The 226,183-nt window shown below is 70.4% G+C and carries 224 protein-coding genes, 1 tRNA gene, 1 rRNA gene, 1 other RNA gene and 1 pseudogene (1 of these 228 cut by a window edge); 90 read left to right on the forward strand and 138 right to left on the reverse strand.

Annotated features, from left to right (window positions below; all coding sequences use genetic code 11):
* The 3 genes from BMW88_RS05325 to glnA all read right to left on the reverse strand — a co-directional run.
* Positions 1-164: ribosomal RNA gene (locus BMW88_RS05325) — 16S ribosomal RNA — on the reverse strand; the annotation flags it as partial.
* A gap of 474 nt (positions 165-638) precedes the next feature.
* Positions 639-4,169 carry an FkbM family methyltransferase gene (locus tag BMW88_RS05330; protein ID WP_143115973.1) on the reverse strand — a complete coding sequence of 1,177 codons (3,531 nt, stop codon included), beginning with the start codon at positions 4,167-4,169 and terminating at the stop codon, positions 639-641.
* Between the two features lie 19 nt (positions 4,170-4,188).
* Positions 4,189-5,532, reverse strand: coding sequence for a type I glutamate--ammonia ligase (gene glnA / locus BMW88_RS05335; RefSeq protein ID WP_089949491.1), 1,344 nt, complete (start codon positions 5,530-5,532; stop codon positions 4,189-4,191).
* 41 nt (positions 5,533-5,573) lie between these two features.
* On the opposite strand from glnA, the gene BMW88_RS05340 reads away from it, so the two are divergent.
* Both BMW88_RS05340 and BMW88_RS05345 read left to right on the forward strand, forming a co-directional pair.
* Positions 5,574-6,209, forward strand: coding sequence for an LppX_LprAFG lipoprotein (locus tag BMW88_RS05340; protein ID WP_089949492.1), 636 nt, complete (start codon positions 5,574-5,576; stop codon positions 6,207-6,209).
* Between the two features lie 15 nt (positions 6,210-6,224).
* Positions 6,225-7,739, forward strand: coding sequence for an MFS transporter (locus tag BMW88_RS05345; RefSeq protein WP_089949493.1), 1,515 nt, complete (start codon positions 6,225-6,227; stop codon positions 7,737-7,739).
* Here the strand turns inward: BMW88_RS05345 and BMW88_RS05350 are convergent.
* The gene (locus tag BMW88_RS05350) at positions 7,694-9,217 is read right to left on the reverse strand and encodes an alpha/beta fold hydrolase (RefSeq protein WP_089949494.1); all 1,524 of its coding nucleotides are present in this window, start codon (positions 9,215-9,217) and stop codon (positions 7,694-7,696) included. The genes BMW88_RS05345 and BMW88_RS05350 overlap by 46 nt on opposite strands.
* A complete protein-coding gene (locus BMW88_RS05355; protein ID WP_089949495.1) occupies positions 9,217-10,779 on the reverse strand; it encodes an alpha/beta hydrolase in 1,563 nt (520 codons plus the stop codon). The genes BMW88_RS05350 and BMW88_RS05355 overlap by 1 nt, the downstream gene beginning before the upstream one ends.
* 29 nt (positions 10,780-10,808) lie before the next feature.
* Between BMW88_RS05355 and BMW88_RS05360 the strand changes: the two genes are divergently transcribed.
* A complete protein-coding gene (locus BMW88_RS05360) occupies positions 10,809-12,521 on the forward strand; it encodes an NAD+ synthase (RefSeq protein ID WP_089949496.1) in 1,713 nt (570 codons plus the stop codon).
* Positions 12,522-12,587: 66 nt separating this feature from the next.
* Here BMW88_RS05360 and BMW88_RS05365 read toward each other — a convergent pair whose 3' ends face one another.
* On the reverse strand, positions 12,588-13,226 hold the full coding sequence (locus tag BMW88_RS05365; RefSeq protein ID WP_089949497.1) for a hypothetical protein: 639 nt from the start codon (positions 13,224-13,226) through the stop codon (positions 12,588-12,590).
* Positions 13,227-13,279: 53 nt separating this feature from the next.
* Between BMW88_RS05365 and BMW88_RS05370 the strand changes: the two genes are divergently transcribed.
* Positions 13,280-14,470 (forward strand): sensor histidine kinase, encoded by a 1,191-nt coding sequence (locus BMW88_RS05370; RefSeq protein WP_089949498.1) that lies wholly within the window; start codon positions 13,280-13,282, stop codon positions 14,468-14,470.
* A 2-nt stretch (positions 14,471-14,472) separates the two neighbouring features.
* Positions 14,473-15,120: a response regulator gene (locus tag BMW88_RS05375; protein ID WP_089950195.1), complete on the forward strand. Its 648-nt coding sequence runs from the start codon at positions 14,473-14,475 to the stop codon at positions 15,118-15,120.
* A gap of 1 nt (position 15,121) precedes the next feature.
* Here BMW88_RS05375 and lysX read toward each other — a convergent pair whose 3' ends face one another.
* A complete protein-coding gene (gene lysX / locus BMW88_RS05380) occupies positions 15,122-18,364 on the reverse strand; it encodes a bifunctional lysylphosphatidylglycerol synthetase/lysine--tRNA ligase LysX (RefSeq protein WP_089949499.1) in 3,243 nt (1,080 codons plus the stop codon).
* A gap of 30 nt (positions 18,365-18,394) precedes the next feature.
* Between lysX and BMW88_RS05385 the strand changes: the two genes are divergently transcribed.
* A complete protein-coding gene (locus BMW88_RS05385) occupies positions 18,395-19,225 on the forward strand; it encodes an alpha/beta fold hydrolase (protein WP_245777659.1) in 831 nt (276 codons plus the stop codon).
* Here the strand turns inward: BMW88_RS05385 and BMW88_RS05390 are convergent.
* Complete coding sequence (locus BMW88_RS05390) at positions 19,203-19,562, reverse strand: VOC family protein (RefSeq protein ID WP_089949501.1); 360 nt, start codon at positions 19,560-19,562, stop codon at positions 19,203-19,205. The genes BMW88_RS05385 and BMW88_RS05390 overlap by 23 nt on opposite strands.
* A gap of 125 nt (positions 19,563-19,687) precedes the next feature.
* Between BMW88_RS05390 and panB the strand changes: the two genes are divergently transcribed.
* Positions 19,688-20,542, forward strand: a complete 855-nt coding sequence (panB, locus tag BMW88_RS05395) for a 3-methyl-2-oxobutanoate hydroxymethyltransferase (protein WP_089949502.1) — start codon at positions 19,688-19,690, stop codon at positions 20,540-20,542.
* A gap of 114 nt (positions 20,543-20,656) precedes the next feature.
* Positions 20,657-21,598, forward strand: a complete 942-nt coding sequence (pip, locus tag BMW88_RS05400) for a prolyl aminopeptidase (RefSeq protein WP_177220960.1) — start codon at positions 20,657-20,659, stop codon at positions 21,596-21,598.
* Between the two features lie 31 nt (positions 21,599-21,629).
* On the opposite strand, the gene BMW88_RS05405 is transcribed toward pip, so the two are convergent.
* From BMW88_RS05405 to BMW88_RS05455, 11 genes are all read right to left on the reverse strand, one after another.
* Complete coding sequence (locus tag BMW88_RS05405; RefSeq protein WP_089949503.1) at positions 21,630-22,391, reverse strand: helical backbone metal receptor; 762 nt, start codon at positions 22,389-22,391, stop codon at positions 21,630-21,632.
* A complete protein-coding gene (gene npdG, locus BMW88_RS05410) occupies positions 22,391-23,056 on the reverse strand; it encodes an NADPH-dependent F420 reductase (protein ID WP_089949504.1) in 666 nt (221 codons plus the stop codon). Before npdG ends, BMW88_RS05405 begins: the two co-directional genes overlap by 1 nt.
* Before the next feature lie 61 nt (positions 23,057-23,117).
* Complete coding sequence (locus tag BMW88_RS05415; protein ID WP_089950197.1) at positions 23,118-24,524, reverse strand: RNB domain-containing ribonuclease; 1,407 nt, start codon at positions 24,522-24,524, stop codon at positions 23,118-23,120.
* Positions 24,525-24,549: 25 nt separating this feature from the next.
* Positions 24,550-24,744 (reverse strand): hypothetical protein, encoded by a 195-nt coding sequence (locus BMW88_RS05420; RefSeq protein ID WP_089949505.1) that lies wholly within the window; start codon positions 24,742-24,744, stop codon positions 24,550-24,552.
* Positions 24,741-25,214, reverse strand: a complete 474-nt coding sequence (locus tag BMW88_RS05425) for a hypothetical protein (RefSeq protein ID WP_089949506.1) — start codon at positions 25,212-25,214, stop codon at positions 24,741-24,743. Before BMW88_RS05425 ends, BMW88_RS05420 begins: the two co-directional genes overlap by 4 nt.
* 18 nt (positions 25,215-25,232) lie before the next feature.
* Entirely contained in the window at positions 25,233-26,234 is a 1,002-nt protein-coding gene (locus BMW88_RS05430; RefSeq protein WP_089949507.1) for a C40 family peptidase, read from the reverse strand.
* Positions 26,235-26,237: 3 nt separating this feature from the next.
* Entirely contained in the window at positions 26,238-26,834 is a 597-nt protein-coding gene (locus BMW88_RS05435) for a hypothetical protein (protein ID WP_089949508.1), read from the reverse strand.
* Positions 26,835-26,863: 29 nt separating this feature from the next.
* The gene (locus tag BMW88_RS05440; protein ID WP_089949509.1) at positions 26,864-28,741 is read right to left on the reverse strand and encodes a hypothetical protein; all 1,878 of its coding nucleotides are present in this window, start codon (positions 28,739-28,741) and stop codon (positions 26,864-26,866) included.
* Positions 28,738-31,602, reverse strand: a complete 2,865-nt coding sequence (locus BMW88_RS05445; RefSeq protein WP_089949510.1) for an ATP-binding protein — start codon at positions 31,600-31,602, stop codon at positions 28,738-28,740. The genes BMW88_RS05440 and BMW88_RS05445 overlap by 4 nt, the downstream gene beginning before the upstream one ends.
* Positions 31,577-32,053, reverse strand: a complete 477-nt coding sequence (locus BMW88_RS05450; protein ID WP_089949511.1) for a hypothetical protein — start codon at positions 32,051-32,053, stop codon at positions 31,577-31,579. The genes BMW88_RS05445 and BMW88_RS05450 overlap by 26 nt, the downstream gene beginning before the upstream one ends.
* Before the next feature lie 3 nt (positions 32,054-32,056).
* Complete coding sequence (locus tag BMW88_RS05455; RefSeq protein ID WP_167977697.1) at positions 32,057-32,335, reverse strand: hypothetical protein; 279 nt, start codon at positions 32,333-32,335, stop codon at positions 32,057-32,059.
* Positions 32,336-32,750: 415 nt separating this feature from the next.
* Here BMW88_RS05455 and BMW88_RS05460 point away from each other — a divergent pair, with 415 nt between their 5' ends.
* Entirely contained in the window at positions 32,751-33,014 is a 264-nt protein-coding gene (locus BMW88_RS05460) for a hypothetical protein (RefSeq protein ID WP_245777581.1), read from the forward strand.
* A gap of 31 nt (positions 33,015-33,045) precedes the next feature.
* Here BMW88_RS05460 and BMW88_RS05465 read toward each other — a convergent pair whose 3' ends face one another.
* Positions 33,046-34,170 (reverse strand): threonine synthase, encoded by a 1,125-nt coding sequence (locus BMW88_RS05465; RefSeq protein ID WP_245777582.1) that lies wholly within the window; start codon positions 34,168-34,170, stop codon positions 33,046-33,048.
* Positions 34,171-34,187: 17 nt separating this feature from the next.
* Positions 34,188-34,567: RNase P RNA component class A (rnpB, locus tag BMW88_RS05470), an RNA gene on the reverse strand.
* Between the two features lie 104 nt (positions 34,568-34,671).
* Here rnpB and BMW88_RS05475 point away from each other — a divergent pair.
* Positions 34,672-35,193, forward strand: coding sequence for an NAD(P)H-dependent oxidoreductase (locus tag BMW88_RS05475; protein ID WP_089949514.1), 522 nt, complete (start codon positions 34,672-34,674; stop codon positions 35,191-35,193).
* Here BMW88_RS05475 and BMW88_RS05480 read toward each other — a convergent pair.
* Positions 35,186-36,262: a bifunctional RNase H/acid phosphatase gene (locus tag BMW88_RS05480; RefSeq protein WP_089949515.1), complete on the reverse strand. Its 1,077-nt coding sequence runs from the start codon at positions 36,260-36,262 to the stop codon at positions 35,186-35,188. The genes BMW88_RS05475 and BMW88_RS05480 overlap by 8 nt on opposite strands.
* A gap of 60 nt (positions 36,263-36,322) precedes the next feature.
* Between BMW88_RS05480 and BMW88_RS05485 the strand changes: the two genes are divergently transcribed.
* A tRNA-Leu gene (locus BMW88_RS05485) sits at positions 36,323-36,408 on the forward strand.
* On the opposite strand, the gene BMW88_RS05490 is transcribed toward BMW88_RS05485, so the two are convergent.
* The 6 genes from BMW88_RS05490 to BMW88_RS05515 form a co-directional block, all read right to left on the reverse strand.
* On the reverse strand, positions 36,387-38,150 hold the full coding sequence (locus BMW88_RS05490; RefSeq protein WP_089949516.1) for a recombinase family protein: 1,764 nt from the start codon (positions 38,148-38,150) through the stop codon (positions 36,387-36,389). The genes BMW88_RS05485 and BMW88_RS05490 overlap by 22 nt on opposite strands.
* A gap of 150 nt (positions 38,151-38,300) precedes the next feature.
* A complete protein-coding gene (locus tag BMW88_RS05495; protein WP_089949517.1) occupies positions 38,301-40,424 on the reverse strand; it encodes an FtsK/SpoIIIE domain-containing protein in 2,124 nt (707 codons plus the stop codon).
* Complete coding sequence (locus tag BMW88_RS05500) at positions 40,421-41,062, reverse strand: hypothetical protein (RefSeq protein ID WP_089949518.1); 642 nt, start codon at positions 41,060-41,062, stop codon at positions 40,421-40,423. The genes BMW88_RS05495 and BMW88_RS05500 overlap by 4 nt, the downstream gene beginning before the upstream one ends.
* Entirely contained in the window at positions 41,059-41,391 is a 333-nt protein-coding gene (locus BMW88_RS05505; protein ID WP_089949519.1) for a hypothetical protein, read from the reverse strand. The genes BMW88_RS05500 and BMW88_RS05505 overlap by 4 nt, the downstream gene beginning before the upstream one ends.
* Complete coding sequence (locus tag BMW88_RS05510) at positions 41,388-41,726, reverse strand: WhiB family transcriptional regulator (protein ID WP_245777583.1); 339 nt, start codon at positions 41,724-41,726, stop codon at positions 41,388-41,390. The genes BMW88_RS05505 and BMW88_RS05510 overlap by 4 nt, the downstream gene beginning before the upstream one ends.
* On the reverse strand, positions 41,719-41,916 hold the full coding sequence (locus BMW88_RS05515; RefSeq protein ID WP_089949520.1) for a hypothetical protein: 198 nt from the start codon (positions 41,914-41,916) through the stop codon (positions 41,719-41,721). Before BMW88_RS05515 ends, BMW88_RS05510 begins: the two co-directional genes overlap by 8 nt.
* 167 nt (positions 41,917-42,083) lie before the next feature.
* Between BMW88_RS05515 and BMW88_RS05520 the strand changes: the two genes are divergently transcribed.
* From BMW88_RS05520 to BMW88_RS05530, 3 genes are all read left to right on the forward strand, one after another.
* On the forward strand, positions 42,084-42,488 hold the full coding sequence (locus BMW88_RS05520; RefSeq protein ID WP_089949521.1) for a transcriptional regulator: 405 nt from the start codon (positions 42,084-42,086) through the stop codon (positions 42,486-42,488).
* Positions 42,489-42,621: 133 nt separating this feature from the next.
* Positions 42,622-44,193, forward strand: a complete 1,572-nt coding sequence (locus BMW88_RS05525; RefSeq protein WP_089949522.1) for a transcriptional regulator — start codon at positions 42,622-42,624, stop codon at positions 44,191-44,193.
* Complete coding sequence (locus BMW88_RS05530) at positions 44,190-44,540, forward strand: signal peptidase I (RefSeq protein ID WP_425434613.1); 351 nt, start codon at positions 44,190-44,192, stop codon at positions 44,538-44,540. The genes BMW88_RS05525 and BMW88_RS05530 overlap by 4 nt, the downstream gene beginning before the upstream one ends.
* Here BMW88_RS05530 and BMW88_RS05535 read toward each other — a convergent pair whose 3' ends face one another.
* Positions 44,541-46,100: a transcriptional regulator gene (locus tag BMW88_RS05535; RefSeq protein ID WP_143115974.1), complete on the reverse strand. Its 1,560-nt coding sequence runs from the start codon at positions 46,098-46,100 to the stop codon at positions 44,541-44,543. It abuts the gene before it with no gap.
* Between the two features lie 163 nt (positions 46,101-46,263).
* Here BMW88_RS05535 and BMW88_RS05540 point away from each other — a divergent pair, with 163 nt between their 5' ends.
* The 3 genes from BMW88_RS05540 (at position 46,264) to BMW88_RS05550 (ending at position 49,561) form a co-directional block, all read left to right on the forward strand.
* A complete protein-coding gene (locus tag BMW88_RS05540) occupies positions 46,264-47,148 on the forward strand; it encodes a helix-turn-helix domain-containing protein (protein WP_143115975.1) in 885 nt (294 codons plus the stop codon).
* Positions 47,149-47,228: 80 nt separating this feature from the next.
* A complete protein-coding gene (locus BMW88_RS40825; protein WP_177220961.1) occupies positions 47,229-48,080 on the forward strand; it encodes a helix-turn-helix domain-containing protein in 852 nt (283 codons plus the stop codon).
* 269 nt (positions 48,081-48,349) lie between these two features.
* Positions 48,350-49,561, forward strand: a complete 1,212-nt coding sequence (locus tag BMW88_RS05550) for a protein kinase family protein (RefSeq protein ID WP_089949527.1) — start codon at positions 48,350-48,352, stop codon at positions 49,559-49,561.
* Between the two features lie 188 nt (positions 49,562-49,749).
* Here the strand turns inward: BMW88_RS05550 and BMW88_RS05555 are convergent, their stop codons facing one another.
* From BMW88_RS05555 to BMW88_RS41660, 3 genes are all read right to left on the reverse strand, one after another.
* Positions 49,750-51,114: a reverse transcriptase domain-containing protein gene (locus BMW88_RS05555; protein ID WP_089949528.1), complete on the reverse strand. Its 1,365-nt coding sequence runs from the start codon at positions 51,112-51,114 to the stop codon at positions 49,750-49,752.
* Positions 51,104-51,817: an SLATT domain-containing protein gene (locus BMW88_RS40830; protein ID WP_143115977.1), complete on the reverse strand. Its 714-nt coding sequence runs from the start codon at positions 51,815-51,817 to the stop codon at positions 51,104-51,106. The genes BMW88_RS05555 and BMW88_RS40830 overlap by 11 nt, the downstream gene beginning before the upstream one ends.
* Positions 51,818-52,877: 1,060 nt before the next feature.
* Positions 52,878-53,048, reverse strand: coding sequence for a hypothetical protein (locus tag BMW88_RS41660; RefSeq protein WP_177220963.1), 171 nt, complete (start codon positions 53,046-53,048; stop codon positions 52,878-52,880).
* Between the two features lie 494 nt (positions 53,049-53,542).
* Between BMW88_RS41660 and BMW88_RS05560 the strand changes: the two genes are divergently transcribed.
* The 4 genes from BMW88_RS05560 (at position 53,543) to BMW88_RS05575 (ending at position 57,505) form a co-directional block, all read left to right on the forward strand.
* The gene (locus BMW88_RS05560) at positions 53,543-54,526 is read left to right on the forward strand and encodes a BTAD domain-containing putative transcriptional regulator (RefSeq protein WP_177220964.1); all 984 of its coding nucleotides are present in this window, start codon (positions 53,543-53,545) and stop codon (positions 54,524-54,526) included.
* A gap of 53 nt (positions 54,527-54,579) precedes the next feature.
* Positions 54,580-55,107, forward strand: a complete 528-nt coding sequence (locus BMW88_RS05565) for a PadR family transcriptional regulator (RefSeq protein WP_089949530.1) — start codon at positions 54,580-54,582, stop codon at positions 55,105-55,107.
* Entirely contained in the window at positions 55,104-55,781 is a 678-nt protein-coding gene (locus BMW88_RS05570; RefSeq protein WP_089949531.1) for an ABC transporter ATP-binding protein, read from the forward strand. The genes BMW88_RS05565 and BMW88_RS05570 overlap by 4 nt, the downstream gene beginning before the upstream one ends.
* A 77-nt stretch (positions 55,782-55,858) precedes the next feature.
* Positions 55,859-57,505: an ABC transporter permease gene (locus BMW88_RS05575; protein ID WP_177220965.1), complete on the forward strand. Its 1,647-nt coding sequence runs from the start codon at positions 55,859-55,861 to the stop codon at positions 57,503-57,505.
* A gap of 97 nt (positions 57,506-57,602) precedes the next feature.
* Here BMW88_RS05575 and BMW88_RS40835 read toward each other — a convergent pair whose 3' ends face one another.
* Positions 57,603-57,944, reverse strand: a complete 342-nt coding sequence (locus tag BMW88_RS40835) for a hypothetical protein (RefSeq protein ID WP_143115978.1) — start codon at positions 57,942-57,944, stop codon at positions 57,603-57,605.
* Positions 57,945-58,024: 80 nt separating this feature from the next.
* On the opposite strand from BMW88_RS40835, the gene BMW88_RS05585 reads away from it, so the two are divergent.
* The 8 genes from BMW88_RS05585 to BMW88_RS05620 all read left to right on the forward strand — a co-directional run bounded on the left by BMW88_RS05585 (position 58,025) and on the right by BMW88_RS05620 (position 65,660).
* Positions 58,025-58,882, forward strand: coding sequence for an ABC transporter ATP-binding protein (locus BMW88_RS05585; RefSeq protein WP_089949534.1), 858 nt, complete (start codon positions 58,025-58,027; stop codon positions 58,880-58,882).
* Positions 58,879-60,342: a hypothetical protein gene (locus BMW88_RS05590; RefSeq protein ID WP_089949535.1), complete on the forward strand. Its 1,464-nt coding sequence runs from the start codon at positions 58,879-58,881 to the stop codon at positions 60,340-60,342. The genes BMW88_RS05585 and BMW88_RS05590 overlap by 4 nt, the downstream gene beginning before the upstream one ends.
* Positions 60,333-60,974: a hypothetical protein gene (locus BMW88_RS05595; protein WP_089949536.1), complete on the forward strand. Its 642-nt coding sequence runs from the start codon at positions 60,333-60,335 to the stop codon at positions 60,972-60,974. The genes BMW88_RS05590 and BMW88_RS05595 overlap by 10 nt, the downstream gene beginning before the upstream one ends.
* Before the next feature lie 6 nt (positions 60,975-60,980).
* Positions 60,981-61,499: a MauE/DoxX family redox-associated membrane protein gene (locus BMW88_RS05600; RefSeq protein WP_143115979.1), complete on the forward strand. Its 519-nt coding sequence runs from the start codon at positions 60,981-60,983 to the stop codon at positions 61,497-61,499.
* 12 nt (positions 61,500-61,511) lie between these two features.
* Positions 61,512-62,060 carry a TlpA family protein disulfide reductase gene (locus BMW88_RS05605; protein ID WP_143115980.1) on the forward strand — a complete coding sequence of 183 codons (549 nt, stop codon included), beginning with the start codon at positions 61,512-61,514 and terminating at the stop codon, positions 62,058-62,060.
* 5 nt (positions 62,061-62,065) lie between these two features.
* Positions 62,066-63,874 (forward strand): ABC transporter ATP-binding protein, encoded by a 1,809-nt coding sequence (locus BMW88_RS05610; RefSeq protein WP_089949539.1) that lies wholly within the window; start codon positions 62,066-62,068, stop codon positions 63,872-63,874.
* On the forward strand, positions 63,874-64,359 hold the full coding sequence (locus tag BMW88_RS05615; protein ID WP_089949540.1) for a S26 family signal peptidase: 486 nt from the start codon (positions 63,874-63,876) through the stop codon (positions 64,357-64,359). The genes BMW88_RS05610 and BMW88_RS05615 overlap by 1 nt, the downstream gene beginning before the upstream one ends.
* A gap of 98 nt (positions 64,360-64,457) precedes the next feature.
* Positions 64,458-65,660 (forward strand): hypothetical protein, encoded by a 1,203-nt coding sequence (locus tag BMW88_RS05620; protein ID WP_089949541.1) that lies wholly within the window; start codon positions 64,458-64,460, stop codon positions 65,658-65,660.
* Between the two features lie 33 nt (positions 65,661-65,693).
* Here BMW88_RS05620 and BMW88_RS05625 read toward each other — a convergent pair whose 3' ends face one another.
* The 8 genes from BMW88_RS05625 to BMW88_RS05660 all read right to left on the reverse strand — a co-directional run bounded on the left by BMW88_RS05625 (position 65,694) and on the right by BMW88_RS05660 (position 72,349).
* Positions 65,694-66,680 (reverse strand): NAD(P)-dependent alcohol dehydrogenase, encoded by a 987-nt coding sequence (locus BMW88_RS05625; protein WP_089949542.1) that lies wholly within the window; start codon positions 66,678-66,680, stop codon positions 65,694-65,696.
* Positions 66,677-67,348 carry a DUF2306 domain-containing protein gene (locus BMW88_RS05630; protein WP_089949543.1) on the reverse strand — a complete coding sequence of 224 codons (672 nt, stop codon included), beginning with the start codon at positions 67,346-67,348 and terminating at the stop codon, positions 66,677-66,679. The genes BMW88_RS05625 and BMW88_RS05630 overlap by 4 nt, the downstream gene beginning before the upstream one ends.
* 54 nt (positions 67,349-67,402) lie before the next feature.
* Positions 67,403-68,116: a response regulator gene (locus BMW88_RS05635; RefSeq protein ID WP_089949544.1), complete on the reverse strand. Its 714-nt coding sequence runs from the start codon at positions 68,114-68,116 to the stop codon at positions 67,403-67,405.
* On the reverse strand, positions 68,113-69,249 hold the full coding sequence (locus BMW88_RS05640) for a sensor histidine kinase (protein WP_089949545.1): 1,137 nt from the start codon (positions 69,247-69,249) through the stop codon (positions 68,113-68,115). The genes BMW88_RS05635 and BMW88_RS05640 overlap by 4 nt, the downstream gene beginning before the upstream one ends.
* Before the next feature lie 87 nt (positions 69,250-69,336).
* Positions 69,337-70,074 carry a zinc ribbon domain-containing protein gene (locus BMW88_RS05645; RefSeq protein WP_089949546.1) on the reverse strand — a complete coding sequence of 246 codons (738 nt, stop codon included), beginning with the start codon at positions 70,072-70,074 and terminating at the stop codon, positions 69,337-69,339.
* Complete coding sequence (locus BMW88_RS05650; RefSeq protein WP_089949547.1) at positions 70,071-71,114, reverse strand: Nif3-like dinuclear metal center hexameric protein; 1,044 nt, start codon at positions 71,112-71,114, stop codon at positions 70,071-70,073. The genes BMW88_RS05645 and BMW88_RS05650 overlap by 4 nt, the downstream gene beginning before the upstream one ends.
* Entirely contained in the window at positions 71,111-72,106 is a 996-nt protein-coding gene (gene cobC / locus BMW88_RS05655) for an Rv2231c family histidinol phosphate aminotransferase CobC (RefSeq protein WP_089949548.1), read from the reverse strand. Before cobC ends, BMW88_RS05650 begins: the two co-directional genes overlap by 4 nt.
* Before the next feature lie 36 nt (positions 72,107-72,142).
* Positions 72,143-72,349, reverse strand: coding sequence for a hypothetical protein (locus BMW88_RS05660; RefSeq protein ID WP_030472678.1), 207 nt, complete (start codon positions 72,347-72,349; stop codon positions 72,143-72,145).
* 164 nt (positions 72,350-72,513) lie between these two features.
* Here BMW88_RS05660 and BMW88_RS43105 point away from each other — a divergent pair, with 164 nt between their 5' ends.
* The 4 genes from BMW88_RS43105 to BMW88_RS05675 are packed head-to-tail and all read left to right on the forward strand — an operon-like array spanning position 72,514 to position 75,073.
* On the forward strand, positions 72,514-72,972 hold the full coding sequence (locus tag BMW88_RS43105) for a low molecular weight protein-tyrosine-phosphatase (protein WP_245777585.1): 459 nt from the start codon (positions 72,514-72,516) through the stop codon (positions 72,970-72,972).
* The gene (locus BMW88_RS05665; protein ID WP_245777586.1) at positions 72,951-73,694 is read left to right on the forward strand and encodes a fructosamine kinase family protein; all 744 of its coding nucleotides are present in this window, start codon (positions 72,951-72,953) and stop codon (positions 73,692-73,694) included. The genes BMW88_RS43105 and BMW88_RS05665 overlap by 22 nt, the downstream gene beginning before the upstream one ends.
* Before the next feature lie 4 nt (positions 73,695-73,698).
* A complete protein-coding gene (locus BMW88_RS05670) occupies positions 73,699-74,247 on the forward strand; it encodes a DUF1349 domain-containing protein (RefSeq protein ID WP_089949550.1) in 549 nt (182 codons plus the stop codon).
* A 4-nt stretch (positions 74,248-74,251) separates the two neighbouring features.
* Entirely contained in the window at positions 74,252-75,073 is an 822-nt protein-coding gene (locus BMW88_RS05675) for an SURF1 family cytochrome oxidase biogenesis protein (protein ID WP_089949551.1), read from the forward strand.
* On the opposite strand, the gene BMW88_RS05680 is transcribed toward BMW88_RS05675, so the two are convergent.
* The gene (locus BMW88_RS05680; protein WP_089949552.1) at positions 74,981-75,913 is read right to left on the reverse strand and encodes a cobalamin biosynthesis protein; all 933 of its coding nucleotides are present in this window, start codon (positions 75,911-75,913) and stop codon (positions 74,981-74,983) included. The genes BMW88_RS05675 and BMW88_RS05680 overlap by 93 nt on opposite strands.
* Before the next feature lie 72 nt (positions 75,914-75,985).
* Between BMW88_RS05680 and BMW88_RS05685 the strand changes: the two genes are divergently transcribed.
* From BMW88_RS05685 to BMW88_RS05705, 5 genes are read left to right on the forward strand one after another with little or no spacing between them, the layout of a single operon-like run.
* Positions 75,986-77,458: a DUF2397 domain-containing protein gene (locus tag BMW88_RS05685; protein ID WP_089949553.1), complete on the forward strand. Its 1,473-nt coding sequence runs from the start codon at positions 75,986-75,988 to the stop codon at positions 77,456-77,458.
* Entirely contained in the window at positions 77,455-78,645 is a 1,191-nt protein-coding gene (locus BMW88_RS05690) for a TIGR02678 family protein (protein ID WP_089949554.1), read from the forward strand. The genes BMW88_RS05685 and BMW88_RS05690 overlap by 4 nt, the downstream gene beginning before the upstream one ends.
* Positions 78,642-82,670 carry a TIGR02680 family protein gene (locus BMW88_RS05695; RefSeq protein WP_089949555.1) on the forward strand — a complete coding sequence of 1,343 codons (4,029 nt, stop codon included), beginning with the start codon at positions 78,642-78,644 and terminating at the stop codon, positions 82,668-82,670. Before BMW88_RS05690 ends, BMW88_RS05695 begins: the two co-directional genes overlap by 4 nt.
* On the forward strand, positions 82,667-83,686 hold the full coding sequence (locus tag BMW88_RS05700) for a DUF2399 domain-containing protein (protein ID WP_089949556.1): 1,020 nt from the start codon (positions 82,667-82,669) through the stop codon (positions 83,684-83,686). Before BMW88_RS05695 ends, BMW88_RS05700 begins: the two co-directional genes overlap by 4 nt.
* Before the next feature lie 15 nt (positions 83,687-83,701).
* Positions 83,702-85,318, forward strand: coding sequence for a hypothetical protein (locus BMW88_RS05705; protein ID WP_089949557.1), 1,617 nt, complete (start codon positions 83,702-83,704; stop codon positions 85,316-85,318).
* Here BMW88_RS05705 and BMW88_RS05710 read toward each other — a convergent pair.
* From BMW88_RS05710 to BMW88_RS05740, 7 genes are all read right to left on the reverse strand, one after another.
* Complete coding sequence (locus BMW88_RS05710; RefSeq protein ID WP_089949558.1) at positions 85,309-86,454, reverse strand: WXG100-like domain-containing protein; 1,146 nt, start codon at positions 86,452-86,454, stop codon at positions 85,309-85,311. The two genes, BMW88_RS05705 and BMW88_RS05710, sit on opposite strands and share 10 nt — an antisense overlap.
* A 3-nt stretch (positions 86,455-86,457) precedes the next feature.
* Positions 86,458-86,766 (reverse strand): WXG100 family type VII secretion target, encoded by a 309-nt coding sequence (locus BMW88_RS05715; RefSeq protein WP_177220966.1) that lies wholly within the window; start codon positions 86,764-86,766, stop codon positions 86,458-86,460.
* Positions 86,763-87,251: a YbaB/EbfC family nucleoid-associated protein gene (locus BMW88_RS05720; protein WP_089949560.1), complete on the reverse strand. Its 489-nt coding sequence runs from the start codon at positions 87,249-87,251 to the stop codon at positions 86,763-86,765. Before BMW88_RS05720 ends, BMW88_RS05715 begins: the two co-directional genes overlap by 4 nt.
* Positions 87,252-87,345: 94 nt before the next feature.
* Positions 87,346-88,302 carry an NAD(+) diphosphatase gene (nudC, locus tag BMW88_RS05725; protein WP_089949561.1) on the reverse strand — a complete coding sequence of 319 codons (957 nt, stop codon included), beginning with the start codon at positions 88,300-88,302 and terminating at the stop codon, positions 87,346-87,348.
* Positions 88,299-89,690 carry a M16 family metallopeptidase gene (locus BMW88_RS05730; protein ID WP_089949562.1) on the reverse strand — a complete coding sequence of 464 codons (1,392 nt, stop codon included), beginning with the start codon at positions 89,688-89,690 and terminating at the stop codon, positions 88,299-88,301. Before BMW88_RS05730 ends, nudC begins: the two co-directional genes overlap by 4 nt.
* Positions 89,687-90,970, reverse strand: coding sequence for a M16 family metallopeptidase (locus tag BMW88_RS05735; protein WP_089949563.1), 1,284 nt, complete (start codon positions 90,968-90,970; stop codon positions 89,687-89,689). Before BMW88_RS05735 ends, BMW88_RS05730 begins: the two co-directional genes overlap by 4 nt.
* A 9-nt stretch (positions 90,971-90,979) precedes the next feature.
* Positions 90,980-92,644: a DUF2207 domain-containing protein gene (locus BMW88_RS05740; protein WP_425434615.1), complete on the reverse strand. Its 1,665-nt coding sequence runs from the start codon at positions 92,642-92,644 to the stop codon at positions 90,980-90,982.
* A 270-nt stretch (positions 92,645-92,914) separates the two neighbouring features.
* On the opposite strand from BMW88_RS05740, the gene BMW88_RS05745 reads away from it, so the two are divergent.
* The 3 genes from BMW88_RS05745 to BMW88_RS05755 all read left to right on the forward strand — a co-directional run bounded on the left by BMW88_RS05745 (position 92,915) and on the right by BMW88_RS05755 (position 96,218).
* On the forward strand, positions 92,915-93,961 hold the full coding sequence (locus BMW88_RS05745) for a neutral zinc metallopeptidase (RefSeq protein ID WP_245777587.1): 1,047 nt from the start codon (positions 92,915-92,917) through the stop codon (positions 93,959-93,961).
* Between the two features lie 127 nt (positions 93,962-94,088).
* Entirely contained in the window at positions 94,089-95,312 is a 1,224-nt protein-coding gene (locus tag BMW88_RS05750) for a neutral zinc metallopeptidase (protein WP_281249365.1), read from the forward strand.
* Positions 95,313-95,324: 12 nt separating this feature from the next.
* The gene (locus BMW88_RS05755) at positions 95,325-96,218 is read left to right on the forward strand and encodes a neutral zinc metallopeptidase (RefSeq protein ID WP_089949566.1); all 894 of its coding nucleotides are present in this window, start codon (positions 95,325-95,327) and stop codon (positions 96,216-96,218) included.
* Between the two features lie 9 nt (positions 96,219-96,227).
* On the opposite strand, the gene BMW88_RS05760 is transcribed toward BMW88_RS05755, so the two are convergent.
* From BMW88_RS05760 to BMW88_RS05770, 3 genes are read right to left on the reverse strand one after another with little or no spacing between them, the layout of a single operon-like run.
* Positions 96,228-96,695, reverse strand: a complete 468-nt coding sequence (locus tag BMW88_RS05760; RefSeq protein WP_143115981.1) for a hypothetical protein — start codon at positions 96,693-96,695, stop codon at positions 96,228-96,230.
* Between the two features lie 24 nt (positions 96,696-96,719).
* Positions 96,720-97,988 carry a sensor histidine kinase gene (locus BMW88_RS05765; protein WP_089949568.1) on the reverse strand — a complete coding sequence of 423 codons (1,269 nt, stop codon included), beginning with the start codon at positions 97,986-97,988 and terminating at the stop codon, positions 96,720-96,722.
* Entirely contained in the window at positions 97,985-98,653 is a 669-nt protein-coding gene (locus BMW88_RS05770; RefSeq protein WP_089949569.1) for a response regulator transcription factor, read from the reverse strand. The genes BMW88_RS05765 and BMW88_RS05770 overlap by 4 nt, the downstream gene beginning before the upstream one ends.
* A gap of 80 nt (positions 98,654-98,733) precedes the next feature.
* On the opposite strand from BMW88_RS05770, the gene BMW88_RS05775 reads away from it, so the two are divergent.
* Both BMW88_RS05775 and BMW88_RS05780 read left to right on the forward strand, forming a co-directional pair.
* Positions 98,734-99,303, forward strand: coding sequence for a single stranded DNA-binding domain-containing protein (locus tag BMW88_RS05775; protein WP_089949570.1), 570 nt, complete (start codon positions 98,734-98,736; stop codon positions 99,301-99,303).
* A gap of 43 nt (positions 99,304-99,346) precedes the next feature.
* On the forward strand, positions 99,347-99,799 hold the full coding sequence (locus BMW88_RS05780) for a hypothetical protein (RefSeq protein WP_143115982.1): 453 nt from the start codon (positions 99,347-99,349) through the stop codon (positions 99,797-99,799).
* 31 nt (positions 99,800-99,830) lie between these two features.
* Here BMW88_RS05780 and BMW88_RS05785 read toward each other — a convergent pair whose 3' ends face one another.
* From BMW88_RS05785 to BMW88_RS05795, 3 genes are all read right to left on the reverse strand, one after another.
* Complete coding sequence (locus BMW88_RS05785; protein ID WP_143115983.1) at positions 99,831-100,361, reverse strand: DUF2845 domain-containing protein; 531 nt, start codon at positions 100,359-100,361, stop codon at positions 99,831-99,833.
* 151 nt (positions 100,362-100,512) lie between these two features.
* Positions 100,513-101,556, reverse strand: coding sequence for a potassium channel family protein (locus BMW88_RS05790; protein WP_089949573.1), 1,044 nt, complete (start codon positions 101,554-101,556; stop codon positions 100,513-100,515).
* Positions 101,553-102,986, reverse strand: a complete 1,434-nt coding sequence (locus BMW88_RS05795; RefSeq protein WP_245777588.1) for a M20/M25/M40 family metallo-hydrolase — start codon at positions 102,984-102,986, stop codon at positions 101,553-101,555. Before BMW88_RS05795 ends, BMW88_RS05790 begins: the two co-directional genes overlap by 4 nt.
* 62 nt (positions 102,987-103,048) lie before the next feature.
* Between BMW88_RS05795 and BMW88_RS05800 the strand changes: the two genes are divergently transcribed.
* Together BMW88_RS05800 and BMW88_RS05805 are read left to right on the forward strand one after the other, a co-directional pair.
* Positions 103,049-103,429 (forward strand): DoxX family protein, encoded by a 381-nt coding sequence (locus BMW88_RS05800; RefSeq protein WP_089949575.1) that lies wholly within the window; start codon positions 103,049-103,051, stop codon positions 103,427-103,429.
* A gap of 75 nt (positions 103,430-103,504) precedes the next feature.
* Positions 103,505-104,032, forward strand: coding sequence for a hypothetical protein (locus tag BMW88_RS05805; RefSeq protein WP_177220967.1), 528 nt, complete (start codon positions 103,505-103,507; stop codon positions 104,030-104,032).
* An 880-nt stretch (positions 104,033-104,912) separates the two neighbouring features.
* Here the strand turns inward: BMW88_RS05805 and BMW88_RS05810 are convergent.
* The 5 genes and pseudogenes from BMW88_RS05810 to BMW88_RS05825 form a co-directional block, all read right to left on the reverse strand.
* The gene (locus BMW88_RS05810; RefSeq protein ID WP_089949577.1) at positions 104,913-108,272 is read right to left on the reverse strand and encodes an ATP-dependent helicase; all 3,360 of its coding nucleotides are present in this window, start codon (positions 108,270-108,272) and stop codon (positions 104,913-104,915) included.
* Positions 108,273-108,370: 98 nt separating this feature from the next.
* Positions 108,371-110,560 carry a PD-(D/E)XK nuclease family protein gene (locus BMW88_RS05815; protein ID WP_425434631.1) on the reverse strand — a complete coding sequence of 730 codons (2,190 nt, stop codon included), beginning with the start codon at positions 110,558-110,560 and terminating at the stop codon, positions 108,371-108,373.
* 51 nt (positions 110,561-110,611) lie between these two features.
* Positions 110,612-111,511, reverse strand: a pseudogene (locus BMW88_RS44415) (UvrD-helicase domain-containing protein); the annotation flags it as partial.
* A 57-nt stretch (positions 111,512-111,568) separates the two neighbouring features.
* Entirely contained in the window at positions 111,569-113,464 is a 1,896-nt protein-coding gene (locus tag BMW88_RS05820) for a putative bifunctional diguanylate cyclase/phosphodiesterase (protein WP_245777589.1), read from the reverse strand.
* A 325-nt stretch (positions 113,465-113,789) separates the two neighbouring features.
* On the reverse strand, positions 113,790-114,605 hold the full coding sequence (locus BMW88_RS05825) for an SAM-dependent methyltransferase (RefSeq protein WP_089950201.1): 816 nt from the start codon (positions 114,603-114,605) through the stop codon (positions 113,790-113,792).
* A 174-nt stretch (positions 114,606-114,779) separates the two neighbouring features.
* On the opposite strand from BMW88_RS05825, the gene BMW88_RS05830 reads away from it, so the two are divergent.
* Together BMW88_RS05830 and BMW88_RS05835 are read left to right on the forward strand one after the other, a co-directional pair.
* On the forward strand, positions 114,780-116,084 hold the full coding sequence (locus BMW88_RS05830; protein ID WP_089950202.1) for a cytochrome P450: 1,305 nt from the start codon (positions 114,780-114,782) through the stop codon (positions 116,082-116,084).
* A gap of 16 nt (positions 116,085-116,100) precedes the next feature.
* Positions 116,101-117,096 (forward strand): alpha/beta hydrolase, encoded by a 996-nt coding sequence (locus tag BMW88_RS05835; RefSeq protein ID WP_245777590.1) that lies wholly within the window; start codon positions 116,101-116,103, stop codon positions 117,094-117,096.
* Here the strand turns inward: BMW88_RS05835 and BMW88_RS05840 are convergent.
* Together BMW88_RS05840 and BMW88_RS05845 are read right to left on the reverse strand one after the other, a co-directional pair.
* Positions 117,093-119,177 (reverse strand): putative bifunctional diguanylate cyclase/phosphodiesterase, encoded by a 2,085-nt coding sequence (locus BMW88_RS05840; RefSeq protein ID WP_089949579.1) that lies wholly within the window; start codon positions 119,175-119,177, stop codon positions 117,093-117,095. The two genes, BMW88_RS05835 and BMW88_RS05840, sit on opposite strands and share 4 nt — an antisense overlap.
* Positions 119,178-119,279: 102 nt before the next feature.
* A complete protein-coding gene (locus BMW88_RS05845) occupies positions 119,280-120,098 on the reverse strand; it encodes an SAM-dependent methyltransferase (protein WP_245777591.1) in 819 nt (272 codons plus the stop codon).
* 180 nt (positions 120,099-120,278) lie between these two features.
* Between BMW88_RS05845 and BMW88_RS05850 the strand changes: the two genes are divergently transcribed.
* Genes BMW88_RS05850 through BMW88_RS05860 form a run of 3 tightly spaced genes read left to right on the forward strand, consistent with a single transcriptional unit; the run spans position 120,279 to position 122,932 of the window.
* Positions 120,279-121,601, forward strand: a complete 1,323-nt coding sequence (locus BMW88_RS05850; RefSeq protein ID WP_089949581.1) for a cytochrome P450 — start codon at positions 120,279-120,281, stop codon at positions 121,599-121,601.
* A gap of 7 nt (positions 121,602-121,608) precedes the next feature.
* The gene (locus BMW88_RS05855; RefSeq protein ID WP_089949582.1) at positions 121,609-122,601 is read left to right on the forward strand and encodes an alpha/beta hydrolase; all 993 of its coding nucleotides are present in this window, start codon (positions 121,609-121,611) and stop codon (positions 122,599-122,601) included.
* 13 nt (positions 122,602-122,614) lie between these two features.
* Complete coding sequence (locus BMW88_RS05860) at positions 122,615-122,932, forward strand: MGMT family protein (RefSeq protein WP_089949583.1); 318 nt, start codon at positions 122,615-122,617, stop codon at positions 122,930-122,932.
* A 45-nt stretch (positions 122,933-122,977) separates the two neighbouring features.
* On the opposite strand, the gene BMW88_RS05865 is transcribed toward BMW88_RS05860, so the two are convergent.
* From BMW88_RS05865 to BMW88_RS05915, 11 genes are all read right to left on the reverse strand, one after another.
* The gene (locus BMW88_RS05865) at positions 122,978-123,619 is read right to left on the reverse strand and encodes a sirohydrochlorin chelatase (protein ID WP_089949584.1); all 642 of its coding nucleotides are present in this window, start codon (positions 123,617-123,619) and stop codon (positions 122,978-122,980) included.
* A complete protein-coding gene (locus BMW88_RS05870; protein ID WP_245777592.1) occupies positions 123,616-124,707 on the reverse strand; it encodes a uroporphyrinogen-III synthase in 1,092 nt (363 codons plus the stop codon). The genes BMW88_RS05865 and BMW88_RS05870 overlap by 4 nt, the downstream gene beginning before the upstream one ends.
* Complete coding sequence (gene nirD / locus BMW88_RS05875) at positions 124,704-125,018, reverse strand: nitrite reductase small subunit NirD (RefSeq protein WP_089949585.1); 315 nt, start codon at positions 125,016-125,018, stop codon at positions 124,704-124,706. Before nirD ends, BMW88_RS05870 begins: the two co-directional genes overlap by 4 nt.
* Entirely contained in the window at positions 125,015-127,483 is a 2,469-nt protein-coding gene (nirB, locus tag BMW88_RS05880; RefSeq protein ID WP_089949586.1) for a nitrite reductase large subunit NirB, read from the reverse strand. The genes nirD and nirB overlap by 4 nt, the downstream gene beginning before the upstream one ends.
* A gap of 112 nt (positions 127,484-127,595) precedes the next feature.
* Complete coding sequence (locus BMW88_RS05885) at positions 127,596-128,897, reverse strand: MFS transporter (protein WP_089949587.1); 1,302 nt, start codon at positions 128,895-128,897, stop codon at positions 127,596-127,598.
* A 99-nt stretch (positions 128,898-128,996) separates the two neighbouring features.
* Positions 128,997-130,469 (reverse strand): FAD-dependent oxidoreductase, encoded by a 1,473-nt coding sequence (locus BMW88_RS05890; RefSeq protein WP_089949588.1) that lies wholly within the window; start codon positions 130,467-130,469, stop codon positions 128,997-128,999.
* Positions 130,466-132,382, reverse strand: coding sequence for a molybdopterin oxidoreductase family protein (locus BMW88_RS05895; RefSeq protein ID WP_089949589.1), 1,917 nt, complete (start codon positions 132,380-132,382; stop codon positions 130,466-130,468). Before BMW88_RS05895 ends, BMW88_RS05890 begins: the two co-directional genes overlap by 4 nt.
* 105 nt (positions 132,383-132,487) lie before the next feature.
* Positions 132,488-133,285: a TIGR02569 family protein gene (locus BMW88_RS05900; RefSeq protein WP_089949590.1), complete on the reverse strand. Its 798-nt coding sequence runs from the start codon at positions 133,283-133,285 to the stop codon at positions 132,488-132,490.
* A 133-nt stretch (positions 133,286-133,418) separates the two neighbouring features.
* Positions 133,419-134,591 (reverse strand): adenylyltransferase/sulfurtransferase MoeZ, encoded by a 1,173-nt coding sequence (gene moeZ / locus BMW88_RS05905; protein WP_089949591.1) that lies wholly within the window; start codon positions 134,589-134,591, stop codon positions 133,419-133,421.
* Positions 134,592-134,670: 79 nt separating this feature from the next.
* Entirely contained in the window at positions 134,671-135,666 is a 996-nt protein-coding gene (locus tag BMW88_RS05910; RefSeq protein ID WP_245777593.1) for a DUF3152 domain-containing protein, read from the reverse strand.
* 40 nt (positions 135,667-135,706) lie between these two features.
* On the reverse strand, positions 135,707-136,663 hold the full coding sequence (locus tag BMW88_RS05915; RefSeq protein ID WP_089949593.1) for an alpha/beta fold hydrolase: 957 nt from the start codon (positions 136,661-136,663) through the stop codon (positions 135,707-135,709).
* Between the two features lie 124 nt (positions 136,664-136,787).
* On the opposite strand from BMW88_RS05915, the gene BMW88_RS05920 reads away from it, so the two are divergent.
* Positions 136,788-137,417 (forward strand): TetR/AcrR family transcriptional regulator, encoded by a 630-nt coding sequence (locus BMW88_RS05920; RefSeq protein ID WP_089949594.1) that lies wholly within the window; start codon positions 136,788-136,790, stop codon positions 137,415-137,417.
* 44 nt (positions 137,418-137,461) lie between these two features.
* Here BMW88_RS05920 and BMW88_RS05925 read toward each other — a convergent pair whose 3' ends face one another.
* Positions 137,462-138,244 carry an alpha/beta fold hydrolase gene (locus BMW88_RS05925; RefSeq protein WP_245777595.1) on the reverse strand — a complete coding sequence of 261 codons (783 nt, stop codon included), beginning with the start codon at positions 138,242-138,244 and terminating at the stop codon, positions 137,462-137,464.
* Positions 138,217-139,104 carry an AurF N-oxygenase family protein gene (locus BMW88_RS05930; RefSeq protein ID WP_089949595.1) on the reverse strand — a complete coding sequence of 296 codons (888 nt, stop codon included), beginning with the start codon at positions 139,102-139,104 and terminating at the stop codon, positions 138,217-138,219. Before BMW88_RS05930 ends, BMW88_RS05925 begins: the two co-directional genes overlap by 28 nt.
* Positions 139,105-139,165: 61 nt before the next feature.
* Between BMW88_RS05930 and BMW88_RS05935 the strand changes: the two genes are divergently transcribed.
* Both BMW88_RS05935 and BMW88_RS05940 read left to right on the forward strand, forming a co-directional pair.
* Entirely contained in the window at positions 139,166-139,849 is a 684-nt protein-coding gene (locus BMW88_RS05935) for a TetR/AcrR family transcriptional regulator (protein ID WP_089949596.1), read from the forward strand.
* Complete coding sequence (locus BMW88_RS05940; RefSeq protein WP_089949597.1) at positions 139,849-140,163, forward strand: DUF4873 domain-containing protein; 315 nt, start codon at positions 139,849-139,851, stop codon at positions 140,161-140,163. Before BMW88_RS05935 ends, BMW88_RS05940 begins: the two co-directional genes overlap by 1 nt.
* Before the next feature lie 127 nt (positions 140,164-140,290).
* Here the strand turns inward: BMW88_RS05940 and BMW88_RS05945 are convergent, their stop codons facing one another.
* On the reverse strand, positions 140,291-140,515 hold the full coding sequence (locus BMW88_RS05945) for a DUF3107 domain-containing protein (RefSeq protein ID WP_089949598.1): 225 nt from the start codon (positions 140,513-140,515) through the stop codon (positions 140,291-140,293).
* Between the two features lie 43 nt (positions 140,516-140,558).
* The gene (locus BMW88_RS05950) at positions 140,559-141,200 is read right to left on the reverse strand and encodes a ferritin-like fold-containing protein (RefSeq protein ID WP_089949599.1); all 642 of its coding nucleotides are present in this window, start codon (positions 141,198-141,200) and stop codon (positions 140,559-140,561) included.
* 365 nt (positions 141,201-141,565) lie between these two features.
* On the opposite strand from BMW88_RS05950, the gene BMW88_RS05955 reads away from it, so the two are divergent.
* Genes BMW88_RS05955 through BMW88_RS05965 form a run of 3 tightly spaced genes read left to right on the forward strand, consistent with a single transcriptional unit; the run spans position 141,566 to position 145,410 of the window.
* Positions 141,566-143,188, forward strand: a complete 1,623-nt coding sequence (locus tag BMW88_RS05955; RefSeq protein WP_425434632.1) for a DEAD/DEAH box helicase — start codon at positions 141,566-141,568, stop codon at positions 143,186-143,188.
* A 4-nt stretch (positions 143,189-143,192) separates the two neighbouring features.
* Positions 143,193-144,524: an Rv3212 family protein gene (locus BMW88_RS05960; RefSeq protein WP_089949601.1), complete on the forward strand. Its 1,332-nt coding sequence runs from the start codon at positions 143,193-143,195 to the stop codon at positions 144,522-144,524.
* A gap of 7 nt (positions 144,525-144,531) precedes the next feature.
* A complete protein-coding gene (locus BMW88_RS05965; protein WP_089949602.1) occupies positions 144,532-145,410 on the forward strand; it encodes an alpha/beta fold hydrolase in 879 nt (292 codons plus the stop codon).
* 25 nt (positions 145,411-145,435) lie between these two features.
* On the opposite strand, the gene BMW88_RS05970 is transcribed toward BMW88_RS05965, so the two are convergent.
* The 5 genes from BMW88_RS05970 to BMW88_RS05990 form a co-directional block, all read right to left on the reverse strand.
* Positions 145,436-145,867: a hypothetical protein gene (locus BMW88_RS05970; RefSeq protein ID WP_089949603.1), complete on the reverse strand. Its 432-nt coding sequence runs from the start codon at positions 145,865-145,867 to the stop codon at positions 145,436-145,438.
* Positions 145,864-147,171, reverse strand: a complete 1,308-nt coding sequence (locus tag BMW88_RS05975) for an O-antigen ligase family protein (RefSeq protein WP_143115984.1) — start codon at positions 147,169-147,171, stop codon at positions 145,864-145,866. The genes BMW88_RS05970 and BMW88_RS05975 overlap by 4 nt, the downstream gene beginning before the upstream one ends.
* A 208-nt stretch (positions 147,172-147,379) precedes the next feature.
* The gene (locus tag BMW88_RS05980) at positions 147,380-147,871 is read right to left on the reverse strand and encodes a hypothetical protein (RefSeq protein WP_089949605.1); all 492 of its coding nucleotides are present in this window, start codon (positions 147,869-147,871) and stop codon (positions 147,380-147,382) included.
* An 87-nt stretch (positions 147,872-147,958) separates the two neighbouring features.
* Positions 147,959-148,207 (reverse strand): hypothetical protein, encoded by a 249-nt coding sequence (locus tag BMW88_RS05985; protein ID WP_143115985.1) that lies wholly within the window; start codon positions 148,205-148,207, stop codon positions 147,959-147,961.
* A gap of 139 nt (positions 148,208-148,346) precedes the next feature.
* Positions 148,347-149,183, reverse strand: a complete 837-nt coding sequence (locus BMW88_RS05990; RefSeq protein ID WP_089949607.1) for a RecB family exonuclease — start codon at positions 149,181-149,183, stop codon at positions 148,347-148,349.
* Positions 149,184-149,225: 42 nt separating this feature from the next.
* Here BMW88_RS05990 and BMW88_RS05995 point away from each other — a divergent pair, with 42 nt between their 5' ends.
* Positions 149,226-149,528: an ArsC/Spx/MgsR family protein gene (locus tag BMW88_RS05995; protein ID WP_089949608.1), complete on the forward strand. Its 303-nt coding sequence runs from the start codon at positions 149,226-149,228 to the stop codon at positions 149,526-149,528.
* Positions 149,529-149,534: 6 nt separating this feature from the next.
* On the opposite strand, the gene BMW88_RS06000 is transcribed toward BMW88_RS05995, so the two are convergent.
* The 4 genes from BMW88_RS06000 to BMW88_RS41665 form a co-directional block, all read right to left on the reverse strand.
* Positions 149,535-150,155 carry a MarC family protein gene (locus BMW88_RS06000; RefSeq protein ID WP_281249367.1) on the reverse strand — a complete coding sequence of 207 codons (621 nt, stop codon included), beginning with the start codon at positions 150,153-150,155 and terminating at the stop codon, positions 149,535-149,537.
* 12 nt (positions 150,156-150,167) lie between these two features.
* Entirely contained in the window at positions 150,168-151,025 is an 858-nt protein-coding gene (locus tag BMW88_RS06005) for a PHP domain-containing protein (RefSeq protein ID WP_425434617.1), read from the reverse strand.
* Between the two features lie 36 nt (positions 151,026-151,061).
* On the reverse strand, positions 151,062-151,622 hold the full coding sequence (locus BMW88_RS06010) for a PH domain-containing protein (protein WP_089949610.1): 561 nt from the start codon (positions 151,620-151,622) through the stop codon (positions 151,062-151,064).
* Positions 151,623-151,686: 64 nt separating this feature from the next.
* Positions 151,687-151,845, reverse strand: a complete 159-nt coding sequence (locus BMW88_RS41665; protein WP_170067890.1) for a hypothetical protein — start codon at positions 151,843-151,845, stop codon at positions 151,687-151,689.
* 140 nt (positions 151,846-151,985) lie between these two features.
* Between BMW88_RS41665 and BMW88_RS06015 the strand changes: the two genes are divergently transcribed.
* Positions 151,986-152,399, forward strand: a complete 414-nt coding sequence (locus BMW88_RS06015) for an NUDIX hydrolase (RefSeq protein WP_177220968.1) — start codon at positions 151,986-151,988, stop codon at positions 152,397-152,399.
* Positions 152,400-152,427: 28 nt separating this feature from the next.
* Here BMW88_RS06015 and BMW88_RS06020 read toward each other — a convergent pair whose 3' ends face one another.
* Together BMW88_RS06020 and BMW88_RS06025 are read right to left on the reverse strand one after the other, a co-directional pair.
* A complete protein-coding gene (locus tag BMW88_RS06020; RefSeq protein ID WP_089949611.1) occupies positions 152,428-153,423 on the reverse strand; it encodes a DUF2332 domain-containing protein in 996 nt (331 codons plus the stop codon).
* Between the two features lie 14 nt (positions 153,424-153,437).
* Positions 153,438-153,944 (reverse strand): MaoC family dehydratase, encoded by a 507-nt coding sequence (locus tag BMW88_RS06025; protein ID WP_089949612.1) that lies wholly within the window; start codon positions 153,942-153,944, stop codon positions 153,438-153,440.
* 289 nt (positions 153,945-154,233) lie between these two features.
* Here BMW88_RS06025 and corA point away from each other — a divergent pair, with 289 nt between their 5' ends.
* Complete coding sequence (gene corA, locus BMW88_RS06030; protein ID WP_089950208.1) at positions 154,234-155,313, forward strand: magnesium/cobalt transporter CorA; 1,080 nt, start codon at positions 154,234-154,236, stop codon at positions 155,311-155,313.
* Between the two features lie 139 nt (positions 155,314-155,452).
* Positions 155,453-155,830 (forward strand): hypothetical protein, encoded by a 378-nt coding sequence (locus BMW88_RS06035; RefSeq protein WP_089949613.1) that lies wholly within the window; start codon positions 155,453-155,455, stop codon positions 155,828-155,830.
* Here the strand turns inward: BMW88_RS06035 and BMW88_RS06040 are convergent.
* Entirely contained in the window at positions 155,814-156,896 is a 1,083-nt protein-coding gene (locus BMW88_RS06040) for a DUF2332 domain-containing protein (protein ID WP_089949614.1), read from the reverse strand. The genes BMW88_RS06035 and BMW88_RS06040 overlap by 17 nt on opposite strands.
* Before the next feature lie 64 nt (positions 156,897-156,960).
* Between BMW88_RS06040 and BMW88_RS06045 the strand changes: the two genes are divergently transcribed.
* Entirely contained in the window at positions 156,961-157,632 is a 672-nt protein-coding gene (locus BMW88_RS06045) for a metallophosphoesterase family protein (RefSeq protein WP_089949615.1), read from the forward strand.
* Complete coding sequence (locus BMW88_RS06050) at positions 157,622-158,482, forward strand: ParB N-terminal domain-containing protein (protein WP_089949616.1); 861 nt, start codon at positions 157,622-157,624, stop codon at positions 158,480-158,482. The genes BMW88_RS06045 and BMW88_RS06050 overlap by 11 nt, the downstream gene beginning before the upstream one ends.
* A 344-nt stretch (positions 158,483-158,826) precedes the next feature.
* On the opposite strand, the gene BMW88_RS06055 is transcribed toward BMW88_RS06050, so the two are convergent.
* Positions 158,827-159,819 (reverse strand): hypothetical protein, encoded by a 993-nt coding sequence (locus BMW88_RS06055; protein ID WP_089949617.1) that lies wholly within the window; start codon positions 159,817-159,819, stop codon positions 158,827-158,829.
* Between the two features lie 120 nt (positions 159,820-159,939).
* Here BMW88_RS06055 and BMW88_RS06060 point away from each other — a divergent pair, with 120 nt between their 5' ends.
* Positions 159,940-160,242, forward strand: a complete 303-nt coding sequence (locus BMW88_RS06060) for an ArsR/SmtB family transcription factor (RefSeq protein WP_089949618.1) — start codon at positions 159,940-159,942, stop codon at positions 160,240-160,242.
* 13 nt (positions 160,243-160,255) lie between these two features.
* Positions 160,256-160,507 carry an SRPBCC family protein gene (locus BMW88_RS42650; RefSeq protein ID WP_218147998.1) on the forward strand — a complete coding sequence of 84 codons (252 nt, stop codon included), beginning with the start codon at positions 160,256-160,258 and terminating at the stop codon, positions 160,505-160,507.
* Between the two features lie 275 nt (positions 160,508-160,782).
* Here the strand turns inward: BMW88_RS42650 and BMW88_RS06070 are convergent, their stop codons facing one another.
* From BMW88_RS06070 to BMW88_RS06115, 10 genes are all read right to left on the reverse strand, one after another.
* Positions 160,783-161,670, reverse strand: a complete 888-nt coding sequence (locus BMW88_RS06070; protein ID WP_089949619.1) for an SDR family NAD(P)-dependent oxidoreductase — start codon at positions 161,668-161,670, stop codon at positions 160,783-160,785.
* 272 nt (positions 161,671-161,942) lie between these two features.
* Entirely contained in the window at positions 161,943-163,127 is a 1,185-nt protein-coding gene (locus BMW88_RS06075) for an ABC transporter ATP-binding protein (protein WP_089949620.1), read from the reverse strand.
* A gap of 8 nt (positions 163,128-163,135) precedes the next feature.
* Positions 163,136-163,981 carry a carbohydrate ABC transporter permease gene (locus BMW88_RS06080; RefSeq protein WP_089949621.1) on the reverse strand — a complete coding sequence of 282 codons (846 nt, stop codon included), beginning with the start codon at positions 163,979-163,981 and terminating at the stop codon, positions 163,136-163,138.
* Complete coding sequence (locus tag BMW88_RS06085; protein ID WP_245777662.1) at positions 163,981-164,886, reverse strand: carbohydrate ABC transporter permease; 906 nt, start codon at positions 164,884-164,886, stop codon at positions 163,981-163,983. The genes BMW88_RS06080 and BMW88_RS06085 overlap by 1 nt, the downstream gene beginning before the upstream one ends.
* 50 nt (positions 164,887-164,936) lie before the next feature.
* On the reverse strand, positions 164,937-166,196 hold the full coding sequence (locus BMW88_RS06090) for an ABC transporter substrate-binding protein (protein WP_089949623.1): 1,260 nt from the start codon (positions 166,194-166,196) through the stop codon (positions 164,937-164,939).
* A 167-nt stretch (positions 166,197-166,363) separates the two neighbouring features.
* Positions 166,364-166,924, reverse strand: coding sequence for a YflT domain-containing protein (locus tag BMW88_RS06095; RefSeq protein WP_089949624.1), 561 nt, complete (start codon positions 166,922-166,924; stop codon positions 166,364-166,366).
* Positions 166,925-167,034: 110 nt separating this feature from the next.
* Positions 167,035-167,847: a hypothetical protein gene (locus BMW88_RS06100; RefSeq protein ID WP_089949625.1), complete on the reverse strand. Its 813-nt coding sequence runs from the start codon at positions 167,845-167,847 to the stop codon at positions 167,035-167,037.
* Positions 167,848-168,015: 168 nt separating this feature from the next.
* Positions 168,016-168,615 (reverse strand): hypothetical protein, encoded by a 600-nt coding sequence (locus BMW88_RS06105; RefSeq protein WP_089949626.1) that lies wholly within the window; start codon positions 168,613-168,615, stop codon positions 168,016-168,018.
* Between the two features lie 38 nt (positions 168,616-168,653).
* Positions 168,654-169,445, reverse strand: a complete 792-nt coding sequence (locus BMW88_RS06110; RefSeq protein WP_089949627.1) for a hypothetical protein — start codon at positions 169,443-169,445, stop codon at positions 168,654-168,656.
* Between the two features lie 112 nt (positions 169,446-169,557).
* Positions 169,558-170,754, reverse strand: coding sequence for an acyl-CoA dehydrogenase family protein (locus tag BMW88_RS06115; RefSeq protein ID WP_089949628.1), 1,197 nt, complete (start codon positions 170,752-170,754; stop codon positions 169,558-169,560).
* Positions 170,755-170,953: 199 nt separating this feature from the next.
* On the opposite strand from BMW88_RS06115, the gene BMW88_RS06120 reads away from it, so the two are divergent.
* Positions 170,954-171,331 carry a DUF4190 domain-containing protein gene (locus BMW88_RS06120; protein ID WP_089949629.1) on the forward strand — a complete coding sequence of 126 codons (378 nt, stop codon included), beginning with the start codon at positions 170,954-170,956 and terminating at the stop codon, positions 171,329-171,331.
* A gap of 16 nt (positions 171,332-171,347) precedes the next feature.
* Here the strand turns inward: BMW88_RS06120 and BMW88_RS41670 are convergent, their stop codons facing one another.
* Complete coding sequence (locus BMW88_RS41670) at positions 171,348-171,524, reverse strand: hypothetical protein (protein ID WP_177220969.1); 177 nt, start codon at positions 171,522-171,524, stop codon at positions 171,348-171,350.
* 146 nt (positions 171,525-171,670) lie between these two features.
* Positions 171,671-172,630 (reverse strand): HpcH/HpaI aldolase/citrate lyase family protein, encoded by a 960-nt coding sequence (locus tag BMW88_RS06130; RefSeq protein ID WP_089949631.1) that lies wholly within the window; start codon positions 172,628-172,630, stop codon positions 171,671-171,673.
* Between the two features lie 110 nt (positions 172,631-172,740).
* On the opposite strand from BMW88_RS06130, the gene BMW88_RS06135 reads away from it, so the two are divergent.
* From BMW88_RS06135 to BMW88_RS06150, 4 genes are read left to right on the forward strand one after another with little or no spacing between them, the layout of a single operon-like run.
* The gene (locus BMW88_RS06135; RefSeq protein ID WP_245777597.1) at positions 172,741-173,079 is read left to right on the forward strand and encodes a hypothetical protein; all 339 of its coding nucleotides are present in this window, start codon (positions 172,741-172,743) and stop codon (positions 173,077-173,079) included.
* Entirely contained in the window at positions 173,076-173,909 is an 834-nt protein-coding gene (locus BMW88_RS06140) for an aminoglycoside phosphotransferase family protein (protein WP_089949632.1), read from the forward strand. Before BMW88_RS06135 ends, BMW88_RS06140 begins: the two co-directional genes overlap by 4 nt.
* 14 nt (positions 173,910-173,923) lie before the next feature.
* Positions 173,924-175,177, forward strand: a complete 1,254-nt coding sequence (locus BMW88_RS06145) for a magnesium transporter MgtE N-terminal domain-containing protein (RefSeq protein WP_089949633.1) — start codon at positions 173,924-173,926, stop codon at positions 175,175-175,177.
* On the forward strand, positions 175,170-175,655 hold the full coding sequence (locus BMW88_RS06150) for a DUF1003 domain-containing protein (protein WP_089949634.1): 486 nt from the start codon (positions 175,170-175,172) through the stop codon (positions 175,653-175,655). The genes BMW88_RS06145 and BMW88_RS06150 overlap by 8 nt, the downstream gene beginning before the upstream one ends.
* 6 nt (positions 175,656-175,661) lie before the next feature.
* Here BMW88_RS06150 and BMW88_RS06155 read toward each other — a convergent pair whose 3' ends face one another.
* Positions 175,662-176,060 carry an NUDIX hydrolase gene (locus BMW88_RS06155; protein ID WP_089949635.1) on the reverse strand — a complete coding sequence of 133 codons (399 nt, stop codon included), beginning with the start codon at positions 176,058-176,060 and terminating at the stop codon, positions 175,662-175,664.
* On the reverse strand, positions 176,057-176,554 hold the full coding sequence (locus tag BMW88_RS06160) for a MarR family winged helix-turn-helix transcriptional regulator (protein WP_245777598.1): 498 nt from the start codon (positions 176,552-176,554) through the stop codon (positions 176,057-176,059). The genes BMW88_RS06155 and BMW88_RS06160 overlap by 4 nt, the downstream gene beginning before the upstream one ends.
* Positions 176,555-176,627: 73 nt before the next feature.
* On the opposite strand from BMW88_RS06160, the gene BMW88_RS06165 reads away from it, so the two are divergent.
* Positions 176,628-177,773, forward strand: coding sequence for an Mrp/NBP35 family ATP-binding protein (locus BMW88_RS06165; protein WP_089949637.1), 1,146 nt, complete (start codon positions 176,628-176,630; stop codon positions 177,771-177,773).
* Between the two features lie 4 nt (positions 177,774-177,777).
* Here the strand turns inward: BMW88_RS06165 and tatB are convergent, their stop codons facing one another.
* The 4 genes from tatB to sigE all read right to left on the reverse strand — a co-directional run bounded on the left by tatB (position 177,778) and on the right by sigE (position 180,884).
* Positions 177,778-178,152 (reverse strand): Sec-independent protein translocase protein TatB, encoded by a 375-nt coding sequence (gene tatB, locus BMW88_RS06170; protein WP_089949638.1) that lies wholly within the window; start codon positions 178,150-178,152, stop codon positions 177,778-177,780.
* 16 nt (positions 178,153-178,168) lie between these two features.
* The gene (locus BMW88_RS06175; RefSeq protein WP_089949639.1) at positions 178,169-179,689 is read right to left on the reverse strand and encodes a S1C family serine protease; all 1,521 of its coding nucleotides are present in this window, start codon (positions 179,687-179,689) and stop codon (positions 178,169-178,171) included.
* 65 nt (positions 179,690-179,754) lie between these two features.
* On the reverse strand, positions 179,755-180,285 hold the full coding sequence (locus BMW88_RS06180) for a zf-HC2 domain-containing protein (RefSeq protein WP_245777599.1): 531 nt from the start codon (positions 180,283-180,285) through the stop codon (positions 179,755-179,757).
* Positions 180,282-180,884, reverse strand: a complete 603-nt coding sequence (sigE, locus tag BMW88_RS06185) for an RNA polymerase sigma factor SigE (RefSeq protein WP_281249368.1) — start codon at positions 180,882-180,884, stop codon at positions 180,282-180,284. The genes BMW88_RS06180 and sigE overlap by 4 nt, the downstream gene beginning before the upstream one ends.
* Before the next feature lie 198 nt (positions 180,885-181,082).
* Here sigE and BMW88_RS06190 point away from each other — a divergent pair, with 198 nt between their 5' ends.
* Positions 181,083-181,724: an O-methyltransferase gene (locus BMW88_RS06190; protein WP_089949640.1), complete on the forward strand. Its 642-nt coding sequence runs from the start codon at positions 181,083-181,085 to the stop codon at positions 181,722-181,724.
* Positions 181,725-181,776: 52 nt separating this feature from the next.
* On the opposite strand, the gene glgC is transcribed toward BMW88_RS06190, so the two are convergent.
* On the reverse strand, positions 181,777-182,991 hold the full coding sequence (glgC, locus tag BMW88_RS06195; protein ID WP_089949641.1) for a glucose-1-phosphate adenylyltransferase: 1,215 nt from the start codon (positions 182,989-182,991) through the stop codon (positions 181,777-181,779).
* A gap of 88 nt (positions 182,992-183,079) precedes the next feature.
* Between glgC and glgA the strand changes: the two genes are divergently transcribed.
* Positions 183,080-184,231 carry a glycogen synthase gene (gene glgA / locus BMW88_RS06200; RefSeq protein WP_177220970.1) on the forward strand — a complete coding sequence of 384 codons (1,152 nt, stop codon included), beginning with the start codon at positions 183,080-183,082 and terminating at the stop codon, positions 184,229-184,231.
* Positions 184,232-185,560: 1,329 nt separating this feature from the next.
* Here glgA and BMW88_RS06205 read toward each other — a convergent pair.
* Positions 185,561-186,805 (reverse strand): MFS transporter, encoded by a 1,245-nt coding sequence (locus BMW88_RS06205; protein ID WP_089949643.1) that lies wholly within the window; start codon positions 186,803-186,805, stop codon positions 185,561-185,563.
* Positions 186,806-186,857: 52 nt separating this feature from the next.
* Here BMW88_RS06205 and BMW88_RS06210 point away from each other — a divergent pair, with 52 nt between their 5' ends.
* Positions 186,858-187,751, forward strand: coding sequence for a LysR family transcriptional regulator (locus BMW88_RS06210; RefSeq protein ID WP_245777600.1), 894 nt, complete (start codon positions 186,858-186,860; stop codon positions 187,749-187,751).
* Between the two features lie 494 nt (positions 187,752-188,245).
* Here BMW88_RS06210 and BMW88_RS41675 read toward each other — a convergent pair whose 3' ends face one another.
* From BMW88_RS41675 to BMW88_RS06225, 3 genes are all read right to left on the reverse strand, one after another.
* On the reverse strand, positions 188,246-188,416 hold the full coding sequence (locus BMW88_RS41675) for a hypothetical protein (RefSeq protein WP_177220971.1): 171 nt from the start codon (positions 188,414-188,416) through the stop codon (positions 188,246-188,248).
* A 152-nt stretch (positions 188,417-188,568) separates the two neighbouring features.
* Positions 188,569-190,020, reverse strand: a complete 1,452-nt coding sequence (locus BMW88_RS06220) for a leucyl aminopeptidase family protein (protein ID WP_089949646.1) — start codon at positions 190,018-190,020, stop codon at positions 188,569-188,571.
* Between the two features lie 153 nt (positions 190,021-190,173).
* Positions 190,174-190,341, reverse strand: coding sequence for a DUF3117 domain-containing protein (locus BMW88_RS06225; protein ID WP_065914675.1), 168 nt, complete (start codon positions 190,339-190,341; stop codon positions 190,174-190,176).
* Positions 190,342-190,550: 209 nt separating this feature from the next.
* Between BMW88_RS06225 and BMW88_RS06230 the strand changes: the two genes are divergently transcribed.
* The 5 genes from BMW88_RS06230 to BMW88_RS06250 all read left to right on the forward strand — a co-directional run bounded on the left by BMW88_RS06230 (position 190,551) and on the right by BMW88_RS06250 (position 193,369).
* A complete protein-coding gene (locus BMW88_RS06230; protein WP_089949647.1) occupies positions 190,551-191,348 on the forward strand; it encodes a PaaX family transcriptional regulator in 798 nt (265 codons plus the stop codon).
* A 10-nt stretch (positions 191,349-191,358) separates the two neighbouring features.
* A complete protein-coding gene (locus BMW88_RS06235) occupies positions 191,359-192,144 on the forward strand; it encodes an enoyl-CoA hydratase-related protein (RefSeq protein WP_089949648.1) in 786 nt (261 codons plus the stop codon).
* A 126-nt stretch (positions 192,145-192,270) separates the two neighbouring features.
* Positions 192,271-192,717, forward strand: a complete 447-nt coding sequence (locus tag BMW88_RS06240; RefSeq protein ID WP_143115986.1) for a YbaB/EbfC family nucleoid-associated protein — start codon at positions 192,271-192,273, stop codon at positions 192,715-192,717.
* A complete protein-coding gene (locus BMW88_RS06245; RefSeq protein WP_089949650.1) occupies positions 192,705-192,989 on the forward strand; it encodes a YbaB/EbfC family nucleoid-associated protein in 285 nt (94 codons plus the stop codon). Before BMW88_RS06240 ends, BMW88_RS06245 begins: the two co-directional genes overlap by 13 nt.
* Entirely contained in the window at positions 192,986-193,369 is a 384-nt protein-coding gene (locus tag BMW88_RS06250) for a hypothetical protein (protein ID WP_089949651.1), read from the forward strand. The genes BMW88_RS06245 and BMW88_RS06250 overlap by 4 nt, the downstream gene beginning before the upstream one ends.
* Before the next feature lie 136 nt (positions 193,370-193,505).
* On the opposite strand, the gene BMW88_RS06255 is transcribed toward BMW88_RS06250, so the two are convergent.
* The 7 genes from BMW88_RS06255 to BMW88_RS06285 all read right to left on the reverse strand — a co-directional run bounded on the left by BMW88_RS06255 (position 193,506) and on the right by BMW88_RS06285 (position 196,231).
* The gene (locus tag BMW88_RS06255) at positions 193,506-193,721 is read right to left on the reverse strand and encodes a hypothetical protein (protein ID WP_089949652.1); all 216 of its coding nucleotides are present in this window, start codon (positions 193,719-193,721) and stop codon (positions 193,506-193,508) included.
* Positions 193,722-193,727: 6 nt separating this feature from the next.
* Positions 193,728-193,916, reverse strand: coding sequence for a hypothetical protein (locus tag BMW88_RS06260; protein ID WP_089949653.1), 189 nt, complete (start codon positions 193,914-193,916; stop codon positions 193,728-193,730).
* Between the two features lie 88 nt (positions 193,917-194,004).
* Positions 194,005-194,553: a DNA-3-methyladenine glycosylase I gene (locus BMW88_RS06265; RefSeq protein ID WP_245777601.1), complete on the reverse strand. Its 549-nt coding sequence runs from the start codon at positions 194,551-194,553 to the stop codon at positions 194,005-194,007.
* Entirely contained in the window at positions 194,550-194,951 is a 402-nt protein-coding gene (locus tag BMW88_RS06270; RefSeq protein ID WP_089949654.1) for an SRPBCC family protein, read from the reverse strand. Before BMW88_RS06270 ends, BMW88_RS06265 begins: the two co-directional genes overlap by 4 nt.
* Positions 194,935-195,234 (reverse strand): DivIVA domain-containing protein, encoded by a 300-nt coding sequence (locus BMW88_RS06275; RefSeq protein ID WP_089949655.1) that lies wholly within the window; start codon positions 195,232-195,234, stop codon positions 194,935-194,937. Before BMW88_RS06275 ends, BMW88_RS06270 begins: the two co-directional genes overlap by 17 nt.
* The gene (locus tag BMW88_RS06280; RefSeq protein ID WP_089949656.1) at positions 195,231-195,908 is read right to left on the reverse strand and encodes a permease prefix domain 1-containing protein; all 678 of its coding nucleotides are present in this window, start codon (positions 195,906-195,908) and stop codon (positions 195,231-195,233) included. Before BMW88_RS06280 ends, BMW88_RS06275 begins: the two co-directional genes overlap by 4 nt.
* Complete coding sequence (locus tag BMW88_RS06285; protein WP_089949657.1) at positions 195,893-196,231, reverse strand: PadR family transcriptional regulator; 339 nt, start codon at positions 196,229-196,231, stop codon at positions 195,893-195,895. Before BMW88_RS06285 ends, BMW88_RS06280 begins: the two co-directional genes overlap by 16 nt.
* Before the next feature lie 132 nt (positions 196,232-196,363).
* Between BMW88_RS06285 and BMW88_RS06290 the strand changes: the two genes are divergently transcribed.
* From BMW88_RS06290 to BMW88_RS06305, 4 genes are read left to right on the forward strand one after another with little or no spacing between them, the layout of a single operon-like run.
* Positions 196,364-197,524 carry a cytochrome ubiquinol oxidase subunit I gene (locus BMW88_RS06290; protein ID WP_089949658.1) on the forward strand — a complete coding sequence of 387 codons (1,161 nt, stop codon included), beginning with the start codon at positions 196,364-196,366 and terminating at the stop codon, positions 197,522-197,524.
* Complete coding sequence (locus BMW88_RS06295; RefSeq protein ID WP_089949659.1) at positions 197,524-198,147, forward strand: cytochrome d ubiquinol oxidase subunit II; 624 nt, start codon at positions 197,524-197,526, stop codon at positions 198,145-198,147. Before BMW88_RS06290 ends, BMW88_RS06295 begins: the two co-directional genes overlap by 1 nt.
* Complete coding sequence (locus BMW88_RS06300) at positions 198,117-199,466, forward strand: ABC transporter ATP-binding protein/permease (RefSeq protein ID WP_089949660.1); 1,350 nt, start codon at positions 198,117-198,119, stop codon at positions 199,464-199,466. The genes BMW88_RS06295 and BMW88_RS06300 overlap by 31 nt, the downstream gene beginning before the upstream one ends.
* The gene (locus BMW88_RS06305; RefSeq protein WP_089949661.1) at positions 199,463-200,764 is read left to right on the forward strand and encodes an ATP-binding cassette domain-containing protein; all 1,302 of its coding nucleotides are present in this window, start codon (positions 199,463-199,465) and stop codon (positions 200,762-200,764) included. Before BMW88_RS06300 ends, BMW88_RS06305 begins: the two co-directional genes overlap by 4 nt.
* Here the strand turns inward: BMW88_RS06305 and BMW88_RS06310 are convergent.
* Positions 200,696-201,607: a glucosyl-3-phosphoglycerate synthase gene (locus tag BMW88_RS06310; RefSeq protein ID WP_089949662.1), complete on the reverse strand. Its 912-nt coding sequence runs from the start codon at positions 201,605-201,607 to the stop codon at positions 200,696-200,698. The genes BMW88_RS06305 and BMW88_RS06310 overlap by 69 nt on opposite strands.
* The gene (locus BMW88_RS06315; RefSeq protein ID WP_143115987.1) at positions 201,607-201,945 is read right to left on the reverse strand and encodes a hypothetical protein; all 339 of its coding nucleotides are present in this window, start codon (positions 201,943-201,945) and stop codon (positions 201,607-201,609) included. The genes BMW88_RS06310 and BMW88_RS06315 overlap by 1 nt, the downstream gene beginning before the upstream one ends.
* Before the next feature lie 117 nt (positions 201,946-202,062).
* Between BMW88_RS06315 and BMW88_RS06320 the strand changes: the two genes are divergently transcribed.
* Both BMW88_RS06320 and BMW88_RS06325 read left to right on the forward strand, forming a co-directional pair.
* The gene (locus BMW88_RS06320) at positions 202,063-203,556 is read left to right on the forward strand and encodes a CocE/NonD family hydrolase (RefSeq protein WP_089949664.1); all 1,494 of its coding nucleotides are present in this window, start codon (positions 202,063-202,065) and stop codon (positions 203,554-203,556) included.
* A gap of 121 nt (positions 203,557-203,677) precedes the next feature.
* Complete coding sequence (locus BMW88_RS06325; protein WP_177220972.1) at positions 203,678-204,730, forward strand: winged helix DNA-binding domain-containing protein; 1,053 nt, start codon at positions 203,678-203,680, stop codon at positions 204,728-204,730.
* On the opposite strand, the gene BMW88_RS06330 is transcribed toward BMW88_RS06325, so the two are convergent.
* From BMW88_RS06330 to dapE, 3 genes are read right to left on the reverse strand one after another with little or no spacing between them, the layout of a single operon-like run.
* Entirely contained in the window at positions 204,701-205,252 is a 552-nt protein-coding gene (locus tag BMW88_RS06330) for an LOG family protein (RefSeq protein ID WP_089949666.1), read from the reverse strand. The genes BMW88_RS06325 and BMW88_RS06330 overlap by 30 nt on opposite strands.
* Positions 205,234-206,010 carry an LOG family protein gene (locus BMW88_RS06335; protein WP_089949667.1) on the reverse strand — a complete coding sequence of 259 codons (777 nt, stop codon included), beginning with the start codon at positions 206,008-206,010 and terminating at the stop codon, positions 205,234-205,236. The genes BMW88_RS06330 and BMW88_RS06335 overlap by 19 nt, the downstream gene beginning before the upstream one ends.
* Before the next feature lie 17 nt (positions 206,011-206,027).
* Positions 206,028-207,095, reverse strand: coding sequence for a succinyl-diaminopimelate desuccinylase (dapE, locus tag BMW88_RS06340; RefSeq protein WP_089950212.1), 1,068 nt, complete (start codon positions 207,093-207,095; stop codon positions 206,028-206,030).
* Positions 207,096-207,155: 60 nt separating this feature from the next.
* On the opposite strand from dapE, the gene BMW88_RS06345 reads away from it, so the two are divergent.
* The 3 genes from BMW88_RS06345 (at position 207,156) to BMW88_RS06355 (ending at position 209,590) form a co-directional block, all read left to right on the forward strand.
* Positions 207,156-207,569 carry a hypothetical protein gene (locus BMW88_RS06345; protein ID WP_143115988.1) on the forward strand — a complete coding sequence of 138 codons (414 nt, stop codon included), beginning with the start codon at positions 207,156-207,158 and terminating at the stop codon, positions 207,567-207,569.
* Between the two features lie 87 nt (positions 207,570-207,656).
* Positions 207,657-208,613 (forward strand): 2,3,4,5-tetrahydropyridine-2,6-dicarboxylate N-succinyltransferase, encoded by a 957-nt coding sequence (dapD, locus tag BMW88_RS06350; protein ID WP_177220973.1) that lies wholly within the window; start codon positions 207,657-207,659, stop codon positions 208,611-208,613.
* Positions 208,614-208,684: 71 nt separating this feature from the next.
* The gene (locus BMW88_RS06355; RefSeq protein ID WP_143115989.1) at positions 208,685-209,590 is read left to right on the forward strand and encodes a hypothetical protein; all 906 of its coding nucleotides are present in this window, start codon (positions 208,685-208,687) and stop codon (positions 209,588-209,590) included.
* Here BMW88_RS06355 and dapC read toward each other — a convergent pair whose 3' ends face one another.
* Complete coding sequence (dapC, locus tag BMW88_RS06360; RefSeq protein ID WP_089950213.1) at positions 209,591-210,685, reverse strand: succinyldiaminopimelate transaminase; 1,095 nt, start codon at positions 210,683-210,685, stop codon at positions 209,591-209,593.
* A gap of 2 nt (positions 210,686-210,687) precedes the next feature.
* Entirely contained in the window at positions 210,688-211,014 is a 327-nt protein-coding gene (gene fdxA / locus BMW88_RS06365; RefSeq protein WP_089949671.1) for a ferredoxin, read from the reverse strand.
* A gap of 163 nt (positions 211,015-211,177) precedes the next feature.
* On the opposite strand from fdxA, the gene BMW88_RS06370 reads away from it, so the two are divergent.
* A complete protein-coding gene (locus tag BMW88_RS06370) occupies positions 211,178-211,891 on the forward strand; it encodes a GNAT family N-acetyltransferase (RefSeq protein WP_425434633.1) in 714 nt (237 codons plus the stop codon).
* Here the strand turns inward: BMW88_RS06370 and BMW88_RS06375 are convergent.
* The 9 genes from BMW88_RS06375 to typA all read right to left on the reverse strand — a co-directional run bounded on the left by BMW88_RS06375 (position 211,867) and on the right by typA (position 223,806).
* The gene (locus BMW88_RS06375) at positions 211,867-212,292 is read right to left on the reverse strand and encodes a hypothetical protein (protein WP_089949673.1); all 426 of its coding nucleotides are present in this window, start codon (positions 212,290-212,292) and stop codon (positions 211,867-211,869) included. The genes BMW88_RS06370 and BMW88_RS06375 overlap by 25 nt on opposite strands.
* On the reverse strand, positions 212,282-213,118 hold the full coding sequence (mshB, locus tag BMW88_RS06380) for an N-acetyl-1-D-myo-inositol-2-amino-2-deoxy-alpha-D-glucopyranoside deacetylase (protein WP_089949674.1): 837 nt from the start codon (positions 213,116-213,118) through the stop codon (positions 212,282-212,284). Before mshB ends, BMW88_RS06375 begins: the two co-directional genes overlap by 11 nt.
* A 610-nt stretch (positions 213,119-213,728) precedes the next feature.
* Positions 213,729-214,730, reverse strand: coding sequence for an ABC transporter ATP-binding protein (locus BMW88_RS06385; protein ID WP_089949675.1), 1,002 nt, complete (start codon positions 214,728-214,730; stop codon positions 213,729-213,731).
* Positions 214,727-215,887, reverse strand: coding sequence for an ABC transporter ATP-binding protein (locus BMW88_RS06390; RefSeq protein ID WP_089949676.1), 1,161 nt, complete (start codon positions 215,885-215,887; stop codon positions 214,727-214,729). The genes BMW88_RS06385 and BMW88_RS06390 overlap by 4 nt, the downstream gene beginning before the upstream one ends.
* Entirely contained in the window at positions 215,887-216,810 is a 924-nt protein-coding gene (locus BMW88_RS06395; RefSeq protein WP_089949677.1) for an ABC transporter permease, read from the reverse strand. The genes BMW88_RS06390 and BMW88_RS06395 overlap by 1 nt, the downstream gene beginning before the upstream one ends.
* Position 216,811: 1 nt before the next feature.
* A complete protein-coding gene (locus tag BMW88_RS06400; RefSeq protein WP_089949678.1) occupies positions 216,812-217,810 on the reverse strand; it encodes an ABC transporter permease in 999 nt (332 codons plus the stop codon).
* Between the two features lie 91 nt (positions 217,811-217,901).
* The gene (locus BMW88_RS06405) at positions 217,902-219,626 is read right to left on the reverse strand and encodes an ABC transporter family substrate-binding protein (RefSeq protein WP_342714943.1); all 1,725 of its coding nucleotides are present in this window, start codon (positions 219,624-219,626) and stop codon (positions 217,902-217,904) included.
* Between the two features lie 354 nt (positions 219,627-219,980).
* The gene (locus BMW88_RS06410) at positions 219,981-221,642 is read right to left on the reverse strand and encodes an ABC transporter family substrate-binding protein (protein ID WP_089949680.1); all 1,662 of its coding nucleotides are present in this window, start codon (positions 221,640-221,642) and stop codon (positions 219,981-219,983) included.
* A 268-nt stretch (positions 221,643-221,910) separates the two neighbouring features.
* Positions 221,911-223,806, reverse strand: a complete 1,896-nt coding sequence (gene typA, locus BMW88_RS06415; protein ID WP_089949681.1) for a translational GTPase TypA — start codon at positions 223,804-223,806, stop codon at positions 221,911-221,913.
* A gap of 166 nt (positions 223,807-223,972) precedes the next feature.
* Here typA and BMW88_RS41680 point away from each other — a divergent pair, with 166 nt between their 5' ends.
* Entirely contained in the window at positions 223,973-224,137 is a 165-nt protein-coding gene (locus tag BMW88_RS41680; RefSeq protein WP_177220974.1) for a hypothetical protein, read from the forward strand.
* Between the two features lie 291 nt (positions 224,138-224,428).
* On the opposite strand, the gene BMW88_RS06420 is transcribed toward BMW88_RS41680, so the two are convergent.
* Complete coding sequence (locus BMW88_RS06420) at positions 224,429-224,731, reverse strand: YciI family protein (RefSeq protein ID WP_089949682.1); 303 nt, start codon at positions 224,729-224,731, stop codon at positions 224,429-224,431.
* Positions 224,732-224,902: 171 nt separating this feature from the next.
* Between BMW88_RS06420 and trpS the strand changes: the two genes are divergently transcribed.
* Positions 224,903-225,826 carry a tryptophan--tRNA ligase gene (gene trpS, locus BMW88_RS06425; RefSeq protein ID WP_089949683.1) on the forward strand — a complete coding sequence of 308 codons (924 nt, stop codon included), beginning with the start codon at positions 224,903-224,905 and terminating at the stop codon, positions 225,824-225,826.
* Here trpS and BMW88_RS06430 read toward each other — a convergent pair.
* On the reverse strand, positions 225,819-226,183 hold the 3' portion of the coding sequence (locus BMW88_RS06430) for a (deoxy)nucleoside triphosphate pyrophosphohydrolase (RefSeq protein WP_245777664.1). 25 nt of this gene lie beyond the right edge of the window; 365 of the gene's 390 nt are visible here — the last part of the coding sequence; its start codon lies off the right edge, out of view; it ends in the stop codon at positions 225,819-225,821. The two genes, trpS and BMW88_RS06430, sit on opposite strands and share 8 nt — an antisense overlap.

Here is a 226,183-nt window from a genome sequence, read left to right on the forward strand (position 1 = left end):
ATTAGACCCAGTTTCCCGGGCTTATCCCAGAGTACAGGGCAGGTTACCCACGTGTTACTCACCCGTTCGCCGCTCGTGTACCCCGAAGGGCCTTACCGCTCGACTTGCATGTGTTAAGCACGCCGCCAGCGTTCGTCCTGAGCCAGGATCAAACTCTCCAATAAGGATTGTGTGATCGCTCCAGACGGAATATGTCTGGCAATCTGGTCTATCTACTCAAAGGAATACCCCGACGAGGGGTATTCATATTACTGGCTGTGTTTCGGCACGCTGTTGAGTTCTCAAAGAACACGCGCTCACCGGATCCAATCTCCGTTTCCGGAGAGTTTCACTCGGGGCTTGTGTTGAAAGCTTAGCTCGTTCGTTTTTCGCTTGTCAAATCGGCCGTTTCGGCGTCTTCGGCTCGGCGCAAACTCGCTTCGCATTCAGTTTTTGGCTTGGTTCAGAAGTTATCTGAGAGGCTTTTCCGGTGTCAAATCGGGGTCTTTATCGGATCCCGGACAGCACGGTAGGCCGTTCATTCACTTCTGGGGGTTTGACGCCGCGATACTTTACCCGGCCCGTTCAGCGGTGTCAACCGCTCGTTCTGGGGGTCTCGCTGGCGACTCGAAGTAAGTTACTCACCGGGAGCGTCGAAGTCAAATCGCCTGGTCAGCGGGCTGCTTGATCGGCACCGACGGGCTGGGGGCAGCCGGCTTGGCGCCGATCGGACGCGGTCGCAGCCACAGGGAGATGGAACGCAGACCCTCCATCGCCTTCACGATCTGCTCCGGTGCGGCCGCCTGCCGGGTGGCCAGGGGCACCAGGTCGTACCCCCAGACGCCGAACTCCTTCAGGACCGTCACCGGATCGTCACCGAAGTCGGCCGTCGAGGTCGCGGAGAACTCGAGGAACACGTGGGGCCGGTCGCGGCGCAGCAGCCGGACGAGGCCGGCCAGCGCGCGATGTCCTCGTCCGGGGGTGTCGACCCGCACGACGGACAGCTTCATGCCCTGCACCAGGGGGATCTCTTCGAGCTCCTTGTCCAGGCGCACGGAGCGCACCCGAGCCACGTCGTCCCCGGCGTCCGCGGGCAGCGGCGACACCGACACGCCTCCGGTGAGTGTCGGGGACACCGCCAGCTCCCCCGAGCTCTCCCAGGCCGCGCCCTCGATCACGGTCAGGCGGCCGGCCACCGCGGCGGGCAGGTTCGCCGAGACGTTGTGCCTGAGCAAGGCGGCTGCCGAGGCGTCCGGCTCGACGGCGACGACCGCGCCCATCAGCCCGATCCGCGACAACACCCGCAGCGAGTGGTAGCCGACGTACGCGCCGATGTCGAGGAAGATCCCGTCCGGCTCCAGCACCGAGTCGAGCAGCTCCGCCAGGTCCGGTTCCCACACGCCGTTGGACGACAACAGCGGAAGCATGAACGCGTCGTCGGAGGGCAGCCGCATCATGCCCGCGTCGCACAGCACCAACGAGGAACGCACCTCGGGAGCGTTGTCCGACACCTCGTGCTGACGCACCACCACGCGACGCAACGCGTCCGCGGTCTGTTGTGCGTGGTTGGCCGCACGGATGGCGGCGTCCAGGCGCGAGTCGCGTTCGCGGAACACCTCGACGACCTTGGACTCCAGGGTGTCGATCCGGTCCAGCGTCCGGTCCAGCGCCATCGTGAGCTTGTCGATCCGCTCGGCCAGCACGTCGGTCGTCTTCGCGCGCTTGGCCGCCTCCGCGACGACCGCGTCCTCGATGTCGCGCAGGCGCCGGCCCTGACCGGCCATGTCCGCGCGCACGCGCACGACGCCGTCGTCGACGCCGACGAGCTGGTCGCCGAAGTGCGCCTGCCGCTGGGCGACCTGCTCGACCTCGGCCCGCAGCAGCTCCAGCTCACCGGCGCCGACGCCGGCCTTCAGCGCGTCCTGCCGGTTGACCAGCTCGGACACCGTGCGCTCGACCCCGTCGATCAGGGTGTGCAGCACCTGGCGCATGTGGTTGTCGTAGTGGTCGAGCGCCCGCAGCACGATCTTGCGCAACGCGGGTGCCATCGGCGTCCGGTGGGCGGTGTCTATGTTCGGCTGCCGCAGCAGGGCGTGCTTGGCCGACTGCAACGCGAGCATCGGGTCGACCTCGGGCTTGGGCTTCGGCCGGCGCGCCCGCCATCCCCGGTACGCGTGCTCGACGCGTTCGCGGAGGACCTCGCCGACCCGGGAGACCGACCGCACCGACAGCACGTGCTCGCGGGCGGCGGCACCCAGCGCAGCGGCCGTGGGCAGGTCATCGGCCAACGAGCGCAGCAACCGCGAAGCGGCCTGCACATCGGGTTCGGCGCCTTGGTGGCACGGCACGAGGACAGCCGTCTTGCCGAACAGCTCGGCCACGGCGCCGTGGTCGGAGGCCACGATGGGCACGCCTCGCACGGCCAGCTCGGCCAGGCGCAGCGCGATCCGGTCGTCGGCGCCGCCGCGGTGCAGCGACACCACGGCATCGGCGGTCAGGCACACGTCGTCGTCCTCGACCAACGAGATCCGCTGGTCGGGGGCTGTCGCGAGGCGCAGCCGCTCGGCGGCCTCCGGGTGCTCGAACGCACCGGACACCGCGATCTTCAGCTCGACGTCCGCGCGGTCGGGGAACGCGCTCAAGAACGCCGACACCGCGCCCAGCACGTTGCCGGGACGATCCAGCGCGTGGTCGGCGATGGCCGCGAACACCACCACGTCACCAGACTCGTGCTCACGCGGACCGGCGTCGTGCACCGGCACGGGCACCACGCGCACGATGGGTCCGCCGATGCGTTCCGCGGCGGCACGTGACACGTCAGAGGACAGCCAGAGCTCGTTCACGCCCGCGCGGTCGTCCGCAGCGGAGGCGTCCAACGCGACCTCGACGACGAACCGGCCGGAAGGCACCTCATCAGCCGGAGATGTGCGCACGACCACGGGATAACCGGCGGACGTCGACACCGGCAGCCCGGACGCGCGCGCGGCGGCGAGCATCAGCTCCGACAGCCGGCCCGACCCCACGATGGACACACCGAGCTGGTCGAGCAGCGCGGGCTCTTCCGAACGGGGCTGCGGCACGGCCGGCGCGGGCAGCCGCCCCGACGCGACGCCGACACCGGCACACCACTCACGCCAGGCGTCGGCATCCGCGCCGAACGGCGCGGGGAACTGCTGCTGCAACGACGCATCGGCCCGCCACACGGCATCGGCCCAGCGCGTGCCGCCGTTCTCGGTCGGCTCGCACGCCCAGATGAGGAACCCGCCACCACCGTCCTCGCCGAACGCCGGCGGTGGAGTCGGCTCGCAGGCGCGGTAGTCGGCGCGCAGCTCGGACGGGATCAGCGTGCCGTCGATGAGCGCGTCGAACCGGTACGGCACCGGTGCCGCGGTCCACCCGCTGCGCACCAGCTCGGCGCGGTAGGCGCTGCACAGTTCGGCGATCTCCGGGTGCTCCGACAGCAGCACGCGCGGCCGTTCCGCGAAGTCGGCGGACAGCAGCCACGGCCGGCGCGGGTCGAACCCGCGGAAGTGCACCGTCAGCAGGTCTTGGCCGACGACGGCGAGCGTCCCGGACTCGGTGCGGTGCAACGGCCGGTCCGCCGCGTTCCAGACGGACAACCCGAGCCGTGCGTCACGCACGACGTGATGCGGCACGATCGCCGGCATGGCCAGGGAGTCCAGGTAGGGCTCGGCGCCCTTCGCGACCGCGATGAACCCGGGGTCGAACGCGCCCAGCTCGTGCAGCTCGGCCGGTCCCGGTTGCAGCCCGTCGGACGGCAACGGCCGCAACGTGCGCGGCAGCAGCACGACCGGCGCGGTGCGCAGCGCCTCCAGCACGAGCTTCGTGAGCGAGCCGAACACCTGCACCCACGGGTCGAGGTACAGCACGGGCATGCCCTGCGACAGCAGGGCCTCCAGCAGCCGCGGCAGCATCGCGGCCTTCAGCCCGTCGGCGTCCAGCGACGTCGCGAGCACGTGCAGCTCGTCCTCGGGCACGCCGATCTCCGCCGGCGTGATGAGCCCCGGTCCGGCGTGCTCCGAGTGCGCGTCGACGACCAGCGCGACGAACCGGCCCTCGGGGTGTTCCGCGAGGAACGAGCCGGACAGGACCTTGACCGCGGGCAGCTCCGCCGCCGTGGCGACCGTGCACGCGCAGATCGCCGGCTGGAACTCGGGTACCTCTGTCACGGAGAGCAACGTATCGGCCTCACAGCACCGGAAGAAGTGTGCGCAACTCGTACGGGGTGACGCTTCGGCGGTACGCGTCCCACTCCGTCCGCTTGTTGCGCAGGAAGAAGTCGTAGACGTGCTCGCCCAGCGCCTCGGGGAGCAGCTCCGAGTTCTCCATCTCGGTGAGCGCCTCGCCGAGGTTCTGCGGCAGGTTCGCGTAGCCGGCGGCGCGCCTCTCCCGGTCCGTCAGCGACCACACGTCGTCCTCGGCGGGCGGCGGCAGCTCGTAGCCCTTCTCGATGCCCCGCAGGCCGGCGGCCAGGATCACCGAGTAGGCGAGGTAGGGGTTGCAGGCGGAGTCCAGCGACCGGACCTCGACGCGGCGCGACGACGACTTGCCGGGTGAGTACATCGGCACGCGGACCAGCGCGGAGCGGTTCGCGTGACCCCAGCACACGGCCGTGGGCGCCTCACCGCCGACGATCAGCCGCTTGTACGAGTTGACCCACTGGTTCGTGACGCCGGAGATCTCGCGCGCGTGCTTGAGGATGCCCGCGACGAACTGCTTGCCGATGTCGGAGAGCTGGAACGGGTCTTCTTCGTCGTAGAAGGCGTTGCGGTCGCCCTCGAACAGCGAGAAGTGCGTGTGCATGCCGGAGCCGGGCTGGTCCGAGAACGGCTTGGGCATGAACGAGGCGCGCACGCCCTGCGTGATCGCGACCTCCTTCACCACGTACCGGAACGTCATGACGTTGTCGGCCATGGTCAGAGCGTCGGCGTAGCGCAGGTCGATCTCCTGCTGGCCGGGCGCGCCCTCGTGGTGGCTGAACTCGACGGAGATGCCCATCGCCTCCAGCGCCTCGATGGCGTGGCGGCGGAAGTGCGTGGCGGTCTCGTGCGAGGTCTGGTCGAAGAACCCGCCGTTGTCCGCGGGGACCGGCTCGCTGCCGTCCGCCGGCAGGTCCTTGAGCAGGAAGAACTCGATCTCGGGGTGGACGTAGCAGGTGAACCCCGCCTCGCTCGCCCTCGACAGCGTGCGGCGCAGCACGTGGCGCGGGTCGGCCCACGACGGGGAGCCGTCCGGCATGGTGATGTCGCAGAACATGCGCGCGGAGTAGTTCGTGCCCTCCGGCGTCTGCCAGGGCAGCACCTGGAAGGTGGCGGGGTCCGGCTTCGCGACCATGTCCGACTCGTAGACGCGGGCGAAGCCCTCGATCGCTGAGCCGTCGAACCCGATGCCCTCGCTGAAGGCGCCTTCGAGCTCGGCCGGGGCGACCGCCACGGACTTCAAGAAGCCCAGGACGTCGGTGAACCAGAGCCGGACGAACCGGATGTCGCGTTCCTCGAGGGTGCGGAGCACGAACTCCTGCTGGCGGTCCATAGGGCGCAGCTTAAGGGCTCCGGACTCTCTACGATCAACGCATGTCCGCCCGTTGGTTGTCGGTTTGCGCACTCGCCCTGCTCACGAGCTGCACGTCCGGGGGAGATCTCCCCGATGGTGCGACTTTGCTCTCCAAGTCGGCCGAGTCGATGCGCTCGGTCAAGACCGTTCACTTCACCATCAAGGTCGATGGCGAGCTGCCGGACGTGCCGGTGAAGGACGCCGACGGCGACCTCACGGCCACGGGTGAGTCGAAGGGCACCGCGAAGGTCACCTTCGGCGGGCAGCTGCTGTCCGTCGAGTACGTGCTGACCGGCGGGAACCTGCACTTCAAGGGCCCGACCGGCGGGTACACCACGCTGCCGGCGGCGTTCGCGGGCCAGGTCTACGACCCGTCGGCGATCCTGAACCCCGACAAGGGCGTGGCGAAGGTCCTGGCCAGCGCGAAGGACGCCAGGACCAAGTCCTCGGGCGACGTGTCGGTGGTCGAGGCGACGGTGCCGGGGGACGTGGCGGCCGGGCTGGTGCCGGGCATCTCCGCGGACGTGAAGTCGACGTTCTCGATCGGCGGGGACGACAAGCTCAAGAGCGCGCTGTTCGAGCTGCCCGGCGGGCAGAAGGTCGACATCGGGCTGACCGACCTCGACAAGCCCGTCACGGTCACGGCGCCGGCGTAGCGCGGCCCGCGACCGATGCGGAAAGTCGCTCTCGCCGCGTCCGGCGCGGCGGTGCTGCTGGGGGCGCTCGACGCGTACGTCGTCGTCGGCGTCCTCACGGACATGGTGCGCGATCTCGGCATCGCGGTGAACCAGCTCGAGCAGGCGACGCCGATCGTCACCGGGTACCTGCTCGGGTACGTGGCCGGCATGCCGCTGCTCGGGCAGCTCTCGGACCGGCTGGGGCGGCGGTTCGTGCTCCAGGTGTCGCTGCTCGGCTTCCTGGTGGGCTCGGTGGTCACGGCCCTGGCCGCCGACGTGCCGGTGCTCGTGCTGGGACGCGTGGTGCAGGGCCTGGCCGGCGGCGCGTTGCTGCCGGTGACGATGGCGCTGGTCGCCGACCTGTGGGAGGAGCACCGGCGGTCCACCGCGCTCGGGACGGTCGGTGCCGCACAGGAGCTGGGCTCCGTCCTCGGCACGCTGTACGGCATCGGCGTGGCGACGTTGTTCAACGCGTTGCCGTTGTTCGAGGCGTGGGAGCCGCAGAGCTGGCGGTGGGTATTCTGGGTGAACGTCCCGTTGGCGGTGATCGCGATGGTGATCGTGCAACGGACCGTGCCCAACACACGGCGTGAAGTGCGCGTCGACGTCGTGGGTGGGGTGTTGCTCGCGTTGGCGTTGTCGCTGCTGGTGGCGGCGCTTTACAACCCGAAGCCCGCCGAGTCCGTGCTGCCGTCGTGGGGCTGGCCGGTCCTGGCCGCCGCTTTCGCGGTTCTCGTGGCGTTCTTCGCGTGGGAACGCCGGGCCGCCGTGAAGCTGATCGACCCCGAAGGCGTGCGCTGGCGGCCGTTCTGGGCGGTGCTCGGGGTGTCGCTCGCCGCCGGTGCGGCGCTGATGGTGACGCTCGTGGACGTGGAGCTGTTCGCGCAGACGGTGTTGCGCCGGGACTCCGCGGCCGCGGCGACCCTGCTCACGAGGTTCCTGGTCGCGTTGCCGATCGGTGCCGTGCTGGGCGGGTTCCTGGCCGCACGCGCCGGAGACCGCTGGGTGACGTTCGGCGGGCTTGCGATCGCCTCGGTGTCGTACGTGTTCATCGCTCAATGGCCGGCGGATGTCAGCGGCTGGGTGCTCACGCGTGACCTGGCCATCGCCGGATTCGGGCTGGGACTGGTCATCGCGCCGTTGTCCGGTGCCGTGCTGCGCGTCGTGCCCGCCGTGCGGCACGGTGTGGCGTCGGCGTTCGTCGTCGTCGCGCGCATGACGGGCATGCTCGTCGGCGTGGCGGCGTTGTCCGCGTGGGGACTCCACCGCTTCCGCGAGCTCACGGCAGGCCTGAACACGCCGCTGCCGTTCGGCGTCGACAAGGCCGAGTTCGACCGGCAGATGGCCGCCTACCAGCGCGGGCTCACCGAGGCGCTGCTCACCGAGTACCACGAGATCTTCCTGATCACGGCGGTGATCTGCGCGCTCGGAGCGCTGGGCTCCCTCCTGCTGCCGGCTCGGCGTCAGCAGACCGAGTCCACCTCCGGCAGTCTCAGGTCCACCAGGTAGTTCGTGCCCACACCGTCCACACAGCCGATGCCGGCCAGGAACGCCGTGTGCTGGTTTCCGTTGTACGTCAGCAAACGCGCGCCCAGTGCCGCCGCGAGGTCCACGCCGGACTGGTACGGCGTGGCCGGGTCGCCGGTCGTCGAGATCACCAGCACCTGCGGCAGCCCGGTCACGTTCGGCGGGTGCGGCTCCGACGTGTGCGGCGCCGGCCAGAACGCGCACGGGCCGAGCGCGGTCTCGTCGCCGGGGACCGTGTCGTTGCCCAGGATTTCCAACAGCCTCCGACGGTTGGACTCCAGGGTGGCGCGGTCCTTGACCGGTGGTTCGTCGACGCAGCGGATCGCCACGAACGCGTCCTGGATGCGGCTGTAGGTGCCGTCCGCGGCGCGGCCGAGGTACTGGTCGGCGAGTTGCAGCAGCGTGGTGCCCTTGTTCTGGCGCAGCTCCTGCAGCCCCTTGAGCGCGGTCTCCCACAGCCGGTCGGTGTACATCGCCTGGATGATCGCGGTGTTCGCGTCCGAGTGGGACAGCTTGCGGTCGCCGACCTGCACCGGGGTCTTCTTGAGCGGCTCGATCATCTGCCGGAACTTGGTCTCCGCGGCGGCCGTGTCCGTGCCGATGGGACAGTCGCGCTGGGCGCACCAGGTCGCGAACCGCTGGAACGACTCCTCGAAGCCCTGCGCCTGACGTGCTGACGCGGCCACCTTGTCGCCGTCGACGTCCACTGCGCCGTCGAGCACCATCGCGCGCACGTTGCGAGGGAACATCTCGGCGTACAACGTGCCGATGCGCGTGCCGTAGGAGTAGCCGAGGTAGCTCAGCTTCTTCTCCCCCAGCGCGGCGCGCAGCACGTCGACGTCCCGCACGACGTCCCGTGTGCCGACGTTGCGCAGCAGGTCGATGCCGCTGCGTTCGGCGCACTTCTCGACGAAGAACCTGTTCTCGGTCTCCACGGCGTTCGCGGTCTCGCCCTTGGGGCGCAGCCGCTGCGCGTCGCGTTCGGCGTCGGTCAGGCACTGCACGCGGGGCTGGCTCGCCCCGACACCGCGCGGGTCGAAGCCGACCACGTCGAACCGCTTGCTGACCGGGTTGTTCGGCTGCATGTTCGCGACGTGCGCCATGCCCGAACCACCGGGACCACCCGGGTTCAGCACCAGCGAGCCGACCCGGCGCCCCTGCTCGGTGGCGGGCCTGCGGAGGAGCCCGACCGTGATCGTCCCGATGTCCGGCTTCTCGTAGTCGAGCGGAACCTGCAGGCGCGCGCACTGGATGCCCTCGCGCTCGAACAGGTTCTTGCTCTTCGCATCGGTCGCGTAGGGCTGGCATCTGCCCCACGACAACGTTTGCGCGTAGAAGCGCTCAACACCCTTGCGCGCAGCGACGGGCGTGCCGTCGATGCGCGCGTAGGACGTGGACGTGCCGAGCACGACGATCAAGGCGAACAGGGCCGCGGTGACTCGGGATCGCCTCTTCGTCATTAGGCGCACCGGGTTCCGTCGGCGGGCAAGGTCTGGTCGATCAGGTACTTCACGCCGGCGGTGTCCACGCACTTCTCGCCCTGCAGGAAGACCGTGTGCTGCACGCCCTCGAACGTGAGCAGCCGCGAGTTGAGCGCCTTGGCCAGGTTCACGCCCGCCTCGTAGGGCGTGGCCGGGTCACCGGTCGTGGAGATGACCAGCAGCGGCGGGATCCCGTCGGCCTTGGGCGGGCCGGTGCGGGCGGACACCGGGGCGGGCCAGAAAGCGCAGGAGTCGAGCACGGCACCGGGCGGGTTGCCGTCGTCGAGGAACGGCGCAGCGGCCTTGTACTGCTTCGCGGTCTCCAACAGCGCGTTCTTGTCTGTCAGCCGTTGGTCGTCAACGCAGTGCACGGCGTTGAACGCGTCCGTGATCGTCGCGTAGTTGCCCTGGTCGTCACGGTCGAAGTAGGCGTCGGCGAGGGTCAGCAGCACACGGCCCTTGCCGTTCTTCAGCTCGTTCAGGCCGTTGAGCAGCAACGGCCACAGTTGCTCCGAGTACAGCGCCTGGATGGTGGCCGTGATGGCGTCGTTGTAGGAGAGCTTGCGGTCGCCGACGGTGACCGGTTGCTGGATCAGGGGTGTCGTGAGCTGGCGGAAGCTCGTGTTCGCGTCGTCGCCGAGCGGGCAGTCGCCCTTCTCGCGGCACCACTTGACGAACTCGGTGAAGGCCTTCTGGAAGCCGGCGGCCTGGGCGACCAGCGACGCGAGCTGGTCCTGGGTCGGGTCGACGGCTCCGTCGAGGACGAGCGCGCGCACGTTCTGGGGGAAGGTCTCGGCGTACTCGGTGCCTATGCGGGTGCCGTACGAGTACCCGACGTAGCTCAGCTTCGCGTCGCCGAGCGCAGAGCGGAGGACATCCATGTCCTTAACTACGTCCCGCGTGCCCAAGTTGGCGAGCATTGCCGCCCCGAATTTTGTCCCGGCGGCACACTTCTCGGCGTACGCCTTGTTCTCCTGCTCCGTTTGGGCGAGTCCCTGGGGCGAGGTGTCGACGTCGAGGTCCAGCCGCTCCGCGTCGCGCTCCGGTCCGGTGAGGCACCTGACCGCCGGTTCGCTCGCGCCGATGCCCCGCGGGTCGAACCCGACGAGGTCGAACCGGGCCGCGAGCTCGGTCTTGCGGTAGTCGGCGAGCATCCCCGCGGCCGCCGCCATGCCGGAGGCGCCGGGACCGCCGGGGTTGACCAGCAACGAGCCGATCTTCTGCCCCGTGGCCCTGTGCCGGAGCACGCCGATGGTGATCGTGTCGCCGGTGGGCTTGGTGTAGTCGAGCGGCACCTGCAGCCGGGTGCACTCGACGTCGCGCTTGCTGGCGTACGCCTGCCGGCTCGACCCGGTCGTGGCGAACGGCGCGCAGTCCTGCCAGGCGAGCTGCTGGCCGTAGAACTGCTCCAGGCCCGCGGGGACAGTCCCGGCGGGACCGGGCTTCTCGAGGGACACGCCGGGTTCGGCCGTCCCCTCGATGATCGAGGTGCAGGACGCGAGCAGCGGAATGACGAGCAACACGCTCAAGAGACGGACCACGACTCGATGGTATGGGAGATGATGAGGGCATGCCGCAGCTCCGGATCGCGCTCGCCCAGGTCAACGCCACTGTCGGCGACCTCGCGGGCAACGCGTCGCTGGTCGTGGAATGGACGCGCAAGGCCCGTGAGGGCGGTGCGCACCTGGTCGTTTTCCCCGAGATGGTGCTGACCGGCTACCCGGTCGAGGACCTGGCGATCCGCACGTCGTTCGGGCGGGCGTCCGCGGAGGCCCTGGAGGCGCTGGCCGGGTCGCTGGAGGCCGCCGGGCTCGGTGACATCGCGGCGTTCGTGGGCTACCTGGAGCACGACTCCGCCGGTCCCCGCAACGCCGTGGCCGTGCTGCACGGCGGACGGGTCGTGGCCCGGCAGAGCAAGCACCACCTGCCCAACTACGGCGTGTTCGACGAACGCCGGTACTTCAAGCCGGGCTCCTCGCTGGACATCGTGCGGATCGGCGGTGTCGAGGTCGGCATGGTGATCTGCGAGGACCTGTGGCAGGACGGCGGCCCGATCACCGCTCTCGGTGACGCCGGTGTGGACCTGGTGGTCTCGCCCAACGCCTCGCCCTACGAGCGCAAGAAGGACGACCAGCGGCTGCCGCTGGTGGTCCGCCGCGCCGCCGAGGCCGGTGCGCCGCTCGCCTACTGCAACATGGTCGGCGGCCAGGACGAGCTGGTGTTCGACGGCGACTCGCTGGTGGTGGGCGCCGACGGCCAGCTCATCGGCCGCGCGCCGCAGTTCGTCGAACACCTGATGCTGGTGGACTTCGACCTGCCGGGTGGCGCCTCCCACGAGCAGGGCCAGATCGGCGACTTCTACGTGCGCCGCGTGTTCCTGTCGGACGCCCTGCCCCCTTACGAGCCGCTGCCCGCTCCGCGCGTGTTCGAGCCACTGTCCGATGAGGCGGAGGTGTGGCACGCCCTCGTCACGGGCCTGCGTGACTACGTGCACAAGAACGGCTTCCGGTCCGTTGTGCTCGGTCTGTCCGGTGGCATCGACTCGGCCGTGGTCGCGGCTCTGGCCGTGGACGCACTCGGTGCCGACTCGGTCTACGGCGTCTCGATGCCGTCCTCGTACTCGTCCGAACACTCGCGTTCGGACGCCTCCGACATGGCCGCGCGGACCGGGATGCACTTCACCACCGAGCCGATCGGCGACATGGTGGCCACGTACGTGGGACAGCTCTCGCTGACCGGCCTGGCCGAGGAGAACATCCAGGCCCGGTGCCGCGGCATGCTGCTGATGGCGCTGTCGAACCAGCACGGCCACCTGGTGCTGGCCACGGGCAACAAGTCCGAGCTGGCCGTCGGCTACTCGACGATCTACGGCGACGCGGTCGGCGGCTACGCCCCGATCAAGGACGTGCTGAAGACCCTGGTCTGGGACCTCGCCCGGTGGCGCAACGCCGAGGCGGAGAAGCGCGGCGAGGTGCCGCCGATCCCGGAGAACTCGATCTCGAAGCCGCCGTCGGCCGAGCTGCGGCCCGGCCAGGTCGACACCGACTCGCTGCCGGACTACGAGCTGCTCGACGACCTGCTCGACGACTACGTCGAGGGCGACCGCGGGTACGACGACCTGCTCGCCGCCGGCTTCGCCCCTGAGCTCGTGGACCGGGTGCTGCGGATGGTCGACAGGGCCGAGTACAAGCGGCGGCAGTACCCGCCGGGCACGAAGATCTCGAACAAGGCGTTCGGGCGGGACCGGCGGCTGCCGATCACGAACGGGTGGCGCGAGGGCTGAGACGAGGGCCGGTCGTCCGGACACGACCGGCGACCGGTCCTGTCCGGACCGCTCCCGTGCCGGGCCTCAGAGGTCCCAGCCGTCCAGGGTGACGCCTTCGTGGACGCGGGCTGCGCTCAGCCCGGGATCACCGAGGAGATCCGCCTCGCCCCGCCAGACCGCGACCACGCTGTCCGGTCCGCGCCACCAGGTGTCCGCCGCTCCGCGGACCGCGGGCACGGGTTCGAAGCCGTCGAGGTCGAGTGCGTCCACCTCGGCGCCGCGCAGCTGGGTGATCCGGCGTGCCGCCCAGGATGCGTAGTGGGCGAGCGCGACCGACTCGACCCATCCCTCCACCGTGGTGTGCAGGGCGGTCCACTCGTGCGTCGCGATCGCGAACTCACCGCCCGGTTCGACGACGAAGTCGAAGGGGACCGCGACGTGCACCGCGCCCGCTTCGAAGTACCAGTCCCCGCTCGGTGCGGTCGCGGGGTGTCCCGCGCCGAGGACCACCGGGCCGCCGTCGTAGGCTGGCACGGGCGGCAGGGCCAGCCCGCCCCAGCGCTGCTGGAAGTCCACGGCTCGTTGGACCACCTGAGCGGGCGTGCCTCCGTCCAGCCACTTCCGCCGGTCCACCGGTCGGTAGCCGGTGAAGACGCCACGGGTGTCCATGACGTAGGAGGCCAGCCGAGTCAAGCCGGTCAGCTTCTTCGGGCGGAGTTGCATGAGTGGAGTGTGCTCTACCGCGCGTTCCGCGGCCCGGCGGCTACTTTTCTCCCATGAAACGGATCTGGGCGGCGCTCGTCTACCTGGCGACCGGGCTGCTCACGGCGATCGCGTCGTGGCTCGCGATCGGCGTGATGCTGCTGTCGGTGGTCGTGCTGCCGTTGCTGCCGGTCACCGCGCCCCACCTGCGCCGCATCGTGGACTTCGACCGGTGGCGGCTCGCCCGCTACACCGGCGTGCGCCTGCAGTCGCCGACGCCGCTCGACGGCCCCTGGCTGCACCGGGCGCAGCGGGTGCTCTCCGAGCCCGAAAGCCGCCGCGACGCGATCTGGCTGGTCACGCACGCCGTGTCCGGCACGCTGTTCGGCGCGGTGGCCATCGGTGTCTTCGGCGCGCTGGTGCAGCAACCGGTGGCGGCGCTGCTCTGGTGGGCGGTCCCCGGCGGGATGGAGAACTCGTTCGGCGTGCACGTCGACTCGTGGCCGAAGGCGTTGCTGAGCGTGCCGATCGGCATCGCGCTGGCGCTGCTGCTCACCGGGCTGCCGCGGCTCGCGGCCGTGGACGCGCAGCTCACGAGGAAGCTGCTGGCGCCGCCCAAGGCCTCGCTGGAGAAACGGCTGGCCGAGGTCGTCGCCACACGGGCGGCGGCGTTGCAGGCGCACGGGGCCGAGCTGCGGCGCATCGAGCGCAACCTGCACGACGGGACGCAGAACAAGCTGGTCGGCGTCGTGATGATGCTGGGCATCGCGGAGCGGACGCTGGAGCAGAACCCCGGCAACGCGGCGCAGGCGCTCCTCCGCGCGCAGGACGCGGCCGGGGAGGCGCTCGACGAGCTGCGCAACGTCGTGCGGAGCATCCACCCGCCGGTGCTGGACGACCTCGGCCTCGACGGCGCGATCCAGGCGCTCGCGGCGCGGTGCCCGGTGCCGTGCGTGCTCAACGCCGAACCCCTGGGACGGCTTCCCGCCGCGGTGGAGGCGGCCGCGTACTTCGCCGTGGCCGAGGCGCTCACGAACGTGGCCAAGCACAGCGGCGCCAGGCACGCCTGGGTCAGTCTGGGCACCGACGGCGACCAGCTCGTCGTCGTGGTCCACGACGACGGCAAGGGCGGCGCCGACGAGAAGCAGGGGACTGGGTTGGACGGCATCAGGGGCAGGGTCGCGGCACTGGACGGCACCGCGGATGTGAGCAGTCCCGAGGGTGGGCCTACCGTGCTCACCGTCGTGCTACCGATGGGGAGGTGACCGTGCGCATCGTGATCGCCGAAGACGACGCGTTGCTCCGCGAGGGGCTGGCGTTGTTGTTGCGCAACGAAGGCATCGAGGTCGCCGCGGCGACCGACAACCCGGACGACTTCCTCGCCGCCGTGGCCGAGCACGAGCCGGACATCGCCGTGGTCGACGTGCGGATGCCGCCGACGTTCACCGACGAGGGCCTGCGGGCCGCCGTCGAGGCGCGCAGGAGGTACCCGAAGCTCGCGGTGCTGGTGCTGTCGGCGTGGGTCGAGCAGAGCTACGCGCACGAGCTGCTCGCCGGCACGGGCGGCGGTGTGGGCTACCTGCTCAAGGAGCGCGTCGGCAAGGTCGCGGACTTCCTCGACTCCCTGCACCGGGTCGCCGAGGGCGGAACGGCGCTCGACCCCGAGGTCGTGTCTCAGCTGCTCGTGCGGCGCAAGGCGGACGACGCGCTGAGCGTGCTGTCACCGCGTGAGCGCGAGGTCCTCGGGCTGATGGCCGAAGGGCTGTCCAACGCCGCCATCGGCGAACGACTGGTCATCAGCGCGGGAGCCGTCCACAAGCACATCGGCAACGTCTTCCTGAAGCTCGGCCTCAACAGCGAGGACGGCTCGGGCGACCGCCGCGTCCAGGCCGTGCTCGCCTACCTGGACCATTGAGTCACCGGGGCCGCACGAAGGGGAAGAGCACGGTCTGCCGGATGGACGTGCCGGTCAGCATCATCAGCAACCGGTCGACGCCCATGCCGAGCCCGCCCGTCGGCGGCATGCCGTGCTCCAGCGCCCGCAGGAAGTCCTCGTCCAGCTCCATCGCCTCGACGTCGCCGGAGGCCGCCTTCAACGACTGCGCCTCCAGCCGGCGCCGCTGCTCCAGCGGGTCGGTCAGCTCCGAGTAGGCGGTGCCGATCTCCGCGCCGAACGCCACGAGGTCCCACCGCTCGGCGAGCCGCGGGTCGGCGCGGTGCTGCCGGGTCAGCGGCGAGACCGAGGTCGGGAAGTCGATGTAGAAGGTCGGCCCGACCGTGGAGGCCTCCACGAACGAGTCGTAGGCCTCCTGCACCAGCCGGCCGTGGTCCCAGTCCTCGTTGACCTCCACGCCGCGGGAGCCGAGCAGCGAGCGCAGCTCCGCGACGGACGTGTCCGGCGTGACGGCGGCGTCCAGAGCGGAGGAGACGGCCGTGTAGACCGGGACCACCGGCCACTCCCCCGAGATGTCGAACGGCCCGTCCTGGCGGAGGGCGACCTCCTCGCCGAACGCCGTGCGGGCCGCGTGCTGGACCAGCGAGCGGACGAGGTCGAGCATGACCCGGTAGTCCGCGTAGGACTGGTAGGCCTCCAGCATCGTGAACTCGGGGTTGTGCGTGGCGTCCGCACCCTCGTTGCGGAAGTTGCGGTTCAGCTCGAACACCCGGTCCACGCCCGCGACGCAGAGCCGTTTCAGGTACAGCTCCGGCGCGATCCGCAGGTACATCCGCATGTCGTAGGCGTTGATGTGGGTGACGAACGGCCGGGCGTTCGCGCCGCCGTGCACCGCCTGCAGCATCGGCGTCTCGACCTCCAGGTAGGAGTGCGAGTGGAGGAACTCGCGCACCCCGCGGATCACGTCGCTGCGCAGCTTGAGCAGGTGCGCCGAGTCGGGGTTCACGACCAGGTCGAGGTAGCGCTGCCGGACGCGGGCCTCCGGGTCGGTGAAGCCCTTCCGCTTGTCCGGCAACGGGTGCAGGCACTTCGCGGTCATCGTCCACGACGACGCCAGCACCGAGATCTCGCCGTGGTCGGACTTGACGACCTGCCCGGTCACGCCGACGTGGTCGCCCAGGTCGACGTCCGACTTCCACGACGCCAGGGCGCCGCCGAGCGCGTCGACCGACAGCATGAGCTGGATCTCGCCGCTGAAGTCGCGGATCCGCGCGAAGCAGAGCTTGCCCATCTCCCGCAGCGCCACCACGCGCCCGGTGACCGAGACCTCCTCGCCGAAGCGCTCCCTGGCCGCCGCGAGGAGGTCGGTGCGCGCGAAGCCCACCGGGTACGGGTCGACGCCCCTGGCCACCAGCCGTTCGACCTTCGCGATCCGGACGCGGACCTGCTCGGGACGCCGCACCGGCTTCGGCTCGATCCTGATCGCGTCGATCTCGGCGACCTTCAGCGCGAACTCGGAGCTCACGCCGGTCTCCTGCAGCGCCCGCTTGCGCAACGACCGCAGCGACGGCACGAACCCCTCCGCGACCCCGGCGGCGACGCTGACCCGAGGCAGCGACCGCGAGCGCTGGTAGCAGAGGAACCGCGGCTCCCAGTCCGGCAGGTACTTGGCGTTCGACCGGTACAGCGACTCGAGCTGGAAGAACCGCGAGGCGAGCGAGAGCACCCGCCGCCAGGCCCGCAGCACCGGGCCGGCGCCGAGCTTCTCGCCCTCCTCGAACACCGCGCGGAACATCGCGAAGTTCAACGAGATCCGGTGCACGCCGAGGTGTCCGGCGGCACCCGCGAGCTGGGCGACCATGTACTCGTTCAGCCCGTTCTCCGCCGCGCGGTCGCGCCGCATCAGGTCGAGCGACACGCCACGGCGTCCCCACGGCACGAACGACAGCAGCCCGCGCAGGGCGCCCGAGGCGTCGTAGGCCTCGACCATCACGCACCGGCCGTCGCTCGGATCCCCCAGGCGCCCCAGCGCCATCGAGAACCCGCGTTCGGTCTCGGCGCCGCGCCACGCCTGCGCGCGGTCCAGGATGGACGACATCTCGTCCGGCGCGATCTCGCTGTGCCGGCGGACCCGCGCGGTGTACCCGGCGCGTTCGACCCGCGACACGGCCTGGCGCAGGCCTTTGCGCTCCGGACCGGCGAGGCTGAACTCGCGGACGTCGAGGATCGCCTCGTCGCCGATCTCGAGCGCCTTGAGCCCGGCGCCGGCGTAGACCCGCGCACCGCGTTCGGACGCGCCCAGCACCCCCGGCGTCCAGCCGTAGGTGCGCGCCTCGGCCAGCCACGCCAGCACGGCCTCCGGCCACGCCTCCTCGTCACCGATCGGGTCCGCCGAGGCCAGCGTCACACCGCCGATCACCCGGTAGGTCAGCGCGGCCTTCCCCGAGGACGCGATGACCACGCTCTTGTCCCGCCGCGTCGCGAAGTAGCCCAGCGAGTCGGGCTCGCCGTCGGCCGCGAGCAGCCGGCGCACGGCGAGCTCCTGGTCCGGCGTGATCATGCTCTGGGTGCGGACGCCGCGGAAGAAGACGTACATGCCGCGGATCGCGACGAGCGTGCCGCCGAGCCCGAGGACCACGCTCAGCCACGGCGGGCCCTCTGGGATGTCCAGCCGGCCCAGCCGGACGACCTCACCCGTCGCCTGGTTCGCCGCCCACGCGAGCTTGTCGGTCTGCCGGGCCAGCGCGCCGGGGAAGACCTCGGTGAGGCCCCAGCCCAGGAGCACCAGCGCGACCATGCCGAGCACGAACGACGCCAGCGCCTGCCGCCACGCGCCGCGGGCCAGCCGGGCCGGGAACGCCTCGCGCACCACCCACAGCAGCACCACGAACAGCAGCGACGTCGCGGCCCCGACGCCGAGGAACGCCCAGTGCGGCTGTTCGCCCGTCTCCAGGACATCTTCAGGCGAGACGGCCAGGATGACCATGATGGAACCGACGAGCAGCAGGCCGACCGCCTGGAACGCGAGCAGCGCCCACAGCGCCGCCCGCTTGTGCCTGCGCAGGGCGGCGCCCAGCACGAAGAACACCAGCGCGATGAAGAGGTTGCCGTCGATCGGCAGGCCGGTGAGGTACCCGATGCCGTCCGCGACGTCGGTGAACCAGCCGTCCTCGGGCAGGATCACCCGCAGCAGCGACAACACGCCGGCCAGCTGCACGACCGTCGCGGCCGCGCCCGCGGTCTTCCACTTCCACGCCGGTACCACATCGACTCCCGAGGTCAGCCAGTGTCGGTCATGATCCCGTCTTCCGCGGGAAGGGTGCACGTCACCTCCTCCGGGCGCGTCGACCGGCCCGTCGTCGTGCTCAGCTCGGGGCTGGGAGGGGCCTGGTTCGACTGGGACCGGACCGTGCGGCTGCTCGAACCACTCGCCAGGGTCGTCGTGTTCGACCGCCCCGGCCTCGGGATGAGCGGACCGGCCAGGCGCGGACCGTCGCTGGCGCGCGAGGTGGCCGTGCTGGACGCGGTGCTGCGCGGGATCCCGAGCGCGGTGCTGGTCGGGCACTCGATGGCGGCGCTGCACGTCGAGGCCTACGCGCGGCTGCGGCCGCACCGGGTCGACGGGGTCGTGCTGCTCGACCCGGACACCGAGACGCCGGGCGCGGGCGCCCCGTTCGACGTGCCGGCGGTGCTCGCGCAGGCGCTGCGGGCGTTCGGCAGCCGCTGGCTCGGCGCGCGCCTCACCCGGCGCTACGGCCACGCGCTGCGGAACCTGCTGACCGCCTCGTCGACGCTGGGCGTGACCGATCCCGCACCCGCCGACCTGGTCGAGCTCGTCTACCGGCGGCCGGGGGTGGGGCGGGCCGTGCTGTGGGAGCTCGCGTCCTACCCCGGTCAGGTGGCGACGCTGGAACGCCTGCGGCGCCGCCGTGCGCTGCCGGAGGTGCCGTGGGTCGTGCTCACGGCCGGCCGGAAGGTGTGGCCGGAGCACCGGTCGTTGGCCGCCCTCGTGCCGTGGGGGCGCAACGTGCCGGTGCCCGGCAGTCGGCACATGATTCAGATGGACCGCCCGGACGCCGTGGTCATGGCCGTCCGGGAGGTGCTCAGGGGTCTGCCCGGCCGCTGAGCAGGCAGAACTCGTTGCCTTCCGGGTCCGCGAGCGTGTACCAGCTCACGTCGCCCTGACCGATGTCGACGTGCGTGGCGCCGAGCGCGAGGAGGCGTCGCAGCTCCTCGTCCTGCTCGCGGTCGGTGGCGCGCACGTCGATGTGCAGGCGGAGCTTCTGCAGCTTGCGGTCGGGGTTGCGCAGGAACAGCAGTGTCGTGCGCTTGTCCGGCGGCCCGATCTCCACCGACTCCTCGTCGCGGTCGAGCACCTCGTAGCCCAGCACCTCCCCCCAGAAAGCGGCGAGGCGTTCGGGATCGGTGCAGTCCAGCACCAGCTCTGTGATTCGCGCTGCCACCCGTGTGACGGTAGCCGCACTTGCGTCCCGTTTCCCGGCAACGGTGCCACTCTGATGTCCGGCAACCGTGCACCACGCACCCGGGGACCCGCGGAGACGGGCCTCGAGGAAAGGAACGGTCGACGATGACCACTGCCGAAGTGTCCTCGCCCTACGGGAGCGGAGCAGGCCAGAAGGCCCCCGCCAAGCGCGTCCGGGTTCATCACCTGCGTGAGATGAAGGAGCGCGGCGAGCCGTGGCCCATGCTCACCGCGTACGACATGTACACCGCCGAGATCTTCGACGAGGCCGGTATCCCCGTTCTCCTCGTCGGTGACTCCGCCTCGAACAACGTCTACGGCCACGAGACCTCTCTGCCCGTGACCGTGGACGAGCTCGTTCCGCTGGTCCGCGCGGTGACGCGGTCGACGCGCCGCTCCCTCGTCGTCGCCGACCTGCCCTTCGGCTCCTACCAGGTGTCGGTCGAGCAGGCCGTGGCGACGGCCGTCCGGTTCATGAAGGAAGGCCAGGCGCACGCGGTCAAGCTGGAGGGCGGCGCCTACTTCGCGCCGCACATCCGCGCGATCACCGCCGCGGGCATCCCGGTCATGGCGCACATCGGCTTCACCCCGCAGTCCGAGCACCAGCTCGGCGGCTACCGCGTGCAGGGCCGGCACGAGAACCACGACGTCGTGCTGCAGGACGCGCTGGCCGTGCAGGAGGCGGGCGCGTTCGCGGTCGTGCTGGAGATGGTGACCGCCGAGGTCGCCAAGCAGATCACGCACGACCTGGTCATCCCCACCGTGGGCATCGGCGCCGGCCCGGACACCGACGCCCAGGTGCTCGTGTGGCAGGACATGATGGGCCTGCGCCGCGGCAAGGGCCCGCGCTTCGTCAAGCGCTACGCCAACCTCGCCGAGATCATGCTCGGCGCGGCCACCGAGTTCGCCAACGAGGTGCGCGGGCAGCAGTTCCCCGGCCCCGAGCACACCTTCCACTGATCGTTCGGCACGGGCGGGTCCGGACCTCCTGGTCCGGGCCCGCCGGCCTGCCGGACGCCGTTCGTGGCGGAGGTCTCGTCCAGGAACCGGTCCGCGTGCCCGACGATAGGGCCCATGTACCCGGAGATCGAGCCCCACGCGTCAGGCCACCTGGACACCGGTGACGGCAACCTCGTGTACTGGGAGGAGTGCGGCAACCCCGACGGCAAGCCCGTCGTCTTCCTGCACGGCGGCCCCGGCGGTGGCTGCTCGCCCTCGCACCGGCGCCTCTTCGACCCCTCCGCCTACCGGATCATCCTGTTCGACCAGCGCGGCTGCGGACGCTCGCTGCCGCACGCCTCCACGACGGGCGACCTGTCGTCGAACACGACCTGGCACCTCGTCGCGGACATGGAGCTGCTGCGGGAGTCGCTCGGCGTGCGGCGCTGGCAGGTGTTCGGCGGGTCGTGGGGCTCGACCCTGGCGCTCGCGTACGCCGAGAAGCACACCGAGCGGGTGTCCGAGCTGGTGCTGCGCGGGATCTTCACGCTGCGGTCGTCCGAAGTGGACTGGTACTACCGCGGCGGGGCGGCGAACCTCTTCCCCGACCTGTGGGAGGCGTTCCTGGCGCCGATCGCGGGCCTCGACGGCGATCCCGTCGAGCTGTACGCGACGCTGCTGGCGGATCCCGACCCCGCCGTGCACGGGCCCGCGGCGGTCGCGTGGAGCACGTGGGAGGGCTCGACGGTGACGCTGCTGCCCCGGCCGGAGCTGGTGGCCCAGTTCGCCGTGCCGGAGTACGCACTCGCGTTCGCGCGGATCGAGAACCACTACTTCTCGCACCGCGGGTGGCTCGAGGAGGGGCAGCTCATCCGGGACGCCGTGCGGCTGAAGGACGTTCCCGGGGTGATCGTGCAGGGCCGCTACGACATCGCGACGCCCGCGGTGTCGGCCTGGGACCTGCACAAGGCGTGGCCGGAGGCGGAGCTGGTGCTGGTGCCGGACGCCGGGCACGCCTACGACGAGCCCGGCATCCTGTCCGCGCTGGTGGCGGCGACGGACCGGTTCCGCGACTAGCGCAGCCACTTCGCGCTCGACGTGGTGCGGCTCAACCCCGGCCGTAGCCGAGGGCGTGCTCCAGGCTGTCCCTCGCCTCCACCAGCGACGGGCCGTACCAGGTGAGGTGCCTGCCGTTGACCAGCGCGTACGGCAGGCCGGGGAAGCTCTCCGGGCCGTCGGTGTGGGTGAACGCGTACGGCTCGTCGGGCAGGACCACCAGGTCGGGGCGCCGCTCGTTCAGCTCCTGCAACGACGGCCGCGGGTAGCGCTCCTCGTGGGAGGCGTAGACGTTCTCGACCCCCAGGCGCCGCAGCACGTCGGTGGCGAACGTGTCCCGGCCGGCGACCACCCACGGGCGACGCCAGACCGGGACCACCGCGGTCAGCCTGACCGGCTTCGCCTCGCGCCACAGGTCTTCCGCGCGGACCAGCCAGCCGGGTTCGAGGTCCCACGCCGTGGCGAAGAGGCGCCGCAACGACTTCAGCGCCATCGGCACGGTGGCGGGAGCCTCCGTCACCCAGACCTGGACACCGCCGGCGCGCAACCGGTCCACGTCCTCGGGGCGGTTCTCCTCGGAGTTCGCGAGCACGAGGTCCGGGCGCAGCTCCAGCACGCGGCCGACGTCCGGGTACTTGGAGCCGCCGACCCGCGCAACGTCCAAAGAGGACGGGTGGGTGCAGTAGTCCGTCGCTCCCACCAGGCAGGACGGCACGCTGACCGCGACGGCCTCGGTGATGGACGGCACCAGACTGACCACGCGCTGCGGCCGGTCGAGCACGACCGGCTCACCGAGGTCGTCGACGGGGAGCATCAGACTCCCGTGACCTTCAGGCCGGCGTGGGTCTTGTAGCGGCGGTTGATCGCGATGAGGTTCGCGGTGAACGCCTCGACCTGGTGGGCGTTGCGCAGACGGCCGCCGTAGACGCCGCGGAAGCCGGGCACGAGCTCGGCCAGGGCGCGGACGGTGTCGGTGGCCTCGCGGTCGTCGCCCAGCACGAGGACGTCCATGTCCACTTCGGACACGGCGAGGTCGGCGAGCAGCACGGCGGACACGTGGTGGAACGCGGCGGTGACGCGCGACTCCGGCAGCAGCAGTTCGGCCTGCTGGGCGGCGCTGCCCTCGGTGACCGGCAGCGCGAACGGGCCCTGCTTGTCGAAGCCGAGGGGGTTCACGCAGTCGATGACGATCTTCCCGGCGAGCTGGTCGCGCAACGACGCCAGCAGGTCGCCGTGGCCGTCCCACGGCACGGCCACCAGCACGATGTCGGAGTCGGCCGCGCAGTCGGAGTTGTCCGCCCCGCGCACGTCGCCCCCGGCGACCTCGACGATCTCCTTGGCCGCCAGCTCCGCCCGCTCGGCGCTGCGGGAGCCGATGATCACCTTGAGGCCCGCCTTGGCCCAGCGGATCGCGAGGCCCTTGCCCTGAGGTCCGGTTCCGCCCAGGACGCCGACGGTGAGGTCACGAATCTCTGTCACCCGTGCATCTTCACACGGGCGGCGAGGACCAGGTGGCCCAACGTGACCTTGCGCTCGATGCTCACACCGCCGTGAACCGGACCCGCCGCCCGGCCGGATCCGCTTCGTCCAGCCGGACGCGGATGCGTTCACCCTCCGGGAGCCGCTTCCCCGCGCACTTCGCGAGCACCGGCGGAGCGGCCACGAACACCTCGGCCTCGTCGTCGCCGGCCCGCAGCACCACGGCGTCGAACTCCTGCCCGGCACGCCCGGCGAGCACCTGCGCCTCGACCTGGTCAAGCGTCGCCCGTTCCACCTTCGCCGCCAGCGAGTCCGACGCCCCCATCAGCGACGGCAGCCGCGGCAACGCCTCCGCGAGCCAGGACGGCAGCTCCTGCCCCGCCGTGACGGCCAGGCAGACCTCCGTGGCGAAGCGGTCGACCAGCCGGCGCAGCGGCGCGGTCACGTGGGTGTACGGCGCCGCCACGCCGGCGTGGGTGGTGACCTCGGGAACGGTGCCGTCGAAGGCCGAGTAGCCCGCGCCGCGCAGCAGCCGCGTGGCGTCGGTGAACAGCGCCAGCGCCTCCGGCGTGGAGGCGTCCAGACCGGCGAGGAAGGCACCGGGCGAGAGGTCGGAGGGCCAGTCCACCCGCAGCGCCGCCGCCGACTTCCGCAACGCCGCCACCGCCTCGGCGTCCGGGTCGGGCAGCGTCCGCAGGACGCCGGCGCGGGCCTCGAGCATGATCGACGCGGCCGCCATGCCGGTCATCAGCGAGATCTCGGCGTTCCACGCGTCGACCGCCGCACGCGGCCTGGTCACGAGCTTCCAGCCCGCGCCGTCCGGCTCGACCTCCTGCTCCGGCAGGTGCAGCTCGATCGCCCCGCGCTCCAGCGCGAGCGCCCGGCGCAACGGCCCGAACTCGGCGAGCGCCGCGACCGAGGGGTGCGGGTCGCCGGCGTCGAAGGTCTGCTGGACCGAGGCGTAGTCGAACTGAGCGGTGGAACGCACCAACGCCCGGCGCACCTCGACGTCCGACGGCACGCCTTCCGCCGTGCAGGTGAACGTCCACAGCACCGCCGGCCGCACAACACCGGGCAGGAGGGACGCCGCGCCCTCCGACAACACGGTCGGGTGCAGCGGCACGTTGCCGTCGGGCAGGTAGATCGTCTGGCCACGGCGACGCACCTCGGTGTCGAGGGCGCCGCCCGGCGTCACGAACGCGCCGAGGTCGGCGATCGCGTAGTGCACGACGAAGCCGTCGCCCGACTTCCGCACGCACAGCGCCTGGTCGAGGTCCTTCGCGCCGGGCGGGTCGATCGTCACCAGCGGGATCGAGGTGAGGTCGGGGCGGTCTCCGGCGGAACGGGAGACCGCCGCCTCGGCCTCGGCGAGCACGGCTGCCGGAAACGACGAGGGCAGGCCGAACTCGGTGCGGACGCCGTCGAACGACAGGTCGGCACGGCCCGTGCGGATCACCAGAGAAGCCACCCGCACAGCCTAGGTGGCCGGGTGGTCAGTCCTCGTCGTCGCCGCGCCACTTCTTGTCGGACTCGTCGGCGGCCTCGGTCCGCTCACGGGCGATCTCCAGCGCACGAGCCGCGGTGGCCTCGTCCGGGTAAGGCCCCATCCGGTCGGGTCCCTTGCACCCCTTGCCGTGCTCGACCGCCTGGTGCGTCAGGCAGTAGTACCAACCGCTCGTGTCACTCATACGCGTTCGCCTCCCAAAGGCGCCGGGAATCCCCGCGGCGGCGTGGACTGGTTGGCGTTGGCGTACTCCGCGGGGATCGGGTCCAAACACGACACGAGCACCGTGCGGCCCTCCGCGTTCTCGATCTTGCGCCCGGCCCGGTCGCGGTAGACCAGCGAGCCGTCGGAGTCGATCTCCATGATCGCGCCGACCTCGGCCAGCTGCTCCTCGTCGAGGTCGGAGAGCTTCTCGTAGCGCGAGGGCACCACCCGGTAGATCGGCCACTTCAGGTGCCCGTACGTGCGGTGGAACTCCGCGAGCAGGTGCGTGAGGTGCTGCTGCCACGGCAGCGACATCGCCTCGGCCAGCGCACGCGGGATCACCACGTAGTCGGACGAGACCCCCGGTGCGCCGGCCGCCACGTAGTCACGCACCGGTGTGCTCGACGCGGGTGGTCCGGACGGCCTCGGGATGGGGTCGTGGTTGAACATGCAGCGCCTCCCCGCGATCTACACGCCCGGCCGGACGGCCAGCGGCATCAACTCGTGGTAGTTCCAGTTGATCTTGCTGATCTTCACCACGTCACCGGTCTGCGGCGCGTGGATGTACTCGTCACCGCCGAGGTACATGCCCACGTGGTGCACGGTGCGCGGGTTCGACGTGTCGGTCGCCCAGAAGATCAGGTCGCCCGCCTGGGCCTCGCGCACCGGCAGGTGGGCACCGCCCTGCTCGTACTGGTCGTTCGCCACCCGCGGGATCTTCACGCCGGCCGCCCCGAACGCCTTCACGAGGATGCCGGAGCAGTCCCACGCGTCCGGGCCGTTGCCGCCCCACAGGTACGGCTCGCCGAGCTGCTCCTTGGTGAACCCGATCGCGATGCCCGCCGCGTTCGAGGCGAGCAGGAACCGGCCAGCGCCCGCGCCGCAGCCCGCCGGGTCGCTGACCTGGCCCAGCTCGCCCAGCAGGAAGGCCGCCATGGCCTCCCAGTTGTGGTACCGGTCGGGGAACGCCGAACGCTCCACCGCCTGCGCCGAGTCGCCGGGACGCTTGTTCTCCCAGTCCGGCACCGTCAGCAGCACGTCGTAGAACTTGTTGATGGCGTAGGTCGGGTCGGTCACCTCGGCGGGCGATCCCCAGCCCATCGACGGCCGCATCTGGAAGATCCCGAGCGAGTCGCGGTCGCCGTAGTTCAACGGCCGCAGGCCCGACTCCGTCATGCCGGCCTGGATCGCGATCTGCCAGGCGAGCGGAGGCAGCTTGCGCTCCTGGCCGATGGAGATGATCCGCGCGACGATGTTGCGCTGCTCCTCGTTGAGCCGCGACGCGTCGTGGCGGCCCTTGTCGCCGCCGCCCGCGTCCCACGGCCCGATGGCGGCGTTGCAGCTCATCCTCACGAACTCGGCGTTCGCCGAGGGGTTCGTGGAGTTGCTGACCACCTGTGTCACACCCGACGTCGCCACCGTGACCACGACGATCGCGACGAGGGCCCCGACCAGCATCATGAGCCGCATGGGTCAGTCCGCCTTCGTGTAGCTGTTCACACGCCATTCGTTGCTCGGCGTCTTGACCAGCGTGATGACCACCTTGCCGGAGTCCGTGCCCACCTCGAAGTCGGCCGACGACACGAAGGACTTCTTCGCCGCGACCTTCTGGGTGATCTTCGTGGGGACGTTCTTGGGATCGATCGTCGCCATCTGCGCGAGGAACTCCTCCGTGGTGTACGGGCGGAGCTGCGCGAGCCACTTGTTCACGTCGTTGTCCGGCGGCGGCTTGATCCAGTTCTCGGCCCACAGCTCGGCGATGAGCTGCGCGTCGGCCTGGGGCGGCGCCGCGGACGCCGAGATCGACGGAGCCGGCTGCTTGGTCGGCAGCGAGGCGCCGCTCGACGGGAGCTGCCCCACCTGGGTGCCCTGCGCCGACGTCGACGGCCCGCCGGCGATCGACGGGTCGGCGGACCTGCGGTCGAGCACCCTCGGGATGACCACGCCGAGCGCGACGACCACCACCACGAAGATGATGATCGAGGCGCCCAGGTGCCGCGGGGAACGCAGCGGCCATCCCCACAACCTGCGGTAGACCGCGGCACGGCCGCGGTTCGTCCGGATCGGCATCTACGCTCCCCTCTCGTCAGCGGACACGGTCAGCTGTTGTCCCTGACCTCGAAGCCGCGCGACGGCCGGTAGATCACGTGCACCGGACGTCCCGCCACCACTTCCGTCTCGGCCCTGCGGGGTTCCTGCACCGGCGCCGAGTAGCCGTTCGCGCCGGCGGACCGCGACGGCACGAGAACGGCGTCGTCGACCCGGTCCCACTGCCGGTCGGTGACCGGTGGGCTGTCGACGACGCGCGACCGGCCGACCGGCAACGCCGCCGGGCCCGATCCCGCGGGCAGCGCGCCGGAGCGCACGCTCGACGAGTCGCCGGTGCCGAGGACCTGGCCCGGCTGGGAGTCGCGGTCGAGCCGCTGCGCCGTCGCCATGACCGGGTTCGACGCCTCCGGGCGCACCCGGCCGCGGCCGCGCTGCGGCGTCTCCTCGCCGGTGCCGTCGTTGTCCCGCACCGACTCCCAGAACTCGTCCTGCGGCGTCGGGCCGGCGGGCTTCTTCCTGCCGAGCATCTTCGACCAGACGCCGCCGCTCATCGGCAGGACGTTGCTCGCGGAGCCGACGGACATCTCGACCATCTGCCACATGCGGCGCAACGGCTTGCCGATCACGAAGCACACGAGCGTCAGCATCAGGCCGAGCAACGTCCGCGTCAGCAACGACAGCCCGGTCGCGTTGAAGATCGCCTGCAACAGCAACGCGTGGACACCCGCGAGGACCGCGAGCACCAGCACGTTGAACACCGTCACGGCGGCCGCGCGCGCGACCTTGCGCAGCAGGTCGTGGTGGATCAGCGCGACGAGACCGATGAGCGGCCCGGCGAGCGTGAGGATGCGCAGCAGGAGCTGGGCCAGCAGCACCGCGGCCTTCGCGAAGAGCTGGAACAGCGAGAACGCGATGGACTGCAGCAGCGCGAGGAACCCGGCGCCGGTGCGGCTGCCGTCGGTGCCGTCGAAGTAGCCCTTCGCGGTGCCGAGCTGGCCCTCCAGCGCCTTCCACTCGTTCTTCTTCGCCTCCAGGGCCGCCTGGTCGGCATCCTTGTGCTCGGCGACCTCGGCCGTGGTCCACGCCTGGGCCTTGAGGATGCGCGGACCGTACTCGGCGGCCTGCGGTGCCTCCGGTGTGCCGAACGCGCCGCGCAGCCAGCTCTGGTAGACGACGGCGTCGTGCAGCTTCGTCGGCAGCACGTGGAGCGTGCCTTGTTCTTCCGGCGCCTCGATGAACCCCGCCTGGATCTCCGAGGTCTTGGAGACCAGCGTGTTGTCGAGGAGGTTGTAGAACTGCGGCAGGGCCAGCGTCGAGGTCGCGAGCCACATGGCGGCCAACGCCCAGAGCCCGCGTTTGGAGATCGTGGCGAAGTCGCCGGTCCAGATCTGCCGGAACATCAGGATCGCGAGGATCAGCGCCACCAGGCCGAACCAGCGCAGGTAGATGTTGTCGTAGACCTTCTGCACACCGTTCTTCACGGCGTCGTCCAGCGGGACCAGCAGGCCGCGGCCCATCACCGTGTAGTGCAACGCGTTCGTGGCGCCGACGATGTTCTTGCCGATGCTGAACAGCTCGTTGCCGGCCCACGTGTCGATCGTGGCGTTGGCGTCCGGCAGGACACCGCACTTGGGCTGGTAGTTGTGCCAGACCATGCCCGCGTAGCCGTACTCGAGGTACGGCGAGCCGGGCAGGCCGTTGCCGACGGGCGGGTCGAGCGCGCCGACCATGCCGGCGCCCGGCCGTTCCGGGTTCGGGGGGTCGCCGCAGGCCTGGGCGTGCGCCATCGGGGCTCCGATGACCACCTGCAACGCCAGGATGGCCGCCACGAGACCGACCGATTTGCCCCGTGCTGACGCGCGCAGCGCGAACCGCCGCCTTGCCCAGAGCAAGGCGGCGATCACGAGCACGATGGTCAGCGCCGTCATGCGCTGCCGCCCCGGTGGCGGTGGGGCCCGTCACCGTGGCCCACCAGGTGGGCCTCTTCTTCCTCCGTCAGTCCGAGCTCCATGTCCGCCGCCAGTTCGTCGTCGATCTCGTCGGGCACGTAGGCGGGCGGCTGGGAAGCCGCGTGGTCGTCCACCGCCGGCACGAGCTCGCCCTTGCCGTTGTCGCGCTTGGCGTCGGGCGTCGTGTCGAGGGCGTTGCGCAGGTGTTCCAGGTGCGGACCGCTGAAGTCGATGCGGATCCGCTCCACGCCACCGGCGCCGTCGCCGAAGATGAACTGGCGCGGAGCGCGGTCGCGTTCGGTCGCCGTGCGCTCGCCACCGGGACGGCGGCCCAGCGAGGCGACGACCTGCTCGTACCCGGCGCCGACCGGCACCTTGAGCAGCCGCAGCGCGTCCGCCTGCGCCTGGTCGTCGTCGAGCCTGCCGACGAAGACCGAGTCGAGCAGCGCCACGAAGCCCTGGATCCTAAGGAAGTCGGCGGGGATCTGGCTGGAGAGCAGCACGCGGACGTTCCACTTCCGCGAGTCACGCGCGAAGCGGTTCATCAGCACGCGGCCGGTCGGGACCTCCGAGAGGAAGAACGCCTCGTCGATCCAGACGCCCTTGCGCTGGTCCTTCGGCTTCTCGTAGATCGAGCGCTGGGTGAGCCAGGCGGCGAGGTTCAGCATCTCGACGCCGAGCGACTCCGCGTCCGTCCAGTGCTCGCGGCCGACGCCGTCCTTGGGCAGGTTCAGGCCCGCCATGGTCAGGACGGTGAGCCGGTCGTCGCGCACCTCGTTGTACGGGTCGTGGTTCTCCTCCGGGATGAGCAACGACATGCGCTCGCGCATCTCGTCGAGGAAGTCCGCGACGACGACGGCGTGCTCGTGGTGCTCGGACGCGTCGCGGCGCAGCGCCTCGAAGACGAGACCGGGGTGGGCGTCGAAGCGGCCACCGACCGTGCGGACGGCGCGCAGCAGCACGATGCGCGTCTGGGGCAGGCGCGCGACCTCGAACGGCAGCAGACCGGTCAGCACGTCCAGCACCAGGCGGCGCCGGGTCGCCGCCGCCAGCGCCTTCTCGCGGCGCCAGGCCCGTTCCGGGTCGTCCTCGTCGAGGAAGTGCTCGATCATCGGCTCGGCGACCACCCGGTACGGGTTGAGGATGCCGGGCTGCGCGTTGAGCAGGTTGATCGGCCGCGCGTACGGGCGCAGCTCCGGCAGCTCGCACAGCGCGGCGAGCGGGCCGGACGGGTCGAGCAGCGTCCAGTGAGCGCCGGCGCGCAGGGTCTTGTAGACGATGCCGCCGCCGAGGAACGACTTGCCGGCGCCCAGGCCCGCGACCATCGCGGTCAGGCCGGAGGCGTCGCGGAGCTCCTGGGCCATCCACGGGTCCCACGCGACGGGGCGGCGGGTGGCCGTGACGGTCTCGCCCAGCAGGATGCCGCGCCGGTCGCCGACCTCGGCCGTGGCCGTGGGGACCGCGGACGCGGCCCACAGCACGCTGCCGCGCCGCAGGTACGCGCCGTTGGACAGCGGCTCGCCGGGGATGAACTCGCGGGCGATCGCGTACTGCGCCTCCGGGTGCTCGATCGCGATCTTCGGCTTGTACAGCTCCAGCAGCTGCTGGGCCAGCCGCAGCGCCTCGCGCTCGGTCGGGCCGGACACCGCGAGCCGCCACCACGAGCGCACCCGGGTGCCGAGCGCGGTGAAGCCCGACGTCATCTCGTCGTCGATCTCCAGCACCCGGCCGGCCTGGCGGGCGAGCGACTGCGGTGGCTCCAGCTCGTGCTCGTCGGTGTAGTGCCGGACCTGCGAGCGCACCTTGCTCATCTGGCGCGACAGCTCCCCGGACACCTCCTCCGGCCTGCGCACGTAGATGCGGGCGGACCACTCGACGGAGGCGGGCAGCCTGTCCGCGCGCTGCACCCACGGGTCGTCGACCTCGGGGATCTGCAAGCCGTGCATCAGCCCGACGGTGAGCACGGCGACGTGCCGCTTGATGCCCGCGTTCGAGCCGGTGCGGCCGCGCACCGTGACCGTCGGCGAGTAGGGCTCCTGGTGGAAGTCCGCGGCGTCGGTGAAGGACGCCAGGTCCTCCGGTTCCCACGCGGCACCGGGCACGGCGGGCATGTTGCGCGGGGCGGGCAGGCCCAGCGAGCACGACCGGTGCATCAGCCAGGACATCTCCTCGGCCGTCGCCGGACGGCCTTCGAGCCCGGCGGACCCGATGACCTGGTCGAGGTGCTCGACCTCGGAGTCCAGCGCCACCAGCTCGGCGTCGACGGCGTCCGGGAAGACCTTGCGCAGCACGGGCGCCGCGCGTTCGACGGCGCGGTCCATCATGTTGCGGGTCTGCACCTGCACGCCCAGGTAGACCTCTTTCTCCGCCATCGAGCGGCCCATGAGCTGCTGCTGCTCGCCGACCATGTAGTCGTCGAACGACAGCGTGCCGGGCGTGTCCGGCAGGCGCTTGACGGCGTTGTGCACGTGGGCCTCGGCCCACATGCGGATCGGGTACGGCCGCGTGGTCACCCGCAGGTGCATCCAGCGGCCCTGCAGCTCGGCGTACTGGCCCGCGATGGCGGCGATCAGGTCCTGGCGCTGCGAGTCGCTGCGGAACGACCAGCGCTGCGGCGCGAGCCGGTACCAGGCGTAGACCTCCTGGCCGGTGCGCAGCAGGTGCCCGTCGATGCTGCGGGCGGCGATCGACGGGGTGTAGCTGGGGACGGCCTGCTCGCCGGGCAGGCGGCGGCCGCGTTTCGAGTAGGCCGCCCGCTCTCGCTCACGCGGGTCCGCGGCGGCGTGCTGGGCGATGTGCTGGGCGGGGCGACGGTCACGGTCTCGCCGGCGTCCGAACACCGCGAACCTCCTTCTTACGGCTGGCTGACGTCCGGCGGGTCTGGGCCTGCTGTCTCGCCCGGCGTTGTTGTTTCTTGGTCAACTTGGGACGAGGCCGCTGCGCGCTGACCCGGATCCGGGCGGCGCTCGCCGCTCCTCCGGAGCTCGCCGTGCGTTCTCGAGGTGCGGTCAGTTCGCGGACCCACATCGACATGACAGCCGTGAGGGGCCGCTCATGGCTGATCCGCGCCGTGATGAACCGGGTGAGGATGATCGTCGCGACGAGGGCCCACGCGGTCGAGAAGAACCCGAACCCGACGCCCATCTGCCGCTCGATCGTGAGCACGACGAGGAAGACGACGATCCCGACGCCCCACGCGACGTATCGCGCGCGCCACGGGAAAGTCGCTTTGGGCGGGCCGAGCCAGACGGCGTCGACGCGGTAGACCTCGTCGTCAGTGCGGACCCGCACGGATCAGCCTCCGACGAACAAGCCGGCGAGCCACTTGCCGATGTTCGACCCGGCGTCGGTCGTGACCGCGAGGCCGATGATGGCCAGCGCGACGATCACCCCGCCGAGACGGCGCATGACGCCCGCGTTGTCACCTTTGCCACCACCCAGCCACAACAGCAGGAGCGCGACGGTGAGCAAGAGCAGTGGAACGATGTTGTCCAGGATCCAGTCGCGGACATTGCCTGTGCCCGGCACCGTCGGCTGCTGCTGAGCGAGTGTCACCAGGTCCATGGCGGTCATTTCTTACTCCAGAGTGCGCTCGGGCTTGCGCTACGAGTAGAACACGAGATCGTCACGACGTGTGTAGCTGTTGGTGCGGGCTGTAGATCATCTGGCCGTTCCCCCTGCGAGGAATTACGTCTAATCTGGCCGACACATCATCACTGAGGAGACGCCAGTGGGGAACACCCGGCTCAAGATTCTCTCCGACGCCGCCAAGGTTCACCCGACTGCGGACGCCCTGGTCACCCTCAGTGCGTGCACCCTGAACACGCGCACGAGTCCACCCATGTGAACGCGCTGATCGGCCGGTTCGCGACCCCGCCGGGTGTGCGGCCCGGAGCCACGACTCCGAGGAGATTCGCCGATGCTCGAACCTGACCTCGCGCCGGACGGAAGTGTGGACGGAATCACAGCCTCCCCTAGTGCTCCAGGCGTGGTGCAGCCTACCGGGGACGGCCCGCAATCCCGGCGCCGGGTCCAGCGGACGATCAACTTCGACCGGTCCGTGCTCGAGCGCGCCCGTGCGGCGGCCACCTACCTCGCGTCGTTCGAACCCCAGTCCGGGGTGCGGTCGCTCGCGGACATCGTGAACCCCGCCGTGCTGGCCTACGTGACCGAGCTGGAAGAGCTGTACAACGCCGGCGAGCCGTTCCGGCCAGTGCTGCGGATGCCGTCGGGGCGCCCGTCCAAGCGGTGAAGCCCGGCAACGCCCGCGTCCCGCGCCTGACCTAGCGGCGGACAGCCGGGTACTTGATGCCCGCGCCGGTGTTGAGCACCACCACCTCGTCGTCCGCCTCGAGCCAGCCGGTCCCGCGCAGCTCCCGGACCGCGCTGATCGTCGCCGCGCCCTCCGGGCACAGGAACACGCCTTCGCGCCGGGCGCACTCGGCGCGGTCGGCTTCGACCTGCTCGTCGGTCACCGCCGTGGCGGTACCACCGGTCTCCCTGATGGCACGCAGGATGATGAAGTCCCCCAACGGTTTCGGCACGTTGATGCCGAACGCGCTCGTGTAGGCGCCGTCCCAGAACACCGACTCGGCCCCGCCCTCGTCGAACGCCCGGACGATCGGCGCGCAGCCGGTGGACTGCACGGCGACGAGCCGCGGCAGCTTCCCGCCGATCCAGCCGAGCTCGCGCATCTCGTGCAGCGCCTTGTGGATCCCGATCAGGCCGACCCCGCCGCCGGTCGGGTAGACGATCACGTCGGGCACGCGCCAGCCGAGCTGCTCGACGATCTCGTACCCCATCGTCTTCTTGCCCTCGATGCGGTACGGCTCCCTCAGGGTCGAGGCGTCGAACAGGTCGACGTCCGCGATGGCCCTGGCGGCGTCGGCGATGGTGCCCGGCACGACCCGCAGCTCGGCGCCGCTGGCCGCGACCTCCTCGCGGGTGATCAGCGGGGCGTCCTCCGGCATGGCGATGACGCTGCGGAGCCCGGCCCGTGCCGCGTACAGGGCCCAGGCGGCGCCCGCGTTGCCGTTGGTCGGCATCTTGATGCCCTCGACGCCGAGCTCCTTGGCCCGCGCCACCCCGACCGCGGCGCCGCGGGCCTTGAACGAGCCCGTCGGGATGAGCGCCTCGTCCTTCATGAGGAGGTGCACGTCCAGCTCCCGGCTCAGCGCCGGCAGCGGGACCAGCGGCGTCATGCCCTCACCGAGGCTGAACGCGGGGTCCGGGTCGCGGACGGGCAGGACGTCGCGGTAGCGCCACAGGCTGTCGCCGCCGGTGGGCTTCGCGACCCCGGCGAGGTCGTAGCGGGCCAGCAGCGGTGACGCGCAGTCGTGGCAGACGTTCTGGATGACGTGGGCGTCGTGCACACGGCCGCAACGGGCGCATTCCAGATGCGAGAGCATGCCCGCATGCATACAGGCGGATGAGCCGGCATGTAAGCCGGATCCTGTTCGTGGGAACGAGTCCCACTCGGCGACCATCCATCTGGGCCTGCCGTTGCCGACAGGCTCTAGCGGCCTACCCGCGAGCATCGGGCGGGCAGCCCTCGAACGCTCGCGCAGGCACTCTCGTGCCCTTTTGACCTTGCTCCGGGTGGGGTTTACCTAGCCGCCCCAGTCACCTGGGGCGCTGGTGGTCTCTTACACCACCGTTTCACCCTTACCCCGGCTCGCGCCGAGGCGGTCTGTTCTCTGTGGCACTGTCCCGAGGGTCACCCCTGGTTGCCGTTAACAACCACCCTGCCCTGTGGAGTCCGGACTTTCCTCGACAGTCTCCTGCCGCGGCCGCCCTGCCGACTCATCCGCGCACCGAGGATATCCCAGCCGCTGGGACTGGTTGTCCACCCGGTCCCGGCGTTGGTTGACTCGGTGCCATCACACGACGTCGCGACGGAGTGACCTGCCATGCCCGACCTGCTGATCATCTCCGGTGCGCCGTCCCCCGCCGCCCCCACGGGCGTGGTGGTGTCGCAGGTGTCCGCGCTGCTCCAGGCCGCGGGCCACCGCGTCTCCCACCTGGACGTGCGCGCCCTGCCGACGTTGTCGCTGCTCACCGAGGACCTGCGCGACCCGCGGATCACCGCCGCGGTGAGCGGCGTGCTGTCCGCCGACGGCGTGGTCGTCGCCTCACCCGTCTACCGCGCCGCCTACAGCGGCCTGGTGAAGGCACTGCTGGACCTGCTGCCGAAGAAAGCCCTGCGCGGCCGCGCCGTGCTGCCGCTGGCGACGGGCGGCAACCAGGGTTTCCTGGTGGCGATGGACTACGCGCTGCACCCGCTGCTGGCGGCCAAGGGCGCCGACCACGTGGTGCGCGGCGAGTTCGTGCTGGACCGGAAGGTGGGCTCACCGGAGGCGGCCGCCGCCCTGGAAGCAGCGGCCGACCGCTTCCTGCGGGCGCTGACCCCGCGCCTGCGCAAGGTCAGCTGAGGTGTGACGTGTCGTTGACGAGCTTCACCGACGCGTGCCCGTCCGGGTAGAACTCGGCGACCGACACACCCGTCAGGTCGAGGTGCATCCGGAACAGGAACTGCGGCCCGACGTCCAACGCCTGCCGCAGCAACGTCTTGATCGGCGTGACGTGACTCACGACCACGACCGTGCTGCCGCCGTACCTGGCGATGATCTCGGTGCGCGCCTTCCGCACCCTGGCGTGGACCTCGTCGAAGCTCTCACCCCGCGGCGGCTTGACGCTCGTGTCCCCCAGCCACCGCCGGTGGACCTCCGGGTCCTGCGCGGCGGCCTCGGCGAACGTCAGCCCCTCCCACGCGCCGAAGTCGGTCTCGATGAGCCCCTGGTGCGTGACGACCTCGAGCCCGGTCTTGTCCGCGAGCTTCTGCGCGGTCTGCGCCGCCCGCTGCAACGGCGAGGAGATGATCGCCGCGATGTCCACCCCGGCCAGCCGGGCGGCGGCCTTCTCGGCCTGTTCCAGCCCGAGGTCGGTGAGCGGGTGATCGCCCCGGCCGGAGTAGCGCCGTTCGACGGACAGCCGGGTCTGCCCGTGCCGCAGCAGGACCATCCGCGTCGGCTCACCCGTGGCCCCGCTCCAGTGCGGCTGCTTGTCCCCCTCGGCCGCGGGCACCTTCTTCTGCTCTTCCTTCGCCCCGTCCATGGCTTCGTTGGCGAGCCGGTCCGCCTGCCGGTTGCGCTCCCGCGGGATCCACTCGTAGGTGATCTTCTGGAAGGCGTGCGCGAGTTCCTGCGCCTCCCTGGCGAGCGGCTGCATCGACGGGTGCTTGATCTTCCAGCGCCCGGACATCTGCTCGACGACGAGCTTGGAGTCCATCCGGACGTCGACCGCCTCGGCCCCGAGCTCCCTGGCGGCCCGCAGACCCGCGATGAGGCCCTGGTACTCGGCGACGTTGTTGGTGGCGACGCCGATGGCCCCCTTGCGCTCGGCCAGCGTCTCGCCGCTCCGCCCGTCCCGCACTACCGCGCCGTACCCAGCAGGTCCGGGGTTGCCCCGCGACCCGCCGTCCGCCTCGACGATGACCTTCACCGGCCGATCGTAGCCCCGCGTTCAGGCCCCTCCGGAGGCCCTGTATGCTCTTCCCATCCAGTCTGGGTGGCGGAATGGCAGACGCGCTAGCTTGAGGTGCTAGTCCCCGCAAGGGGGTGGGGGTTCAAGTCCCCCCTCGGACACCAGCTTTATCCCTACCAACAGGGCGGATGCTCCCATCGAGCGTCCGCCCTGTTGCGTTGTAGACGATCTCCACGCCGAGCGCCTCATACAGTCTTTGCAGCTCGTCGGGGTCCGCCTGCCTGATGACCTTCTTCACGTCGCCGAGCGAGTCGATCATGGCGTGGATCTCGGCGACGCTTCGCCCGACGCGTGTCGGCACCCCGTTCAGCTCGGCCTGAGCAGCCGCGCGTTTCTCCTGCGCCTCGTTCATCGCCTCAACCAGTGCAGACGGGTCGATTCCCGCAGCAATGGCGTCTTGGAATCGGCGCAGCTTCGCTTCCGCGTCGGCGAGACGTTTCCTCGCGGCGGAATGGTCGGGGGCACCGGTCTCGCCGTTGTCTTGAGATGCGACGAGAGCCGCCACCGTGTTGTCAACGTTCCTCGGGTCGAAGAGCCGATCAATCCACCTGTTGAAGTGCTCAATAGCCGCAGCCTCAGGCAGGTACACGTTCGTCGGGTGCCCCTGCAACGCGGGCGAACCAGGAACCATCGTCCGAAGCGCACAGCGGTAGTAGGTCCTCGGACCGCGCGGCGTGCCCTCCATCCGACGGCTGCAATAGCCACACTTCACACGTCCCCGAAGCGGGTAAACACGCTTGGTCCGCTTCGGTCCCCTCACCAGCTTCTTTCCCGCCGAGAAGCCACCGGCCGCCCGCGACCGACGAAGCAACTGCGCTTGAACGAAGTCCTCGACCTCGATCACGTGCGGATGTGCTTTCTTCCGAGAACGCACCACACGGTCAGGAGCAGCCTTGCGGAATCGCACCACGTGACCGGCTCCCACGTCGTCCGGGTCGAGCAGCATCTCTTGGCGCGTCCAGCGTCCGAAGAACGCAAAACCGGTGTAGCGCGGATTCTCCAAGATGGCCCGGACCGTGCTGCCCTGCCACCCGTCGGCGAGCCGATGCCGGTTCTGGTCCGGCCGCCGAGCCGACGGACACGGAATCCCGTCGCGGTTGAGGCCGTTCGCGATAGCCCGGTCTCCCATCTCACCGGTCAGGTACTCGGCGAAGATCCGCCGCACAACCGCCGCGCTCGGCTCGTCGATCGCCAGCACGCGCAGCCTGTAGCCCTCTGCCGCCTTCCTCGGGTTCGGGTGCGGTCCGGCGTCAACGACCGTGTACCCGTACGGTGCGCGTCCGCCCTGGTGCCGTCCTTCGTTGACGACCTGGGCATCCATCGCCGCCCGAACACGAGCCTGCACGTGCTGACGCTCCGACTCGCTCATGCCGCCGAGCACGCTCATCAGCATCTTGTGGGACGGGTTCCGCGAGTCGAACTTCCCGCCGAGTTCCGGCACCCACAGGTCCACGCCGTAGGCGGCGAACTTCGGTGCGATCAACGAGAACTGATTACCGAACCAGCATCGCGTCCCCTCGCCGACCACGACGGCGTTCCATCCCCGGTTCTTGTCCTTCAGCGCGGCCAGGAGACGCGATGCTTCCGGCCGCCGCTCCCACGGCACCGAGCGCGACTGGCCGACGTCGAAGAACTCCTCGACGATGACGCCGCCCAACGGCTCGACAAACTTGTTGGCGTTGCCGTACTGCCATCCTCGCGACGTCTCCGGATCTTGGTTGTCCTCGGTCGAACACCGGCCGAGGAACGCGAGCGGTCCGATCCCGTCTCCGACCGTCTCGGCGACCTCGACGCCGAGCAGATCGTTGAGCGCCACCCACGGGTCCTGACTGATTTCAACAGTCATCCGTCCCCCTTTCCCGAGGCGCGTCGAGCGCCTCGACCTCGGTAACCCTGATCAGTACGTCTAGCAGTATGCGGCTTACCTCCCTGGTGAGGACAGGCAGTTCAGCAGGTGGGTTGAACCTGAGTTCGCCGTCCTGCGGCTCTTCGGCGATCACGATCGGCGTCCGACCACATCGCTGGACATGCTGATTTCAGCATTGGCCGCGATGCGTTCGACCGCCGCGCGCAGATCGGCCGTCAGGTAACCGCGTACACGGCGAGTGCCCTCATCGGTCTGGATGTACTGGCGCGTCGGTCGACAACCCAACTCGCCCATGTCGACGCCGAACGCGGTCACCTCCACTTCGAGTGCCTCGGCGAGTTCAGCAGTCGGTACGAAGTCGCGCGTGTTGACGTCGTCGCCGAGGTAGTCGACGACCGATGCGAGCGGTTCGGGTAGCTCGACCTCGGCCAGGCTCGCCACGGCACCGGTTCCTATTGCCTTGACCGCCGTCGAGCGGTCGAGCATCGGCGGAACGTCCTGCCCGGCCGCGTGGCCGCTCAGGGTTCCTTCTGCCTCCCGCAGCGCGCGGCCACGTTCGCAGATCTCGCGCCAGTCCTCGTTGGGCATGTAGTAGGTCCGCACGGTCAGCGCGAGTACATCGGCGCCAGCTTGGGTCTCGCCGTCCGGCCGCAGGATGCCGACGCCCCGATGGGACGGAAGTAGGCGGCTGCTGTCGTATCCGCGCGTGTTCATCTGCTCGCCGAGAATGATGTTGCTGTCGCGGAAGTCCATAACGCGCAGGGCGAAGCGGGAGCCGAGCACGGCGCGCAGCTTGGTTGGGATGGTCTTGCTGTCCGGTCGCTGCGTTGCCAGGACGAGGATGATCCCCGCCGCCGGCGCCTTCTTCGCGAGCCACGTCAGAAGCTCCCCGATGTACTCCCCCGCCGTGAGCTTCTTCCCTTGCACCTCAACGGGAGTTCGATCCTCCAGTGCGATGTGGACCTCGTCCACGATCAGCGCCGTGATTGGCATAGCCAACGACTGATCACGGGACATGTCCGGTGTCACCTTCGACTCGGGACAGGTGACGTCGTCGAGGTCCTGCATCCGCCGGTAGCGGTTCTGGACGTCGGCGACCAGCTCGACGAGCCAGTCCAGGAATGCGAGCACGTGTTCGGCGTCGTCGCCCGCCATGAATCGATGGGCGACCTTCTCGGCGGCTTTCCAGTCCTTGCCGTTCTTGAAGTCGGCTACGTACAGCCGCACGTGCGGGTCCAGGATCAAGCCCGCGGCTGCCAGTCGTTCGGCCATTGTCTTGCCCTGTCTGGGAAGCGCGCCGATCAGAAGCGACGTCCACACAAGCGGCAGCGTGATTCGTCTGCCGCGCGCATCGGTACCGAACGGCACCGGCCGCCACGCGTCCCACCGCTCGACCGCCAGCAACGGCGTCCGGATCGGCGGCTTCGCGTACGGGTCCTCATCGGCAACCCACATCGCGACGCGTCCGGCGTGCCCACCGTTGCCTCGCACTCGCTCGACACTGAGTTGGATCTCATCGACCGCCAGTGCCGACGCCAAGTCTTCCCGGTGCTTCACGACATCGGCCGCCTTGCGGGTGGCGGGGAGATCGACGGTGACCGCCCATCCCCCGCCCTGGTGCTTCGCCCGCTCGACGAGCCGCAGGCTCTCGTCCTTGCCGATCAGCTTGGCGTCGCGGAACGCATCCACCAAGATCTGCGGATCCATTGTCCACGCGAGCGAGCGTGGCCCGGCGAGAGCAGCCTTTCGCCCAGGGTTCCCATCCTTCTGCCTGCCGAGGATCGCCAGCGCCGCCGAGCCGACAGCGCCGGCGATCCACAACGCGCAGTGCCCGTAGACGAGATCGAGGATCGCAAGGGAGACAACGGAGACCGCGACGACAAAGCCGGTCACCTTCCACCGGAACAACGTCAGTCCACGGATCTCCGCAAACCTGTCCGCCAACTTCTCTGCCTGCTCCGCAGCCTCGCGGTAGTCGCGTACACGTACCCAGCCCCGCCAACCGCGCACGGCGACCACCAGGCCGCGAAAGATGGCTCGAACGAAGCGGATCGGCGACCGCGACAGCCACACGAGCCCGTCCTTGGCCGCGTACCCGAGCGCCTGCCGTGACTTTAACGCCGCCGGAACGAACCACGACCGCTGCCACCAGCCCGCCACGCGGTGAACGTGTGGCGGCTGAGCCACGTCCGCGTGGTCGTCGACGAGTTCACCTTCGAACACCGGTCCCGCCGGAACCATCTCGCCGGTCATGACGGCACCTCGGCGTTCAGCGCCGTAGCCAGCCGCGACGACAGGCCACGCGAGCACTCCGTCACCTCACGCACCCACGCGGGCGTGACCGTCACGTCCGGCGTGCGAGCCGCCCTGGCAACCGCGAGGTAGTCGTCAAACGACGTCCTCGGATGAGCGCGCTTCTGCGCCTTCCGCAGAGGAGTCGGCGAAACCGCCGGTTCCGCCGGTTCGGCCGTGAACGCGGCGACCGCCGAGCCGAGCTTGTCCCGAAGGTCGGTTACCGCCTCGGCAGCGACGAACACGACGAGCGGCGGAGTCGAGTGCAACACCACCAGCGCGGCCGATCCGGCGGCGTACGCGCTCCAGGTGTTCATGACGTACGTCGCGCCGAGCGTGAACCACTTGGCCGCCCGCACCCAACCACCCATGCGGATGCGGTGCCGGGCCGTGACCTGCTCGGCCCGAAGGATCGCCAGCAGCACCAGCGACACCATCGGGTCGAGCAACCACGCCGCGCACCAGGCGAGCGACCACGCCGGCGAACCAGCCGCCGCGAACTGCTGAACGTTGGTCATCGTGAACGCCAGTCCGAGCAGAATGCCGGTCCAGCACAACCGATCGACCTGCACCGCTACACGCTCGATCGGCTCGCTCATCGCCGTTCACCGCCTCGACGGCGCGGCTCGTACGTCGTCACGGTCAGGGCCTTGGCCAGCGTGTACGACGCGAACAGCGCGGGCACGGCGAGCACCGCGACGAGCAGCCAGCCGCTACCTCGTTGGGTGATCACGATCCACTGCGCCACGACGATCAGCGCGGCGTTGAACAGCACCCGCCCGGCGAGCGAGACGAACCGGGCACTCGTGCGCGCCGCGCTTGCCGCAGCCTTCGCGCGGCGTGACGCCGTCCGCCAGATGAGCACCAAGACCAGCAGCGCACCTACAGCGGCCATGATCTGAGTCAGGGTGAGGGTGAGAGCGTTCATGAACGCGGCCCCCTCTCGAAGCGGTCACCGCGTCGGAGCCAGTGCGGGTACAGCTCCCGCCGGTCGTCGTCGGTGAGCGCACCCCACACGCCGGTGGTGTCCTCACCAGCCGTGCGGAGTTCGAGTTCCAGGCACTCGTCCTGCACTGGGCACCCGGCGCACGTGCGCTGAGCCAGTTCACGATCGGTCAGCTCCTCACCGGCGTCCGGCGGCTCGTTCGTGAACGCCCACATGCACAGGCCGTCACGCTCGACGACTTCGGACAACTGGTCGGTCGGCACCCAACGCAAGCGGTCCAGCGACCACGCGATGCCGATCAGGCGGTCGTCAGTCACGGAGCGCCCCCGGACCGGCGTTGGCGAGCAGCGGCAGGAGCGCGCTCACGGGGATGACGGTCTGACCGTGGCGGCGTTCGGTGCGCAGCTTGCCGAGCCGGATGGCGCGGCAGACCTCGGAACGATCGACACCGAGCACCCACGCGGCCTCGCGGATGGTGTGAGCGGACGTAGTCAGAGAAGTACGCATGAGGAATAGCCTTTCTGCGAGAAATGATGATTTCAGGTTCGTGAGTGCTGATATCAGCACTCACTTAGACGTGCTTGATCGCAAATGGCGGGTGAAACGCCGTGTCACGTCGCAGCGCGGGAAACAGTGACTAATCTCAGCGCCGAGGGCGGAGCGCGGAGGAATACGTGTCGGAGGATTGGGCGGCAGTCGCCAAGGCGATCAACCAGCGCGTGAATGAGCTGGGATTGCAACAGAAGGAACTGGCCAAGCGGTCGCACGTGTCACTCGCGATCGTGCGCGAGGTTCAGCACCACCTCGTGGAGCGCCGGCGGAGCCCTCGAACCCTGGAATCCCTGTCCACGGCGCTGGGTTGGCACCCGCAGCATCTGGACGCAGTGCTGCACGACCGCACGCCACCGGCCGTCGATGACCCCGTGGTGGATCTCGCCGACACGCTGTGGTCGCGAATCGACCGCGTCGAAGAGCGTCTCGAAGACATCACCGAACGCCTTGACGCTCTGAAATCCGACATGGCTTCGGTTGTGGATCAGCTCGCGGAAGTCGCTAAGCATGTCCGCGGCCGCCGGTAGCTGACTGTTTCGGCTGGTTGAGCTGCTGTTTTCCATGGCACTAATTCCACTGCGAAACCGCGCCGGAGCCCACACAACAACCACGCAAAACCACCACAAGTTCCCTGCATATCGCTTCGGGGGTAGCGACGACATGAGCTTGTCCAGCGGCTGGACCGGTGCCGACGCGTGCGCGTTGCAGGAAGCGCTACGGCTTAGCCAAGAGGCGTTCGCCGAACACCTCGGCATCCACTCAGGGACGGTCGGGTACTGGCACAAAAAGCCCAGCTCACGACCCAGGTCCGAGATTCAGCAGATCTTGGACGCCGCGCTTGACCAGGCTTCAGCCGAGGTTCAGACCCGTTTCGCCGAGCTGATCACCGGCAAGCCGACCGCACCTCAACCTGTCTCCGCCAACGCAGCGACCGACGCTGAGCAGCGACTCGCTGCTGATCCCAACATCGTCGCCGCGCTCGACTGGCTGGACGACCGCGCTGGGCGCGAACCCGGAACAGCCCGTCGTGCCGTCGCGTCACAGATTGATCAGGTCGACCTGAATTCGTTGCGGGACAGGGGAAGTCGTCGAGGACGCATCGATCAGCGAGACATCGCGCAGGCACTCGCGAACTACTACGGTCGCGGTTCCGACGGCTACGGCCGGTACGCCGCGCGGTTCGGTGAAGTCGACGCCAACACGAGCGTCTTCACGCGCTCCGAGTGGCTCGACCTCGACTGTCCGCTGGTCGCAAGTCACGACCGGCTCGCTCTCGTGCGCGCCGCTGGTGACGCGCCGGTCGCCCTCGACGAGGAGGCGTTCGACCTCGCTGTTCAGCGCCTCGCCGAGTCGCTCGCGCTCGGCGTCCGTTTCGCCAACATGCCTCTGTACCGCCTCCTTGGCGTTGACATCGGCAAGGAGGCGATCGGCGGTACGGTCGGGATCGCGTCGTTCGTCGAGTACATCGTGACGATGGATCTCCTTGAAGGTGAGCTGGTCGACGCGCTGGCCACCGGCACCCATACCAGCAGGCTCCCGCTTCGTGACCGTTATCTGCCGAACCTAGACAGCGTGCTGAACGTCGGCGACCGCCTCACCGCAGGCGGCACGCTTGCGTTGTGCGCGTTCGCACGACCAGCTGACCCGTTCCGAGGCCCGGCGGACTACGTTCTTCTGGTGCAGGAGCGCTCAGGTCACGTGATCAATGCCGCCCGTCGGCTTGCCGTGATCCCGAAGGGCTTTCACCAGCCGCTGGTGGACTTCCGAGCCGACACTCAGGTGGGCGCAACGATGCGCCGCGAGATGGAAGAGGAACTGTTCGGCCGCCACGACATCGACAACACAGTGGCCGACCAGCGCAGCGCTGATCCGATGCACCCAAGCCGTCTCTCAGAACCGATGCGCTGGCTCGCCAGCGAGCCGGGTCGTCTGCGGATGGAGTGCACCGGCTTCGGGCTGAACCTCGTCAGCGGGAACTTCGAGTTTCCACTTCTCATCGTCGTGGATGACGAGGAGTTCTGGCAGCGCTACGGCGGGCAGATCGAGGCCAACTGGGAGACGGCGAACCTTCGCCAGTACTCCAGTGCAGACGGCGAGCTCGTCGAGGAGCTCGTCGCCGACGTAGCGTGGAGCAACGAGGGCCTGTTCGCGCTCCTGCAAGGGCTTCGCCGACTCAAGGAGATCGGTGGTAGCCGCGTGAACGTGCCGACGATCGAATGGGAGATACGGTGACCGCCAACTGGCACCAGGGAAACGCTGCCGAGGACGGAAGCCCCACACGCGGCTGGCTAGTCGGGCACTTCATCGACCCGTCCGAGGGCGTCAGGTCCTCAAAGGACGTCGAAGTCAAGTGGTTCACCCACCCTGCCGGCGACAGGCGTGCGGAGTGGACATCAGATGACCAGCGCACGACCCTCGTTCTGTTGGTACATGGGAAATTCCGCATTGACCTCACCGAGAGCAGTGCGACCATGACTCAGCAGGGCGACTACGTGATGTGGGGTCCCGGCATCGACCACTCATGGGAAGCAATCGAGGAGTCGACCGTCATGACGGTCCGCTGGCCTTCCCAGACCTGATCATTTACTCAGCTTCCACTCGACCGACGGCAGACTGACCCGGTCACCACCGATCTCACGCAGCCGACGCAGGCCCTGGAGCAACGCGAACAGCCCCTCGTTGCTCCAGGTCTCCTGCGAGATCAGCTCGCTCACCAGGTCCCCGTCAAGGCTGGAGTACAGCCGCAGGCCAGTGGCTTCCCAGTTGGCCTCGATCTGCCCGCCGAACTTCCGCCAGAACTCCTCGTCCTCGATCACGACCAGGCTGGCAAACTCGTAGTTCCCGCTGACGAGGTTCAACCCGAAGCCGGTGCACTCCATCCGCAATCGGCCTGGTTCCCCGGCGAGCCACTTCATCGGCGCAGACCAGCGGCCCGGATGCATCGGCGCGGCCGACCGCACCTCTGCGGAGGTCCCATCGACGTCGAGCCGACCGAACAACTCCTCTTCCAGCTCCCGACGGATCGTCGCTCCCACCGCTGCCTCACCGCGAAAGTCGGTCAGCGGCTGGTGAAATCCCTTCGGAATCACCGCGAGCCGGCCAGCCGCGTTCAACACGCGACTCGACCGCTCCTGCACCAACAGCACGTAGTCAGCCTCGCTGCGGCCTTGATCTTGTGGCCGCGCAATCGCGCACAAAGCCAGCACCCCGCCAGCACAAACCCGCCCCCGCAAGTCGTGCACAGCCTCCAGGCTCGGCAAGTACTTGTCCCGCAACGGCATTCGCCGTGTGCTGTGTCCCAACGCGACAGCATCCGCCAACTCACGTTCGAGGAGATCCACGGTCAGCGCGTACTCGACGAACGGCACGACACTAACCCGCCCCTGGACCCGTCGGTGGCCCAGATCCACGTCGAGCAGTCGATAGAGCGGCAGGTTTGCGAAACGAACGGCGAGCATGACGGACTCAGCGAGCCGTAGTACCGCTGCCGAGGCTTCCGTCTCACTGAGCAGGCCGTGACGACCCATGTGCTCGGCGAACGTCAGTCGGTCGTGGACGCCGTCCAGTGGACATGCGAGATCGAGCCAGTCCTCGCGCGTCACGATGCTGGTGAGGACTTCCGCACACTCAACGTCTGCCGTGTAAACCCCGCTGTCGCCGTAGTAGCCGACAAGTGCGCGCGCGACGGCTGTTCGGCCAACCCTCGCGCGCCTCACGCCCGTGTCGACGAGACGCCCTAGATCAAGTTCCGTGAGCCGCCTGCGGACCTTCGATCGACTCGCGCCCGGCTGCCAACCAGCCCGATCGTCCAGCCAGTCGAACGCTGCGGCCAACTCCAGCGTGTCCCGCTCTGGACCTCGCCTTTCGTCCATCTCGGGCAGCTGCGGCGGAGACAACAGGACATCGATTCCAACGTCGAAGATCCGTTCCAGCAGCCGCGCCGTCGCTGGCTGAAGGGTCGGCCCGATGGGCTCTCCGGAGGACTTCTGACCAGCGACAAGCCGTTTCAGGTGCCGTAAGCCGATCGAGCCGGGTTCATCGTGCTCACGCGCGAACGCCTCGGCAAAGTCCACGAACTCCTGGAAGGTCTGGGGCCGCTCCCGGATCTTCTGTTCCAGGAGCGTCCTGTACGTCCGCACGCGCGCCACCTCCCATGTCACCCGCATGTCACCGCCAGGTCGTTCCAATGATTCAGCGCTGACAGAAACCTGATTTTAGTCACAACTGGGATCACTTCAGAGCGACCGGCAAGCGCCTAAACGCACGTCGGCCACTCGGAACTCCAGCGGAGAGCACCTGAACGTGCCTGCACCGGAGGGCCCCAGCCGTGGCGAGACATGGAGCCGACTCAACGAAAGCAACGCCATGGACTGGACGTCATCTACCCCATACAGCCGCGACCTCGGCGACGAGTTGCGGCACCTCCGCCAGTCCTGCACCGACCACACAGGTGCCGGACTGGCGGAGGTGCTTGGCTGGGACCCGAGCAAAATCTCGACCATCGAACAGGGCAAGGTGCGCGCAACCGAGAGCGACTTGGTTCAGTACCTCACGGCCTGCGGCCAAAACTTGGGCTTCATCTCCGAGTTCATCAGCCGGTACCGCCGCGCGTTCGACGTGTGCTTCGCACAGAGCGCGGATCAAACGCGGACGCTCCTGCTCGCCGAGCGCATGGCCAGCAGCATCACCGTCTACAGCCCAACGAACGTCCCCGACCTACTCCAGACCGCGAGCTACGCCGAACAGTCCTTGTTGTCGTCCGGGGCCTCGCCAGACGAGATTCAATCGACGGTCGACAGCATCCTGGAACGTCAGAAGACCCTCTACGCCCACAACGCACCGCTTCCGACCTTCTACCTGACCGAAAAGGCTCTCGATCCACGGACTCACGACCGCAACGTCTTGAGGGGCCAGGTAACCCACCTCCTCCGCATGGCGCGCGTTGTCCGCCTGATACCGACTGGCGGCAAGTTCCCTCTGGTTGATGACTGCACACTGATTGAGTACGGCAACATGCCCACTGTCGTGTTCACTGGTACCCACGTCGCGAAGATCTTCGTCCAGGAAAAGCCGGCAGTCGCTCGATGCAGGTCCTTGTTCCAGAAACTGGACAGAACGTCTGTGTCTCCAGAACAATCGATCGCCTTGCTGATCGACTTGCACGACACCCTTGGAAGCGGCCAATGACCGACCGACCAGAAAGGCGGCCACGGTCTTCCAAAAAGGGGCCGTACGACGGATTCAAGTCAAACCTCCAGCACCGTGCGGTGTCACGAGCCCTGGCCGCATGGCGGGAAGAAAGCGGCTTGAGCCTCAAGGAGGCCAGCGACGCGGCAAAATGGTCGTCCGCGAAGACATCGATGATGCAGAACGCGGCGGTCGTAATCTCCGAGTACGACGTCGCTACTCTGGCAATTATCTACGGCGTTGCAGACGAGCGGCGTGCTTCCGTGTTTCACGGGGCACAACGCGCGCGTAACCCGCAAGCGTTCGACCGACTCCCTGGCGCTCCGCCCTGCGTCGGATGGGATTACGGACAGCTTGCAGCCGAAGCCAGCACCCTTCGCATTGTTGCGATCGATGCGCTACCGCACGTCGTTCGCACACCCGATTACGCGAGCGCGCTACGCGGCTATCAAGCAGACACAGCAAGCATGCGGCTACACCACAATTACGGTGACGAAAGTCGCCGCCACATAGAACACAACTTGCACCAAGAAGCGTCACTTACTCTACATATCATTGCGAGTCACGCACTTCTAAGGCGCAAAGTTGGCAGCACGCCTGTTACGACTGACCAGTTGATGACAATCATTCAACTGACATCACTCCCGAATGTTCTGTTCCAGGTCGTCCCCGACTCCGCAGGCGAGCTAGCGACAGTGGCCAACTCGTTCAGCATCATGGGCTTCCGGGAGGACAGGTTTGATGACGTCGTATACGTCGAGAACCATCACGGTGCAACATGGCTCGAAGCCGAGGACACACGTGAGCCATATGTTCAAACGTTCACAAACCTGAGCAACGGCGCTCTTCCGGACACCGACTCCACTGAGTTAGCCGCAGAAGCTTTGCAGGCGTTGATATCGGATAGCACAGACATGCTTCACGAAGAGTGAAGATGGCATAGCGTTCCCCAAATCGATGCAACCCGATCATCACTCAGGGTCGTCCAACGGCCAAATTCGATGCGGTGTCCCGCGACGTAGCTCCACCATGACTCCTCGCCCGAAGCGCCACCAGCGTACCCGCGGGCCCATCACTGGTGCCCTCGAAGCTGACGACACCAGGCGACCTAACGAAGTGGGTTCACTCGTCGATAGAAGAAGGTAGGTAAGGTACAGCGCTGGGCGCCGAAGCGCCCAGCGACACAAGGAGGCCGACAGGCGTGGCTGATCCCGTCGAGCTGATGCTCGGTGATCTCACGGACAAGTACGCGCAGGAACCTGTGTCAGACGCCTTCATTCGATTGTATACGGACGACCAGCGCTTCGGACGCACGTTTGCGAGCTTGCACGAGCGACTGAACGACCATTTTGCCGCTATCAACGATCGGGCCAGATCGACTCGTCATTACTGGGCTGATAGCAGCCGGGAATTCATATCATTGATCGACGAGCTCGCCGAAACCGTCGGAACGCTACGCCGAGCTGGCTTTGAAGTTGCATTCCGCGAGGAATACAACGCAGCCGTAAAGCAGTGCAAGCCATGGCTCTCAACGAGCGGTGGGAGCACAGTACCCGAGAACTTTGAACCCATCGAGGTTGTCAGGTATGAACCGGTCTTCACTCGGCCCGAGACGGCAGTGAAACTCAAGAAGCAGATCACTTCAGTGCAGCTTCAGATGGTAGGCCAAGGCTCGTACGCGAACGTATACTCTTTTGTCGACCCCGACTACGGCATTAAAGTTGCGGTCAAGCGCGCAAAGAAGGACCTCAACGAACGCGACTTGTACCGATTCAAACAAGAGTTCGACATCATGAAAAGACTTAGCTTTCCCTATGTTGTCGAGGTCTACCGCTACGACGATGAACGCAACGAGTACAAAATGGAGTTCTGCGACGAGACACTTCGAAACTATATTCGAAAGCGCAACAGCTCGCTAGGATTTGCGACTCGCAAGCGAGTTGCTCTCCAGTTTCTCTACGGAATCGGCTATATTCACACTCAAGACTTGTTGCATCGCGATATCAGCCTTCAGAACGTCCTGCTGAAGGTTTATGAAAGCAAGGCGGTCCTAGTCAAACTCTCCGACTTCGGCCTAGCAAAGGACCGCGCCTCGGAATTCACTCACACAAAGACTGAGATGCGAGGCACAATACGCGACCCCACGCTGTCCAGCTTCAAAGACTACGATATTCCCAACGAGATATACTCGGTCGGTTGGGTTTTGTCCTACATCTTCACAGGCAAAGAGTCGCTTCCGCGGCCCAACAGCGACGCCGTTACCAAAATTGTTCGAAAGTGCACCGACAGCGACATCGAGCAAAGATATTCAAGCATTCGAGAGATCATCGCTGACATCGATCGGCTTGAATCCTTCCCAGGTGAATATCGAGCCGAGCCAGAGAACGCACCTTCCCCACAAAGGCAACGATAGAGGCAGAGAGCAAATCGAGCGAGCGGTCTTCATAATAGGTAAGAAATACCACGATTCTCAGTCAGGATGTATTTTTGGCGCTGGCGAAGCCACACCGGCATTGATAGCCTGCTCGCCACATGACTGCTCTAAGACGACGTACCGTCATGTCTGCTCGTCAGCCAAGTATCGCTCGCGTGCTCCTGGTACTAATACAGCGATCCAACATCCTTCTCAAGCTCTGAAACCGCCTCCCCTACCAAATCCTCAAATTTCGCGATCACGCCTTCATCGGTCATACTGCCGATCACCGAGAAGCCGAAAAGATCGATCAAGATTGTTCGCTTCACCTCAATATTCATTGTGTCGAAATTCGGAATGTATTTAGACGGCATCGGCCCAGGCTTGTTGATAGCCCAGTAGGCCCGCATGAAGCTTTTAAGTTCTATCCTTGCAGGCACATTGAACCGCCTGACAAAGCTTGCCACAGTGCTATCGAGCTTCTTCAGCAGAGTGTAATCGTTCATCTGCCGGAAATAGTGCAGCCAGCCGCGGGCCATGCCCTTATAGATGCAGCCGGTGATTGTGAGGTTGACGTACCACTCACACCTTGCCGGCACCGTCCCCTCGGGGTCATCCGTATTGCGATCTTTCTTATATCGAGTGAACTTGCGCACCAATGAAGCCTCGACATTATGGATACTACTTGGGCGAACTGAAACTAGTCGGCCATCAAAGATGTAGCCAAGATAGTCGAACCCCTTAGATATGCGTCCGAAAGACGATTTTCCGCCCACGACATGCGGATCGTGCACCTCTAGTCCGTGGGTCGCAAAAAGCGAGATTGCCGCTTCGCAAATTTCGTCAACTTCAGCTCGATTACACAGAATCAGCACATCGTCAACGAACCTGAAGTACGCGCAGTCGACACGCTGAACCATCGCAGCGTCTATAGGCGCCGTAATAAGTTCCGCGAGCGCATTCGAAATGGCAAGTCCTTGCGGCACACCTGAGCGGCTTAGAGGGCGCTTCTTAACACCATCCGGAACCGTAGGAGTGCTGACAGCTCCGAGAATTAGGTCTATAACATCCTTTTTCTTTATTCGAGCGCTCAGCGCCTGGCGAATCCTCGGATGGCTAATAGATGGATAGAAATCCTGCACATCTAGGCGCACGTAGGAGTCAAAACGCGCTAAGGAAACCTCTCTGCAAACCTCCGATACGCGCTTCTGCGGGATCACGCCGCGAGCAGCAGGGAACACCTGGCCAATAAACTCCGCCAGCACGCGGAGGACTATGCGATCCCTGGCCGTTGGAACAGATATAACTCGCGGATACTTGTTTTGCCCGCGCAGCACCAACTTCTCACGATACTGCGTAAATACATAACTCCCGGACCGCAGCTTTCTTGCGGCGACCCTACAAATCTTCCTGATATCAGCTTGGATCATGCGGGGACTAATTCCGTCTCGCCCACGCGCGTTCCCTGTTGAGACGTGGCGTTCGAAAGCATCCATCAAAGAACGGACTGTAATTGCACTTCGAAATAGCTTTGCCGGAGGCTTAGATTCCATTGATAAACCACCTAGCGAATGGAATCAGTAACCCGACGGGAACGATAAGCGTGACATACGGACTCAAGCTGATCAGCGTGTCGCGGATGAGCGACTTCCGACGTCGCGAGTCCTCATCATCTTTTTTGGCATCACGCTCTTTGTCAACAGCACGATCTTTGCCAACAGCACGATAGTAGTCAGCATCCGTGTGGTTTTCAGACGATTCGACCGCGATATCGTATTCCTTTTGAATCTTCAGGTAACGCTGGTACGCATCCTCCGAATCAAAGTTCAGGAAATTCTCCGCAGCAAGCGAAATTTGCTGTATCCTTTTGTAGCTGCCCTCCATTGCCTTCGCTCTCGGGCCATAGTTCGCCCCAGATACGACAAGAGATGCAACCAGAGAAAGAATCGCAAGAACAACCATAAGAGCATCGCCGCCACTGCCATACATGTCCTTCTTAACAAGAAGACCGACCGAGGCAATCGTCGTGGAAGTGGCTAGCGCGATGAGTGACGCGTTCCATGAGTTGTTACGACGACTAAGTCGTTCGTGAGCTTTAACCCGAGATCTGAAGGTCTTGTACGCCCGACCCTCAAGGCGTCCTACCATCTGCTTAACTTGCTCTCTTACAGACGGTTCGGCCACCGGTCCATTACGACCTTCCTGCAAATCAGTCACCACCCGTAATAACGAGCCTCGCCCGAAGGCGAACGACATACGTCGCTACTTATCAGTGTTGCCCAAGGCATGTGCTTGAGCGAGGGTGGCCGAACCGCCCCGAGAGGCTACCACGACGAACACCCTCTCACAGGAACTTCGAGCCCTTTAGCGACATGCAGGCCCTTCTTCACGACCAACATCGCGATCACCATGCCCAGCCAGCTGTATCTCCCAACTTCCCTGTTGGCGTTGCGGTGGTGACCCTTCATCGCACTTTATTGATGCTGTGTTACTCCCTGGCGGTGTTCTAGTCACACGAAGCCCGTAGCTCGCAGGACATCAGGAGGCCTGAGTGCGCGTCGGCCACCTCGACGGAACGAGGACACCCGTGCACGTGAGTCGAACGAGCTAGACGACCAGCGCGCCGCGTCACACGTGAACTCGGTCTTCGCGTTGGACTGGTATTGGACTGCCACGGCAGACACACGCGGAGATGGCCCGCATGGTGCACACCAGTCGGCCGGCTAACTCAACTGTTGCCAACGCAGCAACAGAGCAGACACGATGCGACAGGCGAGCCGGTCGCGCCGCGTCCCGGTCCTTCGAATTCGCCCTAACAGGGCAGTACAGGACGTGAGATCTGCGTGTGCGGGACGGCTTCCGCACCTCCGTCCCACCTAGGTAGATCTCACGTCCTGTGCAGGTCAGACCCTGTTCATCGCCTGTCCTGCTACCCCGTCCCGGCTACCCTCGGTTGCGGGAAGACTGGGACAGGCCGACCAGCATGTTAGATCCCAGCTCAAGTCGTAGGGATAGAGAGCAAGTCGCTCCTCGGACACGAGCACTATTCACCCCCACGGGGTTGATGGAGACATCAGCTTCGTGGGGGTTTTTGCGCTTGTACGTGACTTGCAGGTCTATCGCCTCGTACAACTGCTCCAGCCTCGTCGGAAAATGACCTCCAATGCCGATCTTGAGCCGATCCCCGCGCGGATCCTGGCGGACACCCACCTCGACCGGCGCCAAGACGTTCTCCACGACTTGCTCGTAACGCAATCGTCTCCACCTGCGCCTCCCTGATCGCTTCGACCAAGGACAGCCCGTGGGAACGTCACGATCAAAGCGCAGAACCATGTGGATCGACCTTGTGGTGGTCGGAATGGTTGGTATCGGGATCGCCGCGCTTTTCTGGTGACAGGACAAGAAGAAGGTGTTCGCAGCGAAGTTCGGCACCTGGCTGGTCGTGAAGCCCGTAGAGCGTCGTGCGGACGGCACGGGTGGCGGACACGGTCCACCTGCCCTCATACGTCGTCAGGGTGAACTTCGGTCGCCGCCGGACCGGCGAGTTGGCCCGGATGGCGTATTGGAGATCACGAAGAGGTCCAGCAAGCTGAACTTGACGTGGTGGGGGCCATGTCGGGGATGGTGCGGCTGAGCCGCACTGGATCGGGGTGCAAGCCACATTGCGGTTCGCCAGATCTTCGGGATACAGCATCAGCCTGCATCTGTTCGCCGTGGTCACCAATACCGGTGGATTTTCCTTTTTCGCCGGCGGAGATCCGCGTGAGCGAACCCGAGGGTGGCGACCGGATAACCGGGTCGCCTGGGCGTTTGGCAAGCCTGGCGGAAGTCTGTCGGACCCCCGGAGGTCCAGTCGGTTGGACAGTGCGCTGTGACGATGGTGTCCACGCTGGAGATTCGACGGAACTTCCTGGTGCCGCCGGCTTGGCGGCTTCACCGCGATGACCCGAAGGTGGTGTGCTGACTATTGGGGGAGCCATCTTGGAGAGCAGAAGTGCAGATTTAGGTCAGGCGCTGCGCGGTTCCAGGCTCAGAATCGGGCTGACGCAGCGCAAGCTGGCGGAGCAGGCAGGGGTCAGCCTGCGCACCGTCCGACACATCGAACAGGGACATGTCGTGCGGCCCAGGCGGAATTCCATCCGCAGGCTGGCCGACGTGCTGGAACGGCACGGCGAATCGGCCTTGACCGCTCCCGACAGCGGCATCCGGATCGGGGTGCTGGGGCCGCTCGAGGTCCATCGGGGCAACAGGGTGCTCCCACTGGGATCGTTGAAACAGCGCAGTCTCTTCGCGCTGCTGGCATTGCAGCCGAACGAGGTGATCTCCCGCGAGGAGATCGTCGACGTGTTGTGGGCGGATCGTCCTCCGAACAGCTGCCTGAGCATGGTGTACTCGTTCGCTTCCGCATTGCGCAAAATCATCGAGCCCAACTGCGCGGGGGGATCCGCACCGGTGATCTCCAGGGTCGGTGGCGGTTACCAGCTCCAGGTGGAGCCCGCCCTGGTCGACTGCTCGCGTTTCGACGAACAGGTCGCGCTGGCGCAGGGAGCGTCCCGGGCTGACGCGGGAAGAGAGTTGTTCGAGCAGGCGCTCGACCTGTGGCGCGGTGAAGTTCTCGCCGACCTGCCGTTGACCGTGCAGCAGCACCCCGTTGCGGTGGCGTTGGCCGGACGCCGGGTCGCCGCCGCGCTGGCGTACGCGGATGCCGTGCCGACCGTCGATGGCGCGGAAAACGCGATCGACCGCCTACGGCTGGTCGCGCATCACGACCCGTTGCACGAAGGGTTGCACGCACGGTTGATGGTCACGCTTGCCGCGGCGGGGCAGCGGGCGGCCGCTCTTCGCGTGTTCACCGACATCTGGCGGCGCCTCGGTGAGGAGCTGGGGATCCAGCCGGGTGAAGAACTCCTGTCCGCGTACCGCACGGTGACGGGAGGCAAGCCGGCGGCACCGGCGCGTCCCTGACGACCACTCCCGACTATATGCTCGGTATAGACACCGAGTGTATAGTCGGGGTCATGTCGGTCAAGCACGCGCTACTCGGCTTGCTGGAGAGCCAGTCGCGGCACGGGTATGAGCTGAAGCACTCCTACGACGAGTACTTCACCCAGGACAAGCCGCTGAACTACGGCCAGGTGTACTCGACGCTCGCGAGGCTGTTGCGCGGCGGCCTGGTCGAGGAGAGCGGGGTCGAGGCGGGTGCCGGTCCCGACCGCAAGCGATACGCGATCACCGAGGCCGGCGTGACCGATCTGGCCAACTGGCTCACCAAACCGGAGGAGCCCGCGGTCTACCTTCAGAACACGATGTACGTCAAAGTCGTGCTCGCGTTGCTCTCCGGGCGCGAGGCCACCGCCGTCCTGGACGCTCAGCGCACCACGCACCTCCGTGCGATGCGCGAGCTGACCCAGCGCAAGAACGAGGGCGACCTCACCGATGCGCTGATCTGCGATCACGCGTTGTTCCACCTGGACGCGGACCTGCGCTGGCTCGAGCTCACCGCCTCTCGGCTCGACGAACTGGCCGAACGGGTGCGGGCGTCGTGACCGGGGCGCTGCTCGCCGCCGTCGAGTTGCACAAGTCCTTCGGCTCGACCAGGGCGCTGGCCGGTGTGTCCTTCTCGATCGCCGCCGGTGAGGTCGTGGCGGTCATGGGGCCGTCGGGCTCGGGGAAGTCGACGTTGCTGCACTGCCTCTCCGGCATCCTGGCACCTGATGAAGGCACCGTCACCTACGACGGGCACGAGCTCGGCCGGTTGCCGGACGCACAGCGCAGTCTGTTGCGGCGTACCGACTTCGGCTTCGTCTTCCAGTTCGGGCAGTTGGTGCCGGAGCTCACCTGCCTGGAGAACGTGGCGCTGCCACTGCGGCTCGCCGGTGCGAAACGCAAGATCGCCGAACTGGCCGCTGTCGAATGGCTGGAACGCCTGGGTGTCGCCGACACCGCGCGCAAACGGCCGCCGGACACCTCCGGTGGGCAGTCCCAGCGGGTGGCCGTCGCTCGCGCGTTGGTGACCGGCCCCAAGGTGCTGTTCGCCGATGAACCCACCGGCGCACTCGATTCGCTCTCCGGTGAACGCGTGCTGAAGGCCATGACCGATGTCGCCAGGGCCTCCGGCACGGCGATCGTGCTGGTGACCCACGAGTCGAGAGTGGCCGCTTACGCCGACCGCGAGGTCGTTGTCCGGGACGGCCGGATCCGCGTGTCGGAGTGGCAGTGATGAACGCGGACATGGCGATCGGAATTCGCCTCGCGGTCGGACGCGGCATGGGCTCCCGTCTGGCCGTGGTCCGGTTCGTGCTCGTGGTGCTCGACATAGGGCTGTGCGTGGCCGTTCTGCTGTTCGCCGCCGCGGCGATCGACACCATCGGCAGTTCGTCGGACCGGGAGGCCGCACGTGCGCCGGTGCTCGACAAACGGGCCGGTGTCACACCTTTGTCCCTTGTGAACATTTCCAGCGCATACCGGGGATCGTCCATCTCGGGACGTCAGGTCCGGGGTGGGCCGCTCTCACCCGTCCCCCCTGGTGTTCCGGCGATCCCGGGACCGGGTGAGGTGTTCGTGTCGCCCGAGCTGGCCAGGCTGCTCGACAGCGATCCGGCACTGCGGGCCCGCTTCGGGGGCACCCGCGCCGGCCTGATCGAGCCGTCGGGGCTGGTCGACGCCGGCGAACTGTACTTCTACGAAGGCGTTGACCGGCTTCCGGATGACCGGGACATCACCACGGCCTACGCCTTCGGGGATGAACGTCGCGGCGGCACGACTCCCGCCGAGATGATCTTGGTGAGCGGCGTCGCGGTCGTGCTGCTGGCGCCGCTGCTCGTGTTCATCGCCTGCGTGGGCCGGCTGGGCGGGGTGGAACGAGATCAGCGGCTGGCCACGCTTCGACTGCTCGGCGCCACCGCACCCCAGGTGCGGCGGATCGCCGCGGCCGAGTCGCTCGCAGGCGCGGTGGCCGGACTGGCGGTCGGAGTGGCGATGTTCTTCGCCGTACACCGGCGCGTCGACGGCCTGCAGGTTGGGAACTTCCGGTTCTCCGCAGCCGATTTCGTACCGCCTTGGTGGCGATTCGCGCTGGTGCTGCTCATCGTGCTCGTACTCGTCGTGGGTGCGGTTCTGCTCGGTATGCGGAGCACGGTTGTCGAACCGTTGAGCGTCACTCGCGACAGTGGGGCGCCGATGCGCCGTCTGAGGTGGCGGCTGCTGCCGGCTGCGTCCGGCGTGGCGTTCCTGTTGCCGATCGCGCTGGACCTCGTGCACGAGAACAAAGACGTGACCATGCTGGTTTCGTGCGCCATCGCCTCCGCGCTGGTCGCCATCCCGGTCCTGTTGCCGTGGCTGGTCGAACGTGCTGTTGCCCCGCTGACGGGCGGACTGCCGTCGTGGCAGCTCGCGGTTCGCCGGCTCCAGGTCGACAGCGGTACCCCCAGCCGCGTGGTCGGCGGGATCGCGGTGGTGCTGGCAGCGGCGGTCGGCGGGCAGACGATCATCACGTCGGTTGCCGGCTTGCACGCGGGGACACCTGACCTGTCGGAACTCCAGGCGCATCGGTTGTCCGGGTACACCGATGGCCTCTACCTCTTGTCGGCGTTCACGCTTCTGGCGGCGGGCGCGAGCCTGCTGGTGCTCGTCGTCCAGCAGCTCGGCGAGCGCAGGCGGGCGGTGGCGGCGCTCTCGGCGATCGGGGTCCCGTGGCAGGTGATCGGGCGCTCCCTGTTGTGGCAGAACCTGATTCCGATCGGTTTCGGTGTTCTGGTCGCGAACCTCGCGGGCGCGGGACTGGCCGTGGCGACACTGCACGTGCTCGGCGCACCTGCGGTGTTCGACTGGCGGTTCGCCGGCGCGGTCAGCATCGGCGCCGTGCTCACCGTCTGCTTCGCGACGGTCCTGGGCATCCCCGTCCTGCGCGCCAGTGCGCGCCTCGACGCGTTGCGCAGCGAATGAGCAGCGCGCGGGCACCTCCGGAAGTTGCCCCCGGAAGTTGCCCCTGCGGCCTCCCGGCCGAGGTGCACGCCGCTGAAAGCGGTGCCGTATTCCCTGGTCAGGCCGCCGACCGGAAGCCGTGTTCGCCGCAGTGGGTGAATGCAAGAAAAAACAGACCGGTGATCGATAGTTTCCTCTCGTTGGATCGCAACGAAACATCGAGAGGAGTGAAGATGTTCAGTGTGTTGACTGCCGTGAGCGACAAGATGCTTTCGGCGATCGTGCCCGAGATCGAGGTGGCCGCGTCGTCGAGCGCCTGTGTCGAAATCGCCACGTGGTGCGACGGTGACTGCCCGTTCTGGTGGTGGCGCAGGGCGCACCAGTACTGGTGCGAGCCCGGTGTTATCCACACCGAATTCGAGTGCTGCGGCTGCGGCTGCTGATCTCGTCGGTTGAGCACGCTGGGTGTCGTGCCCTACGCAGCAGGGCACGACACCCAGCCGCTCAATTCTAGACGACTACTACACCCGAGGTGAAGACATGACGATGGCCGTCGACGTGCGGGCGCTGAGCAAGCGCTACGGGCAGAAACGTGTGATGGACGGCTTGGACCTCGAGGTGAGACCAGGTGTCACGGGGCTGCTGGGTCCCAACGGCGCCGGAAAGACGACCTTGCTCCGCTGCTTGGCCACGGTGCTCGCGCCCGATTCCGGGGAAATGCGGATCATCGGGCTGAACCCGGCTGACGGCGCCCAGCGCACCGAATTGCGCCGGCAGATCGGATATCTGCCCCAGGACCCGGGTCTGTACGCGCATTTCACGTCCGCGCAGATGCTGGACTACATCGCCATCCTGAAGGAGATGACCAATCGGCGGCAGCGGGCCGAGGAGGTCCGGCGCGTGCTCACCGAGGTGGATCTGACCGCGCAGTCGAACGTGAAAATCCGGAAGCTCTCCGGCGGTATGCGCCAGCGCCTCGGGATTGCCGCCGCCCTCGTCGGCGATCCCGGTTTCATCATTCTCGACGAACCGACGGTGGGACTCGACCCCGAGCAGCGAATGCGTTTCCGGACCCTGCTCTCCCGGCTCGGGGAAACCAAGATCGTTCTGCTGTCGACGCACCAGACCGAGGACGTCGCGGCGTTGTGCGAGCGCGTGATCGTGTACCGCGCCGGACAGGTCATCTTCGACGGCGATCCGACCGGCCTCGCCTGGCAGGCGGGCGGCAAGGTCTGGTCGACGGCCGAGCGGCCGGTGGGCGACGAGGTGTACTGGCGGACGACCGAGGGCCGCTACCGCGTAGTCGGCGCCCGGCCTCACGACGGTGAAGCGGTGGAGCCGACGGTCGAGGACGGCTACCTGCGGCTGCTCGCCGAAGCCGAGGAGGAGGTCGCATGAACCGGCCCTTCGGCGCGCTGGTGCTCTTCGAGACGCGTCTTCAGCTGCGCAATCCCATCGTGTTGTTCCTGGCGGTCGTGACGCTGGGAGCCCGTACCTTCACCAGCTGGCAGCAGATGCCGAACTGGTCGGTGGACACGGTCGACACCGCCACCGCCGTGTTGATCCTGGGCGCCGGCGCGATGCTGGCCTCGAACCTGGCAACGCTGCGCGACAGCCGCGGCGGCCTCGCCGAGCTGCTCGCGCCGCTGCCGGTCAGGCCCAGGACACGGACGCTGGCCGTGCTCGTCGCCGCCGTTTCGGTGGCGGTGTTGCTGTCGGCCCTGATCATGGCGCTGCACTTCGCCACGCTGCTGGTCGGCAGTGTGCCGGTCGGGCGCTTCGACATCACGGAGCTCGTCACCGGTGTGGTGATGGTCGGTCTGATGGCAGCGACCGGCGTGGCGCTCGCCAGGTGGGTGCCCGGGCTGATCGCGGCGCCGATCACCGTGCTGGTGCTGGTGTGGGCGATGTTCCAGTTCCCCGGTGTGTGGCTGCTGCCGGTGGTGCCGGACCTCAAGATCGCCATCGACGCGGCCAGGCCCCCGCTCTGGCACCTGCTCTACGCGGTCGGCCTGCTCGTCAGCGTCTTCGCCGTGGCGATGCTGCGGCACGGGGTGAGAGCGTGGCCGGGGACGCTGCTCGTCGCCGGTCTCGTCGCCGTGGTCTTCGGCGGGGTGCTGACGACGACCTCTCCGGAGGCCTCGTCACCGTCTGCGAACGCGAGCCGCGGCCGCTCGGACCGGCTGGTGACGGCGGGAGCCGACCACTGCGAAACGCTCAACGGTGTCCGGTACTGCTCGTTCCCGTCGTTCGCCGCGTGGATCCCGTTGTGGCAGCAGGCCGTCGACCCGGTGGTGGCAGCGGCGCCACCGGCCGCGCGGACGGAGCTTCCCTCGATCGTGCAGCGGACGAGAACCGGGAAGTTCGATCTCCAGGCACAGCGAACCGTGATCATGCCGGACACGTCGTGGGGCCGAAACGGTGGCGAAACCGCGTCCAGGAGGTCGCTCGCCGCGCAGATGGCGGGCGCGCTGACCGGGTTCCCGCCGATCACCGTCCGCGAGACGATCGACGGCTGCGACGCGCGGAACCAGTCCAGGACCGTCATCGCACTCTGGCTGACCGGCCAGGTCGAGACAGCCGTCGAACCGGAACGGACGCACAGCCAGGTCCGGCGGCCGGACGGCGGCGAGGGCACTCGGACGAGGGCCACGTCCGATCTGGGGTCGGTCGACTACGGCGACGCCGAACTGGCGTTGGCGGCGAAGCTGCTGGCATCGCCGGACGCGCAGAAGCGGATCTGGGAGCACTGGGACGTGCTCGTCGACCCGGCCACGACGATCGAGCAGGCACTACCGCTGCTCGGCCTGACCGGCGACGTGCCGGTCGAGCAGCCGGGGGGCACGCCATGTCGCTGACCACCAACTCGCGGGTGGCCATCAGCCTGGTCCGCCCAGTGAGCCGGGCGATCGACTGGATCCCGTTCGCGGCGGTGCTGGTGGCCACCGCGGGCCTCGCGGTGGCCACCGGCGACCAGGTTCGGCCGTACAACCTGGCCGCCACCGTCCGGCTGTCCGCGCTGCTGCTCGGCGCCACGGCCGGGTTCGCGCTGGTCGACGCCGCCTCGGACGCGACGGCCGCGACTCCGGTGCCGCGCTGGCTGCGGCAGTGGACGAGGACCGTGCTGGCCTTCGCGGCCGCGATGGCCGCGTGGGGTGTGGTGTTCGCCGTGCTCGCCTCCCGGTCCATGGCCGGCACGGAGCTCGGTTTCGGCGGTTATCTGCTGGAAGCCGCGGTCTGCGTGAGCGCCGGGCTGGCGTGCACCGCCGTGGTCGTGCGGCACCGCGGCGCCGATCGTTCCGCTGCCGTCTCCGGCGCCGCGGTGCTGCTCGCGGTCGCGGCGAGCACGCTCTTCTACCCCGGCAGGGTCTGGCCGCTGCCGGTGGAGCCGGACTGGGCGCCCGTGCACGACGGGTGGCTGCTGTTCGCTCCGATCCCGTTGGCAGTACTGGCTTTCGCGAACCGGGAAAGACACCGACAGAGGAGGTGAGTGCTCATGAGCTACGTGCTCGTCGCCTGCAGGCTGTGCCTGGGCCTGGTGTTCCTGGTCTCCGCCGTCAGCAAGGTGCGGGGGCGGAAGAACTTCGCCGAGTTCGTCCGCGCGACCGGCGAGCTGGCTCCGCCGTTGCCTGCGAAGCCGGCGGCGACCGCGGTGGTGGCCGCCGAGGTCGCCGTGGTGGCGCTGCTGTGCACCCCCTGGGCCGCAACGGGTTTCCTGGTTGGGGCAGGTCTGCTGACCGCGTTCACGGTCGCGGTGGTGACCGCGATCGTGCGCGGCAGGCAGGTGCGGTGCCAGTGCTTCGGCAACTCGTCGGCGCCGGTCAGCTGGTTCCAGGTGGCCAGGAACGCGCTGCTGCTCTCCGTGGCCGCGGCCGGTCTGCTCGCGGGGACGGTCGCGCTCGACGTGCCGCTGGAGATCGGCGGAGTCCTGGTCGCGCTGGCGGCCGGCGCCGTGACGAGCGCGGTCGCCCTGTTGACCGACGAAATCGCCGTCCTGTTCGGACCCGCCCACTAAGAAGGAGTATCGATGTCATTCATGATCGCATTCACCGCACTCGTCGGTGTGCTGGGTGTCCTGAACCTCTTCCTGACCACCGGCGTGATCAGGCGGCTGCGCGAGCGGAGTGCGCCGCCGCAGTCCTTACGACCGGAACCGCCCAAGGTGATGATTCCCAACGGCACCGAGGTCGGGTCGTTCACGGCGTCGACCGTGGACGAAGAGCAGGTCAGCCCCGCCATCTTCGCGGACGGCGTCACGCTGGTCGGCGTCTTCGCCCAAGGCTGTGAGAGCTGCGACGAGCGCCTGCCGGACTTCCTGAGCACCGCGACGACCTTCCCCGGCGGCCGAGAGCGGGTCTTCGCACTGCTCATCGGTGCCGGCGAGGACGTCGTCGAGAAGCGCGCCGCGCTGTCGCGGGTCGGCAGGGTCGTCCTCGAGGAGAAGCCTGGCGGCCCGGTCGCCAAGGCGTTCGGGGTCAAGGGATACCCGGCCTTCGCGATGGTCGACTCCCTCGGCCGGGTCAGGAGCTCCGGCGTGCACGTCGAGCACGCCACGTCGGTCACCGTCGGGGCCTGACCGTCATGCGCGGAGTTCGCGAGGCACTGGGCCTGACGTGGCGTGCCAGCAGGATTCACACCTCCGTCTTCGTCGTCCTCACCCTGGCCGTCGCCCTGGTGCCGGTCCTGGTCGCCTGGCTGATGAAGCTGATTCTCGACCTGCTGACACAGGGCAACGCCACCGTCGCCGAGGTGCTTCGCATCTCCGTCGTGCTCGCGGTGGCCGGCCTGATCTCGGGTGTGCTGCCGCAAGTGATCCAGTACGTGCACAAGGAACTGGAACGGCGAGTCGGCCTCGTCACCCTGGACCGGATGTTCGAGGCCGCCGACGGATTCGTCGGACTGGCGAGGTTCGAGGACCCGGTGTTCGTCGACCGGATCAGGATGGCGCAGCAGCACGGCGGTGCCACGCCGGGCGTGGTCGTGACATCGGTGCTTTCCATGTTGAGCAACTCGTTGAAGGCACTGGGCTTTCTCGCATCACTGGTACTGCTCGCGGTGTGGCTGCCGTTCGCGGTGCTGGCGTCTGCGCTGCCCGCACTGGTCGGTGAGATCTGGCTCGCCCAGCGCAGGGCCGCGTTGCAGTGGAAGCTCGGCCCGGTCGAGCGGAGGGAGTTGTTCTTCAGCGCGCTGCTGACGAACGTGCAGGCGGCCAAGGAGATTCGCCTGTTCGGGATCGGCTCCTACCTGCGCGACCGCATGTCGGCGCAGCGCCGCCGGTTCAACGGGGAAACGGCGAAGCTCGACCGCACGCAGTTGTACGTCCAGTTCGGCGTAGGTGTGGTCACCGCCGGTTTCGCCGGCGGGGCACTGGTCTGGGCGGTGCTGGCGGCGGCGGGAGGGAAGATCACCGTGGGTGACCTGTCGCTCGTCGTCGCGTCCATCGCGGGAGTGCAGGCGGCGGCGCTCGGGGTCGTGCGCGATCTGGCCGCCTCGCACAAACAACTGCTGTTGTTCCGGCACTACCTGGAGATCGTGCGCAGCGAGACGGACCTGCCGGTCCCCACCGACCCTGTGCCGGTTCCTCCGCTGCGGAAGGCGATCGAGTTCCGGGACGTGTGGTTCCGGTACTCACCGAACCACCCCTGGACCCTGCGCGGGGTCAGCTTCAGCATCGAGCACGGCAGAGCACTCGGCCTCGTCGGTCGCAACGGTGCGGGCAAGACCACCCTGGTCAAGCTGCTGTGCCGGATGTACGACCCGGAGCGCGGCGCGATCCTTTGGGACGGGGTCGATCTCCGCAACCTCGACCCGGCCGAACTGCGGCTGAGGATCGGCGCGGTCTTCCAGGACTACATGAACTACGACCTGACGGCCGAGGAGAACATCGGTCTCGGCGACCTGGACCACGCCGGCGACCGCGACCGGATCAAGGCCGCCGCGGCCAACGCGGGAGCCGACGGGTTCGTGTCGGCCCTGCCGCGTGGCTACGAGACCTTGTTGTCGCGCCTGTTCTTCCACGGCGACGCGGTGAACGGCACGGCGGGCGTCACGTTGTCCGGTGGTCAGTGGCAACGGCTCGCACTCGCCCGCGCGTACCTGCGTGGCCAGCGCGACCTGCTCGTCCTGGACGAACCCAGCTCCGGACTGGACGCCGAAGCGGAGTACCTGGTGCACCGCGGGCTGCGGGAACACCGGATGGGCAGGACGAGCGTGCTCATCTCGCACCGGCTGGGCGCCGTCCGCGACGCGGACGTCCTCGTCGTGCTGGACGGAGGTGTTGTCGCCGAACTGGGTACGCATGACCAGCTCACCGCGCAGAACGGGCTGTACGCGCAAATGTTCGCAAGCCAGGCGGAGGGCTACCGGCGAACGTTGACGGAGGCCTCGTGATGGTGATGATCTGGGTTGTCGCCGCCATCGTGCTCGTGCTCCTGCTGTGGCTGCGGAGCCGGATCATCCACGTGAACGTCGTCGGCTGGAGCATGTGGCCGACCTACGACGACGGAGACCGTCTGGTGGCACGGCGAGTCCGGGCTTCGCGCATCCGCACCGGAGACGTGGTCGTCCTGGACAGTCCGCGTCCGAAGCCGGAGCACATGACCGCGAACATGCGCACCCCGACCCCGATCGTCGCACGCGAGGTCGTCCGTGAGCCGCCCCCGTCGAAAGGGCCGTACTGGGTGATCAAACGAATCGCGGCGATGCCCGGCGAACCGGTTCCCGCCGTGATGTCCGGCATCGTGGACGACGGGGTCGTGCCACCGGGCTTCGTGGTCATGCTGGGCGACAACCTCGAGGACAGCATCGATTCCCGGCAACACGGGCTCCTGCCTCTCGGCAAGGTGCTGGCGAAGGTGGTGCGCCGTCGGACGTAGCCCGACTTACGGCCTGTCCCGGTTTTCAGTACTCGCAAGACATCGGTCAGGTTGGTCGAGGTGGTAACTCGGTGGCGGCGGGCGTCGATGATCGGGGCATGCGCGCAACAGACGACGCCGGTGCCGTGCTCGACGCGGAGTTCGAGGTCGAGCCGGACGGGGACCACCTCGCGTTGGTCATGAAGAGTGCGGGCGGCAAGGTCGGCGGGAGTCCGCACGGCCGCAACCACCAGTACAACACCGCCCTGGAACTGCTGCTCCGCCGGCTTCGCGAGCGCGGCGCAGTGCTGGACAGCGGAGTCGTGGACTCCGCCGCGGTCAAGCAGCTGCCCGAGGCACAACGCACGATCATCGAGGCGCCGGTCGCGCTGGTGACGACGCCCGACATCGGGGCGCTGCGCAGGGAGCTGGGCCGTGCGCAGGGAAAGATCGGCAAGAACCCGGACGGCGACGCCACCAAGCAGATCCGGCTCAGGCTGTGGGTGCCTGGCTACGCCGCCGACGACGCCGACCGGCTGGCTGCGGACCTGGCGAAGCCGGCGAACCGCGGCACGGTGCCGGACGCGTTGGCTCTGCTGCGTTCGCTCATCGGAGATCCCGTTGAGACGGTGACCGGCAGCGTGAACACCATCGTCGAGGTCCACGAGAAGCGGGTGCTGGTGGCCACCGGCCGGTCGCCGCAGGGGCAGTGGGTCGATGTTCGCGATGTCGAGGCCGGCCTGGAGAAGCTGCACGCGCAGGGGTCGGTGCTCGTGAGCGTCGGCGAGCTCGGGCACCGTTCCGCGTTCGTCGGAGCTGTGCTGGCAACCATTCCCGGCACGGTCGTCTCCCTCCGGCCCGCTGTCATCACGTTGCAAGGCCCGGAGTTCCCGCTGCGCATCCGGAAGTTCGACGTGCTCGACGGCAAGGCGGAGGTCACCACCCGCAAGGAGCAGAGGGAACTGCGCAGGTTGTTGCTCGGCGGCCGGACCGCCGCACCTTGCGACCTGTGCGGGCACGACTACCCGGAGGACTTCCTCGTCGCGGCTCACATCAAGAAGCGGTCGTTGTGCACCGACGACGAGCGCAACGACCTGACCAACGTGGCGATGCTGGCCTGCAAGTTCGGTTGCGACAGCCTGTTCGAAACCGGCCACGTCACCGTGGACGACACCGGTCGCGTCCACTCCTGGTTCGAGGACGGGCTTCGTGGCCGGATGCGCGATCACCTGAGCCAGCTCCACGGACGTCCCTGTGGAGCACACCGCGCCGGCTCGCAGCCCTACTTCGCCTGGCATCGCGCCAACGTCTACCGCGGATAGCGACACGGCTCCAGCCGCCGCGGGGCTTCCCCGTCACACGGTGACGACGACCTTCGCGCGGGCGTGGTCGGTCTCGACGTAGCGGACGGCATCGGGCACCTCGTCCAGCGAGTAGGTGCGGTCGATGACCGGCGTGAAGCCCCCGGACTCGGCGAGGTGCCGCAGCGCCGTGAGGATCTCCCGGTCGGGCGCCGTGGTGAGCACCAGCAGCCGGTCGCGGGCGAACGGGGCCAGCAGCTTCGCTTTGACCAGCAGCCACATGGGCCCGACCAGGCTGCCGCCGCTGGACACTCCTCCGCCGGACAGCACGATCGTTCCTCCTGGCGTGAGGGCGCGCCGCAGCGCGGTCAGCGAGTGGTTGCCGACCAGGTCCAGGACGAGGTCGTAGCGCGTGCCGTTCGTGGTGAAGTCGTCGGCGGTGTAGTCGATGACGTGGTCCGCGCCGAGGGACGTCACCAGCTCGACGTTCCTCGTGCTGCACACGCCGGTCACGGTGGCGCCCAGGGACTTCGCGATCTGCACGGCGAACGTGCCCACGCCCCCGGACGCCCCGTTGACCAGGACGTGCTGTCCCGGCTGGAGGTTTCCGGCGTCCCGCAGGCCTTTCAGGGCGGTGTGCCCGGCCAGTGGCACGGCGGCGGCCTGGTCGAACGTCAGGTTGGCGGGCTTGGCCTCGACGAGGTCCTCGGACACGCACACGTACTCGGCGAAGGCTCCGTCCGCGGCACCGAGGTCGCCGTACACCTCGTCGCCGGGCCGGAAGCGCCGCACGTCCCTGCCCACCGCCTCCACCCTGCCCGCGAAGTCGCGGCCGCGGATCTTTCTCCTGGGAGCGGCGACTCCGAGCCCGGTGAGCCTGGCCAGGTAGGGGTCTCCGCGCATCATGTGCCAGTCGTATGCGTTGACCGACGCCGCGTGCACCCGTACGAGGATCTCGTTGCCGGTGGCCGCCGGGGGCTCCACGTCGCGGAGCTCCAGCACGTCCGGCGATCCGTACCGGTCCTGGACGACTGCCTTCATCGGGTCTCCCTGAGCGCGAGTCCGGCGCGGGCCGGACGGGTCGGTGCCGCCGGGCGGTGGATGATCCACTCCGCGACGGCGAGGTTGACGATCCAGGCGGTGAGCATCAGCACCGCGTTGCCGATCCGGTCGGGCTCGCCGACGGCCACGTTCCACGCGGTCAACACCACCGCTTGGGTGCCGGCGCCCAGGCCGATCGCGAATCCGCGGATCATCCAGGTGCGGTGCGCGGTGACGTCTCGACGGCGGATGGCGGTGAAACCGAGGACGATGGACACCGCCCACGCCGTGCCGAACACCAGCCTGATGCCGGTGAGCAGAGCGCCCACGTCATCGGGTTTGGGGTAGAACACGGTCATCCACAGACCGGACAGCGCGCCGAGGAGTCCACAAAGGACCAGCACTCTTCCGGCCGCCCGGTGCCATCCGCGTCTGCGGCGGCGGAAGCCGGGAGCGAACTGGAAGGCGCCGAGGATCGAGTACGCGCTGACGGTGACGGCGTGCAGCACCACGGGCACGGGTGAGGCGAAGAACCGCGCGTTGTCCGGTGTGATCTCCGCGCCGCCGCCCAGCTCGGCCAGCCGGAGGGCGCCACCGAGCACCGGGACGACGCTGAACAGGATGATCGCGGCCGGGATGAGCTTGTCCAGCTTGGCGGAGGAGGTCATGCACCAGATCGTGGCCTGTGCGGCGGTGTCACCTCATCGGCACATGGGCCGCGATCATCCTGGCCGATGGTCCGGCCCGCTCGTCGTACTTTCGGCTGACCGGTGCCGCGATCCGCTCCGGACGCGCTTGGTCTCGTAGGCCCAGATGGCGATCTCGACCCGGTTCCTGGCGCCGATCTTGGCCATCAGGCTGGCGATGTGGCTCTTGACGGTGCTGAGCGCGATGTGGAGGTCCTTGGCGACCTCGCTGTTGGTGCGCCCGCGCGCGACGGCGGCGAGGACCTGCTCCTCCCGTTCGGTGAGCGGGTCGACCGGCTGCCCGGCGCGGCCGGCGGGTCCGGAGTCGGCGAAGGCCTCGATCAACCGGGCGGTGACGCTGGGGGCGATCAGGGCGTCGCCGGAGGCCGCGGCGTGGACGGCCTGGGCGAGCAGGGCGGTGCCGGCGTCCTTGAGCAGGAACCCCCTCGCACCCGCGCGCAGCGCGGCGTAGACGTACTCGTCGAGGTCGAAAGTCGTGATCACGACGACCGCGAGCGGGTCGGGGACGCCGGGCCCGGCGAGCAGGCGGGTGGCCTCGATCCCGTCGATCCCGGGCATGCGGATGTCGAAGAGGCACACGTCCGGCCGCAGCCGGCGGGCCAGTTCCACGGCCTGCCTGCCGTCCGGTGCCTGGCCGACGACCTCGACGTCCGGCTGGGCGTCGAGGATCATCGAGAGTCCGGTGCGGACGATCTCCTGGTCGTCGGCGACGATGACGCGGATGCTCATCCGGTCGCCCCGGTGAGCGGCAGCACGGCGGTCACGGTCCAGCCCCGGCCGGGGTCCGGGCCCGCCTCGCAGCTTCCGCCGAGCAGGCCGGCGCGTTCGGCCATGCCGATCAGCCCGTGCCCCTGCGGCGAGGTGCCGCGGAGGTTGCCGGTGTCGCCGTCGTCGCTCACCCGCAGGCGGACCGACGAGTCGCCGACGGTGATCCGCACCTCGATGCGGGTGGCGTGCCGGGCGTGCCGCCGGGCGTTGGTGACCGACTCCTGGGTGAGCCGGTAGATCGCGGTCCCCACCGACTTCGGGAGGCCGTCGACGGCTCCGTCGATCCGCACGTCGACCTCGGGTCCTGGCCGGCCGGGGCTCGCGAGCCGTTCGACGTCGGCGACGCCGGGGCTGGGCGCCAGGTCCGCGGGCTCGTCGTGGCGCAGGGCTCGCACCATCGTGCGCATCTCGGTGAGTGCCCGCGACGCCTCCGACTCGATCAGGCCGAGCGCCTCGATCGCCGCCTCCGGTCGCGACGCCGCCGTCGCCAGGCCCGCCTGGGCCCGGATCGCCATCGCCGACACGTGGTGCGCCACCGTGTCGTGCAGGTCCCGTGCCAGCCGTTCCCGTTCCAGCAGCTTGACCTGGTCGAGCTCCCGTGCCCGCGCTCGGGCGCGGTATCGCACCGCGGCACCGAGTGCGCACGCCGCCCCGAGAACAGCGCTGCCGGCCACCGCCTCCCCGACGCCGAGGAAGCCGAGCGCCGCCGACAGCCCGACCTTGCCGAGCATGATCGCCAGCCCGATCACCGCCTCACGCCCGGAGCCCCACCGGAACAGCGAGAACGGGAACAGCACCAGGAACACCATCACGGTCAGCTCTGGCTCGCCCCCGAGCACGAGCGAGGCGGCCGCGTTCACGCCGAACACGACGGCGACCACGACCAGCGGCCTGCTGCGGCGCAGCAGCAACAGCGGCAGCAGCCCCACCGCGAGGACCAGCGAGCCGGCCCGCGAGCTCAGGTCCGGCCGCACCAGCGCCTCGAGCACCGCGACCGGCAGGAGCACGGCGACGAGCGCCCAGTCCCACCACAGCCGCGCCGCCGGACGCACCGGCCGGGGCTCATCCCACACCGACCGCAGAAGGGCGAACACGTCCTCATCGTACGGAAGCGGGCATCAGGACAGGCCGGTCCGGAGCACGAGCTCCGGCAACGTCACCGGCCGGCACCGTCCGACGGCTCAGGCCCTCGGCTCGCCGATGCGGACCAGGATCGCGCCGCACTCCTCGCAGCGCACGACCTCGTCGGCCGCCGCCTCCTTCAGCTTCGACACCGCCCCGCTGTCCAGCTCGATCCGGCACGCGCCGCAGCGGCGCGACTGGAAGGCGGCGGCGCCGATGCCGCGCTGCTCGCGCTGGCGGTCGTAGACCTTGAGCAGGTCGTCCGGGAAACCCCTGGCCATCGTCGACCGCTCGGCGGTGCGCTTGGTCTCGGTCGACTCCAGGTCGGCCAGGGCCGCGTCGCGGCGGCGCTTGGCGTCTTCCAGCTTCTCGGTGGCCTTGTCCAGCTCGACGCGCGCGAAGTTGGCGTCGGCCTCCATGGCCTCACGGCGTTCCATCAGCTCCAGGAGGTCGTCCTCGAGGATGCCCTGGCGGCGCTGGATGGTGGCCAGCTCGTGCTCCAGCTCGGTGAGCTGCTTCGCGCCCACCGAGCCGGACTGCATCAGCTTGCGGTCGCGCTCGCCGCGGGCGCGGACCTGGTCAATCTCGGTCTCCTGGCGCTTCACGTCGCGGTCGAGGTCGGTCAGCGTCGTCTCGACGGCCACCAGCGCGTCCTGCTTGGCGCGCACCTGCTGCTCGGCCTCGGCGATCTCCGCGATCTCCGGCAGCGTGCGGCGACGGTGGGTGACACGCGCCAGTTCGGCGTCGACCGCGGCCAGGTCGAGCAGCCTGCGCTGCACTGCGGGATCGGCTTTCACGCATGTCCTCCTGCTGCTGTGCTCGTCGCGCCGACGGTCCACGGGTCGGTCCGGCGGGTGGAGACGAGTACGTCGACCCTACCGCCGAACGCGGTGCGCAGGATTTCCGCCGCCTGCTCGCACCACGGCCACTCGCTGGCCCAGTGCGCCACGTCCACCAGCGCGGGGCCGCCGGACTCGAGGTGCTCGGACGCGGGGTGGTGCCGCAGGTCGGCCGTCACGTAGGCGTCGACGCCCGCGCGCCGCACCGCGCCGAGGAAGCCGTCGCCCGCGCCGCCGCACACCGCCACCCGCTTGACCAGGCGTTCCGGGTCGCCCGCCGCCCGGACGCCCTGCACGGTCGCGGGCAACGCGTCGGCGACGCGCTGGGCGAAGACGCGCAGCGGCTCGGCTTCGGGGAGCTCGCCGATGCGGCCCAGGCCGGTGTGACCGGGCAGGTCGGCCGACTCGTGCAGGGTGAAACAGGTCTCCTCGGCCGGGAGGGCCGCGCGGAGGGCGGTGACGACGGCGTCGCGGCGGGCGCGGGGCAGGACCACCTCCAGGTGGGTGTCCCCGCTCCGGCGGGGCTCGGCGCCCGCGGCGGTCAGCACCTCGAGCACCCGGCCGGCCTCCGGGGCCGGCACGGACGCCGTCAGCACGTCCAGCGGGGTGCCCGGCGCGGCGTCCAGCGGTCCGGTGACGGTGAGGCCGAGCGCGAGAGCGAGCGCGTCCGAGACGCCGGGCGAGGCCGCGTCGGCGTTGGTGTGCGCGCAGTACAGGGCGGCTCGGTTGCGGATCAGCTTGTGCACCAACGCGCCCTTGGGGTCGTCGGCCGGAACGCCGTTGACGCCGCGCAGGAGCAACGGGTGGTGAGCCAGCACGAGCTGCGCGCCGGCCTCGACCGCTTCGTCCACAGTGGACGAGGTCGGGTCCACGCACACCAGCACGCGCGTGACCTCCTCGGCCGGGTCGCCGCAGACCAGGCCGACCGCGTCCCACTCCTCGGCGGTCCTCGGCGGGTACGCGGACTCGAGCACCGCGATCACATCGGCGAGCTTCACGCCAGTTCCTCCACAACCACCCGCAATGCGTCCACGAGCACCGCGAACTCCTCCGGCGGCCGGATCGCCACGCGCAGGTACGTGTCGTCGAGCCCGGGGAACGTGTCGCAGCGCCGGGCCGCGATCCCCTTGTCCCGCAACGCCTCGCGCGTCCCGCGCGGCACCCTGAGCAGCACGAACGGCGCCCGCGGCGGCACGACGACCAGGTCGCCGAGCTGCTCGACGGCGTACGCGGCGTGCTCGGCGGCCTCCAGCGCGAACCGGGCGGAGTCCGCCAGCGCCGCGGGTTCGCAGCACGCGGTGATCGCCTCCAGCGCCAGGCTGCCGACCGGCCAGTGCGGACGGCCGTGCGCGAGCCGCGCCAGCGTCTCCGGGTCCCCGAGGAAGTAGCCCGCGCGCAGGCCCGCGAGGCCCCAGGTCTTGGTGAGGCTGCGCAGCACCAGCACGTCCGGGTCGCCCGCGAGCGACTCCGGCTCGCCCGGCACGGCGTCCATGAACGCCTCGTCGACGACGAGCCTGCCGGGGAGTGACTTCAGCGCGGACGCCGCGTGCAGCACCGACGTCGGGTTCGTCGGGTTGCCGATGACGGTGAGGTCGGCGTCCACGGCCACCTCCGGCAACGTGAAGCCGCCGTCGAGCAGCACGCGTTCCACCGGGACCCCGGCGTCGCGGAACGCCACCTCGGGCTCGGTGAAGCCGGGGTGCACGATCGCGGCCCGGCGCGGCGCGAGCTTCGGCAGCAGCGCGAAGCCCTCGGCGGCGCCGTTGAGCAGCAGGACCTCGTCGGGCGAGCGCCCGTGACGGCGGGCGACGGCCTCACGCGCACGCTCCTCGGCCTGCCGGGAGGGGTAGCTCCCGAGGCCGCCGAGCGCCGCGGCCAGCCGTTCGCGCAGCCAATCGGGCGGGTGGGGCACCCGCACGTTGACGGCGAAGTCGGCGAGGCCCGGCGCGGCGTCGACGTCACCGTGGTGGCGCAGGTCTGGGCTGGTCATCGCCGGAATTCTAGGCGACCGGCTCAGAGCCCCGCGTCACTGCATGTAGCGGCGGAGCTCGGTGAGGTGGCTGATCAGCTCGTCGAGCTGGAACGCGTCGAGCTGCGCGGACTCACCGGGCGGGGTGCGGAAGCAGACGCGCCCCTTCTCGTTGAGGTACACCTCGAACGCACGACGGCGCCCGAGGGCGTCGGTGCACCCGATGATCTCCCGTTGCGGGGGCACGTCGGTACCTGTCTGCATGGGCGGCCTCCATGTCGTTTGTCCGTACATCTTGCGACAAGGGTTGAGCGTTACCGTGCGGCGGTGCTCGTCCCCCGTGTGCGCCGGACAACGTGATCACCCGAGCGTACTGGTGCGCGGGGCAGCCCACCGGCGGAACGGAGCAGGTCGCCTAGGCTTCTGCCATGCAGCTGCACGTCACCTTCGTCTGCACCGGCAACATCTGCCGGTCCCCCGTGGCAGCGCTCGTCTTCCGCGAATGGCTGGCCAGGGAGGGCCTGTCCGCCCACGTCGAGGTCTCCAGCGCCGGCACCGGCGGGTGGCACGTCGGCGACCCGGCCGACCCGCGGGCGTTGAAGACGCTGGCGGACAACGGCTATCCCACCGACCACGTGGCGGCGCAGGTGTCCGGCCTGCACCTGGACGCGGACCTGCTGGTGGCGCTCGACTCCGGGCACGCGCGGGCGTTGCGCCGGATGGCCGGCCCCGATCGCGTCCGCCTGCTCCGCTCGTTCGACCCGGACGCGGACGGCGTGGACGTGCCGGACCCCTACTACGGCGACGACGCCGGGTTCACCGAGGTGCTGGTCATGATCGAGGCGGCGATGCCGGGGCTGGTCGCGTGGGTCCGCGAGCGGCTCTGAGGACGAAGATCCAGTCACCGCGGGCCACCGCAGCCGAGGCGGCGGGCCTGCGCTGGCTGCGCGTCGAGGGCGGTCCGCCGGTCCCGGTGGTGCACGAGGCGGACGGCGGCCGGCTGGTGGTCGACGAGATCCCGCACGGCACGCCGGATCCCCGCGCGGCCGAGACCTTCGGCCGCCGGCTGGCCGCCCTGCACCTCGCCGGAGCCGGCGCGTTCGGCGCCCCACCGCCCGGAGGCCCGCGGGAGGCCACGATCGGCCGGGCCACGATGATCAACGAGCCCGCGGCCGAGTGGCCCGCATGGTTCGCGTCACACCGCATCCGGCCGTACGCGCGGCAGGCGGGCATCGACGACGACACCGGCATCGGCGAGGTGTGCGACCGGATCGGCGAGCTCGCCGGCCCGCCGGAACCGCCCGCGCGGCTGCACGGTGACCTGTGGAGCGGCAACGTGCTGTGGGGCGCCGACGGCCGGGTGTGGCTGATCGACCCGGCCGCGCACGGCGGGCACCGCGAGAGCGACCTCGCGATGCTGCGGCTCTTCGGCTGCCCGTTCCTCGGCCACGTCCTCGGCGCGTACGGCGAGGTCGCGCCGTTGGCCGACGGCTGGGAACGGCGGGTGCCGCTGCACCAGCTGTTCCCGCTGCTGGTGCACGCCGTGCTGTTCGGCGGCGGCTACCGGTCCGAAGCGGTGGCCGCCGCCCGCGCGGCGCTGCGAGGATGAGGTCATGGACCTCACCGGCTGGACGTGGCTCAACGAACCGGAGCAGTGGTCGGCCGACCCGCTCATCGTGCACGCCGAGGCGAAGACGGACTTCTGGCGCCTCACCGGCAACGGTGAGATCCACGCGAACGGCCACGTCTTCGGCACGCGGATCTCCGGCGACTTCACCCTGACCGCGACCTTCAGCGGTCACCTGCCCGCGCAGTACGACCACGCCGGCATCGGGCTCGTCGCCGACGACGAGAACTGGCTCAAGGCCGGGGCCGAGGTGTTCGACGGCACACCGCAGGCCAGCACCGTCGTGGCGCGGAACTTCGCGGACTGGAACCTCGCCGTGGTCGGCGCCTTCGAGACGTTCACGGTGACGGCGCAGCGGCGCGGGGACGCGGTGGTCGTGAAGTACGGCCTGGACGGGGCGCAGCCGTCGGTGATGATGCGGAAGGCCTACTTCCCGCCGGGGGCCGAGGTGTTCGCCGGGGTGATGGCGGCGAGCCCGCACGGGGAGGGCTTCGTGACCCAGTTCCACGAGGTCCAGCTCACGCATCTACCGTGAGGACGTGCGGTTCAAGTTCCTCCTCAAGCCGGGCTGGCTGGCGCTGACCCTGGCCGTCTGGGTGTTCGCCGGCGCCTGCGTCTACCTGCTGTCCCCGTGGCAGTTCGGCCGCAACGACGAGCGCCAGGCGCAGAACTCCGCCATCACCAGGTCGCTGCAGAACGACCCGGTGCCGTTCGGCACGAAGCACGACGAGTGGCAGAAGGTCGAGCTCAAGGGCCGGTACGTGCCGGAGCTGGAAGCGCTCGCCAGGCTGCGCACGGTGCAGGGCGAGGCCGCGTTCGAGGTCATCACGCCGTTCCGGACCACCACGGGCCGGACCGTGCTGGTCGACCGCGGGTACGTCCGCCCGGTCAACGGCATCAAGCCGCCGGAGTTCGCGAAGGCCCCCACCGACGAGGTCACCCTCGTCGGGCTCGCGCGGCCCAACGAGTCGAACGACCAGCCCGCGTTCGAGCAGGACGGGACCCGGCAGATCTACTCGATCAACAACAACGCGGTCGGGCCCGGCATCGAGCCCGGCTACTTCCAGCTCGTCGAGGGCCAGCCGGGTGCGCTGGCCGCGCTGCCGCTGCCGCGGATCGAGTCGGGGCCGTACTTCTCCTACGCGCTGCAGTGGATCGCGTTCGGCGTCATGGCGATCGGCGGCTGGCTGTACTTCACCATCCGCGAGGCGCGGCCGGGTGGCGTGCTGCACGAGGGCACCAAGCGCAAGAAGAAGTCGATCGCCGAGCTACTTGCGGAAGAGGGCGATGACGGCGCTGACGGCGCCGGCGGCGAACCCGACGACGCGGGACAGCTCCACGGCACGCGTCACGTGACCTGAGTCCGGGTTGCGGCCGTGGCCCATCACCGGGCGTTCCTCGACGCCGTGCGCGTAGGTGGTGCGGCCGCCGAGGCGGATCTCGAGCGCACCGGCGAAGGCCGCCTCCACCTGGCCCGCGTTGGGCGAGGGGTGGGCCGCCGCGTCCCGGCGCCACGTCTCCAGCGCCTGCTGCGCCGATCCGCCCACCACCGGGGCGCCCGCGACGACCAGCAGCGCCGCGAGCCGCGACGGCAGCAGGTTCGCCAGGTCGTCCAGGCGGGCGGAGGCCCAGCCGAACCGCAGGTGGCGCGGGGACTTGTGGCCGACCATCGCGTCCAGCGTGTTGGCCGCGCGGTAGCCGAGCAGGCCCGGCACGCCCGCGACAGCGCCCCAGAACAGCGGCGCCACGACGGCGTCCGAGGTGTTCTCCGCCACCGACTCGACGGTGGCGCGGGCCAGGCCGAGGGTGTCCAGCCGCGCGGCGTCGCGGCCGCAGAGGTGCGGCAGCCGGGCGCGGGCGGCCTCGACGTCGCCGTCCGCCAGCTCACGGCCCATCGCGGTGCCCTCTGCGGCCAGCGAGTTGCCGCCGAGCACCGTCCAGGTGGCGAGGCCGGTCGCGAGCGCCTGCGCGAGCCAGTGGCGGCGAGCCAGCCGTTCGACGGCGACACCGGCGGCGACGGTCCCTCCGGCCAGCACGGCGGAGTAGGCGGCCCCGGCGGCCTTCGAGTCGGCGTACAGCCGCTCCTCCAGCGCCGCGGCGGCCGTCCCGAATGCCGCTACCGGGTGAAATCGGCGTGGATCGCCGAACACCGCGTCCGCCGCCACGCCCAGCAACAAACCCAACGCGCGCCCCGCGCCCACGGCACCCTCCCCAGGTCGTCGAAGGCACGGTAGCGCCGCGTCGCACCGGCGCGCGCATTAGGGTGGCCGGTCGTGGAGCACAAGCGGCTGAAGCTGTACGCCTACCTGGACGCGCGCGATCACCAGCGCACGTACCTGGCGATCATGCGGCTGTTCACCTCCACGCTGCTCGCCGACCTCAGCGCCGGCGAGGTCGCGGGCGCGCTGGCGGGCCAGGAGCGCGAGGGCCGGGTCGAGCCGGGCGAGTCGCGCATCGAGAACGTGATCAACCGCCTCAAGCAGCTCGTCGAGTGGGGCAACCTGGTCCAGGGCCGCCGCGAGGTCGTCGCGGCCAGCATCGCCGAGTTCCAGCACGGCAGCGTCCGCTACCAGGTCTCGAAGCTCGCGGTCCGCGTGCAGCGGGACGTCGACGAGCTGCTGCGGGTCCCCGAAGGCGCCCGCGAGGTCTCCCGCGAGCTGCTGCCCGCCATCGAACGCGGCCTCGACGAGCTGGGCGGCTCGCTCTCGGTGGCGCTGGTCGACGAGGGCGACCGGACCAGGGAGCTGCTGGCCGAACGCGTCACCACGCTGTTCCTGCAGCACGCCGAGCTCGCGGCGACCGTCCGCGACTTCTACGCCTACCTGGGCCAGGTCGTCACGCGCAACCACCTGGCGCCGGACGAGATCGCGGGCTTCCGCACCCTGCTGGTCGAGTACATCCAGCGGGTCGTCGAGGACGTCCTGAAGTACACGCCCCGGATCGCGGCGGCGCTGGCCGGTCTCGCCAAGGCCCGCGAGGAGCTCCTCCGGCTGCTCGGCACCGACCTCGGCCACCACGTCGAACGCGCCCGCGGCCGCACGCCGGAGGACTGGCAGGAGCTCACGGACTGGTTCGTCGACCGGCCCGGCCGGCCGAGTCAGGTCACGGCGCTGCGCGAGGCCACCGCCCGCGCGATCGGCAGCCTGCTGGCCAGCGTGAAGCGGGCGACGTCGGGTGGCGGCCTGCTGCCGGGGCGCAGGGCGGAGCTGCTCAAGCTCGCCGGCTGGTTCGACAACGCGAGCCCCGAGCAGGCGCACGAGATCTATGCGGCCGCGTTCGGCCTCCACAGCGCCCGCCACCTCTCCCCCGCGCCCGAGCACGACTCGGACAACGAGCGGACGCCGTGGCGTGACGGCCCGGTCTGCGACGTCACGGTCAGCGTGCGCAGCAGGGGCGACCGGGGAGGGCGCGGCAGGCCGTCGCGGATCCTCGACGACCCGATGACCGAGCAGTCGCTGCTCGCGGAGGCCCGCGAGGCCGACGAGATCCGCGCGAGGCACGTCGCGGAGCTGACCGAGGCCGCGGGCGACCTGGCGAACACCACGCTCACCCACGGCGCGCTGGAGGTCTTCTGCGAGCTGCTCACGCTCGCGATGGCCCAGCGCGACTCCCCGCAGGACAGCGGATCGGCCAGCGATCCGGTGCGCGGTCTCGAGCTGGAGATCGCCCACGGCGCCACGACGCGGATCCGGTCCGCCGCCGGGACCCTCACCCTGCACGACGCGACGGTGGCGTTGCGGCGATGAAGCACCTGGACGCCCTCTCCGAGATCGACGCCGCCAACGTCGTGCGGTGCGCGCGGACGTTGCTGCGCAGGCCGTTGCTGCGCGCCGACGGCCCGGACGGCGAGCTGCTCGGCCTCGTCTACCGGCACCGGGCGACCCTGCAGGACCTGTTCGCGAGCCTGCTGGGCTACCGGCTCGTCGTCGAACGCCGGTTCGCGCGCCTGTACAAGTCCGGTCCCGGTCACGACGACACCCGCGGGGTGCTCGGCCTGTCGCGGCGCGGCTACGTCTACCTGGCGCTCACGCTCGCGGTGCTCACCGGCACCGGCCGCCAGACCCTGCTGTCGCGGCTGGTCGCCGACATCCGCTCCGCCGCGGCGGAGGCGGGCATCGCCGCACCGGACGACGTCACCGAACGGCGGGCGCTCACCGCGGCCCTGCGCCACCTCGTCTCCCTCGGCGTGCTGCAGGAGACCGAGGGGTCGGTCGCGCAGGACGTGGTCCCGCAGGAAGCGCTGATCACGATCGACACCGACCTGCTGGGCCAGCTCGTCACGGGCCCGGTCGGCGAGGCGCGGGACCCCGCTCACCTCGTCGAGCTCGCGGCCAGGCCCGGTCCGCGCGGCGTCGAGCACGCGGTGCGGCGCAAGCTCGTCGAGACGCCGCTCGTGCTCTACGCGGACCTGCCCGACGACCAGGCGGAGTGGCTGCGCCGCAACCAGCGCAAGGAGACCGCGCTGCTGGAGCAGGCCTTCGGCCTGCACACCGAGTGCAGGGTCGAGGGCGTGCTCGCCGCCGACCCCGAGGACTTCCTGACCGACCTGTCGTTCCCCGGCGTCTCCACGGTCGCGCGCATCGCCCTGCTCGCCCTGCCGGACCTGCTCGCCGACGAGGCGGAGGACCCGCCGGCCCGGTACGTCGTCACGGCCGGCCGCCTCCGCGAGGTCTGCGCCGCGCTGGTCGAGGACTACCCGGCCGCGTGGTCGAAGCAGTTCACCGACGACCTCGACCGGCTGGTGGCCGAGGTGACGGAGCTGTTGCGCCGCATGGGCCTGGCCGTGCCGTGCGACGAGGGCTGGTCCATCAGCGCGGCCGCGCACCGCTGGCTGCCGTCCCCCGACGGCGACCCCGAACGAGAACAACCGGAACCCGTCGTGGCGCCCGAGGTGCCGAGCTGGTCCCTGTTTGACGAGGAGTACGTCTCATGAGCAGGTGGCGGCTGCACCGCGGCGGCGTGGTCAACATCTGGCAGTACGCCGAGCAGACGTTCGACTTCTCCGGTGGCCGCGCGATCTTCCAGGGCACCAACGGTTCCGGCAAGTCCCGCACGCTGGAGCTGCTGCTGCCGCTGTGCCTGGACGGCGACCTGCGCCAGCTCGGCTCGAAGGGCTTCGACACGGTCAGCATCCGGCGCCTCATGCTGGACGACTACAACGGCGGCCCGAACCGCATCGGCTACGCGTGGGTCGAGCTGATCCGCGAGGCGGCCGACCACTCGGGCAACGAGTACCTGACGTGCGGCATCGGCGTGAAGGCGTCGAAGACCTCGCAGGCGATCACGGACTCGTGGCGCTTCGTCACGCCGATGCGCGTCGGCGCGGAACTGCAGCTGGCGGGCCCGGAACGCGTTCCGCACGGCCCGGCGCAGCTGCGCGACCTCATCGGCGCGGACTGCGTGTTCGAGGAGCCGGCGTTCCGCGCGAAGATCGCCGAGACCGTCTACGGCGTGCCCGCCGCGCGGTACGGCGACCTGCTGCACCTCCAGCGGACGCTGCGCAACCCGGACGTCGGCCTGAAGGTGCTGGAGGGCCAGCTCGAGCAGATCCTGTCCGACGCGTTGCCGCCGCTGGACCAGGCGATGGTCGAGCAGCTCGCGACGTCGTTCGACGACCTGGAGTCGATCCGGGAGAACATCGTGCGACTGTCCTCCGCGGACAGTGCGCTGACGACGTTCCTCAAGACCTACCGCGACTACGCGTTCGGCGGCCTGCGCGGCGCCTCCGAACGGCTGGAGTCGGCCGAGAAGGCGGTCGCGAAGCTGCGGCGCGAGCAGTCGAAGCTCGCGCGGGAGCTGGACGTCACGCGCGTGGAGCGCGCGGCGGCCGAGCAGGCACTGGCCGACATGGAGACCGGCGAGCAGCAGGCGGAGGAGACCATCGCGGCGCTCAAGGAGCTGCCCGCGTTCCGCGACCTGCAGGACCTCAAGACGCGCGAGGACCTGGTGGCGCAGATGCGGTCCGCCGCCGTCGCCGCGCTGGAGACGGCGCAGCGCCAGCGCACCCAGGAGGACGCCGCCGTCGACACCGTGCTGCGCCTGCTGCGCCGGCTCGCCGAGGACCTCCAGGCCGCGGAGGCGCTCGGCGAGCCGTTGCGCGAGCACCTGCGGCTGGCGGGCATGGACGCGGGCCTCGCGCCGGACGTGCCGCGGGTCCCGCCGGCCGAGGCGTCGTCGACCACGGACTCCGTGCGCGCCAAGCCCGATCCCGAGGCCGCGCCGCTGCCGATCGAACGGCGCGTGCCGCCGGCCGCGGCGAGCGAGGACGTGCTGGCCGCGCTGGAGTCCGTCGTCGAGAAGACCTCGGCCATCGCCTCCCTCGCCCGGCAGCGGGGTGCGCTCGCGCTGGCGCTGCACGAGCAGGCGCTGGCGCTCGACTCCCGGCAGCGCGAGGTGGAGTCGTTGCGGCAGAAGGCCCGGGACGCCCAGCTCGGCGCGACCGAGTCGACCGCGCTGCGCAACCAGGAGCTGCAGGAGCTGGCCGAGGCCGGGCAGGCCTGGCTGGAGCGGGTCGAGGTGTGGACCTCCAGCGGCCCGCTGCTCGACGAACGCCCCGCGGAGGCCCTGGCACTGCCGACGAGCGTGGACCCGGCCACCGCGAGGGCGTTGAGCACCGCCGCCCGCGAGTGGGCCGGGCCCCTCGTGCAGGCGGCCCGCGACGCCGCCCACGCGTGCACGCGGCAGCGCGCCGACCTGCGCGCCCGGCTCGACGCCCTGGACGAGGAGCTCATCGGCCTGCGTTCGGGCGACGAGCGGGTGCCCGTGCCCGGCCAGTACACGTCGGCGGGGCGCGACCCGGCGACCGGCGCCCCCTTCTACCGGTTGGTGGACTTCGCGCCGTCGCTCACCGACGGCGAACGGGCCGGGCTGGAGGCGGCGCTGCAGGCGAGCGGCCTGCTGGACGCCTGGGTGACGCCGGGCGACGCCGACCTCGACGACGTGCTGGCGGTCCCGCGTCCGGCGGTCGAGGGGCGTTCGCTGGCCGACTACCTGGTGCCGGCGGTCGAGGGCTCGCCGGTTCCCGCGACGTTCGTCGCCGACCTGCTGCGCGCGGTGTCGCTGGACGACATGACCACCACCGGCGACTGGCGCACGGGCGTGCTGACCGGCCGCTGGACCAAGCCGGAGGCCGAGTTCATCGGCGCGGGCGCGCGGGAGGCCGCCCGCGGCCGCCGGATCGCCGCCCTGGAGGAGGAGCTCGCCGAGCTGCGCGCGCGGCTCGGCACCGCCGAGGACGAGCTGGCCCGCGCCCACGAGCACGTCGCCACGTGGGAGGCGCACCTCACGGCGTTCCCCGGCGACGGCGAGCTGATCGCGAAGCACAGCCGCGTCCAGGCCGCCGAGGAGTCCGCGGCACGGGCGCAGCAGCGCACGTTCGAGCTGCGGGAAGCGCTGGAGAACGCCCAGTCGCGCCTGGAGGCCGCCCGCTCCGAGCTGACCAGGCAGGCCGGTGACGCCGGGCTGCCGTCCGACACCGAGGGGCTGAGCCGGGCACGGGCGGCGGCCGCGGAGGCCCAGCGGACCGCCGACCTGCTCGGTGACGCCGTGCGCAGGCGGTGCCGGAGCACGATCTCCGACCTCACCGACGCCTCGCACCGCTACCACGAGGCCGTCGCCGACCGGCAGGCGGCGGAGGCCGACGCCGACAGCCGGTGCGTCGACCACGCGGCCCAGGCCGGCACGCTCGCGGAGCTGACCGACTCGGTCGGCGGCGAGGCCAGGGAGATCAGCGAGCAGCTCACGCGGCTGGAGAGCTCGCGCAGGAAGGTGCGCGAGGACCTCAAGGGCGTGCGCGAGAGCATCACGACCGCGCGCGAGCAGGCGGCGAAGCTGGAAGCGTTGCTGGAGACCAACTCCACGCAGGTCGAGGAGGCCGCGGCCGCGCTGGACCGGGCCGCCGCGAACTTCCGGGCCACCGTGCGCGCACCGGGGCTGCTGGCGGCGGCCTTCCCCGAACCGCCGGAGGAAACCCTGGTGCGCCAAGCCATCGCGGAGGCGGGCGACCGCCGCGGCGGCACCGAGGCCACCGTGATCGCGAAGCTGCAGGCGTTGCAGACCTCGCTCGCCGGCAGCCACGACATCGCCGCCGAGCAGCACGCCGGCCTGCTGACCGTGACGGTGACCGGTGAGGAGGGCGCGAAGCCCGTCGCCGTCGCCGCCCGCCAGGTCACGGCGAAACTGGCCGAGCAGCGCGGGTTCCTCGACGAGCGGTACCAGGGGATCTTCGCCGACTACCTGATCCGCGACCTCGCCGAGTGGCTGCGCGGCCAGATCACCGTCGCCGAGGACCTCACCAAGCGCATGAACGAGGTCCTCTCGCAGGCCCGGTCCAGCCAGGGCGTGCACGTCAAGCTCTCGTGGAAGTCGTCGGGCGCTCTCGACGACCAGACGCGGCAAGCGCTTGCGCTGGTGCGGCTGCCGTTCGGCGAACGCACCGCGGAGCAGGACGCGACGCTGCGCCGCGTCTTCACCGAGCGGATCGAGAACGAACGCGACGCGCACTCCGGCGGCTACGCGGAGATCCTGTCGCGGGCCCTCGACTACCGCACGTGGCACCAGTTCACGGTGACCGTCGCCGACACCGGCCCCGACGGCAACCCGCGCGAGCGCCGCCTGCGCCAGCTCTCGTCCGGCGAGACCCGCCTGATCTCGTACGTGACGCTGTTCGCGGCCGCCGCGAGCTTCTACGACGCCGTGAGCGACGAGTTCGACCCGCTCCGGCTCGTGCTGCTCGACGAGGCCTTCGAACGCCTCGACGACCCGACGATCGCGCGCATGCTGGGCCTGCTGGTCGACCTCGACATGGACTGGGTGATCACCTGGCCGAGCGGCTGGGGCGTGTCCGACAAGATCCCGCGCATGCACATCTACGACGTGCTGCGCCCGAAGAACGGCCGTGGCGTCGCGTGCACGCAGACGACGTGGGACGGCGCGGCGCTCGACAGGATCGACCCGTGAACCCCGACGTGCCCGAGCTCGCGGAGTTCTGGCGCCTCGCCCGCGAGACGGTGGAGGGCGGCGGCCGATCGGCGTTCAGCTTCCGCGTCGAGGACGCGCGCACCGCGGCCGCCCTCGGCGACCTGCTGCGCAAGCCCATCGCCCACCCCGCGCGCCGCCAGATCTCGCTGGCGAAGCTGGACGAGCACCTCCGCGCCCACGGCAGCACCCTGCCGGAGGTCCTGGAATCGGTGCACGGCAAGCCGGTGGGCATGTCCACCACGCAGGAGGCCTCGACCGCGGACGCCGTGCTGAGGTACGCCCTGCGCGAGCACGGCCTCCTGCACGCACCGTGGGCGGCCGAGTGGATCGAGCACGTCCGCAGGTACGGCAAGATCCCCCAGCCCGCCCTGCCGATGATCGCGAACCAGGCCGCGGCCGTCCTGGCGCGGTTGCGGCCGGAACCGCGCCGGTGGACGACCCGGTTCGCCCTGGCGGGCAACGACCTCGACGACGGCCGCCCGCTCGCCCGCGTCGTCGGGAAGGCGCTGGCCCTCGCCGGCACCGACTGGGAGCGCTCGGGCGTCCTCCCCGACGCCTACAGCGACCCGGTCCTCACCTCGGAGGGGTACCTGACCCTCAACGACGCGCTGGCAGCGCGGGAGGTCACCGTCGTGCGCAGCCCGCGGCTGCTCGAGTCCGGCGTGCCCGGTCCGCTGGTGGTGCTCGCGAACGGCCTGACGCTCCAGGCGAAGCACCACCTCGACGGCAAGGCAGTGCGGTGCCACAACGACTTCAGCCCCAACGGCATCCGCGTCACCAACGAGGTTCTCGCCTGGACCGGTGGCACGGCGTGGCGGATGTCGGCGAGCGACTACCGCGAGGCCGTCGCCACCCTGATCGCGCGCGGCGTCGAGCTGCCGACGCTGAACAGCCGCCCGGAGCCCGCGAGCTGGGACCCGGACCTGGCCGAGACGATGGCCACGACGGGCCTGGTGGTGACCGAGGAGCACCTGCTGCCCTCACTGCTCGATTAGTGCGAGCATGCGTTCGTGAAACCGCATCACTGGCCGTTCGTCGCGCTGGGCGCCTCGGCCGCCGCCGCGATCACCGTCGTGGTCGTCGCGCGCACCGGGTCGCCCGCTCTCAACATGGCGATCATGGTCGGGATCCCGCTGGTCGTGACCTACCTGGCGCACCTGGCGTCGAAGCGCGCGCCGGGCAGGGTGCTGTTCGAGTTCCGCGTCGACCCGAGGCCGAGCTGGTACAACGACGCGGTCGAGGTGACCGGCAGGGGCCTGGAGATCACGGTGATGTCCGGCGGCGGGCGGATGGCCTCCCGCGGACCGACGAAGGTGTCCTACGGCTTCACCGACCTCCTCGGCATCAGCACGCGGCAGGCGGTGCCCGGCGAGGCGCCGTGGATCACGCTGAGCGATGGCCGCGGGCTGCCCGTGCCGGCGGGCGACGTCGTGGTGCTGCGGACGACATCGGGCGAGCAGGTGCTGCCGGTCGAGGACCCGCAGGAGTTCGTGTCCCTGGTCCGGTCACGGGTTTCGGGCCTGCCGGAGGTGCACTCCACTCCGACCGTCCACACCGGCAGCCACCTCGACGAGGTCGGCGACGCTCCACCGCCCACCGGGGATCGGACCACCGCGGTCGAGGGGCCCGCGGTGTCGCTCACCGGTCCACCGCTGGCGGTGCGCTGGCTGGTCGGCGCGACGCTCGCGCTGGCGGGAACCGTTGCGCTGCCCGCGGTCGCCCTGCTCACCACGCCCGGTGTGCCGTGGATCGTGCTCACGGCGCCGGGTATCGCGGGCGTGGTGTGGGTGCTGAACCGCAACGTGCCGCGGATCTGGGGCAGGGTGGCGCTTCTCGCGGTGCCCGTCGCCGTGTTCTGGTTGATCGGCAAGGGCGGGTACCCCTGGATTCCCGTTCTGCTGGTGCTCTGCCCGGTGCTGGGGTACCTCGGCGGGCGGATGTTCCGGCTGGGCGCCCACCTCGGCCGCGCCGTCGAGGTGCGCGTACCACTGCGCAACGGGGCATCGCTGTACGTGCAGCGGGATCGCTTGGTGCACATGTTGAACAAGTCGCACGACGGTGGCGTCCACCCGCAGGCGATGTGGCTGGGTGACCTCACGCTGGTGCAACCGGGCACCTCACCGGACCTGCACGGGTGGCCGGTGCCCGGTGGCGTCGAGATGACCGTCGGCAGGAGTCCGATGTTGCGTCTGGTGGCGAGGCCCCAGCAGTGGATCCTGCCGGTGACGCAGGCCGGCGAACTCGCCGAGCTGATCCGGTCACGTCAGGGGACTCCGGCTCGCCCCTCACGGATGTCGGTGGAGGAGTGGCGCGAGCTGCACCAGTGGGCCGTGCGGCGGACGACCGGGTCGGACCGCGGCAACTACCAGACCGTCGGCATCGGGTGGCGGTTGTTCGCCGCGTCCGTCACGGGCACCTTCGCCTGGATGTTCATCAGCCTCGGCCTCGTCGCGTGGGGCGGAATCCTCATCGCGGTGCCGCTGACCGCGTGGCTGCTGGCCGACTGGTGGCGGGTGCGCGGGCGGATGCGGGTCGCCGAGCACAACGTGCTGCCGCCGGGCAGCCCGGACTGGGGCGAGACCCGTCCGGACCACGCCCCGGTCCCCGGCTGGCAGCCTTACCGCTGAGGCGGTGGGTCTGGCAGGTCGAGCCGGCCCACCATCCGGGGCGGGTTCGCCGAGGACTTGACCTGGTAGTCGCTGTCCGTCGGGTCGTTGACGTTGTTCGGTCCGCCATCGCCGGGGATCCTGCTCGCCCGGTCGGATCCCCACCCGCCCTGGTAGGGATTGCCGTCCACGTTGGCGCGCGTGGTCGCCCCGTCCGGCGTCGTGAAGGTGTGCCCCTGCGTGTTCGCCCCGGCGGTGTACTGGCCGTCCGGTGACGTCCCGGTGCCCCAGGTCTGGGAGAGGCCCTCGTGCCGGTTCCCCATCCCGCCGACCGCGCCGCCGACGCTGCCGGAAACGCCTCCGGACAGGATCGCCGAGCCGAAGTCCTTCGCCTCGACCTTGCCGTGCGCGAGGTTGTTCAGCACGTTGCCGCCCGCACCCGCGATGGCGCCTTCCACCGCACCCCGTCCGGCGGCCTGGACGAAGTTGCCGGTCGTGTTGCCGAGCGCCGAGCTGCCGATGCCGACCGCACCACCCGCGATCCCGGACGCGATGCCCGCGATGCCCGCGTCGACCGTCTTGCCGAAGTCCCACGACTTCCGGTCGCCGAAGACGAGCTGGCCGGTCTGGATCGCCACGTCGACGCCGACGTTGATCGCCAGGTTGATGATGATCTGCTTGATCAGCTGCTGGAAGATCACCTGAACGGTGATGCGGGTGGCTGCCTGCGCGATCGGGATACCCGCGGTCGACGCGCCGAACGTGGCCACCGCCGAGGCGATCATCGCGGCGATCTGGGCCGCCAGGATGATCAGGGCGGCGATGATGCTGAGCTTCGTGTACTCGATGCCCAGCGCGGCGCTGTCGCAGCCCGCCGCGAGGTCGGTGCAGATCTGCTGCAGGTTGACCAGGTAGGCGTCGCCCTCGGTGTACTTCTTCCAGTACTCCTCGAACTTCTCCGCGGTCTGCCCGCTCATGCAGCCCAGCGCGGCGGCCGACGCGCCGTTGCCGTCGCTGAGCACCTCACCGACGGACTTCGCGGCGGCCTCCCACGCGTCCCGCATGGCGCGCAGCCTGGTCTCGTCACCCTCCGGCCAGGACGCGCCCACCACGATGGGCGTGAGCCACTGGACGGCGCCCGGGATCTCGATGCCCATGACTCACTTGCCTCCGAACGACTTGGCGCCGGCCTGGTCAGCGGCTTCCCAGGTGTCTGCGGAGGCGTCCAGGCCTTCGCGGATCGAGTGGATGCCCTCGGCGAGCGCGGGAAAGGCCTGACGCGCCTTGTCAGCGAGCGGCACGTACGTCTTCGCGAACTCCTGGCCCGCCTCGTCGCCACCCCAGCAGCCGTTGTTGGCGTCGAGCACGGCGCGCAGCGCCTCGAAGGCGGTCTGCAGCTTGTCGCCCGCCGCCGAGAACTTCGGCGAGGCCGCGCGCAGCGCTGTCGGGTCTACCTCGAAGCTCGTCACCACTGGCTCCCTCGACGGTCCATGAAGGACTCCGGCGGCTCGTCGTCGTCACGCCGCTGCGGCTGGGGCTGCGCCTGCGGCTGCACGACGGGCGGTGGCGTCGGGATGAGGTCCTTGAGCGACGGCATGCCGGGGAAGAGGTCCGGCAGGTCGGGGATGCCCTGCTGGTAGGGCGCGAGCACGGCGTCGGCCTGCTCCCTCGCGTTGAGGGCGGCCCGCTGGATGGTCGCCACGACGCTCTGGCCCAGCTTCTCCGGTGTGCTGCGGTCGAACGCCGCCGGCGCGAAGGTGACCCCGGTGACGATGCCGCCGGCGTTGACCGTGACCTCGACCAGGCCGTCGGGAGAGCTCGCGCGGCCGACCTTGGACATCGCCTCGGCCTGCGCCTGTTTCAGCTGGGCGGTCTGCTGTTCGAGGTTCGCCAGCATCGAGTCGACCTGGCCGCGCAGCGCCGCGTTGCGCGCCTCGAGTTCCGGGTTGTTCATGGGGGCCCCTCACGATCGGTGTGATGTGCCTGACCAGACCACACCGGAGGAGGCTAATCGGCGCAACCGCGCCGCGCCGCCGGATCGGCTCAACTCACCGGGTCGAACCAGCCCCCGACCAGCTCTGCAGCATCCGGAACGCGATCGACGCGCCACCGGCGAGCCCGAGGCCCGGCACGCTGCCCGGTTCCTCGATCGCCTTCCGCACGTCGACCCGCGAGACCCACCTGGCCTCGGCGATCTCGCCCTCGGCCGGCACCAGCGGCTCGGCGGGGTCGGCCACGGCCTCGAACCCGATCATCAACGACCGCGGGAACGGCCAGGGCTGCGAGCCGAGGTAGCGGATGTCCCGGACGGTCACCCCGACCTCCTCGGCGATCTCGCGCGCCACGCAGGCCTCCAGCGACTCGCCGGCCTCGACGAACCCAGCCAGCACGGAGAACCGCCCTTCCGGCCACTCCGGGCCGCGGGCGACCAGCACCCGGTCGGCGCCGTCGTGCACCAGGCAGATCACCGCGGCATCGGTGCGCGGGTACTCCTCGCGGCCGCAGCCGGAGCAGGTGGAGGCCCAGCCGGACTTCTCCAGCACGGTCCTGGCACCGCACTTCGCGCAGTACTTGCCCAGCCGGTGCCACTGGAACAGGGCGGCGGCGGTGGTGAACAGCCCGGCGGACCGGTCGTCCAGGGTGGCCCCGGCCTGCCGCAGGTCCAGCCACTGGGGCTCGGCGGTGAGCTCCGGCGCCCCCCAGGCCCGGCCCGCGAGCGGCTCGTCCTCGGCCTCCGCCGGCATCTGGACGGCGAAGTGCGCCACGCCGTCCTGCTCACCGAGCAGGACGGCGTTGACGGGCGGCAGGTCGCCGAACTCCGTGGCTGGCCGGTCGACCACGCGCGTGCCGTGATCGGCGACCAGCGTGCGCCCGCGCGTGTCGACGACGATCATCCGGGCCTTGGGCCAGAGCGCGGCGAGCTTCTCCTCGTCGCCGCGCAACGGCTCGGAACGATCCGTCGCGGACCGCGACAACGCGGGCAGCGCGACCAGCTCGAACGTCACTGGAACGCCACACCGCCCAGCGCGGAGAGCTTCGGCTCGAGCTGCTCGGCGTCACCGACGAGCACGCCGGTGAAGTTGCCCGGCGCGAAGAACTCCAGGGCGGCCGCGGCGACCTGCTCGACCGTGACGGCCTGCAGCCGCTGCGGGTGCGCCACCAGCCAGTCGATGCCGAGGCCCAGGCCAACGAGGTTCACGAGGAACGACGCGAGGCCGGACTGCGAGGACGTGCTGGTGAGCAGCGTGCCGATCGCGTAGCTGCGCGCCACGTCCACTTCGGACTGCGTCGGCGGGACCAGGCCCAGGCGCGCCAGCTCGTAGCGGGTCTCCAGCAGCGCCGCCGCCGTCACGTCCGACGCGGTGTCCGCGTCGATCAGCAGCGTCGCGCCGTGGATGGTGAACTCCGGGTGCGAACGGGCGCTGTAGGTGTAGCCCTTGTCCTCGCGGATGTTCTCGACCAGCCGCGAGGAGAAGAACCCGCCGTAGACCAGGTTCGCGAGCTGCAGGGCCGGGTAGCGCTCGTCGGTGCGCGGGATGGCCTGGGCCGCGAGGCGGATCTGCGACTGCACGGCACCGGCGCGGTGCACGAGCTTCACGTCGCCACCGGACACCTCGGGCAGCGGCGGTAGCTGGACGGCCTCGCCGTCGCCCTGCCAGGAGGCCAGCGCCTGCCCGATCCGGGCCACGGCCTCGGCCGGCTCGACGTCACCGACGACGACCAGGACCGAGCCGCGCGGCAGCAACGCCTTGGCGTGCAACGCCGCCACGTCGTCGCGGGTGACGACGGCGACCTCGTCGGCCTCCGGCATCTCCTTGGCGTACGGGTGGTCGCCGTACAGCAGCGTCTGCAGGGCCTCGCGCGCGATGACGTTCGGCTGCGACCGGGCGAGTGCGATGCGCTCGACGAGGCGGGCCCGCTCGCGCTCGACCTCGTCCGCCGGGTAGGACGCCGACGTCAGCACGTCGCGCAGCACGTCCAGCACGGTGTCCAGGCCCGTGGCCAGGGCGTTGCCGGTGAAGCTCAGCCGCTCCGGGTCGACCACGGCGTCGAGCTCGCCGCCGACCAGTGCCAGCTCGGTGTCGATCTGCACGCGCGAGCGCGAGGCGGTGCCCGTCAGCACGGTGTTCGCGAGGATCTCGGCCACCGCGGAGTGCTGGGAGCCGGCGCTGGAGCCGGCCGGGTCGGCGAACGGGACCCGCAGCCGCAGCTCGACCATCGGCACGGTGTCGCGCCGGACCGCGATGACGCGCAGGCCGTTCGGCAGCACCTCGTCCACAGTGGACAGCTCGCGGGCGGCCTTCTGCGCGCCCAGCTCCGGCAACGGACGCGGACCCGCCGGGGTGCGGCCGATCTCCTCGGCGGTCCGGTGGGTCTTTGCCGAGGCGGTCACTTGGTTCCTCCGGTGGGCTTGACGAGAAGAAGGGCGCGGGAGTCGGGGCGCAGCGCCTTGGCCGCGGCGGACACCTCGTCCACGGTCACCGCGGCGATCCGCTCCGGCAGTTCGTGGATCAGCTCGGCGCGGCCGAACAGCAGCTCCGCCGAGCCGAGGCCCAGCGTGCGGTTCGTGAGCCGGTCGTGCTCCTTGTGCATGGTCGACACCCAGCGGGCCGTGACCTTCGCGAGCTCCTCGGCCGACGGCGGTTCCTGCGCGAGCTTCTGCAGCTCCTCGTCGATCGCCGCGACGACCCGGGAGGCGTCGACCTCCGGCGTGTGGATCGCGGTGATGCTGAACGTGTCGGGGTCGCGCGCCTCGAGCGGGCCGAACAGGCCGCAGCCGGCGTTGAGGTCGATCACGATGCCCTCGCGGTGCACCAGGCGCTGCTGCAGGCGCGAGCTGTCGCCGTCGGTCAGCACGCCGGCGAGCACCAGGTAGGCGAGGTAGCCGTCGATGTCGGTGACCGGGTCCGGCACGCGGTAGCCGATCGCGATCGCGGGCAGCGGGGCCAGCGCGTCGGCGTGCTCGTGGCGCACCTCACCCTGCGGGGCGGGCTCGGCGAACGAGGGCCGCTCGGGCTTCGGCCGCGCGGGCACGTCGCCGAAGTGCTTCTCCACCAACGCCTTCGTGGTCTCGACGTCGAGGTCGCCCGCGACCGTCAGGACCGCGTTGGACGGCGAGTAGTAGGTGTCGAAGAACTCCGCGCAGTCGTCGACCGTGGCGCTCTCCAGGTCGACGAAGTCGCCGTAGCCGTTGTGCGCGTTGGCGAAGGTCTTGAACAGCACCGGCGGCAGGAGGATCCAGGGGAACCCGCCGTACGGGCGGTTCAGCACGTTGAGCCGGATCTCCTCCTTCACCACGTCGATCTGGTTGCGGAGGTTCTCCTCGGTGAGCTTCGGCGCCCGCATGCGGTCGGCCTCGAGGAACAGCGCCCGCTCCAGCGCCGCCGAGGGCAGCACCTGGTAGTAGTCGGTGTAGTCCGGGTGCGTGGACCCGTTGAACGTGCCGCCCGACGACTGCACGTGCCGGAAGTGGGCCAGCTTCTCCAGGCTCTCGCTGCCCTGGAACATCAGGTGCTCGAAGAGGTGCGCGAACCCGGTGCGCCCCTCCGGCTCGGAGCGGAAGCCGACGTCGTAGTGCACGCTGACGCCGACGACCGGTGCGCTGGCGTCGGGGGCGAGCACCACCCGCAGGCCGTTGGGCAGCGTGAACCTGTGCAGTTCGGGTGAGGCCATGCGGCAAGCCTACGGGTTCGGCGCCCGGAGCGATCGCAGGTGGCCCGCCTGGGCGAGGACGCCGTCGAGCGCCCCGAGGAACGCCGGGAAGCTGCGCCGGAAGTCCGAGCCGGTTCCCGAGTTGCCGTACCAGTAGAGGTCCTGCTGCCCGAACGCGGCGAGCCAGCGCTCGGTCTCACCGAGCACCACCGCGTACGGCAGCGAGCGGGAGAACACCAGCTCGCGGTCGTCCTCCGGCACGTCGTCCGGCGTCACCCCGCGCAGGTACCCGCGCAGCCCGCGGACGTGCACCAGCAGCTCGCTGCCGCGCTTGGTGCGCGCGGGCATCGACCGCGCGCCGAACGCGAGCGCGACGCCGCCGACCGCGACGGCGAGCCCGAACAGCGCGTTGCCGATCGTCAGCGCCAGCACGACGGTGGCCACGACGCCCAGCACCGCGACCACGACGCCGACCCACCAGAACAGGCTCCGCTCGGCGTCGGGGCGGCGCACGAACCAGCGCTTCTCCACGACGTCGGTGTAGAGCTCGTCGCGGACCGCGGCGAGGTCGATCCGCTTGCCGCGCAGCTCGGACACGGTCACCGCGTCGACGCCCTGCGGCAGCAGGGTCTCGTAGACGGCCCGCTCGTAGCCGGACAGCGAGCTGTCGGCCGGGTTGCGGCGCACGACCTGCCAGTCGTGGCCGAAGCCGTCCTCCTGGCGGACCTCGGCGATCCACAGGTAGTTGCGCACCGCCAGGTCGATCACGGTGGCGGTGACGTCGACGACGTCCACGTGCTCGTCGACGACCGTGCCGACCTGGCCGGGCAGCACGCCGTCGGGTGAGGCGAACGCGACCCGGCCGTCCTGGTCGCGGACCAGCACGGAGATCGCGCCGACCTCGCTCGCGAGCGCCGCCGCGTCCCGGCCGCGCAGGTACCACAGCAGTGCGACGCCGCCGAGCAGCAGCACCAGCAGGCCGCCGAGCGCGGCGCCGCTCACCGGCGTCAGCGCGAACGCGGCCGCCAGCCCGGACTGCTCGACCACGACGGCGTTGGGCGGCACGACACCGGCCGACAGTCCGATCGCGACGTCGACGCGCTCCCCCGCGGCGAGCTTGATCTCCTGCGCGCGCACGCCCTTGCCGTCCGCGAGGTCCGCGCTGGTGCACGGCTGCGACGAGCCGACGGGGCCCGCGAGGCAGTTGACCGACGTCGGGGAGTCGGGCGCGGAGAACGAGACGGCGACCTTGTCGAGCTCGGTGTCCCAGCCGCCCGCGACCTGCCAGCGGACCTCCAGGGCGTCACCGACCGGGGCGACCGCGCCGACGACGGTGTAGGTGAGCGTCGCCTCGCCGCCCTCCAGCGTGACGGAGAACCGGTCGTCGCCGACGTCCGCGCTGCCCCTGCCCCCGACCTTCGCGTCGGTGACCTGGTACTGGCGCTCCAGGTCGTTGCCCACGGCGAGTCGCAAGGGGACGGTCCGCTTGACGGTCCTGCCCTCCGGCACGTGGACGGTCTCGGTGACGGACAGCCGCGCGTCGCGCTCCAGCTTCATCCGCACCTCGGCGCTGACGGTCCCGGGAAGCGGCTGCGCGAGCGCACCGGCAGCCGTGGCGGACGTCAGCGCGGCGGCGGCGAAGATCGCTGCTCCCCAGTTCTTCAACACGGCTGCGGACAATAGCGGAGTCCTCATATGCTCCGGCGGACTTTCGAACAGACGCCATCTGGGGGATTTTCGGCGATGACGCCACCACCGCCGCCGGGCAATCGGCCACCGCCCCGCCCGGTCGGTCCACCACCCATGCCCGCTCCACCGCCGTACGGGCCGCCGATGCCGCCACGGCCCGTTCAGGGGCCGCCGGTGCAGGGTCCGCCACCGGGCATGCGCCCGCCGATGGGGCCGCCGCCTCCTCCGTACGGGCCGCCACACGGCCGTGCGCCGCTGCCGCCGCCGCGTCCCGTGATGCCGCCGCCTCAGCCGTCGTGGGGCCCGCCGCCTCCCGGCGGCTACGCGCCCTACCCGGTGCTGCCGCCGCGCCGCAGGAGCAGCAGCGGCCCGATCCTCGCGCTGGTGCTCGGTGGCGTGGTGGTCCTCGGTCTCGGCGCGGTGGGCGTGTTCGCCGCGACGCTCAACAACAAGGTGAAGGACACGGGTTACTCGAACTACACGACGTACAGCCCGACCTTCTCCTACACGGGGAACGCGACAACGACGACCACCACCACCACGACGTCGACCGCGTCCACCCGCACCTCGTCGACGCGGACGTCGACCGCGCAGCCGACCCCGGTGGGCCCGAAGGCCGTCTACAAGCTCGCGGACCACCCGATCTTCGCCACCGGCATCGGCGCGAACGACTTCGACGCCTGCCCGCTGCCGAAGATGGAGTACACGCCGGCGGGCGAGCAGCGGTTCCTCACGGCCGCCCTGCCGTGCATCGAGAAGGCGTGGCAGCCGGCGCTGAAGGCGGCCAACCTGCCGTACCAGCCGGTCGAGCTGCAGGTGTTCACGGGCACCACGCAGACGCCGTGCGGCTCGCGTAAAGCCGACTCCACCGCGATGTTCTGCCGCGGCGTCATCTACTGGCCCGGCAACTTCTACGCGAGCGAGCAGAACGGCCTGCGGCACCCCGGCGTGTACCTGGGTCAGCTCGGCCACGAGTACGGCCACCACCTGCAGTGGCTGACCGGCATGATGCGCGCCGCGGACCAGGCCCAGTACGACGTCGGCGGCTTCGACACGCAGAAGGGCCTCGAGCTCAACCGCAGGCTGGAGCTGCAGGCCACCTGCCTCGGCGGCATGACGCTGGCGCCGTTCTCCCACAAGAACGTCGTGCCGATGGACGTCGTGAACACCGGTCTGCGGGATGCGAGCCAACGAGGCGACTACAACCGCACGCCAGACCACGGCAGCGCGCCGAACAACGAGCGTTGGGTGATGCACGGCCACAAGCAGAACAACATCAAGGCCTGCAACACCTGGGCGGCGAGCCCGGCGGACGTCTCGTGAACCGATCTCCGGGGTCATGCGTCTCAGGGATGTGGGTGGGACGCGTTAGCCCGGTCGGGGGACGTGTGATCGCACTCCGCCTATGCTCGTACCCGACCCAGGCTCACCTATAGGGGGACCTCAGGCGATGACGCAACCACCGCCGCCGGGCAACTGGCCGCCGCCACGCCCGGTCGGCCCGCCACCGATGCCCGCACCACTCGGGCAGCGTCCGCCGCAGGGCCCCCCGCCTGTCCCGTACGGAGCACCGCCGCAGGGCCCGCCGCCACCGCACTACGGCCAGTACGGCCCGCCGCCCCCGCCCGGCCCGGTCATGCCGCCCCCGCACCCGACGTGGGGCGCGCCTCCCGGCGGGTACGCGCCGTACCCGGCGATGCCGCCGCGCCGCAGGAACAACGGCCCGATCGTCGCCCTGATCCTCGGCGGCGTGGTGGTCCTCGGCCTGGGCGCGGTGGGCGTGTTCGCCGCGACGCTCAACAACAAGGTGAAGGACACGGGCTACTCGAACTACACGACGCACAGCCCGACCTTCACCCCTCCCACCACGTCGGACGCCAAGCCCTCGACGACCACCCCGTCGCGCACCTCGGCGCCCCGCGCGCCGTCCACCCAGCCGGCCCCGGTGGGCCCGAAGGCCGTCTACGCGCTGGCCGACCACCCGTTCCTGAGGCCGAACTTCGGCGCGAACACGGTCGCGGGCTGCCCGCTGCCGGCGATGGACTACTCCCCGGCAGGCCAGGACCGCTTCCTGCGCGCGGCGCTGCCGTGCATCGAGAGCATGTGGAAGCCGGCCCTGCAGGCGGCGAACCTCCCGTACCAGCCGGTCGACCTGCACATCGTCACCGAGACGCTGCAGTACCCGTGCGGCACCGTCCGCCCGGACTCGACCGCGCGCTACTGCCAGGGCGGCATCTACTGGACGGCGAACGCCTACGCGGCCGAGCGCAACCCGAACAACCCGAACCACCCCGGCAAGTACCTGGGCCAGCTCGCCCACGAGTACGGCCACCACATCCAGTGGCTCACCGGCATGCTCAAGGCCTCGGACCGCGCGCAGTACGACGCGGGAGGGTGGGATACTCCGAAAGGCCTCGACCTCAACCGGCGGATGGAGTTGCAGGCCACCTGCTTCGGGGGCATGACGCTGGCACCGTTGTCCCACGGCGCGGTGCCGATGGACGTCATCCGGGTGGGCCTGTCCGACGCGGGCAACCGGGGTGACTACGACATCTACCCGACCAAAGATCACGGCACACCGCAGAACAACGCCGCATGGGTGGACCGCGGCTACCGGTCCAACAAGGCGTCGGAGTGCAACACCTGGGCCGCCGACCCGGGATCGGTCTCCTAGAAAGGGGCGAGCGTGACCCAACCAGCCAAGAACAACCCGGTGGTGCTCGGGGCAGTGTTCGTGCTGGTGATCGCGTTCGTCCTCGGGATCGGCGAGCTGAGCCGCCCCAGACTCGTGACGGGCCACGCCCTGGCGGCCTCCCGCCCGGCCACGTCCCCGCCGGCGGAGCCCTCGACGCCGGTCCGCCCCAGGGCCGTCCACCGCCTGGCGGACCACCCGTTCCTGGTGACGCCCGCCTCCCTGCCGCCGACGACGTGCGCCCTGCCGCCCTTCGGCGTCTCGGACGCGCAGCTCGCCGCCTACTACGCGGCCGGTGTCGACTGCCTGGACGCGGCCTGGGGGCCTCTGCTGACCGCGGCGAACCTGCCCTTCGAGAAGCCCTCCCTGGACGCCTCCCCGGTCCTGCGGGACGGCCCGTGCGGCACGGCACCGGGGTCGGACCACGCGGTGGCCTACTACTGCGGCCGCAACCACACGATCTACATGCCGACCACCCGCCTGCGCGACAACGGCGGCGGCGACACCCCCGCCACCCACCTGGCCACGCTCACCCACGAGTACGGCCACCACGTCCAGTCCCTGACCGGCCTGCTGCGGGCGGCGGACCTGAAGATCACCGACGCGGGCGAGAAGACGCCGGCGGGCCTGGAGATGTCCCGCCGGATCGAGCTCCAGGCGAACTGCTTCGCGGGCATGTTCCTCACGAGCGCGGCGGGACGCGGTTCTCTCCCGGCGGCGCTGGCGCGGCAGGCGCAGGAGGACTTCCGGTACGCCATCGAGGAGGAGCCGGAGAACAACGCCCACGGCTCCGCCGAGAACCAGGCGCAGTGGGCGGCCACCGGCTTCAAGTCGAACTCGACGGCGGCCTGCAACACCTTCGCCGCGCCCGCACAGCAGGTGGCTTAGAACGCGTCCCTAGCGCGGCCGGACCCGTTCGTCCACGTGCCGCGTCGGCGCGCCCAGGAACAGCTCCGGGTCGGTCACCGGCGCGCAGGCCAGGTTCAGGGTGGTCGAGAGGTGGTTGAAGCCACCGTCCCGGGGCCGCTCCCAGCGGTGGTCGAGCTGCCACCGGACCCACTGCCCCGGCAGCAGCCGGACGGGCGAAGCCCGCTCCCTCCGCCGAGGCGACGCCATCATGGTGTCGTGCAACTGCACGGTCGTCACGCCGTCGTCCTCGCGAAGGCTCAGCCGCATGCGGTCGATCTCCGCCCGCTCGGCCGACCACACGGGCCGGAACCCGTTCTCCTCCCGCAGCACGACCTCGTGCACCGCCGGCCGCAGGTGCGGCAGGACGAACCCCTCCGGCAGGGGGTCCGGCACCCCGGCCCCGCCCTTGGCCCGCTGAGCCCACTCGACCCGCACCCACTGCACGACGACGTCCACCACCCGATGGAAGCAAACGCGCTGTCAGCCGGGCGAGAGGTTCTGCGGTGCCGGGAGCCGGACCCGGAACACCGCTCCCGCCGAAGAGGGCTCACACGTCAGCTCACCACCGTGGGCCCGGACCACCCCGCGGGCGATGGCCAGCCCGAGCCCCGAGCCGCCGGACCGCCGGTCCCTGGCGTCGTCCAGCCGGACCAGCCGGTCGAAGATCCGCTCCCGGTCCCCCTCCGGCACCCCCGGCCCGTCGTCGGACACGGTGAACCCGGTCGCGTCCACCCGGATCCGGACCGCACCGGACGGCCCGGTCGCCTGCCGGGCGTTGTCGACCAGGTTGGCGAGCACCTGGGCCAGCCGCTGCCCGTCCCCCACGACGACCACCGGCACCCCCTCGGCGGTGATGTCGAAGTCGGGGGCGACGTACCGGGTCCTGGCCACCTCGGCCTCGGCCAGCGCCAGCAGGTCGACGGGCTCGCGCTGCATCTCGTGGCCCGCGTCGAGCTGGGCCAGCGCGAGCAGGTCGTCGACCAGGCGCCCGGCCCGCCGGGCCTCCCGCACCAGCAGGAACGACATCTGGTCCCGGTCCGGCGAGTCGACGGGCGCCTGCACCAGCGCCTCGGCGACGGCCTGCACCCCGGTGATGGGCGTGCGCAGCTCGTGCGCGGCGTCCGCCACGAACCGCCGGGTCCGCTGCTCCGACCCCTCCAGCGAGTCCAGCATCCCGTCGAAGGCGGCGGCCGTGCGCCCCATCTCGGTGTCGGTCCTGGACGGGTTCAACCGCCCGCCGCGGTGCCCGGCCGCGATCGCCTGCGCCAGTGACGTCATGGCGTCCAGCGGTGCCAGCGCCCGCCGCACCACCACGACGATCAGCAACCCGGTGACGACGATCGCCCCGACGCCGAGCACCAGCAGCAGCTTCCGCAACCGGTGCTGCGCCTGCGAGATCGCCTCGGTGTCGGCGTACAGCGTGACCTTGTTGCCGGCGACGTTGCCCGTCCTGCGCTTGAACTGCCCCTCGTCCGGCGCGTTGCCGACCAGGTTGCCGTTCGGCAGCTCCACCGTGACGTGGACGTTCCGCTTCGAGAGCTGACGCACGACTTCCCGCGGCGGCACACCGATTTTCAGCGACGTCACCGCGCGCGTCTCGGCGTCGCGCAGCACCCCGTCGACGTCCCGTGAGGACTGTCCGGCGAACGTGCGGTCGACCGCGATCACCAGCGTTACCAGCATGACGAACAAAACCAGCAGCACCGACACGGCGACACGACGGCGCAATGAGACTGTGCGAAGGTTCATTCTTCAGCCCGCAGCACGTACCCAAGGCCGCGCACGGTGTGCACGAGCCGTGGGCCGTGTTCCTCGATCTTGCGGCGCACGGCGCTGACGTGGACCTCGACGAGGTTGGGGTCGTAGTCCTCGTAACCCCACACGGCCGTGAGGATCTGCGTCTTGGACACCACCCGCCCGCGCTGGGCCGCCAGGTACACGAGCAGCCGCAGCTCGGTCGCCGTCAGCTCGATCGGCTGGTCGGCGCGCATGACGACACCGGCGTCCGCGTCCACGACGAGGTCGCCGACCTGCACCGTCGAGGGGGTCCTGCCGAGCCGCCGCAGCACCGCGGACACCCGCGCCACCAGTTCGGCCAGCACGAACGGCTTGCCCACGTAGTCGTCGGCGCCAGCGGACAGGCCGCGCAACCGGTCGGGCACGCCGTCGCGCGCGGTGAGCATCACCACGCCGGCGCCGGACGACCGGCGGATCACGTCGAGCAGCTGGAAGCCGTCGCGGCCGGGCAGCATCACGTCGAGCACGACCAGGTCCGGGCGGAAGCGGCCGAGGTCGGCCTCGAGCTGGCGCCCGTCGAGGCGGTGCTGCACCTCGTACCCGGACTCGCGCAGCGCGGACGACACCGCGGCACCGATCGCCTCGGCGTCCTCGATCACCAACACCCTGGCGGACACCTCCTCATTCTGCTGACCGGCAGGGCTTCGGGCGACTCGCCTTCAGCTCTCCCTCAGCATGCGCGAGCACGCTGAGGCGCATGTCGAAGAAATCAGCGTGGGCCGGCGCCATCGTCGCCGCCGCCGGACTCACCGTCGGCGGCATCGCGGTCGCGTCGGCGGCGGACGACCCCGACGGCCCTCCCGCGGCGTTCGCGGAGCGCCACCCCGGTGGCCCCGGCAAGCCGGGCCGGCCCGACAAGGCGAAGTTCAAGGACAGCACCCTGGTCGTGGGGCGGGTGAAGTCCGTGGAGACCGGCAAGCTCACGATCACCAAGGACGACGGCGGCGAGGTGTCGCTGACCACCGACAGCTCCACGAAGCTGCGCGGCGGCGACCTCGCCGGGCTCAAGGCCGACCAGCGCGTGACCGTGCGGGTCAAGGACGGCAAGGCGCTGAACGTGGCGCTGGCCAAGGCCGCCGAGCGCGGCACGGTCAAGGACGTCGACGGCGACAAGGCGACGTTGGTCCAGGTCGACGGCCTGCAGACCCCGCTCGACCTGTCGGCCGTGGCGGAGAAGCCGAAGACCGGCGACCTCGTCGCGGTGACCGGGACCGTGTCCGACGGCAGGACCATCAAGGTCGAGAAGATTCGCCAGCTCCCCAAGTGATCCTGGGCTCCCCGCGGGCCGCCGCGTCTGCGAACATCGCGGGGTGGCGGTTCCGCGAAGCCCGGACAGATGGGTGTTCATCCTGCTGGTCGTCGGACTGGTCGGGATCGGTGTCGCGGTCGCGCTGCTCGTGCCCCTCAAGGTGCTGGGCGCGGCGGAACCGCCGAAACCCGTGTCCGCGACCGTCGTCGAGACCGGTTCGTGCGGTCAGGGCACCGACACCGTCGAGTGGGACGCGGACGGCGGGAAGAAGCAGGCCAAACTGGACGGTTGCGGTCACCGCGAGGGCGAGACCGTCGAGATCGTGACGACCGGCGGCGACATGGTCTCCTCCGCGGCCTCCGTGCCGGCGGGGCCGCCGGTCGCGCACCGCCTCACCGCGCTGCTGCTGTGCCTGGCGGCGCTGGCGGGCGGCTTCTACGCGTTCCTCTTCCGCTACGCGCCGCTGCGCGCGCCGGCCGTGCTGCCGCTGCCCGCTCCCCGCCGGGCGGAGTGACCAGCTCAGGGCCTGGCCCGTGCCCACGTCCTCAGGTGTTCTCCCGTGAGGTCCGCACGTCGACGACTCGACCGTCCCTGAACGTGATCCGGGTCCTGCGTCCCGCGGGCATCCCCCGGTAGAGCCAGGACTCCTCCTCGGACGGGTCGATCAGCAGGGCGGCGAACCGGCCGGCCACGATCAGCTGGTCGCCCGTGCCGGTGTCGCGTCGATGCGGTGGACCGAGCAGCCGCCGGACCTGGTCCCGGCTCATCCCCGTCCGGACGACGCCACGCGGGTCCCTCGGGTGCGGCGCGTCCGCGGCCTGCCTGCGCTGCTCGTACCGCCGCAGCCGGTCGCGCAGCTCCTCGGCCGATCGTTCCGGCGTCCGGAGGGAGAAGCCGGTGCAGTCGGCGTGACCGACCCAGAACCGCTTCCTGACTCCCTCGTCGAAGACCGACAGCGCTTCCGGCGGAGGGTGTCCGAGCACCTCGGTGGCCTGGTCCTCGTCGAACGTCGACGGGAACCCGTGGCGGCTGTCGAACGCGTACCGGCCGCACACGACGCACGGTGGGAGCGACATGGTCTCGAACCTAGCGACGTGTCGCGCCCGCAGCTCGCCGGGCTGCCGCTGACCGCCCACCGCGGCATGGAGGTTCGCGTCCACCCCCGGTAACGCACGCCGGGGCGGGGCCACCGGTTCCCGGATGCCCCGCCTTCAGCGAGAGGTTCTCCTACTCCTCGCCGGGCGGCGTGACCTTCTTGACGTACAGCAGCCGGTCGCCGGGCTCGATCGCGTCCGCCTCGGGGGCGTCCACCCGGTAGAGCGTCCCGCCGCGCACCACACCGAGCACTATGTCGGGCAGGTGCCGCGGCGAGCCGCCGATCTCGCCGGGCTCGACGTCCCGCTCGGAGATCGCGAGGCCCGCGTCGGGCGTGAGCAGGTCCTCCACCATCGCCACCACGGACGGCGTCGCCGTGGCCATGCCGAGCAGCCGCCCGGCCGTCTCCGACGACACCACCACGGAGTCGGCACCGGACTGCTTGAGCAGGTGCTCGTTCTCCCGTTCCCGCACCGACGCCACGATCTGCGCCTTCGGGGCGAGCTCACGGGCGGTCAACGTCACCAGCACCGCCGTGTCGTCACGGCTCGGCGCAACGACGATCGCGCGCGCTCGTGCCGCACCGGCGACCCTCAGCACGTCGTTGCGCGTACCGGAGCCGTGCACGGTCACGAGTCCGATGGCGGACGCCGCGTCGAGTGACTCCTGCACCGTGTCGACGACGACGATCGAGCCGGGCTCGACGCCGTCGCCGAGCAGCGCCGCCACCGCTGACCGCCCCTTCGTGCCATAACCGACGACCACTACGTGGTCACGCACGACCCGCCTCCACTTCTGAATGCGCAACGCCTGACGGGAGCGCTCGGTGAGAACTTCGAGTGTCGTGCCGACCAGCACGATCAGGAACAGGACCCGCAACGGCGTGATGACCAGGACGTTGATCAGCCGCGCCGACGACGACGCGGGCGTGATGTCGCCGTAGCCGGTCGTCGAGAGAGACACCGTCGCGTAGTAGAAGGAGTCGAGCAACGAGACGCCATCCTCGTTGACGTCGCGGTAGCCGTCACGGTCCAAGTAGACGATCAGCACCGCGAGCAGGAGCGCCGCCATCGCACCGATGACGCGCTTGAGGATGGCACGGACCGGGCTCTGCACCTGGTCCGGCATCCTGATCACGCCGACGAGCGAGTGCGACGCTGCGTCAGTCAGGCTCATGGAGTCAACCTCTTCGCGATATCCGCTCGGGCGAGCATCCGCCACAGGTGCGCCGCCGCCTCCGCACCCTTGAGGAGCAACGGCACGACTACGCGCTCGTTCGGCGCGTGGACGCGATCATCCGGCAAGGTCGCGCCGAGGTAGACGAGGGGCACCCCGAGCCACGCCTGCAACACCGCGGCGGGCCCCGACCCGCCGGCCCTGGCGAACCTGACGGGCCCGCCGAACGCGAGCTCCACCGCCTCCTTCACCGCGGCGTTGGCGGGGTCGTCCGGGCTGATCGCGTAGGGCGGCACGCCCTCACCGCGGAAGCTGACCTCGGCGCGGACGCCGTGCGGCGTGTGCTCGGCGACGAACTCCCGCAACTGGTCGGCGACCTTCTCCGGAAGCTGGTCGGGCACGAGCCGGAAGCTGACCTTCGCCGTCGCGCTCGCCGGGATGACCGTCTTGAAGCCGGGACCGGTGTAGCCGCCGCTGATGCCGTTGACCTCGGCGGTCGGCCGGACCCAGATCCGTTCGAGCGTCGTGTAGCCGGGTTCGCCGCTCGCGGCCTGAGCGCCGCCGGCGTTGTGCGCCAGCCACTTCCGCTCGTCGAACGGCAGCGCGGCGTAGTCCTCGCGCTCCTCGGCGGACGGTTCCCTGACGTCGTCGTAGAAGCCGGCGAGCTGGATCCGGCCGGTGTCGTCGTGGAGCGCCGCGATCAGCCTCGCCAGCGCCGTAGCCGGGTTCGGGATCGCGCCACCCGCGCGTCCGGAATGAACGTCGTCGGTGCCGCCGAAGAACGTGATCTCGCCGGCCAGCACACCGCGCTGCCCGGTGTTGACGGTTGGTGTCTCACGGTCGTGCAACGCCGTGTCGGTGAACACGACGAGATCGCATTCGAGATCCTTTTTGTGCGTTTCGAGCAGCTTTCGCAGGTGCGGCGATCCCGATTCCTCCTCGCCCTCGACGAAGAGCTTCACCGTGACGCTCGGCGCGTTCTGCCCCGTCGCCGCCAGGTGCGCCCGCATCCCGAGCAGGTGCATCGCGACCTGCCCCTTGTCGTCGCTCGCACCGCGCCCGAACAGCTCGTCCCCGCTGATCACCGGCTCGAACGGCGGGTGGTGCCAGCGCTCGATCGGGTCGACCGGCTGCACGTCGTGATGACCGTAGACGAGCACCGTCGGCGCCTGCGGATCGGCGGCGGGCCAGCAGGCGAACACGGCGGGAAGCGCGGGCCCGTGATCCCAGACCTCGACCTGCGGCCAGCCGTCCCGCCGAAGCCGCCCGGCCAGCCACTCGGCGGATCTCCGCACGTCGTCGTGATGATCGGGGTCGACCCCGATGGACGGGATCGCGATCCATTCGCGGAGCCCGCTCAGGAAGGAGTCGGTCAGCGCGGCGACAGCGGCGCGTTCAGGATGCTGTTCGAGATGAGAATCACCTGCCACGCCCGCCGACAATAGGCCAGCCCCGCCTCGCCTACGCCGCGTAGGCATGACAGGGTGGCGGGATGGAACCGAACCGTTCCCGAGCGCGCTCGGCGCTGGCGCTCGCCGCACTGCTGGGCCTGGCCGGGGCAACCCACTTCAACAGGCCGAAGTACTACGACGCGATCGTCCCCCGCGCCCTGCCCGGCACCCCGAGGCAGTGGACCTACGCGTCCGGTGCGGCAGAACTGGCCGTGGCCGCGGCCGTCGCCACCCCGCGAACGCGCCGCCTGGGCGCCCTGGCAGCCGTCGCGCTGTTCGTCGCGGTGTTCCCGGCAAACGTGAAAATGGCTCTGGACTTCCGCGACAAGTCGCCAAAGGCCCGAGCATTGGCGTATGGTCGCCTGCCATTGCAGATCCCGCTCGTAGCTTGGGCCTGGAAAGTGGCCAAAGCCTCCCCATGACCACCCTGGGTAATCCTTAACCAAGTATCCGCAAACGCTGTCATTCCTCGCGCGAGCAACCCTAGGATGCGCCCTGTGCACACGCTTCTTCAGCGCGCCGCAACCGCGCTCGACTGGGACGGAGTCGTGGTTCCCGACGTCACCGTCCTGGGCCGGCAGGTGTCCGCGGTGGTGCGCCTGCTGCCCGAAGTGCACGAGTGGCGAACCCGGAACGGCTGGCCGCCCAGAGCCGACCCGTCGTGGTTCCGCTCCTGGTTCGAGCCCGCGGTCCACGACCGCCTGCCGGTAGCTGCCGTGGAACTGGTCGGCGTCATCGTGAGCGAGTCCACCACGGACCGCGCCCTCCAGTCGTGCGGCACCCTCCTGACCCTGGCTCCGTGCGCGGTGATGCTTCCCCGCACCGACGAGTCCCAGGCCTGGTCTTTCATCGAGCTCGACTACTACGGCATCGGCGTCGTGGTGGCTGACGACGCCTCGGCCGACCTGATGGTGCCGCCGGAGGACCGGTCGCCCGAGTTCGGGCCTTCGCTGTTCGGGCGGTGGCTGCTTGAGGTGCTCTATGAGCAGGTGTTGAAGGTTTCTCACGCGCCGGCTGGGGCTTGAGCCGCTGAGCTGGGCTGGGGCTTGAGCCGCTGAGCTGAGCTGAGCTGGGCTGGGACTGGGGCTTGAGCCGCTGAGCTGGGCTGGGGCTGGGGCTTGAGCCGCTGAGCTGGGCTGGGGCTGGTTTTGGGCTGGGGTGGCCTGACCTGGAGGGCTAGACCTGAGCCTGGGCTGGGCCGACCTCGGCTGAGCCTGGCGGGGACTGAGCCGACCTGGCCAGGGTGAGCCCGGGGCGGATTGGGGCCGGGTGCCTGAACCTGGACTGCACTTGGCTGGGGTTGGCCTGAGCCTGGGCTGAAGCTGAGCCGACCTGGTCGAGGCTGATCTGGTGGCTGGGTCGGTTTCCGGATCCCCTTCTGCCTTGGTATCCAGGATGGCCGTTCGCCACCGCGTCCAGGGAACGCCTTCTGCCTTGGGCCGGGACCGCCTTCTGCCTTGGCCGGGAAGGCCTCTGCCTTGGCCGGGAAGGCCTCTGCCTTCGGGCTCGGGGAGGCCGTTCGCATCGGCATCCGGAATGGCCGTTCGCCGGGATCGGCCGGAGACGGCCTTTGCCCGGTGTGAGCGATGGCCCGCTTCTTGCGTCTGAGGTGCCCGTCTCTCAGCGCGCGGAGCACCGATCGACCGATCGTCCCCACCTGATCCGGCGCCTGCTGGACCCAGCGCCGCCTGAAGCGGAAGCCACCGGAATCGGGAGCCGGAGCCGTCCTACCCCAAGGCCGCAAGCCCAAGCTCACCTCAAGCGAGCTGCAAGCCCACCGTTCCCCCGCGCGCTTCCTCGTCACGCAACGAACGAAACCCGCTCCAGGTTCCCGCCTGTCCACAGGCTACCCACCCCTCGAATAACCGGAGGTAGAAAACCCAACCCCCTGTGGACAACTCGCGATCAAGACCCGATGGACCGGATCAGGTCCTTCAGCCCCTGCTCGTCGAGCAGGTCGGCCGGCCGGATGGTGTGGTCGTGGCGCACGTAGTGGAACGCGGCCCGCACCCGCTCCAGCGGCTCCCCGGTGAGCGCGGCCCAGGCCAGCCGGTACGCGGCGAGCTGCACCGACAGCGCGGGCAGTGCTTCGGCGTCCGGGACGGCGCCGGTTTTCCAGTCCACGACGGTCCAGCCGTCCGGGTCGCGGTACACCGCGTCCATCCTGCCGCGCACCGAGATGCCGTCGAGTTCCGCTTCGAAGGGCACCTCGACGTCGTGGGGGGTGCGGTCGGCCCACGTGCTGCGCAGGAACGACTCCTTCAGGCGGTCCAGGTCGGCGTCGGGGGCCGCGTCGGCGTCGCCTGCGCCCGGCAGGTCCTCGATGTCCAGCAGGCGGGTGGCGCCGAAGCGGTTTTCCAGCCACGTGTGGAAGGCCGTGCCCCGGCGGGCCAGCGGGTTCGGGGGGAACGGCAGCGGGCGGCGCAGGCGGCGGGCCAGCAGGTCGGGGTCCTTGGCCAGTTCCACGAGTTGGGAGACTGACAGGTGGTCCGGCAGTGAGACCTGCTCGCGGCGGTTCTGCGAGGCTGCTCGTTCGGCCAGCAGCACGTCCACGTCGCGGGCCCAGCCCTCCGGGTCGTCGTCCTCCGGTAGTTCCGGGTCGTCGGGGACGACGTCGTCGGGCAGGGGCTCCGGCTCCGGGGGGAAGTCCTCGTCCGGGGGCTCGTCGGTGGGGGGCGGGTAGTCCTCCTCCAGCGGTTCCGCCGGTTCGGTGTCGAAGATCAGGGGCAGTGGTTCCGGTGGGGCGTTGCGCAGGGCGTCGAGTGCGGACAGGACCATCGACGCGCCCTCGACCACGGCGTCGCGGCGCTTGCCCAGGGGGTCGGCCGGCCATTGGGAGGACTTGACGTCTTCCGCCAGCGGGTTGGGGGTGTCCGGGTCCGGTTCGGGGGCCCACGCCATCACGTCGCCGGGTGGGTTGTCGCGTTGCAGGACCTCGTGCATCTCGCGCAGGAACACCGAGGGGCCCTTGGGCTTCTCCCCTGCTTCGCCCCACCAGTGGCCGGACATCAGCAGGCTGTGCTCGGCGCGCGTCACGCCCACGTAGAAGAGGCGGCGTTCTTCGACCAGGCGGCGGTCCTCGAACTCCTCGGCGTGGATGGTGAGGGCCTCGTCGACCTCCTTGCGGTTGAAGCCCGCGGACAGCTTCAGCACCGGCAGGTCGGCGGCGTCGCCGCGCAGCGGTGCCGGGAGCTCGGTGACGGTCTTGAGCCAGCACGAGGACTTCTTGCGGCCGGGGAACACGTCGCGCACCAGGTGGGGCAGCGCGACGATGTGCCATTCGAGGCCCTTCGCGGAGTGGACGGTGAGGATCTGGACGCGGTCCTCCGCCACCTCGACCTCGCCCGGTTCCAGGCCGTCTTCCGCGTGTTCTGCGGTGTAGAGGTAGTCGAGCAGGGACGGCAGGGTGGCGGACGGGGAGGCGGCGGCGAAGTCGGTGACCACGTCGGCGAACGCGTCCAGGTGGGTGCGGCCGACCAGGCCGGGGCGCGACATCGACTCGATGTCGAGCAGCAGGGTGCGTTCCACGTCCGCGACCAGTTCGGGCAGGGGCTGGTCGAGCCTGCGCCGCAACGCCGCCAGCTCGCCACCGAGCCTGCGGATCCGGCGGTAGCCGTCCTGGGAGTAGGCGTCCGGGTCGCCGGGGTCGTCGAGGGCGTCGGCGAGGCCGGCCTGGTCGGCGTGTTCGCCGGGCAGCGCGTCCGCCAGCACCAGCAGCGGGTCGTCCACAACGGACTGTCGTGGTGCGACGCCCGCCAGTTCGCGGGCGCGGGACCACAGTGCCGCCAGGTCGACGGCCGCGAGGCGCCAGCGGGAGCCGGTCAGCAGGCGGGCGGCGGCGGTGCCGGCCAGCGGGTCGACGAGCACTCGCAGCGCTGACACCAGGTCGCGCACCTCGGGCTCGTCGAGCAGGCCGCCGAGGCCGACCACCTCGACCGGCAGGCCGCGTTCGCGCAACGCCGCCGCGATGGCCGCCATGTCCGAGCGGCGCCGCACCAGCACGGCGGCGGTGGGCGGGACGCCTTCGGCGTCGAGGTGTGCTTCCCATTGCGCGGCAACGTTGTCCGCGAGCCAGTCGAGCTCCTGGCGGATGTCCTCGTGCAGCGCCAGCCGCACGTCGCCGGGACCGGCTCCCGGGCGGGCGCGCAGTTCTTCGACGTCGAGGCCGGCTTCGCGCAGCGGCAGCGACACCGCGTTCGCGAGCTCCAGGACCTCCGGCGGGTTGCGGAAGCTCGTGAGCAGCCCGAACTTCCTGGTCGGCGGGAAGTCGTCGGCGAAGCGCGGCAGGTTCGCCGCGGACGCGCCGCGCCAGCCGTAGATGGCCTGGGCGGGGTCGCCGACGGACGTCACGGGCATCGGCTCGCCGAGGCCGAACAGCGACCGCAGCAGCACGCGCTGGGCGTGGCCGGTGTCCTGGTACTCGTCGAGCAGCACCGCGCCGTACCGCTCGCGTTCGCCGGAGGAGACCTCGGGGAACCCGGCGAGCTGCGCGGCCAGGGACATCTGGTCGGCGAAGTCGAGCGCCGCCTCCTTGCGCTTGCGCTGCTGGTACGCGTCGAGCAGTGGCAGCAACGCCACCCGCAGCCGTTGTGCGGCAACGATGTCGCGCAGCTTCTCCGGTAGCGCGTCGCGTTGCCGGGGTGCCTTGGGGGCGTTCTCGATCAACGCGCACAGCTCCAGCGCGTGCGCCTCCAACTGGTCCGGTGTGACCAGGTGCTCGCCCAGCTCACCGGCGAGGCGCAGCAGGTAGCCGGTGATCGTCGCCGGCACCTTGTCGGTGTCCAGGTCGCGCGCCCACGTCGACACGACGCGGTGCGCGAGCTGCCAGGACGCCGTCTCGGTCAGCAGCCGCACGCCCGGTTCCACCGGCAGGCGCAGCCCGTGCTCGGTCACCAGGCGACCGGCGTAGGCGTGGTAGGTGAGCACCACGGGTTCGCCGGTCAGCACGGACATCTTGCGCTCGCCGCTGGGGTCCAGGTCGTCCAGCAGCGACGACCCGGCCAGCCTGCGCAGGCGGGCCCGCACGCGGTCCGCGAGCTGCCGTGCGGCCTTGCGCGTGAACGTGAGGCCGAGCACGCGGTCGGGCTGCACGAGGCCGTTCGCGACGAGCCACACCACGCGGGCGGCCATGGTCTCGGTCTTGCCCGCGCCCGCGCCTGCCACGACCAGCGCGGGCTGCGCGGGTGCGGCGATCACCTCGGCCTGCTCGGGAGTCGGTTTGTTCAGCCCGAGCGCCTCAGCGATCTCAAACGGGCTGACGGTCACCGGTACATCTTCCTCCCCGGGCCGTGCGGGGTCGCACCACCCGGACCACTGTGTTCGCCGACCGTTCCGGCAGCGGAAACGCGCAGGTCAACGCCCACTCACTCGCTCACCTGCCGCCCGGACGGGTGGACCGGGCAGGTCGTGCGCGCCGGGCAGCGGTCGCAGTCCGCGTTCTCCCTCGCCGTGTACTGCGGCCCGAGCACCGACTCGGCGGCGCCCTGGACCACCTCCAGCCACGCGCGGACGCCCTGCTCGTCCAGCGGCGCCTGGGTGCGTTCGACCGCTCCTGTCTTCTTGTCCTCCTTCGCCACGTAGAGCAGCCGTGCCCCACCGGGTTCGGTGCCCAGGCCGATGTGCGTGAACCCGCCCAGCGACGAGGCGAGCTGGTAGACGGCGAGCTGCGGGTGTTCCTGCGACGCCTCCCGGGACACCGGGTTCTTGCCGGTCTTGAGGTCGATCACGACGGGGCGGCCGTCCTCGTCCCGTTCGAGGCGGTCGACGCGGCCGCGCACCTGCAGCCACGGGCCGCCGTCGCGCTTCGGGACCTCGACGACCATCTCCTCCTCGACGGCGACCTGCGTGAGCTGGCTGCGGCTCATGGTGAGCCAGGCCAGGAACGTGTCGAGCATCTTCTCGACGCGCATGCGTTCGCGGCGGGAGAACCACGGCGCGCCCGCGTCGACCGCGGCCCACGCCTCGTCGAGCTTCGCCCGCAGCGCGGCGGCGTCCGCGCCGGATGCCGCCGCCTGTGCCAGGGCGTGGACCAGGGTGCCCGTCACCGAGGCCAGCTCGGCCGGGTCCTGGCCGCCGTGGCGTTCGACGACCCAGCGCAGCGGGCACTTGGTGATCACCTCGATCGTCGACGGCGTCACGCTGACCTTCTGGTCCTCCGTCCACAGCGGAGCGTCCACGGAGACCTCGGCCAGGCCGTACCACGACTCCGGGTGCGCGCCGGGAACTCCGGCGTCGGCGAGCCGGGCGAGCTGCCGTGCGGCCCGCGAGCGGCGGTCGGGGGTCTCGGCGTCGGAGCACACGACGCGGCGCAGCTCGCCGACGAGCTCGCCCAGCACCAGGCCTCGTTGCGGCCGGTGCAGCTTCCGCTCCTCCTCCTCGGTCGACTCGATCTCGTCGAGGAACCGCGACGGCTGCTCGTCCTCGCCGCGGACGGCGCTGATCAGCAGCTTCGACCGCGCGCGGGAGGCGGCGACCAGGAGCAGGCGGCGCTCCTCCGCGAGGATCGGCGCCACGGCGGACACCGAGGGCTCCAGGCCGGCCAGCACGTCCACCATGCGTTCGACGCCCAGGACCGTGCCGCGCAGCCTGAGGTCCGGCCAGCTGCCCTCCTGGACACCGGGTACCGCGACGACCTCCCACTCGCGGCCCGCCGCCGAGTGCGCGGTCAGCACCGTCACCGCCTCGCCGGTCGGGGCGGACGCGGCCAGCGTGTCGCCGACGATGCGCTGGGACTCCAGGTAGTCCGCGAACCCGGCGACACCGGAGCCGGGGAGCCGGTCGACGTACTTCGCGGCGGCCTCGAACAAGGCGACGACCGCGTCGAGATCGCGGTCCGCCTGCATGCCGGGCATCCCGCGCCGGGCCGACTGCGCGACCCACCGCTCCTGCAGGCCCGTCGCGGTCCACAGGTCCCAGAGCACGACCTCGACCGACTTGCCCGCCTTGATCCCTTCGCGGGCCAGCGACAGCAGGTGGGCGATGCGCCGCGCGGGCAGGGACTCGGCGTCCTCCAGGGCGGCCAGCCGGTCCGGGGTCTCCACGACCTCGACGAGCAGCTCACCGCTCGGCCGGTCGCCTCCCGCGGCCATCTCCAGCCGCCGCAGGCCGCGCCGCAGCCGCCGCAGCGCCAACGGGTCCGCGCCGCCGTAGGCCGACGACAACAGCATCGCCGCCGTGTCCTCGTCCAACGACCCCGGTGACGCGGCGGCGCGGATGAGCGCCAGCAACGGCCGCACGGAGGGCTGCTGCGCCAGCGGCAGCTCGTCCGACGGCACCGCCACCGGCACACCGGCGGCCAGCAGCGCCCGTTGCAGCACCGGCAGCGACAACGTCGCCGACCGCACGATGACGGCCATCTGCGACCACGGCACCTCGTCGGCCAGGTGGGAGCGGCGCAACTGGTCCGCCACCCACGTCGCCTCCTGCGCGGACGACGCGAGCAGCCGCACCTGCACGGACCCCTCGCCGTCGACCGACAGCACGGAGCGGGTGGGTGAGGCACCGGGCAGGCGAGCCGCCAGCCGGGCCACCGCGTCGCGGACCTCCGGCAGCATCCGGTGCGACTGCCGCAGCACGACGGTCTCGCCCGGCACGTCCCGCAGGATCTCCGGGTCGGCGCCGCGGAACGTGAAGATCGCCTGGTCCGGGTCGCCCGCCAGCACGAACCGCGCCGCTCCCGACCCGAGCGCGCCGATCAGCGAGTACTGCATCGGGTCGAGGTGCTGGGCGTCGTCGACGAGCAGGTACCGCACCCGCCGGCGTTCGCCGGACAGCAGCTCCTCGTCGGACACGAACGCGGCGTAGGCGGACGCCACCAGCTCGGCCGCGTCGTACGCGGGGGCGTACGCGGTGGCCGAGTCCATGCCGGACAGCAGGTTCACGGCCTCGTACTGGGCGCCGAACCGGCCGGCCGCCACCCACTCGTCCCGCCCGTGCTCCTCGCCGAGCTCGATCAGGTCTTCCGGGCCGAGGCCGCGTTCCGCCGCCCGCAGCAGGAGATCGCGCAGCTCGTGCGCGAAGCCCGGCAGCTCCAGGGCGGGCCGCAGCCGCTCCGGCCACTTGAGCGCGCCCAGTTCGACGTCGCCGGCGAGCAGCTCGCGCACCATCGCGTCCTGGTCGGGCCCGGACAGCAGCCGCGGCGGCGGCTCGCCGAGCAGCACCGCCTGGTTGCGCAGCACGGCGAACGCGTAGGAGTGCACCGTGCGCACCAACGGCTCGCGGATCGCCGACAACCGCCCGGTGAGCAACCGCGTGACGTGTGCGCGCAACGCCGCGGACGCGCGCCTGTTCGCCGTGAGCACCAGCACGTTCTCCGGATCGGCCCCCTGCTCCAGCACGACGTGCGCGGCCAGCTCGGCCAGCAACGTGGTCTTGCCGGTGCCGGGACCTCCGAGCACCCGCAGGAAACCGCCCTCGTGGTCGAAGACCCGCTGGGCGGCGGCGTCCCACCGGGGACGCGGGCGCGTCTCCGGCTTCCGGCGGACCAACTGGGGTGCGAGTGCCACACCCCGATTCCACCACGCTGCACCGACAAGATCAGCGACGCCCGCCGGTCGGAGCAGTCACCGCAGCTCCACGCGCCCGAGGAAGTCCCCCGCCGTGCCGGCGGTGCCGAAGTGGTCGCCGGTGGCGAAGTCCGCGCCCGCGTCCCGCCACCACCTGGCCTGCTCCGCGTCGCCCACCCCGTCGACGGCGACCGTCACGCCCGCCTCGCGCATCAGCGGCATCAGCGCCGTCACGTACGGGGACCGGCGCTCGACCAGCGAGGGCGCCACCCGCACCGACTGCACGGGGAGCTCCGACACGGCCGCCGGGTCGAGCGGTCCCAGCCCGAAGTCGTCGAGCCCCACGTGGACGCCCAGGCCCGCGAGCGTCGCCAGGTTGTCGGCCGCGTCGGTCAGCGGCAGCACGGCGGCGGGCATGCTGACCGCGAGGTTCCCGGCGCCGAGCCCGGTGTCGTCGAGGACGCGCACCACGCGGGAGACCAGGTCCGCGTCCGTGGACTGGTGGGCGGTGAGCCGCACGACCAGCGACCGGTCGAACTGGCCGCGCTGCCGCCACCACGCCGACTGGCCGCCCGCGACCCGCAGCAGCCACTCGCCGAGCGGCAGGATCAGCCCGGTCGCCTCCGCGAGTGCCGCGCACCGGTCGTGGTCCAGCGCCCCGAGGTCCGGCCGGTCCCAGCGCAACGCCGCCTCGACGCCGCTCACCTCGCCGTCGGCCAGCCGCACGATCGGCCGGTACCGCACGGTGATCTCGCCGTTCTCCCACGCGCCGGGCATCGTCACGGCCAGCAGGTGGTCGAGGCGATCGTCGGCGTCCTGCTCCGGGTGGAACACCTCCCACTGGCCGCGCCTGCGCACCTTGGCCCTGCGCAGCGCGGTGTCCGCGGCCCGCAGCAGGTCGACCGGCTCGGTGTCCGGGGAAGGCTTGTGCACCACGCCCGCGCTCACCGACACCGCGAGGCCGTGGCCGTCCACGTAGACCGGTTCAAGCAGCTCGTCGTTGATGCGCTTCATGATCTCGCCGACGCTCGGCGTGGACGCGGTGTTCTCCACGAGGACGCCGAACTCGTCGCCGTCGAACCGGGCGATCATCGCCTTCTCGCCGGCCAGCACCGCCCGCAGCCGCTGGGCGGCGTGCTGCAGCAGCCGTTCGGCGACCCGGCCGCCGAAGCTGTTGCACAGCATGCCGAACGCGTCGAGGTCCAGGTGCAGGACCGTGATGCCGTGCTCGGGGTCGGCCTTGCGCAGCGCGGTCTCGAGCTGGGTGGTGAAGAACTGGCGGTTGGGCAGCCCGGTCAGCACGTCGTGCAGCGACTGCCGCTTGAGCTCGTTCTGCAGCAGTTCCAGCTCGGTGCCGTCCTCGACCACCACCACGAAGTGGCCGGGCTCCTCGTCGGCACCGCGCAGCAGCGACGCCGTCAACGACAGCCGCGCCGCCTCGCCGTCCGCGCGGAGCATCCGCTGCGACTGGCGGACCCGCTCCGCCCTCCCGCTGACCAGGTCGTCCATCGCCGCCCGCAGCATCTCGGCGAAGCCGGGGGCGATGAGGTCGAGCAGCGGCTTGCCGACGAGCTGCTCCTGCTCGTGGCCGAGGATGGCGGCGATGGCCGCGTTCGTCCTGACCAGCCGTCCTTCGAGGTCGACGAGCAGGACGCCGTTGGTGGACGCGGTGACGACCTCGTTGAAGCGGGCCTCGCTCTCCTTGAGGTTCCAGTTGGCGTCGCGCACCGCCTTGAGCAGCGAGCGCTGCAGTCCTTCCTGCTGCGCGAGGACGGACTCGGTGTCGGCCGCGGTGAAGCCGGTGCCGAGGGCGCCCATCGCGAGGGCGACCCGGTGCGCGTACCGCTCGACGGGCTGGAACTCCGGTAGCGCGAGCAGTCCCCTGCCCAGCACCTCCGCGGTGCAGCGCTGTCCGTGCCGCCCCCAGGTGCCCGAGTTTCGCGAGTTCCTCACCGGCTCGTTCCACCGCGGCGATGTCGAGTTCGTCCTCGTGCAACAACGCGCACAACGCGTCGAGCCTGTTGCCCAGTTCTTCGTCGAGTTGTTCGCTGCCCAGCGGAATGGACGCGGTGCTCAACAGCCGGTACGACCATTTCCTGGCAAGTGTCAGCCGCGCCCGCGCATTGTCCTGGGGCGATGATGGGATGTTCGGACTGCGACTCGCGGTCGGCATGGATTGATGCCTTGTCAGTGGACTGGGATCGCCCGGCAGCCTACCCACCCGCCGTCAGCCTGTTTTCGGCCGACCGCGTGAACGGGTATCGCTCGATCGGGTTTCCTATGGCTTCCGGGCGACGCCGGCGTAAGCGACCCTGTTCATCGCCGGGTCGTCGGAGATGTCACCCGGTCCGGACGGCCGCCATTCGGCGAACCCGACGAGGCCCGGCTCCACCAGTTCGAAGTCGCCGAAGAAGGCGGCGACCTCCTCCCGGCCCCGCGGGACCACCTGGTCTCCGCCGGCCTGGTTCATCTGCGCGGCCGCGGCGTTGGAGCCCCCGTCCTCGTGGTCGTCGGCCAGGTGCGTGATCGCGAGGTAGCTGCCGCTGGGCAGCGCCTCGCGGTAGTGCTTGAGCAGCCCCCACGGATCGGCCTCCGTCGGCACCCAGTGCACCATGAGCAGCATCAGCAGGCCGATCGGCTGGTCGAAGTCCAGCAGCCGGGTCACCTCGCCGCTGCCGAGGACGCCGTCCGGGTCGCGCAGGTCGGCCTGCACCACGCCGGCGTTGCCGTTGCCGGCGAGGAGGAGCTCGCTGTGCGCGACGGCCACCGGATCGCGGTCGACGTAGACGACCCGGCACCGCGGCTCCAGCGCCTGCGCGACCTCGTGGACGTTGGACACGGTCGGGATGCCGGAGCCGATGTCGAGGAACTGGCGCACGCCCTGGCCGACCATGAACCGCACCGCACGGCCGAGGAACGCCCGGTTGACCCTGGCGGCGCTGCGCACGTGCGGCATGAGGAGCTCGACCTTCTCGCCCATCACGCGGTCCACCGCGAAGTTGTGCGCACCTCCGAGCAGGTAGTCGTACACGCGCGCCGAGCTCGGCACGGAGACGTCCACGCCCTGCGGAACCCAGCTCTGCCCTTCGGTCACGACGACCACCTCTTCGAGTTTCGGGGCGCACAAGCTTAGTCAGGCACGTAGCGCACGCGATTACGCCAACGGTGTGAACGCACGCCACCCGATCGGCCACTGTCATTCTCGACCGAATGACTCCTATGGTGGTCCATCTCTTTCAGCCCCCTTTCCACGTCGCGAGGAGCGATGATGTCCGTCCCGGTGGCGCCCGGCGGGTTGCCATTTCTCGGGCACACCCTGCCGATGCTGCGGAAAAGATTCGACTTCACCGCGAATCTGCGTGAACGAGGTGATCTCGTCGAGATTCGCCTCGGTCCTCTCCGGACGTTGTTCGTCACCAGTCCGCAGCTCGTGCACCAGGTCCTGGTCACCGACGCGCCGAAGTTCCACAAAGGGCGGATGTTCGACAAGTTCCGCTCGTTCGTGGGCAACGGGCTCGCGCTGTCGAGCGGCGCGTTCCACCTGCGCCAGCGCCGGATGGTGCAGCCGGCGTTCCACCGCGACCGGATCGCCGGCTACGCGGACACGATGGTCCGCGCGACGCGGGAGCTGGTGGAGAGCTGGCGGCCCGGTGAGGTGCGGGCCGTCGAGGAGGACGTGCAGGGCCTCGCGGTCAGGATCGTCGGCGAGGCGTTGTTCTCCACCGAGATCGGCGCGGACGTGATCGACGAGATCCGCCGGTCCGTCTTCATGATCATCAACAACGGCATCGTGCGCGCGCTGTCGCCGTCGTTCGTCGAAAGGCTGCCCATCCCGGCCAACCGCGAGTTCGACGCGGCCATCGCCAGGATGCGCGCACTGGTGCACGAGGTCATCGCGAGCCGGCGCGCCGGCAACACCGACCACGGCGACCTGCTGTCGACGCTGATGCTGGCCAGGGACGCCGAGACGGGCGAGCCGATGACCGACCGGCAGGTCTTCGACGAGGTCGTCACGCTGCTCACCGCGGGCGTCGAGACCACGGCGCTGGCGCTGGCGTGGGCCTTCCACGAGATCGCCGCGAACCCCGAGGTCGAACGGCGGGTGCTCGCCGAGGTGCCGGCCGGGCGGCTGGTGACCTTCGACGACGTGCCGGCGCTGACCTACACCGGCCGGGTCGCGAACGAGGTCCTGCGCAAGTACCCGCTCTGGCTGCTCATGCGCCGCGCCGCGGAGGAGGTCGACCTCGGCGGCGTCCGCCTCGCGCCCGGCACCGAGGTGATCCTCAGCCCGCACGCGATGCACCACGACCCCGCGCACTTCCCCGACCCGGGGCGCTTCGACCCGGACCGCTGGACGCCCGACCGCGTCCGCCGGTTGCCGAAGGGCGTGTTCGTCCCGTTCGGCGGCGGCATCCACCAGTGCGTCGGGAACCACTTCGCGATGACCGAGATCGTCGTCGTGGTGGCGACCGTCTGCGCGCGCTACCGGCTCGTTCCCGAACGGCCGGTGCGCACCAGGTTCACCAACGCCGCTTACCCCGTCGGCCTGCTGATGAAGGCCGTTCCCCGCTAGTTGGAGGTTGTTCCCCGTGCGTCTCCGTCGGCTTTGTGCCGCCGTTCTGCTCGCATCGCTCGTCCCCACACCCGCCGCGGCGCAGGCCGCCCCGACCACCTGTCAGGACGTGCACACGCCCGTCCGGTTCGCGCTCACCCAGCAGACCATGTACGGCAGGCTGTGCGTGCCCCAGGGAGCGACGAAGGTCCAGGTCCTCGTCCCCGGTGGCACCTACACGAGCGAGTACTGGGACATCCCGGTGCAGCCGGAGGTCCGCTCGGTGCGGCAGGCGATGAACAAGGCCGGCATCGCCACCATGGCGGTGGACCGGATCGGCACCGGCCGCAGCAGCAAACCGCTGAGCCTGCTGATCAACACCGCGAGCCAGGCGGAGGCGGTGCACCAGGTGGTCCAGAGCCTGCGGCCCCGCTTCCGGAAGGTGCTCATCGGCGGCCACTCGGTCGGGTCGGGCATCGCGATCGTCGAGGCGAGCAAGTACCGCGACGTCGACGGTGTGCTGGTCACCGGCATGACCAACCAGTGGAACTACGTCAAGGTGCTGCCCGCGCTGGCCGGCATGATCCCGGTGACCCTCGACCCGCAGCTCAGCCGCCTCGGCCTCGACCCCGGCTACCTGACCACGGCGCCGGGAACCCGTTACGACACCTTCCACAAGCCCGGCCCGCCGGACGCCGGCGTGATCGCCTACGAGGAGTCCACGAAGGACGTCTTCGCGGCGGGCGAGGCCATCACCACGATCCTGATGAACAACGTCGTCATCCCGGCCAGCCGCGGCATCACCGCGCCCGTCATGACCGCCCAGGCGGCGGCGGACCACTTCTGCGGCACCCCTCCGCTCGGCGCCGACTGCTCCTCCGCCGAGGCGCTGGCCGCGTCGGAGAGGCCGTACTTCCCGCGGTCACCGCGGGTCGACGCGTTCGTCCTCACCGGCTACGGCCACTGCTTCAACTTCGCTCCCAACGCGAACGAGTACCACGCGGCCGTCGTCGCGTGGCAGCGCAGCGTCTAACCGAGCTGCTTGAGGAAGTCGCCCGCGTTCTCGGGCGCACCGAAGTGGGCGCCGATCGCGAGGTCGGCGCCCGCGGCTTCCCACCACGCCGCCTGCGCCTCGTTCTCGATGCCGTCGACGCAGATGTCCACGCCCAGCTCGTGCACCGCGGGGATCAGCGCGGTGGAGCGGGGATCCTGCCGCCGCACCAGGTCCGCCGGCACCAGCACGGACGCCACCGGCAGCCTGCCGAGCCACGCCAGGTCTCGCGGCCCGAGGCCGAAGTCCTCCAGCGCGATCCGGATTCCCATGTCCGCCAACGTCTCCAGGTTCCCGGCCGCGCCGCCGACACCGAGCACGCCGACCGGCATGCTCAACGTCAGCCGCTCGTGCGGCATCCCGGTCTCGTCGACGACCTTGGCCACGCGGGACACCAGGTCGGCGTCGGTCGCCTGGTGCCGGGTGAGCCGGACGCCGAACTGCTGGTCGAGCTCTCCGCGCTGGCGCCACCACTGCGCCTGGCCGGCGGCGATCCTGATGAGCCACTCGCCCATCGGCAGGATCAGGCCCGTCGCGTCGGCCAGCTCGGCGCAGCGGTCCGTGAGGTCCCAGTGCAGCACCGCTTCCACGCCCGCCAGCTCACCGGTCGCGAGCACGCGGACCGGCCGGTAGCACACGCCGATGTCACCCTGCTCCCACGCGCCGGGCATCACGACGGCCAGCGCCGAGTCGCGCCTGCCCTCGGTGTCCTCGTTGCTGTGGAACAACTCCCACTGGCCGCGCTGGTGCTTCTTGGCCTGCCGCAACGCGAGGTCAGCCATGCGCAGCAGCTCGGCGGGGTCGACGTCGGGCGAGGGCCGGTGCACCACGCCGGCGCTCACCGAGACCGCGAGCCCGTGGTCGTCCACGAACACCGGTTCGGCCAGGTCGGCGTTGATGGCGGTCATGATCGTCGCGAGGTCCGGTGTGGTGAGCGAGTTCTCGACGACGATGCCGAACTCGTCGCCGTTGAAGCGCGCGACCATCGCCTGCTCGCGGGACATCACCGCGCGCAACCTGCGGGCCACGTGCTGGAGCAGCTTCTCGCCGACGCGGCCGCCGAGGCTGTTGCAGACCAGGCCGAACGCGTCGAGGTCGAGGTGGAACACCGTCACGCCGAACTCGGGGTCGGCGCGGCGCAGCACGGTCTCCAGGTGCGTGGTGAAGAACTGCCGGTTCGGCAGCCCGGTCAGCACGTCGTGCAGCGACTGCCTGCGCAGTTCTCCTTGCAGCAGCGCGAGTTCCGTGTCGTCGTCGGCGACCACCAGCACGTGGCTCGGCTTGTCGTCGCCGTCGCGCAGCAGTGATGCCGTCAGCGTGACCTTGGCCAGGTCGTCCTCGCCGCGCAGCAGGTGCATCGGCTCCCGCTCGAACTCGTCTCGTTCGGCGAGGACCCGCTCCATCATCTCGCGGAACACGACGACCGAGTTCGGGGCGACGAGCTCCATCAGCCGGGTGCCCGGCTCCGGCCGGCTGCCGAGGATCTCGCCGATGGCATCGTTCGCCCACACCACCTTCCCGTCGAGACCGACGATCAGGATGCCGTTGGTCGACGAGATGGCGATGCCCGCGAACTTGGCCTCGCTCTGCCGCTGGTCCCACTGCGCGTCGCGGGCGGCCTTGAGCAGCGAGCGCTGCATGCTCTCCTGCTGGTCCAGGATGGAGCGGCCACGAGCGGCGGTGAAGCCGCACGTCAGCGCGCCGACGCCGCGGACGACGCGGAGCGCGTGGTCCTCGAAGGCGCGGAACTCGTCGAGCGCGAGCAGGCCCTTGCCGAGCACGTCGACCGTGCGCTTGAGGCCGGGCTCGTTCACGTAGCCGAGAGCGACGAGCCGCTCGCCCACCTCCTCGAACGGAGCGGGGTCGAACGGCTCGCCGTGCAGTGCCGCGCACAACGCGTCGAGCTGCTCGCCCAGCTCGGCGTCCAGCTCGTCCCTGCTCAGCGCGACCACGACGACGCTGCTGAGCAGATAGCTCCACTTGCGCGCCAAGGCTTCGCGCGCTCGGACGGCGGCGGGCTCCGACGGCGGAGCGGCATCGGGCTTTCGGCTCGGATTCGTCATTCCCGTTGCCCTGTATTGGTTGGAGAGCGTTCGGCAGTTTACCCACCGGTAGTCGGCGCTCATTGCGCCAACCGTGTGATCCTCCGACACTACAGCGTGGTTTTACCCCTTACGACCGACCCCAGCGTAGAGGAACATGTTCTCGAGGGTCTCGTCCGCGACGTCGCCCGGCCCGTCCGGCCGCCACTCGCCGCAGCCGACGAGACCCGGCTCGACCAGGTCGAACCCCTCGAACAACGCACTGACCTGCTCGTGGGTGCGCATGTGCATCTGGTCGGCGCTCTTGCTGCGGTTCACCACCGCCGCGGCCTCGTCGACCTTCTCGTCGATCTGGTCCTTGGCGACGTGCGTCATCGCGACGAAGCTCCCGGCGGGCAGCGCGTCGCGGTAGTGCGCGACCAGCTTCTCCGGGCTGTCCTCGTCGGGCACCCAGTGCAGCATGAGCAGCATCAGCAGGCCGACGGACTCGTCGAACCGCAGCAGCCGCGCGACCTCGGGGCTCGACAGCACCGCCTCCGGGTCGCGCATGTCGGCCTGGACGATGGCGGCGTTCTCGTTGTCGGACAACATCAATCGGCTGTGCGCGACGGCGACGGGGTCCTTGTCGACGTAGACGATGCGCGCGGCCGGGTCGCGCTGCTGCGCGACCTCGTGCACGTTCATGACCGTCGGGATGCCGGAACCGATGTCGAGGAACTGCCGGACTCCCTGGTCCGCCATGAAGTTCACCGCGCGACCGAGGAAGCGCCGGTTGAGCCGGGCGACGTTGGGCAGGCCGGGCACGAGCTTCTCGATCTGCGAGCCGACCTGCCGGTCCGCGGCGAAGTTGTGGGCGCCGCCGAGGATGTAGTCGTAGACGCGGGCCATGCTCGGCACGTTCGTGTCGATGCCGGCGGGGATCCAGTCCTGGATTTGGGCCACGGTGAACACCTCTTCGGTCTCGTGGCGGTTCGGGGGAGACGCACGAGCTTAGTCACCCGAGCGGCCCGCGCATTGAACCATCGGAGTGACGGGGAACCACCCGTTCAGGTGCTGTCGTCTGCTTCCAAACGGCCCCTAGGGTGGTCCATCCCCGTTCGGCCCAACTCCCCAGGAGTCCGAATGCCCGTCCCGGTGGCTCCCCACCGCTGGCCGTTGCTCGGGCACACACCGGCGATGCTCACCCGGCGCGCCAGGTTCACCGACGCACTGCACGAACACGGCGACGTCGTGCGCCTCGACCTCGGCCCGTTGCACGCGCACTTCGTCACCAGTGCTTCGCTGACCCACGAAGTGCTTGTCACGCAAGGCGCCAAGTTCCGCAAGGGCGCGATGTTCGACAAGTTCCAGCCGTACCTGGGCACCGGGCTGCTGCTGTCGAACGGCGAGTACCACCTGCGGCAGCGCCGGATGATGCAGCCGGCGTTCCACCGCGACCGGATGGAGGCGTACGCGTCGACGATGGCGCGTTCCGCCGCCGCGCTGGCCGCGCGGTGGCGACCGGGGGAGGTCCGCGTCGTCGAGGACGACATGCAGGAGCTCGCGGTCACCATCGTCGGCGAGGCGCTCTTCTCGGCCGAGATCGGGCAGCGCGCCGTCGAGGAGGTCCGCCGCTCGATCTTCACGGTCATCCAGCAGGGCATGGTCCGCGCGCTGTCCCCCGGTTTCGTCGAGAAGCTCCCGCTTCCCGGCAACAGGGAGTTCGACGCGGCCATCGCCCGCATGAAAGCCGTTGTGCTGCAGGTGATAGAGAGCTGGCGCGCGGACGGCGCCGACCACGGCGACGTCCTCTCCATGCTGCTGCTCGCCAGGGAAGACGGCGTCGGCATGACCGACCGGCAGACCTACGACGAGGTCCTGACGCTGTTGACCGCCGGCATCGAGACCACCGCGATCGCCCTGGCCTGGGCGTTCTACGAGGTCGGGCGCGACCCCGGGATCGAGAGCCGATTACACGCCGAGGTCGACGCCGTCGTGGGTGACCGCCCGGTCACGTTCGCCGACGTCGCCTCGTTGCCCTACACCAAGAAGATCGTGCAGGAGACGCTGCGCAGGTACCCGATCTGGTTCGTGATGCGCCGAACGCTCGTCGACGTCGAACTCGGCGACATCGCCCTGCCCGCGGGCGCCGAAGTGATCATCAGCCCGCACGCCCTGCACCACGACGCACGCCACTTCCCCGAGCCGCACCGCTTCTCACCCGACCGCTGGACCCCCGAGTTCGCCGCGAACCTGCACCGCGGCGCGTTCATCCCGTTCGGCGGCGGCAACCGCCTGTGCCTGGGCAACCTCTTCGCCCAGACCGAGATCGTCACCACCCTCGCGACCATCGCCTCGCGCTGGCGCCTGGTCCCCACCCGTCCGGCGCGGGTGAAGTTCACGTCCGCTCCGTACCCCCAGGGCCTGCTGATGAAGGCCCTGCCCCGCACCCAAAGTTGGAGGTAGTTCCCCCATGCGTTTCCGCAGGCTCTGCGCCGCGGCCCTGCTCGCCACCGGAGTCGCCCTCGTCCCGCAGCCGGCCTCCGCCGCCGCCGTGACGTGCCAGAACGTCAGCTACCCGGTGCGGATCGGCCTCACCCCGCTGGTGACCTCCCAGGAGACGATGGCCGGCCGGCTGTGCGTTCCCGACGGCGCCACCAAGGTGCAGGTGCTGATCCCCGGCGGCACCTACGACAGGTCGTACTGGGACGTCGCCTACGAGCCCTCGACCCACTCGTTCACCAAGTCCCAGAACAAGGCGGGCTTCGCCACCCTGGCCCTGGACCGCCTGGGCACCGGCCTGAGCTCCAAGCCGCTGAGCGCCTTCGTCACCGCCTCCACCCAGGCGAGCGCCGTCCACCAGGTCATCTCCCGCCTGAAGCCCCGCTTCAGCAAGGTCATCGTCGCGGGCCACTCCATCGGCTCCGCGATGGCGATGATCGAGGCGGGCACCCACCACGACGTGGACGGCGTGCTCGTCACCGGCTTCACGCACAAGATGAACTACATCACCGTGGTCCCGGTGCTGGCCAACATGGTCCCGGCGGGCCTGGACCTCGGCTACCTCACGACGATGCCGAACACCCGCTACAACTCGTTCCACAAGCCGGGCCCGCTCGTCCCGGCCGCGATCTCCTTCGACGAGTCCACAAAGGACGTGTTCGCGGCCACCGAGGCCGTCGACACCATCCTGCTGAACACCGTCGTCATCCCGATCTCGCGCAAGATCACCGTCCCGGTGATGATCGTCGTCGGCAACGACACCCACTTCTGCAGCGCCGGAGTGCCCCTGATGGGCAGCGACTGCTCGTCCGCCGCCGCCCTGAAGGCCGACGAGGCGCAGTTCTTCCCGGCGGCCCCCCGCCTGGACACCTACGTCCTCAACGGCTACGGCCACTCCATCAACTACGCCCCGAACGCCCCGGAGTACCACTCCGCCGTCGCCCAGTGGGCGAAGACGATCTAGCTAGACTCGGGGGATGGACGAAGAGATCCACGAGCGGGTCCGCGACCTCATCAGGGCCATCCCCCGCGGACGAGTCGCCACCTACGGCGACATCGCCGATCTCGCCAAGGCCCCGTCGCCACGGCTGGTGGGCCGCATCCTCAACGAGGACGGCCACGACCTGCCGTGGCAACGGGTCCTCAAGGCCGACGGCACCTGCGCGCCCCACCTCCGCGAGACCCAGCTCCAGCTCCTGCACGAGGAGGGCGTGCCGAACCTCGACGGCAAGGTGAACCTGCGCGAGTACCGCTGGGAGGCCGCGCGCGAGGAAGAGGCACCCGGCCTCTGGTGAGGACGGCGAGGGCACCCGGCGCGGACCAGCCGGGCCGAGCCACCGTCAAGCGGACCGCAACACCCCGCCCAAAGCCGCGTAATACTTCCGCAGCACCACATCGACCACCAACGGATGCGCCCCGACGGGCTCGGCGACGACATCCGCCCCGCACCCGGCGAGCGACCCGTGGAAAGCCCCCGGCGCGAGGAGCCACGACGCAACGGCCACCCGGCGTCCCCGGAACCCGGCGACGACGTCGGAAACGCGGGGCACGGCGGTGGCCACGTACCCCACGGCCGCGGCACCCAGCATCGACGCCGCCCTGCGCACCGTCGCGAGCGCCCGCGCGTCGGACGAACCCGCCGCGGCGAGCACTACTGCGTCGCCGCGGCGGAAACCTGCCTCCCGCAACCGGTCGCGCACCGCGGGCACCGCGTCCAGGCCCAGCGGGGACGTCAGCACCACGTCCGGGCGCGGCCCGATCTGCTCGGGGATGTCGACCCGGACGTGGTACCCGGCGGCCAGGAACACCGGCACCACGACGCAGGGCCCGTCCACGACCGACCGGACGTCGGGTTGCCGGACGTCGGCGTAAGCGACCGCGACCGGCACGTCCACCTGCGCGCGCACCATGTCGGCGATCTGCGCGCAGACTGCCACGCCGCGCGGGTCACGCGTTCCGTGGAACGCCAACACGAGTTTCACGCAGGCTCCATCGCTAGCCGGTATCCACGTTTCACCACGGTGCGCACCATCTGCGGCGAACCCAGAGCGGTCCGCAGCCGCCCTATCGCGGTCTCGACCGCGTGCTCTTCACCACCGGACGGCAGGGCGGCCAGCAGGTCCTGCCGGGAGACCACGCGTCCCCGCGCGGCCACCAACGTCCGCAACACCGCCATCGGCGCCGGGGCGACGGGCCGCAGCTCACCGTCGATCACCACGGCCTGGGCGCGCATCTCCATGTCCCGGGACGCGATCCGCAGCCGGGTGGCCCTGGCAGGCAGTTCCACCGCGAGCTCCCGCACCATCGACCCGATCCGCGACCGGGCGGGCTGCACCACCGGGATGCCCGCCGCCACCAGCGGTCCCGCGGTGATCGCCCCGACCCCGACGACCAGCACGTCGCGCCGCAGCACGGAGACCAGGGCCGCCCGGTCCGGGGCGGCCCGCAGCACCGAGGACGCGGCCGGGGCGCTGGTGAACGTCACCGCGTCCACCTGGCCCGCCAGCACCGCCTCGATCAACCGCTGCAACGGTCCCGGGTCCACCGGCGGCTCCCACCGGTAGACCGGGATCTCGACGACGTCCGCTCCGGCGGCCTCCAGCGTGTTCACGAAGTCCGGCAACGGTTCCCCGTGCAGCTGCACGGCGACGCGCTTGCCGGACACGCCCATCCGCAACAGGTACTGCAGCAGCTCGGCGTTCGACTCCGACGACGGCGACCAGGTCTCGACGAGGCCGGCCGCCCGCACCGCGCCCTTGGCCTTGGGACCGCGGGGCAGCACCACGGCGCCCTCCAGGGCCCGGTGCAGCCGGCTGGCCAGCCCCCACCCCTCTGCGGCCTCGAACCACCCGCGGAACCCGATCGCCGTCGTGGCGACGACGACGTCGACCGGTGACGACACCAGCTCCAGCGTCGCGGCGTGCAGGGTGGCGTCGTCCGGCAGCGGCACGATCCGCAGGGCGGGCCCGTGGATCACCGACGCGCCCTTGCGTTCGAGCATGGCGATGAGCTCGTCGGCGCGGCGGGCCGCGGTGACGCCGATGGTGAAGCCCGCCAACGGCCCGGTCACGTCAGCTCCACGACGCCGTCGCGCACCCGCACCCGGTGCACCGCGACCGAGACCGACGGCTCGTCCAGGCACTTGCCGGTGGCCAGCTCGAACGCCTGCTTGTAGACCGGCGACACGACGACGGGCACACCGCCGCGGTCGCCGACGATGCCGCGCGACAGCACCGCGGCGCCGCTGAACGGGTCGATGTTGTCCAGCGCGTGCAGGGAGCCGTCGGCGGTCAGGAACACAGCCACCTGCGAGCCGTCGGGCAGGAGAGCGGCCACTCCCTGTTCCGGGCGCAACACCTCGAAGTCACAGACGACGGTCACCTGACGACCTCCGGAATGCCGAGCTGGACGGGGACGCGCTGACCGCGTTCGGCGCGGAACGAGATCGTGGGGTCGGGGGTGCCGGGCGCGTTCACGAACGACGTGAACCGCGCCAGCTTCTCCGGGTCCTCCAGCACGCCGCGCCACTCGTCGGCGTAGTCGGAGACGTGCGCGGCCATCGCGGCCTCCAGCTCGGCGCAGATGCCGAGCTTGTCGTCGACCACGACCTCGCGCAGGTGGTCGAGGCCGCCGTCGAGGCCCTCCAGCCACACCGACGTGCGCTGCAACCGGTCCGCGGTGCGGATGTAGAACATCAGGAACCGGTCGATGACGCGGATCAGCTCTTCGGTGTCCACATCGGACACGAGCAGGTCGGCGTGGCGCGGCGTGAAGCCGCCGTTGCCGCCCACGTAGAGGTTCCAGCCGTTCTCCGTGGCGATCACGCCGAAGTCCTTGCCGCGCGCCTCGGCGCATTCGCGGGCGCAGCCGGACACGGCCGACTTGAGCTTGTGCGGCGAGCGCAGGCCCCGGTAGCGCAGCTCCAGCTCGATGGCCAGCCCGACGGAGTCCTGGACGCCGTACCGGCACCAGGTCGTGCCGACGCAGGACTTCACCGTGCGCAACGACTTGCCGTACGCGTGCCCCGACTCGAAGCCCGCGTCCACGAGCCGGCGCCAGATCTCGGGGAGCTGGTCGACCGTCGCGCCGAACATGTCGATGCGCTGACCGCCGGTGATCTTGGTGTAGAGGCCGAAGTCGCGGGCGACCTCGCCGATCACGATGAGCTTCTCCGGGGTGATCTCGCCGCCGGGGATGCGCGGCACGACCGAGTACGTGCCGTTGCGCTGGAGGTTCGCCAGGAACCTGTCGTTGGTGTCCTGCAACGAGGCCTGCGTCTCGCCCAGGATGTGGCCGTTGCCCAGCGACGCGAGGATCGAGGCCACGGCGGGCTTGCAGATGTCGCAGCCACGTCCGGTGCCGTGCTTGGCGATCAGCGCGCTGAACGTCGTGACGCGCGTCGCGCGGATGATCTCGAACAGCTCCGCCCGCGAGTGGGTGAAGTGCTCGCACAGCGCATTCGACTGCTCGACACCGCACTCGGTCAGCAGCTTCTTCAGCATCGGCACGCACGAGCCGCAGCCCGTGCCCGCCTTGGTGCACGCCTTCAGCTCGGCGACGTCGCAGGCGACACCGGCCCGGACCGCGTCGGTGATCGTCTGCTTGGTCACCGCGTGGCAGGAGCAGACCTGCGCGTCGGCGGGCATCTCCACGTCCACGGCAGCGCCGGGTTGCAGCAGCGCCGCCGGAACCTCCTTGCCCACCAGCGGTCGCAGCGACGGGTACGCCGAGGCGTCGCCCACCAGCACGCCGCCCAGCAGGGTGCGGGCGTCGTCGGACACCACGAGCTTGCTGTAGGTGCCCGCGACGGCGTTGTTCACCACGACTTCGAGCGCGCCCTCGGTGGTGGCGTGCGCGTCGCCGAACGACGCCACGTCCACGCCGAGCAGCTTCAGCTTTGTGGACACGTCGGCGCCGGGGAACACCCGCGCGCCGCCGGAGAGCTGGTCCGCGACCACCTCCGCCATCGCGTAACCGGGTGCGACCAGCCCGTACGCCACGCCCTCGACGGCGGCGCACTCGCCGATCGCGAAGATCCTCGGGTCGGCGGTCCGGCAGGCGGCGTCGACCAGGTAGCCGCCGCGCGGGCCCAGTTCGAGTCCCAGGTCGAGGTCGGTGCGCGGCCGGATGCCCGCGCTGAACACCACGACGTCGAGGTCGAGCTCCAGGCCGTTGGCGAGCCGGGCGATCAACCGCGTCCCGTCGCGTTCGATGGAGGAGGCGGAGGTGCCGGTGTGCACGGTCAGGTCGAGCTTCTCGACCAGGCGCTTCAGCAGCCCGGCACCGCCCTCGTCGACCTGGATCGGCATCAGCCGCGGCGCCAGCTCGACGACGTGCGGCGAAACGCCCATGCCGCGCAACGCGTTGGCGGCCTCCAGCCCGAGCAGGCCACCGCCGAGCACCATGCCGGAGTGCCGTCCCGGCCGGTCGGCGGCCTCGACCGTCGCCCGGATGTCGTCGAGGTCGTCGACGGTCCGGTAGACGTGGCAGCCCGGCAGGTCGCGGCCGGGAACCGGCGGCACGAACGGCACCGAGCCGGTGGCGAGCACCAGCGCGTCGTACTCGACCTCGACGCCGGAGGCGCCGGTCACGACCCGGCGGTCGCGGTCCACCGAGACCGCCTTCTCCCCCAGGCGGAGCTCGCAGCCGGTCAACGGCGGCAGCTCCAGGTCCGCGAAGGTCCAGCTGTCCACGTAGGACGACAGCGCGACCCGGTCGTAGGCGGGGCGGGACTCCTCGCCGAACACCACGATCCGCCAGGACGAGTCGCGGAGGATCTCGACGAGCCGGTGACCGACCATGCCGTTGCCGATCACGACCAGGGTCTTGGGAGTCGATTCAGCCATCAGGCATCCCTCCTTCCGCCCGGTATGCTCACCGGGCGGCGTGTCATCCCCAGGTCCGCGACATTGCGCGGGTGTTAAAGGGAACTCTCTCCGCAGATCAGGGCGGTGTGCGTCACACGCCCGCGTAGGCGAGCGACGGGCGCGCCGCGAACACCTTGCGCCGCAGGTAGAACCACCACGTGGTGCCGAGGCAGAGCGCGTAGAAGACGAGGATCGCGGTCAGCGCGGGCGTCAGCGTCTTCGAGCCCTCCAGCGAGAACTTGAAGACGAGGTTCACCAGCACGCCGCCGGCCGCGCCGATCGCGCCCGCGATGCCGACCACGGCGGCGGCCTGCCGCTTGGCGGACTTGTCGTCGTCGGACTGCGTGCGGAAGATCGCCGGGATCATCCGGTAGGTCGAGCCGTTGCCCACGCCCGCCAGCACGAACAGGGCGATGAACGAGCCGAAGAACAGCGCGAAGTTCTTCGTGTCGACGCTGACCAGCACGCCGATCGTGCCGATCGCGAGCCCGACGAACGTCCCGAGCGTCACCTTCGCGCCACCGACCCGGTCGGCGAGCCAGCCGCCGAACGGGCGGGCCACCGAGCCGATCAGCGCGCCGAGGAACGCGAGCGACACCCAGCCCCTGTGGTCCACGAAGCTCAGCTTGATCAGCGACGGGAACGCGAACGAGTAGCCGATGAACGACCCGAACGTGCCGATGTAGAGGAACGACATCACCCAGGTGTGCGTGTTGGACATCGCGCGCCGGTACGACTGGCCGTCCGGCTTGGCCTGCGTGAGGCTGTCCATGAAGACCCACGCGAGGGCCGTGGCGAGCACGATGAGCGGCATCCAGATCAGCGCCGCGTAGGCGAGGTTGATGCCCGTGCCGAAGGCGATCACGAACGGCACGACGAGCTGCGTGATCGCGACGCCGAGGTTGCCGCCGGCGGCGTTCATGCCGAGCGCCAGCCCCTTCTTGCCCTCCGGGTAGAAGAACGAGATGTTGGCCATCGACGACGAGAAGTTGCCGCCGCCCAGGCCCATCGCGGCCGACGTGAGCAGGAAGAACCAGTACGGCGTGCCCGGCGTCGACACCGCGTACGCGAGCATCGTGCACGGGATCAGCAGCAGCCCGGCGCTGATCGTCGTCCACAGCCTGCCACCGAACCGCGGCACCGCGAACGTGTAGGGCACCCGCAGCACCGCGCCGACCAGGTTCGGCACGATCAGCAGCCAGAACTGCTGGCCGACGCTGAAGTCGAAGCCCACCGAACCGAGGCTCACCACCACGATGCTCATCAGCACCCACACGCTGAACCCGAGGTTCTCGGCGAAGATGGACAACGCCAGGTTCTTGCGTGCGATCCGCTTGCCGGTGGACTCCCAGAACTCGGGCTTCTCCGGCTCCCAGTGGTCGATCCAGCTCATGAAACATCCTCCGCGGGGTCGGCGACTGCCGAAGAACCTAGAAAACGGGCATTACCAAGGGGTTCTGGCCGATGACGGGGGCGGCAACTCCGCCGCACATCACGCCGGCTGCGGCTGTGAGGCTCCGAGCCAGTCGGCCAGGCCGCACACCGCGTCCTTGCACCCGCCGCAACCGGTGGTCGCGCGGGTGGCCTCCACGAGCTGCGGCAACGACTCCGCGCCCGCACGCCACGCCGCCACGATCTGTCCCTTGGAGACGGTGTTGCACCGGCAGATCACCGCGCTGGACGGCAGGTCCGCCGGTGACGCGGCTTCCGCGGGCAGGGCGCGGCCCAGCAGCAGCGCGAGCCGGTCGGTGGGCGCGGGGACGCCGCGGTCGTAGAGCTGGGTGATCGTGGCGGCCGCGTCCGGCGCGCCCAGCACGATCGCGCCCGCGACCCGGTCGTCGCGCAGCACGAGCTTCGCGTAGCGGCCGCGCGAGGGTTCCTGGAAGCACAGCACCTCCGAGTCGGGGCAGTCGACGTCGGTGTGCACGTCACCCAGCGCGGCCAGGTCGACGTCGCGCGCCTTCAACCGCGTGACGACGGACGTGCCGAGGTACCGGGCGGCCGGGTTCGCGCCGGTCAGGCGGTCGGCGAGCACCGCGGCCTGGTCCCACGCCGGTTGCACCAGGCCGGAGACCGTGCCGGGGTGCTGCGCGCAGTCACCGATCGCGTGGATGCGCTGGTCGCTGGTGCGCAGCACGTCGTCGACCACGATGCCGCGGTCGACGACCAGGCCCGCCTCGACGGCCAGGGAGGTCTCGGCGCGCACGCCCGCGGAGACGACCACCAGCTCGGCGGGCAGGTGGCTGCCGTCGTCGAGGACGAGGCCGTCGCCGGGGAGGTACTTGGCGGCGAGCGAGTTCAGCCGGAACTCGATGCCGAGCCGGCCGAGCGTGCGGGCGAGGACGCTGCCGGCGCCGGGGTCGAGCTGGCGTTCCATGAGGTGGCCGACCGGGTGCACGACGGTGACGAGGCAGCCGCGTCCCGCCAGGCCGCGGGCGGCCTCGATGCCGAGCAGGCCACCGCCGAGGACGACGACGGGCATGCCCTTGCGGGCCTTCGCCTCGATCCGCGCGCAGTCGTCGAGGGTGCGGAAGGCGACGACGCCGGGAGCCAGCACGCCGTCCTCGGTGAGCCCCTCAGCCGGCGGCACCCACGGCGTACTACCCGTCGCAAGCACCAACGCGTCGTACGAGAAGGGAACGCGGGGGCCCCGCGTTCCCTCCAGGGAAACGCGGGGCCCCCGCGTTTCCTCGGCCACGACGGTGCGGGTCGAGCGGTTGATTTCGGTCACCTTGTGGTTGAGGAGCAGGGTGATGTTGTGCTCCTCGGCCCAGCCCTCGTCGTGCAGCCGCGTCGACTCGGGCGTCATCGTGCCCGCCACGACGGTCGAGAGCAGCACCCGGTTATAGGCGGCGTGCGGCTCCGCGCCCACCACCGTGATGGAGATGTCCTGGTCGCGGCGCCGGATCTCGTCCGCCAGCCGCGCGCCCGCCATGCCGTAGCCGACGATCACGATTCGCCTCATGCCCGCTCCAATCGCACCGCGCACACCTTGAACTCGGGCATCCGGCTCGTGGGATCGAGCGCGGGGTTCGTCAGCAGGTTCGCCCGCCCGTCACCGGGGAAGTGGAACGGCAGGAACACCGCGTCGGCGCGCATGCTCGGCACGCACCGCACGGTCGCCGTGACCCGGCCCCTCCTGGACACGACGTGCGCGAGACCGCCGGCGGCGAGCCCCGCCCGCGCGGCCGTGTCCGGGTGCACTTCCACGTACATCTCGGGAACCGCCTTCAGCAGCTCACCGATCCGCCGCGTCTGCGCACCCGACTGGTAGTGCTGCAGGACGCGGCCGGTGGTGGCCTGCAACGGGAACTCCTCGTCCGGCGGCTCCGCCGGGCCGCGGTGGTCGACCGGGACGAACCGCGCGAGGCCGTCCGGGTGCGCGAACCGGTCGAGGAAGAGCCGGGGTGTGCCGGGGTGGTCGACGGACGGCACCGGCCAGTGCAGCTCCTCGTTCTCCAGCCGCTCGTAGGTGATGCCCGAGTAGTCGGACGGGCCGCCCGCGGACGCCCTCCGCAGCTCCTCGAAGACCTCCTGCGGCGCCACGGGGAACCCGCCGACGCCGAGCCGGGACGCGAGCCCGTGCAGCAGCTCGAGGTCGCTGCGGACACCGGGCGGCGGGTCGAGGGCCTTGCGGCGCCGGATGACCCGCCCTTCCAGGTTGGTCATCGTGCCGTCTTCCTCCGCCCACTGCGTCACGGGGAACACGACGTCGGCCATCGCGGCGGTCTCCGACATCACGAAGTCCGCGACCACCAGCAGGTCCAGCGCCCGGAACCGGTCGGTGACACCGGACGCCCGCGGCGCGGACACGACGGGGTTGCTGCCGAACACCAGCATCGCCTTGATGTCGTCGGCGGTCAGCAGCTCGTACGCGCTGCGCCCCGGTCCGGGCAGCTCGGTCACCCCCCAGACGTCCATGACGTGCCTGCGCGCCGCCGGGTCGTCGATCTTGCGGTAACCGGGTAGCTGGTCGGCCTTCTGCCCGTGCTCGCGGCCGCCCTGGCCGTTGCCCTGCCCGGTCAGGCAGCCGTAGCCCGATCCCGTCCGGCCGGGCAGTCCCAGCGCGAGCGCCAGGTTGATCCACGCCGAGACCGTGTCGGTGCCGGAGGCGTGCTGCTCGGACCCGCGGCCGGTCAACACGTACGACCGCCCGGCCAGCATGTGCACGGCGGCGCGCTGGTCGGCGGCCGAGACGCCGGTGACGCGTTCGGCGCGCTCGGGCCACCACTGCGCCGCGATCCTCCAGGCGTCGACGAAACCGCTGGTGCGCGTGGCGATGTACTCCTTGTCGAGCACTCCCTCGATGAACGCCGTGTGCAGCAGCCCGAGCGCCAGCGCCAGGTCCGTGCCGGGCGCGGGCTGCAGGTGCAACGTCGCGCGCTCGGCGGTGGGGGTGCGGCGCGGGTCGATGACGATCAGCCGCGCGCCCTCCAGGTGCCGCAGGAACGGCGGCATCGTCTCGGCCGGGTTCGAGCCGGCGAGCAGCACCGTGTCCGCGGACCGCAGGTCGGACAGCGGGAACGGCAGACCGCGGTCGAGCCCGAACGCCTTGTTGCCCGCCGCGGCCGCCGACGACATGCAGAACCGGCCGTTGTAGTCGATCTGCGAGGTCTTCAGGGCGACGCGCGCGAACTTCCCGAGCGCGTACGCCTTCTCGTTGGTCAGGCCGCCGCCGCCGAAGACGGCGACCTCGTCTGGCTCGTACGACCGGATCCGGGAGGCGACGAAGTCGAGCGCCTCGTCCCACGAGACGGGCTCACCGCGCAGGAGTGGTGTCGTCAACCGGCCTGGATGGCGCAGCAGCTCCCCCGCCGTCCAGCCCTTCTGGCACAGCCCACCGGGACCAGGCCTCACCTGGCCGTCGATGACGCTCATGGAGCACTGCAGCGCGCAGTAGGGGCAATGAGTCACGCCGCTGACGCTAAGAAGTGTGCGTTAACCCGGTGCTCCGCAATGTTTCGTGCCTGGAAAATGGGCCGCTCACAGCATATCGGTGAGGTGGTGAGCAGCTCGTTCCAAGCCCGCAAAGGACGCGGGCGTTGACAACGGGTGCAACGCGTGCACGGCGAGCCGGAAGAGCGTCGCGCGCACCAGCACCTGCGTCCACTCGTCGAGGTGGCTCCAGCGCTGGAACAGCCCGGCGTCCGCGCCGCCCCAGGCGACGGCGTCCACCGCGATCACGGCCGCGGCCCACTCGGCGGGGCGCCAGTACGCGGTGAAGTCGATGACGGCCGGTGGGGCGTTGCCCGCGAACAGCACGTTGCCGAACAGGTCGCCGTGCACGACCTGCGGCTTGAGGTCGAGCGGCTTGCGGGTCTCCATCAGCAGGTCGAACAGGCGGCCGCCGAGCTCGGCGTCGAGCGGCACGTCCTCCTCGCCCCACGCCTTGCGGTCGGCGACGGCGAACACGTCGGTGCGCGTGTCGAGGAACCGGGGTCTCGGCAGCCCGGCCGTGGCCTGGTGCAGGCGCTGGGCGACGGAGATGACCTCGTCGTGGCGCGGCTCGGCCCGGCCGGCGAGGAACTTGGTGGCCGACCAGCCGCCGACGACGTACCGGCCGTCGGTGGACCGCAGCGGACGGCCGACGCGCAGGTTCGGCACGTTCAGGCCGTCGAGGGTCTTGGCGATCCAGGTGGCCTCGGCCGGCTTGGGCGCCGGCCGGATCGTCGCGTCACCGCAGCGCCACGCGGGGCCGCCGTCGATGAGCTCCGGTTCGGCGTCACGTGCCCCGAACGCCGCACGCACGTGCGCTGGGGGCGGTTCGGGGGTGCGGGTCACGATCGGGCACGCTACCCGGCTAGACCGTCCGGGTGGTGGACCGCGACACGCGGTGATTCACCCCACCACCCGAACAGTGCAACGGATCATGAGTGCTTTCGGGCCGCTGAGCACCCGAAAGCACTCATCACCGCTAGTACGTCGGCAGGCTGGGATCGACCTCGCGGGCCCACGCCAGCACGCCGCCACCGACGTGGACGGCGTCGGAGAACCCTGCCTTGTGCAGCGCCGCGAGCGCCTCGGCCGACCGCGCGCCGGACTTGCAGTGCAGCACCAGCGGCTTGTCCTGCGGCAGCTCCGACAACGCCTCACCCGAGAGGATCCGGTCCTTCGGGATCAGCACCGAGCCGGGGATCTTCACGATCTCGTACTCGTGCGGCTCGCGGACGTCCACCAGCAGGAAGTCCTCACCGGACTCCTGCTTGTGCTTGAGCTCGAGCGGCGTGATCGTGTTGCCCGCGGCCGCCTGCTGCGCGTCCGTGGACACGACACCGCAGAACGCCTCGTAGTCGATCAGCTCGGTGATCTTCGGCGACGCCGGGTCCTTGCGGATCTTGATGGTCCGGTAGCTCATCTCCAGCGCGTCGTAGACCATCAGGCGGCCCAGCAGCGGGTCGCCGATGCCCGTGAGCAGCTTGATCGCCTCGGTGACCATGATCGAGCCGATCGACGCGCACAGCACGCCCAGCACGCCGCCCTCGGCGCAGGAGGGGACCATGCCGGGAGGCGGCGGCTCCGGGTAGAGGTCGCGGTAGTTGAGGCCCTGGCCGTTCGGGGCGTCCTCCCAGAAGACGCTGACCTGGCCCTCGAACCGGAAGATCGAACCCCACACGTACGGCTTGCCCAGCAGCACCGCGGCGTCGTTCACCAGGTAGCGCGTGGCGAAGTTGTCCGTGCCGTCGAGGATCAGGTCGTAGTCGCGGAAGATCTCCAGCGCGTTCTCGGAGTTCAGGTGCGTCTGGTGCAGGACGACCTTCACGAACGGGTTGATCTCGGCGACCGAGTCGCGCGCGGACTCCGCCTTGGGACGGCCGACGTCGGACTGGCCGTGGATGACCTGGCGCTGCAGGTTCGACTCGTCCACGACGTCGAAGTCGACGACGCCGAGCGTGCCGACCCCGGCCGCGGCCAGGTACAGCAGTGCCGGGCTGCCCAGGCCGCCCGCGCCGACGACGAGCACCTTCGCGTTCTTCAGCCGCTTCTGCCCGTCCACCCCGACGTCCGGGATGATCAGGTGCCGGCTGTACCGCGCGACTTCTTCCTTGGTCAGCTCCGCGGCTGGCTCAACGAGCGGCGGAAGCGCCATGCTCATCCTCCTCGACGAATGTCTCCGTGTCCGAGACAACGTCTACCCTGCCTCGGCTCTTCCCCGTTGGAAAGCCGTCTCAGCCTGCGGGAAACGCGTTCGGCTTGCACACCTTGCCGTCGGCCGGCACGACGTCCTGGCCCGCGTTGAGCTGCGACACGAAGTCGTTCGAGACGCCGAACGTCTGCTGCATCATCACCGGGGCCGGGGCGTCGTTCTCCGGACAGGGCGCGTGCTGGCTGCCCAGGGCGTGACCGACCTCGTGGTTGATCACGTAGGTGCGGTACCCGGCCAGGTCCGAGCCGTAGGCCATGGCGCCGCGCACCCAGCGGGCGACGTTGATGACCACGCGCTCGGTCGGCGGGTGGTAGCAGGAGGTCTCGAACGGGATCTCCTTGCCGCAGAGCGTGTGGGTCGTCTTCGTGGTGGTCAGCGCCACGACGAAGTCCGGGTTCTGGTTCGCCTCCACCCGTTGCAGCGCGACCTGCTTGGTGCCGATCCAGCTGCGCGGGTCGGACAGGATCCCCTCGACCGTGCGCGCGAACGCCGCCGCGTCGTCGTTGTAGTCGGCGGGCTTCACGCCGTCCTCGATCGCGATCGCGTACCTGCGGAACTTCGGCGCGTTCCCCTCGCCGACGCGGGGACCGCTGCCGGCGACCACCTTGAACGTGCCGACGCCGTCCTGCGAGAAGTCCGGACCGGCGGGCAGCTCCGCGGTCGGGATCTTCAGGTCCGGCTTCTTCGCGGGCAGCTCGGACGGGGGTGCCTCCGGCGTGCTCACGGGCGTCTCGGCGGCGTTCGTGCCGCCGCCCCCGCCGATCCCCGGCGTCTTCGGCTGGACCGTGTCGAGGACCACGAGCGCGGTCAGCACGAGCAGGACCGGGATCGCGTAGATGCGCCACCCGTAGCTGGCGACGAGCCGCCGCACGCCGCGGCGCTGCGGGGCGCGCCGGGGCGCGGTGGCGCCTTCCGGCTCCCAGGCGGCCGCGAGCGGTTCCGCGCTGGTCCGGCGCTCGCCGCGACGGTAGCGGTCAGCGGGCGGAGCAGAACGTCCTCGCTCGGGGGCGCGATTCACGCCCCCCAGGATCGCACACGGCCCGTGCGGCCTTCGCCGCTCACCAGGTGCCGCGGTCGACCGCCTCCCACATGCCCAGCACGGCCCTGGCGACGGTCGCGGGCCGCTCCATCTGGGCGACGTGCCCGGTGCGCGGGAGCACCAGCAGCCGGCCCTTGGGCAGCAGCCGCGCCGTGCGGGGTGCCTTGCGCACGCTGACGAGCCGGTCGTTCTCGCCCCACAGGACCAGCGTCGGCGCCTTGACCAGCGGCAGCGTCCGCCACAGCGACCTCGGTCCCGGCAGGAGCCAGCTCTGCATCAGCCCGAACGTGCTGCGGTTGAGCGCCTGGCTCGCCCACCGCTGCCGGGCCCGCTCCTCGTTCTCCCTGATCGACTCCTCGATGCGGTGGTCGGGCACCAGGCTCGGGTCGGCGAAGCACAGCTCGAGCATCTGCCGGGTGCGCTCGTGCGGAGACAGCTTCGCGAGCTCCCGGCGCACCCTCGGCCCGATGATCGGCAGGACCGCGAGCGCCATCCGCGGGTCCGACATGCGGTCCAGGCGCGGCCTGAGGTCGGGCACCGCCGGCGAGACGAGCGTGAGCGTCCTGACCAGGTCCGGCCTGGTCGCGGCGGTGATGACCGAGATCGCGCCGCCCATGGAGTTGCCGAACAGGTGCACGGGTTCGCCGAAGGTCTCGAGGTACTTGACCACCGTGCGGGCGTGCGTGGTGAGGCTGAAGTCGTAGCCCTCGATCGGCTCGGAGCGGCCGAAGCCGGGCAGGTCGATCGAGTGCCCGCTGACGTGTTCGCGCAGCTGGGCGGCGAGGTCGGTCCAGTTGGTCGCGGACCCGCCGAGCCCGTGCACGTAGACGGCGGGCGGCCCGTCGCCCGGCGTGGCTCTGACGTGCACCTCGTGGTCGTCGATCCGGTGGAACTCACCTGGCCACGGCGCCTGCGACGTGTCCAGCGGTGGGAGCGCGACCGTGGACAGCGGGGCGGGAATCAGCGTGCTCACCAGACCAGGATGCGGGAAAGAAGCCGAAGATGGTTCCCGGATGTCGGCTACCAGCGAGTAAGGTTGCGCTCACGCCTCGGTGAGGCAACCCCTCCCCGACGGCTGGATAACTCGTGCTGGAGGCACCATGACGGAGACGGCGCAGAGCGCACCCGCAGGCAGGGGCGTTCGACTGCCGCGCACCGCCCGCCGCGCGCAACTGCTGGCAGCGGCGCAGGACGTGTTCGTCACCAACGGCTACCACGCCGCGGCGATGGACGAGATCGCGGAGCGCGCGGGCGTGTCCAAGCCGGTGCTGTACCAGCACTTCCCCGGCAAGCTCGAGCTGTACATGGCCCTGCTCGAGTCCCATGTGGACGAGCTGGTCGGCCGGGTCCGCGCCGCCATCGGGTCCACGACGGACAACAAGCTGCGCGTGCGCGCCGCCGTGGCCGCGTTCTACGACTTCGTGGACGGCGAGGGCCAGGCGTTCCGGATGGTCTTCGAGTCCGACCTGCGCTCCGAGCCCGCCGTGCAGCAGGCCGTCGAGCGCGCGACCACCGACTCGGTCGACGCGATCACCGACACCATCACCGCCGACGCCGGCCTCGACCCGGAGCGGGCGCGCCTGCTGGCCGTCGGGCTGGTCGGGCTCTCGCAGGTCACCGCCCGGTCGTGGCTCGCGGACAACCGGCGGGTGCCCAAGGAGGACGCGGTCGCGCTGATCTCCAACCTGGCGTGGCGCGGCATCGGCGGCGGTTTCCCGCTCCAGCACTGACAACGATGTAGGGGCCTCGCCGCGGCGAGGGCCCCTACACCTGGTCACATCAGCGCGGCTATCCGCCTCGCGACGTCCTCAGGCCGTTCCAGCGGCAGCATGTGCCCGGTCCTCGGGTAGATCACGAACTCGGCCGACGGCAACGCCTCGGCGAGCACCCGCGAATGCCGCATGGGCGTCAGAACGTCCCAGGACCCCGCCATCACCACGGTGGGGACGTCCGACAGCACCGCCAGCGCTTCCTTGCGCTGGTGCAGCGTCAGCTCCCGGCGGATCCCGACGAACGCCTCCCCGCACGTGTTCCCGGCCATCATCGCGGCGGCGCGCACGTCGGCCCAGCGCGGCCGGCGGCCGAACGTGACCCGCAGGCCCGGCGCGATCAGGCGGCCGAACCCGACCTTGGCCCGCTTGGCGAGCCAGCGCCCGGCGAGCCGTTCCAGCCCGCTCAGCGGAGGCAGGTCACCGCACGACGTGGCGACGAGGGCCACTCCCGCGACGCGCTCGAACAGCTCGGGGCGCTGCTCGGCCAGCGCCATGATCGTCATGCCGCCCAGCGAGTGCCCGGCCAGCACGAGCCGCCCGGTGGGCGCGTGCGCCTCGATCACGGCCGCGAGGTCGTCGGCCAGCTCGGAGATCGACCCCGTGCAGCCCGACGACCTGCCGTGGCCGCGCACGTCGTAGCGGACCACGCGCCCCGGCAACGCCGCGGCCACGCGGTCCCACGTGGTCAGGTCCATGGTCCAGCCGTGCAGCAGGACGGCGGTCACGTCCGAGCCGGCCGGTCCGGACGTGACGACGTTCAGCCGATCAAGAACGAGCGGCGCCACGAGCGCATCCCCGGCTTTCCGACGAGTCCGGCATCGTCCAGGAACGACATGATCCGCTCCCCCGACCAGCGGATGGTCTCCTGGAACTTCGGGTTGGCCAGCGCCTGGCGGTGCGCCTCGCGCACGTCCAGCCCCACGGCCGCGTAGACCCGCGGGTTGATGATCGCGCGAGTGATCATCATCGACACGTACCCGATGAGCCACTTCTGGTAGGGCTTCTCGTAGCCCTTGAGCTCCGCCATGCCGCGCTGCAGCTCCTCGCGCGCGAACCGCACGTGGCGAGCCTCCTCCAGCACGTGGATGCGGTTCACCATCCGCACGATCGGCTGGACGGTCTCGTCGTTCATCGCCTCGCGCTGCAGGCGGTCGAGGATCTCCTCGGCGACCAGGATCGAGCCGTACATCGCGGGGCCGTAACCGATGACCGGCAGCAGCTTGCCCAGCCGGTGCGTGTGCCTGGTCGGCCCGTACGCCGGGCAGCCGACCCGCTCGACCAGGCGCGCGAACATCGTCGAGTGCCGGCACTCGTCGGCGACCTCGGTGAGCGCGTACTGGGCGTGCCGCGTGGTCGGGTCGGTGTTGTAGACGACCTTCACCAGCATCTGCATGAGCAGCAGCTCGAACCACAGGCCCACCGACGCGATGGACGCGAGCTCGTGCTTGGACAGCTCGATGCGCTGCTCGGGCGTCAGCGAGTCGTACATCGGGGTGCCGTAGAGCGAAATGCGCTGTTCAGGGATGTAGAAGAGGCCCTCCACCAGAGGTGCGGACCAGTCGATGTCCACCTCAGGGTCGTAGAACTTCTCCGCGGACGACTTGAGCAGCCGCTCCGCTGTCTTCTCCCGATCGGCGACCCTCATCGGTTGCCCTCCCCGGTAAGTGTTACTTTAGGTAACGGTTACTTCTGGTAGCGTGCGTCACATGGCACGCACTGTCAAGGGGCCGGACGCGCGACGTGAGCGGTGGAAGGGTCATCGCGAGCAGCGCAGGGCGGAGTTCGTGGAGGCCACGATCGCCGCCGTGGCCAGGAAGGGCCCCGACGTCGGCATGGAGGACGTCGCCGCGGAGGCGGGCGTCAGCAAGCCCGTGCTCTACCGGCACTTCACCGACAAGTCGGACCTCTACCTCGCCGTGGGCCAGAAGGCGACCGAGCTGCTGATGGACCGGATGGGTCCCGCGCTCGCCGCCGACGGCCCGATCCGCGAGCGCATCCGGCGCATCGTCGACGCCTACCTCTCGGTGATCGAGGACAACCCGAACCTGTACCGGTTCGTGGTCAAGGGGTCCTTCGTGGACCGCCCGGTCGAGAAGGACGTGGTGCAGGAGGACAAGGACCTCATCGCCTCGACCCTCGCCCGGATCCTCGGCGACTACCTGCGCGCCTTCGACATGGACTCCGGCGGCGCCGAGCCGTGGGCGCACGCGCTCGTCGGCATGGTGCAGAACGCGGGCGACTGGTGGCTCGACCGCCAGACCATGTCCCGCGAGAACCTCAGCGACTACCTCGCCACGATCATCTGGCACGCCATCGACGGGCTGTTGCGCTCCGGTGGCATCCAGGCGGACCCGGAACGGCCACTCACCCCGCTGCGATTGGTGGACTGATGAGCGAGCACGAGCACGACGAAGAGGGCTACACGGGTCCGGCAACCCTGGTCTTCGGCTCCGACGAGGTGGCCGTGGACGTGGAGCTGCGGGGCTACTTCCAGCCGATCGACGGCCGCTACCACTGGTACGGCCGCGTGAAGGCCAACGACGAGGTCACGAGCCGGGTCGAGGGCGGAGCGCGGACCGCGCTGCTGCGCACCCCCACCGGGCAGGCGGAGGGCACGCTGACCGACCAGGACCCGTGGGGCCGCTACCGGGTCGGCGGCATCTCGACACCGCCGTACCGGATCGAGGAACCCGCCCAGCACTGAACCCGCCCAGCACTGAGCCCGCCCAGCACTGGACCGCCGAGCACGGCAAGCCGCTGAACAGCGGAAACCCGCCGAACAGCGAAAGAGCCCCGGTCATCACGACCGGGGCTCTTCTTCGCCGTACGGCTCAGGCGCCGAACCCGACCCTGCGCGAGTCCTGCGGGCCGATCTCCACGTACGCGACGCGGCCAGCGGGCACGACGAACCGCGCACCCTTGGCGTCCACCAGCGACAGCACGCTGGACTTGCCGGACACCGCGTCCGCCACCAGAGCCTCGACCTCGGACGGGTTGAGCTCACTGGTCACGACGAGTTCCCGCGGGCTGTCCGCGACGCCGATCCTGACCTCCACGCTGACCTCCGTGCTCAAGAGAAAAATCTAGGACCGAGCCTACCTAGCCCAAGCCGAGCTGCGTCATGCGCCGCGCGTGCGACTGCTGGAGCCGGCGGAAGAGCTGCCCGATCCCGGCGAGGTCGCCCGACCCCCGCACGATCAGCTCCGACAGGCCGTCCCGCTCCGCCACCACGTACTGGGCCTGCGTCAACGCCTCGCCGAGCAGCCGCCGGCCCCACAGCGCGAGCCGGTCGCGCACCCGCGGATCGGACTCGACGGCGGCCAGGACTTCGCGCTCAGCGAACGCCGAGTGACCCGTGTCGGCCAGCACGGCGAGGACCAGCTCCTTGGTCGGCGCGTCCAGCCACTCGGCGACCTCCCGGTAGAAGTCGGCGGCGAGCCCGTCGCCGACGTACGCCTTCACGAGCGACTCGAGCCACGACTTGGGGCTGGTCGACTCGTGGAACGCGTCGAAGCCCTGCACGAACGGCGCCATCGCGTCCTCGACGGCGATGCCCTCGGCGGCCAGGTGGTTCTGCAACAGCGTGAAGTGGCCGATCTCGGCGGCGGCCATCTGCGCCAGCGCCGCGCGCCCCGCCAATGTCGGCGCCGTGCGCGAGTCCTCCGTCATCCGGTCGAAGGCCGAGAGCTCGCCGTACGCGAGCGCGCCCAGAAGATCGACAACACCCTCCGCAACACCCATGGTCGGGAAGCCTAGTGCGGCGCCGTCGGGAGTCACGTTCCGATCGGCCCGATCCCGGACGAATCGCGGTGCCGTCCCCGCACCCCGATATCACGCATAAGCGGACGTGGGGGCGGTGCGGCGAGGCGTCCTCGTGAGCGCCGCGGCGCCGCGGTGGGGGTCGTATTCGCCGCACCGGGTGGTGAATCGCGTCTTGCCAGGTAGAATGGGGGCGGACGCCCGGCGTGACGAGTGTGACGAACCGCCGTGTCCCAGAATTTTTTGGGCAGGCGCACGAATGGTGCGCGTACACCTTTCCCGCAGCTGGTTCCCAAGCGCGGTCGAGAGGCCCGGCCAGGGCTCGTACGCGCTTGGTACGAGAGAGGCTGATCACCCTGACCGCTGAAGTAGAAGCACATCTGGACCCGGTCGAACTGGAGCACAGCGAGACCGGCGCCCCCGTGGAAGACACATCGCACCCCCTGCTGGCCGACGCGCCGGTGCACACCGAGTCCCCGACGTTCGCCGAGCTCGGCGTTCGCGAGGAGATCGTCAAGGCGCTCGGCGAAGCCGGCATCGAACGCACCTTCGCCATCCAGGAGCTCACGCTCCCCATCGCGCTCGCCGGTGACGACGTCATCGGCCAGGCGCGCACCGGCACCGGCAAGACCCTCGGCTTCGGCGTGCCGCTGCTGCACCGCATCGACCTGCCCGGCGACGGCACCCCGCAGGCCCTCGTCGTCGTCCCCACCCGTGAGCTGTGCCTGCAGGTCTCGCACGACCTGACCGCCGCGGCGAAGCACCTCGGGGTGAGGGTCGCCGCCATCTACGGCGGCATCCCCTACGAGCGGCAGATCGCGCAGCTCCGCAAGGGCGTCGACGTCGTCATCGGCACGCCCGGCCGCCTGCTCGACCTGGCCGAGCAGCGCCACCTGGTGCTCGGCAAGGTCCGCATGCTGGTGCTGGACGAGGCCGACGAGATGCTCGACCTGGGCTTCCTGCCCGACATCGAGCGCATCCTCGTCATGGTTCCCGACGAGCGGCAGACCATGCTGTTCTCGGCGACCATGCCGGGTCCGATCATCACGCTGGCCCGCACGTTCCTCAACCAGCCGACGCACATCCGCGCCGAGGAGAACGACGCCGGCCAGACGCACGAGAACACCTCCCAGTTCGTCTACCGGGCGCACTCGATGGACAAGCCGGAGATGCTGGCCCGCGTGCTGCAGGCCCGCGACCGGGGTCTGACGATGGTGTTCGCCCGCACCAAGCGCACCGCGCAGAAGGTGGCGGACGACCTGACCGAGCGCGGGTTCGCCGCCGCCGCGGTGCACGGCGACCTGGGCCAGGGCGCGCGCGAGAAGGCGCTGCGGGCGTTCCGGGCGGGCAAGGTCGACGTGCTGGTGGCCACGGACGTCGCGGCACGCGGCATCGACATCGACGACGTGACGCACGTCATCAACTACCAGTGCCCCGAGGACGAGAAGACCTACGTCCACCGCATCGGCCGCACGGGCCGTGCCGGGCGCACGGGTGTCGCCGTCACGTTCGTCGACTGGGACGAGACGGCGCGCTGGCAGTCGGTCAACGACCTGCTCGGCCTCGGTCAGCCGCTGCCGGTGGAGACCTACTCGACGTCGGACCACCTGTTCGCGGACCTGGGCATCCCGTCCGGTTCCACGGGCCGGTTGCCGCTGAGCCACCGCACCCGCGCGGGCCTCGACGCCGAGGAGGAGGAGAACCTCGACACCGGCAAGCGCAACAAGCGCCGTCGCCGCACGGGCTCCGGCTCCGCCCCCGGCGGCGCGGAGCAGGCGCCGGAGGCGAACGAGGAGACGCGCCCGAAGCGCTCCCGCTCGCGCACGCGCAGCCGCGGCGGCGTCGCCCAGGACGGTGAGCAGGCGGAGGCGCAGGCTTCCGAGTCCTCCGACAAGACCGCGTCGGACAAGCCTCGCCGGCGTCGTCGTCGCCGAACCTCTGCCGAACAGGCCGCTCCTTCGGCAGACTGATCACATGTCGTCCCCCGGTTCCGACGTCACCGAGGTCGAGGACGTCCTCGACGAGCCCGCGCACGAGCCAGAGCCCGCCGCGCCCCGCCCGCCCGCCCGGTCCTGGCGCACCCGCGCCGACTTCGTCGCGGTCGCGCTGATCGCCGTGGTCTCGGTCGTCGCCGCCGTGCTGACCTGGGCGTTCAGCGATGCTCGCGCCACGACGTCGGTCACCGGGCCGTCGTCGTGGGAGCCGCTGCCCGAGGTGGCCACGCTGCCCCCGACGCTCGCCGAGGTGTGGCGGGCCGCCAGCGGGGCGTCGCAGTCCCCCGTGGTCGTGCGGACCCCGTCGAAGGAGACCGGCGAGGAGAAGCCGTCGACGGTCGTCACCGGCGACGGCGGCACGGTCCACGGGCGCGACCCGCTGACCGGCGAAGTGCGGTGGACCTACGAGCGCGACCTGCCGCTGTGCGTGGTGAGCACGGGCTGGGGCCGCGCCATGGCCCTGTACTCGAAGGGCACGAACTGCTCGGAGCTCACCTCGCTCGACGGCATCACCGGCGAGCGCCGGGCACAGCGCAACGGCGACGCGGAACCGGGAACGGCACTGCTCAACGAGGGCTCGCACCTCATCACCACCGGCTCGAAGTTCATCGAGGTCTACCGGCGCGACGACCTGGTGCGCTCGCTCGAGTACGGCACCCTGCGCGCGATCGTGAACCCCGGCAAGCAGCCGCGGGCCGGGTGCACCTACGGCTCGGTCGCGGTGACGTCCGGCAAGTTCGCGCTGATCGAGCGCTGCCCGGACGACAGCTCCGACCGGATCTCGGTGATCAAGCCGAACCCGGACAAGTCCGACGAGCCGAAGGTGTTCGCGAGCGTCCTGGCCGGCAGCGAGAACGCCCAGGTCGTGGCCGTCACCGACAAGCTCGTCGCGGTCGCCATGCCCCGCCCGAGCCGGATCGTCGTCTTCGACGCCGAGAGCGGCGCGCAGGTCGCCGAGGCGCCGATCGACGTGCCGGAGGCGGACTTCACCGAGCCGCCGAACCACGTGGCCCGCTCGTTCTCCACCAAGACCCACGTCTTCTGGTTCTCCGGCTCCAGGACGATCGCCCTGTCGCTCGACACGCTCACTCCACAGTGGACCGCCGAGGGCGCGCTGGGCGCCGGCACGACGCTCGCCGGCCGCGCGGTCATCCCGGTGCGGGAGGGCCTGCGGGTCCACGAGCAGGCCACGGGCGCCGTCGTGGGCACGATCCGGATCGACCGCGACGGCCACACCGGCCCCGTGCAGCTCGCCACCGCCGGTCCGGTCGTGCTCGAGCAGCGTGGCGAAACCCTGGTCGCGCTGCGATAGTTCCCCCGTGCACTCGCAGATCAGCCCGCACCGGGCGCAACGCATCGACCTGCCGGGCCGCTACGGCACGATCGCGGCGCTGCGGGCGCCCGCCGCCGGCGACGACGCGATGCGCACGACGGCACTGCTCGTGCCGGGCTACACGGGTTCCAAAGAGGACTTCGCCCCGGTGATCGACCCGATCGCGGACGCGGGGTTCGAGGTCGTCGCGATCGACCTGCCCGGCCAGCAGGACTCGGAGGGCCCCGACGACGAGGCCCTCTACCGGCCGGGCCCGCTGGGGTCGGTGGTCGCCGAGCTGATCGGGAAGATCGCCGCGGACGGCCGCAAAGTCCTGCTGCTCGGCCACTCCTACGGCGGCCTGGTGTGCCGGGCCGCCGTCTTCGCGGGCGCTCCGCTCGCCGGTCTCACGCTGATGTCGTCGGGCCCGGCGGAGCTTCCCGCCGGCGAGCGCCGCACGGCTCTGGAGGTCGGCGAGCACGTGCTGGCCGAGCAGGGCGTCGAGGGCGCCCAGAAGCTGAACGAGCTGCGGGCCTCGCAGAACCCGGCGTGGGCGGTGCTCCCGCAGGAGCTGAAGGACTTCTACCGCGCCAGGTTCCTCAAGTCGCCGGCCGCGGCGTTGCTCGGCATGGGCAACGGCCTGCGCCACGAGCCGGACCAGGTCGCCAAGCTGAGCCGGGCGCTGCGCACGTCCGGAATCCCGTGCCTCGTGGTGTGCGGCGACTCGGACGACGCGTGGACGCCTGCCGCCCAGCGCGACATGGCCGAGCGGCTCGACGCCGACTTCGCGGTGCTGCCCGGCGTCATGCACTCGCCGAACACCGAGGCGCCCGGCGAGCTCATCGCCACCCTGCTGCCGACCTGGCGGGCCTGGCTGGCCTCATGACCGGGTGGTCAGCCAGGCCACCGGATCACGGGACGATCTGGATCTCGCGCTCGTCCCTCGCGGCGTTGCCGTTCTGGTAGGTGCGCAGTTCCGACTTCGCGAAAGCGCTGCCCCAGCGGAACGCGCGTTCGTTCGCCGTCACGTTCACCGCGGTGGTCTCGAACCCACCGGTGCAGGTGATCTCCTTGTACGTGTTGCCGACCGCCACACCGCCGAGCACGGCCTGGTTGACGGTGACGTTGAGGTGACCCTGGTGACCCGCCGGGCACGCGTAGGTCAGCTGGACCTCGATCGCCGCGCCCCACGCCTTCCACTTCGCGGGCGACTCGACTCTGATCGCGCCCGCGGAGGGCGACTGCGCGCTCACGTCCGCCATGACCGGCGCGATGGACGCGAGCACCGCGCCACCCGCGACGGCGACGACCGCAAGCGCCTTGCCCCCGGTGAACTTCTTCATCCGACTGTCCCCTCAACCATTCCGTCCCTCGTGGACGGAAACCCCAGACCGGCGCAGAGGCCGGCGACGACGAGCACGACGGGCAGGTGCCAGAGGAAGTCGAAACCGCTGTGCACCAGCACGACGACGACAGCCGCCATCGCCCCCGCCCACAACGGCGTCCCGCGTCCTCGCCACATCGCGACCAGCACGCAGACGACAACCCCCAGCGCCAGCACCAGCCCGACGAGCCCGAGCTCGACGAGCACCTGGAGGTACTCGTTGTGCACATAACGCATGAAGCGAGTGCCCTCGTTGCCCCGCTGGAAGAAAAAAGATCCATTTCCCGGCCCGGCGCCGAGCACCGGCATCCGCGCGACCAGCTCCAGCGCGGCGCCGGTGGCCTGGGCGCGGTCCGGTGAGCTGAACGAGACCCGCGTGGCCAGCCGGTCCGCGAAGACGACCAGGGCCACCCCGCCACCGGCCGCCAGCAGCACCGTGACCGGCACCAGGAACCGGCCGAGCCGGGGCAGCACCAGCGCCACCAGGGCGCCCACGACCAGTCCGCCGACGGCGAGCACCGGCCGCGGCTCGTCGGCGACCCGCAGCGACGGCAGCAACGCCGCCAGGGCGACACCGGCCCCGAGCAACGGCGGCGCCGCGGCGGCGACCGTCTTCTGGAAGCCGGAGAACACGCACAGCACCACCAAGCCCGCCGCGAGCGCGATCACCGCGGCACGGCTCATCGTCGCGCCGACTCCCACGCAGAGCAGGAAGCTCATGACGGAGGTGAGCGGCGAAGGCCGCAGGACCAGCGACACCACGACGGCCGCGGCCATCACCGCGGCGGCGGCGTTCGGGTAGGTCAGGGTCGACGCCGCGCGCAGCAGCCCCTCCGCGACCGTCGTCCACGACGGCACGCGGAACACCACGGCCACCCAGCCGGTGAACCCGACGAGCGCCCCGACGCCGGCGACAACGGTGGCCAGCAACTCCCGTTGCGCCAGATCAGCTTGTGCCGCAACGAGAACCGCACCGACGAACACCCCGGCCGCGGCCACCGCGGGCACCGCCGCCAGCACGTCGCCCTCGATCACGCCGCGCAGCACGGCCCACGCGGCGAACGCTCCGCCCAGCGCCGCCAGCGCGGTGGGCTTCGGCCGGGCGAGCACGACGGCGACCCCGACGAGCAGCCCGGACAGCACCCTGCCCGGCAGGTAGTACCCGCCCTGCGCGACCACCGCGGCGGCGAGCCCCGCCACCACGAGCAACACCGGAACCGGCAACGCGACCGAGTTCCGGCGCGCGCCGACAACATCCCCCACCGCCACGGGTTCCCCCGCCTCGCGTCTCCGCCTCCCCAAGCGGATCGAGTGCACACTGTAAGCGGGGACGCACCACGGCGGAAGGTCGAACCGGCATCAGTTCGGCGTCACCGCGGTGGACTCCGCGCCCGGCATGAACCCGGTCCCGATGGCGGCACGGTGTCGTGCGGCGGGCCGCTCCGGAGCCACGGGACCTGCCCGCCCGCTCCTACCGGCTGCGCAGGCTGACCGCGGTGGCCGGCAGCCACTCCAGCGCGTCGTCGTCCCTCCTGACCAGGAAGTAGGCCTTCGACCCACCGGTGGCCGCGAGGACGTGCACGTTGGGGCTGGTGCCACCGGCGATCAGCGAGCCCGGCAACGGCTGGTCGAACGGGATGAGGTTGGCCGTGTCGCGCTGGCCAGCCGTGCCGCTGTCGCTCTTCCTCGTCGAGATCGCTCGCGCGATCACGTCCGCGGAGCTCGCGATGGCGAGGAAGCCGAGCAGGCCGAGGGACAGCGCCACGTAGTGCCCCGCCTGGAGGCTGCCGCCGGACGCGAACTCGGCGACCGCCGTGGCGATCGGGGTGACGACGAGCGACCCCGCCGTCAGGACCTTGGTGATGCTGAACGCGGGCGACTCGACCGCCGGGTTCGCCGGTACCGGGTCACCGTTGCCATCGGTGTTGGTGAGGAACTGGATGGGGTTGAGGTTGCGCGCCATGACCGACCTCGCTCGACGTGACTGGTGCCCAGGACGTCGTCGCGGCGGGTCGAAGGGTTAGCACGCGGACTGCGGCATCCGGGTGAATCACGCCCACCAAAAGGTCCAGAGGGTCGCGCCGGTCACGAGCAGGACGGCCGAAGACGACACCGGCGCCTTCCAGTCCGCGTACCGGTCCGCCACGATCTGCCCGGCGACGACGAGCAGGGCGGCCACGACGTGGGAGACCACCGACAGCATGCCGGGACCTGGCAGATCGCGGGAGTTCGCGTAGAACTGGACGCCGATGTTCGCCAGGGCCAGCAGCACCATGCCCACCGCGAGCACACCGCTCACCGCGCGCAAGACTCCGTACGTCCGCGAAGAACGCTTTGCTGCTTCCACTTCCACTCCAGCCACCCTACGGGCACAGCGGCTCGCAGGCAGTGACAACCCGATCGGCTCCAGGCCCGCTACGGCAAAAGTCCCAACGCGCTCACGGCGCCAGCAGCGCCCAGGGCTCCAACGAGGGTGCCGCCGCCTGCCCCTCGGGGCAGCTCCGCCGGAAGTCGCACCACTGGCACTGCCGCCCCACCACCGGCGGGAACAGCACCTCCCGGTCGCCGCCCGCCTTCAGCGTCTCCGAGGCCAGGTCGATCTCGTCCGCCGCTTCCTCCGCCCGCCGCACGTGCCGGGCGAGCGACTCCTCCGTGTGCTCCCACACCGCCACCGAGCCCGACGGCAGGTGGTGCAGCTCGACGCGCCGGCACGGCTTGCGCAACGTCCGGCGCGCGGCCAGCGCGTACAGGGCCAACGCCTGCGAGCCGCGGGCGTCGTCGGAGGTCAGGACGTGGCGGCCGGTCTTGTAGTCGACGATCACCAGCTCGCCGTCGCGGTAGTCGATGCGGTCGACGCGGCCCTCGGCCACGATGCGCTCGGTCGGCGACGACACCCAGCGCTCGACGCCGAGCGGTTCGAAGGCGACGTCCAGCGAGGCCACGTAGTCGTGCACCCAGCCCTCGGCGCGCGACCGGTACTCGGCGGCCTGGTCGACGTCGCGGAAGCCCTCCGACTTCCACTGCCGGTTCACGAGCGCCACGGCCTGGTCGGGGGTGCGGCGGTCCGGCGGCAGGTCGAAGAGGGCCTTCAGGGCGTTGTGCACGACCGCGCCCAGCGTGTTGTGCGCCCAGGCACCGCCTCGCGGAGGCGTGGGCCGGTCGAGGTAGGTCATCCGGTAGCGGCGCGGGCAGTCCGTCCACGTCGCGAGCTTCGCCGGCGTGACGCGCACCAGCCGGCGGGGCTGAACACCGAAGTCGAAGCCGAGTTGTTCCACCCGGACCAAGTTACCCAGCACCCCTGACAGAAGATGAGGGGCATGGAGATCTGGCACAACCCGCGCTGTTCCAAGAGCCGCGCCGCCAAGCAACGCCTCGACGAGGCCGGTATCGCCTACACCGAGCGCCGCTACCTGGAGGACGTGCCCACGGCGGAGGAGCTCGACCGGGTCCTCGAACTGCTGGGCAAACAGCCGTGGGAGATCGCGCGCAGGAAGGAGACCGCCTACCCGGAGGGCCTGGAGCACGACCGCGCCCGGTGGATCGCGCACCTGGTCGCCAACCCGAGCCTGATCGAGCGCCCCATCGTCATCGACGGCGACACGGCGCGCATCGAGCGCTGAAGGTGGTCACGGCTGGCCGCCCGCGGTGATGAAGCCCTGCACCGAGGAGGCCACGAGCTGCACGGCGATCGCGGCCAGCAGCAGACCGGCGATCTTGGCCATCAGCAGGATGCCGCTCTCCCGGAACACCTTGATCAGCAGACCGGCGGACCGCAGCGTCCCCAGCAGCACCAGGTGCACGGCCACGATGGCCGCGGCCAGGGCCAGGTAGGAGCCGAGAGCGCCGTCGGCCTGGCGCACGAACACGATCGTCGCCGCGATGGCGCCCGGCCCGGCCAGCAGCGGCGTCCCCAGCGGCACGAGCGCGATGTTGACGTCCTCGACCTCGGGGTGGTTCGTCGCGCCCTTGCCCGTCAGCAGGTCGAGGGCGATCAGCAACAGCAGCAACCCGCCCGCGCCCTGCAGCGCGGGGATGCCGATGTGCATGTACGCCAGGATCGAGTTGCCGGCGACCGCGAACAGCGTGATCACCAGGAACGACACCAGCACACCCTGCCGCGCGGCCCGCTTGCGCTGTTCCCGCGACTTGCGGCCGACCAGGCCCAGGAACACCGGCACGGTGCCCGGCGGGTCCATGATCACCAGGAGCGTGATCGTGGCCTCGATGAACAGCCGCAGGTCGAACACGAACACACCGCCCTATCCGACGAGGATCTCGCCACCGGTGGCCCTCGCGGCCAGAGCATCCAGCATCTCCGGCGCCGTCGTCTCCGCGCCGAGCCGGACCGTCTTGTTCGTGCCGTGGTAGTCACTCGACCCGGTGACGATCAGGCCCAGCTCGTCGGCCAGCAGCCGCAACGAGCGCCGGGTCTCCTGGTCGTGGTCCGGGTGGTCGACCTCGACCCCGGCCAGACCGGCGGCGGCGAGGGACCGCACCACGGCCGGCGCGACCACGGGACCGCGGGACCGGGCGAACGGGTGCGCCAGCACGGTGACACCGCCGGCCTCGGCGATCATCTCGATCGCCCGCTCGACGGGCGTGTCGGTGCGGCCGACGTAGTACTGACCGCCGGTGAGGAACGTCGCGAACGCCTCGTCGACGGAGGAGACCACCCCGGCGCGGATCAGCGCCTGGGCGAGGTGCGGGCGGCCCGCCGGCGCGTCGAAGGGCAGCCGGGACATCAGGTCGACCGGGTCGATCGGGAACCCGTCCGCTCGCATCATCTCGGCCATCTTCTGCAGGCGGTGCCGCCGCTCCTCGCGCAGGCGGGACTGCTCTTTCATCAGCATGGCGTGCGTCGGGTCGTACAGGTACGCCAGCAGATGGACGGTGATGGTGCGGCCGTAGCCGTCAGCCGACGAGCACGAGAGCTCGGCACCGCGCACCAGCCGCAGGCCGGGTGGCAGTGCCGCGACGGCCTCTGCCCATCCGGCGGCGGTGTCGTGGTCGGTGATCGCCACCGCGTCGAGGCCTGCTCGCGCCGCGGCCCTCACCAGTTCGGCGGGGCTGTCGGTGCCGTCGGACTCGGACGAATGGGTGTGCAGATCGATGACCACGTCGTCCAGTGTGGACGACGCCGGAAACCGGCTCCGCTACGGGACCATCTTCTTCCCGCGCGCGGCCCGCTGTGCCTTGATCATCGAGAAGCGCTCGGCCTGCGCCTTCTTGTCGCCGAAGGTCAGCTCCGAGATGGCGTCGTAGACCTCCTCGGGATCCGGCAGGAACTCCAGGCGGTTGAGGGCCTGGATCTGACCTGCCGACTCCACGATGAGCGTGCCGTAGCCGAACATGCGTCCGCTCACGGTGCGCTCGTAGGTGAGGTCGGTGACCTTGCTGATGGGCATCATCGCGACCTTGGTCTCGAAGACGCCCGACGTCAGCATGAAGCGCTTGTCGGTGACGACGATGCGCTCCACCCACCACTCGATGACGAAGTAGGCGAGCCGCAGCAGCACGAGCAGCCCGCCGTACCACAGCACGTTCTGGATCACGCCCGCGTCCGCCGGGAGCAGGTAGGAGATCATCATGAAGCCGGCGAGCAGCGCCGCCGCCTCCAGGACGTCCCAGATCAGGTAGGACCAGTGCCTGCGCACCCGGATGACCCGACGCTCGCTCGACAGCAGGTAGTCGTCCGGATCACGTGGTGCGAACATGCGCTACCAGCCCTTTCCTGGTGCCAGCCAGAGCCCTGTCCCCGCCTTCCCGGCGAACCGGGGACTAGAACAATTGTCGCACGAAGGTGATCAGGGCCTCAGCGGCAGTTCGCAGCGAGTTGAGGATGTTCTGCACCAGCTGAGCCGCTTGCTGGGGCTCCGCGATGAGGAAGAACAGCAACAAGGCGATGCCAGCGAAAGTGAGAATCTTCTTCAAGTTCACGGTGTCCACCCCGTCCGCGTTGCACCCGTTTGGCGCCGTTCGTGACCGTTGTACAGCACTGCCGAGCGCCTTGGGAGATTTGTACCGCAGCCGGGGTAGTGGGAAGCACCGCCGTTCCGGTGTGACTACGCTTCGTGTTCGTGACGGCGAGCAGCGACCACTTGATCCGTTGCGTCGGAGCGATCGTGCATGACTCGAACGGGCGACTACTGCTCGTGCGACGCGCCAATCCTCCAGGTGAGGGCCTGTGGTCGGTACCGGGCGGCCGGGTGGAGCCCGGTGAGGCGGACGAGGCCGCCGTGACGAGGGAAGTCGCCGAGGAGACGGGACTGTCCGTCACGGTCGGTCGTCTCGTCGGCACCGTCGAGCGCTCGGCCCCGAACGGGGTTTTCCTCATCCTCGACTACGAATGCCAGGTCACGTCGGGTGTGCTCCGAGCGGGCGACGACGCATCGGATGTCGCTTGGGCCGACAGTGCGACGTTGGCCACACTCCCCACCACCGACGGCCTCCTGGAAGCGCTTTCCGGGTGGAACTGCCTGCCCAGGGCCTGATCAGGTTCAGCCGATCGGGAGCGGGCGGTCAGCGCCAAACGAGACGTTGCCCGTGGGCCTCGGTGGTCGCCAGGGTCGTCGTCTCGACGTCGGAGCCGTGCACCCGGACGAGCCGGAGCTCCCCCTCCTCGTGCGCCGCCCACCACGCCGACCTGCCCAAACCCGACAACGCGGGCACCAGGTCGAGGCCGGACCCGCTCGTCATGACGACGATCGGCGCGTCGATCGGCTCGACCGCCTCGGCGAGGTCCGCGACCGGATCGCCGGCCACCAGCCGCGGCGGGTTCTTGCGCAGCACGCCGCACGCCACCCCGAACAGACGCAGCCGTTCCGGTTGGTCGGCCCACACGCACGCCTCCAGCCACGCGTAGGCGTCCTCGTCGGCCAGGTCGACCGGCGCCACGCCGATGCCCGCCTTCGCGGCCACCTTGACGGTCTTGGGCAGCTTCGGCAGCACGGCGCCGGGGGCGAGCTCCAGGGCGCAGTGCAGGCCCAGCGCGGCCTTGGCGGGCCCGGCGACGAGCTGACCCGCCTCCGCGGTCTGGTAGCGGTAGGAGTACTGGTCGAGCCCGAGCAGCAGGCCCGCGGTCGTGGCGGCCTCCACGAGCCCGATCGGCGCGCCGGCCTGCCTGGCCGCGGCGGCCACCGCCGGGAACAGCAGCGCCGCCCTGCCCACCTCGTTGGTCTGGATCACCTGGCTGCCCACCAGCGCCCGCACCCGTTCGGCGCGCTCCAGCAGGAAGTCGCGGAAGAGCGGCCAGGTGCTCTCGTCCGCGCCGTAGGTCCCGCCCAGCGACGGGTAGTAGTTCGACAGCCGGTGGAACGGCTCGGCCTGCACCAGCCGGTGCGCCGCCGCCAGCAGGAGCTCGCCCGTGGCGTCGTCCTCGCCGGCGGCGGTCAGCAGACCGGCCACCTCCGGATCCTCGGCGGCACGCGACGCGAGGTGCTCGTAGAGCGGCGAGATCGCCGCGGCCCTCACCGCGAACTCGCGCAGACGCTGCCGTGCCAGATCCAGAGCTGTCACTTCGGTTCCCCAAATCAGTCGGATGCGGGTTCCGGGCGCCCGGGCTGCTCGCCGCCACGGGCGTCGCCGTACGACTTCTTCGGCACCATCACCTTGCGGCGGAAGATGCACACGACCGTGCCGTCCTGCTTGTACCCACGAGTCTCCACGTACACCACACCCCTGTCGTCTTTGGACTTCGAAGGCGTCTTGTCGAGGACCTCGGTCTCGCCGTAGATCGTGTCACCGTGGAACGTCGGCTTCACGTGCCGCAGCGACTCGATCTCCAGGTTGGCGATGGCCTTGCCGGAGACGTCGGGCACGGACATGCCCAGCAGCAACGAGTAGATGTAGTTGCCGACGACGACGTTCTTGCCGAAGTCCGTCGTCTTCTCCGCGTAGTTCGCGTCCATGTGGAGCGGGTGGTGGTTCATCGTGAGCAGGCAGAACAGGTGGTCGTCGTACTCCGTGACCGTCTTGCCCGGCCAGTGCTTGTAGACCGCTCCGACCTCGAACTCCTCGTAGTACCGACCGAACTGCACCGCGCCTCCAGGTACGTGTGATCGAGATCTGCCTCAGGTGGGGAGACAGTCTGAGCGCAGGGGGAGTACTCTCGGCAACCGGTGTGTGAGGATTTCCACCACCGGCAACTCTCGTCCCGAGGAGGTGAGGACCCCTAAATGAGCAAGGACCCCCACCCTGCCAGTACCAAGCGCGTCCTCACCGAGGTGGCCTTCTAGATCCATCTAGAACGCTGGAGCTCCACCCGGTCAGGGCGCCCGTCGTGCTTTCGCACTTCCACGCCGGCGCGTGTACCTGGAGGAACCCACCATGCCCAGCCTGCCCTCGATCCGCGGACGAGGACCCCAGCGCGGCCCCGCGGGGCACGTCCCGCACGTTCCCGTCCCGTTGTCCCACTACGTGGTCGACTGCGCGGTGTACGTGGACGGCAAGCGCTTGCCCGGCCGGTGGACCCACACGGACGCGGTCAAGGAGGTCCGCAGGCGCAAGGACGGGTTCGTCTGGATCGGCCTGCACGAGCCCGACGCCGAGCAGATCGAGGGCATCGCGGAGACGTTCGGCCTGCACGAGCTGGCGGTCGAGGACGCGGTGCACGCGCACCAGCGCCCGAAGCTCGAGCGGTACGACAACACGCTCTTCATGGTCTTCAAGACCGTCCGCTACGTGACCAACCCGTCCCCCGACACCGCCAACGAGATCGTCGAGTCCGGCGAGATCATGGTGTTCCTGGGCAAGGACTTCGTCATCACGGTGCGGCACGGCAACCACTCCGGGCTCTCCAAGCTGCGCCACGTGCTGGAGGACGACCCGGAGCGCCTGGAGATCGGCCCCGCCGCGGTGATGCACGCCATCGCGGACCAGGTGGTCGACAACTACCTCGAGGTCACCGACCACATCGAGGACGACATCGACCGCATGGAGGAACGGGTCTTCGCGCCGCGCACCGAGGTGAGCGCGGAGCAGATCTACATGTTCAAGCGCGAGGTGGTGGAGCTGCGCCGCGCGGTGATGCCGCTCGCGAACCCGTTGCGGCGCTTGGCGGAGGGCTACACGCCGCTCATCCCCGAGCAGGTGCGGGCGTTCTTCCGCGACGTCGACGACCACCTCACGGAGGTCTCCGAGCGCGTCACGGCGTTCGACGAGCTGCTGACCACCCTGGTCGACGCGACGCTCGCGAAGATCACGCTGCAGCAGAACACCGACATGCGCAAGATCACCTCGTGGGTCGCGATCATCTCCGTGCCCACCATGGTCGTCGGCGTGTACGGCATGAACTTCGACTACATGCCCGAGCTGAAGTGGAAGTTCGGCTACCCCCTGGTGATGAGCCTGGTCCTCGTCGCCTGTCTGACGCTCTACCGAATACTGCGCCGAAATCGCTGGCTCTAGTCCCGGTTTCGCCCGCTTTGTTCGTCGTGGAAGGGCTTCGTCATGACCAGACTGCTCACCAACATCCGCTTCTGGGTCCTCGCGTTCCTGCTCTGCTGGATCACCACCGTGTTCGTGCTGATCTCCGGAACGCCCTGACGTGCACCGCCGGCTGCGCAACCTGCGCTTCTGGATCCTGGTGTTCGCCGTCGGCTGGCTCACGATGGTCGTCATCTCCATCGCGAGCTGGCCGGAGCCCGGCGAGGACACCCCGCAGGACCTGGCGGCGGAGGTGACCGAGGCGTTGCGCGCCAACGACTTCCACCGGCTGGAGCCGTTGCTCGCGGTCGGCGGCGAGGACGTCGCCAAGTCGACCACCGAGCACTTCTCGACGGCGCGCGTCGAGGGCGGGTTCTACCGCAACGGCACCGTCGTCGTGCAGTACACGCGCGACGGCACGCGTTCGGAGTTCAAGATGCCCGTCGAGGAGCAGGACGGGCGCTACGTGGTGAACCCGGTCGTCACTCCCACGGGGTGACGTCCCAGGTGAACGGCGTGCCGTGGCCCCCGCCGTGGCCGAGGTTCAGCGAGATCCCCGCGGGCCAGAGCTTGAGCAGCAGCTCGAACCGGTAGTCGTCGCCGTCCGTGCGGCGCGGCTCGAACACCAGCAGCGCCAGCGGCGTCTTGGCCGTCGCCCTCGCCGCCGCGTCGGCCAGCACGGCCCTGCCCATCGCCCGGTCGGCGGGCGAGACGTACTGCCACACCACGGAATGCCACACGACGGTCAGCACGTCGCGTTCGACGCGGGCGAGCTGCCTCGCGAGCCACTCGGGCCCCGCCGACCTCTCCACCCGCACCGGGTCGGTCGCGGCGAGGTCGAGCGCGTCGCGCAGCCGGTTCCACCGCGCGAGCTGGTCGGCCCAGACGAACGAGCTCAGGTGCAGCCGTCCGTCCTCAGTGGACACGTCGACCGGGTTGAGGTCGCAGCCGGCCCGCCCGACGACCCGCAGCCGGTGGGTCAGGTCGGCGGGCGGCCGGCCGGTCCACTCGGGGTCGAGCACGAGGAGGCTGTCCGGGTCGCCGAGCACGGTGTCGTCGAGCCGGTAGGCGACGTGGTGCGGGCGCAGGTTGAGCCCGCCGCTCGCGCCGACCTCGAGCAGCCGCACGCAGAACGGCACCTGCCTGCCCGCCGCCTTCGCGGCCTCCTGCGCCGCGACCAGCAGGCCGCCGTAGAGGGGCGCGCTGCGGCCGGGTTCGTTGGTCTGCACCACCGCGGCGGCGATGCGGTGCCGGAGGAGGTCCGCGTGCTGTTCGAGGGCGGGCAGCGCGTCCTCCCACAGCGTCGGCAGGTGCGGCTGGCCGCCGACGGACGGGTAGTGCTTCGCGAGGTCCGGCGCACGTCCTTCGAGCACGAGCCGGTGGACGGCGCCCGCGAACCGCAGACCGGGCACCGCGCCCTCCCGGTCGCGTTCGGAGCCCGCCATGATCCGGGTCGTGACGCCGCCCCGCCGGAGGTCGCCGGCGGCGTCGTCGAGGAGCCGCTGGGTCAGCGGACTGCGGTCGCGGCATCCGCGGGCGGCCGCGGCGAACAGCTCGGCAAGCACGGTGCCGACGCTAGTGGCAGCACTGCCCCGCGTCATCCGCAGCGGGCCTCATTACGCTGCTGGAATGGTTCGAGTGCTCGCAGTGGCGGACGAGGTGGTGGAGCAGCTGTGGTCCGCACAGGTGCACCAGCACGCCGGGGTGGACCTGGTGCTCGCGGCGGGCGACCTGCCGTTCGACTACCTGGAGTTCCTCGCCGACGCGCTGGACAAGCCGCTGGTGTTCGTGCCGGGCAACCACGACGCGGACCTCTCCGGCTACTCGAACGTGCGCGGCCTGTGGACCAAGGCGGGCGTTCCGGTGCGCTGGCCGGGACCACCCGGCGCGGTGAACGCGGACGAACGCGTGGTCGACGTCGCCGGCCTGCGCATCGCGGGCCTCGGTGGTTCGATCCGCTACAACAAGGGCCCGAACCAGTGGACGGAGCGGCAGCAGGCCCGCCGCGCCCGCCGGGTGTCCCGGCTGGCCGGGTGGCGCAGGCTGCGGGACGGACGTGGCGTGGACGTGCTGCTGACCCACTCACCGCCGTTGAACTGCGGCGACGAGCCCGACGCACCGCACCGCGGCTTCGAGTGCCTCCACGGCCTGGTCTCGCGGCTTCAGCCTCCGTTCATGCTGCACGGTCACATTCATCCGCACGGCGTACCGCGGCCGGACCGCGTCTTGGGCGCGACCCGCGTCGTCAACGTCGTCGGGTACAAGGTGCTGGACCTTCCGGGAGGTCGCGATGAGACGTGACACAGGCTTTCCCGTGGCCGACGCCGAGAACGACTTCCTGCGCGCCCGCCGCCGCCAGGTGATGTCGCGCCTCGCCGCCTGGCTGCGCCGCGAGCCCGACGACGTGAACATCATGCTGCCGTTCCACGAGGTCGTGGACGCGCTCGGCATGGTGTCGGAGAAGCGCCTGGGCCTGCAGTCGATCCGGCTCGACTCGATCGTGGGCAGCGTCGACCGCACCCGCGACTTCGACCGCCGCTTCCGCCCGACGTCGGGCCGCGTGCGCGAGCGCTGGCAACGCCTGGCCCTGGCCACGCGCCGCGGCGAGAGCGTGCCGCCGATCGAGGTGTACCGGATCGGCGAGCTGCACTTCATCATCGACGGCCACCACCGCGTCTCCGTGGCGCACGCGCTGGGCCTGTCGGTGATCGACGCCTACGTGACCCAGGTGATCACCCGCGTGAACGCCGCCGGCATCCGCTACCGCGGCGACCTGATCGTGAAGGACTACCGGCGGCTGTTCCTGGACCGCGTGCCGCTGACCGGCGAGGCCCGTGCCGCGGTGCTGCTGTCGGACCCGTGGGACTACGCCGAGCTGGGCGAGCACGTCGAGGCGTGGGGTTTCCGGCTGATGCAGGACACGGGCACCTTCCTGGACCGCACCGAGGTCGCCCGCCGGTGGTACGCCGACGAGTACAAGCCGGTCGTGGCGATGCTGCGGCAGGCGGACATGATCGGCGACCGGACCGAGACCGAGGCCTACATGTGGGTGGCGGCCGAGCGGTACCGGCTCATGCGCACGCACCGCTGGGACGCCGACGTGATCAACACCGTCCGCGAGGAGACCCGGCCGCACGGGCGCCGTGGCTAGCGTTCGACGGCCTCGCGGTTCGTTCACCGGACGCGGGGACTCGGCGAAGACCCGCCGGGTGCGGTGGAACCCGCTCGGTGAACGGCCGGGGGCGCGGGCCGCCGCGAGCACGCTTCGGGCAGCGCGTGCGAGTCGCGCGTGTGCGCCACCCGTCGCACGGATTGACCGGCGTCGGGACGACTGCCGGCTTGGGCACGGTGAAAGCCACTCGGTGAACGGCCTCGGCCGGGGGCGCGGGCCGCCGCGAGCACGCTTCGGGCAGCGCGCACGACCGGCACGTGAGCCCACCCGTCACACGGACTCATCGGCCGCCAGAACCACCACCCGGCCCGGCGAGCCCCGGCTCACCGCGGCGCCACCCGCGGCCCGTCCACCTCGGGCAGCGGCCGCGCCTGGTCCAACACCTCGTCGGTGTACTTGTCCAGCAGCCGGGTGCCGATCTGCTGCGCGTACCCGAAGATCACCGCCCACAGCAGCAACGCCGCCGCCGACGGGATCCCGATCAGCCCGCTCGTCACGCCGGCGCCGAGCGCGAGGATGCCCACCACCGCCAGCGCCGCACCGAGCATGATCTTGATCAGGGCCTGGTAGCCGATCATCACGTACGGCGAGAGCGACGGCCGGCGGCGCAGGAGCAGGACCACGGCGGCGAGCACCGCGCCGAACGAGCCGAGCACCTGCACCAGCCACACGTCCACGCCGGACGCCTTCGCCGTGCCGCCGGGGCAGACCGTGGGCAGTGCGTTCTCCTTCGGGTCGACGCACAGCGGGATGATGCCCGGCTTCACGATGCCGACGACGCCCAGCACGGTGTTGATCACGAACAGCACCAGCGAGGCGGCGATCAGCTTGTTGCGCAGGGCCCTGGAACCGGCGTGCGCGAAGTCCGAGTTGTCGTAGGCCGCGCGCAGGGCGTCCACCACGATCGCGCGCTCCACGGCGGGGGCGGACTCCCCCGGCCGCAGGGCTTCCAGGGCGCGGCGGCGGGGGTCGTCGTCGTCGAGGTACTGCGCCACGCGGGCCCGCAGGCCGGGGAGCCTGCCCAGGAAACCGCGCTCCGCCGAGATCGTCGCCACCTCGGCCTCGTGCAGGGCGCGCCAGGCCCGTTCGATGTACCAGCCCGACCACCACGACGGCAGCATGCGCCACCACGGCTCGCGGTCGCTCAGCATCGCCTCCACCACCGCCGCCTGTTCTTCGGCGGTGCGACGCCAGACGTCGCCCTCCGGATCGACGGGATCCGGCGGGCCGAGGGCAGCCAGATCCGCGCGGACCCGGTCCAACCGGGACTGCACGACGAGTCGCCAGTCGGTGACTCTGGGTTTGCGCTCGGGCATGCCCCGATGGTGACAGGCGGTACCGGCATTGTCCGGAGCCATCCGTGTGACGTGCGAAAACAGCATCATAACGACCATATGCACTGGCGCTTATATACGCTCTAAGTTATAAAACTGAGCGTGGATGTCTTCGAAGCCGTCGCCGAACCGAACCGCCGGCACCTCATCGGCCTGCTGGCCGAACGCGACCGCACGGCCGGTGAGCTGGTGGACAGCCTGCCCGCGCTCACCCAGCCCGCCGTGTCACGTCATCTGCGCGTGCTGCGGGAAGTCGGCCTGGTCGACGTGCGGCCGGACGGCCAGCGCCGCATCTACGCGCTCAAACCCGATGGGCTGCAACGCATCGACACCTGGATCGCTCCGTACCGCCGCTTCTGGCGCGACCACCTCGACGCACTGCAACAGCACCTGGAGAACCGATGACGACCTCGGCACCGTGGCCGTCGACGGCGACCACACGACACTCACGTTCGAGCGCAGGCTGCCGTTCCCGATCGAGCGCGTCTGGGCGGCCGTCACCGATCCCGCCGAGCACCGGGCCTGGCTCGGCACGACGCACGTCGAGGACGGCACGATCGTCATCGAGCCGGAGGACCCGCCCGCGCCGCCGGAGGCCAAGCGCGTCACGGGCCGCGTCCTCACCTGGCAGCCGCCCCGGGACGGGCGCGCGGTCTTCGAACACGAGTAGCGGCAGCGGATCGTGGAGGACAGCGTCGTGCGCTACGAGCTCAGGGCCGAGGGCGGCGAGACGCTGCTGACCTTCACTCACCGGGGACGGTCCGAGCGCAACGCGCTGGGCTTCTCCCCCGGCACGCACGCCTTCCTGGACCGCCTCCAGGCCCACCTGACCGGCGACGACCTCCCGGGCTGGTCCGAGCGCCACGCCGAGGTCGCGCCGGCATACCCGGCCTGGCGCCAACGGGGAGGCGCCGCCCGGCCGGGCCGACGCCTCCTCCGGCGGGCTCAGGCGGTCTGCGAGGGCTCCACCAGCGCGCGGAGCCGGGGAGGCATCCTCTTCTCCAGCCCGTACGGTTCGAGGTGGGCCTGCAACACGCCCGTGAACGCCCGCTCCACCGAAGCGGTGTCCCAGTTGTCGCTCTCCAGGATCGGCTGCTTGAAGTACGGCTGCCCCACGATGTGGAGCTGACGGCCGTTGCAGCGGATGACCTGGCCGGTGATGCCCTCGGCGCGGTCGGAGAGCAGGAACAGCACCAGCGGCGCCACCTTGCCCGGCGTCCGGTCCGCGGGGATGGCGCGCAGGGACCGCTCCGACTTCCACACCATCCGCGTGTGTGCGACGGGGCACACGGCGTTCACGCGGATGCCCTCGGCCTCGAGGTCGAGCGCCCACGAGTAGCTCAACGACGCGACCGCGCCCTTGGTCGCCGAATAGGTGGCGAGTTTGCGCTGCCCGAAGGACGCGCCGGAGGAAATGTTGATGATGGAACCGCCACCGGACGAACGCATCGCCCGCATCGCCGCGATTCCGGTGTAGATGACGCCGAGGACGTTCACCTCGACCACCTGCTTGATCGTCTCGGGGTCGTCTTCCCACGGCGCGGTCTCGTAGTTCAGCCCCGCGTTGTTCACCAATCCGTCGACGCGGCCGAATTCGTCGACGCACAGGTCGACGATCTTCGCCGCCTCGCTCGGGTCCGCCACCGTGTGGTTCGAGGCGACGGCCCGGCCGCCGTAGCCCCTGATGTGCTCCGCGACCCGTTCCGCCAGGTCACCGTCGTTGTCGTTGACCACCACCGACGCGCCCGCCAGGGCCGCGTGCATCGCGTAGGCTTCGCCGAGACCTCGGCCGGCCCCCGTGATGACGACCGCTTTGCCGTCCAGGATCCCCATTGCACGCTCTCTTTCTCACTCGGCGGCGGCTTTCCCGGACCCCCCTGTGGTCCCGCGCCCGCCTTCGACAAGCGTGCGGGACTAATCGTCGTCCCGAAGTGCACGTTTCGTCGAGACGTCGCTGCCGAGCGCCCAATGGCGAAAGGATTTCGGCCCGGCAGATGGCCCCGACTAGTCGGCCCTTCCACCCCAGAGTCTTTCGCCCTAACCCGAACGAGTGACAAAAACGGGCCGCCCTCCCGACTGGGAAGGCGGCCCGCTTTATCGAGAATTCACCGTTCCGTGTAAGTCAGGTTCCTGCCGCTCGCCGGGTCGAAGAGCTGGACCTTGTCCGCGTCGAACCAGATCTCCGACGAGGCGCCCTCCACCGCGCCGGACGCCGACGACAGGCGCGTCACGAGCGAGATGCCGTCGCCCGGCACGTCGTCCGACCCCGCGTCCGCCGCGAGCTCCTGGAGCTCGGCCGAGGCCGCCTGCTCGCCCGTGAGGTTGAAGTAGGCGTACTTGTCCGAGCCCATCGACTCCAGCACGTCCACCTGGTGCGTGAACTTGCCGCCCGACGACAGCGCCGCCGCGTCGACCAGCGCCGCGTCCTCGAAGTGCTCGGGGCGGATGCCCATGATCACCTCGCGGGGCGCGTCGGCGCCCTCCAGCAGCTGCCGCACCCGGTCCGTCAGCGGCACGTCGCCGAGCACGGTCCGCAGCGAGCCGTTCTCGAGCGACGCGGGCACGAAGTTCATCGACGGGGAGCCGATGAAGCCCGCGACGAACAGGTTCGCCGGCTGGTCGTAGAGGAACTGCGGCGCGCCGATCTGCTGCACGACACCGCCGCGCATGACGACGACCCGGTCGCCGAGGGTCATCGCCTCGGTCTGGTCGTGCGTCACGTAGACGGTGGTCGTGCCGAGCTGCTTCTGCAGGCGCGACACCGAGGTGCGCATCTGCACGCGCAACTTGGCGTCCAGGTTGGACAGCGGCTCGTCCATCAGGAACGCCTTGGGGTTGCGCACGATCGCGCGCCCCATCGCCACGCGCTGCCGCTGGCCACCGGACAGGTTGGACGGCTTGCGGTCGAGGTGCTGCGCGAGGTCGAGGATCTCCGCGGCCTCCTTGACCTTCTTCTCCACGGTCGCGTTGTCCACCTTGGCCAGCCGCAACGGGAAGGCCATGTTCTCCTTGACCGTCATGTGCGGGTACAGCGCGTAGGACTGGAACACCATCGCGATGTCGCGGTCCTTGGGCGCCTTCTCGTTGACGCGCTGCCCGCCGATGCGCAGCTCGCCGTCGGTGATGTCCTCCAGGCCCGCGATCATGTTGAGGGTGGTGGACTTCCCGCAGCCGGACGGTCCGACCAGGATGATGAACTCGCCGTCGGCGATCTCGAGGTTGACCTCCTGCACGGCCAGCGCGCCGTCGGGGTACCTCTTGGTCACCTTGTCCAGAACGATCTCTGCCATTGGTCAACTCACCCCTTGACGGCGCCGGAGGTCAGGCCGGCGACGATCCGGCGCTGGAAGAACAACACGAAGAGGATGATCGGGATGGTGATCACGACGGCGGCCGCCGCGATCGATCCCGCCGGGTCCTCGAACTGCGAGCTGCCGGTGAAGAACGACAGCGCCACCGGCACGGTCCGCGACTGCTCGGTCGAGGTGAGCGAGATCGCGAACAGGAAGTCGTTCCAGCAGAAGATGAACACCAGGATCGCCGTCGTGAACACGCCCGGCGCGGCCAGCGGCGCGATGACGCGGCGGAACGCCTGCCCCGGCGTCGCTCCGTCCATCTTCGCCGCCTTCTCGAGCTCCCAGGGGATCTCGCGGAAGAACGCCGACAGGGTGTAGATCGCGAGCGGTAGCGCGAACGTGATGTACGGCAGGATCAGGCCTGGCCACGTGTCGAACAGCCCGAGCGAGCGCTCGATCTCGAACAACGGGGACACCAGCGAGACCTGCGGGAACATCGCGATCAGCAGCGAGACGCCCACCAGCAGGTTCTTGCCGGGGAAGTCCAGCCTGGCGATGGCGTAGGCGGCCATCGTGCCGAACACCACGGCGATCGCGGTCGCGATGATCGCGATGCCGATCGAGTTGACCAGCGCCCTGGTGAACTCCGACGTCGAGAAGATGTTCCGGTAGTTCTCCAGACTCCACTCGCGCGGGATGAAGTTGCCGTCGGCCAGCGTCGCCGACGACTTGAACGACAGCGACACGATCCACAGCACCGGGAACAGCGCGTAGATCACGACGACCGCGTTGAGCAGGCCCCACCCGACCTTCTTGCCGGTGGTCTCCGCTCCTCCGATGCCCGCCATCAGCGCTTCCCCCCGTCGTCGCTGCCGGGGGCAGCGGTGCCGAAGAGCTTGATGAACACGAACGCGATGATCGCCACCATGATGAAGATCAGCACGGACATCGTGGATCCGATGCCGAGGTTCAAGCCCTTGATCAGGTTGTTGTAGGTCAGCATCGACACCGACGACGTGCCCTGCGAGCCCGCGGTGAGCACGAAGAGGTTGTCGAAGATGCGGAACGCGTCGAGCGTGCGGAACAGCAACGCCACCAGGATCGCCGGCTTCATGATCGGCACGGTGATCTTGATGAACCGCTGCCACCCGCTCGCGCCGTCCATCGCGGCGGCCTTAAGCAGGTCGTCCGGCACGAGGGCGAGACCCGCCATCAGCAGCAGTGCCATGAACGGCGTGGTCTTCCAGATCTCCGCGAGCCCCACGACCAGCAGGGCCGGGATCTTCTCCGTCAGCACCGGGTCGCCGCCGAGGGCCTCGGCGAGGTAGCCGGTGCCGGGCGTCCAGGCGAAGCGCCAGGAGAACGCGGCCACGACCGTGACGATGCCGTACGGGATCAGCGTCGTCGTCCGGACGATGCCCCGGCCGACCAGGGCGCGGTGCATGATCAGCGCGAGCGACATGCCCAGCACCAGTTCGATCGCGACGGTGAAGACGGTCAGCAGCACCGTCACCCACACCGCGTTCCACCAGTACGGGCTGCTGAGCACGGTGACGTAGTTGTCGAACCACACCCACTCGGTGCGGTCCGGGAACTTCAGGTCGAACCGCTGCATCGACAGCAGCACCGAGTACAGGATCGGCCAGCCGGTCACCGCGATCATGGTGAGCGCGGCGGGCGCGCAGAGCAGCCAGCCGAGCCTGCGCTCGGCCTTCTTGCCCTCGCTCAGCGCGGGTTTCTTCTTGGGCGTCACGGGTGTCGGTGACGCCTCGGTCTTCGCCGTGCCCGCTGTCGTCGCGTGGCTCACGGCAGCACCCCCTTGGAGTCGAGAGCGTCCTGCAGCTCCTGGCGCAACCGGTCCGCCGTCGCCTGCGGGTCGATGTTCGCGGGCGGCGACAGGATCGTCGAGATCACGGTCGACACGTTCTGGTACGCGGGCGTGCGCGGCCGCACGCTCGAGTTCTTCAGCGTCTCCTTGATGTCCGCGCTCATCGGGTACGCCTCGACCATCTCGGGATCGTCGTAGACGGCCTCGATGGTCGGCGGCACGCCGTCCTTGAGCGCGGCCAGCTTCTGGTTCTCCGCACTGCGCAGGCACAGCACCGCGTCGAACGACTCGTCCGGGTGCGTGGTGTAGCTGCTGACGGCGTAGTTGACGCCACCGACGGTGACCCTCGCCTGGTCACCGCCCAGGGTGGGGAACGGTGCCCACTTGAAGTTCTTCGCGAACTCCGGCTTCTTCTGCGCCGCCGCGTAGACGTACGGCCAGTTGAGCTGGAACGCCGCGTTGCCGCCCTCCATGGCGAGGCGCGCGTTGTCCTCGGCCGCGTTGGAGAACGACGGGTCGATCGCCTTCGACGTGGCGAGCTTCTTCAACGCCGCCAACGCCTCCACGGCCTTGTCGTCGACGACGGCCTTGGTGCCGTTCTCGTCGAGGAGCGCGCCGCCGTTGGAGTTGACGAGGGTGTTGAACAGCACCACGAGGCCCTCGTACTGCTTGCCCTGCCCCACGATCTGGCCGGGCTTCCCCTCCGCCACCAGCGCCTCGGCCATGGAGATCATCTCGTCCCACGTCTTCGGTGGCGTGGGCACGAGGTCGGAGCGGTACCAGAGCAACTGGACGTTCGTGTTGTCCGGGGCGCCGTACAGCTTTCCCTCGTACGTCGCCGTCTGGAGCGGCCCTGGCAGCGTCCCGTTCTCGACCTGGGACTTCACCGAGCCGGTGAACTCCCTGATCCAGCCCGCCTTGGCGAGCTCCGCGGTCCACGTGACGTCGAGTCCGAGGACGTCCATGCTGTCGTCCTCGGCCGCGAGTCTGCGCACCATCTGCTCGCGCTGGCCGTCCGCCTCACGGGGCAGCTTGTTGTAAACGATGTTGTAGCGTCCGCCGGCCTTCGCGTTGCAGCTGTCCACGATGGCCTGGAAGTTCTCCTGCGGATACTTGTAGACGTTGACGGTGATGCCGCCGCCGCCGCCGTCCGAGCCGCACGCCGTGACCGTGGACGCCGCGAGCAATGCGGCCCCCACGCCGGCTGCGACTCGATAGCGCCGTGTCGCACCCATCAGCCCTGCCTCCTTCCCGACTGCACGGAGGAGCCAGACTGCAGCGCCCGGCACCTCGTCGTGCCACCGGCCGCACCGGGCGGACCGGTCAACCGAACCTAGGCCTGGTGATCACGAGTCGCAACCAGCGGAAGCAACGATTCAGAACCAATGAGCGCCTCGCCGTCTCAACTGCCCGGGTTCGCGGGCCGCATCGCGAGCTTCGCGAGCAGGTCACGGCCCTTCTCGGCCGACTTCGGGTGGCACAGGACGTCGTAGCGACCGGCGACCAGCTGGCTCGCGGACTGGAAGTCGCGCTTGCCGCGCGCCGACGCGTACCCCACCGCCGCGAACACGAGCCCGAAGAACACACCGGTGATGAGACCGGTGAGCACCGGCCCGACCGTCACACCGGGCTCCGGGCTGAACAGCGTGAGCAGCAGGCCCACGAACAGGCCGAACCAGGCGCCGCTCGCCGCGCCCGTCATGAGCACGCGGCTCCAGGTCAGCTTGCCCGTGACCCGTTCGACGAGCATCAGGTCGACCCCGACCACCGTGATGTCCTGCACCGGGAAGTCCTCCAGCGCGAGGAAGTCGACCGCGCGCTGCGCTTCCTCGTACGTGGCGTACGAGCCGATCGGCCACCCCGTCGGCGGGGTGGGCAGGCGGGGCGGGACTCCGGGCCGGTTCGGGCTGGCGAACGGACTCGTCACAGGGACCACCTCTGTCGGACGCGCTGATCGTCCCATCCTGCCAAAACCCGGTCCGGCGTGCTGAGACGCCCACGGGTGTTCCGCGAGGTTCACCCCGGGAACGGTCCAGACCGGAGTGCGACGGTCCAGAACGCCGGGAGCAGTGGTCAACCGGAGAGGAGCTCGTCAGCCAGATCCCGGACCTCCTGCTCGCCGTGCCCACGAGCGCTTTCCACCAGTGCGTGCAGCGCCTCCTCGTCGCCGACGTGGTGGAGCAGCTCGGCGAGCCGCCGGTAGTCCAGCGCGTCCGCGATGGGCAACCGGCGGTCCACCGCCTGACGCACCAACGGGAGCACTTCCGCACGTCGCCCGGCCGCCAGAGCGGACCTCGCCTCCAGCGCCCATCCGTCGAGCGTCGCGCACTCGACCAACTGGTCGACCAGTGCGGGCACGTCCTCCGGTAGCACCGACAGGAACGACAGGGCGGAACCGCACTCCCAGGCGTTGGACGGCCGGAGAGCGAGAGCGTCCGCCAGCACCTCGCGGCGCGCCGCGGCGTGCTGGTGGAAGTCGGCGCGAGCACGCGCCAGCCGGCGATCGGCCGCGACGACCGCAGCCCAGAGGTCCTGGTCGTCAGGAGGTGCGGGACGGCGGGCCGGTTCGGGCAGGAGGGGGTTCGCGGCATCGAACTCGAACGTCTCGATCGCAGCGTCAGCCGGGAACTCCGGGTGGTTCTGCCAGATCAGGGCGATGGAGACGAGGGAGTTCCACGCCGAAATCGCGTGGACCTCGGAGGTGACAACTCCCCCGGACAGAGAGGCGCGGTAGTACCGGACAGCCGCGATCTGCTTGTTCACGACCATGCGGAGTGCGGTGGCCATGCGACGATCGCCTTCGTCCTGCGTCGAGAGGGGATCGGAGACGCGCGAGTCCACGAAACCCACCAGCCGCGAGATCTGATCCTCGGTGATCCGCTCCACCCCAACCCCTTCGAAGACTTCTTCCACGCGAGGGGAGCACCGGTCGGAGCCGGGTCACGACGCGGCGCGAACGATCGCGACAACTGGTCAACCGCCGAGAACGTACGCGAGTTCCCGCACCTCGGGCTCGCGCTCGTCACAGCCGCGGAACGGCGGCGCTGCCAGGCCTCATCCGGCGAACGCGAGCTCGAACCGGCGCACGAACGCCCGATAGGCGCGCGCGTAGGCGTCCCCGCTCGCCGCGACCCGTTCCCTCTCCTCGGCCAGGAGCGCGCTGGCCTTGACGACGTCACCGTTGATCACGTGGACGATCGCGAGCTTGCGCGCCCGTTCGAAGTCGAGCAACGACCCGGGCTTCGCGACCAGCTCGCGCGAGAGCGCGTCCCATTCGGCACAGGTGTCGATGTACGGCTTGCCGTGCGCGAGGAAAGCGCTCACCAGCGCCGCGGCCGCGGCGTCGTGGTCACCACCGGCCTCGAACGCCCACCTCCAGACGGGCTTGTCCCCCATCAGAAATCCCAATGGCGCCGACACGACGGGCGCGGGCGGGAACCCGACACCCAGCGCGCGGCAGACGTCGTCGTACCGGCGGAAGCAGACGCCCACCAGCGGCGTGAGCTCCACGCGGCCCGTGACGCCGAACCCGAGCCAGCCGGACACGCCGCCACCTCGGTCCTGCAGCCAGACGTGGCCGCGGCGGACGAAGCCGGTGGGGCGCAGGGCGGCGTCCACGGCGACGAGCGCGTCGGTCTTCGGTGAGGGCCTCACGGACGACAGCGTCCCACCGATGTCCCGATCCGGCAGGGTCAGCGCAGCACCGGCCCGAGGAACCCCGCGAGCTCCCGCAGCGCGTCGTCCGGCACCTCGTCGAGGTGCTCGGTGAGCCGCAGCAGGATCCGCCCGCCCCCGAGGTCCTCGACCGAGAAGCACGGGGCGGACCCGCACACCTTCAGCACACCACCCAGAGCGGCGACCTGGCGAGGACCGAGCAACGTCGCCCAGTGCGGGCCGCGGCACAGCTCCGCCGCCGTGAAGAGGGACTCGTCCAGGCCCACGCCGGCGGACACCTCGTGCGCGGTCCGCGGTCCCACCCGGTCCAGCGTGATCCAGCCACCGCAGGCGCGCACCAGCGACGCGCCCGTGCGCAACGCCGAGAGCCACTCCTGCTGGACCAGGTGCGAGATCCAGCCGCCGAACAACGACCGGGACGCGGTGACGGAGATCTGGTGCGGGAACGCGGGGTCGTCCTTCAGCAGGACCTCCGCCGACCAGCCGCCGTCGACCAGCGGCAGGCCCTGCGAGTCGAGCCCGACCATCTGCACGCGCAGGAACGAGGGCAGCTCCGCCAGGGCGAGCGCCCACGCCGACGGGGTGAACTCACCCGAGGAGAGCAGCAGGCGGGCGTACCCCGGCGGGCCCCAGGGCGTCGTGTCGGAGGGGACGTAGTCGCGGGCCACCGACACCAGCTCCGCCACGGACGCCGGGCACAGGGGTGCCAGGAGGCCGGTGAACACGGCGTCGAACCAGGTGGCCAGGGCGGGGCGGTCGACGTCGGCGAACGTGTCCAGCTCCAAGCGGACGACGTGCGGCGGCGACACAGGTCTCGGGAGTGTCAGATCTGTGCTCAAAGTGAGCGAACCCTATGTCCCGCAGGCGAAGACCGTCAGGGGCCACTCTCGTGAAAAAGTGGCCCCCAACGGCGGAACGCCCTCAGCCGCGCGACTGGTACTCGCGGAGCAGGCCGCGGGAGATGATCGTCTTCTGGATCTCCGAGGTGCCCTCGCCGATCAGCAGGAACGGGGCCTCGCGCATCAGGCGCTCGATCTCGTACTCCTTGGAGTAGCCGTAGCCGCCGTGGATGCGGAACGCCTCCTGCGTGACCTCGGCGCAGTACTCGGAGGCGATGAGCTTGGCCATGCCGGCCTCGACGTCGTTGCGCCGGCCCGAGTCCTTCAGGCGGGCGGCGTTGACCATCATCAGGTGCGCGGCCTCGACCTTGGTGGCCATCTCGGCGAGCTTGAACGCGATGGCCTGGTGCTCGGCGATGGCCTTGCCGAACGTCTTGCGCTGCTGCGCGTACTCGATGGCGAGCTCGAACGAGCGGATCGCGATGCCGCACGCGCGGGCGGCCACGTTGACCCGGCCCACCTCGACGCCGTCCATCATGTGGCGGAAGCCCTGGCCGGGCGTGCCGCCGAGGACCTGGTCGGCGGCGATCTCGAAGCCGTCGAACACCATCTCGGTGGTGTCGACGCCCTTGTAGCCCATCTTGTCGATCTTGCCGGGGATCGTGAGACCGGGCAGGACCTCCCCGTAACCCTCCGGCTTCTCGACCAGGAACGTCGTGAGGTTCTGGTGCGCCTTCTCGGCGCCCTCGTCGGTCTTCACGAGAACGGCGGTCAGGTTCGACGTACCGCCGTTGGTCAGCCACATCTTCTGGCCGTTGATCGTGTAGCCGGACTCGCCCCTGACCGCGCGGGTCCTGATCGCGGCCACGTCGGAGCCCAGCTCGGGCTCGGACATCGAGAACGAGCCGCGCACCTCGCCCGCGGCCATGCGCGGCAGGTACTTCTGCTTCTGCTCGGGCGTGCCGTGCTGCTTGAGCATGTGCGCCACGATGAAGTGGGTGTTGATGACGCCGGAGACGCTCATCCAGCCGCGCGCGATCTGCTCGACGACCAGCGCGTAGGTCAGCAGGGACTCGCCGAGGCCGCCGTACTCCTCCGGGATCGTCAGGCCGAAGAGGCCCATCTCCTTCATGCCCTCGACGATGTCGGCGGGGTACGTGTCGCCGTGCTCCAGCGTCTGGGCGTGCGGGATGATCTCCTTGTCCACGAACGTGCGGACGGTCGCGAGGATTTCTTCCTGGATGTCCGTGAGACCCGCGGTCTGGGCGAGGCGCGCCATCGCACTTCCCTTCCAAGGCTTGGTTACCGGCGAGTATGGACCGGTTAACGCCCGTTTGCGACCGCGGTGTGCTCTCCGCAACACAGTCGCGGCCGCTGTACCGAAACAGCATCCCCGACTCGTGGAATCGCGCACCCACACGCGACGAACCGGCCGGATGGACCTTAAGATCCCGGCACCACTTCTAGGGGGACCAGCAATGACTCACGACCCGTACAACCCCAAGCAGCCGGGAGATCCGTACGGCCAGCAACCGCCCTACGGCCAGCCCGGCCCGTACGGCCAGCAGCCGATGTACGGCTACGGCTACCCGCCCGCGCCGCCCAAGCCGCAGACGAACGCGATCCTGGCGCTCGTGCTGTCGTGCGTCGGGTTCGTGACGTGTGGCGTGACGGCCATCGTCGGCGTCATCTTCGGCCACATCGCGATGGGGCGGATCAAGCGGGGCGAGGAAGAAGGCCGCGGCATGGCGCTCGCGGGCATCATCGTCGGCTACGTCGTCATCGCCGGATGGCTGCTCTACCTGGCGATCATCATCATCGCGGTGATCGCGGCGGCCAACCAGGGCACCTACTAGCGGAACCCGGCCGGACTCAGCCCGCGAGGGCGATCTCCAGCGCGCCACCGCAGTGCCGGCAGACGTCCGCGAACACGTGGACGTCCGCGGCACATCCCGGACAGCTGCGGAAGCTGCGTTCGAGCAGGTCGTCCTCGCGACGCTTGAAGAGCCGCAACCGTCTGCCCGCCTTGCCGTTACTCGACCGTGACATGCCGACGAGCATGCACCCGGCACGGGGGCGGATCGCAAACTCAAGTAACGGATTGTGCGCCACTTCACCACTTTTGAACGCAACCTGTGACGGTTGGACACATGCAGTCACAATCAGGGTGAAGTAGCGCACAATCCGTAACGGGATCAGTCCTCCGGCGGCGTCCACACGTTCGCCCGCGACATGCCGGCCGCGCGGCCCTTGCCGGAGATCACCAGCGCCATCTTGCGCGACGCCTCGTCGATCATCTCGTCGCCGAGCATCACCGCGCCGCGCTTACCGCCGGCCTCCGACGTGTAGTACTCGTAGGCGTCGAGGATGTTCTCGGCGTGGTCGTAGTCCTCCTGCTTCGGGCTGAAGACCTCGTTGGCCGCGTCGATCTGGCCGGGGTGCAGGACCCACTTGCCGTCGAAGCCCAGCGCCGCGGAGCGCCCGGCCACGCGCTTGTAGCCCTCGACGTCGCGGATCTGCAGGTACGGACCGTCGATGGCCTGCTTGTCGTGGGCGCGCGCGGCCATCAGGATCCGCATCAGGATGTAGTGGTAGGCGTCGCCCACGTCGTAGCCGGGCGGCTGCTCGCCGACGACCAGCGACTTCATGTTGATCGACGCCATGAAGTCCGCCGGGCCGAAGATGATCGTCTCGACGCGCGGGGACGCGGTGGCGATCGCGTTGACGTTGTTCAGGCCCAGGGCGTTCTCGATCTGCGCCTCGATGCCGATCCTGCCGACCTCGTAGCCCATCGTCTTCTCGATCTGGGTGATCAGCAGGTCCAGGGCGACGACCTGCTCCGGCGTCTGCACCTTGGGCAGCATGATGCAGTCGAGGTTCGCGCCGGCGCCCTCGACGACCTCGGTGACGTCGCGGTAGGTCCACTCCGTCGTCCAGTCGTTGACGCGCACGACGCGGGTCTTGCCGCCCCAGTCGCCCTCGTTCAGCGAAGCGACGATGGTCTTGCGGGCGTCCGGCTTGGCCAGCGGGGCGCAGGCGTCCTCCAGGTCCAGGAACACCTGGTCCGCCGGCAGCGTGCGGGCCTTGTCGATCATCTTCTGGCTCGAGCCGGGGACCGCCAGACACGAGCGACGGGGACGCTGCTGGTCGACCACTGGAGTACCTCCTCGTACCGGCCGGTAACTACGTGCGCCACAGTGGCACGCATCATCTCCGGGCGCATATTCGCTGAGTCCCGTTTCACAAAGCCTGGCAGGCTGAACCGGTGGAGATCACTCGAGTACTGGACGCGGCGTTGCGGAAAGCGGCCGCGGTCTGGATCACCGCGCCGGGTCACGAACCGCGTCTCGTGCACGCGCATTGGCGCGACGACGCGCTGTGGGTCATCACCGGCGGCACCGAGCCGCAAGTGCCGGGATTGAGCGATCAGGCCCAGGTCACCGTGACCGTCCGCTCCCCCAGCACGCACTCCCACCTCGTCGACGCGCCCGCCACGGCGCGCTTGACCGAACCGGACGAGGAGACGGCGCAGGCGTTGCGGACCGCGCGCCTCAACACCGAGCCGGAGTGGGAAGCGGTGTACCGGCTGGAGCTCGGCGCATGATCACCGTGCCGGAGGGCTTCGGCGCGGGGCTCGGCGAGGGCGCCGCGGAGTGGGCGGCCACGCTGCCGAGGCTCGCCACCAAGGCGTGCGCGCGGTGGCGGCTCACCCCCGACGGCGCGGTGATGCACGGGCTGTGCGCCGTCGTCCTGCCGGTTCGCAGGGCCGACGGGCACCCGGCCGTGCTCAAGCTCACCTGGGTCGACAGCGAGACCGAGCACGAACCGCTCGCGCTGCGGCTCTACGACGGCAACGGCGCCGTGCGGTTGCTGGACCACGACGAGGAGCTCGGCGCGTTGCTGCTGGAACGCCTCGACCGGCACTCGCTCGACGACGAGCCGATCGACCTGGCGGTCGGCGTGATCGGCGAGCTGCTGCGCCGCCACCGCGGGATTCCGGCGCCGGACGAGATCCGCCGGTTCCGGGACACCGTCGAGGACCACCCGGCGATTCCAGGACGGCTCCTCGGCGCGGCCCGCGAGGTCGCGCAGCGGCCGATGGGCACGATGCTCGTCAACCAGGACCTGCACTACGAGAACGTGCTGCGCGGTGACCGGGAACCGTGGCTCGTGATCGACCCGAAGCCGCTGGCCGCCGACCCCGAGTACTGCGTGATCCCGTTGCTGTGGAACAGGTTCGACGAGCTGGACGGGCACAAGGGGCTCACCGACCGGTTCCTCGCGCTGTGCGACGCGGGTGAGCTGGACGCGCGGAAGGCGCGCGACTGGACGCTGTACCGGGCCGTCGCCAACTGGGTCTGGTGCCTGGAGGAGGGCGTCGACGACCTGGCCGTGATCTGCGCCGACATCGCCCAGTGGGCGGCCTCCACCTGATCTAGCCTGGGCAGGTGGTGGCTGTGAACCGGGTTTTCATCGCTCAACTGGCCGGACTCCCCGTCTTCGGACCCGACGGCGAACCCGTCGGCAAAGCTCGCGACGTCGTGATCAGCCTCCGGATCGACCGCCAGCCGCCGCGCGTGCTCGGCATGGTCGTGGAGCTGGTGACGCGCCGGCGGATCTTCGTGCCGATGCTGCGGCTCACGTCGATCGAGCCGAACGCGGTGACGCTCGCGACCGGTTCGGTGAACCTGCGGCCGTTCCACCAGCGCGTCAACGAGGTGCTGGTGATCGGCGAGCTGCTCGACGCCAAGATCCAGCTCGCCGACGGCGGCACGGCGGTCGTCGTGGACGCCGCGATGGAGCTGTCGCGCACCCGCGACTGGCGGGTGGTCCGCGTCGCCGCCCGGCAGCGCACCGGCCGGTTCAGCCTCAAGGGCCCGGTGCAGGTGTGGCGCTGGGAGGACATCGGCGGCCTGAGCGTCAACGAGATCGCGGGCCAGCCGCAGGGCGCACAGCAGCTCGTGGCGGTGTTCGAGGGCATGCGCGCGGCGGACGTGGCGCACGCGCTGCACGAGCTGCCGCCCAAGCGCCGCCACGAGGTGGCGGACGCGCTGGACGACGAGCGGCTCGCGGACGTCATCGAGGAACTGTCCGAAGAGGACCAGAAGGACGTCCTGTCGCACCTGGACGAGGAACGCGCCGCGGACATCCTGGAGGCGATGAACCCCGACGACGCCGCGGACCTGCTCGGCGAGCTGTCCGAGGGCACCAAGGACCGGTTGCTGGAGCTGATGGAGCCCGAGGAGTCCGAACCGGTCCGGCGCCTGCTCGAGTACTCGTTCGACACGGCCGGCGGTCTGATGACCCCGGAACCGATCATCCTCACGCCGGACGCGACGATCGCGGAAGCGCTGGCGCGGGTGCGGAATCCCGATCTCACGCCGGCGCTCGCGTCGATGGTCTTCGTGTGCCGCCCGCCCTCCGCGACACCGACCGGCCGCTACCTCGGCTGCGTGCACATCCAGCGGCTGCTGCGCGAACCGCCGTTCGACCTGGTCGCCGGGGTGCTCGACACCGACCTGGCACGGCTGCCGCCGACCGCCTCGCTGAGCGACGTGACGCGGTACTTCGCGACCTACAACCTGGTGTGCGCCCCGGTGCTCGACGAGACCGAGCACCTGCTCGGCGCCGTCACCGTGGACGACGTGCTGGACCACCTGCTGCCGGACAACTGGCGCGAGACGGGACTGAGCCATGCCTGAACTACTGCCCCGGCGCCGGCTGGACCAGCCGCGCGAGCCCCGCGGCTTCCGCCTGTCGATCGACCCGGACGCCTTCGGTCAGTTCTCCGAACGGCTGGCGCGCTTCCTCGGCACGGGCAAGTTCCTGTTCTGGCAGACGCTGCTCGTGATCGTGTGGATCACGATCAACCTCGTCGCCGTGTCGCTGCGGTGGGACCCGTACCCGTTCATCCTGCTGAACCTGGCGTTCTCGACGCAGGCCGCGTACGCGGCGCCGCTGATCCTGCTCGCGCAGAACCGGCAGGACGACCGGGACCGGGTGTCGCTGGAGGAGGACCGGGCGCGGGCCGCGCAGACCAAGGCGGACACCGAGTACCTGGCGCGGGAGCTGGCCGCGCTGCGGCTGGCCGTCGGAGAGGTCGCGACGCGCGACTTCATCCGCGGTGAGCTGGAGAAGCTGACGAAGGAGCAGAACAACCTGCGGAAGGTCCGGCCTTGAGCCCGGTCACGCGCTGACCCGGCCGCTCGCCACCAGGTCGTCGAGGACCTCGTGGATCGCGGGCGCCGTCTCGGCGTGCGAGCGGTACTCGTCGCGGGTCACGTAGGTCAGCTCGGCGATCTCGCTCGTGGGCCGGGGCGTGCCCAGCAGCGACGCCGTGAAACAGGTCATGTCGACCACCGCGCCCTCGCCCTCCCCGTACGCGGGGGCGACGTAGCGCTTCAGCACCGCCGGCTCGTCCAGCTCGACGCCGAGCTCCTCGCGCACCTCGCGGCGCAGGGCACCGGCGGGGGACTCCCCGGCCTCGATCTTGCCGCCCGGCAGGTAGAACGCCTTCTTGTGGCGCGAGCGCACGACGAGCAGGCGGCCAGCCTCGACGTGCACAAGTCCCACCACCGTGATCACGGGAACACATCGTCCGCGGCCAGGCGGTCGCAGGCCCTGCCGAACGCCTCGAGCTCGTCCGGGGTGAAGCTCTCCCCGAAGTGCTCGGCGACACCGGCCAGGTGGGTGGCGGACGCGCCGCGCAGGCGTTCGGCACCGAGCGGTGTGAGCACGGCCACGATGCCGCGTCCGTCACCGTCGGCGCGTTCGCGCCCGACGAGGCCTGCCCGCTCCAGCCGGTCCACGAGGCGGGTCACGCCGGAGCGAGACAGCAGGACGGCATCGGCCAGTTCGGTCATGCGCATGCGCATGGAAGGCGTCTCGGCCAGTTGGACCAGCACGTCGTACGCCGCGAGCGAAAGGCGCTGCTCAGCAATCAGTTCGGCCTCGAGGACCCTCGTGATCCGTGCATGCGCGCGGAGGAACGATCGCCACACCCCTAGCTCGACACGGGTGGGCAACCGGGAACTACCCGATTCCGGCACGGACGTCGATGTTACGGACAGCGCCCGCACCGCTACGACCTGGGCCTGTGCTCAAATGTGACCGGCCGGTAGGAGAGGCGTGAACCGGACGTAGCATGGCTGGGTGACCACCACGCAACCCCTCCCCACCGTCGAGGACGTCCGCAAGGCGCTCTCCGGGGTGCAGGACCCCGAGATCCGCCGTCCGATCACCGAGATCGGCATGGTCAAGGACGTCGAGGTCGGGGCGGACGGCGCCGTGGTCGTCGGGGTGTACCTGACGGTCGCGGGCTGCCCGATGCGGGACAAGATCACCGCTGATGTCACCACCGCGGTGTCGGCGCTGGACGGTGTCTCGTCCGTGCGCGTCGACCTCGACGTGATGAGCGACGCCCAGCGCACCGAGCTGCGCAAGACGTTGCGCGGCGGCGCCGAGGAGCCGGTCATCCCGTTCGCCCAGCCGGGCTCGCTGACGCGCGTGTACTGCGTCGCGTCCGGCAAGGGCGGTGTCGGCAAGTCGTCGGTCACGGTGAACCTGGCCGTGGCGATGGCGGCCCGCGGCCTGTCCGTCGGCATCGTCGACGCCGACATCTACGGCCACTCGATCCCGCGCATGCTGGGCGCCGACGGCCGGCCCACCCAGGTCGAGAAGATGATCATGCCGCCGCAGGCGCACGGCGTGAAGGTCATCTCGATCGGCATGTTCACCCCGGGCAACACCCCGGTCGTGTGGCGCGGGCCGATGCTGCACCGCGCGCTGCAGCAGTTCCTCGCCGACGTGTTCTGGGGCGACCTGGACGTGCTGCTGCTCGACCTGCCGCCCGGCACCGGCGACATCGCGATCTCCGTGGCGCAGCTCGTGCCGAACGCCGAGATCCTCGTGGTGACGACGCCGCAGCAGGCCGCCGCCGAGGTGGCCGAACGCGCCGGCTCGATCGCGTTGCAGACGCGGCAGCGCGTCGCCGGCGTCATCGAGAACATGTCGTGGCTGGAGATGCCCGACGGCTCGCGCATGGAGGTCTTCGGCGCGGGCGGCGGTCAGGCCGTGGCGGAGTCGCTGAGCAAGACCATCGGCTCCGAGGTGCCGCTGCTCGGTCAGGTGCCGCTGGACCCGCGGCTGCGGGAGAACGGCGACACCGGCACGCCGATCGTGACGGCCGTGCCGGACTCGGCGGCCGCTCAGGTGCTGTCGGACGTGGCGAAGAAGCTCAGCGTGCGGTCGCGCGGCCTCGCGGGACGCCTGCTGAACGTCTCCCCCGCCGGCCGCTAGACCGTCAGGTCGCGTCCGGGTCGTACGGCGGCCGCTCGCCCGGTGCGAGCGGCCGCTGCTCGGGCGCGGGAGGCGTGGCGGGCGTCGGGTAGCCGTTCGCCTTGGTCGGCTCCGGGTCGTCGAACAGGTGCTTGGCCACCGCGCGCTTCGGGTCGAAGTTGCGCAGCTCCCTCAGGTCCTCGAGCGGCTTGCGCAGCTGCTCGAACTCCGGCCCCATCTCCTGCTTGAGCTGCTCGCGCGCACCCGTCGCGTACTCGCGGACCTGGCGCACGGTCTTGCCGAGCCAGGCGGCCGCGGACGGCAGGCGTTCGGGCCCCAGGATGAAGAGACCCGCGACGACGATGATGAGGATCTCGGCCCATCCGATGCTGTCGAACACGGGTCCAGCGTACTTGTCAGTCGCTCTTCAGGGTCACGTCCAACTTGAGTTCACGACCTTGTCGTGCCAGCACAACCTGGACCGTCTCGCCGATCTCGTGCTCCCGGACCGCCACCACGAGCTCGGCCGCGTTGCGGACCATCCGGTCGCCGACCTTGGTGATGACGTCGCCCTCCTGGATGCCGGCGGCCGCGGCCGCCCCACCGGCGGGCACGTTCTGCACCTGGGCGCCCTCGGAGGTCTCCGCGGACACGGACTTGACGTTGACGTTCATGTCCGCGTGCTTGACCTGGCCGTTGCGGATCAGCTCCTGGCTGATCTTGCGGGCCTGGTTGCCGGAGATCGCGAAGCCGAGGCCGACCGAGCCGCCGGTCTCGGTGCGGATCGAGGAGTTGATGCCGATCAGCGCGCCGCGCGAGTCGACCAGCGCGCCGCCCGAGTTGCCGGGGTTGATGGCGGCGTCGGTCTGGATCGCGTCGTAGGTGACCTGGGGGCCGCCGTTCTCGCCGGCGGCCGTCACCGGGCGGTGCAGCGCGGAGACGATGCCCTCGGTGACGGTGTTGGAGAGCTGCAGCGGCGAGCCGATGGCGATCACGCTGTCGCCGACCTCCAGCTCGTCGGAGTTGCCGAACTGCAGGACCGTGGGGTTGGTGACCTCGACCTTGATGACCGCGAGGTCGGTCTTCGGGTCGCGGCCCACGACGCGGGCCTGGGCGCGCGTGCCGTCGGTGAAGACGGCGCTGAGCTTGGCCGAGGAGTCCTGCGCGGCGGGCGCGATCACGTGGTCGTTGGTCAGCACGTAGCCGCCGCCGTCGATCACGACGCCGGAGCCGACGCCCGCGACGTTGGTGCCCTTGAACTCGATCGACACGACGCTGGGCGTCACGCGCTTCGCGATGTCGGAGATGGAGCCGGCCGGACGTTCCTTGCCCTGCTCGACCTCGGCGAGCGTGACCGTCGAGTCGGTCAGCGGGTTGCCTGAGCGGCCGATCAGCCAGCCGACCAGGCCGCCGGCCGCGCCGACGAGCAGAGCGGCGACCATCAGCAAGGCGAGGGCGCTGGGCTGCACGCGCCGGCCGAAGAGCAGCTCGGGAACGCTGAGCTGCGGACCGGGCTGGGGCTTGGGCTCGGGTTCACCCGGCCCGTCCTCCCCCACGGCGGGCGGGCCGATCACGGCGCCGGAGGCGGGGTCGCGCCACGGGTCGCCGGCGGGCTGGTCGCCCCAGAACACCGGGTCGATGTCCGGGTCCGGGTCGGAGACGGGCTGCGGCGGGCGCTGCAGGAGCTCCTGGGAGCCCTGGCGGCCGAACGCGGTCGCGAGCGACTCCGGGGGCGGCGGCGCCGACTGCACCTCGGTCACGGGCACGTCGCGCGCGGCGAAGGCCCCGGCGACACCTTCCGGACGACCGAACGCCGACGCGTGCGCGGGGTCGACCGGCGGCTGCACCAAGGGCCGTGGCCGGAGCCTGCGATGCGCTCCGTCGTCCACTCCGGAAACGGGTGTGGACGTCTGGCCGTTGGGCGACTGCTGGCTCATCTCTCCCCGAGTTTTCCGCTAGGAGTGCTGAACCACAGCCTGCCTGACGAACGGTGAAATGGCTGTCAGGGGGTGGTCGCGAAGACCGCGCCGGCGTTCTGCGGGACGGCGGGCGCGGGTGGCGCGTCGCTCTCCGGCGTGGCGAACGCGAGCGCGCCGAGCAGCATGCCGCTCACGACGACCCCGGCGCCCTGACGGGCACGGCGGCCGCTGAACCAGCCGTTGCTGCCCAGGGGTCTCGACGAGCCCAGCACCGGTCCCGCGCCGAACGCGGGCTTGTCGCTGCGCTGCACCGTGACGAACTGACCATCCTCGGTGATCGCGAGCCCGTCCGGAGCGGACGGCAGGTCGACCTCCTGCGGGATGGCGCCGAGCCGGTCCAGCAAGGACGCCGACGCCGTGGGCGCCGCCGCGGTGCGCACCGCGGCGCGCGCCTGCTGCTGGGTGTAGGTCTCCAGGGCGCAGAACCCGCAGCGCTGGATGTGCGCCGAGGCCCGCTCGTGGGCGACCGAGGACAGCTCCCCGTCCACGAACGCGACCACGGCGTCCGGCAACAGGTGCTGCTCAGGCAGGCCCCAACCACGGAGGTCGGTCATGCAGAGTCCTCCAGCAACGATTCCTGACGACGGCGTTCGAGCGCGACCTTCAGGGCCTGGCGGCCCCGGTGGATCCTGCTCCTCACGGTACCCATCTTCACCCCGAGCGTGGCACCGATCTCCTCGTAGGAGAGCCCTTCCACGTCGCAGAGCACGACGGCGGCGCGGAACTCCGGCGGGAGCTCGTCCAGCGCGGCCTGCAGATCGGGGTCGAGGTGGTTCTCGTCGTAGATCTCCTCGGGGGACAGGTCGTCGCCCTCGAGGCGGTCGTTGTCCTCGGGCAGCGCCTCCATCCGCACGCGGCTGCGACGGCGGGCCATGTCGAGGAAGAGGTTGGTGGTGATGCGGTGCAGCCACCCCTCGAAGGTGCCGGGCTTGTAGGACGCGAGCGACCGGAAGACGCGGATGAACGTCTCCTGCGTCAGGTCTTCGGCGTCGTGCTGGTTGCCGGTCAAGCGGTACGCGAGCCGGTAGACCCTGTCCGCGTGCTCGCGGACGATGGCGTCCCACGAGGGCGGCGTCCAGTCGGCCGCCTCGATGGGCGCGACGGCCTCCGGAGAACTCGACTGCGTGCGCATCAGGTGTTTCGGCACCTCCATGTGGGCCGCCCGGCGACCCTTATGCGGCTCAACGGACGGCGGGTCCGGCATGTTCCCGCCTAGAGCCTGGCTTCTTGCCTCTGTACCTTCTCCCGCGCGCTTTAAACGATCGTGAGAGTGGCCTGAGAGCACCCTGAGAATCTCGGTTCGGGCCACGTTCACCCGTTTTGGGCACGCGGGGCACTAACCTGCTACCCCGTGACCACGGAATCGGCCCTGCGGGAGTACGTCGAGCAGTACCTCCCCGAGGACGACGTGCACCTGGCGGCGCGAGCACGCGGCCAGGAACTGGGCTGCGTGCCCATCGGCGCGGGCGGAGGCGCCGCCCTGCGGTTCCTCGCGACCGCACTCCAGGCCAAAGCGGTGGTGGAGATCGGCACCGGCGCGGGTACCAGCGGCCTCTACCTCCTGGCGGGCATGCCCCCATCCGGCATCCTGACCTCGATAGACGTCGAACCAGAACACCAGCGCGCCGCCCGCGAGGCCTACACCGCCGCGGGCATCTCCCCCTCGCGCACCCGCCTGATCATGGGCAAGGCGCTGGACGTCCTGCCCCGCCTGACCGACGCGGCCTACGACCTGGTCTTCGTGGACGCCTTCAAGCCGGAGTACCCGCAGTACCTCCAGCACGGCGTCCGCATGCTGAGGCCGGGCGGAGTGATCGCCTTCGACAACGTCCTGTGGCACGGCGCGGTGGTGGACCCGGCCAAACGAGACGAGTCGACCCAGGCCATGCGGGACATAGCCCGCCTGGTGAAGGAGGACGACCGGCTGGTGCCGGTCATGCTCCCGCTGGGCGACGGCCTCCTCGTGGCAGCCCGCCGCCCTTCAGCCGGGTAACGCGGGGCCCCCGCGTTACCTTCTGGGGAACGCGGGGGCCCCGCGTTCCCGGCTAGTAAGCCCGGACGCCCTTGCCTAGGACGGTTACGCCGCTGGCGGAGACGGTGTACCGCTCGCGGTCCATGGGAGCGTCGACGCCGATCAAGGCCCCGTCCGGCACGACGACGTTCTTGTCCAGGATGGCCCGCCGCACCACGGCGCCCTTGCCGATCCGCACCCCGGGCAGCAGCACCGACCCCTGCACCACGGACCCGACCTCGACGGTCACGTCGGAGGAGATCACCGAGCCGTGGATCTTCCCGGAGATGATCGACCCCGGGCCCACCATGGAGTCCTCCGCCGATCCACCGGCGATGAACTTGGCCGGGGGCAACGGCGGGGTGGCGGTGCGGATGGGCCACAACTGGTTGTAGAGGTTGAAGATCGGATGGACGGAAACGAGGTCCATGTGGGCGTCGTAGTAGGCGTCGATCGTCCCGACGTCGCGCCAGTACCCGCGGTCCCGGTCGGTGGCGCCGGGAACCTCGTTGTCCTGGAAGTCGTACACGTGCGCCTTACCGCGGTCCACGAGCATGGGGATGATGTCGCCACCCATGTCGTGGTCGGAGTCGGGGTTCAACGCGTCGCCGCGCAGGGCGTCCAGCAACGCCTCGGTGGTGAAGACGTAGTTGCCCATCGAGGCGAAGGTCACGTCCGGGTCGTCCGGCACGTGCGGCGGCTCGGAGGGCTTCTCCAGAAAGCGCGTGATCTTGCCGGACGCGTCCGAGTCGATGCACCCGAAGGCCTTGGCCTCGTTGCGCGGCACGCGGATGCCGGCCACGGTCACGGCCGCGCCGGACTCGACGTGCTGCGAGATCATCTGGCCGGGGTCCATCCGGTACACGTGGTCGGCACCGAAGATCACCACGTGGTCGGGCTTCTCGTCGTGGACGAGGTTCAGCGACTGGAAGATCGCGTCGGCCGATCCCGTGTACCAGCGCGGGCCCAGGCGTTGCTGGGCCGGGACCGGCGTCACGTACTGACCGAGCACATTGGACAGGCGCCACGTCGTCGAGATGTGGCGGTCCAGCGAGTGCGACTTGTACTGCGTCAGCACGCAGAGCTTCGCGAGCCCGGCGTTGACCAGGTTCGACAGCACGAAGTCGACCAGCCGGTAGTTGCCCCCGAAGGGCACAGCCGGTTTCGCGCGATCTGCCGTCAGTGGCCACAGGCGCTTGCCCTCACCACCGGCGAGCACAATTCCGAGGACGTGCGGCTGCCCCTTCACGGTATGTGACCCTATCTGTGCGATCGCGCTTCAACCAGACGCAACCCGGTTTGTCCCAACAAGTACATCCGTGATCTACGGTGGGTGCGTGCGAGTTGCGCTGATGACGCGGGAGTACCCGCCGGAGGTTTACGGCGGTGCTGGTGTGCACGTGGGATTCCTCGTGCCCCACCTCCGCGAGCTCGTCGAGGTCGACGTGCACTGCTTCGGGGGACCGAGGCCGGACGCGACGGCCCACAACCCGCCGCACAGCCTGGAGCGGGCGAACGCGGCCCTCACGACCCTCGCGGTCGACCTCGAGATGGCCGCGGCGGTGTCGGCGGCGAACCTCGTGCACTCGCACACCTGGTACGCCAACATGGGCGGCCACCTGGCCAAACTCCTGCACGGGGTCCCCCACGTGGTCACCGCGCACTCGCTTGAGCCGCGCCGGCCGTGGAAGGCCGAGCAGCTCGGCGGCGGGTACCGGATCTCGTCGTGGGCGGAGCGCACCGCGTACGAGCACGCGGACGCGGTCATCGCGGTGAGCGACGGCATGCGGGCCGACGTGCTCGACGCCTACCCCGCGCTCGACCCGGCGAAGGTCCACGTGGTCCGCAACGGCATCGACTCCGCGGCCTACCGCCCGGTGGCGGAGGCGGACGCGCTCACCTCCCGCGGCATCGACCCGGAGAAGCCGATCGTCGCGTTCGTGGGGAGGATCACGCGGCAGAAGGGCGTCGGGCACCTCGTCGCCGCCGCGCACCACATCGACCCGGACGCGCAGATCGTGCTGTGCGCGGGCGCGCCGGACACCCCGGAGATCGCCGAGGAGACCAGGCAGGCGGTCAGCGAGCTCGCGGCCGCGCGCGAGGGCGTGTTCTGGATCCAGCAGATGCTGCAACCCGCCGAGGTGCGGCAGATCCTCAGCCACGCGACGGTCTTCGTCTGCCCGTCGGTCTACGAGCCGCTGGGCATCGTGAACCTGGAGGCGATGGCGTGCGGCACGGCCGTCGTCGCGAGTGACGTCGGTGGCATCCCGGAGGTCGTCGTGCACGGCGAGACGGGCCTTCTCGTCCACTACGACGAGCGGGACTTGTCGACATATCGATCGGAACTGGCGCAGTCGATCAACGAACTGGTCGCCGACCCCGACCGCGCCCGGCGCTTCGGCGCCGCGGGTCGCACCCGCGCCGAGCAGGACTTCTCGTGGTCGGCGATGGCCGCGCAGACCGTCGAGGTCTACCGCAGTGTGATTTGAGACACACTCGCTCAGGGCAACCCTGACGTGTGAACGCCGCCTTTAACCAGTAGTGACGTTGTCGATCCATCTGGTGAGGGGCGCGAGGACTGTGCGTGGTGCGGTGCTGGGTCTGACGGTCCTCCTCGCGGTGACTGGATGCGGCACAGCTTCCCAGCCGCAGCCGGTGGCCGTGCAGCTCACCGTCGAGGGTCTCAAGCTCGCCGATGCCGCTGACCTGCAGGCGCAGGCCGAGGCCCAGCTCGCCTACACGCTGGAGTACGGCTACGTGGCACGGGCGGGCGCCGCCGCGGTGAGCTGCTGGTTCGCCAAGACCGGCGTCGAAGCCGAGGTGGACAAGCGGCTGTGGTGCGGGCCGGTGCAGGTCCCCGGCACCGGTGCCGGCACCGACTGGGTGCCCGTGCCGATCAAGGAAGTCACCAGGAACGGTGACGAGGTCCGTTACGAAGTGCAGTCGCCGCAGGTGCCGGAGAAGGGCAAGCGCAGCACCCCGACCGAGAGGCTGGTGCGCACCGACGGCAAGGAGCTGGACCCGTCGAAGCAGCAGGACCTCACCGCCGGCCGCGACTTCCTCGCCGTGCTGCCCGACGACGGCAAGCGGACCAACTCCGACCTCGGGCTCGGCGACATCGACGTCAAGCTGCGCGACGACCTGCTCTCCGCCGCCGTCACCGGCTGGGCGAACCCGGACATCTGGTTCACCGCCGACGGCACGGTCCGCGCCGAGCCCGGCTCGCGGCTGCGCGTCGTGCGGATGAGGGTCGAGAAGCTCAACGAGACCGACAGCGGTTTCCACCGCACCAACTGGCAGGGGTTCGCCCCGCAGCCGTCCGAGCTCGCGCTGGAGGTGCCGGGCAAGCGCCAGCTCCTCCCGGCCGACCGGCTGCCGGCCAACGGCTCCGTCTTCGTCGTCTACACCGTGCCCGACCCGCAACAGGGTGCCGAGACGCTCGCCCTCGACACGCTCGGCGCCAAGTCGCTGGAGCAGCGCGTCGAGCTGCCGACCGGCAAGCGCTCCGACACCTCGCCGCAGGTGCTGCACCGCGCCGCCTGGCCACCGCACTTCCCGGAGCCGACCCAGAAGATCCGCTTCGGCGACCGCGAGCTCGGCATGAAGGTGACCGGGATCAGGCTGGGCCGGCAGCGCCCGGTCAAGCTCGGCGAGAGCCAGTACGACGTGGCCACCATCTCCGGGCCGGACAAAGCGCTGCTGGAGGTGCGGGTCGAGGCGACCGGCAACCTGCCGGACACCGCCGGCGGCAGCCTGACCAAGAACCTGATCACCGTCGTGCTGCCGGACGGCTCGACCGCGCCGCAGGTGGGCGCCCGCTACGACGGCGGCCCGTTGCCGTTCGCGATCGTGGTCGAGATCCCCGCCGACACCCGGTCGGTCTCGGTCGGCCTCGTCGACGGCGTGGTCGAGCTGCCGCGCCTGGGCAGGACGTCGATCTCCCCCGTCGACTCGCGCCTCACCCTCGCGCTGGAGTTCTGAGCGAGCATCGCGGCGAGCGCCAGCCAGCCGAGGACCACCAGGACCAGCCCGCCCCAGCCCCACTCGCCGAACGCCGTGCTGCCCGCCGTCCCGCCGACGCTGCTGCCCAGGTAGAAGCCGAGCAGGTAGAGCCCGGACGCCTGGCCCCTGGCGTGCGAGGGAGCCCGCGCGCCGACCCAGCCGCTCGCCGTCGCGTGCGCCGCGAAGAACCCGCCTGTGACGACCGCGAGCCCGAGCGGCACCCACAGCGCGCTCGCCAGCGTGCCCAGCGCCAAGATCCCGACGCAGGCGAGCAGCACCCGCCCGCGCCCGAACCGGTCGGAGAACCGGCCCGCGTACGCCGACGCGACACTGCCGACGCCGTAGAAGAGGAAGACCAGCGATTCGAGCCACGTGGGCCCGCCGAGCTGGAAGCCGACGACGTTGTAGAAGGAGATGAACGACCCGACGAGCAGCACGGACACCACGTACAGCGCGAGCAGCACCGGGTCCTTCAGCGCGGCCTTCATGCCGCGGGGCGCGCGTTTCGGGCGGTTGCGCGCCGGCGGCAGGAAGAAGACCACGACCGCCGCCGCGACCAGGCCGAGCACGCCGGTCGCGAGCAGCGAGCCCCGCCACCCGAGCCAGTCCGCGCTCAGCCCGGAGGCCAGCCGGCCGAGCATCCCGCCCGCGCTGTTGCCCGCGATCATCGCGCCCATCGCCGCGCCGAGACCGCCGTTGTCCAGCTCGTCGGCGAGGTAGGCCATCGCCGCCGCCGGCACCCCCGCGACCGCCGCTCCCTGCAACACCCGCAACAGCAGGAACACGTCGTAGTCCGGCGCGAACGGCAGCGCGAGCCCGATCAGCCCCGCGAGCAGCACGCTGCCCACGATCACCGGCCGCCGACCGATCCGCTCGGACAGCATCGCGACCGGCAGGACCACCAGCGCGAGCGCCAGGGTCGACGCCGACACCACGAGCGACGCCCCGCCGGGACCGAGCCCGTACTCGTCCGCGATCAACGGCAGCAGCGGCTGCGGTGCGTAGAGCAACGCGAAGCTCGCGAGTCCGGACGCGGCGACGGACGCGGTCAGCCTGTTCATGCGTTCGACGCTAAGCCATCCGTCCAATACGGAAATGCGCCAGAATCAATTCATGGACGAATCGGAGCTGGCCCCGAAGCTGGCGGTGCTGAAAGCGCTTGCCGCCGACGAGCACGTCACCAGGGTCGCGGCCAGCGTCGGGCTGCCCCAGCCCACCGTGAGCCGCTGGCTCGCCGAGCTGGGTGAGCGGCTGGGCGCGCCGGTCGTCACCAGGCACGGCCGCCGGGTGCGCCTGACCCGCGCCGGGCGGCTGCTCGCCGAGGCCGCGACCCGGTCGCTCGCCGCGCTGGAACCGGGGCTGCGCGAGGTCGAGGAGGAGCTCGACCCGGAGAAGGGCCGCGTGGTGCTGGGCTTCCTGCACATGCTCGGCCGGTCCGTGGTGCCGGAGCTGGTCCGCGGGTTCCGCACCGAGCACCCGCACGTGCGGTTCGGCCTGGTGCAGAACGCCCGGCAGGCGGTGGTCGACAAGCTCTCCCGCGGCGAGATCGACCTCGCGCTGGTGGCCCCGCCGCCCGGCGGGCCGGAGTTCGAGTCGCACGTCCTGTTCGAGCAGGAGCTGGTCGTCGTCGTGCCGTCGGCGCACCGCCTCGCGGAACGCGACGCGGTGCGGCTCCGGGACCTCGCGGACGAGGACTTCATCCTGCTGGAGCACGGCTACGGCCTGCGCCAGATCACCGACGACCTGTGCGCCGCCGCCGGGTTCACGCCGAAGGTCGCGTTCGAGGGGCAGGAGACCGAGACCGTGCGCGGCCTGGTGGCGGCGGGGCTCGGCGTCGCCCTGCTCCCGCACCCCGAGTTCGCCCCTCCCGCCGGCGTGCGGGAGCTACCGCTGACCCCGCGCTCGGTGAGGGCGTTCGGGCTGGCGTGGCTGCGCGACCACCCCCTGCCGCCCGCCGTCCGCGCCTTCCGCGACCACGCCCTGCGGGCTCACGAGGCCCAGCGCTGAGCCCCCGACCACGTGCGCATGGCCCGCGTTGATCACGCGGAGCGCGTGCACCTCGTCGAGCCCCGCGGTCGATGTCGGCCTTGCCGCACAACGGCAGGTCGAGGAGCTGCCGGCAGCCGAAGAGCTGCGAGGTCTCGACGCCGAGCACCACGGCGAGCTTGCCCTGCTCGACCACCTCGCGCGCCTGCTCGGCCGACGTGACGACGCGGAACCAGCCCTTGCCTGGCCCGCCGAACTGCTCGTCGACGAAGGCTTGCAGCTCGTGGGTGCGCCGGGCCTGCAGCCGGACCGACGCCATCTCGTCGCAGGACCGGTCCTTGAACGGGTGGATGACGCACAGCGCGGCGTTGCTGGTCAGGTCGGTGACCAGCACGCGCTGACCGCCGCGCCAGGCCCGTTCCAGCCAGGCGTAGCAGTTCTGCTGGTGCCAGACCGTCGTGGAGGACGGCCAGTCCCGCGACGTCGGCCAGCCCACCGGGTCGTGGCCGTCGAGGTCACCCGTGACGACCGCCTCGACGATCGCGCCCAGGCCCGCCGGGGGTGCTCGGGCAGTCCTTCAACGCGTCCGCGACGCCCGCCTCGGAGAACGGCGCGCCGCAGATCAACCGGCCGCCGAACCCCTCGTCGGTCATGAGGTGGTCGTGCGCGTCGACGAAGCCGCGCACCCTGCCCTCGCCGTCCGTGTCCGCCTCGTCGTCGCCACCACGCTGCTCGCCGCGGCGCTCACCCCGCGTCGGCCGCCACGCCCTGGTGGGAACCAGTGGCGCGGCTGGCGCCGGACTCGCAGATCAACGTCACCGGCGAGCCGTTCAGCGGCCTAGCGCGAGTACTTCTCCGCGAGCTCGACCAGCGTCCGCGCGCCGAAGCCCGTCGCCCCCGCGACGACCTCCTCGTAGACCTTCTCCGACCGCGCGGGACCCGCGATGTCGAGGTGCGCCCACGGCACGTCGCCGGCGAACTTCTGCAGGAACAGCGCCGCCGTGATGCCACCGGGGCCGGGCGGGCACTGCCGGTAGTCCGCGATCTCGCTGGTGACGGCCTCGACGTGCTCCTCCAGCAGCGGCATCCGCCACCACTTCTCGCCGGCCCGCGAGCCCGCGTCGACCACGTCCGCGGCCAGCCCGTCGGTCGAGGAGAACACGGCGCCGGTGCGCAGGCCGAGCGAGACCTTCATGGCGCCGGTCAGCGTCGCCACGTCGACGACCAGGTCCGGTGCGAGGTTCTCCACCGCGTACGCCATCGCGTCCGCCAGGACCATGCGGCCCTCGGCGTCGGTGTTCTGCACCTCGGTGGTCGCGCCGCCGTAGTGCCGCACGACGTCGCCGGGCCGGTACGCGGAGCCGGAGACGTGGTTCTCCGCGCACGGCACGAGCCCGGTGACCCTGACCGGCAGCCGCCGGCGGGCCACGGCGATGAGCGCGGCGATCACGGCCCCGCCACCGGCCATGTCGGTGCGCATGAGGTGCATGCCGTCGGCGGGCTTCACCGAGATGCCGCCGGTGTCGAACGTGATGCCCTTGCCGATGAAGACCAGGTGCGGGCCGGTGGTGCCGTAGGTGAGCTCCAGGAACCGGGGCGGCCGGGCCGACCCGCCGCCGACGGCGAGCACGCCGCCGAAGCCCTGCTGCCGCAGCCACTTCTCGTCGCGCACGACGGCGGAGAGGCCGTCGACCCTGTCCGCGAGCCTGGCCGCCGTCGTCGCGAGCCAGCGCGGGTCCTTGACGTTGGACGGCGTGTTCGCGAGATCGCGGGCGAGGGCCGTGGCGGTGGCCAGCGCGTGCGCTTTGAGCGCGGCCGAGGTCAGCACCTCGTCGAAGCCGGTGTCACCGGTGACGAGCCGCAGCGAGCCGACCCGCTTCGGGGCGTCCTCGCCGGTGACCTTGAAGCGGTAGCCGCCGAGCGCCGCGCCGAGCACGAACGCGCGCACCTTCTCGGCGTCGAAGTCGGGGGTCAGCAGCACGTCCGCGGTCTTGGGCGCGTCCTCGCCGCTGAGCGCCCGCACGAGGCAGGCGCCCGCCGTGCGGTAGTCGCCGGGGGTGCCCGCGCCGACGCCGAGCGTCCAGGCGCCGTCGTGGCGCACCGCCTCGCCGGCCCTGCCCGTCAGGTCCGCGGCGTCGATGCCGTCACCGCCCGGTCCCAGCGCCGGGCCGGTGCCCACGAGCACCACCACCGGAACGGCGCGGCGCGCGGTGGTGGCCACCTCGACGTCCACGAGCTTGGTTGGCACTGACGGCACCGTCGACGCCACGGCTGGACCTCCCCTGTGCATTAACGACCGTTCATTCTCGCTCACCGCCGTGACCGCCTGCTCCCGGCCCGTGTCCCGGCCGTCGGACGGGGTCGGTACAGCACTGCGCGGAACGAAGCGATGCCCCGGCTCCACTGTGGAAACCGGGGCTCACGTGCTTCTCGCCGGGGTGCCTCAGCCGGCGGCGGCCTTCAGCGCGTCGCCCAAGGCGCTGGCCTCGTCCGCCGACATTTCGACGACGAGGCGCCCACCACCCTCGAGCGGCACGCGCATGACGATGCCGCGTCCCTCCTTGGTGACCTCGAGGGGACCGTCGCCGGTCCGGGGCTTCATGGCCGCCATCGCGTGCTCCCTCCGTCAACATCTTCCCCGTCCGGCCAGGCCGGATCTGCCCCATTCTCCCCTATCGCGACTCAGGGACGAAACCGAACCGATCTTTTGGCGAGTTCGGGTGACATTTGTGGATCTTGCTTTGTGCCTGATCAATACCCGTTTTCACGACAAGGCAACACTTTCGGCGCAGCTGAGCGCGGCGTGACAGACTGGGCAGGGTGCGAGCCCGTTCCGCGCTCTTCGACGTCTACGGTGGCCACCTGCGCGAACGCGGTGGCGCCGCCACCATCGCCGCGCTCGTCCGGTTGCTCGAACCCCTCGGTTTCGCCGCGCCGGCCGTCCGCACGGCCGTGTCGCGCACCGTCCGGCAGGGCTGGCTGCACCCCGTGCGGCTGCCGGACGGCCCCGGTTACGCCATGACACCTCGCGGGGAACGGCGGCTCGACGAGGCCGCTGCCCGCATCTACCGCACCCGGCCGTCCACCTGGGACGGTCGCTGGCACGTCGTGGTGCTGGAGGAGATGCCGGGCCGCGACTCCCGCGACCACCTGGCGTCGGAGCTGCAGCTGCTCGGCTACGGCGCACTCGGTCCTGTGACGTGGATCGCGCCCCGCCCGTCGCCGGAGCTCGCCGACGTGCTGACGGCGGAGGGGGTTTCCGCACGAACTTTTCACGGTTCACACGACGGTCAGGACGCCGAGCTCGCCGCGAAGGCCTGGGACCTGGCCGAGCTGGGGCGCGACTACGCCGCGTTCGTGGCGCACTGGCACGACCAGGTGTCCGTTGTGGACGAAACCGACGACGCGGCGGCGTTCGCCGCCTCCCAGCGGCTGCTCCACGCCTGGCGGAAGTTCCTGTTCCGCGATCCCGGTCTACCTGCTGAACTGTTGCCACCGGACTGGCCGGGGCACGCGGCAGCGTCGTTCTTCGACGAACAGACGCTGCGGCTCGCACCGGGCACGAGTCGGTTCGTCGACGAGTGCCTGCGGCCGGTGCGCAACGTTTCCACTGCTTGATGGAGGTCCAGTGCCCGAGCTCCTCGTCGACGACGCCGATGGTGTGCGCACGTTCACGTTCAACCGCCCCGAGTCGTTCAACTCCTTCACCATCGCGCTGAAGGAGTCGTTCCTCGACGCGCTGCGCGAGACGTCGGCCGACGCCTCGGTGCGCGCGGTGGTGGTCACGGGTGCGGGCCGGGCGTTCTGCGCGGGCCAGGACCTCAAGGAGCACATCGGGTTGCTGCAGGCCGGTGATCCCGCGCCGCTCAACACCGTGGAGAAGCACTACAACCCCATCGTGCGCGAGCTGATCGGCATGCCGAAGCCGGTGATCGCGGCGGTCAACGGCAGTGCGGCGGGTGCCGGCGCGTCCTTCGCCTACGCCGCGGACCTGCGCATCGCGGGCGCTTCGGCGAAGTTCCTGATGGCGTTCGCGAACGTCGGCCTGACCGCGGACTCCGGCGCGTCGTGGACGCTGCCGCGGCTCATCGGCCACGGCCGCGCGATGGAGATGATGCTGCTCGCGCAGCCCGTCGGCGCCGAGGAGGCGCTGCGGATCGGCATGGTCAACCAGGTCGTGCCCGACGCCGAGCTGCTGCCCGCCGCGCACGCGCTGGCCGCCCGGCTGGCTGCGGGCCCGACCACGGCCTACGCCAAGATCAAGGAAGCGCTGGCCGCCGCGGCGGACGGGACGCTGGAGGACGCGCTGGAGGCGGAGCGCCGCACCCAGGCGGACTGCGGGGCGACCGAGGACCACCGCGAGGCGGTCGACGCGTTCGTGAGCAAGCGGCCGCCGAAGTTCATCGGCCGCTAGGCTCGTCGCACGCCGGTCCCACTCCTTCGGCCAACCGGTTCCGATCCGGCCACACCTCACGCCGAGGCGTTGTAGCGTGCGTCACAGAGCTGCTCTGGGGGGAGCGGCTGACTGGGGGTGTGGCTGATGCATGTTCTCGACGAGATCGACGCGGCCGTCCGGCACCACTCGGCCCGTCGGCGACAGCTCGCGCTGGCTCAGGCGGAGCTGGCCGAGCGGCGCTTCACCGACGAGGTTCCGGACGTCGTCCGCGTCACCGTGAACGGCGCGGGCGAGCTGCTCGACATCGAGCTCGCGCCGGGCTGCCTGGACGCGGACCGCCGGCCGCACCTGCTCGGCGACCGGATCACCGCGGCCGTCGCCGCCGCGCGCAGGAAGGCGGCCGGGGCCGCTCGCGAAGCCCTGTCCGAGCTGATCGGCGAGCGGGGCGCGGCCTGGATCACCGGCGGCGACGCGGAACCGGAACCGCCGCCGCGCGGCCGCAGGAGCGCGCCGGAGGACCAGGGCACCGACGAGTACTTCGAGGACAAGGACTCCTCCGGCTTCCTGGAGGAGCAGCCGTGGCGTCCCTGACCGAGCTCGAGAACCTCGTCGCCGAGCGCACGCGCGAGTTCCGGGCGCTCAAGCAGAGGGCCGCGGAGCAGAAGGTGGTCGGCGAGCCCGTGGCGGGCGCCGGCCTGGTCCAGGTCGACACGGCGGGCCGGCTCGTCGGCGTCGAGTTCGACCTGCGGAAGGTGCGGTCGCTGGACGAACGGCGCCTCGGCCGCCTGCTCGTGGACGCGATCCGCGCCGCGGAGACGAAGGCCGCGGCGGTGCGGGACGTACTACTGGGGGAGACACCATGACATCACCACCGGGCGGGATCATCGGTCCCGAGCACCCGCTGGCCAAGCGCGGCGAGGAGCTCGGGGGCTACCACGTCGTACCGCGCCAGCTCGCGATCGCGGGCGACGAGCTCAAGTCCACCGCGAGCATGTTCACCGGCCGGGTCACCAGGGAGCTCGAAGCCACCCACCTCGGGCCGGACGACCTGGGCTTCCTCGGCAAGCAGGAGGACGCGCCCACCGGCTACAACAGCGCGATGCAGAAGTGCGTCGACCACTTCGGCACCCTCGCGAAGACCCTGGCGGCGGCCGGTGAGGTCCTCAACGAGGTCGCGGCCCACTACGCGGCGCTGGACGACTCGTACTACGAGAAGTTCGGCCGCATGGACGACGGGGAGTGAGCATGGGCGCACCGGTCTGGCCAGAGGAACACGACAAGCAGATCCGCGAGGCCGCCGCCCTGCTGGGCGACAAGGTCGCGACCGCGATGCTGGACAGGCTCAAGGACATCCTCGGCAACGCCCCTGTGGTGGAGCATTACGCGAGCGTCTGGTCTCCGGAGATGATGGGGCTCCTCGCGAACGCGCAGGAGGATTTCGCGAGGTGCGTGTCGAACGTCAACGACGTCTGGACGGGCGCCGCGGCCGACGAGTTCAAGGCGTGGGCGGTCAAGTACAACACCTCCCTGACCGACTTCAAAGTCCTGGTCGACGGCATGCGCAAGGGGTTGTTCGACTGCAGCAAGGCGATCACCGAGGTCTACCGGATGGCGATCGACCTGGTCACGACCTTCGCGTCGCAGATCGTCAAGGTGACCGGCGGGATCATCGGGTCCATCCCGAACGTCTTCGGGATGGCGAACGCGATCGGCGGCCTGCTCGGCGGGTTCATCGAGGCGGCGGGCAAGGTGATCGGTGACGGGATCAAGCGGATGCAGGAGTTCCGCACGGTGTGTCCGACCTCGACAGCAGGGTCGCCTCGCTCGCCGACCTCGTGCCGATGGGGCACATGGTCGGCGAGAAGGGCAACTGGGAGGTCAGGTCCGCGGCTTAGCGCGGAAGCACGTCGCGATGTGGTCGTCGACCATCCCGGTGGCCTGCATCAGCGCGTAGCACGTGGTGGGACCGAGGAACTTGAAGCCGCGGCGCTTCAGCTCCTTGGCCATCGCCGTGGACTCGGCCGTGATCGCCGGGACGTCCGCGGTCGTGGCCGGCCGCACGTGGTCCGCGGGTGCGAACGACCACAGCAGCGCGTCGAGGTCGACGTCCTGCTCGACGATCACGCGCGCGTTGTGGACGGCCGCGTCGATCTTCAACCGGTTCCGCACGATGCCCGCGTCGGCCATCAGCCGTTCCACGTCGGCGGGCCCGAACTCCGCGACCAGCGCCGGGTCGAAGCCGCCGAACGCCGCGCGGAACGCGGGCCGCTTGCGCAGGATCGTGATCCACGACAGGCCCGACTGGAACGCCTCCAGCGACATCCGCTCGTACAGCTCGGCGGTGCCGTGCAGCTCCACGCCCCACTCGGTGTCGTGGTACTCGGCGTAGTCCGGTGTCGAGTCGCCCCACGGACAACGGGAGATCACCGGTACTCCTCGGCGAACCGCGCGAACCGTTGCAGCGACCGGCGCAGCATCAGCACGAAGAACGGCTTCACCACGGGGAAGAAGAACGGCACATCGAGCCGTTCCGTCCAGACGAAACGGCTGCCGCGCACGGCGAACACACCGGTCCCCCGCACCACGCGGCCGAGGTGGAGGACCTCGACGGCGTGCGGCGGGTCCCAGCGCGTGATCCGCATGCGGTCCGAGACGCCGAACGTCACGGCGTCGATCTCGCTGCCGACGGACTGCCCGTCACCGGCCACGACCGACACGCGCGTGCCGAACACCCACTCCGACTGGCGCTCCCAGTCGGTCATCGCGCGGAAGATCGTGTCGGGCGGGGCTGCCACCTCGACGGTCAGCTCAAGCTCGGTCGTCACTGCTCTCCAGCTCCTCCACGCGTGCCCGCAGCACCTCGACCTCGGTCGCGAGCCGCTGCAACGCCCAGTCGACCTCGCTCATCTTGTAACCGCGGAAGACCTGCTGGAACTTCAGCGCGCGGACGTCCTGCGCGGTGATCCCGTCCGACGGCAGCCGCGTCGGCGACGCGCCGGGCGGCAGTGGCGCGAGCTCCTCGCCGCGCCCGAACACCAACGCCGCGAGCAGGAACACCACTGCCGCGACGGCCACCATCACGATCAGGTAGAGAAGGGCGTTGGTCACCCGACGATCGTGGCACAGCTCAGGCAGCGGCGAGCGAGCAGACCGAGCCGGACGATCACGGTCCAGGTGATCAGGCTCGCGGTGCTCATCGGCAGCGACTGCACCAGCCGCGCCGGGTCGACGTGCGCGGTGGCCGCGATGATCGCGAGGTTGCCCAGCAGCACGGCGCCGACGGCCAGGAACGAGATCGTCGCGGCGGTCCTGGCCAGCAGCCTGGCGTCGTACCTGCGGGCGAGCATCCGGCCGAGCACCAACGCCAGCAGCGCCACGCCGGACGCGATACCGCTGGTCAGGTCGTTGGCCTGGGCGACGACGAGGTACCACGACGGCGGCCTCGTGCCGAAGTCCTGCCACGGGCCGATGAGCAGCATCCGGCCGTACTCCCACGCCATGTGCATCAACGGCAGGACGACCGCCAGCCAGATGAGCGTGCGTGTGCCGTAGGCGACGGCGAGTTCGGCCTGGTACTCGTTCGCGATCTCGCGGACGGGACCGAACTCCTCGACGGCGCGTCGCTGGGCCTCCTGCTCCGTGAGCCCCCTGCCGAGGTGGGCCTCGGTGGCGTCGGTGAGGCTGTCGCGGGTCTCGGTGAGCAGGTCGCGGACCTGCCTCTTCGACCCCCGCAACCGCGATCCCAGGTCGGTCACGTACCCGTCGATCACGTCTGCGCCCACTTGCCGCCCCCTCCCAGCACCCCGTCGATGACCGTCGTGAACTCGCGCCACGCGTCGCGTTCGGCGTGCAGCGCCTTGCGGCCGGCCTGGGTGAGCCGGTACGTGCGGCGCTTGCGCCCGCCGACCGTGCTCCAGTCGCTCACGACGTGGCCCGCGCGCTCCAGCCTCCGCAGCGCGGGGTAGACCGTTCCGGTCGGGAGGTCCAGCGCACCGCCGCTGCCCTGCTGCAACGCCTCGATGATCGCGTAGCCGTGCAGCTGCCTGCCGTCGAGCGTGGCCAGCAGCAACGCGTCGAGGTGGCCGCGGAGCGCGTCGGGCTTCATGGGTAGCGACTCTACTGATCGCGCCACCCCGGGCGGTCCCTGAATTCTCCCGTGGGGGACGACCCTGAGTTCTCCCCGGTATCGCCCGAGAGGCGTTCATAAGTAGGCGCGCTACACATAGCGTTCCTACCCATGAGCGCAGTAGACCTCGCGCGGCTCCAGTTCGCGTTGACGACGTCGTTCCACTTCCTGTTCGTGCTGCTCACACTGGGCTTGGTCACGCTGCTCGTGGTCGTGCAGACGAGGTTCACGATCACCGGCGCGCCCGTGCACGAGCGGATGACGCGGTTCTGGGGCCGGATCTACGTGATCAACTACGCGCTGGGGATCGTCACCGGTGTCGTGATGGAGTTCCAGTTCGGGCTGAACTGGTCGGGCCTCGGGACCTTCGCGGGCGACGTGTTCGGGGCGCCGCTCGCGTTGGAGACGCTCATCGCGTTCTTCCTGGAGTCCACGTTCCTGGGGTTGTGGATCTTCGGCTGGGGCCGGCTCAACCGCTGGCTGCACCTGAGCCTGCTGTGGCTGACGGCGCTGACCGCGTTCGCGTCGGCGTTCTGGATCATGGCGGCGAACGGGTTCCTGCACCACCCCGTCGGCCACCGGCTCGACGGCACCGTGTTGCGGCTGGACGACTTCGGCGCCCTGCTGACGAACCCGGCGTTCACCTCCGCGATGGTGCACGTGGTCTTCGCTTCGATCACGGCCGGCGGTGTGTTCATGACCGGTGTGTCGGCGTACCACTTCATCCGGCGCACGCCCGAGACCGACTTCTTCCGGCGCTCGCTGCGGTTGGGCGTGGTGACCACCGCACTGGCCACGCCACCGCTGGTCGCAGCCGGGTTCGCGCAGTTCCCGGTCATCGCGCGGGTCCAGCCCGGCAAGGGCGAGGCGGTGCCGTGGATCGGCGCGCCGCTCGGGTTCATGATCCTGATCGGGATGGCGCTGGTGGTCGCGAGCTGGCTCACGCTGCCGTTGCTGATCAGGGACGCGGTGATCCGGTTGCGGTTCCCGCTGCACCTCATGGTGATCGGCATCCCGCTGCCGTTCGCGGCGGCGATCTTCGGCTGGCTGTTCCGCGAGATCGGCCGGCAGCCGTGGCTGGTCCAGGGGCTGCTGCGCACCGAGGACGCCGTGTCGCATGTGGACGCATCGCAGATCCTGTTGTCGCTCATCGTCTTCACGTCCCTGTTCGCGCTGCTGGCCGTCACCGACTGGGTGTTGATCGCGCGTGCGGTCCGCCGCGGTCCCGACGTGACGCCTGCCCCTGTCTCGCCGTTGGTGGTGACGCTGTGATGGAAGCGCTTTGGCTCGCCCTGCTCGGCACGCTGACCGCCGGGTACTTCGCGTTGGCCGGTTTCGACTACGGCACCGGGCTCCTGCTGCCGTTCCGCCGGCGCGACGAGGCCCTGCGGCGGATGACCCCGTTCTTCCTCGGCAACGAGGTGTGGCTGGTGGCCGCGGTCGGTGTCCTGTTCGCGGCGTTCCCGCGGCTCGAAGGCGAGCTGCTGTCCGGTGCGCACAGCACGTTCACGCTGCTGCTGGCCGGGCTGGTGCTGTTCATGGCCGCGGTGCAGCTCCGGCTGTGGTGGTGGCTGGTGTTCGCGGGCGCGCTGCTGGTCTCCGCGGGCTGGGGCCTGTTCCTGGCGCACCTGCTGCACGCGCCGTGGTTCGTGGCGCCGGTGATGCCGGTGCTGTTCGCGGTGCACGGCTGGGTGTTCCAAACCCGGCGCTGGAAGCTGTTCCCCGCCACCGCGGCGCTCTGCGCGCTGCCGGTCCCGCTCGCGTTCGGCACGATCGACGTCACCGGGCTGATGGCGCACCCCGACACGCTGACCCTCCTCGCGTGGGTCGCGGTCCCGGTCATCCCGCTGGTGGTGGTGTTGCAGTGGTCGATCGTCGCCATCTCCTCGCGCTGATCCCCGTCCCGTTCCTGGTGCTCGCCCAGGCCGAGCTCCTCGCGTCCGTGATCGGCGGCGGCACGGGGTTCTCCCTGCTGTGCCTGGTGATCGGCGTGCGAGTGCTGGTGTGGTGGGTCCACCGCGAGTGGGCGCACCGGGCCGCCGAACGCACCCGCGTGCGGCTGCGGGAAGCGTTCCTCCGCTCGCCGGGCACCAAGGCCGGTGAAGTCGCCACGCTGGTGACCCGCGGCGTGCAGGACGTGACCCCGTACGTCGTCGGTTATCTGCCCATGCGGGTCCTCGCCGTGGCCGTCCCTCTCGCGGTGGTGATCAGGCTGGCGTTCGCCGATCTCGCGGCCGCGCTGACGGTCCTCGTGACACTGCCGTTGATCCCGATCTTCGGCGCACTGGTCGGCGCGCACACCCGCGAGCGGACCGCCCGCCAGTGGGCCGCTCTCGCGACCTTGGGCGGCCACTTCCTCGACGTGGTCAAGGGCATCGGCACGCTGCGGGCGTTCGGGCGGGCCGAGGCGCAGTCCACCGCGGTCCGCGCGCTCGCCGCGCGGCACATGACCGAGACGATGTCGGCGCTGCGGGTCGCGTTCCTGTCGGCGTTCGTGCTGGAGCTGGTCGCGACGATGTCGGTCGCGCTCGTGGCGGTGCCGGTCGGGCTGCGCCTGCTCGACGGCGGCGTGCCGCTGCACACGGCGTTGCTCGTGCTCTTCCTCGCCCCGGAGGCGTTCCTGCCCCTGCGGGCCGCCGGTGCGCAGTACCACGCGAGCGCGCAGGGCCGGGAGGTGCTCGCGAAGGTGCCGGTGCCCGCCGGGCGCACGGGCCAGGCACCACCGGACCCCGCCCACGCCGAGATCGTGTTCGACGACGTGAGCGTGCGGAGCCTGAAGCACTTCTCGTTGCGCATCGAGCCCGGCGAACGGATCGCGCTGGTGGGCCCGAGCGGCGCGGGCAAGAGCACGATCCTCGGGCTGCTGCTCGGTTTCGTGCAGCCCGACGAGGGCCGCGTGCTCGTGGGCGGCGTGGACCTGCGCGAGGTCGACCGCGCGGCATGGCTGGAATCGTTGGCGTGGGTGCCGCAACGGCCCACGCTCGTCCCGGCCACCCTCTCGTCCGGTGAGCGGCAGCAGGTCGCGCTGGCGAAGGCGCTGGACCGGCGGCACGCCGGGCTGTTCCTGCTGGACGAGCCGACCGCGCACCTCGACGCCGGGACGGAGTCCCTCGTGCTCCGGGCGGCCAGGGAGCTCATCCGCGGGCGCACGGCCGTGATCGTCGCGCACCGGCCGGCGCTGCTGGCCGAGGTCGACCGGGTGGTGGCGGTGTGAGACTCGCGATCCTCGTCGGCACGCTCGCCGAACTGGCCGGCGTCGGCCTGACCGCGACGGCGACCTGGCTGGTCCTGCGGGCCGCCGAGCACCCACCGCTGCAGGCGCTGACCGTGGCCGTCGTCGCGGTCCGCGCCCTCGCGCTCGCCAAGGGCGCCCTGCGCTACCTCGAACGCCTGACCAGCCACCGGGCCGTGCTCGGCGAGGCCGTCGAGCTGCGCGGCCGGGTCTACGACGACCTCACCCGCCGCGAGCACGTCCCGTCCGGCACGGCGCTCACCCGCATCGTCACGAACGTCGACCAGCACCTCGACGCCAAGCTCCGCACGACTCTGCCGTGGATCACCGCGGCACTCGTGGGCGCGGTCGTCGTGGCGTGCTCGGGGTTCTCGCTGCCGCTCGTCGCCGGTCTGCTGGTCAACGCCGGGCTGCTGCCCCTGCTCGCCGTCCGCGCCCCGCGGGACCTGACGCCGTTGCGCGCCAAGCTGACCGAGCAGACCGCGGAACTGGTGCACAGCAAGGAGGAGCTCATCGCCTACGGCCTGTTCGACGACAGGCTCGCCGCGGCGGCCGGCACGGCGAAGGCGTTGTCCCGCCGGGAACGCGGCAGAGACCTCACCCCGCTCGCCATCGCGGTCCAGTTCGGTGCCGCGCTGCTCATGCTCGCGCAGGACGAACCGGCGTGGCTGGTCATGGCCGCCATCGCGGCGTTCGAGATCACCGTCCCGCTCGCGGCGACGACCAGACCCGCCCCCGAACCGGCCGACGAGCCCGGACCCGGCCACGTCCCCGACCTCCCGCAACTGCGGGGCAGAACGGCGATCGTCGGCCCGAGCGGCTCGGGCAAGACCACGCTGCTCAACGCCCTCGCGCGCCGGCTGGAACCGAGCAAGGGCGCGCTGGCCGACGCGCACGTCTTCCACACCACGGTCCGCGCCAACGTCCTGCTGGCCAAACCCGGTGCCACGCAGGAAGAACTGGACCGGGCCGCCGCGATCACCGAGCTGGACCTCGACTGGGACCTGGTCGTCGGCGAACGCGGCGAGGAGATCTCCGGCGGTCAGCGCCAGCGCCTGGTCCTCACCAGGTCGGTGCTGGCGCACCCCGAGGTCCTGCTCCTGGACGAGCCCACGGAAGGGCTCGACCCCGGACAGGCGGACCGCGTGCTCGAGCAGGTCCTGGACGACTGCCGGGGCACGGCGCTGGTCGTGACGCACCGCGAAGAGCAGCTAGCCCTCTTCGACCACGTGCGCCATCGGGGGCCGGTCGGCCACGAGGACGTCGGTCGAGTCGGGTAGCCACTCCCCGCCCACCTGGACGAACTGCGTGAGCGGGCCGGAGTCGGCGCTGACCCCGCACCGGGCCAGCGCCGTGCCCATGATCTGCGACGACATCACGCCGAGCTGCAACAACGAGCGGTTGCGGTGCTTGCGCACACCCAGGTTCACCTGGGCCAGCGCGGGCAGCCCGTGGAGGCGGTGCGCGTCGAGCAGCAACCCGATCTCCACGCCGTACCCGGCCGCGAACGGCACGGACTCCAGGAAGGACCGCGTGGCCGCGTACTCACCGCCGAGCGGTTGCACCACACCGGACAGCTCCGGTCGCAACGCGTTCAGCAACGGCCGTGCCACCAGCTCCGTGACCCGCCCGCCGCCCGTGCTCTCCAACCGCAACGGCCGCCGGTAGAACCCCTTCACCAGGTGCACGCCGGGGTCCAGCAGCAACGGCCCCAGCAACGCCGGGACGAACGCGGTCTCCGGGTCGACCAGGTCGGAGTCCAGGAACACGACGAGGTCCCCCGAGGTCGCCGCCAGCGACCGCCACAGCACCTCGCCCTTGCCCGGCAGCGGTTCCAGCCACGGCACGACGTCCTCGCGCGACACCACCCGCGCCCCTGCCGCCGACGCGACCTCCGCGGTCCGGTCGGTGGAGCCGGAGTCCACCACCACCAGCTCGTCGACGAGCGTGCCGAGCAGCGGGCGGACCGCGGCGACCACGTCCCCGACGGTCTCCTCCTCGTCCAGGGCCGGCAGCACCACCGACACCGTGCGGCCGCGCTTCGCGGCCACCAGCTCCTCGACCGTCCAGGACGGCTGCTGCCAGGTGTGCGTGGCGAACCAGGCTTCGACGGCGGGCAGCATCAGGCGAGCGCCCGCAGGGCCCTGGCCGGGGGACGGGTCCCCAGCACGCTCGCGACCATCTCCACGACCTTCCTCGTCTGCCGCACGTCGGACGCGCGGAGGGCGCGTGCGCCGGACATCGCGGCCACCGTGGCAGCCGCCAGCGTGAAGTCCTCGTCGCCCGCGAGGACGGTCACGACGTCCACCGGTCCGTCGAGCGGCGGCAGGTCCAGCCCGCCCTCGAACTCGAGGATGTCGGCACCGTCCTCGACGGCCTGCGCCACGGCATCAGCGCTGGTCAGATGCGCAACGACCAGGACGCGGTCCGTCGGCAGCCCGGTGACTCGGAATCGGTTCACACCACCCAGCGTAAACAGTGACCTGACTCACAGCCACTTGCTACTCCAGAGTAGGAACCTGCTTTACTCCGCGGTAACCACCCTGTGTGATCTACGTCATGGTCAAGGAGGACCAGCGTGCGACGATCACTTCTGCTGATCCTGGCGCTCCTCACCACCCTGCTCGGCGCTCCGGCCGCTCTCGCCGCACCCGGACACCAGATCTCCTACAAGACCATCCCCGGCGTCGGCGGCACGCCGCTCAAGGCCTTCGTCATCGAGCCCACCGGCCGGGGCGACGGCCCCTTCCCGTTGCTCGTCATGCCGTCGAGCTGGTCGCTGCCGAACATCGAGTACGTCGGCGCGGCCGCCAAGCTCGCCAAGGAGTCCGGCTACGTCGTGGTGAGCTACACGAGCCGCGGCTTCTGGGACTCCGGCGGCGAGATCGACGTCGCCGGTCCCGACACCGTCGGGGACGTCAGCGCGGTCATCGACTGGGCGATCACCCACGCCCGCGCGGACGGCGCGAAGGTCGGCGCGGCCGGGATCTCCTACGGCGCCGGGCAGTCGTTGCTGGCGGCGGCGAACGACCGGCGCATCAGGGCCGCGGCCGCGCTGAGCACGTGGACCGACCTCGCGCGCTCGCTCTACCCGAACGCCACGGTCAACAAGCAGGCCGTCGAGGTGCTGCTGGCGGCAGGGCACGCCACCGGACGTCCCGGGCCCGTCCTCGTCGAAGCCGAGGACGCCTACCGCGACGGCAGGTTCGCCGAGGTCGTGCCGATCTCCGAGGAGCGCTCGGCCGCCTCGAGGATCGAGCGGATCAACGCCAACGGCACCGCGGTGATGATCGGCAACGCCTGGAACGACGGCATGTTCGCGCCGGGCCAGATCGCGGACTTCTACACGAGGCTCACCGGTCCCAAGCGGCTCATGCTCTCGCCGGGCGACCACGCCACCGCCGAGCTGTTCGGCGCGGCGGGGCTGCCCAACGAGATCTGGGAGTCGGTCGGCCGCTGGTTCGACCGCCACGTCAAGGGCACGGCCAACGGCATCGACGCCGAACAGCCGGTGCAGCTCAAGCCCAGCAACGGCGGCACCTGGCGGAAGTTCGGCGCGTGGCCGGAAGGCGACGCCGACACGGTGCAGCTCGACGGCAAGCGGATCACCGCCGGCCGCAACACCGTCGCCGACAGCGGCACGATCCTGCTCTCCGGCGCGCTGCAGGGGTTCCTGAACATCCCGACCGGGGTGTCGCTGCCGCTCGTCGACCGCGGCGTCGCGGGCGTGTGGAGCGGGCCGCAGTACCCGCGCGGGGCGACCCTCGCCGGCACGCCGAAGCTCAGGCTGGCGGTGACGCCGAGCGCGGAGACGACGACGTTGTTCGCCTACCTGTACGAGGTCGGGCCCCTGGGGCTCGGCGCGCTGGTCACGCACAAGCCGGTGAAGGTGACCGGGGCCGGCCGCACGCAGACGCTCGACGTGGCGCTCGAACCGGCGGTGTGGAACGTCGCCGCGGGCAACCGGCTGGCACTCGTGATCGACACGGTGGACCCGCGCTACCTCAGCGAGTCGGCGCCCGGCTCGACTGTCACCTTCGGACCGTCGAGCCTCACGGTGCCGATGCTCTGACGACGCCGCGGTCCAGCCCGCCTCCGGCACATCGGGATCCCCGGGGCCTCCGGCCGCCTTCCCGGTGCCGGAGGCACCACACCGGCGCGCTTCCCGGTCGCGGAGGCGTCAGAATGTCCGGGTGGACCTCACCCGGCAGCAGGTGCTCCGCCACCGGATCCATCAGCACGAGCTGGACCGGCGAGTCGCCGACGCGGCCGGGCTGGCGGTGTTCGCCCTGGGCGTCCAGGACAACACCTCCGGCTCGGCCCTGCTGAGCCTCGCCGCCCGGCTCACCGATCCCGCGGTGGACGACTTCGTCGTGACCTGGTCCGTGCGCGGTGCTCCGCACCTGCACCGGCCCGGTGAGCTGAAGGCGTTCGCCCGCGCGCTGTGGCCGTGGAGCGACGCCGACGCGCGTGCCCGCGCCGCCCGCCCGAAGGTGGACGACATGGTGGCGTCGTTGCGGCACATCGCCACGGCGATGAGATCGATCGTCACGAAGCCGATGACCAAGGGCGACCTGAGCGCGGCGCTGACCCCGTTGGCCCCCGGGCAGACGGTCGAAGCGTGCCGGGGCTGCGGGACCGAGCACGTGAGCGACCCGATCTTCCGGCTCGGCGCGCTGCCCGCGGGTCTGCGGATCCTCCCGGAGGAGAAGACCGTGACCTTCGAGCGCGTCCACGGCTGGCCGGGCGTGCCGCGCAGGACCGCGGGCTTCGACGAGCTGGTGCACCGGTACCTGGTGCTGCACGGCCCCGCCGGACCGTCCGAAGTGGCCGCTTACTTCGGCACGACCACCCGCGAGGTCAAGAAGCGGTGGCCGGCCGAAGGCTTGGCCGAGGTGTCCGTCGAGGGCAGGAAGGCGTGGCTGCCGGAGGAACTGGAGATCGCCGACGCCGACCCGCCGCACGTGCGGCTGCTGCCGCCCGCGGACCCGTACCTGCAGGGCCGCGACCGGGACCTGCTGGTGCCGGACAAGGCCGCGCAGAAGGACGTCTTCCGCGTCCTCGGCCGGCGCGGCGCCGTGCTGGTCGACGGCGAGATCGCGGGTTCCTGGCAGGGCAGGGTGGTGTCCGGCAAGCGGTTCGAGGTGACGGCGACGCCGTACCGCCCGTTGCCGGACCTCCTGCCGGAGGTCCAGGTCCTCGCGAAGGCCAAGGGGCTAGCCGACGCAAGCGTCAAGAGCGACTGACACGTCGTCGGTGACGACGAGCGAGCTCAGCGCGGCGTGCGAGACGAAACCCTTGTCCCGCAGCTCGGTCAGCCACCCGATGAGCCCCTTGTAGTGGTCGTCGACGTCGAGCAGCACGACCGGCTTGGCGTGCATGCCCAGCACACCGGCCGTCCACACCTCGAAGAACTCCTCCGCGGTGCCGATGCCACCGGGCAGGGTGAGGAACGCGTCGGCCTTGTCGTCCATCATCTTCTTGCGCTCGCGCATGGTGTCGACGACGTGCAGCTCGGTCGACTCGCGGTCGGCGATCTCCCTGGTGGCGAGGCCCTTCGGGATGACGCCGTAGGTGTGCGCCCCTCCCGCCCGCGCCTCCCTGGCCACGGCGCCCATCATCGACGTCTGCCCGCCACCCCACACGAGGTTCCAGCCGCGCGCGGCGATCTCGCGCCCCACCTCGGCGGCCAGGTCGACGTAGCTCCGCGGGACGGTGGCGAGACTGCCGCAGTAAACAGCTACGTACATCAGTGCGCGTCCGCCCATGCCTGGTGTGCTTCCTTGACCACGCGCACCGCGTCGTCGATGTCGTCGGTGAGGTGCAGCAGCGCGAGGTCCTTCTCGCCGACCTTGCCGCCCTCCAGCACCGAGCTCTTGATCCAGTCGTAGAGCCCCTGCCAGTACTGGGTTCCGAAGAGCACGACCGGGAACTTCGTGACCTTCTTGGTCTGCACCAGGGTGAGCGCCTCGAACAGCTCGTCGAGCGTGCCGAAACCGCCGGGCAGGCAGATGAACGACTGCGAGTACTTGATGAACATCGTCTTGCGCACGAAGAAGTAGCGGAAGTTCACGCCGAGGTCGACCCACGGGTTGAGGCCCTGCTCGAACGGCAGCTCGATGCCGAGCCCGATCGAGAACCCGCCCGCCTCCGAGCAGCCGCGGTTGACCGCCTCCATCGCGCCGGGGCCACCGCCGGTGATCACCGCGAAGCCCGCTTTCGCCAGCGCCGCACCGAGATCGCGGCCGGTCCGGTACTCCGGGTGGTCCCTGCCGGTGCGCGCCGAGCCGAAGACCGTGACCGCGCTGGGCACCTCGGCGAGCGCGCCGAACCCCTCGACGAACTCGGCCTGGATCCGCAGCACGCGCCACGGGTCGGTGTGCACCCAGTCCGAGTGACCCCGTGAGTCGAGCAGGCGCTGGTCGGTGGTGGTGAGCTCGTCCTTGCGCTCGCGCCGCAGGACGACCGGCCCGCGCTGCTTCTCCTTGGGGTGCTCGTCCACCACGCCGTTCTTCTCTTCCGTCATCACCGAGATGCTAGTGATCAGTCCAGCAAAAAACGCTTAAGCACGGCGGAACACCCGGTGATCTGCTGGACCGGCACGTTCTCCTCCCTGGTGTGCGCCAGCGTCGGGTCACCCGGTCCGAAGTTGACCGCGGGCATACCGAGCGCGGCGAACCGGGCGACGTCCGTCCACCCGAGCTTGGCCACCGGGGTTCCGCCGGCGGCCTCGACGAGCTCCTGCGCGGCGGGGGCGCCCAGTCCGGGCAGCGCGCCGGCCGCGAAGTCGGTGACCTGCACGTCGAAGCCCTCGAAGACCTCGCGCAGGTGCTGTTCGGCCTGCTCCACGGTGCGGTCCGGCGCGAACCGGTGGTTGACGGTGAGCACGCACCCGTCCGGCACGACGTTGCCGGCGACACCGCCGGTGATCTTCACGGCCTGCAGGCCCTCGTGGTACCGGCAGCCGTCGATCTCGGGCTGCCGCGGCTCGTAGGCCGCCAGCCTGCGCAACGCCTCACCCATGCCGTGGATGGCGTTCTCGCCCATCCACGCCCTGGCGGTGTGCGCGCGCTTCCCGGTCGTCGTGACCTCGATGCGCATCGTGCCCTGGCACCCGGCCTCGACGACGCCGTTCGACGGCTCGCACACGATCGCGAGATCGCCGTGCAGCCACTGCTCCAGCTCGCGCTGGATGCGCGTGAGCCCGTTGCGCTCGGCCTCGATCTCCTCGCAGTCGTAGAAGACGAACGTCAGGTCGTGCCGCGCGTTCTCGCTGAGAGCCGCGATGGCGAGCATGACCGCGTCGCCGCCCTTCATGTCCACGGTGCCGCAACCGTGCAGCACGCCGCCCTCGCGGCGGCTCGGGAAGTTCTCGTTGACGGGCACGGTGTCCAGGTGCCCGGCGAGCACCACCCGGCGCTCCTTGCCGAGGTTCGTGCGCGCCAGCACCGCGTTCCCCGAACGGGTGATCTCCAGGTGGGGCGCGTGCAGCCGCAGCGACCGCTCGACGAGGTCCGCGATCTCCGCCTCCTCCCCTGACACGCTGCGCACATCGACCAGCGCGGCGGTCAGGTCGATCGGGTCGGCGAAGAGGTCAAGGGTGTCGGCCACGCCGGTCACCCTACCCAGCGGGCTTGGGCGCCCGGCCGTTCAGCCGATACCGTGCGGCGCGTGATCAAACGCACACTGCCGGTCGTCTCGCTGGTGCTCCTGGCGACCGGGTGCGGCGAGGCCCCGGCGGCCTGCGAGCGGCAGTGCGGCGAGATCAGGGCGTTGTTCACCGCGCCGTGCGGCTCCCAGCACAGCGGGACCCCCGCCGAGTGCGCCGCCTGGGTGGCCGGCGTCGGCGCGATGACCCGCCGCCTCGACGAGTCGTTGCGGGGCAAGGTGGTCCAGCAGGACGTCGGCGAGGTCCTGCCCCGCCTGATGAGCGCCACCGGCGACTTCGAGGCCAACCGGTGCGGGGAGGTGCGCGTCGGCAACCTCGCCAGCACCGACGCCCGGCAGGCGCGGTGCAACGAGGCGCTGATCGCGGCCAGGGGCGACCTGGGCTCGCTGTACTTCAGCGCCGAGGTCCCCGGCTGAGCCGCCTCCGTCTTGCTCCCGCGGGCAGCACCGGGTCCGGCCCCGGACCTCACGCGCCCACCCGGCACGAGGACTAGGCTCACCCCCGTGAGCACCGCATACGGCATCGGCCTGGCCACAGTGACCCCGGACGGCAGCGTCCTAGACACCTGGTACCCGTCCCCCGTGCTGGACGACGCGGTCGAACCCGGCACCTCGCGGCTGTCCTCGGCCGAGATCGCGGACGCCCTGGGCGAGTCCGCCGCCAAGCTCCTCGGTGAGGACCCGGAGCGCGGCGTGGAGGTCGTCGGCGTCCGGGTCGGCATCGACCTGGCGCAGGCCCCGCGCGACACCTACGACGTCTGGCTGCGGCTGCACCTGCTCAGCCACCGCCTGATCAAGCCCCACGGCGCGAACCTGGACGGCGTCTTCGGCCTGCTCACCAACGTCGTCTGGACGAACCACGGCCCGTGCGCGGTCGACGGTTTCGAGCAGACCCGCACCCGCCTGCGCGTCCGCGGACCGGTCACCGTGTACGGCATCGACAAGTTCCCGCGCATGGTCGACTACGTGGTCCCCTCCGGTGTGCGCATCGGTGACGCCGACCGCGTCCGCCTGGGCGCCCACCTCGCCGCGGGCACGACGGTCATGCACGAGGGCTTCGTGAACTTCAACGCGGGCACCCTCGGCAGCTCGATGGTCGAGGGCCGCATCTCCGGCGGTGTCGTGGTCGGCGACGGCTCGGACGTCGGTGGCGGCGCGTCGATCATGGGCACCCTGTCCGGCGGCGGCAAGCAGGTCATCAGCATCGGCGAGCGCTGCCTGCTCGGCGCCAACGCGGGTCTCGGCATCTCCCTCGGCGACGACTGCGTCGTCGAGGCGGGTCTCTACGTCACGGCGGGCACGAAGGTCACGCTGCCGGACGGCGAGGTCGTGAAGGCCGTCTCCCTGTCCGGGCAGTCGAACCTGCTGTTCATCAGGGACTCCGTGACCGGCGCCGTGCTGGTGAAACCCCGCAAGGGCACCGGCGTCGAACTGAACGCCGCGTTGCACGCGAACGACTGAAGCGGAAACTCGGTGTCCGGGGCCCGGTCTGCGCAGGCAGGCTGGGCCCTCGTCGGCTCAGGGAGGTGCACGTGCTGAAACAGCGACTCGAGTTGAACGCTCGCGCCGCCATCGAGCGTGCCCTGCAGGGGGCGCAGTCCGAGGACTCCTTCGTGGAGTTCAAGACCCAGTGGCCGGTCGACCACGGCAAGGCGGCCAGGCAGATCGCCGCGCTGTGCAACGCCGCGCGCGGCTCCGAGGCGATGTGGATCGTCGGCGTCGACGAGAAGGGCCGCTACGTCAAGGGCGCCCCGGCCGAGGAGCTGTCGAGCTGGTGGCCCAGGGTGGAGAGCCACTTCGACGGCGTCGCGCCCGGTCTCACCACGGTGGCGTTCGACTGGGCGCCGAGGAGGACCGTCGTAGTCCTCAGCCTGCAGACCGACAACGCGCCGTACGTGTTCGTCACGAAGAAGGAGCCCTACAGCAGGGAGATCCCCTGGCGTTCCGGCGAACGCACGCGCAGTGCCCGCCGGGGCGAGGTGCTGGAACTGCTGGTGCCCAAGCTCGACATGCCCGGCTGGGAGTTCGTCAGCGCCCGCGCCACGCTGAGCCAGCACTCGCCGACGCTGCGGTTCGAGGGCGACCTCTACCTGGAGACGAACCAGCCGTTGTCGCTGCCGCACCACCGTTGTCACTCGTACGCGACGTACGGGCTCGACAGCGAGACGGTCGACCTCGCGTTCAGCTTCCGCACCAACACGCGGGACGTGCGGGCGGTCGAGCGCGTCGTGCGGGTGGCGGAACCGGCGGTGCTCCACGTCAGCGCGGACGCCGACGTGGAGCTCGACGCGTTCCAGGACCTCTGGGACCTGCACTGGCACCTCGTGCTGGGCCTCGGCCTGAGCGGCGAGGAGATCAGCACCAGCGTGCGGCTCACCACGGACGCGGTGCCGCCCAACCAGTTCACCCGCAGGGTCTGGTCGGCGCTGAAGCCGTGATCAGGCCTTGAGGCGTTCGGCCGCCGCGGCGATCCGCTCGTCGGTGGCCGTGAGGGCGATCCGCACGTGCCGCTCGCCCGCCGGTCCGTAGAACGTGCCGGGAGCGGCCAGGATCCCCCGGTCGGCCAGCCAGGAGACGGTCTCCCAGGCGTCCTCACCGCGTGAGGACCACAGGTAGAGCCCCGCCTCGGAGTGCGACACGGTGAACCCGGCGGCCTCCAGCGCGGGCTTGAGGACCTCGCGCCGGGCGAGGTAGCGGGCCCGCTGCTCGGCGACGTGCGCGTCGTCCTCCAGAGCGGCCCGCATGGCCTCCTGCACCGGCCGCGGCACGATCATGCCGGCGTGCTTGCGCAGCTCCAGCAGGCCTCTGACCAGCTCCGGGTCGCCGGCGATGAACCCGGCCCGGTAGCCGGCGAGCGAGGACGACTTCGACAGCGAGTGCACGGCGAGCACGCCGTCGGAGGAGTCCACGACGGAGGGGTGCAGCACCGACACCGGTGAGGCGTCGTCCCACGGCAGCGCCAGGTAGCACTCGTCCGACGCCACCACCGCGCCGACCGCGTGAGCGGCGGCGACCGCGTCCCGCAGCTGCCCGGCCGACAGCACGCGCCCGGTCGGGTTCGACGGCGAGTTCAGCCACACCAGCCTCGTGCCGACGGGCGGCGGTTCGCCGTCGGCCAGGCGCACGACGGTCGCACCGGCCAGCAGCGCGCCCACCTCGTAGGTCGGGTAGGCCACGGCCGGGACGGCGACGACGTCACCGGGCCCGACGCCGAGCAGGGTGGGCAGCCACGCCACGAGCTCCTTGGAGCCGATCGTCGGCAGCACCGCGTCCGCGGACAGGCCCACGACCCCGTACCGGCGCTCGACCGCGGCGACGAAGGCCGCACGCAGCTCGGGGGTGCCGTGGGTGGTCGGGTAGCCGGGGACGTCCGCGACCGACGACAGCGCGGCCTGGATCACCGCCGGCACCGGGTCGACGGGCGTGCCGACGGACAGGTCGACCACGCCACCGGGGTGCTTGCGCGCCTTGGCGGCGTGGTCCGACAGGGAGTCCCACGGGAAGTCCGGCAGCGCCGGACCCCTGCGTTCGATGATCAATGGCCCTCGGCCTGCGGCTCGAGCGCCTTCACGAACTGCGGGTCGTTGCTCACCTTGCCGACCTTCGAGGCGCCACCGGGCGAGCCGAGCTCATCGAAGAAGTCCGCGTTCGCCTTGGTGTAGTCCTTCCACTCGTCGGGGACGTCGTCCTCGTAGTAGATGGCTTCCACCGGGCACACGGGCTCGCACGCGCCACAGTCCACGCACTCGTCGGGGTGGATGTAGAGCATCCGGTCGCCTTCGTAGATGCAGTCGACGGGGCATTCCTCGATGCACGCCTTGTCGAGCACGTCCACGCACGGCTGGGCGATCACATAGGTCACTGCGCTCTCCAACTTCCTCTGGTCCACACCGCGCAAGCCGGAGAGTACGCGGCACGTTCGAGTATCACCCGGTCAGGCTTGCCTTAGCTGCACGGTGTGCCACGTCACAACCCCTGCCCGGAAAATCCCTGGCCAATGGGGACAGGATGAACGCGTGCACACCGTGGATCACCTGGAATCGCTCTGCGCGCGAGCATGGCCCGCCCTGGCAGAAGTTTCGCTCGGAGATTGGTTGATGCGCGCGGCAGGTGGCTTCACCGGTCGCGCCAACAGCACGCTGACCTGCGGCGATCCCGGCCTCCCCGTTCCGGCGGCGTTGCGGGCCGTCCAGGGGTTCGCCCGCGAGCACGGCATCAAACCGACCGCCCACGTGACCACCGGCTCCGTGCACGAGCAGGCGATCGAAGCGGCCGGCTGGCGCGTCGACCACGACCACCCCGGTGGAGCGGCGTCGCAGGTGATGACGGGCCCGCTGGAGAAGTTCGCCGACGGCGTGGCCGAGAGCCGCGATCTTCCCGGATGGTGGGAACTCGCGGCCGGATCGGAGGTCTCCGCCGTCCAGCGGCACGTCCTCGGCAGCGGGGACGACGTGTGCTTCGCGAGCCTCACCGAGAACGACGTCGTCGTCGCGGCCGTGCGGGGCGCCGTCGTCGAGGACGTCCTGCACGTCGCCCGGCTCGCCGTGCGACCGGCACACCGCCGCCGGGGGCTCGCGAGGCGGCTCATGGGCGAGCTGGCGGGCTGGGGCCTGGCCCACGGCGCGACGACGTGCGTGCTCCAGGTCGCCGAGCACAACGAGGCGGCGATCAGGCTGTACGAGGACCTCGGCTGCACCGAGCACCACCGCTACCGCTACTGGATCCCCGCGGGGTCGTAGAGCCCCGGCCGGTTGGCCGCGTTGCGCGCCATCACGGCACCCACGGCGACCGCGCCGGTCAGCGCGCCGCCCGCGATCAACAGCAGCGTGCGCCAGTCGCCCAGCAGGAACTTGCCGATGCCCCCCGGCTCCAGGTAGCCGAGCGCGAAGATCGTGAAGAACCACACGAGGAGCGGGGCAGCGGCGACCACGACGCGCCCGGACAGGTCGGCCGCCCACTGCACCAGCAGCGGTGTGGTGACGACGGCCACCGCGATCGTGACGGGGAACGGGAGGTCGCCCAGCCGCGGCAGCAGCGTGCCGTCGAGGCGGACGAGCAGGAAGAACGTTTCGAGCACGGCGAGCACCGCTGCCTCGACGCACAGCAGCAGCAGGAGCAACCCTCGCGTGCTAACGCTCACCCAGTCCTCCGAACAAGTCCGTCGCCACGCCCTCCGCGGACCCCCTGGCGAGCACGTAGTACTCACCGCCGACCAGCGGCTGCGCGATGTTGTTCGACAACGCGTACCCGTCGTCCCACACACTGACCTGCGTCGAGTGTGCACGCAACGCGCGGCGCTTCGCAGTCAGGTGCCCGGAAACGTCGATCACGGTCGTGATGTCCTCGTCCGGCGTCACCGGCAGCTCACCGGCCTCCGGCAACCGGAACGCCTCCGGCACGTTCTCCAGCGCCTCGACACCGGCGTTCGTCGCGTCGCGGGACGTCACCGCGTAGAAGACCCGCTCGACGTCGGAGACCTGGGCACAAGCGGCCATGGTGATCTCGTGCGCGCGGATGTGGTCCGGGTGGCCGTAACCGCCGAACGCGTCGTAGCTGACCACGACCTGCGGCTTGACCTCGCGCAGAACCTCGACCAACTGCGCGGTCTGCTCCTCCAGCGAGCCCTGGACGAAGGCCCGGGGGTGGGCGTTCGACGGCACGTCGACCATGCCGGAGTCCCGCCACCGCCCGATTCCGCCGAGGAACCGGTGGTCCGTCACCCCGAGTGCGGCGCAGGCCGATCGCAGCTCACCCACCCGGTACCCGCCCAGCTGGTCGGCCTCCGCGGCCGCGAGCAGGGCCAGCGCGGGCGGGATGATCTCGCCCTCTTCCCCCAGCGTGCAGGTGACGACGGTGACGTGCGCGCCGGCCGAGGCGTAGCGCGCGATGGTGCCGCCGGTCCAGAGACTCTCGTCGTCCGGATGCGCGTGCACGAAGAGCAACCGTGGTGGGGCAGTCAGCGTCACCGAATCAGAGTAAAGCTGTGTTTGATTGCCCCCCTTCGGGGGGCGGCGAGATCGCCGGGGAGCCGGTCGTCCGGCCGAATCGCTCACGCCGAATTGGGCTTCGCCGAATTCGGCGTGAGCGGTTGACCGGACGACCGGCGCGATCTCGCGAATCCGCGTCAGGCGATTCCGTGGTACCTGGGCATCCTGAGGCGGATCGGCCCAAGACCGAGCCAGCCCAGGACCGAGTCGCACCGACCGAGTCGGCCCGAAGCCGGGTCAGCCCGAAGCCGGGTCAGCCCGAAGCCGGATCAGCCCAAGACCGAGTCGGCCCGAGGTCGAGTCAGCTCAACACCCGAGTCGCCCCAGCCAAGTCGGCCCGAGGCCGGGGCCAGCCGAGGCCGGACCGGCCCGAGGCCGAGTCGGCCCGAAGCCGAGTCAGCCCAAGACCGAGCCGGCCCGAAACCGAGCCAGCCCAACACCGAGCCAGCCCAACACCGCGTCGACCCGAGACTGGGTCAGCCCGGCACACAGCCATTCCGACACCGCGCCAGCCCGGCACCCCAGCCAGCCCAACACCGCGTCAGCCCGGCACCCAGCCAGCCCGAGGCCGCGACCCGCCGCCAACTGCTCAGACCACCTGGCGTTCCTCGGCGAAGTGGCACGCGGACAGCGTTCCGTCCGGACCGCCCCGCCGCTCCAGCCGCGGTTCCTCGACGGCGCAGATGTCCTGCGCCTTCCAGCACCGCGTCCGGAAGCGGCAGCCCGACGGCGGGTTGACCGGCGACGGCACGTCACCCGTCAGCACGATCCGCTGGCGTTTGCGCTCCTGCTTGGGGTCCGGCATCGGCACCGCGGACAGCAACGCCTGCGTGTACGGGTGCATCGGCCGGTTGTAGATGGTCTCGCGCTCGCCCATCTCGATGATCTTGCCGAGGTACATGACCGCGACCCGGTCGGAGATGTGCCGCACCACCGAGAGGTCGTGCGCGACGAACAGGTAGGCGAGGCCGAGCCGTTCCTGCAGCTCCTCCAACAGGTTCACGACACCGGCCTGCACCGAGACGTCCAAAGCGGACACCGGCTCGTCCAGCACCATGAACCGCGGGTTGAGCGCCAGCGCCCGTGCGATGCCGATGCGCTGCCGCTGACCGCCGGAGAACTCGTGCGGGTAGCGGTTGCGGTGCTCGGGGTTCAGGCCGACGAGCTCCAGCAGCTCGTCCACCCGCCGCTGGACGGCGCCGCGGGGCCCTTCGGCACCGTGGATCTGCAGCGGTTCCGCGATGATGTCGTTGACCTGCCACTTGGGGTTCAGCGACGCGTACGGGTCCTGGAAGACGATCTGGATGTCCTTGCGCAGCGGCCGGAGCTGCTTGGTGCTCATGGTCGTGAGCTCGCGGCCCTCGAACCTCACCGAGCCCGAGGTCGGCTTGTGGAGCTGCAGGATCGCGCGCCCGGTCGTCGACTTGCCGCAGCCGGACTCGCCGACCAGGCCGAGCGTCTCGCCGGGGTGCAGCGTGAACGACACCCCGGACACGGCCTGCACCGTGCCGACGTTGCGCGGGATGATCCCCTTGCCGCGCACGGGGAACTCCTTGACGAGGTCGATGACCTCCAGCAGCGGAGCGGTCACTTCGCCTCCTCATCGGTAACCAGGGATCCGTGCGCGGCCGTGACTTCGAGCGACTCGTCGGGACGTGCCGCCGCGAACACCGCCGGGTTCTCCACCGTGCCGATCTCGTCGTGCAGGAACAGGCGCTGCGGCTGGTCGACCGTCGCCAGGTGCTCCCAGCGGTGGCAGCGCGTCGTGTGGTTCGGGCCGGCCTCCTCGAGCTCCGGCTCCCACTCGTGGCACACCTCGGCGACGAGCGGGCAGCGCGGCGAGAAGGAGCAGCCGCTCGGCAGGTTCACGAGCGACGGCGGCGCGCCCTTGATCGGGGTGAGCCGCTTGCCGAGGCTCGCGGGGTTCGGCACGGACCCCAGCAGCCCCACGGTGTAGGGCATCCGCGGCTGTTCGAAGACGTCGTCGACGGGGCCGGACTCGACCACCGTGCCGCCGTACATCACCTGCACGCGGTTGACCATGCCCGCGACCACGCCGAGGTCGTGCGTGATCATGACGATCGCCGCGTCGGTCTCCGCCTGCAGGCGCAGCATGGTGTCGAGGATCTGCGCCTGCACCGTCACGTCGAGCGCGGTGGTCGGCTCGTCGGCGATGATCACGCTGGGATCGTTGATGATCGCCATCGCGATGACCACGCGCTGCCGCATGCCGCCGGAGAACTCGTGCGGGTACTGGGCCGCGCGCCGGTCCGGCTGCGGGATGCCGACGAGCTCCAGCGCCTCGACCGCCTTGGCCCACGCCGCCTTCTTGGAGACGTCGTGGTGCGCGCGGTAGGTCTCGGCGAGCTGCCACCCCACGGTGTAGACGGGGTTCAGCGACGTCATGGGGTCCTGGAAGATCATCGAGATGTGCTTGCTGCGGAACGGCTGCATCTGCTTGTAGGTGCGGCCGTTCAGCTCCTCGCCGCGGTAGCGGATGGAGCCCTCGACGATCGCGTTCTTGGGCAGCAGGCCCATGATCGCCATGGACGACACGGACTTGCCGGAGCCCGACTCGCCGACGATGCCCAGCACGTCGCCGGGGTTGAGGTCGAACGAGACGTTGCGCACGGCTCGGACGTCGCCGTCGTCGGTCGGGAACGTGACCGACAGGTCCTTGACCGACAGCAGCGGCGCGGTGGTGCCGGAGGACAGGAAGTCCTCCGGCAGTTCGGACGCAGTGGACATCAGGCACGCACCTTCGTCTGCCTCGGGTCGAACGCGTCGCGCAGGCCGTCACCGATGAAGTTGACGGCGAGGGACAGCGACACGAGCACGATGAACGGACCCCAGAACAGCCACGGCCGGTTCAGGAACTGCCCGTAGTTCTCCAGCACGATCACGCCGAGCGAGGTGTCCGGGGGCTGGACCCCCAGTCCCAGGAACGACAGCGCGGCCTCGGTGAGCACCGCGGCGGCGATCGCCAGCGTGGCGTTGACGGTGATGCTGCCGATCATGTTCGGCACCAGGTGCTTGAAGATGATGCGCGGCGTCGAGGCGCCGCAGGCCCGCGCCGCCTCGACGAACTCCCGCTGCGCCAGGGAAAGCGTCTCGCCGCGGGTGATGCGGGCGATCTGCATCCACGCGAACGCGGCGAGCACCAGCGCGACCACGTACCAGCTACCGGAGAAGCCCTTCACGACGATCGCGGCGACCGCGATCTGCGGGATGATCAGCAGCAGGTCGACCAGGCGCATCAGCGCCGTGTCGACGAAGCCGCGCAGATATCCCGCCAGGGCACCGAAAGTCACGCCGATGACGGTCGCCAGCGCGGCCACGATCAACGCGATCTGCAACGAGTAGGCCGTGCCGCGCATGAGCAGCGCCAGCATGTCCTTGCCGACCTGGGTGGTGCCGAGCGGGTGGGCTCCGCTCATCGGCTGGTACGACTTGCTGGTCACGTCCTCGTAGTCGTAGGTCCACAGGAACGGGCCCAGGAACGCGAACAGGACGAGGAAGACGAAGACGCCGAGGCTCACCATCGCGAGCCGGTGGCGCAGGAAGCGCCGCAGGACGAGCTGGCCCTGCGTGCGGGTCTTGGCGGCGTCGAACTCGTGCGAGCCGGCCTGGGGAGCGCTGCCGACCACGCCGCCCTCGACCGCCAGGTTCATGTCAGCCAAGGCGAATCCTAGGGTCGAGGACGCCGTACACGATGTCGGCGATCAGGTTGAACAGCACGATCAGGGTCGCGGTGACCGCGAGCCAGCCCATCAGCATGGGCGGGTCGAACTGCCGCACGGAGTTCACCAGCAGCGTGCCCATGCCGGACCAGCCGAACACGGTCTCGGTGATGATCGCGCCGGAGAGCACGGCGCCGAAGTTCAGCGAGAACAGCGTGGCGACGGGGATGAGCGCGTTGCGGAACGCGTGCCGGAAGACGACCCGGCCCTGCGAGATGCCCTTCGCCCGCGCGGTGCGCACGAAGTCCGAGTGCAGGATCTCCAGCATGGAGGCGCGTTCGAACCGGCTGTACGCGGCGAAGCTGATCAGCATCAGCGCGACCGTCGGCAGCAGGAACGTGCCGGTGTACTTGAAGACCACCTCGCCGAAGCTGCCGGTGAAACCGCCCGGCCGCGGGCCGGCGGTGGTGAGCCAGCGGTCCAGCCCCATCGACTCCAGGACGTTGTTGAACTGGATGCCGTAGTTCTTCACGATGACCGCGACGCAGAAGATCGGCATCGAGAACATGAGGAACGCGGTGCTGGTGGCGAGGTAGTCGAAGATCGAGTACTGGCGCACGGCGGCGAGGACACCGACCGCGACACCCAGGGTGAGAGCGAGGAGCTCGGCGCCGATGACGAGCCGTCCCGTGGTCCACAGCGCGTCCGTGACGGCGGGGAAGACAGCGGTCTTGGCCTGGCCGAGCGCGATGCTCTGGCCCCAGTCACCGCTCAGGAAGCCGATGAGCCAGTTCCAGTAGCGGACGACGACGGGCTGGTCGAGACCGAGCGAGATCTCGGCGGCCTTGATGTCGGCTTCGGTCACTCCCGGCCGGAACCGCATCTCCGCCAAGGGGTTTCCGGCGGTGGCGACGAGGACGTAACAGGCGAAGCTGCCGATCAGCAGGATGGGTACGGAGATCAGCAGCCGGCGGATGATGTAGCGGATCACGGCGGGCTCCTAGGGACAACCCGGCCTGGGCGGAACCGGACTCGTGGTCCGGTCCCGCCCGGTCAGGCGTTGCGCGCTTCAGCTGAGGCGGTTACTTGGTCTGCCACTCGTTGGCGTTCCACAGCGCGCCGTAGTAGCTCTGGAAGTACACGCGGTCGAGACCCTTGAAGGCCCACATGTTCGGCATCTGGAACAGCGGGAAGGAAGCGTAGGCGCCTGCCAGCGCCTCGTCGGCCTCCTGGAAGTACTTCAGGGAGTCGGCGATCGACGTCTGGGACACGGCCTGCTTCAGGGCCGCGTCGGCCTTCGGCACCGACAGGTTCTGCCAGTTCTGGCCACCACCGGTCTCGTAGATCGACTTCTTGCCGCTCTTGAAGGGCGCGGACGACCAGGCGAACAGGGCGACGTCGTAGTCACCGGCGGACACGCGCTCGTCGAGGAAGTTCGGGTCGGTGTCGTCCTTGACCTCGATGCCGGCTTCCTTGCACTGGCCCTGGATCAGCTCGACGGTCTGCTTGCGGCGCGGGATGTCGGTGTGGCTGATCCGGAAGGAGGCGCGCACGCCGTCCTTCGCGAACACGCCGTCGGCGCCCTGCGTCCAGCCCGCCTCGGTCAGGATCTTCTTGGACTCGGCCGCGTCGCCCTTGGCCTTGTCCGCGTACACGTCCTTGTAGCCCTCGTCCTTCGGGAAGAAGATCAGGCTGCCCAGCGGCTTGGCGTCGGCCTGCACCTCGCTGATGAGCTTGTCGATGATGTCCTGGCGCTTGACGCACATGAAGAACGCCTTGCGGACCTCTTCCTTCGACAGCACCGGGTGCTTCATCTGGATGTCGAGGTGCTCGAACGACAGGCCGGGGCCCGCGCCGAACGTCACGCCCTGGGCGTTGAGGCCCTTGAGCTTGGTGGCCGCGTTCGCGTCGGGCTGCGCCATCGAGTTGACGGCGACCTCGCCGTTCTCCAGGGCCTGCGCCTGCGCGATGGGGTCCGGGATCGCCTTCAGCACGATCTTCTCGGGACCGCCGGGCTTGCCGATCCACTTCGCGTTGCGCTCGAGCGTCACCGACTGGTTCGGCTCGAAGGCCGTCAGCGCGTACGACCCGGCGCTGGGCATCAGGTCCTTGGTGAAGCCGTTCCACTTGTCGTTCCAGAAGTCGGCGGCCTTGGTCAGCTCGTCCGCGCTGGCCGAGGCGGTCAGCTTCGTGACGTCCGCGACACCGGTCTGCTTCTCGAGGACGTGCGCCGGGAGGACGTCGGTGTTGTAGAGGCTCTCGTAGTCCGGGTACGGCTCCTTGAAGGTGCCGACGAACGTCTGGTCGTCCTTGCACTCACCGGTCATCAGGTCGTAGCCGGTCGTGGTCGCGGCCTTGAAGTACTTGGAGCCGTCGGCCTTCTTCGCGCTGTTCGACTGGGTCAGCCACGCCAGGTAGAAGTCGTCGCAGTCCCAGGCCTCGCCGTCGGACCAGGAGACGCCCTTCTTCAGCTTCCAGGTCACGACCTGCGGAGACTTCGAGGTGACCTCGATCGACTCCATGACGTCCTTGTTCAGGACGACCTTGTTGTTGCCGTTGATGATGTGCGCACCAGGCTGCACGAGCGCCAACGCGAACGTGTTGTAAGACTGGTTCGCGTCCTCGGTCGCGTTGTTGTACGAGGTGAACGGCTTGTCCGTCGACACGACGACCTGGCCGCTCTGCTTCGTATCCGGCGCGGTGTAGCCGTCCGCGGACTCACCGCGAGCGACGGCCATCTCCGCGACGGTGGCGTCGCCACCGTCCGCGTCGTTGGTCCCGCCACCGCCACCACACGCACCCAGCACGAGAGACACGCTGGAAATCAGCGCAATCGCCGGAAGTGCTCTGGTTCTCCTCATCGACACATGCCCTCCTAGCACTGGGCGGCCGTGGCCAGTCGGCATGCACGCCCATAACCGTGATGTGCCATCCGCGCCCCGAACCGGCACATCGTGGGCAGCACGGTAAGAACCTGGTGAGGCGGCGGTCACTACCTGGAAGGGCGATCGTGACCCAATGGAGACAGGTTGTAGCGCGCGGCGATGGCCCGATTACCGGGCGCCAGCGTTCGTTGACCGGGCGTGCGGAATTCTGTCAACGACAGCCGCCGAACGCAGCAACGCCCCGACGAGGCGCGCAACGGAGTTCCCGCCCCGGCGCTACTTGTCGAGCCGACGCCATTCGGGCGCTTCGCTCAGCACGCCCGCCAGTGGTGCCCCGGTGTCGACGCCCGAAACCGTCGGGAGCACCCCGAGCAGGTCGACGACCTGGAACAACGGCACCGCCACGGCCTGGTCCCGCAGCTGCGGCTCGATCCGCGCCAGCGCCTCCGACAGCAGCACCTTGCCGTTCAGCGCGGCGTCGACGTCGGCCTGGATCGCCCGGTCGCAGAACCCGGCCGGGTTCTGCGGGCTCAGCGTGGCCCCGTCGGGCGCGTCACCGGCACAGCCGTACGTGCTCGCGAGCCCGGCCGCCGAGTCGCCGGCGTCGACCCGCGGCACGACAGCGATGTCGACGTCCTTCTCGACGAGCTGCTTGCTGAAGAGGTCCTCGGCGTTCGGCGTGACGACCTCGGAGGAGATCCCGCGCTCCTGGAGCTGCGCTTTGACCCGGTTGGCGAGGCTGACGTACGGCTCGGCCTTCTCCGGCGCGGCGATGCGGAGCTTGAGCGGCTTGCCGTCCTTCTGCCACTCGGTGCCGTTCTTCGCGTACCCGGCCTCGGTGAGCAACTGCTCGGCCGCCGCGGGGTCGAGCGTGTTGCCCGTGATGGTGGGCTGGTACCCGGTGCGGCTGGGCGGCACGACGTAGGAGTCGGCCCGGTACTGCGCGCTCGGCCCGCTCTGGGTGCCGGACGCGATGAGCGCGTCCCGGTCGAGCGAGGCCACGATCGCCTTGCGCGCCTTGACGTCCCTGAGCTGCTCGCTCGCCGGGCGCAGCAGGACCTGCACGACCTCGTTGCGCGGCACGGACTTCGTGGTGACGCCTGAAACGGCCTTGAGCAGGTTCACGTCCGCCGCGTCCGCCCGCAGCAGGGCCGCCTGGTTGTCGCCTTTGGACAGTGACTCGGCCATCGCGCTGTGGGTGGCCCGCCTGATCACCACGCGGTCGAGCGTCGTCGGCACCTCCCAGTACCGGTCGCTGCGCTCGAGCACGACCTCGCCGCGCGGCTCGTCGAGGCTGCGCACCTGGAACGGCCCCGCGGTGGCGGGGAAGTTGGTGGAGAGCACGTTCGACCACGTGCCGGGCGCGTCCTTGAGCAGGTGGGCGGGCAGCAGGTTCGCGAACAACGACCGCCAGCCGGGGAACGGCTTGCCGAACGAGACCTCGACGACCTTGCCGCCCTCGCGCGCGCTGATGTTGTTGATGAGCCTGTAACCGGCCGGATCCACCACACCGGGCTCGACGCGCATACGCTGCCACAGGTAGTAGAAGTCCTCGGCGGCGATCGGCGCGCTGTCCGACCAGCTCGCGTCCTTGCGGATCGAGTAGGTGACCGTGAACGGCTCGGCCTTCGTGACCTTCGCACTGACCATGAGGTTCCGGTCGAGCTGCGGCGCGCCGTCGGGCCCCGGCCGGAAGACGCTCGGCAGCAGCAGGGAGCTCAGCGCGGTGGTGATGGGGCTCTGGGCGGCGTAGGAGTGCGGGTTGTAGCCACCCGCCACGTCGTCCACGCCGACCACGACCTCGGTGACCTTCGGCCCCGTGGTGGTGATGACGGGCGCCTCGGACTTCGGGACCAGCGGCGGAGGCGGCGTGTTCGTGCACGCCGCGGCTGTGCCGCACAGAACGGCGGCAGCCAGCACTCCCCCGAGTCGCCTCATGGTCCTCACATTGCCAGAAGGATGGTGGTGGTGTTCGGGCAACCCAAGGTTTTGTCACCCGCGCCACTACGTGTGACGTGTCGCGGGGTTCCGGGGTTGCTCGCCCGGTGAGTAGTACGGCTCACCTGGCCGGGTGGTTCGGTCCTGGCCGGGTGGTTCGGTGCCGGGGCGGTTGTCCTGCCGGGGCCGCCGGCCGGGAGAGCGCACAACGCGAGGGGCGGCCGGGCCATCGGCCCGGCCGCCCCTCAGGCGTTGCTCCTGTGCGGCGTCAGCCGCGCTGCTTCAGCCGCGAGCGCTCGCGGCCGCGCAGGTTCGCGTCCAGCGTCACCTTGCGCACGCGCACGACCTCCGGCGCGACCTCCACGCACTCGTCGGAGGCGCAGAACTCCAGCGCCTCCTCCAGCGAGAGCTTGCGGGGACGGGCCAGGGTCTCCATCACGTCGGCCGTGGAGGAGCGCATGTTGGTGAGCTTCTTCTCGCGGCAGACGTTGACGTCGAGGTCCTCGGCGCGCGGGTTCTCGCCCACGACCATGCCCTCGTAGGCGTCGGCGCCCGGCTCGACGAAGAAGGTGCCGCGGTCGGCGAGCTGGATCATCGCGTAGGCGGTGATCGAGCCGGCGCGGTCGGCCACCAGCGAGCCGTTGTGGCGGGTGCGGATCTCGCCCGCCCACGGGCCGTAGCCCTCGGACACGGCGTTGGCGATGCCGGTGCCGCGGGTCTCGGTGAGGAACTCCGTGCGGAAGCCGATCAGGCCGCGCGACGGGACCACGTAGTCGAGCTTGATGCGGCCGGTGCCGTGGCCCGACATGTTCTCCATGCGGCCCTTGCGGTTGGCCAGGAGCTGCGTGACGGCGCCGAGGTGCTCCTCGGGGCAGTCGACGGACAGGCGCTCGAACGGCTCGTGGACCTTGCCGTCGACCGTGCGCGTCACGACCTGGGGCTTGCCCACGGTCAGCTCGAAGCCCTCGCGGCGCATCTGCTCGACCAGGATGGCCAGCGCCAGCTCGCCGCGGCCCTGCACCTCCCAGGTGTCCGGGCGCTCGGTCGGGAGGACGCGCACGGACACGTTGCCGACGAGCTCCGAGTCGAGGCGGGACTTCAGCAGGCGCGCGGTCAGCTTGGTGCCGCCGTTGCGGCCGGCCAGCGGCGAGGTGTTCACACCGACGGTCATCGAGATCGCGGGCTCGTCGACGGTGATGCGGGGCAGCGCCACCGGGTTCTCGGCGTCGGCCAGGGTGTCACCGATGGTGATCTCCGGGATGCCGGCGATGGCGACCAGGTCACCTGCCCTGGCCACCTCGGCGGGCACGCGCTCGAGCGCCTCGGTGATCAGCAGCTCGGTGATGCGGACCTTGACCGGGTCGCCGTCCTCGCGGCACCACGCCACGGTCTCGCCCTTGCGCAGCGTGCCCCGGTGGATGCGGCACAGTGCGATGCGGCCGAGGAACGCCGAGGCGTCGAGGTTCGTGACGAGCGCCTGGAGCGGGCCGTCGATGTCGACGTGCGGGGCGGGGATGTGGTCGAGCAGCACCTGGAACAGGGTGTCGAGGTTCTCCTCGTCCGGCAGGCCGCCGTCCTCGGGCTGGGTGAGCGACGCGCGACCGGCGCGCGCGGAGGCGTAGACGACCGGCAGGTCCAGCACGGACTCGTCGGCGCCCACCTCGGTCGCGAGGTCGAGCAGCAGGTCGTGGGCTTCTTCGACGACCTCGGAGATCCGGGCGTCGGGGCGGTCGACCTTGTTGACCAGCAGGATCACCGGCAGACCGGCGGCCAGCGTCTTGCGCAGCACGAACCGGGTCTGGGGCAGCGGGCCCTCGGAGGCGTCGACCAGCAGGACGACACCGTCGACCATCGACAGCGCGCGCTCGACCTCGCCGCCGAAGTCGGCGTGGCCGGGGGTGTCGACGACGTTGATGATCACGTCGCCGTCCGGCGTGTGCCTGCGCACCGCCGTGTTCTTGGCGAGGATCGTGATGCCCTTCTCACGCTCGAGCTCGCCGGAGTCCATGACCCGGTCGACGAGCTCGGCACGCGCGGAGAAGGCGCCGGACTGGCGCAGCATGGCGTCGACCAGGGTGGTCTTGCCGTGGTCGACGTGCGCGACGATCGCGACATTTCGCAGGTCAGTTCGCGTCTGAAGGGCAGACGCGGTGGCCGTGGGCACGCAGAACTCCTAGAGCTTCGAAGGCGTTGGAGGGGCTCGCGCCGGAAACGTCGATGCGCACAGCCAATACCAATGGTACCGGCCGCGTCGGCATTACCACACAAGAGTGTCCAGTGAAGTGAGCCTCACCTACTCTAGCGACACGTGTCGGAGTGGAGAGCAACCAGTGGGTAAAAAGCTCAAGAAGAAGTGCTGTCGATCGAAGCCCCAATGCCAGCGCTGCCCGGTTCCGTTCCTGCTCAAGGAGCGGGACAAGGCCCGCAGGAAGGCCGCGAAAAAAGCGGCGAAGGCGGCCAGGAAGGCGGCCGGGAAGGCGGCCGGGGCCGCGTGAGCCCGCCGGGTCGGGGCTCATGCCGACAAAGCCCTGATCGCCTCGAACGTCACTCGATGGAGAGCGCCCGCGCCGGTCGGCGCTCCGTGCCGAAGCTCACCTCGCCGCCCGCTGCCCGAACCGACCGGCCGGTTGCTCCCACTGACCCGCCGGTCCCCCGAAGCAAGCGGTCAGCCGGACGAACGGACCGGCCAGTCCCCCACCCATCCGGTCGTGGACACCGGTCCAGAAGCCGAACGGCACCCGCGATCGCGCGTTCGGCACCGCGATCGCCTGGCCGGCCGAACAGGGCTAGCGCTGGAGCACCGCCTCGTTCAGCTTCGCGAGCTCGGGCGCGGTCCGCGTCGCCTCGAACTCGCAGATCTCGTACTTCACCAGCTTCTGCTCGGCCCACGGGTCGGTGGCGAGCAGCGCTTCGAGCCTGCCGCGGGGCATGGGCCGCGTGATGATCACGCCGCCGGTCCTCGGCACCTGACGCCCCGAGGCGAGGAAGAGACCTCGCTCGTACTGCTTCTCGACCCACGCGCGGTGGTCGGGGAGGGCGTAGTCGATCTGTTCCAGTGGCGCGACGTACTTCAGCAACACGATGAACATGTTCCGACGGTAGTCCTATACTCGTGGGCGTGCGCCCTCTCAACGCCTTCTGGTGGGCCGCCTTCAGGCGGCCGGAGTAGCTGTGCGCTGACGCGAACACAGGCCGCCCGTGACGGGCGGCCTTTTTCGTGCGCTTCGTCCGGGTGGCCCACCTGCGAAAGGACGAAGACCATGATCAGGCTCTCGGCCATCACCCCCTCCGGCCAGGTCCACCTCGGCAACTACCTCGGTGCCCTGCGCACGTGGGCTCGTGAGGGCACCGAGGAGGACGTGTACTTCATCAGCGACCTGCACGCGATGACGTCGTCGCACAACCCGCAACGGCTGCGGTCCATGACGCGCGAACAGCTCGCCGTGCTGATAGCGAGCGGCATCAGCCCGGCGAGCGTGTGCGTGCAGAGCGATCTGATCCGCGAGCTGGGGGCCCTCAACTGGGTGCTGGAGTGCACCTGCACCTACGGCGAGGCCGCGCGCATGATCCAGTTCAAGGAGAAGTCGCTCGGCCGCGACTCCGTGCGGCTGAGCCTGCTCACCTACCCGGTGCTGATGGCGGCGGACATCCTGTTGCAGGGCACCGCCGAGGTCCCGGTGGGCGAGGACCAGCTCCAGCACGTCGAGCTGGCCCGCGCGCTCGCCCGGCGCTTCAACAACGCCTACGGCGAGGCCTTCCTCGTGCCGAACGCCGTGGTGCCGAAGGTGGGCGCGCGCATCAAGGACCTCTCGGACCCGGCGCGCAAGATGGACAAGTCGGCTCGGAGCTCCACGGGGGTCGTGTTCGTGCTCGACGAACCGGACCTGGTGCGGCGCAAGGTCCGGCGCGCGGTCTCCTCGACCGAGGGCATCGCGAACCTGACCGAGATCCTCGCCTCCTGCACCGGCGAGGAGCCGGAGGACTTCACCGGCAGGTTCGCCGACCTCAAGAACGCCGTGGCGGAAGCGGTGGTCGACCAGCTCCGCCCGGTGCGCGAGCGCACGCTGGAGCTCCTCGCCGACCCGGCGGAGCTGGAGCGCGTCCGGTCCGCCGGCGCGGACCGGGCCCGCGAACGCGCGCAGCACCGGCTGAACGCGGCGCTGCGGCTGTCCGGGCTCAGTTGAGGAGCCGTTGAAGGGCGGGCACCAGCACCCGGTCCGCGGGCAGCCAGTCCACGGACGGCAGCTCGTCGGCGGTGAGCCACTTGACGGCGTTGTGCTCCAGCGCTTCCGGCTCACCGCCGGCGAGCCGTGCCGCGAAGACCCGCAGCACCAGGTCCTCCTTCAGCGGCACGTCCGGCCCGACCTGCTCACCCACCTCGACGGACGCGCCGAGCTCCTCGACGCACTCGCGTGCCAGCGCCTCTTCCGGCTGCTCGCCGTCCTCGACGCGTCCGCCGGGCAGTTCCCACTGCCCCGCATGGCTTTCCGGGTAGGACCGCTGCTGCGCGAGCAACCGTCCACCCCGGACGATCGCCGCAC

The organism is Lentzea xinjiangensis, assembly GCF_900110955.1.
GTDB classification, from domain to species: domain Bacteria; phylum Actinomycetota; class Actinomycetes; order Mycobacteriales; family Pseudonocardiaceae; genus Lentzea; species Lentzea xinjiangensis.

Coding starts and splice junctions, on each gene's coding strand:
- moeZ (WP_089949591.1), bottom strand. CDS start 134,591: ATGGCGCTTCCGCCGCTCGTTGAGCCAGCCGCGGAGCTGACCAAGGAA.
- BMW88_RS05360 (WP_089949496.1), top strand. CDS start 10,809: ATGCCGCAGCTCCGGATCGCGCTCGCCCAGGTCAACGCCACTGTCGGC.
- BMW88_RS05515 (WP_089949520.1), bottom strand. CDS start 41,916: ATGCGTACTTCTCTGACTACGTCCGCTCACACCATCCGCGAGGCCGCG.
- BMW88_RS06010 (WP_089949610.1), bottom strand. CDS start 151,622: ATGTTCGCACCACGTGATCCGGACGACTACCTGCTGTCGAGCGAGCGT.
- BMW88_RS05465 (WP_245777582.1), bottom strand. CDS start 34,170: ATGCTCTCGCATCTGGAATGCGCCCGTTGCGGCCGTGTGCACGACGCC.
- BMW88_RS05885 (WP_089949587.1), bottom strand. CDS start 128,897: ATGAGCTGGATCGACCACTGGGAGCCGGAGAAGCCCGAGTTCTGGGAG.
- BMW88_RS05615 (WP_089949540.1), top strand. CDS start 63,874: ATGGTGATGATCTGGGTTGTCGCCGCCATCGTGCTCGTGCTCCTGCTG.
- BMW88_RS06410 (WP_089949680.1), bottom strand. CDS start 221,642: ATGAGGCGACTCGGGGGAGTGCTGGCTGCCGCCGTTCTGTGCGGCACA.
- BMW88_RS06075 (WP_089949620.1), bottom strand. CDS start 163,127: ATGGCAGAGATCGTTCTGGACAAGGTGACCAAGAGGTACCCCGACGGC.
- BMW88_RS05950 (WP_089949599.1), bottom strand. CDS start 141,200: ATGGGTGTTGCGGAGGGTGTTGTCGATCTTCTGGGCGCGCTCGCGTAC.
- corA (WP_089950208.1), top strand. CDS start 154,234: ATGCCCAGCCTGCCCTCGATCCGCGGACGAGGACCCCAGCGCGGCCCC.
- BMW88_RS06045 (WP_089949615.1), top strand. CDS start 156,961: ATGGTTCGAGTGCTCGCAGTGGCGGACGAGGTGGTGGAGCAGCTGTGG.
- BMW88_RS06055 (WP_089949617.1), bottom strand. CDS start 159,819: ATGCCCGAGCGCAAACCCAGAGTCACCGACTGGCGACTCGTCGTGCAG.
- BMW88_RS06285 (WP_089949657.1), bottom strand. CDS start 196,231: ATGAAGCCCGACGCGCTCCGCGGCCACCTCGACGCGTTGCTGCTGGCC.
- BMW88_RS05960 (WP_089949601.1), top strand. CDS start 143,193: ATGTCGTCCCCCGGTTCCGACGTCACCGAGGTCGAGGACGTCCTCGAC.
- BMW88_RS06395 (WP_089949677.1), bottom strand. CDS start 216,810: ATGAACCTGGCGGTCGAGGGCGGCGTGGTCGGCAGCGCTCCCCAGGCC.
- BMW88_RS06050 (WP_089949616.1), top strand. CDS start 157,622: ATGAGACGTGACACAGGCTTTCCCGTGGCCGACGCCGAGAACGACTTC.
- BMW88_RS05555 (WP_089949528.1), bottom strand. CDS start 51,114: ATGGAATCTAAGCCTCCGGCAAAGCTATTTCGAAGTGCAATTACAGTC.
- BMW88_RS05930 (WP_089949595.1), bottom strand. CDS start 139,104: ATGAGGGTCGCCGATCGGGAGAAGACAGCGGAGCGGCTGCTCAAGTCG.
- BMW88_RS06420 (WP_089949682.1), bottom strand. CDS start 224,731: ATGTTCATCGTGTTGCTGAAGTACGTCGCGCCACTGGAACAGATCGAC.
- BMW88_RS05625 (WP_089949542.1), bottom strand. CDS start 66,680: ATGAAGGCAGTCGTCCAGGACCGGTACGGATCGCCGGACGTGCTGGAG.
- BMW88_RS06115 (WP_089949628.1), bottom strand. CDS start 170,754: ATGGCGCGCCTCGCCCAGACCGCGGGTCTCACGGACATCCAGGAAGAA.
- BMW88_RS05590 (WP_089949535.1), top strand. CDS start 58,879: ATGAACCGGCCCTTCGGCGCGCTGGTGCTCTTCGAGACGCGTCTTCAG.
- BMW88_RS05940 (WP_089949597.1), top strand. CDS start 139,849: ATGAGCGAGCACGAGCACGACGAAGAGGGCTACACGGGTCCGGCAACC.
- BMW88_RS43105 (WP_245777585.1), top strand. CDS start 72,514: ATGCAGCTGCACGTCACCTTCGTCTGCACCGGCAACATCTGCCGGTCC.
- BMW88_RS06290 (WP_089949658.1), top strand. CDS start 196,364: ATGAGCGCAGTAGACCTCGCGCGGCTCCAGTTCGCGTTGACGACGTCG.
- pip (WP_177220960.1), top strand. CDS start 20,657: ATGTACCCGGAGATCGAGCCCCACGCGTCAGGCCACCTGGACACCGGT.
- BMW88_RS05610 (WP_089949539.1), top strand. CDS start 62,066: ATGCGCGGAGTTCGCGAGGCACTGGGCCTGACGTGGCGTGCCAGCAGG.
- BMW88_RS41670 (WP_177220969.1), bottom strand. CDS start 171,524: ATGTCACGGTCGAGTAACGGCAAGGCGGGCAGACGGTTGCGGCTCTTC.
- BMW88_RS06205 (WP_089949643.1), bottom strand. CDS start 186,805: ATGAACAGGCTGACCGCGTCCGTCGCCGCGTCCGGACTCGCGAGCTTC.
- BMW88_RS06180 (WP_245777599.1), bottom strand. CDS start 180,285: ATGACCGACCTCCGTGGTTGGGGCCTGCCTGAGCAGCACCTGTTGCCG.
- BMW88_RS06225 (WP_065914675.1), bottom strand. CDS start 190,341: ATGGCGGCCATGAAGCCCCGGACCGGCGACGGTCCCCTCGAGGTCACC.
- BMW88_RS05855 (WP_089949582.1), top strand. CDS start 121,609: ATGCGTTTCCGCAGGCTCTGCGCCGCGGCCCTGCTCGCCACCGGAGTC.
- BMW88_RS05710 (WP_089949558.1), bottom strand. CDS start 86,454: ATGGGCATCGAGATCCCGGGCGCCGTCCAGTGGCTCACGCCCATCGTG.
- BMW88_RS06295 (WP_089949659.1), top strand. CDS start 197,524: ATGGAAGCGCTTTGGCTCGCCCTGCTCGGCACGCTGACCGCCGGGTAC.
- BMW88_RS05565 (WP_089949530.1), top strand. CDS start 54,580: ATGTCGGTCAAGCACGCGCTACTCGGCTTGCTGGAGAGCCAGTCGCGG.
- BMW88_RS06150 (WP_089949634.1), top strand. CDS start 175,170: ATGCCTGAACTACTGCCCCGGCGCCGGCTGGACCAGCCGCGCGAGCCC.
- cobC (WP_089949548.1), bottom strand. CDS start 72,106: ATGACCAGCCCAGACCTGCGCCACCACGGTGACGTCGACGCCGCGCCG.
- BMW88_RS05660 (WP_030472678.1), bottom strand. CDS start 72,349: ATGCAGACAGGTACCGACGTGCCCCCGCAACGGGAGATCATCGGGTGC.
- BMW88_RS05345 (WP_089949493.1), top strand. CDS start 6,225: ATGCGGAAAGTCGCTCTCGCCGCGTCCGGCGCGGCGGTGCTGCTGGGG.
- BMW88_RS05385 (WP_245777659.1), top strand. CDS start 18,395: ATGATCCCGTCTTCCGCGGGAAGGGTGCACGTCACCTCCTCCGGGCGC.
- nirB (WP_089949586.1), bottom strand. CDS start 127,483: ATGGCTGAATCGACTCCCAAGACCCTGGTCGTGATCGGCAACGGCATG.
- sigE (WP_281249368.1), bottom strand. CDS start 180,884: ATGGAGGTGCCGAAACACCTGATGCGCACGCAGTCGAGTTCTCCGGAG.
- BMW88_RS05895 (WP_089949589.1), bottom strand. CDS start 132,382: ATGAGCGTCATCGACGGCCAGGTGAGGCCTGGTCCCGGTGGGCTGTGC.
- BMW88_RS06335 (WP_089949667.1), bottom strand. CDS start 206,010: ATGACGGAAGAGAAGAACGGCGTGGTGGACGAGCACCCCAAGGAGAAG.
- BMW88_RS05475 (WP_089949514.1), top strand. CDS start 34,672: ATGCCCGACCTGCTGATCATCTCCGGTGCGCCGTCCCCCGCCGCCCCC.
- BMW88_RS05440 (WP_089949509.1), bottom strand. CDS start 28,741: ATGACGGCGCTGACCATCGTGCTCGTGATCGCCGCCTTGCTCTGGGCA.
- BMW88_RS06095 (WP_089949624.1), bottom strand. CDS start 166,924: ATGGGACGATCAGCGCGTCCGACAGAGGTGGTCCCTGTGACGAGTCCG.
- BMW88_RS05690 (WP_089949554.1), top strand. CDS start 77,455: ATGAAGCACCTGGACGCCCTCTCCGAGATCGACGCCGCCAACGTCGTG.
- BMW88_RS06210 (WP_245777600.1), top strand. CDS start 186,858: ATGGACGAATCGGAGCTGGCCCCGAAGCTGGCGGTGCTGAAAGCGCTT.
- BMW88_RS06080 (WP_089949621.1), bottom strand. CDS start 163,981: ATGGCGGGCATCGGAGGAGCGGAGACCACCGGCAAGAAGGTCGGGTGG.
- BMW88_RS05405 (WP_089949503.1), bottom strand. CDS start 22,391: ATGCTCCCCGTCGACGACCTCGGTGAGCCGGTCGTGCTCGACCGGCCG.
- BMW88_RS05980 (WP_089949605.1), bottom strand. CDS start 147,871: ATGGCGCGCAACCTCAACCCCATCCAGTTCCTCACCAACACCGATGGC.
- BMW88_RS06390 (WP_089949676.1), bottom strand. CDS start 215,887: ATGTCCACTGCGTCCGAACTGCCGGAGGACTTCCTGTCCTCCGGCACC.
- BMW88_RS06250 (WP_089949651.1), top strand. CDS start 192,986: ATGACATCACCACCGGGCGGGATCATCGGTCCCGAGCACCCGCTGGCC.
- BMW88_RS05670 (WP_089949550.1), top strand. CDS start 73,699: ATGGACCTCACCGGCTGGACGTGGCTCAACGAACCGGAGCAGTGGTCG.
- BMW88_RS06090 (WP_089949623.1), bottom strand. CDS start 166,196: ATGGGTGCGACACGGCGCTATCGAGTCGCAGCCGGCGTGGGGGCCGCA.
- BMW88_RS05620 (WP_089949541.1), top strand. CDS start 64,458: ATGCGCGCAACAGACGACGCCGGTGCCGTGCTCGACGCGGAGTTCGAG.
- BMW88_RS05750 (WP_281249365.1), top strand. CDS start 94,089: ATGACGCAACCACCGCCGCCGGGCAACTGGCCGCCGCCACGCCCGGTC.
- BMW88_RS05525 (WP_089949522.1), top strand. CDS start 42,622: ATGAGCTTGTCCAGCGGCTGGACCGGTGCCGACGCGTGCGCGTTGCAG.
- BMW88_RS40830 (WP_143115977.1), bottom strand. CDS start 51,817: ATGTCGTTCGCCTTCGGGCGAGGCTCGTTATTACGGGTGGTGACTGAT.
- BMW88_RS05635 (WP_089949544.1), bottom strand. CDS start 68,116: ATGAGCATCCGCGTCATCGTCGCCGACGACCAGGAGATCGTCCGCACC.
- BMW88_RS05815 (WP_425434631.1), bottom strand. CDS start 110,560: ATGCTGCCGGAGGTCCGCGACGCGGTGGCCCGGCTGGCGGCTCGCCTG.
- BMW88_RS06120 (WP_089949629.1), top strand. CDS start 170,954: ATGACTCACGACCCGTACAACCCCAAGCAGCCGGGAGATCCGTACGGC.
- BMW88_RS05605 (WP_143115980.1), top strand. CDS start 61,512: ATGTCATTCATGATCGCATTCACCGCACTCGTCGGTGTGCTGGGTGTC.
- BMW88_RS05435 (WP_089949508.1), bottom strand. CDS start 26,834: ATGCCGATCCGGACGAACCGCGGCCGTGCCGCGGTCTACCGCAGGTTG.
- BMW88_RS05740 (WP_425434615.1), bottom strand. CDS start 92,644: ATGAGGACTCCGCTATTGTCCGCAGCCGTGTTGAAGAACTGGGGAGCA.
- BMW88_RS06220 (WP_089949646.1), bottom strand. CDS start 190,020: ATGCACAGGGGAGGTCCAGCCGTGGCGTCGACGGTGCCGTCAGTGCCA.
- BMW88_RS05850 (WP_089949581.1), top strand. CDS start 120,279: ATGCCCGTCCCGGTGGCTCCCCACCGCTGGCCGTTGCTCGGGCACACA.
- BMW88_RS05890 (WP_089949588.1), bottom strand. CDS start 130,469: ATGAGGCGAATCGTGATCGTCGGCTACGGCATGGCGGGCGCGCGGCTG.
- BMW88_RS05425 (WP_089949506.1), bottom strand. CDS start 25,214: ATGTTCAACCACGACCCCATCCCGAGGCCGTCCGGACCACCCGCGTCG.
- BMW88_RS05505 (WP_089949519.1), bottom strand. CDS start 41,391: ATGAACGCTCTCACCCTCACCCTGACTCAGATCATGGCCGCTGTAGGT.
- BMW88_RS05430 (WP_089949507.1), bottom strand. CDS start 26,234: ATGCGGCTCATGATGCTGGTCGGGGCCCTCGTCGCGATCGTCGTGGTC.
- glnA (WP_089949491.1), bottom strand. CDS start 5,532: ATGGACCGCCAGCAGGAGTTCGTGCTCCGCACCCTCGAGGAACGCGAC.
- BMW88_RS05840 (WP_089949579.1), bottom strand. CDS start 119,177: ATGACGAATCCGAGCCGAAAGCCCGATGCCGCTCCGCCGTCGGAGCCC.
- BMW88_RS05365 (WP_089949497.1), bottom strand. CDS start 13,226: ATGCAACTCCGCCCGAAGAAGCTGACCGGCTTGACTCGGCTGGCCTCC.
- BMW88_RS05370 (WP_089949498.1), top strand. CDS start 13,280: ATGAAACGGATCTGGGCGGCGCTCGTCTACCTGGCGACCGGGCTGCTC.
- BMW88_RS05595 (WP_089949536.1), top strand. CDS start 60,333: ATGTCGCTGACCACCAACTCGCGGGTGGCCATCAGCCTGGTCCGCCCA.
- BMW88_RS05420 (WP_089949505.1), bottom strand. CDS start 24,744: ATGAGTGACACGAGCGGTTGGTACTACTGCCTGACGCACCAGGCGGTC.
- BMW88_RS05630 (WP_089949543.1), bottom strand. CDS start 67,348: ATGACCTCCTCCGCCAAGCTGGACAAGCTCATCCCGGCCGCGATCATC.
- BMW88_RS05860 (WP_089949583.1), top strand. CDS start 122,615: ATGGACGAAGAGATCCACGAGCGGGTCCGCGACCTCATCAGGGCCATC.
- BMW88_RS05695 (WP_089949555.1), top strand. CDS start 78,642: ATGAGCAGGTGGCGGCTGCACCGCGGCGGCGTGGTCAACATCTGGCAG.
- BMW88_RS05495 (WP_089949517.1), bottom strand. CDS start 40,424: ATGACCGGCGAGATGGTTCCGGCGGGACCGGTGTTCGAAGGTGAACTC.
- BMW88_RS05830 (WP_089950202.1), top strand. CDS start 114,780: ATGTCCGTCCCGGTGGCGCCCGGCGGGTTGCCATTTCTCGGGCACACC.
- BMW88_RS05790 (WP_089949573.1), bottom strand. CDS start 101,556: ATGAGCCTGACTGACGCAGCGTCGCACTCGCTCGTCGGCGTGATCAGG.
- BMW88_RS06175 (WP_089949639.1), bottom strand. CDS start 179,689: ATGAGCCAGCAGTCGCCCAACGGCCAGACGTCCACACCCGTTTCCGGA.
- BMW88_RS05720 (WP_089949560.1), bottom strand. CDS start 87,251: ATGAACAACCCGGAACTCGAGGCGCGCAACGCGGCGCTGCGCGGCCAG.
- BMW88_RS05350 (WP_089949494.1), bottom strand. CDS start 9,217: ATGACGAAGAGGCGATCCCGAGTCACCGCGGCCCTGTTCGCCTTGATC.
- BMW88_RS05935 (WP_089949596.1), top strand. CDS start 139,166: ATGGCACGCACTGTCAAGGGGCCGGACGCGCGACGTGAGCGGTGGAAG.
- BMW88_RS05490 (WP_089949516.1), bottom strand. CDS start 38,150: ATGACTGTTGAAATCAGTCAGGACCCGTGGGTGGCGCTCAACGATCTG.
- BMW88_RS05920 (WP_089949594.1), top strand. CDS start 136,788: ATGACGGAGACGGCGCAGAGCGCACCCGCAGGCAGGGGCGTTCGACTG.
- BMW88_RS06310 (WP_089949662.1), bottom strand. CDS start 201,607: ATGCTGCCCGCCGTCGAAGCCTGGTTCGCCACGCACACCTGGCAGCAG.
- BMW88_RS05745 (WP_245777587.1), top strand. CDS start 92,915: ATGCCGCCGCCTCAGCCGTCGTGGGGCCCGCCGCCTCCCGGCGGCTAC.
- BMW88_RS05500 (WP_089949518.1), bottom strand. CDS start 41,062: ATGAGCGAGCCGATCGAGCGTGTAGCGGTGCAGGTCGATCGGTTGTGC.
- BMW88_RS05340 (WP_089949492.1), top strand. CDS start 5,574: ATGTCCGCCCGTTGGTTGTCGGTTTGCGCACTCGCCCTGCTCACGAGC.
- BMW88_RS05970 (WP_089949603.1), bottom strand. CDS start 145,867: ATGAAGAAGTTCACCGGGGGCAAGGCGCTTGCGGTCGTCGCCGTCGCG.
- BMW88_RS05585 (WP_089949534.1), top strand. CDS start 58,025: ATGACGATGGCCGTCGACGTGCGGGCGCTGAGCAAGCGCTACGGGCAG.
- BMW88_RS05775 (WP_089949570.1), top strand. CDS start 98,734: ATGTCGAAGAAATCAGCGTGGGCCGGCGCCATCGTCGCCGCCGCCGGA.
- BMW88_RS05600 (WP_143115979.1), top strand. CDS start 60,981: ATGAGCTACGTGCTCGTCGCCTGCAGGCTGTGCCTGGGCCTGGTGTTC.
- BMW88_RS06140 (WP_089949632.1), top strand. CDS start 173,076: ATGATCACCGTGCCGGAGGGCTTCGGCGCGGGGCTCGGCGAGGGCGCC.
- BMW88_RS06330 (WP_089949666.1), bottom strand. CDS start 205,252: ATGGGCGGACGCGCACTGATGTACGTAGCTGTTTACTGCGGCAGTCTC.
- BMW88_RS05785 (WP_143115983.1), bottom strand. CDS start 100,361: ATGTCGCTCCCACCGTGCGTCGTGTGCGGCCGGTACGCGTTCGACAGC.
- BMW88_RS06070 (WP_089949619.1), bottom strand. CDS start 161,670: ATGGGGATCCTGGACGGCAAAGCGGTCGTCATCACGGGGGCCGGCCGA.
- BMW88_RS05995 (WP_089949608.1), top strand. CDS start 149,226: ATGGAGATCTGGCACAACCCGCGCTGTTCCAAGAGCCGCGCCGCCAAG.
- BMW88_RS05800 (WP_089949575.1), top strand. CDS start 103,049: ATGGAACCGAACCGTTCCCGAGCGCGCTCGGCGCTGGCGCTCGCCGCA.
- panB (WP_089949502.1), top strand. CDS start 19,688: ATGACCACTGCCGAAGTGTCCTCGCCCTACGGGAGCGGAGCAGGCCAG.
- BMW88_RS05735 (WP_089949563.1), bottom strand. CDS start 90,970: ATGGCCTCACCCGAACTGCACAGGTTCACGCTGCCCAACGGCCTGCGG.
- trpS (WP_089949683.1), top strand. CDS start 224,903: ATGATCAGGCTCTCGGCCATCACCCCCTCCGGCCAGGTCCACCTCGGC.
- BMW88_RS06240 (WP_143115986.1), top strand. CDS start 192,271: ATGCATGTTCTCGACGAGATCGACGCGGCCGTCCGGCACCACTCGGCC.
- BMW88_RS05765 (WP_089949568.1), bottom strand. CDS start 97,988: ATGAACCTTCGCACAGTCTCATTGCGCCGTCGTGTCGCCGTGTCGGTG.
- BMW88_RS05455 (WP_167977697.1), bottom strand. CDS start 32,335: ATGACCGCCATGGACCTGGTGACACTCGCTCAGCAGCAGCCGACGGTG.